The organism is Pseudoduganella sp. RAF19 (genome assembly GCF_052114165.1).
GTDB lineage: Bacteria > Pseudomonadota > Gammaproteobacteria > Burkholderiales > Burkholderiaceae_D > Rugamonas.
The window spans coordinates 279,277-468,277 of record NZ_JBFREF010000009.1 but is presented as its reverse complement, the minus strand read 5'-3'; the positions used below and the strand labels follow the sequence as shown (position 1 = coordinate 468,277).

General features: G+C 60.5%; 158 protein-coding genes, 2 tRNA genes and 3 pseudogenes (1 of these 163 cut by a window edge). 61 read left to right on the top strand and 102 right to left on the bottom strand.

Annotation, left to right across the window (positions count from 1 at the left end; translation table 11 throughout):
- A pseudogene (locus tag AB4Z19_RS24695) lies at positions 1 to 2,864 on the bottom strand (heme utilization protein); the annotation flags it as partial.
- A 720-nt stretch (positions 2,865 to 3,584) separates the two neighbouring features.
- On the opposite strand from AB4Z19_RS24695, the gene AB4Z19_RS24690 reads away from it, so the two are divergent.
- From AB4Z19_RS24690 to AB4Z19_RS24645, 10 genes are all read left to right on the top strand, one after another.
- The gene (locus AB4Z19_RS24690) at positions 3,585 to 4,985 is read left to right on the top strand and encodes a DHA2 family efflux MFS transporter permease subunit (RefSeq protein ID WP_442036325.1); all 1,401 of its coding nucleotides are present in this window, start codon (positions 3,585 to 3,587) and stop codon (positions 4,983 to 4,985) included.
- A 9-nt stretch (positions 4,986 to 4,994) separates the two neighbouring features.
- Complete coding sequence (locus AB4Z19_RS24685; RefSeq protein WP_442027911.1) at positions 4,995 to 5,720, top strand: substrate-binding periplasmic protein; 726 nt, start codon at positions 4,995 to 4,997, stop codon at positions 5,718 to 5,720.
- 45 nt (positions 5,721 to 5,765) lie between these two features.
- On the top strand, positions 5,766 to 6,230 hold the full coding sequence (locus AB4Z19_RS24680; protein ID WP_442027912.1) for a MarR family winged helix-turn-helix transcriptional regulator: 465 nt from the start codon (positions 5,766 to 5,768) through the stop codon (positions 6,228 to 6,230).
- A gap of 163 nt (positions 6,231 to 6,393) precedes the next feature.
- Positions 6,394 to 6,669: a BufA1 family periplasmic bufferin-type metallophore gene (locus AB4Z19_RS24675; RefSeq protein WP_442027913.1), complete on the top strand. Its 276-nt coding sequence runs from the start codon at positions 6,394 to 6,396 to the stop codon at positions 6,667 to 6,669.
- A gap of 9 nt (positions 6,670 to 6,678) precedes the next feature.
- Complete coding sequence (locus tag AB4Z19_RS24670; RefSeq protein ID WP_442027914.1) at positions 6,679 to 7,452, top strand: alpha/beta hydrolase; 774 nt, start codon at positions 6,679 to 6,681, stop codon at positions 7,450 to 7,452.
- Positions 7,453 to 7,477: 25 nt separating this feature from the next.
- A complete protein-coding gene (gene bufA2, locus AB4Z19_RS24665; RefSeq protein ID WP_442036323.1) occupies positions 7,478 to 7,747 on the top strand; it encodes a BufA2 family periplasmic bufferin-type metallophore in 270 nt (89 codons plus the stop codon).
- 84 nt (positions 7,748 to 7,831) lie between these two features.
- Positions 7,832 to 8,662 carry an MNIO family bufferin maturase gene (gene bufB / locus AB4Z19_RS24660; protein ID WP_442036321.1) on the top strand — a complete coding sequence of 277 codons (831 nt, stop codon included), beginning with the start codon at positions 7,832 to 7,834 and terminating at the stop codon, positions 8,660 to 8,662.
- Positions 8,659 to 9,405 (top strand): HvfC/BufC family peptide modification chaperone, encoded by a 747-nt coding sequence (locus AB4Z19_RS24655; RefSeq protein WP_442026014.1) that lies wholly within the window; start codon positions 8,659 to 8,661, stop codon positions 9,403 to 9,405. Before bufB ends, AB4Z19_RS24655 begins: the two co-directional genes overlap by 4 nt.
- A 9-nt stretch (positions 9,406 to 9,414) precedes the next feature.
- The gene (locus AB4Z19_RS24650) at positions 9,415 to 10,314 is read left to right on the top strand and encodes an alpha/beta fold hydrolase (RefSeq protein ID WP_442036319.1); all 900 of its coding nucleotides are present in this window, start codon (positions 9,415 to 9,417) and stop codon (positions 10,312 to 10,314) included.
- Between the two features lie 19 nt (positions 10,315 to 10,333).
- Positions 10,334 to 10,744, top strand: a complete 411-nt coding sequence (locus AB4Z19_RS24645; RefSeq protein ID WP_442026016.1) for a DoxX family protein — start codon at positions 10,334 to 10,336, stop codon at positions 10,742 to 10,744.
- Here the strand turns inward: AB4Z19_RS24645 and AB4Z19_RS24640 are convergent.
- Positions 10,741 to 12,822 carry a tetratricopeptide repeat protein gene (locus AB4Z19_RS24640; RefSeq protein ID WP_442036318.1) on the bottom strand — a complete coding sequence of 694 codons (2,082 nt, stop codon included), beginning with the start codon at positions 12,820 to 12,822 and terminating at the stop codon, positions 10,741 to 10,743. The genes AB4Z19_RS24645 and AB4Z19_RS24640 overlap by 4 nt on opposite strands.
- Before the next feature lie 210 nt (positions 12,823 to 13,032).
- Here AB4Z19_RS24640 and AB4Z19_RS24635 point away from each other — a divergent pair, with 210 nt between their 5' ends.
- From AB4Z19_RS24635 to AB4Z19_RS24610, 6 genes are read left to right on the top strand one after another with little or no spacing between them, the layout of a single operon-like run.
- Positions 13,033 to 13,536 (top strand): gluconokinase, encoded by a 504-nt coding sequence (locus AB4Z19_RS24635; RefSeq protein ID WP_442026018.1) that lies wholly within the window; start codon positions 13,033 to 13,035, stop codon positions 13,534 to 13,536.
- Positions 13,537 to 13,574: 38 nt separating this feature from the next.
- Complete coding sequence (locus AB4Z19_RS24630; RefSeq protein WP_442026019.1) at positions 13,575 to 16,529, top strand: TonB-dependent receptor plug domain-containing protein; 2,955 nt, start codon at positions 13,575 to 13,577, stop codon at positions 16,527 to 16,529.
- A 24-nt stretch (positions 16,530 to 16,553) separates the two neighbouring features.
- Complete coding sequence (locus AB4Z19_RS24625; protein WP_442036333.1) at positions 16,554 to 17,861, top strand: gluconate:H+ symporter; 1,308 nt, start codon at positions 16,554 to 16,556, stop codon at positions 17,859 to 17,861.
- 7 nt (positions 17,862 to 17,868) lie between these two features.
- Positions 17,869 to 20,868 carry a glycosyl hydrolase family 28-related protein gene (locus tag AB4Z19_RS24620; protein ID WP_442025683.1) on the top strand — a complete coding sequence of 1,000 codons (3,000 nt, stop codon included), beginning with the start codon at positions 17,869 to 17,871 and terminating at the stop codon, positions 20,866 to 20,868.
- Entirely contained in the window at positions 20,849 to 21,748 is a 900-nt protein-coding gene (locus tag AB4Z19_RS24615; RefSeq protein ID WP_442025682.1) for an alpha/beta hydrolase, read from the top strand. The genes AB4Z19_RS24620 and AB4Z19_RS24615 overlap by 20 nt, the downstream gene beginning before the upstream one ends.
- Positions 21,749 to 21,757: 9 nt before the next feature.
- On the top strand, positions 21,758 to 22,516 hold the full coding sequence (locus tag AB4Z19_RS24610; RefSeq protein ID WP_442025681.1) for a ThuA domain-containing protein: 759 nt from the start codon (positions 21,758 to 21,760) through the stop codon (positions 22,514 to 22,516).
- 31 nt (positions 22,517 to 22,547) lie between these two features.
- Here the strand turns inward: AB4Z19_RS24610 and AB4Z19_RS24605 are convergent, their stop codons facing one another.
- Both AB4Z19_RS24605 and AB4Z19_RS24600 read right to left on the bottom strand, forming a co-directional pair.
- Positions 22,548 to 25,205 (bottom strand): polysaccharide deacetylase family protein, encoded by a 2,658-nt coding sequence (locus AB4Z19_RS24605; protein ID WP_442025680.1) that lies wholly within the window; start codon positions 25,203 to 25,205, stop codon positions 22,548 to 22,550.
- 38 nt (positions 25,206 to 25,243) lie between these two features.
- Positions 25,244 to 26,686 carry an amidase gene (locus AB4Z19_RS24600; RefSeq protein WP_442036316.1) on the bottom strand — a complete coding sequence of 481 codons (1,443 nt, stop codon included), beginning with the start codon at positions 26,684 to 26,686 and terminating at the stop codon, positions 25,244 to 25,246.
- Between the two features lie 207 nt (positions 26,687 to 26,893).
- Here AB4Z19_RS24600 and AB4Z19_RS24595 point away from each other — a divergent pair, with 207 nt between their 5' ends.
- Both AB4Z19_RS24595 and AB4Z19_RS24590 read left to right on the top strand, forming a co-directional pair.
- Positions 26,894 to 27,472 (top strand): acyl-homoserine-lactone synthase, encoded by a 579-nt coding sequence (locus tag AB4Z19_RS24595; protein WP_442026242.1) that lies wholly within the window; start codon positions 26,894 to 26,896, stop codon positions 27,470 to 27,472.
- 31 nt (positions 27,473 to 27,503) lie between these two features.
- On the top strand, positions 27,504 to 27,854 hold the full coding sequence (locus AB4Z19_RS24590) for a hypothetical protein (RefSeq protein WP_442026243.1): 351 nt from the start codon (positions 27,504 to 27,506) through the stop codon (positions 27,852 to 27,854).
- Here the strand turns inward: AB4Z19_RS24590 and AB4Z19_RS24585 are convergent.
- The 4 genes and pseudogenes from AB4Z19_RS24585 to gcvA all read right to left on the bottom strand — a co-directional run bounded on the left by AB4Z19_RS24585 (position 27,816) and on the right by gcvA (position 30,371).
- On the bottom strand, positions 27,816 to 28,577 hold the full coding sequence (locus tag AB4Z19_RS24585) for a helix-turn-helix transcriptional regulator (RefSeq protein WP_442026244.1): 762 nt from the start codon (positions 28,575 to 28,577) through the stop codon (positions 27,816 to 27,818). The two genes, AB4Z19_RS24590 and AB4Z19_RS24585, sit on opposite strands and share 39 nt — an antisense overlap.
- Positions 28,578 to 28,707: 130 nt before the next feature.
- Positions 28,708 to 29,121 (bottom strand): NAD(+)--rifampin ADP-ribosyltransferase, encoded by a 414-nt coding sequence (gene arr, locus AB4Z19_RS24580; protein WP_442026249.1) that lies wholly within the window; start codon positions 29,119 to 29,121, stop codon positions 28,708 to 28,710.
- Positions 29,110 to 29,373, bottom strand: a pseudogene (locus AB4Z19_RS24575) (NAD(+)--rifampin ADP-ribosyltransferase); the annotation flags it as partial. The pseudogene AB4Z19_RS24575 and the gene arr, both read right to left, overlap by 12 nt.
- Positions 29,374 to 29,459: 86 nt before the next feature.
- Entirely contained in the window at positions 29,460 to 30,371 is a 912-nt protein-coding gene (gene gcvA, locus AB4Z19_RS24570; protein ID WP_442036314.1) for a transcriptional regulator GcvA, read from the bottom strand.
- A gap of 100 nt (positions 30,372 to 30,471) precedes the next feature.
- Between gcvA and gcvPA the strand changes: the two genes are divergently transcribed.
- The 5 genes from gcvPA to AB4Z19_RS24545 all read left to right on the top strand — a co-directional run bounded on the left by gcvPA (position 30,472) and on the right by AB4Z19_RS24545 (position 39,450).
- Positions 30,472 to 31,869, top strand: coding sequence for an aminomethyl-transferring glycine dehydrogenase subunit GcvPA (gene gcvPA / locus AB4Z19_RS24565; protein ID WP_442026246.1), 1,398 nt, complete (start codon positions 30,472 to 30,474; stop codon positions 31,867 to 31,869).
- Between the two features lie 5 nt (positions 31,870 to 31,874).
- Positions 31,875 to 33,452 carry an aminomethyl-transferring glycine dehydrogenase subunit GcvPB gene (gene gcvPB, locus AB4Z19_RS24560; protein WP_442036312.1) on the top strand — a complete coding sequence of 526 codons (1,578 nt, stop codon included), beginning with the start codon at positions 31,875 to 31,877 and terminating at the stop codon, positions 33,450 to 33,452.
- Positions 33,449 to 34,582 carry an ATP-NAD kinase family protein gene (locus tag AB4Z19_RS24555; protein WP_442036310.1) on the top strand — a complete coding sequence of 378 codons (1,134 nt, stop codon included), beginning with the start codon at positions 33,449 to 33,451 and terminating at the stop codon, positions 34,580 to 34,582. The genes gcvPB and AB4Z19_RS24555 overlap by 4 nt, the downstream gene beginning before the upstream one ends.
- A gap of 36 nt (positions 34,583 to 34,618) precedes the next feature.
- Positions 34,619 to 37,129: a TonB-dependent receptor gene (locus tag AB4Z19_RS24550; protein ID WP_442036308.1), complete on the top strand. Its 2,511-nt coding sequence runs from the start codon at positions 34,619 to 34,621 to the stop codon at positions 37,127 to 37,129.
- Between the two features lie 77 nt (positions 37,130 to 37,206).
- Positions 37,207 to 39,450, top strand: coding sequence for an MGH1-like glycoside hydrolase domain-containing protein (locus AB4Z19_RS24545; protein ID WP_442024977.1), 2,244 nt, complete (start codon positions 37,207 to 37,209; stop codon positions 39,448 to 39,450).
- On the opposite strand, the gene AB4Z19_RS24540 is transcribed toward AB4Z19_RS24545, so the two are convergent.
- From AB4Z19_RS24540 to AB4Z19_RS24510, 7 genes are all read right to left on the bottom strand, one after another.
- Positions 39,383 to 40,831 carry an amino acid permease gene (locus AB4Z19_RS24540; protein ID WP_442024975.1) on the bottom strand — a complete coding sequence of 483 codons (1,449 nt, stop codon included), beginning with the start codon at positions 40,829 to 40,831 and terminating at the stop codon, positions 39,383 to 39,385. The genes AB4Z19_RS24545 and AB4Z19_RS24540 overlap by 68 nt on opposite strands.
- Positions 40,832 to 40,838: 7 nt before the next feature.
- Positions 40,839 to 41,291 carry a beta-galactosidase subunit beta gene (locus AB4Z19_RS24535; protein WP_442036306.1) on the bottom strand — a complete coding sequence of 151 codons (453 nt, stop codon included), beginning with the start codon at positions 41,289 to 41,291 and terminating at the stop codon, positions 40,839 to 40,841.
- Entirely contained in the window at positions 41,291 to 44,272 is a 2,982-nt protein-coding gene (gene ebgA, locus AB4Z19_RS24530; protein WP_442024971.1) for a beta-galactosidase subunit alpha, read from the bottom strand. Before ebgA ends, AB4Z19_RS24535 begins: the two co-directional genes overlap by 1 nt.
- Before the next feature lie 3 nt (positions 44,273 to 44,275).
- Complete coding sequence (locus AB4Z19_RS24525; RefSeq protein WP_442036304.1) at positions 44,276 to 45,049, bottom strand: SDR family NAD(P)-dependent oxidoreductase; 774 nt, start codon at positions 45,047 to 45,049, stop codon at positions 44,276 to 44,278.
- Positions 45,050 to 45,165: 116 nt separating this feature from the next.
- The gene (locus AB4Z19_RS24520) at positions 45,166 to 47,004 is read right to left on the bottom strand and encodes a glycoside hydrolase family 35 protein (RefSeq protein ID WP_442029531.1); all 1,839 of its coding nucleotides are present in this window, start codon (positions 47,002 to 47,004) and stop codon (positions 45,166 to 45,168) included.
- Between the two features lie 81 nt (positions 47,005 to 47,085).
- Positions 47,086 to 49,011, bottom strand: a complete 1,926-nt coding sequence (locus tag AB4Z19_RS24515) for an SPFH domain-containing protein (protein WP_442036302.1) — start codon at positions 49,009 to 49,011, stop codon at positions 47,086 to 47,088.
- Positions 49,012 to 49,261: 250 nt separating this feature from the next.
- The gene (locus tag AB4Z19_RS24510; protein WP_442036300.1) at positions 49,262 to 49,504 is read right to left on the bottom strand and encodes a response regulator transcription factor; all 243 of its coding nucleotides are present in this window, start codon (positions 49,502 to 49,504) and stop codon (positions 49,262 to 49,264) included.
- 135 nt (positions 49,505 to 49,639) lie between these two features.
- On the opposite strand from AB4Z19_RS24510, the gene AB4Z19_RS24505 reads away from it, so the two are divergent.
- Positions 49,640 to 50,551, top strand: coding sequence for a LysR substrate-binding domain-containing protein (locus AB4Z19_RS24505; protein ID WP_442027332.1), 912 nt, complete (start codon positions 49,640 to 49,642; stop codon positions 50,549 to 50,551).
- 16 nt (positions 50,552 to 50,567) lie between these two features.
- Here AB4Z19_RS24505 and AB4Z19_RS24500 read toward each other — a convergent pair whose 3' ends face one another.
- Positions 50,568 to 51,299: a hydrolase gene (locus tag AB4Z19_RS24500; protein WP_442027331.1), complete on the bottom strand. Its 732-nt coding sequence runs from the start codon at positions 51,297 to 51,299 to the stop codon at positions 50,568 to 50,570.
- Between the two features lie 140 nt (positions 51,300 to 51,439).
- Complete coding sequence (locus AB4Z19_RS24495) at positions 51,440 to 52,615, bottom strand: MFS transporter (RefSeq protein WP_442027330.1); 1,176 nt, start codon at positions 52,613 to 52,615, stop codon at positions 51,440 to 51,442.
- Positions 52,616 to 52,762: 147 nt separating this feature from the next.
- Between AB4Z19_RS24495 and AB4Z19_RS24490 the strand changes: the two genes are divergently transcribed.
- Positions 52,763 to 53,371, top strand: a complete 609-nt coding sequence (locus AB4Z19_RS24490; RefSeq protein WP_442027329.1) for a TetR/AcrR family transcriptional regulator — start codon at positions 52,763 to 52,765, stop codon at positions 53,369 to 53,371.
- On the opposite strand, the gene AB4Z19_RS24485 is transcribed toward AB4Z19_RS24490, so the two are convergent.
- Positions 53,325 to 54,233, bottom strand: coding sequence for a LysR family transcriptional regulator (locus AB4Z19_RS24485; protein WP_442027327.1), 909 nt, complete (start codon positions 54,231 to 54,233; stop codon positions 53,325 to 53,327). The two genes, AB4Z19_RS24490 and AB4Z19_RS24485, sit on opposite strands and share 47 nt — an antisense overlap.
- 97 nt (positions 54,234 to 54,330) lie before the next feature.
- Here AB4Z19_RS24485 and AB4Z19_RS24480 point away from each other — a divergent pair, with 97 nt between their 5' ends.
- Complete coding sequence (locus AB4Z19_RS24480; protein ID WP_442027325.1) at positions 54,331 to 54,723, top strand: RidA family protein; 393 nt, start codon at positions 54,331 to 54,333, stop codon at positions 54,721 to 54,723.
- Positions 54,724 to 55,014: 291 nt separating this feature from the next.
- On the opposite strand, the pseudogene AB4Z19_RS24475 reads toward AB4Z19_RS24480, so the two are convergent.
- The 9 genes and pseudogenes from AB4Z19_RS24475 to AB4Z19_RS24435 all read right to left on the bottom strand — a co-directional run bounded on the left by AB4Z19_RS24475 (position 55,015) and on the right by AB4Z19_RS24435 (position 66,205).
- Positions 55,015 to 56,041, bottom strand: a pseudogene (locus tag AB4Z19_RS24475) (IS3 family transposase).
- 411 nt (positions 56,042 to 56,452) lie between these two features.
- Positions 56,453 to 57,028, bottom strand: a complete 576-nt coding sequence (gene abiEi, locus AB4Z19_RS24470) for a type IV toxin-antitoxin system AbiEi family antitoxin (RefSeq protein WP_442036298.1) — start codon at positions 57,026 to 57,028, stop codon at positions 56,453 to 56,455.
- A gap of 123 nt (positions 57,029 to 57,151) precedes the next feature.
- Positions 57,152 to 59,686 (bottom strand): S8 family peptidase, encoded by a 2,535-nt coding sequence (locus tag AB4Z19_RS24465; RefSeq protein ID WP_442036296.1) that lies wholly within the window; start codon positions 59,684 to 59,686, stop codon positions 57,152 to 57,154.
- A 52-nt stretch (positions 59,687 to 59,738) separates the two neighbouring features.
- Positions 59,739 to 60,746, bottom strand: a complete 1,008-nt coding sequence (locus AB4Z19_RS24460) for an AAA family ATPase (protein ID WP_442036294.1) — start codon at positions 60,744 to 60,746, stop codon at positions 59,739 to 59,741.
- A gap of 353 nt (positions 60,747 to 61,099) precedes the next feature.
- The gene (locus AB4Z19_RS24455; RefSeq protein WP_442036292.1) at positions 61,100 to 62,542 is read right to left on the bottom strand and encodes a hypothetical protein; all 1,443 of its coding nucleotides are present in this window, start codon (positions 62,540 to 62,542) and stop codon (positions 61,100 to 61,102) included.
- Positions 62,543 to 62,546: 4 nt separating this feature from the next.
- A complete protein-coding gene (locus AB4Z19_RS24450) occupies positions 62,547 to 63,698 on the bottom strand; it encodes a UvrD-helicase domain-containing protein (RefSeq protein ID WP_442036290.1) in 1,152 nt (383 codons plus the stop codon).
- A 12-nt stretch (positions 63,699 to 63,710) separates the two neighbouring features.
- Entirely contained in the window at positions 63,711 to 65,126 is a 1,416-nt protein-coding gene (locus AB4Z19_RS24445) for a protein kinase domain-containing protein (protein WP_442026451.1), read from the bottom strand.
- Between the two features lie 167 nt (positions 65,127 to 65,293).
- Entirely contained in the window at positions 65,294 to 65,737 is a 444-nt protein-coding gene (locus AB4Z19_RS24440) for a hypothetical protein (protein ID WP_442026452.1), read from the bottom strand.
- Between the two features lie 3 nt (positions 65,738 to 65,740).
- Entirely contained in the window at positions 65,741 to 66,205 is a 465-nt protein-coding gene (locus AB4Z19_RS24435; protein WP_442026453.1) for a hypothetical protein, read from the bottom strand.
- Between the two features lie 124 nt (positions 66,206 to 66,329).
- On the opposite strand from AB4Z19_RS24435, the gene AB4Z19_RS24430 reads away from it, so the two are divergent.
- On the top strand, positions 66,330 to 66,650 hold the full coding sequence (locus AB4Z19_RS24430; protein WP_442026454.1) for a helix-turn-helix domain-containing protein: 321 nt from the start codon (positions 66,330 to 66,332) through the stop codon (positions 66,648 to 66,650).
- 164 nt (positions 66,651 to 66,814) lie between these two features.
- Entirely contained in the window at positions 66,815 to 71,881 is a 5,067-nt protein-coding gene (locus AB4Z19_RS24425; protein WP_442036288.1) for a hypothetical protein, read from the top strand.
- Between the two features lie 65 nt (positions 71,882 to 71,946).
- Here the strand turns inward: AB4Z19_RS24425 and AB4Z19_RS24420 are convergent, their stop codons facing one another.
- From AB4Z19_RS24420 to ssb, 7 genes are all read right to left on the bottom strand, one after another.
- Positions 71,947 to 72,876, bottom strand: a complete 930-nt coding sequence (locus tag AB4Z19_RS24420) for a hypothetical protein (RefSeq protein ID WP_442028927.1) — start codon at positions 72,874 to 72,876, stop codon at positions 71,947 to 71,949.
- Between the two features lie 181 nt (positions 72,877 to 73,057).
- Positions 73,058 to 73,477, bottom strand: a complete 420-nt coding sequence (locus tag AB4Z19_RS24415; RefSeq protein ID WP_442036286.1) for a hypothetical protein — start codon at positions 73,475 to 73,477, stop codon at positions 73,058 to 73,060.
- On the bottom strand, positions 73,474 to 75,423 hold the full coding sequence (locus tag AB4Z19_RS24410) for an integrase (protein ID WP_442036284.1): 1,950 nt from the start codon (positions 75,421 to 75,423) through the stop codon (positions 73,474 to 73,476). Before AB4Z19_RS24410 ends, AB4Z19_RS24415 begins: the two co-directional genes overlap by 4 nt.
- Before the next feature lie 53 nt (positions 75,424 to 75,476).
- A complete protein-coding gene (locus tag AB4Z19_RS24405) occupies positions 75,477 to 77,000 on the bottom strand; it encodes a site-specific integrase (RefSeq protein WP_442027245.1) in 1,524 nt (507 codons plus the stop codon).
- The gene (locus AB4Z19_RS24400) at positions 76,997 to 78,349 is read right to left on the bottom strand and encodes a tyrosine-type recombinase/integrase (protein ID WP_442027244.1); all 1,353 of its coding nucleotides are present in this window, start codon (positions 78,347 to 78,349) and stop codon (positions 76,997 to 76,999) included. Before AB4Z19_RS24400 ends, AB4Z19_RS24405 begins: the two co-directional genes overlap by 4 nt.
- Before the next feature lie 188 nt (positions 78,350 to 78,537).
- Entirely contained in the window at positions 78,538 to 78,915 is a 378-nt protein-coding gene (locus AB4Z19_RS24395) for a helix-turn-helix domain-containing protein (RefSeq protein ID WP_442027242.1), read from the bottom strand.
- Between the two features lie 328 nt (positions 78,916 to 79,243).
- A complete protein-coding gene (gene ssb, locus AB4Z19_RS24390) occupies positions 79,244 to 79,744 on the bottom strand; it encodes a single-stranded DNA-binding protein (RefSeq protein ID WP_442036282.1) in 501 nt (166 codons plus the stop codon).
- Between the two features lie 159 nt (positions 79,745 to 79,903).
- Between ssb and uvrA the strand changes: the two genes are divergently transcribed.
- Positions 79,904 to 82,753, top strand: coding sequence for an excinuclease ABC subunit UvrA (gene uvrA, locus AB4Z19_RS24385; RefSeq protein WP_442036280.1), 2,850 nt, complete (start codon positions 79,904 to 79,906; stop codon positions 82,751 to 82,753).
- A 95-nt stretch (positions 82,754 to 82,848) separates the two neighbouring features.
- Positions 82,849 to 83,700: a substrate-binding periplasmic protein gene (locus tag AB4Z19_RS24380; RefSeq protein WP_442022253.1), complete on the top strand. Its 852-nt coding sequence runs from the start codon at positions 82,849 to 82,851 to the stop codon at positions 83,698 to 83,700.
- An 83-nt stretch (positions 83,701 to 83,783) separates the two neighbouring features.
- Here AB4Z19_RS24380 and AB4Z19_RS24375 read toward each other — a convergent pair whose 3' ends face one another.
- Positions 83,784 to 84,389 carry a 2-hydroxychromene-2-carboxylate isomerase gene (locus AB4Z19_RS24375; RefSeq protein ID WP_442022251.1) on the bottom strand — a complete coding sequence of 202 codons (606 nt, stop codon included), beginning with the start codon at positions 84,387 to 84,389 and terminating at the stop codon, positions 83,784 to 83,786.
- Positions 84,390 to 84,588: 199 nt separating this feature from the next.
- Complete coding sequence (locus AB4Z19_RS24370) at positions 84,589 to 85,203, bottom strand: TetR/AcrR family transcriptional regulator (protein ID WP_442022249.1); 615 nt, start codon at positions 85,201 to 85,203, stop codon at positions 84,589 to 84,591.
- Between the two features lie 117 nt (positions 85,204 to 85,320).
- Between AB4Z19_RS24370 and AB4Z19_RS24365 the strand changes: the two genes are divergently transcribed.
- Positions 85,321 to 85,737 carry an organic hydroperoxide resistance protein gene (locus tag AB4Z19_RS24365; RefSeq protein ID WP_442022257.1) on the top strand — a complete coding sequence of 139 codons (417 nt, stop codon included), beginning with the start codon at positions 85,321 to 85,323 and terminating at the stop codon, positions 85,735 to 85,737.
- Here AB4Z19_RS24365 and AB4Z19_RS24360 read toward each other — a convergent pair.
- Both AB4Z19_RS24360 and AB4Z19_RS24355 read right to left on the bottom strand, forming a co-directional pair.
- Positions 85,724 to 85,903 carry a hypothetical protein gene (locus AB4Z19_RS24360; RefSeq protein ID WP_442022247.1) on the bottom strand — a complete coding sequence of 60 codons (180 nt, stop codon included), beginning with the start codon at positions 85,901 to 85,903 and terminating at the stop codon, positions 85,724 to 85,726. The genes AB4Z19_RS24365 and AB4Z19_RS24360 overlap by 14 nt on opposite strands.
- 310 nt (positions 85,904 to 86,213) lie before the next feature.
- Positions 86,214 to 86,639, bottom strand: a complete 426-nt coding sequence (locus tag AB4Z19_RS24355) for a hypothetical protein (RefSeq protein ID WP_442036278.1) — start codon at positions 86,637 to 86,639, stop codon at positions 86,214 to 86,216.
- 472 nt (positions 86,640 to 87,111) lie between these two features.
- Here AB4Z19_RS24355 and AB4Z19_RS24350 point away from each other — a divergent pair, with 472 nt between their 5' ends.
- A complete protein-coding gene (locus AB4Z19_RS24350) occupies positions 87,112 to 87,534 on the top strand; it encodes a hypothetical protein (protein ID WP_442022243.1) in 423 nt (140 codons plus the stop codon).
- A gap of 256 nt (positions 87,535 to 87,790) precedes the next feature.
- On the opposite strand, the gene AB4Z19_RS24345 is transcribed toward AB4Z19_RS24350, so the two are convergent.
- A complete protein-coding gene (locus tag AB4Z19_RS24345; RefSeq protein ID WP_442036276.1) occupies positions 87,791 to 89,653 on the bottom strand; it encodes a phosphoenolpyruvate carboxykinase (GTP) in 1,863 nt (620 codons plus the stop codon).
- Positions 89,654 to 89,989: 336 nt separating this feature from the next.
- On the opposite strand from AB4Z19_RS24345, the gene AB4Z19_RS24340 reads away from it, so the two are divergent.
- Positions 89,990 to 90,943, top strand: a complete 954-nt coding sequence (locus AB4Z19_RS24340) for a D-2-hydroxyacid dehydrogenase family protein (RefSeq protein WP_442022239.1) — start codon at positions 89,990 to 89,992, stop codon at positions 90,941 to 90,943.
- Here AB4Z19_RS24340 and AB4Z19_RS24335 read toward each other — a convergent pair.
- The gene (locus tag AB4Z19_RS24335) at positions 90,940 to 91,692 is read right to left on the bottom strand and encodes an L-asparaginase (RefSeq protein ID WP_442022237.1); all 753 of its coding nucleotides are present in this window, start codon (positions 91,690 to 91,692) and stop codon (positions 90,940 to 90,942) included. The genes AB4Z19_RS24340 and AB4Z19_RS24335 overlap by 4 nt on opposite strands.
- A 103-nt stretch (positions 91,693 to 91,795) precedes the next feature.
- On the opposite strand from AB4Z19_RS24335, the gene AB4Z19_RS24330 reads away from it, so the two are divergent.
- Positions 91,796 to 92,281 (top strand): asparaginase domain-containing protein, encoded by a 486-nt coding sequence (locus AB4Z19_RS24330; RefSeq protein WP_442022235.1) that lies wholly within the window; start codon positions 91,796 to 91,798, stop codon positions 92,279 to 92,281.
- Here AB4Z19_RS24330 and dsbD read toward each other — a convergent pair.
- Together dsbD and AB4Z19_RS24320 are read right to left on the bottom strand one after the other, a co-directional pair.
- The gene (dsbD, locus tag AB4Z19_RS24325) at positions 92,278 to 93,819 is read right to left on the bottom strand and encodes a protein-disulfide reductase DsbD (protein ID WP_442022233.1); all 1,542 of its coding nucleotides are present in this window, start codon (positions 93,817 to 93,819) and stop codon (positions 92,278 to 92,280) included. The genes AB4Z19_RS24330 and dsbD overlap by 4 nt on opposite strands.
- Positions 93,819 to 94,835: a TlpA family protein disulfide reductase gene (locus AB4Z19_RS24320; protein ID WP_442022231.1), complete on the bottom strand. Its 1,017-nt coding sequence runs from the start codon at positions 94,833 to 94,835 to the stop codon at positions 93,819 to 93,821. Before AB4Z19_RS24320 ends, dsbD begins: the two co-directional genes overlap by 1 nt.
- Before the next feature lie 78 nt (positions 94,836 to 94,913).
- On the opposite strand from AB4Z19_RS24320, the gene pdxR reads away from it, so the two are divergent.
- The gene (gene pdxR / locus AB4Z19_RS24315) at positions 94,914 to 96,323 is read left to right on the top strand and encodes a MocR-like pyridoxine biosynthesis transcription factor PdxR (RefSeq protein ID WP_442022229.1); all 1,410 of its coding nucleotides are present in this window, start codon (positions 94,914 to 94,916) and stop codon (positions 96,321 to 96,323) included.
- 42 nt (positions 96,324 to 96,365) lie between these two features.
- Here the strand turns inward: pdxR and AB4Z19_RS24310 are convergent, their stop codons facing one another.
- The 3 genes from AB4Z19_RS24310 to dinB all read right to left on the bottom strand — a co-directional run bounded on the left by AB4Z19_RS24310 (position 96,366) and on the right by dinB (position 99,383).
- Positions 96,366 to 97,262 (bottom strand): recombination-associated protein RdgC, encoded by an 897-nt coding sequence (locus AB4Z19_RS24310; RefSeq protein ID WP_442022227.1) that lies wholly within the window; start codon positions 97,260 to 97,262, stop codon positions 96,366 to 96,368.
- Between the two features lie 51 nt (positions 97,263 to 97,313).
- Positions 97,314 to 98,138, bottom strand: coding sequence for a hypothetical protein (locus AB4Z19_RS24305; RefSeq protein ID WP_442022225.1), 825 nt, complete (start codon positions 98,136 to 98,138; stop codon positions 97,314 to 97,316).
- A gap of 90 nt (positions 98,139 to 98,228) precedes the next feature.
- The gene (gene dinB, locus AB4Z19_RS24300; RefSeq protein ID WP_442036274.1) at positions 98,229 to 99,383 is read right to left on the bottom strand and encodes a DNA polymerase IV; all 1,155 of its coding nucleotides are present in this window, start codon (positions 99,381 to 99,383) and stop codon (positions 98,229 to 98,231) included.
- A gap of 108 nt (positions 99,384 to 99,491) precedes the next feature.
- Between dinB and AB4Z19_RS24295 the strand changes: the two genes are divergently transcribed.
- A complete protein-coding gene (locus AB4Z19_RS24295; protein ID WP_442022221.1) occupies positions 99,492 to 101,216 on the top strand; it encodes a methyl-accepting chemotaxis protein in 1,725 nt (574 codons plus the stop codon).
- Here AB4Z19_RS24295 and AB4Z19_RS24290 read toward each other — a convergent pair.
- From AB4Z19_RS24290 to AB4Z19_RS24275, 4 genes are all read right to left on the bottom strand, one after another.
- Positions 101,213 to 102,043: a helix-turn-helix transcriptional regulator gene (locus AB4Z19_RS24290; protein WP_442022219.1), complete on the bottom strand. Its 831-nt coding sequence runs from the start codon at positions 102,041 to 102,043 to the stop codon at positions 101,213 to 101,215. The genes AB4Z19_RS24295 and AB4Z19_RS24290 overlap by 4 nt on opposite strands.
- Entirely contained in the window at positions 102,040 to 102,867 is an 828-nt protein-coding gene (locus AB4Z19_RS24285) for an alpha/beta fold hydrolase (RefSeq protein ID WP_442022217.1), read from the bottom strand. Before AB4Z19_RS24285 ends, AB4Z19_RS24290 begins: the two co-directional genes overlap by 4 nt.
- A 12-nt stretch (positions 102,868 to 102,879) precedes the next feature.
- Positions 102,880 to 103,242 (bottom strand): nuclear transport factor 2 family protein, encoded by a 363-nt coding sequence (locus tag AB4Z19_RS24280; RefSeq protein WP_442022215.1) that lies wholly within the window; start codon positions 103,240 to 103,242, stop codon positions 102,880 to 102,882.
- A 78-nt stretch (positions 103,243 to 103,320) separates the two neighbouring features.
- A complete protein-coding gene (locus AB4Z19_RS24275; protein ID WP_442022213.1) occupies positions 103,321 to 104,592 on the bottom strand; it encodes an MFS transporter in 1,272 nt (423 codons plus the stop codon).
- A gap of 63 nt (positions 104,593 to 104,655) precedes the next feature.
- Here AB4Z19_RS24275 and AB4Z19_RS24270 point away from each other — a divergent pair, with 63 nt between their 5' ends.
- From AB4Z19_RS24270 to AB4Z19_RS24250, 5 genes are all read left to right on the top strand, one after another.
- On the top strand, positions 104,656 to 106,779 hold the full coding sequence (locus tag AB4Z19_RS24270; RefSeq protein ID WP_442036272.1) for a S9 family peptidase: 2,124 nt from the start codon (positions 104,656 to 104,658) through the stop codon (positions 106,777 to 106,779).
- A 100-nt stretch (positions 106,780 to 106,879) separates the two neighbouring features.
- Positions 106,880 to 106,955, top strand: a tRNA-Val gene (locus tag AB4Z19_RS24265).
- 18 nt (positions 106,956 to 106,973) lie between these two features.
- Positions 106,974 to 107,050: transfer RNA gene (locus AB4Z19_RS24260), tRNA-Asp, on the top strand.
- Positions 107,051 to 107,111: 61 nt separating this feature from the next.
- A complete protein-coding gene (locus AB4Z19_RS24255) occupies positions 107,112 to 107,621 on the top strand; it encodes a cyclic nucleotide-binding domain-containing protein (RefSeq protein WP_442036270.1) in 510 nt (169 codons plus the stop codon).
- Positions 107,621 to 108,730, top strand: a complete 1,110-nt coding sequence (locus AB4Z19_RS24250; RefSeq protein ID WP_442029441.1) for an AI-2E family transporter — start codon at positions 107,621 to 107,623, stop codon at positions 108,728 to 108,730. Before AB4Z19_RS24255 ends, AB4Z19_RS24250 begins: the two co-directional genes overlap by 1 nt.
- A gap of 67 nt (positions 108,731 to 108,797) precedes the next feature.
- Here the strand turns inward: AB4Z19_RS24250 and ahpF are convergent, their stop codons facing one another.
- The 5 genes from ahpF to AB4Z19_RS24225 form a co-directional block, all read right to left on the bottom strand.
- Positions 108,798 to 110,375, bottom strand: a complete 1,578-nt coding sequence (ahpF, locus tag AB4Z19_RS24245; RefSeq protein WP_442036268.1) for an alkyl hydroperoxide reductase subunit F — start codon at positions 110,373 to 110,375, stop codon at positions 108,798 to 108,800.
- Between the two features lie 147 nt (positions 110,376 to 110,522).
- Complete coding sequence (ahpC, locus tag AB4Z19_RS24240; protein ID WP_442036266.1) at positions 110,523 to 111,086, bottom strand: alkyl hydroperoxide reductase subunit C; 564 nt, start codon at positions 111,084 to 111,086, stop codon at positions 110,523 to 110,525.
- A gap of 174 nt (positions 111,087 to 111,260) precedes the next feature.
- A complete protein-coding gene (locus tag AB4Z19_RS24235) occupies positions 111,261 to 114,059 on the bottom strand; it encodes an EAL domain-containing protein (RefSeq protein ID WP_442036265.1) in 2,799 nt (932 codons plus the stop codon).
- Between the two features lie 124 nt (positions 114,060 to 114,183).
- Complete coding sequence (locus AB4Z19_RS24230; RefSeq protein ID WP_442027564.1) at positions 114,184 to 115,590, bottom strand: RCC1 domain-containing protein; 1,407 nt, start codon at positions 115,588 to 115,590, stop codon at positions 114,184 to 114,186.
- Positions 115,591 to 115,783: 193 nt separating this feature from the next.
- On the bottom strand, positions 115,784 to 118,015 hold the full coding sequence (locus AB4Z19_RS24225; RefSeq protein ID WP_442027565.1) for a YgiQ family radical SAM protein: 2,232 nt from the start codon (positions 118,013 to 118,015) through the stop codon (positions 115,784 to 115,786).
- Between the two features lie 241 nt (positions 118,016 to 118,256).
- Here AB4Z19_RS24225 and AB4Z19_RS24220 point away from each other — a divergent pair, with 241 nt between their 5' ends.
- Positions 118,257 to 118,769 (top strand): DUF1269 domain-containing protein, encoded by a 513-nt coding sequence (locus tag AB4Z19_RS24220; protein ID WP_442036263.1) that lies wholly within the window; start codon positions 118,257 to 118,259, stop codon positions 118,767 to 118,769.
- 63 nt (positions 118,770 to 118,832) lie between these two features.
- Here AB4Z19_RS24220 and AB4Z19_RS24215 read toward each other — a convergent pair whose 3' ends face one another.
- The 5 genes from AB4Z19_RS24215 to AB4Z19_RS24195 all read right to left on the bottom strand — a co-directional run bounded on the left by AB4Z19_RS24215 (position 118,833) and on the right by AB4Z19_RS24195 (position 123,169).
- Positions 118,833 to 119,081 (bottom strand): DUF4404 family protein, encoded by a 249-nt coding sequence (locus tag AB4Z19_RS24215; protein WP_442036261.1) that lies wholly within the window; start codon positions 119,079 to 119,081, stop codon positions 118,833 to 118,835.
- A 58-nt stretch (positions 119,082 to 119,139) separates the two neighbouring features.
- The gene (locus tag AB4Z19_RS24210) at positions 119,140 to 119,679 is read right to left on the bottom strand and encodes a MerR family transcriptional regulator (RefSeq protein ID WP_442027201.1); all 540 of its coding nucleotides are present in this window, start codon (positions 119,677 to 119,679) and stop codon (positions 119,140 to 119,142) included.
- Positions 119,676 to 120,041: a hypothetical protein gene (locus AB4Z19_RS24205; protein WP_442027199.1), complete on the bottom strand. Its 366-nt coding sequence runs from the start codon at positions 120,039 to 120,041 to the stop codon at positions 119,676 to 119,678. Before AB4Z19_RS24205 ends, AB4Z19_RS24210 begins: the two co-directional genes overlap by 4 nt.
- A 91-nt stretch (positions 120,042 to 120,132) precedes the next feature.
- A complete protein-coding gene (locus tag AB4Z19_RS24200) occupies positions 120,133 to 122,259 on the bottom strand; it encodes a M3 family metallopeptidase (protein ID WP_442036259.1) in 2,127 nt (708 codons plus the stop codon).
- A gap of 103 nt (positions 122,260 to 122,362) precedes the next feature.
- Positions 122,363 to 123,169, bottom strand: a complete 807-nt coding sequence (locus AB4Z19_RS24195) for a helix-turn-helix domain-containing protein (protein WP_442027195.1) — start codon at positions 123,167 to 123,169, stop codon at positions 122,363 to 122,365.
- A 109-nt stretch (positions 123,170 to 123,278) separates the two neighbouring features.
- Between AB4Z19_RS24195 and AB4Z19_RS24190 the strand changes: the two genes are divergently transcribed.
- Positions 123,279 to 124,301 carry an alpha/beta fold hydrolase gene (locus AB4Z19_RS24190; RefSeq protein ID WP_442027193.1) on the top strand — a complete coding sequence of 341 codons (1,023 nt, stop codon included), beginning with the start codon at positions 123,279 to 123,281 and terminating at the stop codon, positions 124,299 to 124,301.
- Here AB4Z19_RS24190 and AB4Z19_RS24185 read toward each other — a convergent pair.
- From AB4Z19_RS24185 to AB4Z19_RS24170, 4 genes are all read right to left on the bottom strand, one after another.
- Positions 124,298 to 124,501 carry a SlyX family protein gene (locus AB4Z19_RS24185; RefSeq protein ID WP_442027192.1) on the bottom strand — a complete coding sequence of 68 codons (204 nt, stop codon included), beginning with the start codon at positions 124,499 to 124,501 and terminating at the stop codon, positions 124,298 to 124,300. The genes AB4Z19_RS24190 and AB4Z19_RS24185 overlap by 4 nt on opposite strands.
- A gap of 42 nt (positions 124,502 to 124,543) precedes the next feature.
- The gene (locus AB4Z19_RS24180; protein WP_442036257.1) at positions 124,544 to 124,900 is read right to left on the bottom strand and encodes a hypothetical protein; all 357 of its coding nucleotides are present in this window, start codon (positions 124,898 to 124,900) and stop codon (positions 124,544 to 124,546) included.
- Positions 124,901 to 124,967: 67 nt separating this feature from the next.
- Positions 124,968 to 125,420 (bottom strand): cache domain-containing protein, encoded by a 453-nt coding sequence (locus AB4Z19_RS24175; protein ID WP_442030081.1) that lies wholly within the window; start codon positions 125,418 to 125,420, stop codon positions 124,968 to 124,970.
- A gap of 44 nt (positions 125,421 to 125,464) precedes the next feature.
- Positions 125,465 to 127,534 (bottom strand): UvrD-helicase domain-containing protein, encoded by a 2,070-nt coding sequence (locus AB4Z19_RS24170; RefSeq protein ID WP_442036255.1) that lies wholly within the window; start codon positions 127,532 to 127,534, stop codon positions 125,465 to 125,467.
- A 117-nt stretch (positions 127,535 to 127,651) separates the two neighbouring features.
- On the opposite strand from AB4Z19_RS24170, the gene AB4Z19_RS24165 reads away from it, so the two are divergent.
- Positions 127,652 to 128,134: an SRPBCC family protein gene (locus AB4Z19_RS24165; RefSeq protein ID WP_442027966.1), complete on the top strand. Its 483-nt coding sequence runs from the start codon at positions 127,652 to 127,654 to the stop codon at positions 128,132 to 128,134.
- A gap of 12 nt (positions 128,135 to 128,146) precedes the next feature.
- Here AB4Z19_RS24165 and AB4Z19_RS24160 read toward each other — a convergent pair whose 3' ends face one another.
- On the bottom strand, positions 128,147 to 129,589 hold the full coding sequence (locus tag AB4Z19_RS24160; RefSeq protein ID WP_442036253.1) for a dihydrolipoyl dehydrogenase: 1,443 nt from the start codon (positions 129,587 to 129,589) through the stop codon (positions 128,147 to 128,149).
- Positions 129,590 to 129,705: 116 nt separating this feature from the next.
- On the opposite strand from AB4Z19_RS24160, the gene AB4Z19_RS24155 reads away from it, so the two are divergent.
- Positions 129,706 to 130,602 (top strand): ArgP/LysG family DNA-binding transcriptional regulator, encoded by an 897-nt coding sequence (locus AB4Z19_RS24155; RefSeq protein WP_442027962.1) that lies wholly within the window; start codon positions 129,706 to 129,708, stop codon positions 130,600 to 130,602.
- Here the strand turns inward: AB4Z19_RS24155 and AB4Z19_RS24150 are convergent.
- Together AB4Z19_RS24150 and hemE are read right to left on the bottom strand one after the other, a co-directional pair.
- Positions 130,599 to 132,608 (bottom strand): primosomal protein N', encoded by a 2,010-nt coding sequence (locus AB4Z19_RS24150; protein ID WP_442036252.1) that lies wholly within the window; start codon positions 132,606 to 132,608, stop codon positions 130,599 to 130,601. The genes AB4Z19_RS24155 and AB4Z19_RS24150 overlap by 4 nt on opposite strands.
- Before the next feature lie 731 nt (positions 132,609 to 133,339).
- The gene (hemE, locus tag AB4Z19_RS24145) at positions 133,340 to 134,416 is read right to left on the bottom strand and encodes a uroporphyrinogen decarboxylase (RefSeq protein WP_442036250.1); all 1,077 of its coding nucleotides are present in this window, start codon (positions 134,414 to 134,416) and stop codon (positions 133,340 to 133,342) included.
- Between the two features lie 77 nt (positions 134,417 to 134,493).
- On the opposite strand from hemE, the gene AB4Z19_RS24140 reads away from it, so the two are divergent.
- The 5 genes from AB4Z19_RS24140 (at position 134,494) to AB4Z19_RS24120 (ending at position 143,412) form a co-directional block, all read left to right on the top strand.
- Entirely contained in the window at positions 134,494 to 136,419 is a 1,926-nt protein-coding gene (locus AB4Z19_RS24140) for a dipeptidyl-peptidase 5 (protein ID WP_442026880.1), read from the top strand.
- Positions 136,419 to 140,585 carry a DEAD/DEAH box helicase gene (locus tag AB4Z19_RS24135; RefSeq protein WP_442036248.1) on the top strand — a complete coding sequence of 1,389 codons (4,167 nt, stop codon included), beginning with the start codon at positions 136,419 to 136,421 and terminating at the stop codon, positions 140,583 to 140,585. The genes AB4Z19_RS24140 and AB4Z19_RS24135 overlap by 1 nt, the downstream gene beginning before the upstream one ends.
- A gap of 68 nt (positions 140,586 to 140,653) precedes the next feature.
- Positions 140,654 to 140,995 (top strand): hypothetical protein, encoded by a 342-nt coding sequence (locus AB4Z19_RS24130; RefSeq protein WP_442024801.1) that lies wholly within the window; start codon positions 140,654 to 140,656, stop codon positions 140,993 to 140,995.
- A gap of 39 nt (positions 140,996 to 141,034) precedes the next feature.
- The gene (locus tag AB4Z19_RS24125) at positions 141,035 to 141,460 is read left to right on the top strand and encodes a hypothetical protein (protein ID WP_442024803.1); all 426 of its coding nucleotides are present in this window, start codon (positions 141,035 to 141,037) and stop codon (positions 141,458 to 141,460) included.
- Positions 141,461 to 141,498: 38 nt separating this feature from the next.
- Positions 141,499 to 143,412, top strand: a complete 1,914-nt coding sequence (locus AB4Z19_RS24120; RefSeq protein WP_442024805.1) for a DUF885 domain-containing protein — start codon at positions 141,499 to 141,501, stop codon at positions 143,410 to 143,412.
- A 34-nt stretch (positions 143,413 to 143,446) separates the two neighbouring features.
- Here the strand turns inward: AB4Z19_RS24120 and tatC are convergent, their stop codons facing one another.
- The 31 genes from tatC to AB4Z19_RS23965 form a co-directional block, all read right to left on the bottom strand.
- On the bottom strand, positions 143,447 to 144,205 hold the full coding sequence (gene tatC / locus AB4Z19_RS24115; RefSeq protein WP_442024807.1) for a twin-arginine translocase subunit TatC: 759 nt from the start codon (positions 144,203 to 144,205) through the stop codon (positions 143,447 to 143,449).
- The gene (gene tatB / locus AB4Z19_RS24110; RefSeq protein ID WP_442024809.1) at positions 144,206 to 144,700 is read right to left on the bottom strand and encodes a Sec-independent protein translocase protein TatB; all 495 of its coding nucleotides are present in this window, start codon (positions 144,698 to 144,700) and stop codon (positions 144,206 to 144,208) included. It abuts the gene before it with no gap.
- A 9-nt stretch (positions 144,701 to 144,709) separates the two neighbouring features.
- Positions 144,710 to 144,943: a Sec-independent protein translocase subunit TatA gene (gene tatA, locus AB4Z19_RS24105; RefSeq protein WP_442024811.1), complete on the bottom strand. Its 234-nt coding sequence runs from the start codon at positions 144,941 to 144,943 to the stop codon at positions 144,710 to 144,712.
- A gap of 77 nt (positions 144,944 to 145,020) precedes the next feature.
- Complete coding sequence (locus AB4Z19_RS24100; protein WP_442024813.1) at positions 145,021 to 145,395, bottom strand: histidine triad nucleotide-binding protein; 375 nt, start codon at positions 145,393 to 145,395, stop codon at positions 145,021 to 145,023.
- A gap of 12 nt (positions 145,396 to 145,407) precedes the next feature.
- Complete coding sequence (locus AB4Z19_RS24095; RefSeq protein ID WP_442024815.1) at positions 145,408 to 145,737, bottom strand: phosphoribosyl-ATP diphosphatase; 330 nt, start codon at positions 145,735 to 145,737, stop codon at positions 145,408 to 145,410.
- Positions 145,734 to 146,159 (bottom strand): phosphoribosyl-AMP cyclohydrolase, encoded by a 426-nt coding sequence (gene hisI / locus AB4Z19_RS24090; RefSeq protein ID WP_442024817.1) that lies wholly within the window; start codon positions 146,157 to 146,159, stop codon positions 145,734 to 145,736. Before hisI ends, AB4Z19_RS24095 begins: the two co-directional genes overlap by 4 nt.
- A 16-nt stretch (positions 146,160 to 146,175) precedes the next feature.
- On the bottom strand, positions 146,176 to 146,937 hold the full coding sequence (gene hisF / locus AB4Z19_RS24085) for an imidazole glycerol phosphate synthase subunit HisF (RefSeq protein ID WP_442024819.1): 762 nt from the start codon (positions 146,935 to 146,937) through the stop codon (positions 146,176 to 146,178).
- Positions 146,938 to 146,941: 4 nt separating this feature from the next.
- The gene (gene hisA, locus AB4Z19_RS24080; protein WP_442024821.1) at positions 146,942 to 147,721 is read right to left on the bottom strand and encodes a 1-(5-phosphoribosyl)-5-[(5-phosphoribosylamino)methylideneamino]imidazole-4-carboxamide isomerase; all 780 of its coding nucleotides are present in this window, start codon (positions 147,719 to 147,721) and stop codon (positions 146,942 to 146,944) included.
- Between the two features lie 18 nt (positions 147,722 to 147,739).
- Positions 147,740 to 148,378, bottom strand: coding sequence for an imidazole glycerol phosphate synthase subunit HisH (gene hisH / locus AB4Z19_RS24075; RefSeq protein ID WP_442024823.1), 639 nt, complete (start codon positions 148,376 to 148,378; stop codon positions 147,740 to 147,742).
- 23 nt (positions 148,379 to 148,401) lie between these two features.
- Positions 148,402 to 148,992 (bottom strand): imidazoleglycerol-phosphate dehydratase HisB, encoded by a 591-nt coding sequence (hisB, locus tag AB4Z19_RS24070; RefSeq protein ID WP_395404291.1) that lies wholly within the window; start codon positions 148,990 to 148,992, stop codon positions 148,402 to 148,404.
- A gap of 22 nt (positions 148,993 to 149,014) precedes the next feature.
- Positions 149,015 to 150,106 (bottom strand): histidinol-phosphate transaminase, encoded by a 1,092-nt coding sequence (gene hisC / locus AB4Z19_RS24065; RefSeq protein WP_442036246.1) that lies wholly within the window; start codon positions 150,104 to 150,106, stop codon positions 149,015 to 149,017.
- A 6-nt stretch (positions 150,107 to 150,112) separates the two neighbouring features.
- Positions 150,113 to 150,955: a DNA-methyltransferase gene (locus tag AB4Z19_RS24060; protein WP_442029804.1), complete on the bottom strand. Its 843-nt coding sequence runs from the start codon at positions 150,953 to 150,955 to the stop codon at positions 150,113 to 150,115.
- A complete protein-coding gene (gene hisD, locus AB4Z19_RS24055) occupies positions 150,952 to 152,256 on the bottom strand; it encodes a histidinol dehydrogenase (RefSeq protein ID WP_442036244.1) in 1,305 nt (434 codons plus the stop codon). Before hisD ends, AB4Z19_RS24060 begins: the two co-directional genes overlap by 4 nt.
- On the bottom strand, positions 152,253 to 152,930 hold the full coding sequence (gene hisG, locus AB4Z19_RS24050) for an ATP phosphoribosyltransferase (protein WP_442029095.1): 678 nt from the start codon (positions 152,928 to 152,930) through the stop codon (positions 152,253 to 152,255). Before hisG ends, hisD begins: the two co-directional genes overlap by 4 nt.
- A 7-nt stretch (positions 152,931 to 152,937) precedes the next feature.
- A complete protein-coding gene (gene murA / locus AB4Z19_RS24045) occupies positions 152,938 to 154,188 on the bottom strand; it encodes a UDP-N-acetylglucosamine 1-carboxyvinyltransferase (RefSeq protein ID WP_442036242.1) in 1,251 nt (416 codons plus the stop codon).
- A gap of 1 nt (position 154,189) precedes the next feature.
- The gene (locus tag AB4Z19_RS24040) at positions 154,190 to 154,426 is read right to left on the bottom strand and encodes a BolA family protein (protein WP_231767421.1); all 237 of its coding nucleotides are present in this window, start codon (positions 154,424 to 154,426) and stop codon (positions 154,190 to 154,192) included.
- Between the two features lie 17 nt (positions 154,427 to 154,443).
- Entirely contained in the window at positions 154,444 to 155,205 is a 762-nt protein-coding gene (locus AB4Z19_RS24035; protein ID WP_442036239.1) for an ABC transporter permease, read from the bottom strand.
- Positions 155,202 to 156,110: an ABC transporter ATP-binding protein gene (locus AB4Z19_RS24030; protein ID WP_442028734.1), complete on the bottom strand. Its 909-nt coding sequence runs from the start codon at positions 156,108 to 156,110 to the stop codon at positions 155,202 to 155,204. The genes AB4Z19_RS24035 and AB4Z19_RS24030 overlap by 4 nt, the downstream gene beginning before the upstream one ends.
- A 172-nt stretch (positions 156,111 to 156,282) precedes the next feature.
- Positions 156,283 to 156,615, bottom strand: coding sequence for an STAS domain-containing protein (locus AB4Z19_RS24025; protein WP_442028732.1), 333 nt, complete (start codon positions 156,613 to 156,615; stop codon positions 156,283 to 156,285).
- Positions 156,616 to 157,299, bottom strand: coding sequence for an MlaC/ttg2D family ABC transporter substrate-binding protein (locus tag AB4Z19_RS24020; protein WP_442036237.1), 684 nt, complete (start codon positions 157,297 to 157,299; stop codon positions 156,616 to 156,618).
- A 31-nt stretch (positions 157,300 to 157,330) separates the two neighbouring features.
- Complete coding sequence (locus tag AB4Z19_RS24015; RefSeq protein WP_442036235.1) at positions 157,331 to 158,161, bottom strand: MlaA family lipoprotein; 831 nt, start codon at positions 158,159 to 158,161, stop codon at positions 157,331 to 157,333.
- Positions 158,161 to 158,631, bottom strand: a complete 471-nt coding sequence (gene mlaD / locus AB4Z19_RS24010) for an outer membrane lipid asymmetry maintenance protein MlaD (RefSeq protein ID WP_442028915.1) — start codon at positions 158,629 to 158,631, stop codon at positions 158,161 to 158,163. The genes AB4Z19_RS24015 and mlaD overlap by 1 nt, the downstream gene beginning before the upstream one ends.
- 19 nt (positions 158,632 to 158,650) lie before the next feature.
- Positions 158,651 to 159,433, bottom strand: coding sequence for a lipid asymmetry maintenance ABC transporter permease subunit MlaE (mlaE, locus tag AB4Z19_RS24005; RefSeq protein ID WP_442028916.1), 783 nt, complete (start codon positions 159,431 to 159,433; stop codon positions 158,651 to 158,653).
- Complete coding sequence (locus AB4Z19_RS24000) at positions 159,430 to 160,233, bottom strand: ABC transporter ATP-binding protein (protein WP_442028917.1); 804 nt, start codon at positions 160,231 to 160,233, stop codon at positions 159,430 to 159,432. The genes mlaE and AB4Z19_RS24000 overlap by 4 nt, the downstream gene beginning before the upstream one ends.
- Positions 160,234 to 160,410: 177 nt before the next feature.
- The gene (locus tag AB4Z19_RS23995) at positions 160,411 to 160,638 is read right to left on the bottom strand and encodes a hypothetical protein (RefSeq protein ID WP_442028918.1); all 228 of its coding nucleotides are present in this window, start codon (positions 160,636 to 160,638) and stop codon (positions 160,411 to 160,413) included.
- A gap of 89 nt (positions 160,639 to 160,727) precedes the next feature.
- Entirely contained in the window at positions 160,728 to 162,191 is a 1,464-nt protein-coding gene (locus AB4Z19_RS23990; protein WP_442036233.1) for a glutamate synthase subunit beta, read from the bottom strand.
- 26 nt (positions 162,192 to 162,217) lie between these two features.
- A complete protein-coding gene (locus tag AB4Z19_RS23985; RefSeq protein WP_442026275.1) occupies positions 162,218 to 166,939 on the bottom strand; it encodes a glutamate synthase-related protein in 4,722 nt (1,573 codons plus the stop codon).
- Between the two features lie 190 nt (positions 166,940 to 167,129).
- Positions 167,130 to 167,828 (bottom strand): transposase, encoded by a 699-nt coding sequence (locus AB4Z19_RS23980; protein ID WP_442026276.1) that lies wholly within the window; start codon positions 167,826 to 167,828, stop codon positions 167,130 to 167,132.
- Between the two features lie 99 nt (positions 167,829 to 167,927).
- A complete protein-coding gene (locus AB4Z19_RS23975; protein ID WP_395404257.1) occupies positions 167,928 to 168,608 on the bottom strand; it encodes a response regulator transcription factor in 681 nt (226 codons plus the stop codon).
- Between the two features lie 87 nt (positions 168,609 to 168,695).
- Positions 168,696 to 169,727, bottom strand: coding sequence for a PAS domain-containing sensor histidine kinase (locus AB4Z19_RS23970; RefSeq protein WP_442036231.1), 1,032 nt, complete (start codon positions 169,725 to 169,727; stop codon positions 168,696 to 168,698).
- 1 nt (position 169,728) lies between these two features.
- Positions 169,729 to 172,836: a DEAD/DEAH box helicase gene (locus tag AB4Z19_RS23965; RefSeq protein ID WP_442036229.1), complete on the bottom strand. Its 3,108-nt coding sequence runs from the start codon at positions 172,834 to 172,836 to the stop codon at positions 169,729 to 169,731.
- Between the two features lie 158 nt (positions 172,837 to 172,994).
- On the opposite strand from AB4Z19_RS23965, the gene AB4Z19_RS23960 reads away from it, so the two are divergent.
- The 3 genes from AB4Z19_RS23960 to AB4Z19_RS23950 all read left to right on the top strand — a co-directional run bounded on the left by AB4Z19_RS23960 (position 172,995) and on the right by AB4Z19_RS23950 (position 176,420).
- Positions 172,995 to 175,343 carry a Tex family protein gene (locus AB4Z19_RS23960; protein WP_442036227.1) on the top strand — a complete coding sequence of 783 codons (2,349 nt, stop codon included), beginning with the start codon at positions 172,995 to 172,997 and terminating at the stop codon, positions 175,341 to 175,343.
- Positions 175,344 to 175,533: 190 nt separating this feature from the next.
- Positions 175,534 to 175,851, top strand: coding sequence for a Grx4 family monothiol glutaredoxin (grxD, locus tag AB4Z19_RS23955; RefSeq protein WP_442036225.1), 318 nt, complete (start codon positions 175,534 to 175,536; stop codon positions 175,849 to 175,851).
- On the top strand, positions 175,851 to 176,420 hold the full coding sequence (locus AB4Z19_RS23950) for a UbiX family flavin prenyltransferase (RefSeq protein ID WP_442036223.1): 570 nt from the start codon (positions 175,851 to 175,853) through the stop codon (positions 176,418 to 176,420). The genes grxD and AB4Z19_RS23950 overlap by 1 nt, the downstream gene beginning before the upstream one ends.
- A 242-nt stretch (positions 176,421 to 176,662) precedes the next feature.
- Here AB4Z19_RS23950 and AB4Z19_RS23945 read toward each other — a convergent pair whose 3' ends face one another.
- The gene (locus AB4Z19_RS23945) at positions 176,663 to 177,073 is read right to left on the bottom strand and encodes a hypothetical protein (protein ID WP_442036221.1); all 411 of its coding nucleotides are present in this window, start codon (positions 177,071 to 177,073) and stop codon (positions 176,663 to 176,665) included.
- Positions 177,074 to 177,366: 293 nt separating this feature from the next.
- Positions 177,367 to 178,398 carry an MBL fold metallo-hydrolase gene (locus AB4Z19_RS23940; protein ID WP_442036219.1) on the bottom strand — a complete coding sequence of 344 codons (1,032 nt, stop codon included), beginning with the start codon at positions 178,396 to 178,398 and terminating at the stop codon, positions 177,367 to 177,369.
- 48 nt (positions 178,399 to 178,446) lie between these two features.
- Here AB4Z19_RS23940 and AB4Z19_RS23935 point away from each other — a divergent pair, with 48 nt between their 5' ends.
- The 7 genes from AB4Z19_RS23935 to AB4Z19_RS23905 all read left to right on the top strand — a co-directional run bounded on the left by AB4Z19_RS23935 (position 178,447) and on the right by AB4Z19_RS23905 (position 185,911).
- Positions 178,447 to 178,851: a MerR family transcriptional regulator gene (locus AB4Z19_RS23935; RefSeq protein ID WP_442028265.1), complete on the top strand. Its 405-nt coding sequence runs from the start codon at positions 178,447 to 178,449 to the stop codon at positions 178,849 to 178,851.
- Positions 178,852 to 178,920: 69 nt separating this feature from the next.
- On the top strand, positions 178,921 to 180,105 hold the full coding sequence (locus AB4Z19_RS23930) for an isovaleryl-CoA dehydrogenase (protein WP_442036217.1): 1,185 nt from the start codon (positions 178,921 to 178,923) through the stop codon (positions 180,103 to 180,105).
- A 91-nt stretch (positions 180,106 to 180,196) separates the two neighbouring features.
- Positions 180,197 to 182,020 carry a bifunctional isocitrate dehydrogenase kinase/phosphatase gene (gene aceK / locus AB4Z19_RS23925; RefSeq protein WP_442028263.1) on the top strand — a complete coding sequence of 608 codons (1,824 nt, stop codon included), beginning with the start codon at positions 180,197 to 180,199 and terminating at the stop codon, positions 182,018 to 182,020.
- Positions 182,013 to 183,212 (top strand): acetyl-CoA C-acyltransferase, encoded by a 1,200-nt coding sequence (locus tag AB4Z19_RS23920; protein ID WP_442036215.1) that lies wholly within the window; start codon positions 182,013 to 182,015, stop codon positions 183,210 to 183,212. Before aceK ends, AB4Z19_RS23920 begins: the two co-directional genes overlap by 8 nt.
- A gap of 5 nt (positions 183,213 to 183,217) precedes the next feature.
- The gene (locus AB4Z19_RS23915) at positions 183,218 to 183,886 is read left to right on the top strand and encodes an SDR family oxidoreductase (protein WP_442029101.1); all 669 of its coding nucleotides are present in this window, start codon (positions 183,218 to 183,220) and stop codon (positions 183,884 to 183,886) included.
- Between the two features lie 57 nt (positions 183,887 to 183,943).
- Positions 183,944 to 185,071: an acyl-CoA dehydrogenase family protein gene (locus tag AB4Z19_RS23910; protein ID WP_442029102.1), complete on the top strand. Its 1,128-nt coding sequence runs from the start codon at positions 183,944 to 183,946 to the stop codon at positions 185,069 to 185,071.
- A 141-nt stretch (positions 185,072 to 185,212) separates the two neighbouring features.
- Complete coding sequence (locus AB4Z19_RS23905; RefSeq protein WP_442036213.1) at positions 185,213 to 185,911, top strand: response regulator; 699 nt, start codon at positions 185,213 to 185,215, stop codon at positions 185,909 to 185,911.
- Here AB4Z19_RS23905 and AB4Z19_RS23900 read toward each other — a convergent pair.
- Genes AB4Z19_RS23900 through AB4Z19_RS23890 form a run of 3 tightly spaced genes read right to left on the bottom strand, consistent with a single transcriptional unit; the run spans position 185,908 to position 188,375 of the window.
- Positions 185,908 to 186,606 (bottom strand): hypothetical protein, encoded by a 699-nt coding sequence (locus tag AB4Z19_RS23900; protein ID WP_442029653.1) that lies wholly within the window; start codon positions 186,604 to 186,606, stop codon positions 185,908 to 185,910. The two genes, AB4Z19_RS23905 and AB4Z19_RS23900, sit on opposite strands and share 4 nt — an antisense overlap.
- Positions 186,606 to 187,496: a MipA/OmpV family protein gene (locus tag AB4Z19_RS23895; protein ID WP_442029655.1), complete on the bottom strand. Its 891-nt coding sequence runs from the start codon at positions 187,494 to 187,496 to the stop codon at positions 186,606 to 186,608. Before AB4Z19_RS23895 ends, AB4Z19_RS23900 begins: the two co-directional genes overlap by 1 nt.
- A gap of 39 nt (positions 187,497 to 187,535) precedes the next feature.
- Positions 187,536 to 188,375, bottom strand: coding sequence for a protease complex subunit PrcB family protein (locus AB4Z19_RS23890; protein ID WP_442036211.1), 840 nt, complete (start codon positions 188,373 to 188,375; stop codon positions 187,536 to 187,538).
- Between the two features lie 132 nt (positions 188,376 to 188,507).
- Here AB4Z19_RS23890 and AB4Z19_RS23885 point away from each other — a divergent pair, with 132 nt between their 5' ends.
- On the top strand, positions 188,508 to 189,001 hold the start of the coding sequence (locus AB4Z19_RS23885) for an ATP-binding protein (RefSeq protein WP_442036209.1). The gene runs 880 nt beyond the window's last position; only the first 494 of its 1,374 coding nucleotides appear in the window; the start codon lies at positions 188,508 to 188,510; its stop codon lies off the right edge, out of view.

Genomic DNA, 189,001 nt, shown 5'->3' with positions numbered 1-189,001 from the left:
GCGATGTTGTTGGTGCTCAGCGCTGCAACCTGGGCGCTGGACAGCGCGCCAGCCTGGTTCGAGGTCAGGGCAACGATCTGGTCGGTGCTCAGGCCGGTCGCCATGGCAGCGGTGCCGAAGGCTGCTACCTGGTTGGTCGACAGCGCGCCAATCTGGTCAGTGGTCAGGCCTGGCAGCTGGTTCGACTTTAGGGAAGCGATTGCAGCGGTAGACAGGCCAACGATGTCCTGAGTTTCGATTGCGCCAACGGCATTCGACGACAGCGCGCCGATCTGCGCGGTGGACATCACAGCGAACTGGTTCGAGGTCAGTGCCACAACTGCGTCGGTCGACAGGCCGGAGATGCCGTTGGTGCTCAGGGCAGCGATCGAGCCGGTCGTCAGGTTCTTCACCTGGTCAGTGGTCAATGCCGACACCTGTGCGGAACCCAGAGCAGCGATGGTGCTGGTCTTGATGGCGTTCAGGTCTTGGGTTTGCAGAGCTGCGATGCCATCAGTGGTCAGCGCGCCAACTTGAGCGCTGCTCAGAACGTTGGCTTGTGCGGTGCTCAGAGCTACGACCTGGTCGGTGGTCAGTGCCTTCACCTGGTTGGTCGACAGGGCAGCAATCGACGAAGTCTTCAGGTTAGCGAAGTCCGCGGTTTCCAGGGCAGCAATGTTGTTGGTGCTCAGGGCGGCGACCTGGGCGCTGGACAGCGCGCCAGCCTGGTTCGAGGTCAGGGCAACGATCTGGTCGGTGCTCAGGCCGGTCGCCATGGCAGCGGTGCCGAAGGCGGCAACCTGGTTGGTCGACAGTGCGCCAATCTGGTCAGTGGTCAGGCCAACCAGCTGGTTCGACTTCAGTGCAGCAACTGCAGCGGTCGACAGGCCGGCGATGTCCTGGGTCTCGATAGCGGCGATGTCGTTCGACGACAGGGCGCCGATCTGGGCGGTGGACATCACAGCGAACTGGTTCGAAGTCAGGGCAACCACAGCGTCGGTCGACAGACCGGAGATGCCGTTGGTGCTCAGCGAAGCGATCGATGCGGTCGCCAGATTCTTCACCTGGTCGGTGGTCAGTGCAGCAACCTGTGCCGAACCCAGAGCAGCGATGGTGCTGGTCTTGATTGCGTTCAGGTCCTGGGTCTGCAGGGCAGCGATACCGTCGGTGGTCATTGCACCAACTTGAGAGCTGCTCAGCACGTTGGCTTGTGCGGTGCTCAGTGCAACCACCTGGTCGGTGGTCAGGGCCTTCATCTGACCGGTCGACAGAGCGGCGATGGATGCAGTCTTCAGGTTGGCGAAGTCAGCGGTTTCCAGAGCGGCGATGTTATTGGTGCTCAGAGCAGCAACCTGGGCGCTGGACAGTGCGCCAGCCTGGTTCGAGGTCAGGGCAACGATCTGGTCGGTGCTCAGGCCGGTCGCCATGGCGGCGGTGCCGAAGGCAGCAACCTGGTTGGTCGACAGTGCGCCGATCTGGTCGGTGGTCAGGCCAACCAGCTGGTTCGACTTCAGGGAAGCCACAGCGGCGGTAGTCAGGCCGGCGATGTCCTGGGTTTCGATCGCGCCGATGGCGTTCGAGGACAGGGCGCCAACTTGTGCGGTGTTCAGCACTGCGATTTGGTTCGAGGTCAGCGCCACGACAGAGTCGGTCGACAGGCCGGCAATACCGGCGGTGCTCAGCGAAGCGATCGATGCGGTAGCCAGGTTCTTCACCTGGTCGGTGGTCAGGGCAGCAACTTGTGCCGAGCCCAGAGCAGCAATGGTGCTGGTCTTGACGGCATTCAGGTCCTGGGTCTGCAGAGCGGCGATGCCATCAGTGGTCAGGGCAGCGAACTGGGAGCTGGACAGCACCGAAGCCTGCGAAGTGCTCAGTGCAACAACCTGGTCGGTGGTCAGTGCCTTCACCTGGTTGGTCGACAGAGCAGCAATTGCCGAAGTCTTCAGGTTAGCGAAGTCTGCGGTTTCCAGAGCAGCGATGTTGTTGGTGCTCAGAGCTGCAACCTGGGCGCTGGACAGCGCGCCAGCCTGGTTGGAAGTCAGCGCAACGATCTGGTCGGTGCTGAAGCCGGCAGACAGAGCAGCCGTGGTCAGCGCAGCAACCTGGTTGGTCGACAGGTTCGCAACCTGGGCAGTGCCGAGCGCTGCGATCTGGGCAGTCTTCAGGGCGACGACGGCGGCGGTGGACAGGCCTGCCAGGTCAGCAGTCTCAATCGCTGCGACCGAAGCGGTAGCCAGCGACGACACCTGCGCGGTATTCATTGCGGCGATCTGATTGGAGGACAGAGCAACAACCTGATCGGAGCTCAGTACGCTAGCCGAAGCGGTGGTCAGTGCGGCCACCTGCTGGGTGGTCAGGTTTGCGGTCTGGGCAGTGGTCAGTGCGGATACCTGGGCGGTTGCCAGGGCAGCGATAGCGGAGCTGCGCAGGGCGGCCAGGTCGGCGGTCTCTAGGGCGACGATGGCATCAGTAGTCAGGGCAACAACTTGCGCGGTGCTCAGCGCGTTGGCCTGGCTGGTGGTCAGGGCGACGATCTGATCGGTCGTCAGGGCCTTCACCTGGACGGTGGTCAGGCCGGCGAGCGAGGCAGTCTTGATGGCGGCGAAATCGCCGGTTTCCATCGCAGCCATGCTGGCGGTAGCGAAAGCACCAATTTGCGAGGAGGTCAAAGCGCCTACTTGATTCGAGGTCAGCGCAATCGTCTGGTCACTATTGAAGCCCAACGACAGCTGCTGCGTCGTGAACATAGGGATTTGCAGGGTCGTGAAGGCACCGACCTGATCGCTACTCAGCGCTGCAATGTCGTCAGTCCCGATGGTTGGGATCAGCGACGTCGACAAGGCCGCAATTGCGTCTGTGGTAAAGCCCGAAACGATGAGGCTCATTTGTATTTCTCCTAGAGGTACCGCTATGTGTTCTGTCCAGACAGCAAAACGAGCCAAGGGTCCGCTACCCATAGGCTCTTTCACCGTTTCGGCTTACGCCGATATCTAAATTTCTACCCTTGCCTAGCTCAGCAGGAAACCCTGCTTTTCATTCTTAACGTCAACAATTTTGTGAACTTTAGGTGGCTCAACATTGTTTACGCGTAAACTTGCTTGAACAAAATGCAAGTGACTTCAGATGACGCTGACGCCACGCTTGGGTACAAAGCGACCGTTTCAGTCGTTCCGTTAAGAAAATTTTTGCCCCAAATTTGTTGCGTCAAAACAACTAGTTCCTGAAAGCATCATTCAATCCGGCGCCCAGTATACCGAGTTTCATTGCTTCGCAGCATGAAAATTTAATGACATGTCGCCGGTCGGCAACTCGATTTTTTGACAAGTTTGTTTACTGCGTAACATCGCGCGTCAGAGTCATGGACGTGGCAAAATGGCGCTTCATCATCCAAACCGGTTCCGTTGCGGTGAACTTTTGATTTGTTAAATATTTCCTTGCGGAAATTACACGCAAAATTCGAATAGTTGCAGTGAAGAAGGAATCAAGGGAAGAGCATTGTCATGGACAGGTTGCGACGTTACTCCATGGCAAATTGACAAGTAGTTACTACCAGCGACGGGAGAAGGTATCGTGCTGATTGTTACATTCGCCGTGTCACTATATATATGACAGTCAACGAAGCCATCACCCGCCGTTTCCTCCCTTGGGTGGTTGCCACGGCCCTGTTTATGGAGCAGCTCGACTCCACCATTGTCAATACAGCAATCCCGAGCATGGCGCTCAGCCTGCATGTCACGCCGCTGAGCCTAAAAGCCGTGGTGACCAGCTACATCCTGAGCCTGGCGGTGGCGATTCCCGTCAGCGGCTGGATGGCGGACCGTTACGGCACCCGCCGCGTGTTCAAGACTGCGGTTGCCATCTTCACCTTCGCCTCCGTGCTGTGCGGCCTGGCGCTGAATTCGCCGATGCTGGTGGCGGCCCGCCTGCTGCAAGGCTTCGGGGCCGCCATGATGATGCCGGTCGGACGGCTGACCATCGTGCGCACCTATCCCAAGTCCGAACTGCTGACGGCCATGAACTTCGTCATCATCCCGGCGCTGATCGGTCCACTGCTGGGACCGACCGTGGGCGGCCTGATCGTGCACTGGATGTCGTGGCGCGAAATCTTCTTTATTAACGTGCCGGTCGGGTTGGCGGCCTGGTGGCTGGCCCACCGCTACATGCCTGACTATCGCGGCGAGTCGGCGCGGCCGCTGGACGTGCTGGGCCTGGTCCTGTTCGGCACCGGCATCGCCCTGCTGTCCTGGCTGCTGGAAGTGTTCGGCGAGCACCAGATCGGTCCGACCGAGTTCGGCGTGCTGTTCCTGCTCTCCTGCGCCCTGCTGGCGGCCTATGCCTACCACGCCCAGAACGAGCCGCATCCGCTGCTGAATCTGAAGCTGTTCCGGGTGCGCACCTTCCGCATCTCGGTGGTCGGCGGCATTTTCACGCGGCTGGGCGTGGGCGGTCTGCCCTTCCTGCTGCCCCTGCTGTACCAGCTTGGCCTGGGCTTTCCGGCCTGGAAATCCGGTCTGCTGATGATGCCGTCGGCGGCCGCGGCCATGGGCATGAAGGTGATCTCCGCCAAACTGCTGCGCCAGTTCGGCTACCGCCAGGTGCTGGTGGTGAACACGGTGCTGATCGGCGTGACCATCGCCATGTACGCCATGGTGAAGCCGGGCACGCCATGGTGGGCCATCGTTCCCATCAGCCTGTGCCAGGGCTTCTTCAACTCCCTGCAATTCTCCAGCATGAACAGCCTGGGCTATGCGGACGTGGAAGGCCAGGACTCCAGCATGGCCAGCACCATCGCCAGTTCCATGCAGCAGCTGTCGATGAGCTTTGGCTTGGCTTGCGGCTCGCTGATCACGGGCTGGTTCCTCGGCGGCCTGCCGCAATCGGACCAGGCGGCCCTGTCGTCCGCCCTGCACCATGCCTTTATCGCCTTGGCCGTACTGACTATTATTACTTCAGCCATTTTCTGGCGTTTGCGCGCAAACGACGGAGAGAGCATCAGCCGCGGCTAAAATACGCGCATGAAAAGACGACTGCTCCTCAGCCTGGTGTCCGCCCTTGCCGTTCTGCCAACGCTGGCTTTAGCCGCCCGGCCGCGCCGCCTGCACGTCGTCACCGCTGAGCTGCCGCCGCTGGTCATGGAAAAAGGCGGTGGCGCCCTACAGGAGATCATGGACGAGCTGTGCCGCCGCATGGATGTAATGCCATCCATGCAATTCTTTCCCTGGCGCCGAGCCATCTTTCTGGCCGCGACCATGCCGGAAACTGCGATCTTCCCCCTGACCCGCCAGCCCGACCGCGAAGACAAGTTCCGCTGGCTGGCGCCGCTGTATGAGGAACGCTACCTCTTCATGGCCCCGCGCGATGGCCATTTTGATCTGGATAATCCGGAAAACATGAAGGACCGCCGCATCGCCCTGCTGCGCGGCGCGGCCCAGGCCGCCATGCTGCATGAGATGGGCTTTAACAGGATTGTCGAATCGGCATCACTGGAAGAAGTGCACCGCTTCCTCACGGGCGGCATGGCCGATGCGGTGTTCGGCGAGGTTTCCATCATCAAGGCCTCGCTCAAGGAACGCGCCGGGGCGGTGGAATATCGCCTGAGTCAGCCCGTGCGCACTGCCACCGCCTGGCTGGCCGGCTCGCTCGATTTCAGCGATGCGGACGTGGAGCGCTTCCGCCAGACCATGTCCGCCATGCAGGCCGATGGCGCCACACGCCGCATTCTGGGCAAACACGAGCTGTGAAACATCGGCTTTGATTTAATCGGATTCGATATATATAATGAATCCATGAAAAAACCCGCCCATATCTCGCCTGACGACCCGGATGTCATGAAGCTGTCCGATTACCTGTGCTTTGCCGTATATTCGGCAAACTTGGCGTTCGGCAAGGCTTATAAACCCATCCTGGAAAAGCTGGGACTCACCTACACCCAGTACATCACCGTGATCGCCTTGTGGGAGCACGACAACCAGACCGTCAGCGGCCTGGGCGAAAAGCTCTTCCTCGAATCGAACACGCTCACGCCCATCCTGAAAAAGCTGGAGACCATGGGCTATGTGCGCCGCCAGCGCGACGCCGAAGACGAACGGCAGGTGCGCGTCACCCTGACCGAAGCGGGCTACCGCCTGCGCGAAGAAGCGCTTTCCATGAGCCAGGTCATCGAAACGGGCCTGCCGCCCGACGAATTCGCCAAGATCCAGTCCACCATCGCCACCCTGCGCGATACTCTCCTGAAATCCGTCCAGAAATAAAGCCGCCTTCAGGCGCGCCGCGGCGAAGCTGCCGCGGCTTTCGCTCGCCCATACAAATCGCATGCGTTTAAAGCGCATTCGATAATACTGATACAAACGGACACATGGGAGATACGAGCGCTTTGCAAACTGGCAGCACTTTTACACACGTTAGGAGAAATAAATGAAGACCTCCCAAGTTGCAGTCGCCGCCGCTCTGGCCTTCGCCGCCTTCGCTACCGGCGCCAACGCCGCCGACGCACCGAAGAAACCGATGGAAAAATGCTACGGCGTTTCCAAAGCCGGCCAGAACGACTGCGCCGCCGGTCCGGGCACTTCCTGCGCCTCCACCTCCACCAAGGATTACCAGGGCGACGCCTGGACCCTGGTCGACAAGGGCACCTGCACCACCATCAAGACGCCAAAAGGCTTCGGTTCCCTGACCCCGATCAAGCGCTAAGGACCCGTCATGCAGAAACTGAGCAAAATCGCCGCGGCTGCCGCCGTGCTGCTGGCCAGCGCCAGCGCCATGGCTGCCACCCCAGCCCTGCCGACCCCGTCAGGCGCCAAGAACATCATCATCGTTCACGACGCCTTCGTTGACGGCTCCGGCTGGCGCGTGGTGCACGACATCCTGTACTGGAAGGGCTACCACGTCAGCGTGGTGCAGCCGACCTTGCACTCGCTGCAGGAAGACGCCACCCTGGTGGACAAGCAGATCTTCGCCGCCGACGGTCCCGCCATCCTGGTCGGCCACGGCTACGGCGGCAACGTGATCACCGCGGCCGGCAAGGTCGGCAAGATCAAGGGCCTGGTCTACGTCGCGGGTTATGCACCGGACGTCGCGGAAAGCGCCAATCAGCTGGCCAACTCGATTCCACCTGAAGTGGACAACCTGAAGTCCACCTTCGATGGCTTCATCTACTACAACCCCGCCAATTTCGGCCGCGACTACGCGGGCGACCTGGCGGAGAACCGCACCAATTTCATGGCGGTGTCCCAGCAATTTGCGACCATCGCTGCCCTCGGCGGCCAGTCGCGCACCGTCGCATGGCGCGGCATTCCGAGCTACGGCATCGTGGCCACCGAAGACCGCACCATCAATCCCGACCTGCAGCGCTGGATGTACCAGCGTGCCGGAAGCAAGGTCACCGAAGTGAAAGCCAGCCACGCGATCTATATCTCGCAAGCTGAAGCCGTCGCCAAAGTGATCGAAGAGGCCGCAGTGGCCGCAACGAAGTAAGCCTTATATTTACAGGAGAAACACCATGATCAAATCCATCCAAGCTGCCAGCCTGGCCACCGCCGCTGCCCTGATCGCACTGGCATCCGTCGCATCCACCCCAGCCTATGCTGCCTCCGCACAGAAAGAACAGCCGGGCCGCTGCTACGGCGTGAACACCTGCAAGGGCACCAGCCTGTGCGCCACCGCCCACCACGATTGCAAAGGCCTGAACGACTGCAAAGGCCAGGGCGTTGTGGTCAAGACTCCGACCGAGTGCAAGGCACTGGGCGGCACCCTGACCGAACCGAAGTAAACCGACCGCAAAGGCTAGTGGCAGGCACGGTGTGCCTGCCACTTGGGTCAACGGTTCTGAATTTTCGAACGAATGAGGTCAGCGATGTCCAAATCTTTACCCAGCATGGCGGGCTACGGCCTGGGCCTGCGCAAGGAACACTACCGGGATTTCCTGGAAACCGACGTCCCAGTCGATTTTGTGGAAGTCATTTCCGAGAACTTCATGGTGGCCGGCGGCCAGCCGCGCCATATCCTGCGCCAGATCCGCGAACGCTATCCGGTGGCGCTGCATGGCGTATCGATGTCGATCGGCTCGGCCGATGGCTTGCGCATCGATTACCTGGCGCGTCTGAAGACGCTGGTGGAGGAGATCCAGCCCGTGATCGTGTCGGATCATCTGAGCTGGTCGCGCTTCCAGGGATTCAACTCGCACGACCTGCTGCCGCTGCCCTACACCGAGGAAGCGCTGGACATCGTCTGCAACAACATCGACGTGGCGCAGAACACCCTGGGCCGCGCCATGCTGTTCGAGAATCCATCCAGCTATCTGTCTTTCGAAAACGCGGACATGACGGAATGGGAATTCCTGGCCGAGATGAGCAAGCGCACCGGCTGCGGCTTGCTGCTGGACGTGAACAATGTGTTTGTCAGCGCCAGCAACCATGGCTTCGACGCCCAGGCTTTCCTGCGCGGCATGCCATCCGAGCGCGTGCGCCAGATGCACCTGGCCGGGCACACGCAAGGCAACGGCCTGCTGATCGACACGCACGACCAGCCGGTTCCCGATGGCGTGTGGGACTTGTATTCCGAGGCCGCCGCCCGCTTCCCCTACGCCGCGACCATGATCGAGCGCGACGACAACATCCCGCCGCTGAGCGAATTGCTGGCCGAGCTGGATATCGCCCGCCAGCACGGCATCAAGGAGGCCGCATGAAACTCGAAGAATTGCAGAACGGCTTCCGCTCCTGGCTGACGACCGCATCCGATGATGCCGCCGCCACGCTGGGCGGCGCCCACCAGCCCGGCCTCGCCGTCTACCAGAACAACTATCGCGCACAGCTGGTCAACTCGCTGGGCGCCACCTATCCGCAGGTACGCAGCTGGATGGGTGAAGACAATTTCATGCACGCTGCTGTGAAACACATCGACAATCATCCGCCCCACTCCTGGACCCTGGACGCTTACGCCGACGAATTCGGCGAAACCCTGCGCGACATTTTCCCGCGCAATCCCGACCTGCACGAACTGGCATGGATCGAACACGCGCTGAGCACAGCGTTTGTCGCCGGCGACGCACAGCCCGTACCTGCAGCCGATCTGGCCTCCGTGGACTGGGAAAGTGCACAGCTGCGTTTCACGCCCACGCTGCAGACAGCGCCAGCCACGACCAACGCATCCGACATCTGGTGGGCGATGCAGGAAGGCGAACAGCATCCCGAAGGCAGCATGCTGGAAGAGCCGAAAGGCCACGTGGCGTGGCGCCGCGGTTATGTGTCCTGCCTGCGCACCGTCAGCCAGATCGAGCTGGACGCCATCGCGCAGGTGCAGGCCAACGGCAGCTTTTCCGGTCTGTGCGACTTCCTGGTCGAGCAGCTGGGCGAAAGCGAAGGCGTCGCTACTGCGGGCGGCCTGCTGGCTGACTGGGTTGGCAGCGAACTGATTACCGGTATTGAATAAGGAATTCCCATGACCACCCTCACCCGCCGCGGCTTCCTGTTGGCCGCTTCCGCAGGACTGGCAACGCTCGCGCTGCCCAGCTTCGCGGCGCCAAAGTCCTTACCCCGCCTGATCATCAAGCAGGCCGGCTCGGAGACCATCAGTTTCGGTTACCACTCGGCTGGCCCTGAAGAGGGCAGGCCGGTGGTCCTTCTTCACGACTTCGCGTACGACATCCACAGCTATGCCGAAGTCTCGCAAATCCTCGCCGCGCAAGGCTTTCGCGTGATCGTGCCTTATCTGCGCGGCCACGGCACCACGCGCTTCATCGACCGCAGCTTGGCCCATTCCGGCGAACCGGCGGCACTCGGCAGCGATGTCATCGCCCTGCTCAATGTGCTGGATACGCCGGAAGCCGTCATCGGCGGTTTCGGTTGGGGTGCTCGCGCCGCCCGTGCTTATGCGGCGCTGAAGCCAAGCCGTTGCGTGGGTCTGGTCGCCGTCGACGGCTTCACCGCAGCGCCTGCATTGGCGCGCAGCGGCGCAGCACGCCGCAATGCAGCACACCAGCTCTGGCAGACCAACTCGCCCGCCTGGCATTTCGACGAAGCGCTATTCGCCCGCTCCGCGAAAGCGTTCGACAATCCCGACTTCGCAGCAGTCATCGACCATGCCTACCGCTACCAGCGCGGCGAAGCGGCCGGCCTGCCGCAATACGAAGCCGATGAACAGAAACTGGCGGCCAGTGCCGCCATCGCAAAACCGCTCATCACGCTGCAGGGCAGCGCCAGCGGCATTCCGCCAGTCGGTGAGGCCGGCGCGGACCACCGCCGCATCGAAGGCGCGGGCCACAACATCCCGCTGGAAGCACCACAAGCATTTGCCAACGCCATTACGGAACTGGTCCGCAACGGCAAGTGGCGCACCTGATCAAAGAAAAGGAAAAAACATGAACGCATTGTCACGCTTTTTGCCGCAATCACTGCAACTGCTGGTCGCACGTATCGGCATCGCCTCGATCTTCTTCCTGTCCGGCCGCACCAAGGTGCAGGGCTGGCTGACGCTGAAGCCTTCCACCTATGACCTGTTCCAGACTGAATACGCGTTGCCGCTGCTGCCGCCGGATTTGGCGGCACACCTGGCCACGTATGCGGAACACTTGTTCCCGATTCTGCTGGTGCTTGGCTTGCTGACCCGCTCCGCCGCTCTGGGCCTGCTGGGCATGACGGCGGTCATCGAGATCTTCGTGTATCCGGATGCATGGCCGACTCACCTGAGCTGGGCAGGACTGCTGCTGCCGCTGATCGCTTACGGCGGCGGTTCCTTCTCGCTGGACAATCTATTGCAGCGCCGCCGTTAAGAATCGCTGGCAGGCAGGCGGTGCATGATTTCTGCCGCCGCATTTTCCCGCTTGGTGGCGCGGTACAGCGCCGCCAGCGCATCTGCATTCTCGCGCGTAGCTGGATGGCTGGGCAGCACACGCAAGCGGATCTCAAAAGCCCGCAGCAGCAAAGGCTCCGCCTGCGCCATCTTGCCTTCGCGGTACAGCAGCATCCCCTGCTCATACAGCACCAGCGCGGTCTGGCTGTTGTCCTTGCCGAAGCGTTGTTCGATCAGCGGCTGCGCGCGGTCCAAAGCCTTGCGCGCATCGGCAAAGCGACCCTGTATGCGGTAAAGGCGCCCAAGATTGACAAGGCTGAAGCTCAATTCCGGATGCGTTAGCCCCAGCAATTGCTCGCGCATGCTGAGCGACAGCTTCAGCGCCTTTTCCGCTTCCTCGTATCGTCCCATGCGCGTGTACATCTCGCCGAAATTGCTCCAGCCCGTGGCAATCGCATGGTGCACCGGGCCGAGCGCTTTCTCCTTCAGGGCCAGCGAGCGGCGGTACATGGTTTCCGCTTCTGCAAATTGTCCCAGTTCGGCAAGGCAGGCCGCATAGTCGTTCTGCGTGTCCGCCAGCTGCGGCGAATCCGTACCCAGACCGGCTTCCATGGTGGCCAGGGCCTCAGCAAAGAGCGGACGAGCCGCTTCATTCTTGCCTTCGCGGTAGAGAAGCTGTGCCAGGATTGCCCTGGTACGCGCCACCAGCGGATCGCGTTTCCCCAACTGCTGCTCGCGGATATCCAGTGCTTCGCGCCGGTCGCTTTCGGACTGCGCGAACTGGTCGCGCACCGAGTACAGCGTCGCCAGGCTGGCCAGGCTTTCGGCGACCGCCAGATCGCGCGGGCCTCCTTTCGCCTTGCGCAGGCGCAGCGACAGCTTGTACGCTTCTTCCGCCTGATCGAATGCGCCGCGGTTGAGACGCGCATCGCCCACGCTGTCGAGCACTTTGCCCAGCTTGCCCGCCAGCTCCAGCGCATCTTCATCGCGCTGTTCGGCCGCCGGCGCCGCCCATTGGCCGGCCTTCATCAAATCATCCTCGCCGGGCTGCTTGCCCAGATAGGTCATGGCCAGCGACATCTGCGCATCGGCGTTGCCGCGCTGCGCCGCTTTTTCATACCAGTGGCGCGCTTCGCCGATATCAGCCGGCATACCGCGCCCCTCACGCAAGGCGTCGCCGTAATTCAGCATGGCCGCGATGCTGCCCAGATCGGCCGCCTTGCGCAGCCACCTGGCGCCCTCCGCCGGATCGGCATCGACGCCGCGGCCAAAGGAGTACATCAGCCCCACATTGCGCAAGCCATGCACATTATTCTGCTCTGCCGCCTTGCGATACCAGGCGAGTGCCTGCGACAGCTCCTGGGAGACACCCTTGCCGTGTTCGTAGAAAAATCCCAGCTCTACCTGGGCATCGCCGATACCCGCATCCGCCGCCATGCGCATCAGGCGCGCCGCTTCCTCCATATTTTCGGGGACGCCTACGCCATATTCATTGCACAGCGCCAGCCCATACGTACCCAGACGCTCACCGCGCTGCGCTGCGCGTTCAAACCATTCCACGGCAGCCCTGCCGTTGCGCGCCAGCCCGTCGCCGTTGTAATGACGCCAGGCCAGAGCCACCATGGCCTGTGGCGATCCGGCTGCGGCTGCAGCGCGCTGATAGCCGACGGATTTGTCCGGGTCTTTCGGCACGATGCTGCCGCTGGCATACGACTCGCCCAGCCAGAACAAGGCGTCCACGCTGCCATTGTGCGCCGCCAGCTCATACCAACGCATCGCTTCGGCAGGATCGGCCACGCCCATTTTCCCCAGTTCGTACATCAGGCCGAGACGGAATTGCGCATCCGGACTGCCGCTATTTGCCGCGTCGCGCCACAGGGCGAAGGCTTTCACGAAGTCGTTCTCGCGCCATGCTTTCCAGGCGGCGGCATCTTCAGCGGCGCCGGGATCGGGCGAACGGATAATTGGGCCGGCCGCCTGATGGCTGGATTCGGGCACGCTGGCGCCGGCCCCGGACAGGGCGGCAAGGAGAGCAACTGCTGATAGGGACTGGCGCATATGGCTCGATTTTGACCGAGCCGTATCCCAAACACAACAGCTAAGCAACTGATATCGCTACCAAATTGAGTGGCTTTTCCCTCTGAAGTCAGCTCCACGCGATCCAGAGTTTCCGTTGTGCACAAAAGAAAAAGCTTTACAAATTTTCACAAGGCTCTAGACTTTGTTCAAATGGTAGCGCTACCTAATGCACTGAAAAATGGAGAGCGTATGGAGAAAACAAAAGCCCCCCGCTGGGTCGTGATGGGCGTCAGCGGATGCGGCAAGAGCACGATCGGTACAGCGCTGGCGCAAGCCAATGGTGTGCCGTTCATTGAGGGGGATGCCTATCACCCGGCAGCCAATGTGGCCAAAATGTCGGCAGGCGTGCCGTTGACCGACGAAGACCGGGCCGACTGGCTGTATGCGCTGGCGCGCGAGATCCGCAAAGCGTATGACAGCGGCGCGGGCCTGGTCGTTTCATGTTCGGCCCTGAAGCGGCGCTACCGCGACCTGCTGCGCCAGGCCGATCCGGATCTGCGTTTCGCCCACCTGAAGGGCGACCGCGCCCTGATCGCACAACGGATGCAGGCCCGTGTGGGCCATTACATGCCGCCCTCTCTGCTGGACAGCCAGTTGCGCGATCTGGAGCCGCTGCAAGATGACGAATCAGGAATCACCCTTGATATCACCGAACCGCCTGAGGAGCTGATAAAGCGCATCAAGCAGGTTTAACAAGCATTGCAAGCCATACAAAAAACACGGAGACAACAATGCATACACCAGCACAGAGAACCTTGATTCACCTCGCCGTCGCCAGCGCCTGCTGCATGATGGCGATTCCCGGCTACGCACAGCAAGTGTCAACGGAAGCCCCAAAAGCGGATGAAGCCGCAACAACCGAGGCCGCACCGGTCACCCAGGTTGTTCAGGTTTCCGGCTCGCGCATTGCGGCGCGCGGCTTCACCCAGCCCACGCCGACCACCAGCCTTGGCGCGGCCGATCTGGAAAAAGCGGCCCAGCCCAACCTGTTCGACACGATTGCCGAACTGCCGGCACTGCAAGGCAGCACCGGCCGCACCACCAGCACCAACAGCACCAGCAGCGGCATCCAGGGCCTGAGCTCCCTGAGTCTGCGCGGTCTCGGTCCCATCCGCACCCTGACCCTGCTGGACGGCCAGCGCGTGGTCGGCGCCAACGTGACCGGTGTGACGGACGTCAGCCAGTTCCCGCAGCTGCTGATCAAGCGCGTGGACGTGGTGACGGGCGGTGCATCCGCTTCCTACGGCTCGGACGCGATCAGCGGTGTGGTCAACTTCGTCACAGACAAGAAGTTCGAAGGCTTCAAGGCCAATGTCGAAGGCGGCGTGACCACCTACGGCGACGACAAGAACGGCACGCTGCAGGCGGCATGGGGCAGAGGCTTCATGGACGACAAGCTGCACGTCAGCGTCAGCGGCGAATACATGAAGGAGAACGGCATCGATTCGCCCGGCTTCGGCGAAGTCGGCCCGAACGGCCGTACCTGGTACAAGAACCCGGCCTTCCAGATTCGTCCCCTGGCGCAAACCACTGACGGCAAGCCGCAGTACCAATTCATCGAGCACGCGCAGCAGTACCAGTATTCCAAGTACGGCCTGATTACCAGCGGCCCGCTGCAGGGCACTGCATTTGGCGCCGGCGGCGTGCCTTACCAGTTCCAATACGGTTCGGGCGGCGTACCGACCGGCACCGGCGGCGTCACCAACTGTATCAATCCCTTCTGCGTCGGCGGTGACCTGAGCGGCAGCGTGGGCGCCGGCACCAACCTGGCGATGGACCTGAAGCGCCGCGTGGCCTATACCCGCGTTTCCTACGACCTCGATCCGGACAACGAGATCTACTTCACCGCCAACTACGGTGCCGTGAACTCGCAGTTCTCGCCGAATCCAGGCGCAGCCAAGAACGCCAACCTGACCATCCAGTGCGATAACCCCTTCCTGCCGGCGTCCATCAGGGCAGCCTGCGCGGCCAACAACATCACCAGCTTCCAGTACGGCACGGCCAACGCGATCTTCCCGAACAATATCAATGTTCACCCGACGCGTACCCAGCACCGCTACGTGGTTGGTGCGGACGGCAAGTTCAAGCTGTTCGGCAAGGAATGGTCGTATGACGCCTATGGTGAACACGGCACCAACACCACCGATATCCAGGTTCACGACATCACGCTGAACGCGCGCTACAACGCCGCCATCGACGCAGTACGCGCCGCCGACGGCTCCATCGTCTGCCGCAGTGCGGCCGCGGTGGCATCCGGCTGCAAACCGCTGAACATCATCGGCAACAACCCGGCCGATCCTGCGGCAATGGCGTATATCGAACCGGCCAACGGCCCGTTCCAGCACACCACCCAAAGCCAGAACGTCGCCAGCTTCAATATCAACGGCGAACCATTCGAGTCCTGGGCTGGTCCGATCGCGCTGGCAACCGGCGCAGAATACCGCCGTGAAGCTTACCGCGTGGTTGGCGACCCTTACGGTGCGGGCGTCAGCGCGGATTCGCCGAATTCGGCCAACTTCCCTGCTGACCCGCTGCTGAATTCCACCGTCGGCAATAACTGGTACGCCGGTAACTACCACAACGGCTCCGGCGCCTACCACGTGAAGGAAGCGTATCTGGAGCTCAACGTGCCGATCCTGAAGTCGGCGGCGTGGGGCGAGGCCAACCTGAACCTGGCGGATCGCCACACCTACTACAGCACTTCCGGCCACGTCGAAAGCTGGAAGATCGGCGCCAACTGGAAGACCGGCATCGACGGCCTGCGCTTCCGCGCCGTCACGTCGAAGGACGTGCGCGCCCCCAACCTGAGCGAGCTGTATGCCGCGCCGGTGGTGGTGAACAACGTCGTGCAATACCAGGGCAACACGATCACCATTCAGCAGCGCACGGTCGGCAACACCAATCTGCGTCCGGAACTGGCCCGCAACACCGTGTTCGGCGTGGTCATGACCCAGCCTGGCTGGGCGCCAGGGTTCAGCGCTTCCATCGACTACTTTGACATCAAGGTGCGCGAAGTGATTTCCGCCCTGACGACGCAGCAGGAAGTCGATCTGTGCGTGGCGGGCAATAAGGAAATCTGCTCCGCCATGGTGCTCAATCAGCCTGGCAGCAATTATGTGACACTGCAAGCCTTCAACCTGGCTTCGCTACGCAACAAGGGCTTCGACATCGAAGCGTCCTACCAGAGCAAACTGGATCGCTTCGGCCTGCCGGGCCGCGTGATCCTGCGCGGCCTGGCGACCCGCACCCTGAGCTTCCTGACCGATTCCGGCGTGGTGGGCACCATTCCGACGCAAGGAGCAGGCGTCAATCTGGGCGGTACGCCGAAATGGAAACTGCTGGCGCAGCAGACCTGGGAAAACGATAAGCTCAGCCTGACCCTGAGCGAGCGCTGGTTCAGCGATGGCGTGTACAACAACGAGTACATCGAGTGCCAGACCAACTGCCCGGTATCGACCATCATCCACCCGACCATCTACGACAACAAGATGAAGGGCGCGACCTATGTCGACCTGGGCGGCAGCTACAAGTTCTCCAAGCAGCTGATGGCCTACTTCAAGATCGACAATATCGCGGACAAAGATCCTGAACCGGCACCGCAGGCCAACGCCAGCTTCGGCATCAACCCGACGCTGTACGATGTCCTGGGCCGCACCTACCGCTTCGGTCTGCGCTATAGCTACTAAGCGGAGGACATAGCCGTGTTGGCGATGTTGTCCGTGCTGGCGGCGGTCGTGCTGTTGACCGTCCTCATTGCCTGGGGACGGGTGCAGCCGCTGATCGCCTTCGTGGTGGCGGCGCTGGTGGCGGGCCTGCTGCTTGGCCTGCCGCTGCAAAAGATCCCCGGCGCGATCGAAAAGGGGATCGGCGATCTGCTCGGCTCTCTGATCGTGATCGTCTGCCTCGGCGCCGTCTTCGGCAAGCTGATTGCCGACAGCGGCGCCGCACAGCGCATCGCCACCTCGCTGATCGGAGGGCTCGGCCCCTCGCGCATGCCGGTGGCGCTGACGATCACCGGCTTCGTGGTCGGTATTCCGCTGTACTACAACGTGGGCTTCGTGCTGCTGGTCCCGTTGATTTTCTCCCTGGTCTATCAATCCGGGCGGCCCGCCGTGGCGCTGGCCGTGCCGCTGCTGGCCGGCCTCTCCATCGCGCACGGCTTCCTGCCGCCACATCCTTCGCCCACGGCGCTGGTGGCGCAATTCCATGCCGATATGGGCAGGACATTGCTATACGGCCTTGCCGTGGCGGTGCCTACGCTGATCATTGCCGGTCCGGTGTTCGCCATGTCGCTGCGCCGCATCCGCGCCGAACCGGCCCAGATGTTCCGCAACGAGCTGCGTGCCGAGGCTGAACTGCCCGGAACCGTCAACAGCTTTGCGACTGCGCTGCTGCCCGTGGTTCTGCTGGCTGGTGCGACGCTACTGGCGATGTCCAATGCCGCCGATGGTCCGCTGCTGGCTTTCCTGTCCAATCCTCTGGTCGTGATGCTGGTGTCCTATGGCGTGGCAGTGATCACGCTGGGTGCCGGCCGCGGCCAGGCACTACCTGAAGTCATGAAAGGGGCGCAGGAGGCGTTGCGCGATATCGCGCCCATCCTGCTGATCATTGCGGGCGCGGGCGCCCTGAAGCAGGTGCTGGTGGATTCGGGCGTCAGCACCCAGCTGGGCGAGCAGCTGGCGCGCCTGCCCGTGCCGCCGCTGGTGCTCGGCTGGACCGTCGCTACGCTGATCCGCATCTGCCTCGGCTCCGCGACGGTGGCAGGCGTGACGGCGGCGGGCATCGTCGGCCCGCTGGTACAAAGTTCCGGTGTCGATCCCAGCCTGATGATCCTCGCCATCGGCGCAGGAAGCCTGATGTGCAGCCATGTGAACGATTCCGGCTTCTGGATGTTCAAGGAATATTTCGGCTTGTCGCTCAAGGATACTTTCCGCTCCTGGACGCTGATGGAAACCCTGGTCGGCGTCTTCGGCCTGATTTTTGTGATGCTCTTGTCGCTGCTGGTCAGCAAAGGATAAAGCACTGATGAACAGACTCGCACTCGCGCTGCTGGCCGCAGCCGCGCATCTCCCCGCATTTGCCTCCACTTCCGCCTTCCTGACCAAGCCGGACGATCCCCGCGCCGCCACCGTGCAGGCCAAGGGCGATGGCAAGGCTGACGATACCGACGCCATTCAGCAGGCCATCAACAGCGTTGCGAACGGCGGCCAGGGTGGCGTCGTCTTCCTGCCCTCCGGCCACTACCGCATCACGCGCAGCATCCTGATTCCGCTGGCTGTCCGCGTGTATGGTGTCGGCCCGACGCGGCCCGTATTCGTGCTGGCGCCGAATACGCCCGGCTTCCAGAAAGGCGTCTCGACGATGGTGGTCTTCACCGGCGGCGACCAGTACACGGTCGGCAAAGTGCCGATGCCGGTGCCGAGTGCCGTACCGTTCAGCGAGAACGTGCGCGACGCGAACTCGTCGACCTTCTATTCCGCGCTGTCGAATGTGGACTTCGACATCGGCGCCGGCAATCCCGCTGCCGCAGCAGTGCGCCAGCGCACCGCCCAGCATTCGAATCTGAGCCACATCGATTTTCACATCGGCTCCGGCATCGCCGGCATCTACAACGTCGGCAATGTCGGCTACGATCTGCGCTTCTACGGTGGCCGTTACGGCATCCTGAGCGAAAAGACTTCCCCGGCCTGGCAGTACACACTGATGGACGCCACCTTCGACGGCCAGCGCGAGGCCGCCATCCGAGAGCACGAGGCGGGGCTTACCCTCGCCAATGTCGATATCCGCAATACGCCCGTCGGCGTGGAAATCGACCGTGGCTACGGCGACTGGCTGTGGGGGCGGGATGTGCGCTTCGAAAACGTGTCGAAATCCGCGCTCATCATCAGCAATGAGGACAATGTCTATACCCAGGTTGGCTTCGAGCGCGCCATCGCGCATAACGTGCCGACCTGGGCGCGTTTCCGCGACAGCGGCAAATCGCTGGCAGGCGCCAGCCGCGCTTATCAGGTCAGCGAATTCAATTACGGCATGAAGCTATTCGAACTGGGAACGCCAGGCAAGTTTGAAACCACGTTCAAGACAGCCGGAGCGCCCGATAAATCGGCGGCCGCGCGTGTCATGCGCGCACTGCCGCCGAGCACGCAGTGGGCCAATGCACGCAGCTTTGGCGCAGCAGGCGACGGCGCGACCGACGACACCGCCGCCCTGCAGAAAGCCATCGACAGCAGCCGCGTTGTCTATCTGCCGCAAGGCTTCTACGTCGTCAGCGACACTATCCGCATGAAGCCGGATACGGTGCTGATCGGCCTCCACCCCGGCCTGACCCAGCTCGCGCTGCCGAACGGGTCACCGAAATTCCAGGGCGTGGATGGGCCGAAAGCCTTGCTGGAAAGCGCGAAAGGCGGCGATGCCATTGTCTCCGGCATCGGCCTGGCCACAGGTGAAGTCAACCAGCGCGCGGTGGCCCTGCTGTGGCGCGCCGGCCAGCAATCTCTGGTGGATGATGTGCGTATTCAGGGCGGCCATGGCACACGCCTGTACGACGGTTCGCGCAGCGATCCGTACAAGAAGACCGCCAACTGGGATACGACCTGGTTCTGGGACCGCCAATATCCCAGCGTGTGGGTAACGGACGGCGGTGGCGGCACCTTCACCGGCATCTGGTCGCCAAGCGGCTATGCACAGGCAGGCTTCTACGTCTCCAACACGAAAACACCGGGCCGCGTGTATGAGCTCTCGGCTGAACACCATATCCGCGCCGAGATTGTGCTGGATGGCGTGGAGAACTGGGAATTCCATGCGCCGCAGACGGAAGAGGAAGTCCGCGACGGCATGGACTCCGTTTCGTTCGAAATCCGCAATTCGCGCAATCTGTTGATCGCGAACTACCATGGCTACCGCGTCACGCGTTCGATCAAGCCCGCACCTGCTGCTGTGAAGATCACGAATTCCAGCGACATCCGCTTCCGCAATGTGCACGTGAATGGCGAAAGCGGCTTTGCCACCTGCGACGACAACGGCTGCGCCACCTACCTGCGCGCCACCAAGTATCCCTACGAAAATGCGATTGTCGACGTCAGCAACAAGATCGAAGTGCGTGAACGCGAGTTCGCAGTGCTCGATTACACCGGCAAACAGAAAGCCGCCCCGGCGCCGCTGGGCAAGGCCGACAAGCTGGAAGAAGGCTTCTATTCCATCGCCGGCGCAGCGGTCGATGCGGCAGGCAAGCTGTATTTCGTGGACCGCCATTTCAAACGCATCTACAGCTGGTCGAAGAATGAAGGTCTGGCTGTCGTACGTGATGCGCCGCTTGATCCTGTGAATCTGGCGATCGACAGCAGCGGCAATGTGATGGTGCTGTCCTCCTACGGCCCGGAAGCGACGGTCTACAGCTTCAAGCCGGGCATGCCAGGCACCGACGTGACTGTGATCAAGCCTACATCCGTGGCGCAGCGTACGGCAGCGCGTGTGGCGATTCCAGTCAATTTCTGGAACAACGGCGAATTCAAGGACCAGCTTAATCCGGACACCTACCAGTTCACCACCCTGGCCGAAATGTTTGCGCGTGACGTCGCCGTGCCGAAAGCGCGCGAATACGTTTCGCCCGACGGCAGCCTGGTACTGCCCGCCTTCCGCGTGCTGCGCCAGGGACCTGCCGACCATCTCGGCTACCGCTGGTCCGACACGCTGGACACTCACGGCTTCGTGTCCGCACGTGCCGGTGAGCGCGTGGTCTTCACCAACGGTTCCGAAAACCGCACCTTCAGCGGCCTGCTTGGCCCAGGCGGCGCCGTGACGGACCTGAAGCCTGTCGCCAATCGCGGCGGCGAAAGCGCTGCTGTCGACGGCGCAGGCAATGTCTATGTCGCCAACGGCCAGGTCTTCGTCTATGACGCCGACGGCAAAGAGACTGGCCGTGTCGACGTACCGGAGCGTCCTCTGCAACTGATTTTTGGCGGCGCCGACAAGCGCACCTTATTCATTCTTACTCACCATGCCCTGTATGCGACTCACATCAATTAAACAGGCGGCAGCAGTAGTCCTGTTGCTGGCCAGCGCCGCCGCGATGGCGCAGCAATCTGCACCACCGTCATTCCAGCTCTGGCCCAACGGCGCACCGGGCTCCGAAAAGCGCCACGGCGAACCGGAAACGGTCAAGGACACTTACGTCAGCAATATCCATGATCCATCGCTGACCGTGCAGCGTGCCGATGCGCGCCACGCCAACGGCGCAGCGGTGATTGTGGTGCCGGGCGGAGGCCATCGCATGCTGGTCTGGATCAATGAGGGCATGCTGGCCGCGAAAAACCTGAACCGCATCGGCGTAACGGCCTTCGTGCTGAAATACCGCCTGGCACGCGACCAGGGTTCCAGCTACCGCATCGATGGCGACGCCGCTTCCGATCTGCGCCGCGCCGTGCGCTGGGTTCGCGCGCACGCAGCCGAATACGGCGTCGATCCACAGCGCGTGGGCATCATGGGCTTCTCCGCCGGCGGCGAGCTGGTTTCGCTTGTCGCCGACAATCCTGAAACCGCTCCGCCTCATCGCGACGCCATCGACCAGCAGAACGGCCGTCCGGACTTCCAGGTGCTGGTTTACCCTGGTCCGCTCGGTGTTCCAGCCAAATCGGTGAACGGCGCGCCGCCCGCCTTCCTCATCGCTGGTTCGCAGGACAAGTGCTGCATGCCGCCCGCGCTGGGTCTCTATCAGCAGCTGATAAATGCTGGCGTGTCGGCTGAACTCCACCTGTATGCCGATACCGACCATGCCTTCAACGTCGGCCAGCGCGGCGAACGCGTCTCATTGCAGCATTGGCCCGACCGCCTGTCCGACTGGCTGAGCGATGGCGGCTGGCTGGTCCCGCGCGGCAATCGACCGGTCGAAGGCGTGCCTGCACCGTAAGGAGAAAAGATGAAACGAGCACTGATCTTCGCAGCGGCCATGGCCTCGGCCTCCAGCAGCCATGCCGACAACCAGTTCAAACTGCTGGTGCTGGCCATTCCCAACAAGTACCACTATGAATACATTCCCATCGCGCGGGACAGTTTCGAAAAGCTGGGCAAGCTGCACTCCTTCGACTTCACCTGGACCAATAAACCGGAAGTCTTCGAGCAGGATCTGAAGCAGTACGCGGCCGTGGTCTTCCTCAACACGCCCGGCGAGGAACTGAATCCGGCGCAGCGCATCAGGTTCGAGGAATACATGCGCAACGGCGGCAATGCGGTCGTCGTGCACCGCGCCCTGATCACGCCGCCAAATGGGTGGGTGTGGTACGAGAAAATGGTGGGCCGCTCGTTCAAGACCCATCCCATGCTGCAAACCGGCGTCGTCACGGTCGAAGACAAGAAATTCCCCGCCACCTACGGCATTCCCGAGCGCTGGATCTGGAGCGACGAATGGTATGAAACCACCAATCCCTACCAGGTCACGATTCATCCGGTACTGAATGTCGATGAGTCAAGCTACGACCCGACCAAAATCTGGCCGGGCCAGGTAGCCACCGGCATGGGCAGGGATCATCCCGTCAGCTGGTACCACCAGTTCGAGAAAGGCCGCGTTTTTGTGACCGCGCTGGGCCACAACGGCGAAATGTACCGCGACCCGCAGTATCTGACCCACCTTCTGGGCGGCATCTACTGGGCTGCGACCGGCAAGGGCCAGAAGCCGTAACGGGAAAGGGCCGCGAATGCCGTGGCCCCGATCAGCCCAGTTTCTTCAGCTGCTCACGCGCATAGGCGGCGCTCGGATGATTCGGCGCCAGCTCCAGGAAACTGGTATAGGCCTTGCGGGCCTTTTCGGCATCGCCCTGGCGCTGGCGCGCGTCGCCCAGGTTCAGGTAAGCGATGGCGCGCGAGGCATCCATTTGCAGGGTGTTCTCGAACCAGCGCGCGGCTTCCGCGTACTTCTCCTGCTTGTAATACACGAAGCCCAGATTATTGGCGGCCAGGCCGAAGTCTGGACGGTATTTCAGCGCTTCTGTAAAGGCTTCCTCCGCCTGCGCATATTGCTTCTCCTTGTACAGCTGCAGGCCGCGGTCGTTGGCGCGCTGCGCCAGCTGGCGGGTTGGCGCGTCCACCGGCTTAGGCGCCGACAGCTTTTGCTCTCCGCCCTGCAGGGTCTTCACCACCACCACGTTGCCGTCTGCCTGGCTGGCACGGCCCGCATCGAGCTTGTTATTCAATGCGATCGCTTCTGGCGGCAGCTGCTTGCTGCCTTCGCTCAGGAATTCCGCTTCGGCCGGCAGCTGGAACACAAATTCGCCGCCTTCCGAGCCGGGCAGGCTGCCGAAGGCCGGAGTCTGCTGCGACACACTGGCCACGGCAGGCGCCACATAGGCCGCGAGCTCCGTTGCGGTAATCATGCCGTCGCCATTCAGGTCCGCCTTACCGTTCAAGGCCTGCAGCAGGGTCCAGGTGAAGACCGAGTGGCCGTTCGGACCACCGTCCGCCACCATCTGGTCGGCGCCGCCGGCGGTCAGCATCTGGCGGCCGATGCGGCGCGCGTTATCGCGCAGGAAAGCGGCCGTACCGCCGCCGCGCGTCAGTCCCAGGCCGCTGTAGCAGGCGTCCATCACGAACAGCAGGTGCTTGGCATTCAGGCTTTCCGCGATATTCTGCAGGTCGGTCATCGGAATCGCGTCGACGCTGATTTGCTGCGGATCGGAATCGAAAGGCACGATGTAGCCCAGGCTGCGGCCGGAGCTGAGCTGCCGCGTGGCGCCGTGCCCGGCAAAAAAGACGAACACACGGTCGTCCTTCTTCAGATTCGCCTCGGCCAGCTTGTCGTGGAACAGCGCCAGGATATTGTTGCGCGTAGCCTCGCCATCCGTCAGCGTGAACACGCGGGAATTGTCGAAGCCGAAGCGGCTGACCAGGGTATCGCGGATGGATTTTGCATCCTGCACCGCATACTGCAGCTTGGGCCATTTCTGGTAGTGGTTGATGCCGATGACGACCGCGTAGCTGTTGGCGTACCCGGTGCTGACGGCCACCTTGTCCGGCTCCGGTTTGCCTGCCTTGGTGACGGTGAAGTCGTTGCCATCCCAGGTGGCGAAGCTGTAGCCGTCGGCGATCAGCTTGTCCAGCACCAGCGGCAGCGTCTTTACCGTGCGCTCGTGGATGTCGTGGAACAGAATGATGCCGCGCTGTTCTTTCTCCAGTGAGGACAGCACGCGGCTGGCAATCGAGTTCGGCACCGGATCGGCCCAGTCCAGCGAATCGATATTCCACATCACCGAGCGCAGGCCCAGCTTGTGCAGCACCTCCAGTCCCTCCGCATTGTGCGCACCATAAGGGAAGCGGAACAGGGCCGAGCGGCGCGGATCGACCGCCTTCAGCAACTGATCCGCATTGGCGATTTCGCCGTACAGCTCATCGCCTTTTTCCTTCGACAGCAAAGCGTGGCTGTAGCTATGGTTGCCGACCACATAGCCGGCGTCCAGCAGGCGGCGGCTGGCGGCCGCGTACTTGCCCACGGTTTCCCTGCCCTTCTCGTCGATCTGGCCGAGGTTCTTGCCCACTTCGAAGAAGATGCCGGGCACGCCATACTGCTTGAGAATGGCCGCCACTTCGTCGGTGTAGGTCGCATGCGGACCGTCATCGAAGGTCAGCACCACGGTCTTCGGCGGCAGTGATTTACCGAAGATTTCCTTGTTCGCGTCTTCAGGCTTGACCGGATACGGAACGATAACGCCGTAATCCTTCATGATGCGCTCGCGGTCGAACAGCTTCTTCAGATGCGCCACATAATCATCCCAGCGCTCGCGCTTCGGCACGATGGCGCGCTGGTCGAAGCGGGCAAAGACGCCGCTCAATTCCTTGTCGTACTGGTGTTCGATATCCTCCAGCGCCGCCAGGTCTTCGCTGATGCGCTTGTGCAGCTTGATGCCGGGCAGGGTCTGATTGGCTGCGGCCAGCTTCTGCATTTCCACCAGCACCTCACGGAAGACCAGGCGGTCGGCGTCGAACAGGTCCGGCGCAGACTCCACATACGACAGCAAGATCTCATACGCGGCATCGCGCTGGGCCGCGGGCAATGCCTGCAGCCGCGCCAGCAGATCGCGCGCCTTGGCAAAGCGCTCGATATTTTCATGGAACAGCGACTGGCCCACCTGCTCCGCTGCCTTGCGGTCCGCATCCGACAGTGCTTTTTCGTCCGCCAGCAGCACAATGACCTTGCGGTAGCTCGCCAGGATGCTCTGAAGTTCCGCCATCAATGGTGCCTGGGCGTTGCCGGAATCCGCAACGGCTGCCGCAGCCGGGGCGCTCGTGGGGCTCGGCCGGGACTTCAGGATTACTGCCGCCGACGCCGCAGCGGCCACCACGACCGCGCCAATCACCAGAGGTTTGGAAAGCTTCATGTTTTAGCAGAAAATGGAGGACCAGCCATTCTATGCCATTACAGCGGCGGCGCCCTGAATCCTCCCAGTTCCCTTTCCAGCAGACCGGCAAAGCCGATTGTGCTGAGGTCCGCGTACGGCGCCCCCATCACTTGCAGCCCTACCGGCAGCCCCTGTTCATCCAGCCCGCAAGGACACTGCGTCGCAGGCAGCCCTGCCACGGATGCCATGCCGACCCACGCCAGATGATCGAAGTAAGAGCAGGTTTGGCCATCCACTCGGCGGCGCGCCGGATCGGCGTCATCGTGGGGGAAGGCCGTGGTGGTGGTCGAAGGGCAAACGACCAGATCCCAGTCCTGGAAGCAGCGCCGCCATTGCTGCGTGAGGCGGGCACGTTCCTCCTGCGCCTCAAACCAGGCACGCGCACCAGCCATGGCAGACTTCTTCCCGATTGCCATCAGGCGTTCACCGCCGCCGGCCGTGCTGTCGTAATGCAGCGCCTGCGCCTGTTCCGGCGACATCTTCGACAGGTTCTGAATCAGCAGCAGGCGCGCGAAGCATTCGGCACTGGCCGCGAGGTCCGGCAGCACTTCGCTATGCCGGGCCACCTTCCCGCCGCTGTTGGCCAGCGTGTCCGTCACGTTTTGAACCGCGGAGCGCACTGCGGCGCTGGTGTAGACCAGGGGATGCGTGTCGAGCAACAGCACGCGGCACTCCGCCAGGCTTTGCCAGCGCGGCGACGGCAATTGCACGCGCCAAGCGTCAGCTTCCGGCGTTCCAGGTCCGGCCAGCACCGACAGCGCCAGACGCAAATCGTCCGCTGTACGCGCCAGCGGTCCTATCACGCCCAGCTCTGAACCAGTCAGGCTGCCCGGCAGATGATGACCCTGCGAAGACACCAGCCCCGCACTGCTGCGGTGGCCGTACACGCCGCAGTAGGAAGCAGGTACGCGGATCGAGCCCGCCACATCGCTACCCATTTCCAGATAGCTGAAGCCCGCCGCCAGCGCCGCAGCACTGCCGCCGGAGGAGCCGCCGGTGGTACGGGAGAGATCCCAGGGATTGTTGGTGCGGCCGTACACCGGGTTATCGCACTGCGAGTCCGACAGTGCTGTGCACACATTGGTTTTTCCTACGATGATGGCGCCCGCATGGCGCAGCCGCTGCACAGCCGCGCTGTCGCCCGCAGCCGGATTGGCGCGTGCTGCCGGGAAACCCCAGGTGGTGTCCAGTCCGCGCACCAGGAAGGACTCCTTGACCGTGATCGGCACGCCCAGCAAAGGCCGCCGCTCGCCATGATCCAGACGCCAGTCGGCCAGCAGCGCTGCCTTACGCGCTTCGGCATAATCGCGCACCACCACCGCATTCAATGCACCATCCTGCGCCTCAATACGGCTGATGGCGGCTTCCAGCACTTCCTGCGCGCTGACATCGCGCCGCGCGAGCAGCTCCGCCAGCCGGTGCGCGCTAAGCCACGCCAGGCTGGCGGAAGGGTCAGCCATGGCGTTCACGATGGGCTGCCTCCCGCTGTGATCGGGTTCATAGCATGTCCTTTTCCACTCATTGAGTTCTGCCTATCACACGCCAAGTGGTAACGGCCTGTCTACTAGCTGTCCTGATAGTTATGCCAAAAAACCGATTTGCATAAAGTATTCACATCGGCTGACACAAGACAGCGATAACCGCCCCTGACCATAAAGGAGAACGCCATGACTTCGATTCAAATCGTTCAGCGCCGCGACATCAATCGTATCGATCTGCGTCATATGCACGAATTGCGCGCCAAAGTTTTCCGCGACCGCATGGGATGGGAAGTCCCGGTCCTGGCGGGAATGGAGATCGACGGGTACGACGCGCTGGAGCCGCACTATATGGTGATCCGCAACCAGGAGCAGCGCGTATGCGGTACCTGGCGCATCATGCCGACGGAAGGTCCGTATATGCTGAAAGACACCTTCCCGGAGTTACTGCACGGTGCGCCGGCTCCTGAAGCACATGACGTGTGGGAGCTGTCCCGCTTTGCGATCGAAACCGAAGGCGACGGCAGCTTTGGCTTCGCCGACCGCGCCAAGGAAGCCATGCGTGAAATCGTGCACTTCGCCGACAAGCACAAGATTTCGAAGTACGTCACCGTTACCACGACCTCCATCGAACGCCTGCTGCGCCATACCGGCATCGAGATCAAACGGATCGGCGCTCCGCTGCGCATTGGCGTGGAACGCGCCGTCGCCCTGGAAATCCTGCTGGGCGAGCAAACCCGCAAGGCGTTGATGATCACCCTGCACTAACAGCGAAGTATGGTGTTTAACCATGGATTCCATGAATAACCTGACAGATTTACGAAGACGCGAGAGCGCCATCCGGCCAGGGACAGCGCCCCCCGCCGGGGGCGGCGAGGAGCAGCATCGCCTGACGATGCGCGATATGGCCTTGATGCGCGATCTGCGTTACCTGATGCGCGAAAGCCAGACCCAGTTCTGGCACCGCTTCGGGGTTGGCCAGTCCAGCGGTAGCCGTTTTGAGCGCGGTATGCCGGTACCGCAGCCGATCCTGTTGCTGGTGCGGCTTTATGTGTTGCGAGTGATTAGCGACCAGGACCTGAAACTGGCGCGCGCGCCGGGCGATGAATCATCAGGACAGGCTGATCATGCCGAGACGGATAGCGCGTAGTACAACGTCGTTACGTTTGCTGACGCCAAACTTGTTGCGCATGTTCGCCACGTGGAAATTGGCTCCCGCCTCGGAGATCCCGAGGATACGGCCGATTTCCCAGGCGGTTTTACCTGCTGCCATCCATTGCAGGCATTCCAGTTCGCGAGCGGTGAGTATGGGTTTCTTGACGTCCGCCACATCGCCGCGGATGAATTTGCTCATCGACTCAAAGGCGATATCCCGCAACAAGGCCAGTCCGCCGAGGTGGTGCTGCAGATCCTTGACGAAGCCGAGATTTGGCGCCCGGTCGCTCACGCAGGTCAGCATGCCCACTTCACCGCGCGGGCCATGAATGGGCAAGGTCACACCGCCCCGCAGGCCGAAGGCGCTGGCCTCCTCGTACATGGCACGCTGTTCGGGAGTCTTGAAGCATTGCGGCATCCAGATGAATGGCGTACTCGATCTGAAGCAATACTCAACGGTCGGATCGACCGCACGCATATTGGTTTTCTCGTAGTGCTGGCGCCAGGCTTCGGGATAGTTACTACGCAGGTAGACTTTGCTTGCATCCTTGAGGGGATCGGGAATCACGGCAAACATGGCTTTGTCGAAGCCCAGATTCTGGATCACGCTGTACAGCTTGGAGACTAGCTCGCCCTCACTGGCCGCTGCACGCAGGGGATTGGCTGGAGCGAGTAGATCGGAGAGCAAGGCATCGTCAGCGTCAAAGATATTTTCCATCTGTTTGTCCCCACTGCACGAGCGTCCATACTAGCTAAAGACTTGCAGGAATACAAAGCATTATGCAGTTCGCATGTGCTTTTAACAACATGAATATTTGTATGGATTCTGACAATGCGATGAATCTTGCTCAGTCGTCGATGATCTCGGCGCCGGTCTGCTTAAGCTTTGCCAGGCCGTCTCTCATGGCCTGGATCGCCTCCGGCGAGTGGCCTTGCCAATGGGTGAGCTCCGCGACCACGCGCAGAGGCTCGCGCGAGCGGAAGGACTTGGTCGGGTTGCCGCGGAATTTTTTATCCGTCAGATTCGGGTCGTCTTCGATCGGCCCTGTCGGTTCAACGATGTAAATCCTACCGGGCCCTTCACCGAGAGCCAGTTCCGCGCCCCAGGTGGCGGCATCCAGCGTGCGGGCAAAGTAGATGTGGTTCGCGGTGCGACCCGGTTCACCGAAGTTGGCGTTATGGCCCGGCTTGAGCAGATCGCCCGGCTTCAGGTCCGCACGGGTGCCGTGATAGAACTTCCATTCGGTGACTTCGCCGATCACGCGCAGGGGCTGGCGCGAGCACAGCGACATCGACGGATGGCGCGTCGGTTCGCGTGCACCGAGCGCGACGACACTGCCTGTTTCGCCGGTAGGTTCCACCAGATAGACTTTCGGAGCGCCGTCGCCAGCGCCAATCTCAGCCTCCCACACCGCTTCATCGAGCTTGTCGGTCAGGTACACATACGATCCGCCGAGCGTCACCATCTCTCCCGGCTGGAGACTGACCCGCGTGCCATGGTAATGCTGCTTCATCTGCGCTCCTCCGGTTCACATCAGGGCGTCAATACTACAGGTTTGGCTTCATAAAATCATCGCCCCACGCCTCGTTCGCTGCCGCGCTAAGCCTCTTGCTCGCGCGCTTCATCGCGCAGGAAATCGGAGAACCAGGCAAGCGCTTCCTGCTCGCTGCGGCTTGGACGCCAGCACATGTAATAGGCGCCCTGCGCTGTCAGTGTCTGACTGAAAGGGCTGACCAGCGTACCGCGCTGCAGATCGTCGCGTATCAAAGCCATGCGCCCCAGTGCGATGCCGTGGCCATTCAGCGCCGCCTGCATCAAGGCATTGCTGTCGTCGATCAGCGGCCCGCGCAGGGCCAGCGACGGCGCCATGCCAGCCTGTTCGAACCAGCGCTCCCAATCGTCGCAGCTGTCTTCGTGCAGTAGCGTGTAGTGCGCCAGATCGGATGGCGCCTGCAACTGTGGGCCATTCTTCAGCAGCGCCGGCGAACACACGGGCAGCAGTTCGGTGCCGAACAGGCGCTCGCATTCCACGCCGGGCCACTTGCCATCGCCCCAGCGTATCGCCAGGTCGATGCTGTCCCGCCCCAGGTCAGTGTGCATCACCGTGTGTATCAGGCGCACTTCAAGATCGCTGTGTGCGGCAAGGAAGCGGTCCAGCCGCCCCACCAGCCAGCGTGAACTGAACGCCGGTGTCACCGCCACCGTCAAGCGCTTGCGCGCACGGCCCTCGCTATGCGACAGCTGCGCCAGCACGCGGTCGATCCGGCCAAAGGCATCGATCACGCTGCGCTGGAGGATCGCGCCTTCTCCCGTCAGGGTAATGGCGCGGGTCATGCGCTTGAACAGCTTGATCTGCAGCGCATCCTCCAGGGTTTTGATCTGGTGACTGACCGCCGCCTGGGATATGCACAACTCGTCGGCGGCACGGGTAAAGCTCATGTGCCGAGCGGTGACTTCGAAGGTTTTCAACTGCCTCAACAGACTGGAAGAATGGACCACAGCGCACTCCATGCATCAGATTATCTAATGTATCGCATGCATACTGATCATTTGTCAACGTTATTTCGCTAATCCAAGATTGGGCATCCGATCCCGATCAACAGGAAATGACATGGCATCTGGCAAACCCTTCATCCACCCCTATATTCCGAACTCCGTCCCCGAAGTGCGCGACGCCATGCTGCGTACCGTGGGTGCCGCAAGTACCGAAGAATTCTTTGCCGATATCCCCGCCGCACTGCGCATGCAGGCGCCGCTGGCCATCCCCGCACCGCATTTGTCCGAAGCGCGCCTGAAGCGCCACGTGGAGGGACTGCTGCGCAAGAACGCGCACTGCAACAACCACCTCAGCTTCCTGGGCGGCGGCTGCTACCAGCACCACGTACCGGCCGTGTGCGATGAAATCAATGGCCGTAGCGAGTTCGCCACCGCCTATGCCGGCGAACCCTATGACGACCATGGCCGCTTCCAGGCGCTGTTCGAATACTGCAGCATGATGGGCGCCGTGCTGGAAATGGACGTCGTCAACGTACCGGTCTACGACGGCATGCAGGCCGCTGCCACCGCAGTGCGCATGGCCGGCCGCCACACCGGCCGCCGCCGCGTGGTCGTTGCGGGCAACGTCAATCCGGACAAGCTGTCGATGATGCACAACTACGGCCGCGCCGACCTCGATTTCGCCAGCGCGCCCTTCGATCCCGACACCGGCCTGCTTGACATGGCCGCCGTAGCGCAGCTGCTCGACCAGGAAACGGCCGCGCTGTACGTGGACATCCCCTCCTTCCTCGGCACCATCGACGACGGCGCCGCCCTGGCTGCCGCCGCACATGCGGTGGGCGCGCTGCTCGTGGTCGGCGTCGATCCGGTGTCGCTGGGCGTGCTGGCGCCACCGGCCAGCTACGGCGCCGACATCGTCTGCGGCGACATCCAGCCGCTGGGCATGCACATGAACTACGGCGGCGGGCAGGGCGGCTTTATCGCCAGCCACGACGATCCCGCCATCGTGATGCAGTATCCATCGCGCCTGTTCGGCATCGTCCCCACCACCGTGCCGGGCGAATACGGCTTCGGCGACGTCGCCTACAGCCGCACCTCTTTCGACAAGCGCGAAAACGGCAATGAATTTGTCGGCACTGCTGCTGCGCTATGGGGCATTACCGCCGGCGTTTTCATGGCGTTGATGGGGCCTCAAGGCATGACCGAACTGGCCACAGGCATTGCTCAACGCGCTGCTTACGCCAAACAGCGGCTTGCGCGCCTGCCCGGCGTCCGCGTCACGCATGCCGGCAGCTGCCACTTCCGCGAGTTTGTCGTCAATTTCGACGGCACCGGCCTGCCGGTGGCCGCCATTAACGCGGCCTTGCAGCAGCTTGGCATATTCGGCGGTCACGACCTGAGCACCGCCTTCCCCGCGCTGGGCCAGTCCGCCTTGTACGCTTTTTCCGAAATCCATATGCAGGAAGACATCGACCTGCTGTGCGCAACGCTAGAGAAAGTCCTCAACCAATGAACGCCATGGATAACATCGCTACCCACCGCAAACAGCAGATGCGCCGATACCATCAGGCGCGCTGGGATGAACCGGTAATTTTTGAACTGAGCCAGCCGGGTGAACGCGGCATCCTGGTGCCGGAAGTGGAGCCGGAGATTGCGCAGGCCGCAGGCCAGCCCCTGGCCAGCCTGCCCCCAACCATGCTGCGCCAGCGCCCACCGGCATTGCCGGAGATGTCGCAGAACCGCGTGCTGCGCCACTACTTGCGGCTGTCGCAGGAAAACCTGGGCGCCGACCTGAATGTGGACGTCGGCCAGGGCACCTGCACCATGAAGTACAACCCCAAGATCAACGACCAGCTGGCGCGCCAGCCGGGCATGGCGGAGCTGCATCCACGCCAGCCGGACAGCAGCGTGCAGGGCATGCTGGAAGTGATCGACAAGGTGGAAAGCGTGATGCGCGAAGTATCCGGCATGGACGCGGTGTCTCTGCAGGCGCGCGGCGGTTCGCAAGCCATCTTCGCCAATATGTCTATTGTGCGCGCCTGGCACGAAAGCCAGGGAGAGGCGGCACAGCGCGATGAAGTCATCACCACCATTTTCTCGCATCCATCGGATGCGGCCTGCGCCAAACTGGTCGGCTACAAAGTCATCACGATCTATCCGGATGCGGATGGCTATCCTGACCTGGCTGCACTCAAGGCCGCCGTGTCGCCACGCACTGCCGCACTGGTGATCACCAATCCGGAGGACACCGGCATCTTCAATAGCCGCATCCGGGAATTCGTGGATGCGGTACACGCAGCAGGCGGCTTATGTGTCTATGACCAGGCCAATGCCAACGGCCTGCTGGGTATTGCCCGTGCGCGCGAAGCAGGCTTCGACCTGTGCCACTTCAATCTGCACAAGACCTTCGCTACGCCCCACGCTTGCGGCGGCCCCGCAGTCGGCGCTGTGTGCAGTACCGCGGCGCTGGCGCCCTTCCTGCCCAGTCCACTGGTGCGCAACAAGAGCGGCCGTTATCAGCTGGTGAGCGCCGGCGAGCAATCCATCGGCAAGATCAGCAGCTTCACGGGCGCCGCCTCCATCGTGCTGCGCGCGTATGCATGGATCATGAACCTGGGCGCCGAGGGCCTGCGTACCGTGTCCGAAATCGCGGTCCTGAACAACAACTACATGATGCACGAGCTGCTGAAGATCGACGGCATGTCGGCACCATACGCACCCGGCAAGCGCCGCATCGAGCAGGTGCGCTACAGCTGGTCCGGCCTGGCGCAGGCAACAGGTGTGAGTTCGGAAGACATCGGACTGCGCGCTGCGGACTTCGGCGTGCACTACTGGACCAGCCATCACCCATACCTGGTGCCGGAGCCGGCCACCATCGAGCCGACCGAATCCTACTCGCGCGCCGACCTGGACGAATTCATCGGCGTAATGCGTCACATCGCCGATGAAGCGCGCTGCAACCCGGAACTGGTCAAGGCGGCTCCCCACAACTGTCCGGTGCATCGGGTTCAAGGCGAAATGCTGGACGATCCGGAACGCTGGGCCATCACCTGGCGCGCTTATCAGCGCAAGCTGGGCGAGCGCGGGCTGGCATGAAGATCGGGCTGGTGGTCAATCCCTGGGCCGGCATCGGCGGTCCGGCCGGGCTGAAAGGCTCGGACGGTGCGGCCAGCGTGCAGGCCGCGCTGGCCGCCTGCAGTCTGCCGCACGTTCCCGCCCGCCTGGCCGCCATGTTCGACGCCTGCGGCGAGGCCGCACAGGTCGTCAGCTGGTACGCGGCCGATGGTGCGATGGGTTGTTCCGCGCTGGAAGCGGCCAGCCTGGATGTTTGTGCTGTAGTGCCGGTGAACTGGCCATCACAGGCGGAGGACACGCGCCGCGCGACGTGCACCCTGGCCGGCATGGGCATCGACCTGCTGCTGTTTGCCGGCGGCGACGGCACCGCACGCGACGTGCTACAGGGCCTGCGCGACGCCGGTGTGGCAGACAGCCTGCCGGTATTGGGCTTGCCAGCCGGCGTAAAGATGCAGTCGGCCGTATTTGCGAATCATCCGACGGCTGCCGGGCAGCTGTTGCGCCAGTTGCAGCAACACGGACCGGCTGTGTGCAGCGATGCCGAAGTCATGGACCTGGATGAGGACGAACTGCGCTGCGGCCTGATTGCGCCGCGCCTGCATGGCTATCTGCAACTGCCGCTGTCGCCCAAGCTGACGCAGGGTGGCAAAGCGCGCCATGTCAGCGGTAGCGGCGCGCAGCGAATGGCCATCGCGCGCAGCTTTGCAGAAGCGATGGAGGCGCGCTCGCTGTATCTGGTCGGGCCGGGTTCCACTACCCAGGCACTGCTGGACCTGCTGGGTGTTGACGGCACTTTGCTGGGTGTGGATGCCCTGCTGGGCGACGGCACGCTGCTGGCGCGCGACGCCTCGCGCCGCGAGCTGGAAGATCTGGCCGAACGCTGGCAAGTGCCGCTGCACCTGGTGCTGTCACCCATCGGTGGGCAGGGCCTGGTGCTGGGGCGCGGCAACCAGCAGATTTCACCGCGCCTGCTGCGCGCTGCCGGCCGGCGCGGCCTGCATGTGCTGGCGCCGCCGGACAAGCTGATATCGCTGTACGGCGGCGTACTGCGCATCGACAGCGGCGACGCAGAGCTCGACGCGGAATTCAATGGGTATTTGCCGGTCACGACCGGCTACCGGGAACAGACCATGTGGCCCGTTTCGGTGTAGTGGCAGTAATCATAACGATAAATTCAGGAGATGCAGATGAGGAGAAAAACCGGGTTGACCCTTTCGGTCGCCACCCTGGCCCATATGGCGGCCATGCACAGCGCGCAAGCGCAAACCGCGCCGGAAGCGGCAGCAGTGAGCGACAAGGGCGCGCCAATCCAGGAAGTGGTGGTTACCGGCACCACCGCCAAGAACCGCACCAAGCTGGAGTCTTCGGTCGCCATTACGACCGTGGATCAGGCCAAGCTCGAAAAGCTGGCGCCGCATAGTCTGGCCGATTCGCTGCAGCAGGTGCCCGGCCTATGGGTCGAGGCATCGGGCGGCGAGGTATCCAACAACGTGTCGCCGCGCGGCCTGAGTGGCGGGGCGGCTTTCCAGTTCATCAGCCTGCAGGAAGATGGTCTGCCTGTGATTTATGACGGCGAACTGGTGGACGTGCTGATGCGGGAAGACCTCACCATCAAGCGCTTCGAAGCGATCCGCGGCGGTACGTCGGCCATTCTGTCCACTAACGGACCGGCCGCCATCGTCAACTTCATCAGCCAAAAAGGCACACATAAGCCGCAGGGTGAAGTGAAGGTGACCGTCGGCGATTACGGCATGGTGCGCACCGAGGGTGTGTATTCAGCCCCGATCAACGACGACTGGTCCTACGCGGCGGGCGGCTACTACCGCCACGGCGACGGCGTGCGCCCCATCGGCATTACCGCCGACCATGGCGGCCAGTTCCGTCTGAATCTGACACGCCGCCTGGATGGCGGTGAGCTGAACCTGTCGGCCAAATACGTCAATGACCACAACACCTTCTACCTGCCTATTCCATTGACCAACCCCTCCCACCCTACCGGCGTGCCGGGTGTCGATCCGCATTATGGTTCGCTGGACGGCCCGGACCTGGCCCACATCACCAACCAGACGACCAACGGCACCATCGCCACCGATCTGCACACCGGCTTCCATGTGTTGGCCAAGGTGGTGGGCGCCGATCTGCAGCATGACCTGGGCGGCGACTGGTCGTTCCGGAACAATGCGCGCTACACACGCTATGACGTCGCGCCGCACTCGGTGTTCAATGGCCCGAACAGCTATCTGGTCCGCGCCAGCAACCGCCTCGATCCTGAGCAGTCCAGCGACGTCGCCGCGCTGCTGGCGCGCTTTGGCGGCACCGCCAAGCTGGCCTACGCGGGCACAGGCCAGGTGATCAATGATCCGTCCACCCTGAACGGCAATGGCTTCACCACCGACGCCGTGGCTGAAACCCGCTTCCGCTCCCTCGGCCACTTCGTCGACAAGCTATCCCTGACCAAGGAAAACGACAAGAACAGCTTTACCGCAGGCGTGCTGTTTGCCAAGCAAAAGCTGTACGACGATTCGGATTATGGCGCTCGCATCATTACCGAAGTGCGCGACCAGCCGAAGCGGCTGGACATCGTCGCCGTGGACGCTAACAACAAGATTCTCGGCTATCTGTCCGACAAAGGCGTGCTGCGCAACGGCTATTTCTACGAACGCCATAAGGGCGATATGAATTCGACCTCCCTGTTCGTCAACGACGAATGGAAGGTTACGCACAACCTGCGCCTTGACGCCGGCGTGCGCTACGAAATCGCCCACTACGACGTACAGGATGAAAATGTGCTGGCTGCAGGTGAGGATCTGCCGGGCGACAGTCTGACCGAAGGCGCCATTATCCCCGGCGCCTTCAATCCAGATGGCAGCGACAAGGACAACATCATCGCCAACAACTACATGCGCCGCGCAGGCACCGGCGTGTGGACGCGCAAGACGAAGACCATCAAGGAAGCGTCGTACACGGCGGGCTTCAACTACGCCTTCAACGACCACGTTGCCACGTATGGGCGCTATGCCAGCGGGACCAATATGCCGACGCTGTACAGCACCGACAGCTTTGTCGACGGTGCCAGCAGACTGAGTTTCATCGAGGCCGGTGTGCGCTATATTTCGCCATTCTGGACCACGTCGGCCACGCTGTTCCACACCAAGTTCGACAACCTGTCCTTTGGCGAAACCGACCAGGCCACGGGTGCTTTCCGCCAGGTCTTTGTCAAGACACTGTCGACCGGCGTTGAACTGGAAGGCATCATCAATCCGTTCAAGCGCTTCTCGCTGGAGTATGTGGCCACCATCCAGAACGCCACCATCGACGGCATCGATCCAAATGCCGAGGAAGCGAAGCAGAATGGCAATCAAGTGATGCGCACGCCAAACATCCAGGTGCGCTTGATCCCGACGGTGCACTTTGACTTCGGCGATATATTCCTGGTGTACAGCCATATCGGCAAGCGCTACGCCGACTTTGAGAACGCTCTGGAGCTGCCGGCCTATAACGTGCTCGACATGGGCGCCGAGATCAAAATCGACAAGCACTGGAAGCTGAATGCGAAGGTGAATAATCTGACCAACTCGATCGGCCTCACCGAAGGCAATCCACGCAGCGGCTTTAATCAGAGCTCGAACGGAAGCCTGTTCTACGCGCGGCCTATCCTGGGACGCAACGCCACGGTTTCGCTGTCCTACCGCTTCTGATTTTTCCACGCAGCCGGGCACTCGCAACGCCCGGCTTCGCCGTGTTACCCTCCCCTCAATTCGTTTCGTTCCCGCCTATGTCCATCCCTGTTCGCAAACTGCTGCTGGTTGCGGCATGCAGCGCCTCCTGGGCCGCGCAAGCGCAGCCTTCCATCAACCGCTACGGCACACCAGCCGCTGTGCGCGATTTCGATGCCGAGCAAAATCAGCGCTTCAACCCCATGTTCGATGCCGGCAGCTGGCACGGCTACCTGCTGCCTGATACGCCGACGCTGGCCGGCACATTTACTGGTCCGCTGGTGATCGCCGAGGAGTACAGCCTGTACATCGCCCCTGCGCTGGAACGGTTGGAGCTGAGCGACCGCAATACGGGCCGCACGTTCAAGCCTGAACAGGCGCGCTGGAACAGCGCCGCACGCCCCGGCGTATTGAGCCAGCGTCTGGTCTGGCCGGGATTGCAACTGGACGTGGATCTCCACTTCGTCAGCGCGAGCGGCGCGCTGGTACGCTATCGCTTGCGGAATACTTCCGGCAAATCGCTGTCGCTGCGTGCCCATTGGCAGGGCGAGCTGATGGCGCAATGGGATAGCACCGGCACGGTGGCCGAGCGCCAGCCTGCATGGAGGCCGCGGCTGATGCGGGAGCAGCATGGTATCAGCATCTTGTTCGGCAAGGTGCGTGACGCCAGCAATGTCATGACCAGTGGCAAATCGCGCTATCGCATCGAACGCAGCGTGCGCGCGCAGGACGACGTCAGCGATCAGCGCTACGACAGCCGCGCTGACCTCCCGTTGCTGGCAGCTGGTGGCCAGCAGACCATCTACGCCGTCCACAGCTATCAGCTCGACGATACCGCGGCAGCGCGCGCTGATGCCAGACGAGCCGCTGCCCTGCTGTCCAGCCCTGCCGGCGCGGAACAAGCCATCGTCGCCAGTGAAAGCCGCTGGGCCGTCTGGCAAAGCAAGCTGCCGGCATCCTCGCTGGCCGGCAAGGCACTGGAAACGCTGATCGGTAATTGGCGCGCGCCGCGCGGCGCAATTTTGCACGATGCGATGGTGCCTTCCACCACGGCGCGTTGGTTCAATGGCGCCTGGACCTGGGATACCTGGAAGCAGGCCTATGCGCTCGCGGCTATCGATCCTGCACTCGCTGCAAACACAGTGCGCGCCCTGTTCGACTACCAGATCCAGCCCAACGACCCGGTGCGGCCGCAAGATGCGGGAATGTTGCCGGACAATGTCTTCTACAACAAGGACGCCGAACGTGGCGGCGACGGCGACAACTGGAATGAACGCGACACCAAACCGCCGCTGGCCGCCTGGGTGGTGTGGGAGATCTACAAGCGGTCCCACGACCGTGCCTGGCTACAGGAGATGCGGCCCAAGCTGGAGGCATATCACTGCTGGTGGTATCGCAATCGCGATCACGACCACAATGGCCTGGCCGAATATGGCGCAACCGCGCACCCGCTTCACAACGACAGCGACGGCAAGCTGCGGCTCCATGTGCAGCAAGCCGCAGGCTACGAATCTGGCATGGACAACGCGGCGCGCTTCGGCTTCATTGAGCCGGCGGCCCTGCAGCGCTATGCCGACAAAGCCCATGGCGGCGACCTGGATACCGCGCGCCGCGACTGGCAAGTCAGCGTGGTCGAGAATCGCGACAACACGGGCAAGCTGCTGGGCTATTCGATCGATCAGGAATCGGTGGATCTGAATGCCTTCCTTTATCGCGAAAAACTGCTCCTGGCTGATATCGCACAGGAGCTGGACCACGAAGGCGCAGCACGCGCCTGGCGCCAGCAAGCGGCGCACTTGCGTGATCTGATCAACACCAGTTTCTTCGATCCCGCCAGCGGCTTCTATTACGACCGCCAGCTTGGCGGCAAGCTGCTGGCCATGCGCGGACGCGGTCCGGAAGGATGGACGGCCTTGTGGGCCGGTGCTGCCGGCCAACAACAGGCCGATGCCGTCATCGCCAACATGCTGGACCCGGCCGAATTCGCCACGCCAGTGCCGATGCCGACGGCCGCCGTCTCAAACCCATCCTATGATCCCGCTATCTATTGGCGGGGCAGAGTCTGGCTGGACCAGCTCTACTTCGGCGTGGCCGCTATGCGCCAGTACGGCTATGGTGCACAGGCCGACGCCGTGGCCTCGCGTTTTGTGGCTGGAGCTGAAGGTCTACTGGGCGATGCACCGATCCGGGAAAACTATAATCCCGTCAACGGCCATATGCAGGGCGCGACCAATTTCAGCTGGAGCGCCGCGCACCTGCTGATGCTGGCGCGAGAGGCTGCGGCGAAACCGCAGAAGAAGTGATGCCGCGCTCATACAGCCGGTACTTCCACAAGGCCCAACCCAGGAACAGGACCACGCCGCCCACGTTGTAGCCCAGCGTGAGCAGCAGGTTCTGGCCCGATGGGAAAATCGCGGCAATAAAGGCGATGCCAAAGACCGCCAGCAGTACGCCGCTGATCACCAGGCCGGTACGGCGTGATCCCATGCGGAAGTCACGCGGCAAATGATCAAGCCGCAGGCGCAAATGGAAATAGGACGTCAGAATGATCAGTGGCGGCAATAGCGCAGTGGCAGCCGTCATATTGATCACCACACTTAGCAACTGATTCACATTGGATGATCCCAGCGCTGGGATGACCAGCAGTGGCACAACGACGCAGAATTGAATCCACGCCGCACGCTCCGGCATGTCATGGCGATTCAGCGCAATGGCGCGCTCGCCGAAAATGCCTTTCGGGATTTCCGAAAACAGCGCCTTGACCGGCGCCGCTGTCCACACCATCAGTGTACCGAAAGAGCCCAGCAGCATGACGGCGCCAATCAAGCGGTTCAGCGGAAGCGGCGAAACATGATGATGCGCTCCCAAGGCGCCAAATACCTGGAAAATGCCGGAGCTGTAGCTCAATTGGGAAGCCGGGAGATAGAGGTTGAGCACCAGCGCCGACACCGAGTACAGCACCCCGATCAGCAACCCTGCAAACACGATCGTGCGTACAAAAGTGCGTGCGCCGCCACGTACATCGTTCAGGAACACGCCAACGGATTCGGCACCACCTGCCGCGAACAGAATCCATGCCATCGCGCCCATGAAGGACCAGCTGAATGCCGGTGTCATCGCTTCGGCCGTGACCGGTGTTGCTGGCGTCACGCCACCAAGCCAATCGGCCACGCTTAAGCCCACGAATCCGAACGCCATCGCCAGCACCAGCGTGCTGCCAATGGACGTCACCCGTCCTACCCATGCCGCGCCTTTGGTCGATACCCATGTGGCAAAGGCAAACAATAATATCGACAGCATCACGGTGACCAGCGGCGAGAGCTGGACTTCGTAGCCCAGCCAGGCGTAGGACGAATACACCAGGATGTTGGGCAGCACGGAGGTAAAATAAAACAGGTTGACGAACCAGTAGCAGTAGGCGCCGACAAAGGCCCACTTGTCGCCCATCGAAGACCGAATCCACTGGTAGATGCCGGATTTTGCGTCCTTATTCAAACTGACGAATTCGGCGATGATGAGCACATAGGGAATGAAGAAAGTTGCGGTCGCGAACAGGAAAGATGGCACCGCCACCATGCCGATGGCGATATTGCTGTTGACGACATTTCGGATATTGAAGATGGCTGCCACTGCCATCGAAAGCAGCATGAAACGGCCAATTTGCGTGTTGCCGGATATCGCCATGTTCAACTCACTTATTGTGGAAAGTCGCGCCTTCTATCGTCACCATCAGGATCATCTTGCGCAGATGGTCCGCGCCGAGCGGCCGGTAGGCGTGGTCGTTATCGAAGATCAGCAGCTGGCCGGGACCGGCGGTAAGGCTGCCGGTGGCCTCGCCATTGAAAGTTTCGCGGTCTGTCTCGTCGCTATAGGCTGACTGTCTGACCAAGGCGCGCTTGGGCGTATAGGCGACCGTCTCGCTACCCGACAGGTAATAATGGATCTCCACATAGCGCCGCTTGCCGGTGAAGCAGGGCGCGGCAGCAACCGGGCCATCCACCAGACGGTAGACCAGCGAATCACCAATCGAATGACACACGCCGGGCTTCAGCCTGGGCAGGTTGGCGATGGCCTGCAGGCAGCGCCGCCATTTCTTTTCCGAGTGGTAGCGCTGGCGAAATTCTTCCACGCTATTCAGGATCATCACAGACCATCCTCCCCATGCAGCGGCGACAAATACAGGCTGTAGTTGAAAGGCGCCATATATACCCGATAGGAATCGAGCACTTCGGAACCCCAGGAGTTGGAGCCAAGCCCGCTCATCTTGTGATCCAGATTAACGGTCCAGTAATCGTCTTCGCGCAGTGCATTGTCGTGCCGTGTGGCCGCAATCTGCCCGGCGCTGTAAGGCCAGACGCTGAAATGGACGCCTTGCGGCGCATCGACGCGCAGCCCCTTGCCGTGACTGCCGCGCAGCGTTGCCCAGGTCACGTCCATGCGGTTGCCATTGTCCTGCGGCTTGGGATAATGCTCGAACATGCCGGCCGCGTCGCTGCTGTAGCGATCGATGATGTTGCATGCCCTGCTGTCCGGGTAGTTCTCACCGGGGCCGCGGCCGAAGTATTCGACCTGGTCCAGTTGGCGGTGTAGTCCCAGTGACATGCCGATCTTCGGGATCATGTCCTTGAAACCTCCGTACGGTACGCCGGACAAGGTCAGTTGCAGGCGTCCCCCACCATCAACGCAATAGTGATAGCGGCAGCGCATGCCGTAACCCAGTACCGGCGGTGCGATCTGGCAGTCGACAATGACCTCCACCATCGCGCCGTTGCGCACAACTTCCATGCTGCGCAAATGCTCTTGCAGGATGTTCAGGTGCTGCGGCAGCCAGAGGGCCTCATTTTCCTGCTTGTGGTTGTCGATGCAGGGTTTGTAGAACGTCAGCTGCGGTGCGCTCGCGAGCAGGGGCGCACCATGCGCCACCCATTCCTTGAGTTTTCCCGTGAGCTTGCAGAACACCATATGAAAGGCGGAGCCTTCGACACGCCAGTCGAGACGGCGCTCGACCAGCACCGGAGCCGGAGCGCCGGCGGGCGCCTGCGGCGGCCGCACGGGAGGCGATGGCAATGCAAACTGATATATCGCCAGCTCGTGCTGTGCGGCGCTGTACGCAGTTGCCTCTTCGCGCAGCACGCGCACGTTCAGATATCGCTGACCACCAGCCTGTGGCGCAGCCGGGATATCGATTTCCAGACGCCCGCCAGGCGGAACTGACGGCAGCTTCACACACTGCATGTCAAGCTTCTCGCCATCGGCCTTGGTCTCAATGAGCAATGAAATGCCATCAAGGCTGCTGAACCAGTAGCGATTCTCCACTTCCAACCTGCCGGCGGCGGCGTCGACGGCGCGTACCTTTACTGGCGCGATGACCTGCTTGTATTCACGCAGGCCGGGACCGGGGCGCTGGTCGGGATAGATCAATCCATCACAGCAGAAATTCCCGCTATTCGGGTAGTCGCCATAATCACCGCCGAATGCATAAAACGCCCGCCCCGGTACCTCCGGCCGCAGGATGGCGTGATCGCACCACTCCCAAACGTAGTGGCCCTGCAAATGCGGATGGCGATCCATCACCGCCTGGTATTCGCTCAGGCCACCTGGCCCATTGCCCATGGCGTGGGCGTATTCGCACAGGATGCGCGGCTTGTCCATCGGGTACTCGCCGAAGGCGTTCATCATTTGCACGCGCGAGTACATGGTGCTGACCACGTCGCATACCTCGGCGTCGCGGTCCTCTTCGTAATGGATCAGGCGCGTTGGATCAATCTCGCGGCAGCGCGCCGCCATTGCATGAATATTGCAGCCATACCCGGACTCGTTCCCCAGCGACCAGATGATGATGGACGGATGATTCTTTTGCGCGTGCACGTGGCGTTCGATGCGGTCAACAAAGGCCGCCTCCCAGGCCGGATCGTCGGTAACCTGGCTCAGATTGCCGACGTTGACGAAGCCGTGGGTTTCCACATCCGTCTCGGCCATCACGAACAGCCCGTACTGGTCACATAGCTCGTAGAAGCGCGGATCGTTGGGATAATGCGCGGTACGAACGGAATTGATATTGTGCTGCTTCATCAGCACGATATCCTGCTCGACACGCGCCATGGCCACCGCGCGTCCTCGCAGATGGTCGTTGTCGTGGCGGTTCACGCCGTGCAGTTTCAGGTAGTGGCCATTCACTAGCATCAAGCCGTCGCGCACCTTTACTTCGCGGAAGCCGACACGCAGCGGCACAACTTCCAGCAACAAGCGCGCTTCGTCGTACAGGCTGATCTCCAGCCGGTAGAGATAGGGATCTTCGGCATTCCATTGGCGTGGCGCCGAGACGGCAGTTTCCCAGGCCAGAGTGTTGCCAGCGCCACGTTGTACGGCGTGATTGCCGTCGTACAGCGTCCACTCGACTTGCCAGCCGGCGGCGGCGGAAACCGCAATCGCGCACGACAGGCGCGCGTCGCTGCAGGCTTCGTCAAAGCGGGTTTGTACGCACACATCCTGCAGGTGGATGGCGCCCTTGCCGATCAGGTAGACGTCGCGGAAGATCCCGGCGGTCCACCACATATCCTGATCTTCAAGATAGCTCGAATCGGCCCATTGCAGCACGCGTACGCTGAGCAGGTTTTGGCCTTCGGCCAGCAGCGCAGTGATGTCGAATTCGGCAGCCAGCCTGCTGCCCTTGCTCATGCCTGCATAGCTGCCGTTGACGTATATTTCGAAATAGGTTTCCACGCCATCGAAGCGCAGGATCACGCGTTCGCCGCGCCATTCCGGACCAAGCGTCCAGCGGCACTGGTAAGCGCCGGTAGGATTGGACGATGGCACATATGGCGGGTCCACCGGGAAAGGCATGCCGTCGTCGGTGTACTGCAGCTGGCCGTGGCCTTGCATCTGCCACATACCGGGGACTGCGATTTCGCCCCAGTTTTCCATGTATTCGCTGTAGAACTGCGCCGGCACTTCGAGCGGATGTCCAAAGTAAGCAAAGCGCCACGATCCGCTCAGCGACAGGAAACGGCGGCTGCGCTCACGCTGAAACGTGCGCGCAGTTTCGGCATCCTCGTAGGCGAAAAAATAGGCGTGCGGAGGCAGCCGGTTTTCCTCCAGCAGCTGGGGGTTCTCCCACTTGTTCACGGTTTACGCCGATCCGGCCAGGCCGCCACCGTCCACCACCAGCGCGTCGCCGGTGACAAAGGAAGCACGATCAGAGGCGAGGAACAGCACGGCTTGCGCGATCTCGGGTGGCTTACCAACTCGCATCAGCGGCCGGCCTGCACCTGCCGCTACCAGTGCGGTTTCCTCAAGTCCCAGCTGGCGCGCTTCGTTGCGCAGCATGGGTGTATCCGTATCGCCGGGGCAGACACAGTTGACGCGGATGTTCTGCGGGCCGTGATCCACAGCCATGGCCTTGGTCATGATGACCACCGCACCCTTGGAAGCGCAATAGGACACGGCATCCTTGCCGCCCACCAGACCCCATCCCGATGCGGTGTTGATGATGCTGCCGCCTTGCTGCTGCATGACCGGTACAGCATATTTGCACATCAGGAAAATCGATTTGACGTTAACCGCCATAACCTGATCCCATTCCTGTTCGGTGGTGTCGATCACATTGGCGCGGCGGGTAATGCCCGCGTTGTTGAACAAAACATCGAGACGGCCGTAGCGCGACACGGCCGCGGCCACTGCCGCCTCACAATCCGCTGCCTGCGCGACGTCAGCGCGGATGAACGAAGCGTGGGCGCCCGCTGCCGTCAATGCCGCAACCGCCAGTTCGCCCGCTGCGCCATCGCGGTCCGCGATCAGCACTGTTGCGCCTTCACGCGCGAACAACTCCGCCGTGGCGCGTCCGATGCCTGACGCACCACCCGTGATCAATGCCACCTTGCCTGCCAATTCACCTTGCTGCATGTGCCGTCTCCAATTTATAGCTTGTGCACCATGCTGCGCCTTTTTCACCTCTGCTGGCAAATGAATACTCTGCATAGAATGCATAAGCCCAGCTAATGCATGGTGCGCTTTTTTACTCAGCCCGGAGTGGCAAACACCGGGTTCGGCAAGCCTTGCACGCTCGGCGCTTCCGGGGCACCGTCCATGTCGAGAATGATGATTTCGTTGTCGCCTTTGCGAAGCCATGGTCCGGGCAGGAACAGGCTTTGCTGCGGGCCGACGCGCCAGTACCGTCCCAAATGGTGACCGTTGACCCAGACATGGCCTTTACCGAGGGCGCGCATGTCCAGGAAGGTGCTGGCGGGGGCGGCGACGTTGAAATGGCCGCGCCAGAAAGTGGGGCCGCGTTTCGCCGGTATGCCGCGTGCAAAATGCAGGGCTGACAAATTGGTCATCGGCGTGGAGAACACTTCCCAGTCGAGCAGGGGCTTGCCGCTCAGCGATACGGCGCGTGTAAGACCTTTGCGCTCGTCGGGCAGCATTGGGCCGAAATTGACGCGCCCCATATTTTCGACCACCACATCCAGCGTGCTGCCGGCTTTGAGATTGATGTCGGTCACGTGCTCGTCGCGCCGGCGGTCCATGGTGGCGATGGTGGCGCCGTCATCCAGCACGTGTGCGTAGTCGCGCACCGCGCCCAGATCCAGCTTGCCCGATGCGCCGTCAGCGAAGCGCTTGCGGTAGACGATGAAGCCATAGCCCTGCCCGTATGCCTCCATATTGCGCGCCAGATGGGAGGCTATGGGATTGGGCAGGGAATCGACCAACGCGACGGATTCGTCCAGGGTGAAGCGCGGCACGGCGATCAAGGATGTGGCTTGTGCAGGCAGATCGGGCAGGCGCTCGCCAGGCGCCAGATGGCGTTCGATAGCGGCGCGGATAGCAAAGAATTTGGGCGTAGGGCGGCCCGCTTCGTCGATGGCGGCGTCGTAATCGTAGCTGGTGGTGTCGGGCTGGTAGGTGCTGCCCTGGCCGTTGGCGCCTGGCTGCCAGCCGAAGCTGGTGCCGCCATGCGCCATGTACAGATTGAAGGAGATGCCTTGTCCGAGCATCCAGTCCACTGCATCGGCGGCCTGTTTGGGATTGGTCTGGTGGTGACGCTCGCCCCAATGGTCGAACCAGCCGGCCCAGTATTCACCGGCCATGCGCGGCACATGCTGGCGGAACGTGGCCAGGTGAGCAAAGGCTTCCTTCACATCGTCCACGTTGCCGTCGAAATTGACGACAGCGGTCACGCCAGGCAGGGTGCCGTGGTCGAGCAGGGTGGGATCGGGGCCGTCCGATGTGAATAGCGGGAGGTTGAATCCCGCATCGCGCAGCTGCTTCTGGATAGTGGCCATGTAAGCGTGATCTTCGCCATACGAGCCATATTCGTTTTCCACCTGTGTCATCAGGATCGGTCCTCCGCGCGAGGACAACAGCGACGCCACTTCTTGCGCAACGCGCTTGAAGTAGCGGGCAGTCGCATCCAGGTAGCGCGGGTCCATGCTGCGGACACGCAGACCGGGCGTACGCAGCAACCATGCGGGGAAGCCGCCGAAGTCCAGCTCAGCGCAGACGTAAGGACCGGGACGCAGCACAACATTCAGTCCAACTTCCTGTGCCGTGCGCACGAAGGCGGCGAGATCAAGGTTGTCGCTGAAATCGAAACGGCCAGGCTCTGGCTCATGCAGATTCCAGAACACATAGGTGGTGATCGTATTCAAGCCCATGGCGCGGGCCTGCTGCAGGCGCTCGCGCCAGAACGCACGGGGGATGCGGGCGTAGTGCATGTCGCCGGCGCGGATCACATACGGCTTTCCATCCAGTTCGAAGTGGTCGCCAGCCACTGCGAAATGCGGCGTGGCCGCTTGTGTGCTCAGCGCCGCCATCATGATGCCCAGCGCCGCCAGCTGCTTCATCCCCGTGTATCGCAACGTCGTCTCCTCGATTTTTTTGCGCTAAAACGCAAGCAGCGGCGGGTGGTCACTTTCGTTTTTCGCCCGCCACTAAAGGAGTTATACCTTATCAGACGTTGTGGTCAGTTCGCCAGCCTTGATTGCACTCATCAGACCAAGCAGGGTGCTGAAGGCGTTGTTGTCGGCGCCACCCATTTGCACTTGTGGCACCAGCGGAACCTTCGCAGCTTCGAAGGCTTCGGCCAGGCGCAGCATCACGGTTTGCATCAACTGCTTGTCGGCGCCCTCGCCTTGCATCGCTTCGGACTTGGCGTGAATTGCTGCTGCTTCCGCTTCGCCGACGGAGCGGATCGCGGAAGCGCGGCCGGAACCTTCCACCTCCTGCTTGAAGCGTTCGGCCTGCGCCAGCGCTTCGATTTCCTGGCGGCGCTTCTCGGCCGCCTTCACGTTGGCAGCGCCCTGGTTTTCCTTGATCGAGATATCGACCAGCGATCCGGTCAGCTCTTTTTGTTTGGCGGCGCGCTGCTCGGCTTCGTTCAGTTCGCGCTCCTTGTCGGCGGCGATCTGCTTCTGCGCGAACGTTTCGACCTGCTCGCGTGCGATCTGGCGGTCACGCAGCTGGGCCATGATGTTCTCGATCTTGTTGTCGCCTTGCTGTGGCTTCGGTGTGCCGATCAGGACTTCCTGGAACTCCAGCGAATAGGCCTGAAAGCGCAGCTTCATGTCTTCCGACGCGTTATGCTGCAATTCGCTGCGCGACTGAATCAGTTCAATGAAGGTCTTGGTTTGCGAGACGTTTTTGAAGTACGACGACACCATCGGGTCCAGCGTCTGTTCCACCAGTTGCGCCACATTGCCGAAACGCTGCACCACCATCGGCGCCTTGCGGTAGTCAATGTGCACTACGACCGACAGCGGCAGTTGCGGTTCAAAAGCGTCCTTGGTGATGAGCGTAATCTCGCGCAGATTCTTATCGAAGCTGGAGCCGCTCTCGCCGGACTTCCACATCAGCACAAAGTTCGTGGTCGGCACCAGCTCGATCTTGCCGGCGTAAGTGTTGAATGCGTACTTGCCCGGCATGAGCGGGTCGCGCCACACGCCGCGGCAGCCGCTTTCCACCAGCTCGCCGTGCGTGTATTCGGTGCCGGATAAGTCGGTGCCCTTATGGCCAGTGTACGACACCACCACGCCCACAAAGCCGACCGGGATCACGGTCTTCCTGATGAATTCCACTGTCGCAAACAGGCGGTTGATGAAGTAGGTACCCTCTACCAGCACGCGTTCCTGGCGGCCGCGGCGGCCACCGGCGGCAAGGAATTTTTCAGGCTCCTGGAAGGCGTTGTGGGTGTCGCCTACATCCGGCGCCAGCAGCTCGTCCTTCAGCAGGCCGGGACCGTCCTGCACCGTCACTACGGCCAGTTGGTCGGAATCGTGCGAGCCGGTGGTTTCCTTGATCACGACCGGCGTGAAGCCGCTGCGCTCATCGAGCAGGCCGCGCATTTGCTCGTAGTAGATTTTTTCTTTCGCGTCGAGCGACATCGAATATGTCGCTTCCTCCGTCATCACGACGAACAAAGCGGGATTGATGATGTGCGTACCTTCGCGCAGGATCATGCGCTGCGGGCCTTTCTGGCCGCCGTTGCTGAGGAAAGCGCGCACGTTGCGGAAATCGCTGGTGCCCGAGTTGTCGGCCAGGGTCTGTCCGGCGGGCAGGTCGATGCCATCGCGCGCGAAGACGTAGCCGATGGTGCCCTGCGTGACGGACACCATGGGATGAATGTGGACGCGGAATTGGAAGGGCGCGAAGAAGTGGAAGCCACCGCGAATGAGTTCAGGCTGCAGGCCCGCTTCGCCGTTCAGGGCGAGCAGTCCGCTTTGCACGGAGCCGGAAGAGCTCCAGAGTTTTTCAACGACGCCGATGCGGTCGTTAGGGATGTACTTGATAACGCCAGATACCAACAACAGCAGCAACAGAGCCAGCAAAGCTGCCGCAACTACGATGATGCCAAATAGCGGGGTTGACATACAAACCTTTCGGTTGTGGATAAGACTGGAAATACGGATGCGTCGCGGCGACGCAGTGGGCGCGCGCGAACGTCAGCGGCGCGGCGGTGCCGTGACAGGCAAATTCGAGGGGAGTGGGCGGGCATGAACCGGCCGGGCCAGAGGGTGCGCGGAAGGCGCGAAAAGCGCAGGTGACACCAGATCAAACACGATTTTTGTTGTTGCTCTTCAGTGAGTGCTTGAAATCATTCTGGCACAAGTTTGTGAAAATTTAAAGGCCTGAATAAAGGTCGATGATGCCCCGCTTCAGCGCGATGGTGACCGCATGGGTGCGGTCGTTGGCAGTCAACTTCGACAGAATGCTCTTCATATGACTTTTCACTGTCTGTTCCGAAATGTCCATCTTGCGCGCGATGCGCTTGTTCGAATTGCCGTGAGCCGCATGCTGCAGGACTTCGGTTTCGCGGCCGGACAGCAGGCATTCCGGCAGGCCGCCAATCGTTCTGGTTTCCATATCTGAGCAATCTTAGCGGCCTCATATCGTTTGAGAAGTAAAGTGGATTGGACGCAGCGTTCGACAAATACAAACGATGACATGTCATATGTTTGCGTTACCATTCAAACCCCAAGCGAACCCCAGGACAAGGCAATGTTGGACTTGAAGGATGTGTTTTTCTTTGTGCAGGTCGTTGACCGAGGTGGATTCACCGCCGCGAGCGAGGCCCTCGGCCTGCACAAGTCCACGCTCAGTCATCGCATCAAGGAACTGGAATCGTCGCTGGGCGTGCGCCTGCTGAACCGTACCTCGCGGCAGTTCGGCGTGACCGAAGTGGGTGCGGAGTTTTACCAGCACGCGTTGACGTTGCTGGAAAGTTCGCACTGCGCGGAGGAAGCGATGCGCCAGCGGCTGGCGGAGCCGAGCGGTATTATCCGCATCACGTCACCGGTGGAGATCTCGCAGTATCTTTTGCGGGAAGCCTTGCCGCGTTTTCTGAGCCTGCACCCCAAAGTCACCATTCAGGAGAATGCCACCGACCGGCTGGTGGACATCGTCGGCGAGGGCTTCGACCTCGCGCTGCGCGGCCACGGCTCGCGCCTGCAGGATTCGGAACTGGTGCAGCGTCCCATCGCCGAAGCGCCCTGGTGCCTGTTCGCGGGGCCTGGGTACCTGGAACGGCATTCGGAGCCGGACGATCCGGAGTGCCTTGGCTTGCACAGCATTGTGTCGATTGTCCGCAAAGGACCGCCGCAATGGAAAATGCACGGGCCGAACGGACGCCAGCAGACCGTGGCGTTCACACCGCGCTTCCAGAGCAATAATCTGATTTCCCTGAAAGAGGCAGCCTGCTCCAATGTCGGCGTGGCCGCCCTGCCGGGTTATATCTGCCGCGACGAATTGGAGAAGGGGACCTTGCGCCACATCCTGCCGGGCTGGATCGCATCGGAGGCGCGTATCTCGGCACTGATCCCCTATCGCAAAGGCCGCCTGCCGGCAGTGCGTTCCTTCGTCGATTTTCTCGCGGCGGAACTGCCCAAAGTAACCGCCTTCGATCTGGGATGAAGGCGGTCATGCCTGATTACTTGCGCAGCGAGCGGCTGTAGTTGATGCCGACGCCCCACGAACCGCCATGCTCCGTCACGATCTTGGTGACGGCGTCATAGGTCGCCTGGTTGCTCCAGTCGTATTGCAGTTCGGAGATCACGCCGATCCAGGTCATTGGGCGTGCGCCCGCTTGCACCATACGCTGAATACCCAGCTGGTGTGCTTCGACGCTGGAGCCGCCGGAGGCATCGGCCACGAAGTAGACTTCATAGCCCGCTTCAATTGCGGAGAGCACCGGCAGGGCCAGGCACAGCTCCGTCCAGGTGCCGGCGAAGATCAGCTTCTTGCGGCCGGTCTTCTTCACGGCATCGACGATGCGCTTGTCGGCCCATGCGTTCAACGAAGTGCGGTCATACACTTCCTGGTCCGGGAACACCTTGCGGATTTCGGGGATCAGCGGGCCGGTGAATGTATTGGCAGCCACCGTGGTCAGGATGGTCGGAATACCGAAGGCCTTGGCGGTTTTGGCCAGCGCTTCGACGTTGTTGATGATCGTCTGGCGGTCGTGCGAGGCGATGCCGAAGATGGTTTGCGGCTGGTGGTCGATCAGGATGAGGACGGAGTTGTCCTTGGTGATGAGTTCACGGCTCTCCTTGGCATAGCCTGGCTGCGGGGCAGCTGCGAAGGTTGGTGAGGCCGGCAGCGCCGCAGCAACGAACGCAATAGCGACAGCTGCCGCGATCCGGCGAACTTCTTTAAGCTTCATGTGTTGATCCTTTTTTTGGAAACGGTCGGCCGTTACGACCCGGGAGAAGATCGGCGGATCTGATTATGTCCAACACATTCACGCTTGCAGAGCCATCCCGCTCGGACGCAGCGTTTGGATTTCACCAACGATTACAAGGCTTACTTTGACGGCACGGCGTTGGCCGCATCGAGGTCATCGCCCTCAATGCGGCGCGCCGCCAGCTCCGACGTCACGATGGTCAACGCGAACAGCACGACTGCGAAGTAGCCGAGATTGTGTCCGCCCAAAACATGCAGACCTGCGGCGCCCAGCACGCCTGCCGCCGTCACGCCAAGATAGGTTGCTGCGGTGTTGAGCCCAAGGACCACAGGTGCAATGGTTGGGGCGATGTTCACCAGGCGATATTGCTGCGGGCCGATGATGCCCCATCCCGCCACGCCCCACACACCGATAGCAATCACCGCCGACCACAGATGGCCGCTTGCCAATGGCAGCAGCGCCATGTCGACGACGAGCACGGAGAGCATGCCGATCAGCACCCAGCGTGGGCCGAATTTATCCAGCAGACGAGACAAGGCCACATTGGTCACCGTTCCGCCAGCGCCCCACAGTACCAGCAGCGCACCAAACAAAGCGGTGCTGGTCAGAATGCGATCGAAGACCACGGAGAAGTAGGTGTAGATCACGAAATTGCCGGCCATGGCCAGCAGCGTGGTGATCAGCACCAGGCCGACCCGCGCGTCACTCAACGGTGCAAGGCGCGCCGACAGGCTCACTTTCGGCGGCATCGGAATGTCTTTCAGCAGAATGGAGATGCCCGTCGCAGCGATCAGACCGACTGCCGAGACGAACACCATGGTCCAGCGCCAATCACCCAGGCCGCCGATGACGGTGCCCATGGGCGAGCCCAGTGCGGTCGCAGCAGTCAGTCCGGCGACGATGATGGTCAGCGCCTGGCCGCGCTGTTCAGGCTTCACAATCATGGCGCCGGTGCCGGTGGCAGTTGGCGCGTACATAGCGGCGCCCAGTCCAGCCAAGGCACGCGATAGCAGGGCGACAGTGAAGTTTGGCGCCACGGCAGTCACCAGGTTGGCGACGATGAAGGTGGCCAGACCGGACAGCATCAGTTTTTTCCGTGGCACCGAGGCGGCCAGCGCCGCGATGGTCGGCGACAGCAGGGCGTAGGCGATGGCGTACACCGTGGTCAGCTGTCCAGCCAGACCGGCATTGACGTTGAAGGCATGCGAGATTTCGGGTAACACACCGGCAACCACAAAGCTGTCCGTCCCCAGCGCAAACATTCCTAAAGCCAGTATCAATAGGCGCTTGTCCATGGTCATGAGTCCTTAATTTTAGATGACGACATTTCACTAACCTGGCTAATAATAGGACTCGCAATCTAAAAAGTCAAAGGATAGATGATGGCCTTGCACTAAAAAATAGAATGGCTATGATGTAGCCATGATCAGCAGGAGCAGCGCATGAAGAAATCGAAAGTGGAAACCGCAGAAACCCGGAAGCGAATCGTCGAGATCGCAGCCAGGGCATTCCGGAAACAGGGTATCGAGGCCACCGGAGTGGCGCAGATCATGGCGACGGCTGGGCTGAGCCATGGCGGGTTTTATCGCCACTTCAGCTCTAAAGATCAGCTGGTTACCGAGGCGATGTCCGCGTCCGATAAGAATCTGCTGAGGGATTCCAAGGCTGCCGCTGACCAAGGCGCCAAGGCAATGCTGAGCGTCTTCCATGACTACATGACGAAGGACTATCGCGACAATATGGAAGATGGCTGTCCGCTGGCGGCCATGGGCAGCGAACTGGTGCGCGCAGCCGGGGAAACGCGGCATGTGGCGACCAATAACTTCAAGAAGATTATCGAAACAGTCTCACCCTTCATGCTGGAGCACGATGGCGAAGAACGCAGCGACGTGGCGCTCAGCCTGATCACCAATATGGTCGGCGCGCTGACGGTTGCGCGCATGCTCGATGATCCGGAATTTTCCGACCGGATTCTGGAAATCACGCAGCGCCGTATTGCCCGTTCTATCGATATGCGTGCTGCCCCATCAGCGCCACCACCCAATCGATAAACACGCGCAGCTTTTTGCTGATGTGGCGGTTGGCGGGGAAAGCAAGGTAGAGCGGCATCGGATCGATGCGCCAGTCGGCAAACAGCCGCACCAGTTCGCCACTTGCCGCGTACTTTCGCGCCATGTAGTCGGGCAGCCATAGCACGCCCAAGCCCGCCAAACCGGCGGCGAGGTAAGCGTTGCCATCATCGATGGCCAGCGCGTGGCGGCTTTGCACTTTTATGCGTTCGCCATCGCGTGATAGTTCGTAGGGAAAACCCTTTCCGGCGGGCGACCAGTTGAAGCTGACGATGCGGTGCCTTTCATTTTCCAGTTCGGCTGGATGCACCGGCGTACCGGCTTGCGCCAGATAGGCCGGCGCTGCGTAGACGCCGAGTGGCAAGTCCGCCACTTTGCGCGCCATCAGTGACTGGTCGCTGAGCTCGCCACCGCGCAGGACGCAATCCACGTTTTCGCCAATCAGGTCCACCATGCGGTCGCTCACGCCAAGGTCGAGCTGCAGGTCGGGATAGCGGGCATAAAAGTCGGGCAAGGCGGGCACCAGGATCATGCTGGCAAGCGGGCTGGGCACGTCCACGCGCAGCAAGCCTTTGGGCAGCGATGATGCGCCCGGCAGGCCGGTTTCCACATCGTCCAGCTCTGCCAGCAAGGGCACGATGCGCTCGTAATAGGCGTTGCCGTCCGCAGTGACGTTGACCTGGCGCGTGGTGCGATTGAGCAGCTTCACGCGCAACCGCGCTTCCAGCTGCTGCACCAGCTGTGTTACCGTGGCTCGGCTCATGTGCAGGGTGTCGGCCGCCTTGGTAAAGCTGCCGGTTTCCACCACGCGCACGAAAGCCTTCATCGCATCGAATCGGTCCATTGTTTGGATTATACAAACAGTGCTGGTGGGGCTTACCTATTTATTGGTTGGAGCAGCATGGCTACAGTTTGGATATGCAAACTAATGGAGAGCTGCAATGACACAACGCGATGTTGTTTTTCCACCCGGCCGCCAGGCGCTGTATGAAAAGAACCGCTATTCCCCGGCGGTGCGCTCGAATGGATTCCTGTTCGTTTCCGGCCAGGTCGGCAGCCGCGAAGACGGCTCGCCCGAGCCGGATCTGGAAGCCCAGGTCCGGCTGGCTTTCCAGAACCTGAACGCGATCCTGGGCGCCGCCAACAGTTCGTTCGACGATGTGGTTGACGTGACGGTGTTCATGGTCGATCCGCAATCGACATTCGAACGGATCTGGAGCGTGGTGCAGGATTATTGGGGCGGCGCGCCTCACCCCACGGTGACGGCCGTCGGCGTGACCTGGCTGTATGGTTTCCAGTTCGAGATCAAGGTGATCGCCAAACCACAGGCGTAAAGCCAGTGGCTGCCACATCGTGGCAGCCACTTGGGTCTGGCCTTGGGTTCTGAATGAAAAAAGCCCCGTAACGCGAAGTTACGGGGCTTTTTGCTATTGAAAGTTCCGGATCAGACCTGTTGTGTGTACCTTGGCACGTAAACAACTACGTAAACAACTGGAGAAGCCTGCAACTACGGGCTTCTTAGAGATCCGCGTCTCCCCCGATTTGTGCCAACTGTAAACAGTTCGCACCAACCGTGTACTATAGATCGGCTATGCGAATCTTCATCGTGAATCGCCACGAGTCTGCTAGACACCCGCGAGCCGTTCAAAATGCCTTCGCTCAAACTCTGCTGGCGAAAGCCTGTCATTAAATCCGTGACGGCGTTTCGGATTGTAGAACATCTCGATGTAGTCGAAGATGTCCTGCCTGGCGTCGTCCCTGGTTGCATAGGTCTTGCGCTTGATGCGCTCGCGCTTTAGAAGCTGGAAGAAGCTTTCAGCGACCGCATTGTCGTGACAGTTTCCGCGCCGGCTCATGCTTGGCTCTAGTCGATGCTCTGTCAAGAAATCACGCCAGTCCTTGCTGGTGAACTGCGAGCCCTGATCGGAATGAACCATCACAGGATCGGTCGGCTTGCGTCGCCAAACAGCCATCAGCAGCGCATTCATCGCCAACTCCGTATCAATCCGTGAACTCATCGACCACCCGACAACCTGGCGTGAAAACAGATCGAGTACGACGGCCAGGTATAGCCAGCCTTCATGGGTTCGAATGTAGGTAATGTCCGTCACCCAGACCCGGTTTGGCTCAAGCACGTCAAATTGCCGTTGCAGATGATTCGGCGCCACCACCGACGGCATGCCGCCGCCTTTCCACTTGCGCTTGCCGTATCCGGTCTGCGAACGTAAGCCCACTGAGCGCATGATGCGGTGAACACGATTGATGCCACATAGCTCTCCGAGATCGCGCAGGTCGTCGGATACCTTGCGGTAGCCATAGACCGCGCCGCTTTCCAGCCATGACTGCTTAATGTGACCGAGCAGGCGCTTGTCTTCCTTGGCTCGCTTACTTTCAGGCTGAACGCACCACGCATAGAACCCGCTGGGATGAACACCCATCATCTTGCACAAGCGTCGCACCGGAAATTCGTCCTGTACTTCCTGAATGAAGGCGTACCTTACCCGGACGTCTTGGCAAAGTACACCGCGGCCTTTTTCAAGATGTCGCGCTCCTCGGTAACGGCTCAGCGACCTCGGCTGCTGGGTGCCCGCGATCAATAACCTGCTTGACCGCAGCGATCTTAAATTCCTCCGTGTAACGCTTCCCACTCATGATTTCTCCTTTGCCTAAATTATGGCTCAGGAGTGTCTACAATGGTCGTGGCGATTCAAGCGAAGTAATTCCGCTGCTTGGCCGCGAAACGCATGCCACGTGCACGGCCGCTGAATTATCAAGCCGCTTGCACGAATGGTTCCGAATGCTACCTGAGGCTACGACGGTGCTCTACGATTTCGAAACTGACCGACAACTTCTAGAGGCCTCATTTCTAGGTCCTCGGCCAGACAACCTGTGCGGTTACGAGCTCATCGATCACAAGATCTTCAGACACTCGGCGTACAAGCTAGGTGAGGTGCTGACATACTCATCGGCATGGCCGCCACATCATGCTTTAGCAGACGCCCAAGCTCTTCGCGAAGGATACTTGAGGTGGGAGGCAGCAACAACCGGCCGAGATTGGCGTAGTCAGAATCTCCCACGCCGTTCGTGATCGCATACCTCATTAAGCTCTTTCATCGCGCCCCGATCAAGCATGTTCGTATTACGTCCCACACGCAATAGGTCTGCAATGGCGGCTTCTTTGGTGGCGACGCGTAATGGGCGCCCCTTATGAGAAACCGTGCGCCGAATCAGTTCCGCAGTCTGACGTTTGGTATGAGTAAATTCAATTGTGCCGTAGGGCGTTTCGTGAAGGCCGCTCGCACCGGTAGTCATGAGCGTAAGACGACTGATTGGAACCTGGGAAATTAAACCGTATTCCGAAAGCATCGATTCCATAGTGAGGTAGGAGTAATGTCCACGTCGCAGGACTGCCGCGATATCCTCAATTACCCAACCTTTTTTTGACCGTGCCATTGGGTTAAGATAGACGCCTCTCGCCACCCGCTGCAAGACACCGTCGGCAACCAGGCGTTGCAACGACTTTTCTAACGCCTTTTCCTTTTCGTGCGGAAAAGCTTTTGCCAGATCTGTCTTAGTCAAAACATACACACCGACTTGGTCTAAGGCAATCAGCTTGTTAAGAGCAAAAATCCTATTCATCGCGGCAAACTAACTAAGCAGGGTTAAGTTAGTAATACCCCTAACAGAAGTTAGGGTCTGGGCTAACTTACGAGTGATTCCAACAGTCACAGGATACCAGCGCCCCAGGTTTCGAAACTCTCCTTAACCCAGCAATACTTCAATCTCTTTCGCCTCAACGAGGGTAGCAATCTCCGCATACAAGTCGACCTTATGTCCTGGCGCTGAGATCGAGATAGTGAGGGCGTAACGGGCCTTATCGGCGACACGCTTTTGTCCGGCATGCGACTTCCACCACCCTCCCACTGGAAAAACAGCGATAGCATCGTGTCCCGCTAACTCAATCGCGCGCCCCCGCCAAAGATCGCAATGCAGTGAACCCGCTTGGACAGCCTTAGGCCCAAGCAGCCAATGACTAGTTTCCCCATCAAGTTCACCGGCATCTTTTTCTTGGCTTGCTGTAATCCTGCTACGAAAGCGCAGATCAGACTCTCCTCGCTTTTTCATGTCGAAACGCAGACCAAACGAGCGATATGTATCGGGACGCGTTGCAGCCTTGCCAGTTAGGTTAGGTTCGATGAAGTAAGAAAGAGTGACCTTCATAGTCACGATCTCATTCTCAAGTCGTTCCAGTACCTTAGTGGGCCAAGGCAGATCGTAAAAGTGCATCTCATTAAAAACGCCTGTTCTTCCATCAGCACCAAACGCGAACGGCTGTATTTCCGCCTGTGCTATTAACGTGGCATCATTTTTGGCAGAAAGAATCGCACGTTCGACGTCCGGTACCCCATACCCGTACTCACGAAGAAGGCGCTGCTTGTCAGCTTTCGTACCAGTTTTCCAATGCGCTCCTTGGCCAATGAATCTTTTGCGTATCGGCTCTGGCCACTTAGCAGAGTCAACTGTAAGGGCCCGATGGGTTTCGGGCCAATGCTCCGGAAGCGCGGCCTGCAGGCGCCCAACGAAATTTCCGCCGATACCTGTCGCAGCACTGGTGGCCCAGAACGGCACGAGGGGCTCGGCGGAGAAATCAGAACCAGTAGAAAGTAGTGATACCGACGCATCCCAAGCGCAATAGCCTGTGGCATCAGAAGTCATATTTCCGGCTTCAAACAGAACCTCAGGCTTTATGGGCGTAAGGTCACTCGGCAGGGACTGCGATCCTCTGCTGTAAGGACTCCTATGATTGGCTGGAACAGCAGGTTTACGTGGTAAAGGTGCCCGTTCTTTTCGAGTGAAGCCGCCAACTGTGAGAGCATTCCAGCTTTGCGATGGATCCTCCAACGGTTGCGAAGGGAGGACTTGTGCTGCCATCCCCCCAGCGACATTCCCGGTTGAGACAAGAACCAAACGTTTCGGCCGCAGCATTGCAGGCCCACCTTCGGCTGCTTCGACAGCCATTGAGCCAGCCGCAATCTGATCGATAGCCCCACTCCAGGATGATGGGCGACTTGGCGGAAAGTCCGTGGCGGAAGTGGCCAAACAAAAGCTACGCAACAATCCAGGGCGTTCGGTTTCCACTAAGCTTACAGCGCCTTGCGTAACAATCCCATAGCTGGGGGGCCGAGTAGGGGGGAACCCATGTGGCGGCAAGAGCTTCATCGATTCAGCAGCATGCGTTAACGCTACTTGGCGCGCGTCGTTCATTAAAGGCTCGAGATCCCCATATAGGACAAGCCCAGTCAGTGGAGTTCCATGACCGCCGTCGGGATAATGATCATGTGTGCCCCATTCTTGATCGTATGCCCATGCACCTCGAAGTCCAGGAGCAATCAATGGATGTGCGGCATTGACACCTGTGTCAAGCGTGCAAACGACAGGTGCATTGTGCTCTGGTGGAGTAACCCGGCTAGCAAGATCTTCAACCCACTGATGCTGACCAAGTCCATTTTCCCCTCGCTCAAGGAACGGCTCAATTGTCCCAGTGGCGCGACGAATTTCCGTAATCGCGCCAGGAACTCGCGCAGCGAAGGACGCGACAGTTGCGGTAGCGGCATGCACGAATACGACCGTGGTATCAGGGAAGATAAGGCGATCATCGTGAACATCAACGCCTACCTCTCGCGCCGTAAGAATGACATGATCCGCTAAATCGCCAGTTTTTCGTATCCACAGCTCCCACCATACAACGACAGTAGACGCCAGGTCGATCTGGCCAGTAAATAACGACTTCACAGATATTGCACGAACTTGCTCAACGACCTCAAAGCGGTCCGTGTCTGGGCGACGTTGATTTCCGGGATCTCGTCCATAGGCCGCAATCCGCTTCTTTAAATAACCTCTTGCGGCATCGGGCACAAAAAGCAGGGCGCTTTCCGTTCGATCCTCATTTCGGGTAGTTCTAAGGATCACAACTTCTTGAGACGGAAACTCCAGCGTATTAGGTATCTTAACTGCTTTCGAGCGGGAATTTTCTGCTGGGGAGACAGTAGTGACTTCAACGACAGCGCCGAGCTTTAATCCTTCAACGGCAAGGCGTGGATCCGCGCCGGTCGCGGGAACCTGCCCCCAAGCGGAGTCAAACTGTGAAAGTAATTGCGCTGCGTGTGCGGCGTAGTCGCCGCGTAACGGCTTGCGTTGCTGATCCCGAGAAGGGTACTCGTATGCCGAAGTCTCACGAAAAATATCGATTGAAATATGTGGCTGATTTCGTTTATTGAAGTTTTCTTGTTCCGCCATACGCTCCTACTCGTTCAAGTACTCCACACATTCCGACCGGAAAACCAGTTCCTCAAATAGACAGCCGGCGGAACTTCCCTTTCAAGGTTTGACGATTTTCTAAGGCCTCTTTCAGCGCGGTAGGCGAAACTTTGGATGCTCCTTCAAGAATAACATCCTTAACAACGGCGTCGGCAGCCCGAACCAGCTCACCTTGGCTAAGTCCTTCAAATGCTGTTTCAAGCGTGCCCCAGCCTTTACCTGTGAACTTGAATTTCCCAAGTCGACGCTCAATAATCGCTCGCGCAGATACGGCGTCCGGTAACGTGTATTCGATTACCTCATCGAATCGACGAGCCAACGCTTGATCCAATATCTCTACATGATTCGTCGCCGCCAAAACCAAACTATCAGTTGAGTTCGGCTCTTCCATAAAGGCCAAGACGGAGTTCAGCACACGTCGGATTTCTCCAACGTCGTTGGGATCTCCCCGTCGCGCTCCGATAGCGTCAAATTCATCAAGAAGGTACACGCCTCGTGTCTGGGCGATTTGGTCAAAAAGCAAACGAAGTTTGCCCGCAGTCTCACCGAAGAATCGGCTAAAAAGCGCTTCAAGACGCACCGTAAACAAAGGCAGGCGAAGCTCTGCCGCAAGCGCAGAAGCGGTCATTGTTTTCCCGGTTCCTGGTGGCCCAACCAGCAACATATGCGTTGCGGGAGTTTGACCGTGATCATGTAGCGTCAGTCGCTCTTGCTGTTGATGAACAATGCGTGCAAGGCGTTTAGCAACGTCCCTCTCCAAAACCATTCCAGACAAGCTAACTCTTGGATAGGAGCTATCTACTAAGCCTTGCAGCTCGCCCCTAGGGCGAGCCAGCGGGATCGGGGTCTGGCCCCCAGCCGGCTTTCCAGAACCACGCTGATCTCGGGCCTTCTGCACCAGACGCTTAAGTTTATCGGCGTCCTCTGCTCTTCCTTGGCGAGCTTCTTGGGCAGCAATCTGCAACGCAATAGACAGAAGCTGTTCCTCGTCCCCGTCGATATGAGAACTTAGGAGTGCAAGAACTTGTTTAGCCGACATGTTCGCCTCCCTTCCTCGAATAGCCCAGCATGTTGTTAACTTGGATAGGCACTGTTGGATACCAACAGTGCACGGAGTGTCTCTTTCGGCTCGCCACTGCAAGACCAACAATCTCCCACATAGATGTGAGAGTTTCCACTTTAACCGATCATAATACCAGATTGCACTCAACTCCACTCTATTTGCTCGCGCTGGCCAGCGCAGTTGCTTGCAGGAGCGTTGAAGATGTCAGAAGTCAAACCTCACGTGCTGGTTGCTTTAGCGGGACAACCCGTCATCATGAGTCTCCTCACGGCAAACGAGTTCCTGTGCCATCCATACCGGTATCTCGAATTAAATTCCTGCTGTACCGTCTACCTGCCAAAACCAGTCCCGCCCCGAGCTTTTTTGCGCGGCGGCTTTGACGAAAGGACTGGATCGCCTTCGAACAACGACGGCTGTTTCTCTGGCTCTAGTGGCCTCGAAGGAAGAACCAAGTCCTGTGCTTTCGCTGCAAGCGCAACCATCTGGCCGACGACGAATTCCAATTCCTTCTCGCGCAAGCTCTTCGTTTCTCGGCGTTGGGCTTTCTCAGGATCACTTGCTCTGCTTACGGAAGATGCCAGCCGCATTTGGCATGATGCCCCTGGAATGACCTCTACAGATACCACGTTAGGCAGATTTTTCGATAGCCCTTCAAGATATTCACCTCTACTATAGACATCTGCAAGCCAAGCGTATTCATGCCAACACAAGTCTGCGAGAGATGGCTCTTCCCAATTGAATTGGACTCGCAAGTGTTTTTCAATTCCTTTAACCGCCCTCAGCCAATGCTCGTCCCAGCAATTCGGGCCGGTCAAAGCTGCAAGAACACCAAACCACAGTACAGCTGACGGAAGAACCTTAGCAATACGACGCAGCAGGAAGATATGCGAGGTTCCGCGCCCAACCAAATATGCCGCAGAGGCGACTATTGCATTTACGCGAGGGTCAGTGATTTCTTCCTCAGCTCTGGCGCCCACCTGCCTCAGCAGTTTGTTAAACGCAAGTACGCGCTCTTCAATCGAGTCACTCTGGAGTTCTACAAAGCTGGAAAGGTCAATATCGGCGCTCCCCTTAGTAATACTTTGGTGCGCCAGCAAAATTTCGATTGCGCCAGAAATCAGTGCTTCAAGCGGAGCGTGTTGGTCATCACGACTATACTCATGCGTATGCAAAGTGTCCCAAATCTTAGCGAGCAAGGAGACCGACACTGGACGCTGAACAAAGCTCCGGTCTAACTCAATCTTTCGCAACCTACTGAGGCAAGTTTCAAACGCACGGCTATGCTTCGGATAGATAAGCGATGCCTTTGCAATAGCTGTGCTGTAACACGCGTTTGCTCTCGAAAATGGTATACCGGACAAATCTGAATCGCTGTCGCCCTGGGCTAATAGCTCACCCAAAATAAGCGAAGCCCATCTGTCTTCATACATGTATCGGGGTACTCGTTCCTCTGCGAGCGAAGCCAAGAACTCCCAGTCAGAGTCAGAAATGACGCGAGCAAATTGACTCAACGGGAATACGTTTGGTGAGTAAGTTGCCATCCAAGAGAACACGTCGGATGTAGAGTGCTCGTTGGTTACAATTAACAACGGCAATACACGATCTTGGTAGTGAGGGCGTTCGCAGTAACCGACTACGACATCGCCGTCCCTCGGCCTAGGTGCACCGAAAGTAAGCGCGGGGCCATTTAACCGCGTGTCCACGATGCCTTGCAGCGCAGCTGGAACCGCATCCCGCTCGAAGGCGTACCAAATCAAATCGTTTTTCTTCATGGTCTCAATCAAAAAGGTCTTCGGGCTCGAAATGGGTGTCTTCCGCAAACGCGTTTTCCAAACGACGACTCGTTTCGCCGGTTCGATAAGCACTCAGCGTTGTTTTAGCCCGTGTTACCGCAGTGTAGGCGAGACGGGTCCTGTTCAGCGGATGCTTGGCCAGCTCTTCCGTGCCATACAGATGAACGGCGCGAAACTCAGTCCCTTTGGCCGAGTGGATTGTAAGAACGTGAATCCGGTGGTCACCAGTGAATCCACTATTCTCATCAAGACCGTGGAAGCAAATTTTATCCGCAAGCTCAGTCGAGCTAAACCTTTCCTTTAACTCAGCCATGGTCTCGTTTTTTCCGCAGAATATCCCAATGGTGTCTTCGTTATACGCATCAACTTGCACACGGAGGATGTCCAACATCGTCGCGAACTGATGGTCGCGAGAATCGCACGGGTACATCTTCGCTCGCGATTCCCCATACTTCGCTCGATCGTAGTTTGATGAATCCTCTAACGAGACCAGCCCTTCATCAACTGGCGACAGCTTGTCAGCCACTTGTGCAATTCGATGGCCAATGCGGAAGTGCTCCTCAAGCACATGACTGTCCAGTCCCAAAACTTCGGCAATGCCGAGACCATCTTGCTGGTAGATCCCCTGCTTAGTATCCCCGCAAATGCAGATTCGGTCACTGAGACAAAGCAGCTGCTCCAACTCGGCTATGGAAAGGTCTTGCGCCTCATCAACGAATATCGCGCTGTATTGCTTCTGAGAGTCTACTTTTTTGTTCGCCTCTTTCAGAAGTTCAACGGCGCGTGCCCTTGTTTCGTCATCGAACGAAGCTCCTTTTTCGACCAGCCGCTTACCAAGGTGATGCAATATGTGCTCTGACGCCCACGCGTGGTACGTCTGCACTTGCTGTGGCGTGATTAATTTTCGCGCGCCGATACCGCTACGGATGAAGTTCCTGAGAGCCTTGGTGAACGTCAGTATGAGAACATTTTTCTGACCCTTGCCGGCCAAATACTCGGCGCGTAGCAACAGCAAATTCGTCTTGCCTGAACCTGGCGGCCCTTCAAGCAAATGCCTGCCATCAATTGGTAAACGTATGAAGGCCTTCTGCCTCGGGCCCAACTCGTCAAACTTCCGCCACCAGTTGCTATTCATCCGTATGCCCCATTAAATATCCAACAGATTCTTTGATTCAAGAGTATCTATGTCATCCATAGCGTCAACGATGTCGAGCGCAGCACCAACTGCCCTGGCAATAACCCCTGTGATGTTGTTCACGGTCGTGTCGTCTGTGCCATCGATTGTCGCTTGGCATAGAGATTTCATGGGCGGCATTTGAATGGCTGCACTTTGACGCTCATGGCAAAGTACGGCTGCAATTTCAATACGAGCATCCCGCGCGAAGACGCCACCCTGCCAATCAAGATTTAATTGGCACTGTATAACCGCACCGTTCCCTGGCTCAAAGATATATGTGTAACTCAACCTGTCGGCACTCACCTTCGTCCGATTGGGTAACGTCGTACCGCAGACAGCTATGAGCTCGTTACGAATGTTGTCGTGCAGGGTTTTGGCGAAGTCATTGCGCTCAAACTCTAACCTGGCGTCCGCTGCGGCCTTGGATTGCGGTCCGGCAGTCATTCCACTTCTGGCAAGGCGACCTCGCAGCGCGTTCATCGGGTCGTCGGTATCCTCCTGCATGAAATCTTCCCAGCCAACGATTTGCAACCGCAAATCCAAGTCCTTTGTCAGGCAGCGCGCCGCTAATGCCTTCAAAGCGCGCAGCCGGCTAGCATTTCCTTCGGCGAAAGACGGCATTTTGGTAAGCACGGCTTTGCTAACTAGCCATCGGTTGCCAGCTTTCATTTCATAATCGAAGAGTTGCTTCTTCATGATCAAGTCGTGCAACACGGCCCCAATCTGATAAAAATTGAGCCCTTTCCAAAGTTTTGGAGCCGGCTCATCAAGCCTAAACAGATACTCCGGTGAACTGTATTGTGCAGTCGCCAAAAAAGGCCGCAGATTACCGTGGTCCGTTACTGCCGCGTCGACATCGTCAGCTGACTCGATATTCCGAGCTACTCCCAAATCAAGAAGCTTGAGACTCTTAAAATCTGCAGAGATTTTTATGTTTTCGGGCTTAATGTCTCGGTGAACAATGCCTTGATCCTCCAGAAATTTGGCCGCTACCACCAATTGCCTAATAAGATTGCTGACCTCTACGTCTGGCACTTCCTCTAAGACCTTGTTTAAATCGGGCCAGGTAACAAACTCCATTTCCATGACAGCAGTTCCCTCGGCTTCCTCCACGCGAAAAGTCCGAACCAGCGAATGGCATTCATGTCCGATCAGACGCCGCTGCACATCCAAGCGTCGACGCTCAGCTTCACCGACCTTTCCCTCAAAGAAACGCGGATCGAATACCTTGAAAGCTCGTCCTCCTTCAGGCCCGTCAACTTTGAAAATGGCAGCTGAACCGCCTGATGTCAGGTATTCCACAGCCGTGTATCCGCCTTTAGCGGTCAAATACCTTTCTAGCCTTTGAGTTATGTCTTTGATAACTGAGATATCTAGTGCAGGCATATATTTCCTCCTGAACCAAGAGTAACAGCAMTACATTCATGATTGCAATTTTTCCAAGCAAAAACATGAATTAGGTTACTGGTAACGAATGAGGGAAGGAAAGAGAGCCGCGCGATAACAACGGAAAACCTAAAAGGAGCATCACAGTTCGACGCTCCCATCCCGTTTCATTCAGTATCGAGGATGGTGGACTGATAAATCTGACTAAGTCCTGTTACATCTGACGCCAGCATCTTGTAGCCAGGATAGATGACGCTCATGTGAGGAAGCTCGATCACGTACCGAGTACATCCATTTTTGTCACGTCCTGTAGAAAGCTTTCGGACCTCCCAGATTCCGTAGGCGCCCTCATTCAGCGATCGTTGCCCTTGAAAATAGAGCCTGCATTGACCTTGGTGATCAGCTGTCGTCGCTGCAACCTGCTCGACAGAAGTCAGGACGAAGCGACGCCAACACTCGACTCCGACCGATGCGCCAATAAGGATGTCCAGATGCCAAAGCGGCACATTCAAATCCACTTCAACACAAGAAAACATCCTACCTGATGCGCCAGGCAACGCTTTCATTAGTGGGTTTGAGATTTCCCACGCCTCTTCGACGATAAAGTACAAAGGTCAGCCTCGTGAAATGGAGGCAGTCACCTCTGGCGGGATATTCAGCACGAGCAATCTTGCGGCACATACCCAAAGCAACAGGCCAAACCCAAATGCCGGCATCAAGACAATCCCATACCAAAAGAAGTGCAATGCCGCCCCCTTGGAGCTGCGGACCCAGGCCCTCACATTTTGTATGCCATCAATGAATTCCTCTGCAGATTTCAAACGAACGACAAAGGTGCGTTCAGCGCTACCAAACGGCTTCGGGTAGGCCAAAACCAATACGGCGAAATCGCCTACGACGCCGGGCTTCAACGCGTCATAGATGGCACCAGGGACGACCACGCCCACCATTCGAGTCGTCTGCCCATCGCTTTTCCTGATGGACAGTGAATCGAGCAGAAAACAATCCTCCTCTCCTCCGCGCATCTGGACCTGGCCGACATGCCGAACCTCCCCAACTACTATCTTCCACTGACTCATTCGCATACCTTTTTAGCAAAGTAAACTCACAACGATTACTTTTGCCAATTATAGACGTAGTGTGAAGTTCAAATAAACCTACAAAGTTGATTTACTCGCTAAATTCTACTTTGAGGGTTGTCTGATGTATGATCCAAAGCGCCTCGTCGGCGAGCGAGTTCAGTTGCTGAGAAAGCGAAAAGGGCTATCTCAGGAGGAACTGGCCAGCCAGGTCGGAATCGACACGAAATCCTTAAGCCGCCTTGAACGAGGCGCGCATTTTCCTTCCCTCGAGACCCTGGACAAAATACGCGGCGAGTTGCACGTAGAACTGAAGGACTTTTTCGATTTCGATCGACATCCGAGCGCGGAGGAAATGCGCGACTTCATTATCCGATCAGCGCGCGATGCAGACTATGACGCCTTGGCGAAGATGGCTGAGGCGGTAAAAGCGGCGCTTTCGTAGTCGGTCAGCTCTCGCTTTGGCAGGGCGTTTTAGTAAACTGTTCGCGCTGGTGAAATCTACTTGCTCAATCATCCTAAGAAATATGAGGTTAGAAAGTTGCTCTCAAGAGAAATCCCTAATGGTCGTTGGCACAAGACGACGAACGGCGGCAAAGGCCTTTCCGAATGAGCAAGGAACAAAAGGCCCAGCGAGACCCTCTTGAGGGTACCCAAGTCATGAGCACCGTTGCCACTGGTGGCGGTGGGGGCATGTTCCAAGCGCGGGTCGGTGCACTGTACCTTGCAAACATGCTGACAGGGTTGCCGACTACCTTCGGCCTTCACGGGACTCGAGTCGAAACACTTCGCTTCGAAGCTCGCTACACCGGAGCTCACACAGACGATATTTACTGTCAACTGCGCGATAACGAGGGCAGCCGCCTTCAACTCATTCAGTGCAAACGAGGACTTGACTCTACGCCTGGTAACACGGAGTTCGTCGATGGGTTGCAAGGCGCTTGGAGAGACTTCCTGGGCGCGCAGGGAAGTCCTTTTGACCGGGCCAGCGATGTGTTGGTTCTAGCAACGATAGCCCCAGCAACGGCCGCCAATCGAGCGGCCAAGCGTTTATGTGAGCTATCGCGATCCTCGCTAAACTTGTCAGACTTTGTTCATAAAGTCGAGTCCAAGCTCTTTGACGCGCAACATAGGCGTACGTGGAATGCCTTTAAGGAGGTCTCCAGGAACACACTAGCCGACAAGTATACCGACGAACTCGTATTCGATCTCTTGCGGCGGCTTCGCGTCGACATACATGACTTCGGTACCGAAGGCTCACAAGAATTGAGTCTCACCCAAGCCCTGTTAGCTTCAGGCCAACCAGGGGACTCCGGCGAACAAGTTTGGAACGGCCTGTTCTCATACGTCTTCGAGCAAGGCATCACTGTGGGAACCGTCACTCGTGAGACCTGGAGAACGACCGCACAGGCTGGCATCCAAGAAGCCGTCGATCGTCTTACCGGAAAAACGGGCCTTGGCCACATCGCTGGGAGATTCAGCGACCGAGCAAGTCTTCAGCTCTCGCTCATCTCAACGAAACTTCCTAACGGCATGCACATTCCCCGCAGCCAATGCGTTACCGAAGTGCTAGCCGGATTCGATCAAAGGCAACTTGTCATTGTCACAGGTGGCCCTGGAGTGGGGAAATCAGCGGTAATGGCGGAACTCGCACCATTGCTACGCGAATCCTCCCCGCTCTTCTTCTTTCGGGCGGACGAGCTCGACGAGCCAAGCTTAGCTGGCGTCCAGTCACTCAATGGCATGCAAGACGCTGTTTCCAACATGGCGAGCCTCTTGGGCAGCGGTAGGCCGACAGTCGTCATCGATTCGCTGGAGAAGGCTCTCGAAGGAAGGAATCCGGGTGCTCTTGAGGAACTGCTGATGCTGGTCCGTCGGAACAAGGCCGCGAGACTCTGCATTACGACGCGCTCCTATGCACTAAACGCTCTCTATTCACTCTTCCTTTCAGAGTTCTCGTATCAGGTCGTCGACGTTCCTTTGCTGACAGACGCAGAGATCTCTGCCGCCGTAGCTGAGACTACTCTTGAAGATGTTGTTACTAAGGATAGCGGCGTACGAGAAGTTCTCCGAGCCCCCTATTACCTTCGCCTCGCGCTAAACTACACAGCAGCAGGGACACCTCTTCCTCAAGCCGCTGGCAACGACTTGCGATTGCTCCTATGGGGGGAACGAATCGCGCCAAGCAAAGGCCTGCCAGCAGGACTAGCCGCACGCCGCCGAGCAGCATTCGATGATGTCTGCTATGCGCGTACGGAACGCTTTGCTCAATTTATCGAAGCACCAAAAGATGCTGAGGCCGTGGCCTCTCTCGTTCAAGATGCTGTGCTAGTAAAGGATTTGACCGACCGGGTAGCTCCCGCTCATGACGTCTTGGAAGACTGGTCACTTTTCTTCAGAGCTGAACGCGAGGTGCGCGGCGCCGAGCGCGACTGGGGTGCGCTCTTCAACAAGCTCGGTTCACATGCCGGAATGCGCAGGGCAATTCGCACATGGACCGCGCAGCGTTCGGCCGAGGGCGATGAGGATGCCTATGCGCTGCTCCAAGCCGTCCTTAGACAAGACTCGACCATTCCACAGCTATGGCAAGACGAAGTAGCTATAGGCCTCTTGCGTTCCGAGCGGGTCAATGAACTTGTAGCTAAGCTCAGTAATAGTGTCTCCCTCGACAGCGCCAGTCTCCTGCAGCGCTTGAGCCATTTGCTACGCGTTGCGTGCAAAGGGCCGACGTCTATCGACTACTCTAGTTTGGCCGATGATTCAGAAAACAAAGAAATTGCGGCGCGGCTGGGAATGGCCGCCCCTGTTGGCAAAGCCTGGGACGTGGTTATCGAGTTGGTTGCTAGAGCATTCCCGAGCATGCCACCAGAATGCAACTCGTGGGTCGTCCAGCTCGCGGAAGACGCCACGTCGCACGATGAGAACTGGTACAAACCAAGCCAAAGAGTGCTCAATGTATTCAACATGGCTGAACAGTTCTGCTTGCGCGATCAGGAAAACTGGTATCGGGAGAACTCAATCGGGAAACGTTTCTATGCCCTTTTGTGCCGCTGCGCAGGTGCGGATTCCAATCGGTTCACCACATTTGTGGAGTCGCTTTTGCAGCGTCTTCTGGCTGAAACCGATGCACGCGATTTCTATGCGGAAGAACGGCTCGCTTTCTTCGTCAATGTCAAGAACTGCCGCGAGGCGAGTTTCTTCACTCCAGACTTAGCATGGAAAGTATTCTGGGCCCTTTACACGGAACCCGAGCCGGGTACTAACCAAGACTACAGCATCACGGGTTGGGAGACCGAACTGGGGCTGAGCCATCGTGCAGCTCATGAATTCTTCCCACCGTCGGTGCTACAGGGCCCGTTTCGCTCGTTGTTACTCTATGATTGGCCGAAGAGCGTACGCTTCGTGATTGACCTGTGCAACCACGCAGCCACCGCTTTTGCCAAAACGAGTGCAAATGAAATAACAATCATCCCGCAGGAGCAAAGCCCTAACAGTCGACCACACATTCACGACTTTCGTCTATGGGCTGCCTACCGTGGGCATTCAGTCACTAGCTACGTCCTGAATGCGGCGTTAATGGCGCTAGAAGAACGGCTACTTGCCGAAGCCACGCGTCAGCCAAAAGTAGTCTCACAAGTGCTTGAGATAATCCTGGATCTAGGAGAATCGAGCTTCACTACAGGAATGGTGGCCGGAGTCTTGACTGCGCACCCTGAGCTCGTAACCGAGAAGCTGCTTTCCATTTTCATGTGCCCACAATTCTTCTCTGACGATATTGCACGCAGCGTGCAAGAAGCGGGTTCGTTGGCAATCCACGGCGGCCACGATGGGTTGGACTCCGCCAGACAGCAGGAGCGGATGGCCAGCAATCGACTGCCGCATCGGAATAAGTATTTGGAAATTCTGTTTCTTGGGTTGCAGTTCAATCGCCCAGACCTACGCGAATCTCTTTACAGAATTCTGGACAACCACCTCGACGCACTAAAAACCACAAGCAATGTCTCAGAGGGGTGGCTGATAGGCCTCAAGCGAATGGATGCCCGCGGCTTGAAGCTCGGAGAGCCCGTCGGTGATAGCACTTGGGCTCCGCTCGAGATCGCCGACCTCGATCCAGAGCTTCAATATGCCAGCGACAAGGCACAAGTTAGCATGCAGCGTTTGAACCTTATAGGCTCTGTACGTACCTGGGCTGCAGCGGTGACAGGGCGGTTCGCGACGGCAGCGCCTGGAACTTCAGAGCGATTCTCGTCACCTTCTGAACCCTACGAGGAATTCGTTGGTCTTTGCAATGAGGTCGAAGGCCAAGAAGCCGATATGCTCGCAGGGCTGGAGGACGAGCTTGCCTGTGCCCTAATTCGTAAGTGGCCCAACGATACCTCGCACGCCCTCCGGTGGGCCCGAACCATTTTGCTCGAAGGCGCTGCAATTCGCAAAGACAAGGATACATGGCCGCGCCAAGATCCTTCGATGGGTGTACAGCGTGCAAAGGCAGTTGTCGCTATTGCTGCCTACGATCCAACTCTTCCCAGAATGGTTGAGGCCTTGGTAAACATTGTGACCGAGCCCATGTGGAAGTTGCGTCGGGCTGCGGCCAAGGCGATCTCCGATGAACTGAGGTCTAAGCAACCTGTATTGGCAGAGATACTCACCACTGGCCTCGCACACTATGCTCAAGCATTGGACGTCACAACTGCGCGCCCAAGAGGGCGGACTCAAGACTTCGTCCTCGAGGCCAGGATGGCCACTGTCAAGGCACTCACCATAGCGTTGGAGAAGATGACGCCAGGTTTACGTTCGTCGCCGCGGAGCTTAGCCGCGATTAAGGAGTGGACGATAGTTCTCGACGCCGCACGCAGCGAAAAGCCCAGCACCTGGCGAGTTCAATCTCTCATAACGCTCACAAAACTCGCAGCGGACCAGGAGAACGGTCCCAACGTGCGGCAACACGATCCTGAGCATGTGGATTTCGACGCACGACGAGAGTTGAGTGGCTTGCTTGCATCTGAACTCTTGATGCAGATAGATGACAGCTCACCGCTGTTCGAGGCTTTCGACTACTGTCTCAAGATCGCGCCGGAGCTGAGTGAAACCATTCTGGATACTATGCTTTTCGAGTGCGTGAACTCGGATTTCACAAACGCGACGGCTTTTTGGCGAGTGTGGGATCGCGCAAAAGCTGCAGTCTTTGATGAAGAATCGCTGAGAAGCGGCAGCCGAAGGTCGTACAGCCGATTTGATAAGGTGCTTACGACACTTCTGCTGTGTTCGATGCCTTGGCCGAAGACCTGGCACAACCTAAAGCTCTTTAAATCCCGCCCGCATTTTGTCGCAGATTGCATCATCGCTGTTGGCGACAGCCGAATAGGCCTAGAACGCCTCCTTCAACTGATGGCGGGCGTTGGTAGGATGTCCGCAGTGCCGGCGGCGCTTCCCCAGTTGCGGGACGCCCTCGACAAATCGCCCGTCGACTTATTCGACGACGGGAACAGTCTTTGGCACGCCGAGACCATCTGCCATGTAGCCGTGCATGAACATCGAGAGGCCCTAATTCGAGACGTCAACCTGCGTAGGGCAACACTCGATATCCTTGATCGACTTGTCGATGCTGGGTCGTCGCTCGGATTCCAGCTTCGCGACTACTTGGCAACTTCGCCTACAGGAGCCACCAAGCACTAGCCGAATCCTTCGATTCGTTCATCGGCACGCTTCGCAGAACACAGCCCCCGTTGGGGGCTTCGTTCTCAAAACAACAGCGACCACTTATACGGATCAAAGCGGTACATTAGGTGCTCTTTTGGCACGTCAGTGGGTACATAAAGTCTGCGCTCAGGAACAAATTTGAAGTCTGGCGAGTAAGCGACAATGTTTACTTCGTCGCCAAATAGCACCCGCCACATATAATCTCCGAAGCTTAGCGTGGCACGTAGATCAATTGCCACTTGCTTGGCATAGTAAGTTCGCACTACCTCACCGACTTGATCTAAATTTTGAACATCAAGTCCGCGATAACGAACATCCCAAGTGTGACGCGCCTCCCGATCACTACCTGCGGCAACACTAATGTTAATCCCCTGATGGGCACCAAAGAGCAACGGTTCGTAAGATTCTACTGATACTGGCATCGCATACGACTGGCCGCCATCGGTTAGCCTAAAGCTCTCTCCAGCAGAGAGAAAATTGACGCGATGAACGACGAAGTCATATTTATCGCTTCCATTCATCTCGCTTTTTAAGTCACTGATCAGACGAGTTCCCGAGAATTGACTGACTAAGTCAGTCATTGATGCGCGGCCGGCGGGTTTCTCATATCTGGTTGCGAACGTGACGTCAGATGCCTTTACGGGAGAACTATTCTTCATCACCAGTCCAACAGGAATGAGGTAACGCGCATTCCTATCTGTCACCGGATAGAACACGTAGGTTGGCATGCCTCGGTTAAGAGGCACATTGTCGATAGTGAGCTCCAGCTGACCACCGAGTTTACCTTCCCGATAGTCCTTGATAAATCCGTAACAAAATGTGATGACGGCTGCCGCAACGCCGCATGCAGATGCTACTACTGCCAACAACCTTCGACCTTGTATCCATCTCCTAGGTACATGCATCTGCACTATGGATTTGGGGTCTGTTGTGATCGGCTTCGAACGAGACTTCCTTTTCTTCTTTGTCATTTAATTCGAATAAACGTGAAAAAAGTAGTCTATCAGATCGATGGACGCCAATTTCCCGCACCGCTGCTCGACACCTTCGATTCAAATTGCGTACCTATCTGAGCCCCCCTGGAAGTGCAATTACATCTGAGGACAACCAGCGCGCCAGGCCGTTGACCCTCTAAGTAAAGTTTCAAGTTCCCTATCTTGTCTGTCCTCGATCAACTTTGAGTAACGGCCGACTAAGCGCTTCCTCGTTCACCCCATGTGAATACGCGTTATAAGCCCAAGTCGCGAACTTCTCAAGTAAGCGACGGTTCTCCTCAATCAGTCGGCGGTTCTCAGTCTCAAGACGGGCAATTCGCTCCGAAGCAATTTGAAGGCTGGTGTTTCGCGTTGTCGGCGCGACTCTGGATGATGCAGCCTCTTCCTTGCGTAACCTGAACGCCTCACGAATTCGTTCGTGATTATGTAAGGCCTGACGGGTGTAGCAGGAGAAGTGCCGAAGCTCGATCGCATGAATCAACTTGGCCCATGTCAGGTCTCCTGACCAACCATCAATGATCTCGACGATTTGTTTGATGATTTCATCATCAAGATTCCTGGACCGCCTTTTCGTCATTCGCTCGCTCCGCGGCGTTTCCCGAGTAAGTGGAGCGTTGCATCATTGTGGAGTAATGTCTTCGGCGCGCCGAGATGAACCACTGCCCCATCTGGTACAGTTGGATCGATCAGCACGGCATGCAGCTGTGCGAGCCGATCGGCCGCCTCCTTGTGGTGGTCGTACCAACGATTGCTTCCCACGTAGCCTGCCTTTACCGCATCTTCTGCCTTACGAAGCAAATCGACAGTGTTTTCCAGCGCTTTCTGTACACGGTCTGTCTTTGACTCATCTCCTTTGACGCAAACGAGGTCGTCACATCTAATGCAGTCCCGATGCAACTGGCAGGGCGACATAGTGTAGTCGTGGATGCAGAACCCAATTTCAGTCACGTGCGCCGTAGGCATGCGTAGTCTTGAGAACTCTTCTCTACTAACTGGCAGATTTTCTGGCAGTGCCGCTAATGGGCCAAACATATCGCTCTCGTTCCCAACGGCCCTGCGAGCTCTCTCCAAAAGCTGCGTGGTGGTCATGTGGTCATACACTCGATTTTGGCGAACATCCTTTCGTCCTGACCATTTCGCAATATCCAGCTGACCCATCCCTCCCATTTGCGCAAGCGTATTTAGATAGTGTCTAAATTGATTAGACGACACCCGGATAGGCGTACCGTCCTTCTCGGAGAATCCAAGCCTGGAGAATATGGATGAGCCGCCGCAGTTGACCTTCCCTCCGAGGGCGGAATTAACTTGGTTAGTGGTGATCGAACCAATGAGGCTAGGGTTTGTACCGCGCCGCGGGTGAAGCTCATTTCGCCGCACAACAAATAATGCCTCGCTGTAGCGAAGTCCAAGCTCCATATCTAGGTAGGGAAAACCTTCTGGCAAATGTCTAAGCAACGACTTCTCGACATCATCAAAGCGAACACGCCAGTTTCGCCCGCGCCAGAGCGGAACGATGTCGAATGTCTTACACGTCATTTCGACGCAATCTTCTGATGCCAAATTGAACAACTGCACCATCTCCGACTTGGTCAAGAACGTATCGCTGCGGAAGTGTTCAAGTTCCGCTGGCAAATAAACTCTTGTTGGATTCAATTCGTACCAGCGTGCCACCTCTCGAGCCGCCGTGGTGGCATTCCGTATTTTTGCCACGGCCTCCTTCACCACAGGAACCATCGAAGGGACAATCCACTTAACCATAGGCTCGGCTCCCTTCGCCGGGAACCAGCGCAGCCCATAGGCAATTTCCCCATTTAGTCCTTTTTCATATACCTCGCAGTTTGCGTCGAGTGTCAGTACTTCGCTTACTCGATCTGGTGCAGAAACAAGAAGGGCTGCAACCGAGCCAAAAATTATCTCCGCAGGCGCGAGAGCAGCCCTGAAGACCATCGGCAAAGCGTCAAGGGCGGCTTGAGATGGCAACTTCAAACGACGACGACGCTCAAACTCGGCGCCTACCTTGTTCTGGTCATGTGTGCGAACTAAGAAAGTCCTCCACCGACAAGCCACTTTCATCATATGATTCTTGAACATAAAATCAGCAATGACTTCGAGATGACGAGAGATTCTATAAGCAGTGCTCTTCGCATAACGAGCCGCGATCATCTGTGTAGCTCTATTAAGGATGAAGCCAGTCGTCAGCATGGCGTCTGCCACTCCAGCAATTTCAACCAATGCAGCTTCAAGCGCTCGCAAGGCTACCAGTCGCTGAGCCAAAATTTTCGTAGGACGCAGGCCCTGCATGTAGCGTATATAGGCCTTCGCAAAATCCTTGAATGGCTCGGCCATCGAGGTTGGCTCGAGTTGGTTCGCCGACGACCATGAACAAAACAATAGTCGCAGTCGATTGTTTCCCTTCGCCCTAAGGTGAACATATTCGGAGACATCCCAAGCATCGCTCTCAAAATCAAGAGCAGTGCTAAAGACAGCCAGGTGGTGACGGGCCACATTGATGAAGGCTTGCATGTTCTCAACGTTGGTACTTTCAGCCCGAGCGCAGAATATGACTGTATGACTCATTATCCAATCTCCCTTTGAGACCGGCATTTCTGAATGACTTCAGAAACAGCCAAGATCGTACGATCGCAAATCGAAGCGATGCGCAGATCCGCCGACGAAACTAGCCGCTCTCGTTCACTGAGCAGGTAATCGAGAATCGCGTCATGCGGACCATCAATCCATGGGCGAAAGCTTTTGCACGTGTAACAGGCTATCGGCGCAAAGGCTTTGCAAAATCCAAGTTCGCCGCATTTTCCGATGCCTTCGCCTTGCTGGCTAAATTGTGGAGACCAAATCTCCGGCAGATGGCTATCCTCTGGTAACGGTTCTTCACGCCGGCGTAGCACGCCGGCAAACGCTTGCGCCAATGGGGCCAACTGGAATGCCAGCGCACGATCAATGCGCTCTACCATTGTTGGATCCGCTTGAACGTACGCGCTTACGTTCTTCGTATCGCTATGGTCGAGCATTTCAGCGATCACATATGCTTTTAATCCCTCAATGGCAGCACGTGTGCCGACCGTCCTTCTAAGGCGATACGTGGTAATGTTCATTTCGCTTTCCGTGCGAGTCGAAATGATGGCTAAGGTATTAACAGCGCTCTTTAGGCGCCTGGTGAACGCTTCGCTAGTCAGGTGATATTCAAACCCTTTTGGTTGATCCCCAAACATTTGGCTTGGAAACAGTGGTGCTTCGTCAGGCGACACCAGTAAGTTGGAAAACTGTTGCCTGACTTGGGCTGCGTGTTTGGCAAGCAGTGCGCCCAGTTCCTCGTTCAGAACTCGAACTTTGAACTGGTCCCTGTGGAGTTGGCCGCGTTGCTTCGAACGAGGAACATTCAGCGTAAAAATCATCTTTCCAGCTTTAGCCTCGCTCTCAACCAGATCCATAACCTTCAACGAAGCGTACTGGGAAGGCCTCTGCCCCAGTGCCACTACAAGCAGCACGAGCACGTAGTCTCCCAATGAGATTAGCGACATGGAATAATTCGAGTGCAACCTTGCCAGTAACGTCTCGTACTCAAGGTCGTTTAACGGACCCGAATAGGGGTTTCTAGTAAGGACTGCTACCCCTTTAGCATTTCCTGGAATGCGCAACTCCGCGAGAAAGTCAATTACCCCTTCGGCTATTCCTGGGATATCGAGCGAATGCCATTTCCTGAGAATCACCGCTACCGATCCTAAATGCCACATGTCATTGCGACTGAGAGACGACCGGTAAGTCAAGAGTGCCTCAACACTTATATGGTCCGCCGGCGCGCGTCCCAGGTCCGCCAACGCTTTAACGAAATGCCGAAAATGTGCCAGGTATGTCTCTGCCGTAGCGGACGCGACATTTTGCAAATACCAAGCGAAGACGCGCTTTACATGGGTTCGAAGCTCAACGGAAATCAGAAGCGTATCAAACCTCATTGAAACATTTTTCACCTCATCTCTAAATCGCCATGTATCAGCGAATGGATCAAACACAATGCCGCTTCGCGTGCGCGCTTGTAGCGACGAAGAAACCAAGGTGGGACGATGAGCGACAGAATGTGGAATCATTGGGTTCGCCCCTTGAACAAACTGTTTTGCATCGCGACAGATGCTTCAGCTGCTTTACGACGAACATGTCGGCGCGTATAGGTGGATGCCGTTCCTGAGGTCTCCGACCAGCCCATCAAGTAAGAGCGCAGCTTCCTCTCTGCTTCTTCTGGAGTCGCGTTTTCATCCAATTGCTCTGATAGGCGATCATTCCAGGTATGGCGTAGTAGATGTGCGAATAGCTTTTGCGGTAGCAACGGATGCTCTTTAAGAGCATAAAAGATCTTTGCGAATCCATTTATCGACAACGGTCGACCGGTATCAGTGGCGACAAAGAGGAAATCGTGCTTCCTTGCCCCTTCAACGCCATTTCGAAACGATATGACATATTCCCTAGTGCGCTGAGCGAGTGCCGATGACATTGGCAGCTCTCGTGCCTGAGTCTTGGCGTTTGGCTGATATAGCCGCGGATCATCTTGGTCGTCAGCACGCCTGTGAATCGTCGCGGTTTCGTTCCTGAAGTTGAGATCAGAAACGCGAACACCTAGCAGCTCTCCGCGACGGACTCCTAGATAGACGAGCAACCAGATAATTAGCTCGTTGCGAACTCGCGTGTGTTTATCTGTCCAAGGATTGTCTCGCGCAGCTGGATCGACGATACGGAGCAGTTCATCCACTTCGCTTCGATCAAGCCCCTCGCGCTCGGATCGCAATCTGCTGTGGCTGACAGGCATGCGGCTATTCAACGCTTTAGTGAAGGCCTGCACCGTGGCAGCCATTGACGCGCTGTAGTGAGAACCTGTCCCGAAGCCGGAGACGGCGAGCCATTCAACATAGTCGCGGATCGAGCGTAGCCTAGTCGCACAGAATGCCGACCTCACCGAGGTCGGCGATGACCTTTGAGAGCGCGCTCTTGGGAGGAGACGAACATTTGAAGAAGCGATCGGTTTGGTGAAAGCGCGGACTTGATCAACAGGCAAGCGGCATATCTGCACCAACGCATCGATCTCTCTTAACGTAAGTAGCTGTCCAGCCCTAAGGCGCTCCTGCAAATCGATCTCATAGATATCTAAGAATAGGGAGAAAAGCAGTATCGATCTCAACGTGGCGTCTATCGTATTCACTGCTCGGCCTCGAGCACGGAGTTCCGAAAAAACATACACGGTCGCGGTCAAGACCGGGCATCCTACGGCATCGACAAGCAACGGAATCCGCTCTCCATTCCTCGTCACCGTGTACTTGATGCGATATTTCTCTGGCCTGCTCGAAGGTCCGGCTGGACCAGGATCGTTGTTGGACATGCCAGTAACTGGGAAGCTCTTGGACTTTGGACGCAAAATATCTCCCTTTACGCCCAAAAATGGGCGCACGAAGACTCCTGAAGTGGAAAAACTTCAGATAAGCAAAGTAGTGGGGGCTTGACCGGACGTAGGCGTTTGACGATACTGGCAGTGCGAGCTGGGCAGCGTCAGTTGTCCACGTACGGGGCAAGCTGTCAAAGGTTTGTCCCGTTTTGTTTTTACATGGTCAGTTCTCCCTTCCGCATTTCCCTACCCCCTTAGAGATCCAGTATTTCGAGCATCGCTCGGACCTGTCCTGGTCGCAGATGACCAAGTTTGCCGGCCACGGCGTGCATCAGAACGTATTCAGCAGGGGCTGCAGCAATAGGAATTTCGAACTTTCGCCGAGACTGCTCGGCTGCTAGTTGAAGTTCAACAGTGTCGCGCTCATTGAGTTTTAGGGCATCTTTAAGGCGAGTAACGACGCCGGGAGGCGGAGCTCCCTTTCGTCCTGACTCGAGACCGCTCAAATACGACTGGTCAATACCCACCATCCCCGCCAGCTGTTTTTGCGCCAGATTTCTCTCGCCTCTGGCGTTCTGAAGGAATAAGCCGAACGGTGTCACCTGGTTAGCCTCGATATCTGGGTTTTCCAACCAATTTTATCCCGACTATTTCGCCTACAAAAGTGAAATTTTCATATAAATCAATGACTTAATGACTTTCATTAGTCTATCTTTCGCATTGGTTTTGCTGAACGACCGCTAGAAAAGGGTTTGCTAGTAGAACAGACGGGATATGAATTTCCGAGAATTAGTGCTGCCGAGTCAGATCAGCCGCTTTGCAAGTGAGCTGTTTACACTTTCCCTTAGGTGTACATAAGTGAGCGAATGCTGTTGACGCAAAAAACTCACCAAACGTAAAAAAGCCCCGTAACTTCAGAGAGTTACGGGGCCTTGTTTACAACTCGTTCTGGGGTGTACCTTAGAACGGAATATCGTCATCCATGTCCGAGAAATTCGGGGCTGGACGGGCAGCCGGGCGTGGTGCCGGCGCTGGTGCAGCTTGTGGACGTGGGGCTGGACGGGCTGGAGGCGCGTCGTAACCGCCGCCGCCCATATCGTCCATGCCGGCGTCGCCGCCCATGCCTTGACGGCCACCCAGCATTTGCATCTGCTCGGCGATGATGTCGGTTGCGTATTTCTCTACGCCGTCTTTATCGGTGTACTTGCGGGTCTGCAGACGGCCTTCGACGTAGACGGAAGAGCCTTTCTTCAGGTATTGGCCAACGATTTCCGCCAGGCGACCGAAGAAGGAGATGCGGTGCCACTCGGTCAGTTCTTTCTGCTCGCCGGTGTTGCGGTCCTTGCTGCGGTAGGAGGTCGCAACAGCAATGTTGGCGATTGCATCACCGCTAGGCATGTAGCGAATCTCCGGGTCACGGCCCAGGTTGCCGACGATGATGACTTTGTTAACAGATGCCATGTATTACTCCTGCATTGAAATTGGGCTAAACGGGGATTATATACAGGCGCGGTCCCCCGCCTACCTTTTTTTGACGGACCCAAGCAGCATTCCTCTATCACTGGTATTATATACAGTATTTGCCTCATCCAACTGATCCAGCTCAAAAGGCTTCGCTAAATGGAAGAAATCCGCATCCGCGGCGCGCGCACGCATAACCTCAAGAACATCAACCTCGATCTGCCTCGCAACAAGCTGATCGTGATCACAGGTCTTTCCGGTTCCGGCAAGTCTTCGTTGGCGTTCGACACGCTGTACGCAGAAGGCCAGCGCCGCTATGTGGAATCGCTGTCGGCCTATGCCCGCCAGTTCCTGCAGCTGATGGAAAAGCCGGACGTGGATCTGATCGAAGGTCTGTCCCCAGCCATCTCCATCGAGCAGAAGGCGACTTCGCACAACCCGCGTTCGACCGTGGGCACCGTGACCGAGATCCACGACTACCTGCGTCTGTTGTACGCACGCGTCGGTACGCCTTATTGCATCAACCATCCGGACCACGCGCTGTCGGCGCAGTCGGTGTCGCAGATGGTGGATGCCGTGCTGGCCATGCCGGAAGGCACCAAGCTGATGATCATGGCGCCGGTGGTGGCCAACCGCAAAGGCGAGCACGTGGACCTGTTCGAGCAGATGCAGGCCCAGGGCTTCGTGCGCTTCCGCGTGCAGAGCGGCACGCATGACGCAAAGATCTACGAAGTCGACGATCTGCCGAAGCTAAAGAAGACCGAGAAGCATACCATCGACGTGGTGATCGACCGCGTGAAGGTGAATCCGGAGATCAAACAGCGCCTGGCGGAAAGCTTCGAGACTGCGCTGCGCCTGGCCGACGGCCGCGCCATGGTCTACGAAATGGACACCGGCGCCGAGCATGTGTACTCGAACAAGTTCGCCTGCACCACCTGCGGCTATTCGCTGCAGGAGCTGGAGCCGCGCCTGTTCTCCTTCAATAACCCGATGGGCGCCTGCCCCGAGTGCGATGGCCTGGGCCATATCGAGTTCTTCGATCCGAAGCGCATTGTGGCCTTCCCTAATCTGTCGCTGGCATCCGGCGCAGTGAAGGGCTGGGATCGCCGCAACCAGTTCTACTACTCGATGCTGACCGCGCTGGCCGCCTTCTATGATTTCGATCTGGATACGCCGTTCGAGAAGCTGCCTGCGAAAGCGCAGGAAGTGGTGCTGCACGGTTCCGGCAAGACTGCCATCCCGTTCGCCTACATCAATGAGCGCGGCCGCACGGTGGTGAAAGAGCATAGCTTCGAAGGCGTAGTGAACAACCTGTCGCGCCGCTACCGCGAGACGGATTCGATGGCGGTGAAGGAAGAGCTGGCGAAGTTCATCAACGAGAAGAAATGTCCGAGCTGCGAAGGCGCGCGTCTGCGCGTGGAAGCGCGTCACGTGAAGATCGGCACCGGCAAGCAGGAACGCTCGATTTACCAGATCGCAGAGAAGCCGCTGCGCGATTCGCTGAGCTACTTCGAACAGCTGAAACTGAAGGGCGCGAAAAAGGATATCGCCGACCGCGTGATCAAGGAGATCGTGTCGCGCCTGTCTTTCCTGAACAATGTGGGTCTGGATTACCTGTCGCTGGACCGCAGCGCGGACACCCTGTCCGGCGGCGAGGCGCAGCGTATTCGTCTCGCTTCGCAGATCGGTTCCGGCCTGACCGGCGTGATGTACGTGCTGGACGAACCATCCATCGGCCTGCACCAGCGCGACAACGATCGCCTGATCGACACGCTGAAGCACCTGCGCGACATCGGCAATTCCGTACTGGTGGTGGAGCATGATGAAGATGCCATCCGCACCGCCGACTACATCGTGGACATGGGCCAAGGCGCCGGCGTGCATGGCGGCGACGTAATCGCCTCCGGCTCGCTGAAAGACATCCTGAAGAACAAGCAGTCGCTGACTGCGCAATACCTGAACGGCACGCTGAAAATTGAAGTGCCGAAGAAGCGCCACCAGGCAGACCCGCAGCGCCAGCTGACCATCAAGGGCGCGACCGGCAATAACCTGAAGAAGGTGAACCTGTCGCTGCCGGTTGGCTTGCTGACCTGCGTGACCGGCGTTTCCGGTTCCGGCAAATCGACGCTGGTGAACGACACGCTGTACCCGGCCCTGTCGCGCCACCTGTATGGTTCGCAGACCGAACCGGCGCCGCATGAGTCCATCAGCGGCCTGGAACACTTCGACAAGGTGATCTCGGTCGACCAGGCGCCGATCGGCCGCACGCCGCGTTCGAACCCGGCGACTTACACCGGCGTGTTCACGCCGATCCGCGATCTGTTCGCGACGGTGCCAACCTCGAAAGAGCGTGGCTACTCAGCCGGCCGCTTCTCCTTCAACGTGAAGGGCGGCCGTTGCGAAGCGTGCCAGGGCGATGGCGTGATCAAGGTCGAGATGCACTTCCTGCCGGACGTGTACGTGCCTTGCGATGTCTGCCACGGTAAGCGCTACAACCGCGAAACGCTGGAAGTGCACTACAAAGGCAAGAGCATCACCGAAGTGCTGGAGATGACGGTCGAAGATGCGCACGAGTTCTTCAAGGCCGTACCGGTCATCGCGCGCAAGCTGCAAACCCTGCTGGATGTGGGCCTCGGCTACATCAAGCTGGGACAGTCGGCCACCACGCTGTCCGGTGGCGAAGCGCAGCGCGTGAAGCTGTCGCTGGAATTGTCCAAGCGCGATACGGGCCGCACGCTGTACATCCTGGACGAGCCGACCACCGGTCTGCACTTCCACGATATCGACCTGCTGCTGAAAGTGATCCACCGTCTGCGCGACCAGGGCAATACGCTGGTGATCATCGAGCACAATCTGGACGTGATCAAAACCGCGGACTGGATCGTGGATTTGGGTCCGGAAGGTGGTGCGGGCGGCGGCCAGATCATCGCAAGCGGTTCGCCGGAAGAAGTATCGAAGAACGCGGCTTCTGTCACCGGCAAGTACCTTGGTCCGTTGTTGAAAAAATGACGCACTGATGCTGTCCGCGACGTGTGCGCGGCTCAGCCAGTATTACAATGAAAGGCGCGCTTTTAAGTGCGCCTTTCTCTTTTTCAGGGGTCGCCATGCGTCGCCTGTTACTACTGGTTCTCGTGTTCGCGTTGCGCACCGCACACGCCGACACGATTTACTACTCTTCCCCGCCCGCCCTGGAGGATGGCCGCTCGGATTTTGGCCTGACCTTGCTGCAACTGGCACTGGCCAGGGCCGGCAGCACGCATCGCGCGGAATTGTCGCCGGTCTTTCGCCAGCAGAATCGCGCGATCGCGGAGCTGGTTGGTAATACCGGCACGATCCAGGTGCTGGGCACCATGACTTCCATTGAGCGCGAAGAGCAGCTGCTGCCAGTGCGCATACCGATTTCAAAAGGGCTGATCGGATGGCGCATCCTGCTGGTGAATGACCACCAGCGCGACGCGCTGCGCGATGTGCGCGATCTCGCCGGTTTGCGCCATGTGCACATGGCGGTGGGCGAGCATTGGCCGGACCTGGACATCATGCGCAGCAATGGCCTGGCGCCGGACCCGGTGGCCAGTTATGGCAGGTTGTTCAGCATGCTGAAGGCGCACCGGATTGATGCGGTGCCGCGCTCGGTCATGGAGATTTGGTCCGAGCTGAAGGAGTTCCCGGAATTGGCTGCGGAGCCTTATCTGCTGCTGCGCTATCCGGCGGCCGATTACTTTTTCGTCAGCCGCGCCAATCCGGAGCTGGCAGAAGAAATCCGGCGCGGCCTGGAGATTGCGCAAGCGGATGGCTCGTTCGACCGCCTGCTGCTGGCTTATTACGGCAAGCTGCTGACGGGCGCGAATCTGGCGCAGCGGCGCGTGATCGAGTTATCCAATCCTACCCTGCCACCACTCACGCCCATCGCACGCAAGGAGCTGTGGCTGACGCTTGATGATTTGCGCAAGCGTTGATACGGCGGATCGATGATCCGCCCTACCCACCGGTTTCAGGGCTGCGCCCCGGCGTAGAGCGGGTCATTGACCCGCCATGCACATCATGCGGCCTGGCGCGCGGAGACGAGCCATTGTTCGAGCTGGTCGAAACGGTCGTAACCCCAGAACGGTTCGCCCTCCGCCAGCACATACGGCACGCCAAACACGCCGCGCTGCAGCGCCAGCGCATTCGCCTGCTTGAACTGTTCCTTGATGGACGATTCGCCAAGGCCCGCGGCGAAGGCCACGCGGTCAACGCCCAGCCCCGCGGCAATGCCTTGCAAAACCGCGGCATCGGCGATATCGACGCCATCGCCGTAATAAGCCTGGAAGCAGGTGCGCGCGAAAGCCTGGGCGATCGCCTCGCCGTAAGCCGCGCGCAGCCACAGCATCGCGCGGCCGGGCGCCAGCAGCTGCTGCGGGAAGGCCTTCGACAAGCGCAGCGGAATGCCTTCCGCCAGCGCGGTGCGGTGCATATCGCGCAGCACATACTCCCACTTCATCGGCACCATGGGCGACGGCAGCACGCCGGTGCTGTGAGTCAGTACGGTCAGCATCACGGGATGCCAGCGCACCATGCAGCCATGATTGAGGGCCAGCCTTTCAATGCGGCGCGCCGCAAAGTAGGAATAGCCGGAAGCGAAATCAAAATAGAAATCGAGCACCATGGCGCGGCCTCAGAAGTTGAAGTCGTCGTTGCTGCTGGGCAGATTGCGCAGCAGGTCGATCAGGTTCGTGCGGTAGATGTAGTAGATGCCGACCGGCACCAGGAGCAGCAGGAATCGCATTTCAGCCTCCCATTTCGCACAGTCGTGCGAAACATGTTTGAAAAAAGTGCCGCCAGACTTCGGCGGCAACCCCAAGAGATCAGACCTCGTTGAAACTTTTGTACGTCGAAATCAGGCGATTGAAGGCGCGCTGCATATGGCGCGGCGCATTTGCATCACGCAGGAAGCGCACATCGTGTACCAAGCCCACGATCAGGCTATAAATTTCGTATACCAGCTGCTCCGGATCGGTGTCTGGCCGCAATTGACCCACTTCCATCGCCTGCAGGATGGTCTTCCGCATCGAGGCGCGCCAGCGTATCGCCCCTTCGGCCAACCGGTCGCGCACTACCCCCTGCTGGTCGTCGAACTCAAACGCGCCCGCTGTATAAAGGCAGGCATTGCGCAGCGCCTCGTCGCTGGCGCGCTTAATCCAGTTTGCCACCTGGGCTTGCAGACGCGGCAAGCCACGCGGCAGCTGCAAGGTTGGCATGAAGACTTCCTCTGCAAAGCGGCGGTCGTATTCGTCCAGCACCGCGATCTGCAAGGCTTCCAGCGAACCGACACGGGAGAACACACCGCTCTTGCTGATACCGGTGCGCTTGGCGATCTCGCCCAGCGACAGCTTGCCGATACCCTCGACAGCCGCCATCTCGCAACCGGCGTCGATGATAGTGGCGTAAGTCGCCTCGCTTTTTGCTGTCAGTGCATCCATGGAGCGAACTTTAGCACACGTGTGCGAAATCTAAACAGATTTTTTGTACATGGCGACACATGGCGTACACACGGGCTACCTACACTGGCATCACTTTCAACCGACCCACTGGAGTCCATCATGCAAATCGAAAAAGTTCTGTACACCGGCAAAACCCGTACCTCTGGCGGCCGTGAAGGCACCGCGCGCAGTGACGATGGCCGTCTGGACATTCTGCTGTCGCCACCAGGCAGCAATGGTCCTGGTACCAATCCGGAACAACTGCTGGCTGCCGGCTGGTCCGCCTGCTTCATCGGCGCGATGCGCAAAGCCGGCGCTGCGCTGAAAGTGGTGCTGCCTGCCGATCTGTATGTCGACGCTGAAATCGACCTGGGCATGACCGGCGAAGCCTATTTCCTGGGCGCCCGCCTGAACATCAGCCTGCCGGGCCTGGCGCCGGAAGTGGCCCAGCAGATCGTCGAGATGGCACATAACACCTGCCCGTACTCGAAAGCACTGAAGGCTGGCATCAACATCGAACTCAAGCTGATTTAAGTTCGACGTCCTCCGGCCTGCGGCAGCGTTCACAGTCGCAGGCCTTCCGCTCGCGCGCGCGGCGCGCTGCCGCCAGGTCGATCACATTCGACGGCGGACGCGGGCGGCCGGTGCCGGCTGCCCACATTTTCAGGAATCGTTGGTACTGTTTTTCATTCAAAGGCATAAGGAATCTCCAAGATGCCAGGGCCTGGAAAACAAAAACCCCAGCAAGTTTCCTCACCGGGGCTCTGTCGGATGAACGGCCGGCTCGGAGGTGACATTCCCCCGAGCACACGCACGGGGGGCTATCGAATTCGCTTCTGATAAGCCGTACGTGGCATGGCCGTCCTTTCTCTAAATTCGGGTTGAACAAAATTCAATGAGCGTCGATTCTGCTCCTCGACGCAACTAAATGTCAAGTAGTTGAATAAAAAATCTTTTTATCTTCCGCGCCTGCTTTTGAACGAGGCGAAATCGCTTTTGCAGGCGGCGGATTATTCCTTCGCGTAGAGCACGTCGATGCGCTTGATGATCTTGCTGCTCAAGTCGATCGGGAATTGGTAGCCCTGTTCCGGCCCATCGCCGTTCACCAGGGCTGCGTCGAGATAAGCGTTCAGCTTCGCGTGGTTGCCCATCCAGCCACCGAAGTAGGCGTTGGTGTGCAGCAGCAGCAGGAAAGCTTGCTCGAATTTCTCTCCGTCCGGCGTACCTTTGGCGTCGAGCGCCGCAAGGGACTGGTAGTTCGCATCGAACGCTTTGCACGATTTCGTAAGATCGTTTAGCTGCGCGACGTCGTTCGTCAAATCGGAGCTCAGGCCGAGCAGAAAGGCCCTGACCACGTGCTGCTCGTGCCGATGTTCACTCATGCTGTGGAACCAGATGCTGATGCTGACAGCGAAAACGATGATCGCAATCGCCAATAAGACCTCGCGCAGCCTGTGCAGCAGCGGATGTTTCTTCGACTGCGCTAGTTGAATTGACCTGCTGACCTTCTTCCCGTGCCCCGCAACTTCGAGTTCTGCCTTTATTCTTCCGTATCGCCTTTCAGTTTCCGGGCAAATGTAATTGGGCCACCTACGATCGACCACAATGAGCAGTACCCAAGCACCCGAAGGGATCATGATACTGGCGCAAGTGCTTTGAAAAATGCACCCTTTGTCACCGCTCGCAGGAGCGATGCATGGGGGTCTTCAAACAGCCCCGGTCTAATTCGGTCTAAACGGGTCAGAAGGAATCTAATCGAGTCTAAAAATTGAGAGGCCAAGTCTAAAAAGGTCGCTGAAATGCAATCGAAAGTCTAAGTCAGTCTATTTTTAAGGAGCGAAAGTCTAAAACGAACTAGGTGCTGTTCCCTTTGTCCAATCTTTAGACTCTTTTCGAAAGGACTGGATCATGGACTACGTCGCGACGCGCCCCGTACATCTACCGGCAAGCAATCTGTTGGAACTGGAATTTCATTTGATGGAGACGCAACCGGGCACCAAACTTGAAGAATTCATCGCTGAATTGCTCAAACGCTGGCTCAAGGTTGACTTAGAGAGAACCGCCCTGCATAAGAATGGAGCGCCCGTGCGTGGCTTCCAATGGAAGAATATCTTTCTGCCAGACGGAACCAATCTTCGAACAAGCTACCGTCAGACTGTGGAATTTGCGCAGGTGGTTGGAGAGCACATCTTGTCCGAAGACGGCAGGTCTCTGACACCATCTCTTCTCGCCAACAGGCATACCGCGGGACGTAATGCGTGGCGCTTTATTTGGCTCCGCTTTCCTGGCGAAGAACACTGGATTCGCGCAATTGATTGTAGAGCGCGCTAAAACAGTCTATACGTTGGAATGCAGAACGAATTTATAGTCCGCTTTAGACTTTCGCATCCGGAAAAGCGACCAAATTAGACTTTCGGCCGATATTTTTAGACCTTTTGAGATTCTTAGCCCCGAGTTCTAGACTCGTTTAGATTGATTTCGCCGAATCTAGAGCGAATTAGACTGGTTGGCACAGCAGACATACCGCACCCCAGGGCGAAAAAAAAAGCGCGCCTCAATGGGCGCGCTTTGGCTGGGCTGACTGGGCTTAGCCGTTCAGGCGCTGCTCCAGTTTTGCCATGTTGTCCTTCAGTTCTTGCGGCAGGTGGTAGGCCAGTTTGTCGAACAATTCTGCGTGCAGTTTCAGTTCGGCGCGCCAGGCGTCCTTGTCGATGGAGGTGATGGTTTCGAACTCTTCCGGAGTGAACGGCAGGCCGTCCCACTGGATGTCGCCGTAGCGCGGGGTGGTGCCGAAGACGTTTTCGACGCCGCCGCCGTTGCCTTCAACGCGTTCCAGCATCCACTTCAGTACGCGCATATTGTCGCCGAAGCCTGGCCAGACGAAGTGACCGTTCTCGTCGGTGCGGAACCAGTTGACGCAGAAGATCGACGGCAGCTTGGCGCCTTTCGATTCCAGACGCTTGCCAATGTCCAGCCAGTGCTGGAAGTAGTCGGCCATGTTGTAGCCGATGAATGGCAGCATGGCGAACGGATCGCGGCGCACCACGCCCTGCTGGCCGGCGGCCGCAGCGGTGGTTTCGGAGCCCATGGTTGCAGCCATGTAGACGCCTTCGGTCCAGTTGCGCGCTTCGGTCACCAGTGGCACGGTGGTCGAGCGGCGGCCGCCGAAGATGAAGGCGGATATCGGCACGCCAGCCGGATCGTTCCATGCAGGATCAATCACCGGATTCTGGGTGGCAGCCACGGTGAAGCGTGCGTTCGGGTGCGATGCCTTGGTGCCGGACGCCGGGGTCCAGTCCTTGCCCTGCCAGTCGATCAGGTGCGCAGGCGCTTCCTTGGTCAGACCTTCCCACCATACATCGCCATCGTCGGTCAGCGCAACGTTGGTGAAGATGGTGTTCTCGTTCAGGCAGGACATGCAGTTCGAGTTGGTCTTGGTGTTGGTGCCAGGCGCCACGCCGAAGTAGCCGGCTTCCGGATTGATCGCGTACAGGCGGCCATCCTTGCCCGGCTTGATCCAGGCGATGTCGTCGCCGATGGTGGTGACTTTCCAGCCGTTGAAGGTCGCTGGTGGGATCAGCATCGCGAAGTTGGTCTTGCCGCAGGCGGACGGGAAGGCCGCTGCGACGTAGTGCTTCTTGCCTTCCGGCGATTCCACGCCCAGGATCAGCATGTGTTCTGCCAGCCAGCCGTCGCCGCCGTTCTGTGCATCCTGACGGCCCATGTTGGAAGCGATACGCAGCGCGAAGCACTTCTTGCCCAGCAGTGCGTTGCCGCCGTAGCCGGAACCATAGGACCAGATTTCGCGGGTCTCTGGGAAGTGAACGATGTACTTGGTCGGGTTGCATGGCCATGGCACATCCTTCTGGCCGGCAGCCAGTGGGGCGCCAACGGTGTGGATCGCCGGCACGAAGTCGCCATCGGTACCCAGCACGTCGTACACAGCCTTGCCCATGCGGGTCATGATGCGCATGTTGACGGCAACGTACGGGGAGTCGGACAGTTCCACGCCGATGTGGGCGATCGGCGAACCCAGCGGGCCCATCGAGAACGGCACCACATACATCGTGCGGCCAGCCATGCAGCCATCGAACAGGCCGTTCAGGGTGGTGCGCATTTCAGTCGGGTCGATCCAGTTGTTGGTCGGGCCGGCTTCTTCGGCCGTTTTGGAGCAGATGAAGGTGCGGTCTTCGACGCGAGCAACGTCGGTTGGATCGGAGCAAGCCAGGTAGGAGTTCGGACGCTTTTCCTGGTTCAGTTTTTTCATGGTGCCGGCGGCAACCATTTCGGCGCACAGGCGGTCATACTCTTCCTGCGAACCATCGCACCAGTAGATGCGAGCGGGTTTGGTCAGGGCAGCAACCTCGGCCACCCAATTGATCAGCTTTTGCTGTTTAATATAAGCTGGTGCGTTCACTGCTGCAACGCCTCCCATAACGGGCTGATTCATAGTACCTCCAATGCCAATAAAGAATTCTGGTCTTGTCCCGGCACGGCAGGATCGTCGTCAGCGAAAAGCTTTGCGCTCGGAAAGGCATACAACATTGTGATGCTTCGGCGATATACGGCGGTTCTGTCGATGCGCCCGATTTCTCAAGGGCGGGTGAGTCCGGCATGCTGCGTGGAAGCCCCGTTGAGCTTCCTGAATTGGGCCGATTGTACACCTCTGACCTCGCGTTTCCGACAGAAATGTAGGAGAAATGCCTGAGCAATGTAGTAGGCTATTCGAGATATTCGCAAACCCGTTATTTCCCTACCAATTTCATCACAAAATCTGCTAACTGCCATGAAAATCGCCATTCTCGATGATTACCAAGATGCCGTAAGGGAACTCGATTGCTTCCGTTTGTTGGATGGATTGGACGTTAAAGTCTTCAACAATACGGTCAAGGGCCAAGGCCAGCTGGTGGCCCGCCTGACGCCTTTCGATGCTTTGATTCTGATCCGCGAACGCACCACATTCAATCGTGCGCTGCTGTCCAAGCTGCCAAATCTCAAAGTCATTTCACAAACCGGAAAAGTGAGTGGCCACATTGATATGGAAGCCTGCAAAGAGCTCGGCATTACGGTGCTGGAAGGCGTCGGTTCGCCCACCGCTCCCGCTGAGCTGACCTGGGCGCTGATCATGGCGGCGCAGCGCAAGATCGTGCCCTATGCGTCGCGCCTGAAGGAAGGCCAATGGCAGACTGTATCGCTGAGCCAGCCCTACAACACGCTGGGCACCGTGCTGAAAGGCCGCACCATGGGCATCTGGAGCTACGGAAAAATCGGCAAGCTGATCGCGGGCTATGCGAAAGCGTTTGGCATGGATGTGATGGTGTGGGGCGGCGAGGCCAGCCGCGCAGCAGCGGTGAAGGATGGCTTCCGCGCGGTGCCGTCGCGTGAGGTTTTCTTTGAGGAGTCGGACGTAGTGAGTCTTCACATCCGTCTGGCAGATACCACGCGTGGCATTGTTACCGCGGAAGATCTGGCGCGCATGAAGCCAGACGCGCTGTTCGTGAATACGAGCCGTGCCGAGCTGGTGGTGGAAGGCGCGCTGGAAGATGCGCTGCGGCAGGGACGTCCAGGTTTTGCGGCGGTCGATGTGTTTGAAACAGAACCGCTGCCGGAAAATTCACCGCTGCTGCGCATGCCGAATGTGCTGGCGACGCCCCACCTCGGCTATGTGGAAAAGGACAGCTATGAGCTGTACTTCACCCACGCTTTCCAGAATCTGGTGGACTACATCCGGGCGAATTAAGTTTCGGGAACGCCGGTCAGGTTGGGGTGGCGTGCGGGCATGGCGTGCACCTTGCTCCACAAGCCCTGCCAACCCGGCGGCCATTGAATGGTCGGGCCTTCATACGGCGGCAGCGATGCGCGCACGGGGATTACTGGCACGGCCGGCATGTCGGTCAGCGGCGCGCCTGCGGGACGTTCCATGTTCAGGCTGTACATATAGCCCGGCAGCAGCGCGTCGCACACCTCGGCGAACCATGCGGTGTGGTCTTCATCTTTGCCCAACGCCTGCGCCAATCCCTGTGGATCGAATTTCGCTAGCGCGTGGATCAGTTCTTCGGTCGACGCGCCCGGCTGATCGCCCCAGCCCATCACCGGATTGACGTTGTAATCGGCGCCCGAACCGTACCAGCCTTCGCGCCAGGAACGCTGCATCCAGTCGCGCGGACCGGTGAACAGATGCCAGCGCCAATGCAGGCCGGACGGCTTGGGCCAGGAATACAAATAAAGTTTTTGATAGCCTGCTTTGTGCAGCTCGCGCACCACGGCCATCAGGCGCGCGTGCGGCATGCGATCCGGTGGGGCGCGGCGGAACAGGATCGCTTCGCCGTCCGCGAATTGCACTTCGTCGGTAGAAAGATTCAAGTCGAGCGTACGCGACTCGCTGCCGAAGCGAGCGGAAATCCATCCCGTTAGCAGGTTGACAGCCGTGATGACGCCATAGCCGCGGTAGCGGTGGAAAATCACGGTTCCGGGTGCGAGCGCTTTCATGGTCGGGTGCCAGGCAAAGAAGGCAGTGTACTCAACGATTGGGCGGAATGAAAGGTAAATTCGGCTAGAATTCAGCCCGTTCACCTCACCATTCTATTTCATCATGACTCTGCGCATCATCGCCACTGGCGGCACCTTTGACAAGCACTACAACGAACTGAATGGCAAGCTCGAATTTGCCGACAGCCACCTGCCCGCCGCCATCGCCCGCGCCCGCATCACCACGCCTTGCGCACTGGAAGTCGTGTCCCTGCTCGACTCGCTGGATATGGTCGATGCCGACCGCGAGCGGGTGCTCGCCGCGTGCAAAAACGCCACCGAAAAAGCCATCGTCATCATCCATGGCACCGACACGATGAAGGAAACCGCGGCCGTTCTCGGCCCGGCTGTCACGGACAAAACCATCGTCTTCACCGGCGCCATGATTCCCTACGAAATCGACAACTCCGACGCCTTCTTCAACATGGGCTTCGCCTGCGGCGTCGCGCAAACTCTGCCGCCTGGCGTGTATGTCGCCATGAACGGCCAGATCTTCGCCTGGGACAATGTGCAGAAGAACAAGGCCGCCGGCGTGTTCCAGCCGCTCTAATCGATTGCAGCCAGGGAGCGGCTGAAGGTCGCTGCGTCCTGGTAGCCGATGACGCGCTTGGCTTCTTTGCCTTGCGCGAACAGGATGATCGCTGGTGGGCCGAAGAGGCCGAAGCGCTTCAGCAAGGCTTTGTCTTGCGGCGTGTTGGCGGTGACGTCAGCTTGCAGCAGGACGGCGCGCGACATCTTGTCGTGCACGGCGCGGTCGGGGAAGGTCAGCTTTTCCATTTCCTTGCAGGACACGCACCAGTCGGCGTAGAAGTCGAGCATGACCGGCTTGCTTCCCGCCGACGCCAGCGCAGCATCCAATTCAGCCACCGTTTTGATGCGCTGGAATCGGGTGTCGTGCTTTTCGGAAGCCAGCAACGGCGATGCAAACCAAGCGGCCATGGCGAGCAGCAGCACCCCGAAGACGCTTTTCACACGCGTCATCCATGCACCGGCTTTCGGCAGCAGGCTGCCCGCCGATACGCCCACCAGCAGCAGCGGCACGCTCATGCCTGCCGCCATTGAAAACAGTGCAGCACCGCCGATGATGACGTTGCGCGTCTGGCTGATGTAAACCAGCGCTCCGGCCAGCGGTGCGGCGACGCAGGGGCCGACAATCAGCGCGGAGATGGCGCCCATCACGAATACGCCCGCCAGCCTGCCGCCGCTTTGCCGGCTGGACGCGCTGGTCAACCGGCTTTGCAGTACGGATGGCACCTGCAGTTCATAGACACCGAACATGGACAGCGACAGCGCAACCATCAGCAGCGCAAACACCCCCAGTACCCACGGCTTCTGAAGGCTCGCGGCAAGGCCTTCGCCTGCCAGTCCCGCGGCTACGCCCAGCGCCGTGTACACCAAGGCCATGCCGAGCGAGTAGGCGCCGGACAGCGCCAGCCCGCGCTTGCGATCTATCTTCCCCGATTGGCCCATGATGATAGACGACAGGATTGGCACCATCGGCAGCACGCAGGGTGTGAACGCCAGGCCAAGACCGAGCAGCAGAAATAGCGGGACGATCGCGATCAGCCTGCCGCCAGCGAGCGCCGCGCCAATGCCGGTCACATCATCGCCTGCGGCTGGCGTCGCGGGCGAGACAGAAGCGGCGGCAGGCGTGGTGGCGGGGGCGGCGCCGGCGGGATCGAGCTGCAGCGTGGTTTCCATCGGCGAGTAGCACAAGCCTGCGTCGGCGCATCCCTGGCTGTTCGCAGTCAGCGTAAACGGGCCGGACGCGGTGACCGGCACGGTGATCGCCACGGCGTGCCGATAAGTCTCCACTTGCTTGCCGAACGTCTGGTCGAATTTCACCTTACCGGCAGGGAGAACGGCTGCACCAAGCTGGGCGCCGCGTGCCGAAAAGGCGAAGCGTTCACGGTACATGTAGTAGCCTTCGGCGATGTCGAAGCGCACCTCGGCATGCGCGCTATCGACCATGCGCGCCGAGACGCGAAACGCTGCCTCCGGCTCAAGGAAATCATCAGCAGCCAGCGCCGTGCGGCCGAAGCACAGAAGCGCCAGCAGCAGGACCAAAAACAGCGGTAGGCGGCGCATCACTGCATCCTCAGGGTTTGCACGGCCGACGGCAGATCCTTGTCATCCGGACCCAGCACGCGCGCCACGCGGCCTTTAGCATCGATCAACACCACGCTCGGGATATCGCGCACGCCAAAGGCTTTGAAGATCTCGCCGGATTTATCCAGCGTCAGCGGCATGCCGGGCTTCTTGCTCTTGCCATAACCCGCGACTTCCTTCTCGCTGGCCCAGATCGGTGCGGCTACACCCAGCCACTCCACACCGGGCGCTTTCGCCAGTTTCGTGGATTGTTCGCGGACCCGTGCGCAGGCCTGCGCCACGGCAGGCCTGCTGTCACGCAGATAGGATTCGCACCAGGGCGAGAAGAACACCAGCGCACGCGGCTTGCCAGGCTTGAGCGCGTAGGCCTTGCCGTCGATGGTTGTTGCGGACAAGGCGCTTACTGCATCGCCCAGCTTCAGCGACGCCTGGCTTGCTACGGCAGGCGCCAGCGGCAACGCAGAAGGCGCGCTGTCGTCATTCGCCACTTTGGCCAGCGCATCTTCCAGCGCCTTGTCGTGCAGGTGGCCAATGTGCACGATGCGGCCATCGCGTCCGATCACCACATGCTGCGGCGTCACGCGCAAATTCAGCTGGCCGGCGAGGCTGCCGTCATCGATCACGATCGGCATGTGGATGCCGAACTTCTCGCGGTAGGCGCGCACGTCCGGCTCCTTGTCGCTGAAGCCCGCGTTCACAGCCACCACGGCGATCTTTCCCTTGTACTGTTGATAGGCTTTTTCGAAGGCCGGCATCTGCTCGCGACAAGGCACGCACCAGGTAGCCCAGAATTTGAGATAGACCGGCTGCTTGCCGTAATACCTGGCCAGTTCGATGCGTTCGCCATCGATGGTGGTCAGCGTGGCAGCGGGGCCGGGCTGGCCGATCAGGCGCTGTCCAGCTGAACGGGCGCGGTCATTGCCGCTGCCGGAAACGTCGGCGGCGAAGGCTGGCAGTGCCGCGGCCAGCAGCAGAGAAACGATGAGTGCTTTCATGGTCATCCTCAGGAATTTGATGATTTCATGGTACTTTTGTGGCGGTTCAATAAAAAGACGCAAGATCGATCCAAATCTATGTACCATCTTCCCATCGCCATCGACCGCAAGGCCGCCGTTTCGTTGACGGAGCAGATCAGCACTGGCGTACGTAACGCCATTCGCGATGGACGCCTCGCCCCCGGCGCGCGCCTGCCGTCATGGCAGGATCTGGCCACACAGCTGGGCGTTGCACGCGGCACGGTGCGGCTGGCGTATGAAGTGCTGCGCGACGAGCAGCTGATTTCCACGGCTGGCGCGGCGGGCAGCCATGTGGCGGCGCAACCCGTTCTGCCAATGCAGGCGCAGCGCGGGGCCGATATGCGCGGCGTCCACGCCGGCGCTGATTCCGGCGTAATCCCGCGGCGCGGCGCTGCCGCTCGGCCTGGCATCTTCCAGGTCGCGGTGCCGGCGCAGGATGCCTTCCCCTACAAGACCTGGTCGCGCATCATGGCGCGTTCCGCACGCCGCGCGGCGGCGTCGCCGCTCACCTATCCTGACCGCTGCGGCGAGGCCGAGCTGCGCGCGGAGATCGCGGCTTACCTGTGCATCGCGCGCGGCATGGATTGCGCACCGGAGCAGGTGTTCATCACCAATGGCCACGCAGGCGCGTTGTCGTTTGCATTGCAAGTGCTGTCGCTGCATGGCGAACGCGCCTGGATTGAGAACCCTTGCTATCCGGTTTCACGCGACGGACTGGCACTGGCCGGTATGCAGGCAGTGCCCGTGCCGGTTGATCAGGACGGCGTGCAGGTCGACGTGGGGATGGAACTGGCCGGCGATGCATCACTGGCAATCGTGTCGCCGGGCCAGCAGGCACCGCTGGGCGTCACGCTGGCCCTGCCGCGGCGTTTGGCGCTGCTGGACTGGGCGGCGCAAGCGGGCGCCTGGATTATCGAGGACGATTACATGGGCGAGCTGCAGCTGCAGGCCCGCGCTGCACCGGCCCTGGCGGCGCTCGACCGCGCGGGAAGGGTGCTGCACATCGGGACCTTCAGCAAGACGCTCAGCCCCGCTCTGCGCGTGGGCTTTCTGGTCGTCCCGCAGTCGCTGGTGGGTCGCTTCGTGGAAACTGCGGCCACCTTGTATCCGGCGCCATCGCCCACGGTGCAGCTGGCGGTGGCGGAGTTCCTGCGCAGTGGACTGTATCTGCGCCATTTGCGGCATATGAAGCGTTTATACGGCGAGCGCAGGATGGCAATAGCGCGGGCGCTGGACCAACTGGGCGCGCGCAATGTGCCGGCCGGATTGTCGGTGCTGCTGGAAGTGTCCAGGGATGGCGACGCGCTGGTGGCCGCGCGTGCGGCGGGCTTCACGCCATCGGCGCTGTCGGGATGGTTCGCGGCGCCCGATCAGGCGCCGCAGGGCTTGCTGCTGGGGGCGACGAATGTGCCGGCGGAGCGAGCTTACGAATACTGTTCGCGGCTGCTCCGGACGGCGGATCGATGATCCGCCCTACGAACTGCTATCGCGGCGCAGTGCCGCGATCCATTACGCGGTCGCTTCGCCGCCGAGGGCTTCCACCACGTCCTTCATCAGCTTGGACAGTTCGCCTGTCATCAGCATGAAGTCGCCGTCGAAACGCTCTTCGTCGTTGCGGGTGGAGGTTTCGTTTTCCTTGATGACGTCCAGCGGCTTCACGCCCTTGATGGCCAGGGCTTCGGTCAGCACGAAGCTGATCTTGCTGTCCCAGGTCATGGCCAGGCGGGTGCACTGCTTGCCGGCGGCGATGTGGCGGCGGACTTCTTCCGGCTCCAGGGTGTGGCGCACATAGCGCACGGCGGCCTTGCTTTCGCCGGTGGCGCGCAATTCGGTGTCCATGTCGACGGTGAAGCCGGCCGGCGCTTCGTCTTCCTGCAGCCAGGCAGTCATCACTGCGACCGGGGAGCGCTGCACGCGCAGCGATTCCAGCGGCATGCGGTCGACGGCCTTCAGCAGGTGCTTGATCACGTCATCGGCCTTGGCCGGGCTGGCAGCATCGACCACCAGCCAGCCGTTGACCGGGTCGATCCAGGTCCACACATTGCTGCGGATGGTGAATGCGCGCGGCAGCAGCTCGTCGTGCACGCGCTCTTTGAGTTCCTTCATGGCTTTCTTGCCAGGAGCGAAACCTTGTTGTTCTTCCAACTCAGCGGCACGGGCCTTGGCCACCTGGTTCACCACAGTGGACGGCAGCAGCTTTTTCTCGGTGCCGAGCACGATCAGCATTTGCTTGTTGACCACGTGGACCAGGCCGCCGTTCGGACGCGGCTTGTCCCAGCCCTGGCGCATCAGCTCATTGCTGTTGGCGGGCGTGAAGGAATGCGGCTGCAGAGCTTCTTCGAGTTGTTCGGGAGTAAACGCCCACGGCGCGGGCAGACGGTAGATCTGGAGATTCTTGAACCACATAACTGGTGCTTGCCTTACTGAGCATTTAAAAGGAACGACATTTTACATGGCTCATTTCGGACAGGTCACGATTAATGTTTGTCCGGGTGATCTTCCGGGCGGCGGGTTGGGGCCGGACTTCAGCACGCAGTAGCTGGTAAAGAGCGTACGCACCCTGGTGATCACGTCGCCATTTGGCAACACGCGCTCCGTCATGCCGAATCCGCGGTCGACACCGGCGGCGGCGATCTTTGTAGCGAGCTCGGGCTCTTTCGTCACCGCCGGGAAGTGACGCTCCCTGCGCAAGTCACGGTCGATGGCCGCGACGGCGCGGCGGGATTTGGCGAGCAGGGTGTCCGGGCCGCCGTGCGGCTTGGCGAAAGGGTCGTCGACCGGAAGCGTGAGGGGCAGCGATGCCGCGGAGGGCGGCGCTGCGGAAGGGTCGGCAGCGGCAGCGGCGGCGGCAGGCGGCGCGGGTGCGGGTGCAGGTGCGGGTGCGGGTGCGGGTGCGGATAGCGGCTGCGACTCGACCGCGGCGGCCGGCGGGGCAAACGGCGTCGAAGGTCGCGCGGTTGATGGCGGCGGCTCTATAGGGACGGTCGGCCGAACAGGGGGCGCGGATACATGCGCGGATGAGGGCGGCGGCGCGATCGGGGCGGCTGCATGTGTCGGCGTGGACAGCAGCGTCCGCCGGTCCGGGAGCGGCGGGTGCGCTGCGAGCCGGGGGTGGATGGGCGCTGGCGGCGCCGGCAGCAGGAATACCAGCTCGCCTTCGCGCTGGACGCGCTCTGCGGCCGGGCGCGGCAATGGGCGTTGCAGGGCCATTAAAGCGGCGAGATGCAGCAGCGCGAGCGCGGGCAGCAGGGCGCGGCGCTGGAGGGACAGCGTTCGATCCATCGGCAAATTCCAGTTCGCAGCCGGCGGCACAATTCCCCGGCTCGCGCCGGCATTATGCGGTCGCTTGCAGGCTGAAATACTCTCGGATTCTCACAGACTGGCGAAAAGATCGCCCTGCCTGGGCGGTGGCGCGGCGCCCAGCTCATCCAACGGCGACAGCGCCGACACGCGCACGCCGAGCAGACGCAGTTTCAGGTCCAGCGGCACACGGCGCAGACACTCGCCCGCCGCACGGCGGATGGCGGCGGCATCGGCGGTCGGCAGCGGCAAGGTCACGTCGCGCGTGACTGTGCGGAAGTCGCTGTAGCGCAGCTTGATGCCGATGGTGCGGCCCGCATAACGCTTGCGCGCCAGGTCCTCAGCCAGCTTTGTGCACAAGCGGGTGAAGATTTCGGACAGCTCGCCGCGGTCCTGCCGCGCGTGCAGATCGCGCTCGAACGTCGTTTCGCGGCTGATGCCCTTGGGCTCGGAGCGCGTCGCCACTTCGCGTTCGTCGTGGCCGTGGGAGATGCGCTGCAACCATTCCGCGTAATTCAGGCCGAAATGTTCCTGCAGCAGGCGGGCATCAGCCGCCGCCACCTGACCCACGGTTTCAATGCCCAACGCGGACAGCTTGGCGGCCGCCTTGGGGCCGATGCCGTTCACCTTGCGCGCCGGCAGCGGCCAGATGCGGGCCGGCACATCGTCGTGGGAAATGATGGTCAGCCCGTTCGGCTTTTCCAGGTCGGAGCAGATCTTGGCCAGCAGCTTGTTGGGCGCGATGCCGATCGAGCAGGTCAGGCCGGTGGCTTCCTTCACCGCAGCCTTCAGGCGCTGGCCCAGCTCGCGCGTGTCCTCGCGCAGATCGCTGAGGTCAATGTAGATCTCGTCGATGCCGCGGTCCTCGATCTGCGGCGCGATGGACGCCACCGCCGCCTTGAACAGGCGTGAATATTTGCGATAGGACTCGAAGTCGGTCGGCAGCAGGATGGCATCCGGCGCCAGGGCAGCGGCTTTCATCGTGCCCATCGCCGAAAACACGCCGAGGGCGCGCGCTTCATAGGTGGATGTGGTCACTACGCCACGTCCTACATAGTCGCGCAATCGGGAAAACTGCTTCGTGCCATCATCTAACTGCCGAGGCTGATGGCGCGAACCGCCGCCAATCACGACCGGCTGGCCGCGTAATTCCGGATAGCGCAACAGCTCCACCGACGCGTAAAACGCATCCATGTCGAGGTGGGCGATACGGCGCGGCCTGCTCATGCGGGAGGATGAATGGCTGTTGAAATACTGTAATTATATCCAGTATTCAACAGAGAGCCAGCCTCTCGTGAAAAAGCATACGATGAGTGCTCCCCCCGGAGGATAGCGATGACACTTTCAAACCTGAAAATTGGCGCCCGGCTGGCCCTTGGTTTTGCAGTGACGATCCTGATCATGCTGCTGATGTCCTTCACCGGCATCGGGCGCATCCAGCAGATTTCAGATTTGACCGGCAAGCTGGTCAGCGACCGCTACCAGAAGGTGGTGTTGACCAATGAGATGCGCAGCCATTCCAACCGCTCCGCGCAATCGCTGCGCAACGCAATGCTGGAACCGGATGCCGGCAAGTCGGCCGCATTCCTCGCCAGCATGGCCGAGTCGGACCGCAGCGGCGCCGAAGCCGCCAATAAGCTGGAGCAGATCATCCGCAGCGCCGAGGCCAAGCGCCTGTTTGCGGAAGAGACTCAGGCCTTCCTCGACTACAAGGCCAAGCGCGACGAAGTGCTGAAACGCTTCCAGGGCGGCGACCGCGACGGCGCCATCCAGTACATGTTCAGCGATATGGTCCCGGCGCAGAACGCGTATTTTGGCAAGCTCGATGCGATTCTCGCCTTCCAGGGCAAACTGATGAATGAAGACGGCGCCAAGGCGGAAGACACGGCGCAGGAGGCCACCTGGCTGATGGTCGGCCAGCTGGTGGTGGCGACACTGCTGTCGATTCTCGCCGGCTGGCTGATTACGCGCTCCGTCACTACGCCCATCAACCAGGCGGTGGATCTGGCGGAAACGGTGGCCCAGGGCGATCTCACCAGCCGCATCGAGGTCGAGCGCAAGGATGAAACGGGACGGCTGCTGAACGCGCTGAAGGAAATGGTGGCGGCGCTGACCCGCACGGTCGGCTCGGTGCGCAACAGCACCGATACCATCACCACCGGCACGGCGGAAATCGCCGCGGGCAACCTGGACCTGTCGCGCCGCACCGAGCAGCAGGCCGCGGCGCTGGAAGAAACTGCGTCCTCCATGGAAGAGCTGACCTCCACCGTGCGCCAGAACGCCGACCATGCGCGGCAGGCGAATCAGCTGGTGGTGTCCGCCGCCGATCACGCCAGCCAGGGCGGACAAGTGGTGAGCGAAGTGGTGCAAACCATGGGCGCCATCAAGGATAGCTCGGCGCGCATTGTGGACATCATCGGCGTCATTGACGGTATCGCTTTCCAGACCAACATCCTGGCCCTCAACGCCGCCGTGGAAGCGGCGCGCGCGGGCGAGCAGGGGCGCGGCTTTGCGGTGGTGGCGGGCGAGGTACGCACGCTGGCGCACCGATCGGCGCAGGCAGCGCGCGAGATCAAGGCGCTGATCGACGATTCGGTGGCGAAAGTGGATGCGGGCGGCAAGCTGGTGGACCAGGCTGGCGCGGCTATGCAGCGTATCGTCGACTCGGTGCAGCAGGTGGCAGGCATCATGAGCGAAATCGCCAACGCGGGCAATGAACAGACGGCCGGCATCGAGCAAATCAACACTGCCGTGGCCGAGATGGACTCGGTCACCCAGCAGAATGCCGCGCTGGTTGAGGAAGCCGCCGCCGCGGCACGCAGCATGCAGGAGCAGGCCGTGCAGCTGCAGCAGGCGGTTGCGGTCTTCAAGATCGACGTCAGCCAGGCCCTGCCACGTTCGCCGGTTCCGCCGCCCCCGGCAGCCGTGCCAGTACGCGCGGCACTGCCATCGTCCGCGGCAGCGCAGAAACAGCTGGCACACAAAGCCCGGCCGACGCCTACGCGGCGCCCCACCGCCAGCGCCGCCACGACGGATGCGAATGAATGGGAGGAATTCTAAGAATGCTGACGATTGCCCGGCGCCGCCCGAGCTTTGAACCACTGCGCCGTGGCTTCATCCGCCGGGAAGAAAGCTTCCAGCCGTAGCTCGTGCACCGTCACATCATGCGGCGTGCCGAGAGTGGTGATGGTGGTGAACAGATTCAGCTCCGTGCCATCCTTGCGCACCGTGAAGGGCAGGAAGGGCAGCGCGCGGCGCTCCAGGTTCGGCGCAGCGGCGGCAGCGCGCACGCCGGGCATGGCCAGCAAGTCTTCCAGCAGGCGCGTGGCTTCGCTGCCGGGACCATCGCCCATCGCTTCGCGCTGAATCCATTGCAGCAGATCGGTGGCAACGTCTTCCCAGTTTGCTAAATAGGGACGTACCCCATTTGGGTCCAGCGTCAGCTTTACCACGTTCACGCTGGGTAGAGGCGTGTTGTCCGGCAGGCCGAGAATCCAGGACATCATGGCCGCAGCAGGGCCGTTGTGCATTTGCAGATTCCACAGGCGGTCCACCACCAGCGCGGGATACGGCGCCTGCTGCTGCAGCATGAAGTCCAGCGCCTGGCGCACCGCCGCCATCTCGGGATCGGACAGGCTGCGCTCCTGGTAAGCCGGTGCGAAGCCCGCCGCCAGCAGCATCACATTGCGCTGGCGCAGCGGGATATCGAGCGTCATGCCCAGCTTGAGAATCAGCTCGCGGCTTGGCTGCGATCGTCCGCTTTCGAGGAAGCTGATATGGCGCTGCGAAACGCCGCTTTCAGTGGAGAGGCGCAGCTGGCTGTAACCGCGCTTGGTACGCCAATACTTCATGGCCTGTGCGTAGTCGCTGAAATACTGTTCGGTCATTTTCTCCCCAGGATGAATTCAATCAAGTCGCCGTTCACGCGCTGCATATGGGTGAGGAACATACCATGTGCCGCGCCCTCGTACACGCGCAGGCGTGCGTTGGGCAGCAGGTCCATGCTGGGCTTCGCCGTCAGTTCGAACGGCGCGCTCACATCCTGTGTGCCGGCGATCAGCAGCGTGGGGATGCCGATACGGCGCATTTCGTCGCGCATGTCCGCATGCTGTACCACGCGGTTGCATTCATACAGGGCTTGCGCGGAAGTTTGCAGCGCCAGGCCGCGCAGCCAGTCCTTCAGGCCTTGTGTGACGCCGGGGACGAAGGGATCGATGTTCTCGTCTATCCACAACGGGAAATCTTTCGACAGCTGCTCGCGGCGGAAGTGTTCGAACATGTCGCCGGCAGCGCGGAAGTCCGGCGTCATGGTGCCCAGCAGAGCGGCGGCTTCGATGCGCCCGTCGCCGTGGCGGGTGAGGTAGCGCACCACCTCATTGCAGCCCATCGAGTGCGCCACCAGCGTGGCTTCGTGCAGGTCCAGCGCTTCCAGCACGGCGGCCAGATCATCGGCCAGCGTGTCGAGCTGATAGCCGCGGCCCGGATCGCTGGAACGGCCATGGCCGCGGCGGTCGAAGGCAATCACGCGCAGGCCCTGTTCCAGCAGCGCCAGCATCTGGTAGTTCCACTGGTCCGATGGCAGCGACCAGCCGCCCACGAAGACGACCGGCTTGCCATCGCCCCAGTCGCGGTAGAACAGGTTCACGCCATCGGCGGTGCGAATGAAGTTGGGCTCCACGATATGGGCGCCTGAAGCTTTGTAGGCGGTCATGGCGGACTCCCCTTACTGCGCGAAGTAGTCGATGAAGCCGGTCACGCTACTCAGGCGGCCGTCCGCATGCACCGTGGCGACGTCGGTGCCTTTGGCAATCGGCTCGGCGCCGGGCGTGGCCAGGTTCCACGAGAAGCGGATCACGTCGTTGTGTTCATCCGGCGTGCCATGCAGGGCGAAACGGTGGCCGGGGAAGTGTTCCTGGGCGTCGGCGATCATGGCGTCCAGGCCTTCGTGGCCGGCGCTTTTCATCAGCGGATCTTTGTACTCGGCTTCCAGCGTGAAGAGTTCCGCCACTCTGGCGCGGCGCGCGGCGGCGTCGCGTTCATTCCAGACGGCCAGGTATTGCTGGGCGATTGCGCGGGCTTTGCTCATTTCCGATCTCCTTGAGAAGTGATGAAGTGACTTCATTCTCGGGAAATCAGCACGGCACGGCGATTACGTGCCAGGTAATCAAAGCACCTCGTTCCTCCGGTTCACGCACAGCAGCACCAGCACGCCGCCCGCAAGCAGGCTGGCAGCCAGCACCATCATGCCCTGCGTCGTGCTGTGCGTGGCGTCCTTGATGGCGCCCACCATGTAGGGACTGAGGAAGCCTGCCAGGTTACCGACCGAATTGACGATGGCAATGCCCGCCGCCGCTGCGGTGCCGCCCAGCATGGAGGTGGGCAGGCTCCAGAACACCGGGAAGGTGCTCAGGATGCCCGCCGTGGCCAGGCTCAGTGCCATCATCGAGGTCAACGGATCGCTGGTGTGACTGGTGATGGCCAGGCCCGCAGCGCCAGCGAAAGCGGCAATCGCGGCATGCCAGCGGCGCTCGCCGGTACGGTCGGAATGGCGGGCGGACGCGATCATCACCACCGCCGCGATGCCGTAAGGGATGGCGGTCAGCAGGCCGACGCTCAGCACATCTTGCACGCCGCTGTTGCGGATCAATTGCGGCAGCCAGAAGCTCACGCCGTAAAGGCCCATCACGAAGAGGAAGTAAATCAGGGCCAGCATCCACACGCGGCTGCTGCCGAAGACGTGGCGCAGCGTCCATTGCGTACGCGGTGATTCGTTATCGGCGGCCAGCTCCTGCTTCAGCATGGCCTTCTGTTCATCGTCCAGCCACATGGCATCGTCGATGCTGTCATCCAGATACCACAAGGCCCAGACGCCGACCACGATGGACGGTAAGCCCTCCAGCAGGAACAGCCACTGCCAGCCTTTCAGGCCTGACACGCCCGCCAGCCCGCTCATGATCGCACCTGACATCGGCCCGCCCAGCACACCCGCCACCGCAATCGCGCTCATGAAGATGGCGACGATCCGCGCGCGGCGCCGCGCCGGATACCAGTAGGTCAGGTACAGAATTACGCCGGGGAAGAAGCCGGCTTCCGCCGCACCGAGCAGGAAGCGCAGTACATAGAAGCTATGCGTGCTGGTGGTGAACATCATCGCCGCCGACACCACGCCCCAGCTGGCCATGATGCGTGCGATCCAGCGCCGCGCGCCGACCCGCGTCATCAGCAGATTGGCCGGTACCTCGAACAGGAAGTAGCCGATGAAGAAGATGCCGGCGCCGAGGCCGTACACCGTCTCCGACAGCCCGAGGTCAGCCTGCATCTGCAGCTTGGCAAAGCCGACGTTGACGCGGTCCAGGTAGGCCACCACGTAGCAAAGGAATAGGAAGGGCACGAGGCGGCGGCCCACGCGTCCGTAGAGCGTTTCGATTGGGTTCATTGGCATTTGCTTTTTATTCCCATGACTCTAGAATCATTGCACAAAATATCACAGGAGTTCAAAGTGACCCGACAATTGATCGCAGTCCTTGCTCTACTCTCGCTCAGCGCGGCCGCTGCCGAGCCGCCCACGCCGCCCGTCGCCACCAAGGGCCAGTACCTGACCATGCGCCATGGCGAGGAAGTCACCGACGAGTACCGCTGGCTGCAGGACAAGCAGGACCCCGCCGTGCTGGCCCAGCTGAACGCCGAAAACGCTTACACCGCGGCCATGACGGCCGATATCAAGCCATTGGCGGACAAGCTGTTCACGGAGTTCAAAGCGCGCACCCAGCCCACCGACCTCTCGGTGCCGACGCGGCGCGGTCATTACTACTATTACACGCGCATCGAAGCAGGCAAGCAATATCCGCTGAATGTACGGCGCCGTGCGGCGCCGGACCTGTCCTACGACGACAAGGCGCCGGAAGAACTGCTGCTGGATCAGAACGCGCTGGCGGAAGGCCACGCCTTCTTCATGCTGGAAGCGACCGCCGTCAGTCCGGACGAAACGCTGCTGGCGTATATGACCGACACCACGGGCTTTCGCCAGTACGATCTGCACATCAAGGACCTGAAGACCGGCCAACTGCTCGGCGCCAGCATGCCGCGCGCGCGTTCCATGGCCTGGGCTGCCGATAACAGAAATTTGTTCGTGGTGCAGGAGGACGCCACCACCAAGCGCGCAGACCGCCTGTTCCGGCTGAACGTGGATGGCAAGTCCCAGCAGCTGTTCAACGAAACGGTGGAGCAGTTCAGCCTCGAAGTGCGTCCCAGCCGCGACCACAAGGTGATCTTCCTCGACCACCAGGCCACAGACACCACCGAAGTGCGCATGCTGCCAGCCACCGAAGCGACCGGCACCTTCCGCACCGTGCTGGGACGCGAAAAGGGCCACCGTTATTACGTCGAGCACCGCAACGGCCTGCTCTACATCCTGACCAACAAGGATGCGAAGAACTTCCGCGTGGTGACAGCAACCCTGGCCAACCCGAAGAAGTGGACTACGCTGGTGGCGCATAACAACGACGTGCTGGTGGAGATGATCGAGCCTTATGCGAACTTCCTCGTGGTGAGCGAAAAGTCGAAGGCGCTGAACCTCACGCGTATCTACGACTTCAGCACGAAGAAATGGCAGACGGTGAAATTCGACGATCCGGTGTACTGGTCCAGCGGCGAGCGCAGGCCGGGCTTCGACGGCACGCCGGAATACACTTCTACCGGCTATATGCTCTCCTACGAATCGCCGATCACACCGCCGCGCGTGCTGGAAGTGAATATGAAGACGGGCGAACTCAAAGTGCTGAAGCAAAAGGAAATCGCGGGCGGATTCGATTTCAGCCAGTATGAAACCAGGCGCCTGTGGGCTACCGCGCGCGACGGCGTGAAGGTGCCGATATGGGTGGCCTACAAGAAGGGCGTGAAACTGGATGGCACAGCGCCGCTGCTGCTGTATGGCTACGGCGCTTACGGTGCACCATCCGAAGCGCGCTTCAACCTGCCGCGGCTAAGCCTGCTGGAACGCGGCGTGATTTACGCCACGGCCCAAATCCGTGGCGGCAACGAGATGGGCGAGTCCTGGCATGACGATGGCATGCTGATGAAGAAGAAAAACACCTTCACCGATTTTATCGATTGCGCCGAATACCTGATCCGGGAAAAGTGGACCAGCACGCCGCGCCTCGCCATCGAGGGGCGCAGTGCGGGCGGACTGTTAATGGGCGCGGTGGTGAATATGCGGCCGGATCTGTTCCATGCGGTGCATACAGGCGTGCCCTTCGTCGACATGATGAATACCATGATGGACCCGACCTTGCCCCTGACCACGGGCGAATATCTGGAATGGGGCGATCCGAACCAGAAGCCGGCTTACGACTATATGCGCAGCTATAGTCCTTATGACAACATCACCTATGCCAATTTCCCGGCCATGCTGGTGACCACGGCGCTGAACGACAGCCAGGTGATGTACTGGGAACCGGCCAAGTACGTGGCCAAGCTGCGTGCCTTCAAACTGGACAGCAATCCGCTATTGCTGAAGGTGAATATGGGCGCCGGCCACGGCGGCGCTTCGGGCCGCTACAACGCGCTGGAAGAGCGTGCTTTTGAAACGGCGTGGATCTTGTCGGAACTTGGCGTTTCGCAATAACCACAAATTATTTTCGAAAAACGCTTGCACGATCCCGAAAAGCCACAGTAGAATACGGCCTCTTCCGAACGTTGTGACAAACGTTCGACAGTGAAGGCAGGGGCGTTTAGCTCAGTTGGTAGAGCGGATCCCTTACAAGGATTAGGTCGGGAGTTCGACCCTCTCAACGCCCACCAGTCACACTGAGAAGAAATGGAGTGGTAGTTCAGTTGGTTAGAATACCGGCCTGTCACGCCGGGGGTCGCGGGTTCGAGCCCCGTCCACTCCGCCAACATTCAGAGAGAAGCCCGGCTAGTCCGGGCTTTTTTCATTTCTGCATCCGCAATGCCATAATGGAACTCTTGCCTAAGGGAGTTGCCGTGATCTTTGGTTTCCTCAAATCGAACGACCTGTCGCCGCTGGAAAAGCAGCTGCATCGTTCGCCCCTGTTTGCGTCCCTCACACCGCGTGAATTGAAGACCGTGTACGGCCTGGTGCATGAGCGCCGCTATCTGGCCGATGAAATCGTGTTCGATGAAGGAGAGGAAGGGCAGGCGCTGTATCTGGTGCTGGCGGGGCGGGTACGCATCAACAAGGCGCGCGAAAACGGCTACGAGCCGGTCGCCGAGCTGGAACCGGGCGCCTACTTCGGCGATATGGCCTTGCTGGACAATACGCCGCGCAGCGCCCAGGCACGCGCCATCGGCGATTGCGAGCTGGCCGTGTTCTTCCGCGCCGACTTTATTGCGCTGATGGAGACGGATGCCGTGGTCGGCTACAAGATCGCCCTGGCCCTGGCCCGCCACCTGGGACGCCGCCTGCGCAACTTCATGGGCGACCGTCCGCAGATCGAGTTGATGTGATGGACGAGCATCGCTCCGGTCCTGTGGTGTGGTGCGCCATCATCGGCGCTACCTGCCTGCTGCTCGTGCTGATGGAACGCATGCTGTGGCTGGCCATTCCTTTCGTGGAAGGCATCGTTCTCTACTACGTGCTGCTGCCGCCCACCCAGCGTCTGCTGCGCATGGGCCTGCGCAAGAACGCGGCCGTGCCGATTGTGTATGCCGGCGCCACGCTGATATTGCTGCTGGTTGTGCTGGCCACTGCGAGCTGGGCGTCCGCGCCCTCTGCCAACGGACAGGAAGTGGTGGCGCGCTATGTCACCGGCGGCCTGAGTTTCCTGAGCCGCAGCTTGCAGGCCCTGGAACGCGAGTTCCGCCTGCTGCGGCAGATCCATCTGAGCGAGACGGTCAACAGCGGCTTTGCGGCATGGACGGACGACTTCCTCAAGCACCGTCTGGCCGGCGTGCTGGTGGCCGCTGCGGGCTGGATTCCTTCACTGCTGCTGGCGCCTTTCCTGACCTTCTTCTTCCTGCGCGATGGGCGCCGCTTCAAGCGCTTCCTGGTGCGTGCGGTGCCGAACGCCTTCTTCGAGCGCACGCTGTTCCTGCTGCACGAGGTGGACCAGACGGCACGCCGCTATTTCGTCGGCATGATGAAGCTGACGGTGATCGATACGGCGGCGCTGGCTTTGGGTTTGTGGGCCATTGGGCTGCATTCGCCGCTGGTGCTGGGCTTTATCGCCGCCCTGTTGGCCTGGGTGCCCTATGTGGGCTCAATCGCAGGCTGCGTGATGGTGGTGATGGTGGCGTCCACCGATGCGCCGGACAATGCGCTGATCGCTTACAGCGCGATTGGGGTGTTCATTGCGGTGCGGCTGCTGGATGATTTCGTGTTTATGCCGATGACCATTGGCCGCAGCCTGCATATCCATCCGCTGATTGCGGTGCTGATGATCTTTATCGGCGGCTCGGTGGCCGGAGTGGCTGGTCTGGCGATGGTGCTGCCCCTGCTGGGGATTGTGACGGTTGTCGGACAGACGCTGGGAGAGCTGGTGACCAACAGCCGCCTGCGCGCAAGACACCGCTATACCCGGGCCTTGCGCATGAAGCAGGCTAGCGCGGATCTTTAAACCCGCGGCTGAAAAACCTGGTGGCTGCCACATCGTGGCAGCCACCTGCTTTGCGCCGCGGGTTTTATTAAGCGGCGGCAGCCAGTTCAGTTTCGTCGTCGCCGGAGCGAATCAGGTGATCGAAGGCGCCCAGTGCGGCCTTGGCGCCTTCGCCCACGGCGATCACGATCTGCTTGTACGGCACCGTGGTCACGTCGCCTGCTGCGAACACGCCGGACGCGGACGTCTGGCCCTTCGCATCGACTTCGATCTCGCCGTGCTTCGACAGATCGATGGTGCCCTTCAGCCACTCGGTGTTAGGCACCAGGCCAATCTGCACGAACACGCCTTCCAGCTCCACGCGATGCGATTCACCGGAGTTACGGTCGGTGTAGCTCAGGCCATTCACCTTCTTGCCGTCGCCGTGCACTTCAGTGGTCTGGGCCGACTTGATCACTTTCACATTGCGCAGGGTCGCCAGCTTGCGCTGCAGGACAGCGTCCGCACGCAGTTCGGCACCGTACTCGATCAGGGTCACGTGATCCACAATACCTGCCAGGTCGATGGCGGCTTCAACGCCGGAGTTGCCGCCGCCGATCACCGCCACACGCTTGCCCTTGAACAGCGGGCCATCGCAGTGTGGGCAGTACGCCACGCCGTGGTTACGGTATTCCTTCTCGCCCGGCACGTTGATTTCGCGCCAGCGCGCGCCGGTCGAAATGATCACGGTCTTCGCCTTCAGCACGGCGCCGCTTTCGGTGTGGACTTCCTTGATACGGCCCGGCACCAGCTTGGCGGCGCGCTGGGTGTTCATCACATCCACTTCATACTGCTTCACGTGTTCTTCCAGGGCCATGGCGAATTTCTGGCCTTCGGTTTCTTTCACCGAGATGAAGTTCTCGATCGACAGGGTGTCCAGCACCTGGCCGCCGAAGCGGTCGGAGATCACGCCGGTGCGGATGCCTTTGCGTGCGGTGTAGATCGCGGACGCCGCACCTGCAGGGCCGCCGCCGACGATCAGCACGTCGAACACGTCTTTCTTGCTCAATTCAGCCGCGGCACGGGCGGAGGCGCCGGTATCCAGCTTGGCGAGGATTTCCTCGACATTGGTGCGGCCCTGGCCGAAATGCTGGCCGTTCAGGTACATCATCGGCACCGCCAGCACCTGGCGGTCCTCCACTTCCTTCTGGAATACGCCGCCGTCGATGGCGACGACCTTGATGCGCGGGTTAATCACCGACATCGCGTTCAGCGCCTGCACCACTTCCGGGCAGTTGTGGCAGCTGAGCGAGATGAAGGTCTCGAACACATAATCGCCGTCGAGATTGCGGATCTGCTCGATCACTTTCTCGTCCAGCTTGATCGGGTGGCCGCCCACTTGCAGCAGGGCCAGCACCAGCGAGGTGAATTCATGGCCCATCGGGATGCCGGCAAAACTCACGGCAATATCGGTCCCCTTGCGGGTGATGGTGAAGGACGGGCGGCGGGTGCCGGCGTCATGGCCTTCGACCACGGTAATCTTGTCGCTGGAGGTGCGGATGTCTTCCAGCAGCGCCTGCATTTCCTGCGCTTTGGCGGAGCCGTCAGTGTAGGCAACGATCTCAATCGGATGCACTACGCGCTCCAGGTAAGCTTTTAATTGAGTTTTGAGATCTGCGTCCAGCATGGCGTGGTTCCTTTCAATTTTTGGGGCGAGTATTAGATTGCGGTTGGTACCGCTTCAACGCCCCAAGGCGGGCACCAGGCCCGCCGCTGTCAAACCGCTGGATCGGGTGCCTGCCACGACGTGGCAGGCACCTGCCTTGACGGTTGCTTAGATCTTGCCAACCAGGTCCAGGGATGGCTTCAGGGTTTCAGCGCCTTCGGTCCACTTGGCTGGGCACACTTCGCCTGGGTGGGAAGCCACGTACTGAGCTGCCTTCACTTTGCGCAGCAGTTCGGATGCGTCGCGGCCGATACCGTTGTCGTGCACTTCCATGACCTTGATGTAGCCTTCTGGATTGATCACGAAGGTACCGCGCAGTGCCAGGCCTTCTTCTTCGATCATCACTTCGAAGTTACGGGACAGCAGGCCGGTTGGGTCGCCGATCAGTGGGTATTGCACTTTCTTGATGGCGTCGGAGGTGTCGTGCCATGCTTTGTGCGCGAAGTGGGTGTCGGTGGAGATACCGTACACGTCAACGCCCATTTTCTGGAATTCGGCGTGGTTATCAGCCAGGTCTTCCAGTTCGGTTGGGCAGACGAAAGTGAAGTCTGCTGGGTAGAACACGAATACCGACCACTTGCCCTTCAGGGATTCTTCGGTCAGGTCAACGAACTTGCCGTTGTGGTAAGCGGTTGCCTTGAATGGTTTTACTTGGGTGTTAATCAGAGACATTGTGGTTTCCTCGTGAGGTTTGTGAATCAATGAGTTGCCATCTTACGGCTTCCCGTCCGATTTGAAAAATTGATTGTTCAAATTGTCTCAATTGAATTTAGCTATCAAGACAGGACGGAGAGACCGATATTATCCGCCTTTCATGACAGTTCGGTTGCCGATTCGGCAGGTTTGCTATGCAGCAATAGACTGCGAGGGCGTATGCAGGAGTTTGTCGAACTCGGCAGCCGGGAGCGGACGGGCGAACAGATAGCCCTGGCCGTAGTCGCAGCCGGCGGCCGCGAGCAGGTCGCGCTGTTCCGGGGTTTCGACGCCTTCGGCGATCACGCGCAGGTCGAGCTTGTGGGCCATGACGATGATGGCGTCCGATAACGCCATATCGGAGGAATCGGGGGCGAGGTTGCGGGTGAAGCTGCGGTCGATCTTGAGGTAGTCGATGTCGAACTTCTTCAGGTAGGACAAGGAAGAGTAGCCGGTACCAAAATCGTCCAGCGCGACCTGGATGCCGGCATCGCGCAGTTGCAGCAGCTTGTCGGTGACCTGGGTGTTCGCGTCGAGCAGCAGGCCTTCGGTGATTTCGACCACGATGGCTTGTCCCGGCACGCCCAGCGATTGCAGGTGCTTCAGCCAGGATTCGTAGCCGCCCCGCTCACGCTGGAATTCCAGCGGCGACTGGTTCAGGCTGACCTGGAACTCGGGATGCACTTCCTTGCGCCAGCGCTGCACCCAGCGCGCGGTTTCATGGAACACCCATTCGCCGATATCGACAATCAGTCCGCTCGCTTCGGCCAGCGGAATGAATTCCAGCGGGCTGACCATGCCACGCTGCGGATGCTCCCAGCGCAGCAGCGCTTCCGCCTTGTGGATCTTGCCGCTCGCCAGATGCACGATGGGCTGGAAGTACAGCTTGAGCTGTTCGCCTTTCAGCGCGCCGCGCAAGTCATTGGTCAGGCGCATGCGGTTCAGCGCCGCCACCTGCAATGCAGGCGTGAAGTAGCTGAAGCGGTTGCGTCCCGCGCCTTTGGCCGCATACATGGCCTGGTCGGCGTGCTTCAGCAAGTCTTCGATGCTGGCTGCGTCGTCGGGATACAGGGTGATGCCGACCGAAGCCGACACGAAGGCCTGTTCCTGCCCCAGCTGGAAAGGCTGGCGCAGGCTGTTGATGATGTTCTGCGCGATGGCTTCCACGCGGTCCACTTCATTCAGGTCGGGCAGGATCACCGTGAACTCGTCGCCGCCGAGGCGGGCCACGGTGTCCGATTCGCGCACGCAGGCCCCGATGCGGCGCGCGGCATCGACCAGCAGCACATCGCCCTGATGATGGCCCAGGGTGTCATTGACTTCCTTGAAGTGGTCCAGGTCGATGAACAGGATCGCGATGCGCGTGCCGTCACGGCGGCTCTTCAGCACATCGTGCTGCAACCGGTCCAGGAACATGCGGCGGTTCGGCAGCTGGGTCAGCGTGTCGAAATTGGCCTGCTGCCAGACCAGGGCCTCGGTTTCCTTTTTCTCGGTGATGTCTTCGATCATGCACAGATGGTGCGGCGTGGCTTCCGAATCGACCGCCTTCAGCGAGGCATCGACCCACACCACGCTGCCATCGGGACGCAGCAGGCGCAATGCCATTTTGAAGCCCGAGATTTCCCGCGCCGCCAGCTGCACCAGTTTTTCCTGCTCCGGTCCCACATCGTCGGGATGGCAGATATCCATCCAGCGGCTGGCCTTGATTTCCGCCGCGTCGCGGCCCGCGATTTCCGCGTAGCGCGGGTTCACGTCGCGGAACTTGCCGGAGATGGAATCGATCAGCGCAATCCCCATCGGCGCCGCTTCGAACATGGTGCGGAAGCGCTGCTCGCCTTTGCGGATGGCTTCCTCGGCGCGGCTGCGCTCGCGCGTGAGCAGGCTGAAATGGATCACGGCGCCAACCACCAGCAGCGAGGCCGCCACGCCCAGCACACGGTACAGCCAGGTCAGGTCTGCGCCCGGCTCCGTGTTGTACAGGAAGCCGTTAAAGCTGACGCCCTTCGGCAGCATGCCGAGTTCCGTGTAGATATCCGCGATGTGCTGCCAGCGGTCTGGATTCATGTAGCCGATTTCCACCAGCACCGGCTGCACCAGCGGCACCATTTGGCGCGCTTCATACAGCAGGTGCATACGGTCGTGGCGGCGCGAATATTTATTCAGAATCAGGTCGACGATTTCTTCCTGATGGTTCATCGCATATTGCCAGCCGCGCATGCTGGCCGCGCGGAAGGCTTTCACGCGGTCGGGATGGGCCGCGATTTCGGCTTCGCTGGTGAACAGATTGTCGCCATAGAAGTCGATGCCCGCCGCGCGCGGCAGATAGATATCGTAGGGGAAGCCGACGCGGTCCAGATAGTCCGGTTCATTGGTGACGAAGATGGACATCGCATCCACCTTGCCCTTCACCAGATCGTCCGGATTGAAGCTGTGCTCTACGCGAATCAGGCTGTTGGTGGCGATGCCTTCCTTCTTCAGATAAGCCATGACTTCGTCGGCCTGGGTCAGCTCGTCGGTCAGCGAGCCGATCATCACGCGCTTGCCGACTATGGCGTGGATATCCGGTGCGGGTCCGGTCTGGCGCATGGCCAGCGCATAAGGCGAGTGCTGGAATACCACCGCCAGCACCACCAGCGGTTTGCCAGACAGGCGCGCCAGCAACAGGCTGCTGCTGCCTACGCCATACTGGGCGCTTCCGGCCAGCACGGCGCGCTCAGGCTCATTGCCGTCGGTGCCTTCGCGGAATTGCACATCCAGCCCGGCTTCCTTGTAATAGCCTTTTTCCAGCGCGGCGTAATAACCGGCGAACTGGAACTGGTGGGTGTGCTTCAGCTGGAGGATGATTTTTTCCTGCGCCAGCGCTGCTGCGGGAAGCAGCAATACGCCTACCGCACACCAGACAGCCAGTCTGGCGGAAAGTCGGAGCAGGCGTTGGGTCAGGATGTCGCGCACTGAACGGTCCGGAGTGGCTGGTTGGCAATGGATGACAACCCGATTGTAGCCGCTCCGGCCCTTGCGTCACGCGCTGTGTGGCTTTCGCGCAGCAGTAGGGGGACGGGCGTCCCCCCGATTAGGATTATTGCAGGGCGGTAGGAACCAGCACGGCCGCTGCGGTGCTGCCGCTGCTGCCATTGCCTTGCTGGCCCTCGGCTGCGCGGCCCCAGCCCCACAGGGTACCGTCGGTCTGCACGCCGAAAGAGTGCACGATGCCGGCGCTCACACCTTTCCAGATGGTGGAGGTGCCCACCTGCGTCGGCGCGCCGCTATCGAAGGTATTACCGGCGCCCAGTTGGCCATCGCTATTGGAGCCCCAGGACCAGAGCGTGCCGTCCGCTTTAACAGCCAGCGAGTGCTGGCCGCCGGCGGCGACGCTGGCCCAGTTCATGTCCGTACCGATCTGCACCGGTGCGGTAGCGTTGCTGGCGCTATTGTTGCCCAATTGGCCGGAACCATTGCTGCCCCACGAGAACATGGCGCCGTCCGCGCGGATGGCCAGGGTGTGCGAGCCACCGGCCGCCGCAGTCACCCAGGTCGACGTGCCGACCTTGGTTGGCGCGGTCAGGTCCACCAGGCCGCCATTGCCGAGCTGGCCGCTGGCGTTGCCGCCCCAGGCATACAGGGAACCGTCGGCGCGCACGCCGATGCTGTGGGTAGCGCCTGCGGAAACCATTTTCCAGTTGGTGAAGGTACCGATCTTGGTCGGCACCAGCTTGTCGACCGTGGTGCCGTCGCCGAGCTGGCCGTTGAAGTTGCGGCCCCAGGCCCACAGCAGGCCACTCTTGTCGATGGCCAGGGTATGCGCCTTGCCGGCGGCCACAAAGACCCAGTTCTTGCTGGTGCCGATCAGGGTCGGTACCGGCTTGGAGTCGGTGGTGCCCGTGCCCAGCTGACCGTTCTGGTTAAAGCCCCAGGCCCACAGGGAACCGTCGGCGCGCAGCGCCACGGTGTGGAATTCGCCGCTGGCGACCTGCTTCCAGGTGTTCACGCCACCGCTGACTGCCACCGGCTTGTTCTGGTCGGTGGTGCTGCCGTCACCCAGCTGGCCCCAGCCGTTGCTGCCCCAGCCCCAGATGGTGCCGTCGCGCTTCAGCGCCAGCGTCTGATTGCCGCCGGCGGCAACCGAATCCCATGGGTTGGTAATGGTGATGGCCGTGCTGCCGGAAATGCTGCCGGAAGTGGCGGTAATGGTTTCACTGCCGACGACTTTCGTGGTCACCAGGCCGGTGGTGGCCACGGTCGCATTGCTGCCTTTGACGGACCAGGTGAGGTTGTCCTTCAGAACAGCGGTCTTGCCGTCGGAATAGGTGCCGGTCGCCGTCAGCTGCAGGGTAGTGCCGACAGGAATAGTTTGGTTGGCCGGCGTCAGCGCGATCGACTGCAGGGTTGGCGTAGTGGTGGATGGCGTAGAGCTGCTGTCGCTGCCGCCACCGCCTCCGCAGGCCGCCAGCAACGCCAGCACCGGGATCAGCAGGAGGGACTTCATGGTCATTTTCATAATCATCCAGATAGATAAGTCGCGGATACCGGTCAGTGTACCCACAGTTCAGCCCGCGCCAAGGCACAAGCACGCGGGGATTATCCATGTAAATTATGAAATTGGGAAACCTTTGGGGAAACCCAGGGCGTGAACCTGGTGGCAGCCACATCGTGGCTGCCACCTGTTTTTGGCCTCGGGTTTAAGGTTTGCGGCCGCCGCGGGCCGGCTTGGCGGCGGGCGCCGCCTTTTTGATCTTGATCGTGTCCAGAATCGCAGGACGCGACTTGGTCTCGATCGTGGCGCGCGCGGTCAGCGAACCGGTCAGTGCATTGGCCTTGCCGCGGCCGCCGCCGGCTGCCGGCAGACCCTTGCCGCCACGCTTCTCGGCGCCCGGCGCCAGCATCGGCATGGCGCGCTTGCCGGCGGATGCCTTGAAGTTCTCTTCCCCGTCCTGGTAAGGCGGAATCAGATGGCGCTCGCCGGTACCGATCAGGTCACCACGGCCCATTTTGCGCAAGGTGTCGCGCAGGATCGGCCAGTTCTTCGGATCGTAGTAGCGCAGGAAAGCCTTGTGCGCGCGGCGCTGATGCAGCGTGCGCGGCGTGAACACTTCTTCCGAATCGTCGGTGACCTTGTGCAGCGGATTCTTGCGCGAGTAGTACATGGCGCTGGCCATGGCCATTGGCGTCGGCATGAAGGTCTGCACTTGGTCCAGGCGGAAGTTGTTCTTCTTCAGCCACAGCGCCAGATTCAGCATGTCCTCGTCCGTCGCGCCCGGGTGGGCCGCGATGAAGTAAGGGATCAGGTACTGCTTCTTGCCCGCTTCCAGCGAATACTTCTCGAACATGGCCTTGAACTCGTCATAGGCGCCAATGCCCGGCTTCATCATTTTGCTCAGCACATTGGTTTCAGTGTGCTCAGGCGCGATCTTCAGCAGGCCGCCCACGTGGTGGGTCACCAGTTCCTTCACGTACTCAGGCGAACGCACCGCCAGGTCGTAGCGCAGGCCCGACTGGATCAGGATCTTCTTCACGCCCGGGATCGCGCGCGCCTTGCGGTACAGCTTGATCAGCGGGTTGTGGTTGGTGCCCAGGTTCACGCAGATCGACGGATAGACGCAGGACAGGCGGCGGCAAGTCTCTTCGATGTTCTTGTCCTTGCAGGACAGGCGGTACATATTCGCGGTCGGGCCGCCCAGGTCGGAAATGATGCCCGTGAAGCCCTTGGTCTTGTCGCGGATGTGTTCGATCTCGCGCAGGATGGACGGCTCGGAGCGGCTCTGGATGATGCGGCCTTCGTGCTCGGTGATCGAGCAGAAGGTGCAGCCGCCGAAGCAGCCGCGCATGATGTTGACCGAGAAGCGGATCATTTCCCAGGCCGGGATATTCGCATTGCCATAGCTCGGGTGCGGAGCGCGCGCGTATTCGAGGTCGTAGACGTTATCCATCTCGTCCATCTGCAGCGGCAGCGGCGGCGGGTTCATCCACACATCGCGCTCGCCGTGGCCCTGCACCAGGGCGCGCGCATTGCCGGGATTCGATTCCAGGTGGAACACGCGCGAAGCGTGAGCGTACATCACCGGATCATCCTTGACCGTGTCATAGGACGGCAGGCGCACCACGGTCTTGTTGTGCTTTTCCTTGGCCGCGGCCAGGCGCTCTTCGCGCGTCATGATGACGATCGGTTTGACCGTTGGCTCAGGCGCTGCGTTTTCGGTGGCGCACTCTTTGGTGTCTTCCTTCGCCATGGCGTAGGGATTCGGGTGGGCGTCGATACGGCCCGGCACGTCCACGCGGGTGGAATTGTGCACCGACCATTCGGCGTCCGGCAGCCAGCCTTGCGGCACCATGAAGGCCGTGCCGCGCAGGTTCTTGATGTCCTTGATGCTTTCGCCATCAGCGATGCGGCGCGTCAGGTCGACCAGCGCGCGTTCGGCGTTACCGAAGATCAGCAGGTCGGCCTTGGATTCGATCAGCACCGAGCGGCGCACCTTGTCCGACCAGTAGTCGTAGTGGGCGATACGGCGCAGCGAGGCTTCGATCGAGCCGACCACCACCGGCACACCAGGGAAAGCTTCACGCGCTTTCTGGGCATAGACGGTCACGGCGCGGTCAGGGCGCTTGTTCGGTTCGCCGCCCGGGGTGTAGGCGTCGTCGGAGCGGATCTTGCGGTCAGCCGTGTAGCGGTTGACCATGGAGTCCATATTGCCGGCGGTGATGCCCCAGTACAGGCGCGGCTTGCCCAGCTTGCGGAAGGATTCCACATCGTTCCAGTCCGGCTGGGAAATGATGCCAACCTTATAACCCTGAGCTTCCAGCAGGCGGCCGACCAGGGCCATGCCGAAACTCGGATGGTCGATATAGGCGTCGCCGGTGACGAGAATGACGTCGCACTGATCCCAGCCCAGTTCGTCCATTTCGGCACGGGACATGGGCAGGAAAGGCGCAGACGCAGCGCGGGCAGACCGCTTGGGAACGGCCGCAAAAAGGTTAGCTGGGGAATTCATCCGGGCATTTTACAGGAAAATGCCCCATTTCGCGCGCGGCGGTCTGAAAAAGGCCTTATTTTTCAGTTACTTGTGCGCAAACATAAAGGAAACCATGGCAAATATTTATTGAATATCGTGCCTTTTTTGCTATAACTGTAATACAACCTGTGACAGGAGGACCATTATGCGACGCAGACTGTATTACATGCTTCCCGACGTCAAGGCCGCGCGAACTGAGCTCGATGAACTCTTGCTTGCGCGTATAGAAGAACGCCACATCCGCTTCCTCGCCAAGGAGGGCACGCTACCCGACGATTGTCCGGGGTGCTCTTTCCTCGTTAAGACCGATTTGATCCATGGCGCCCAACTCGGCGTGATCATCGGTGGCGTTGTAGGCCTGCTGGCAGGTATCTTCCTTGTGATGTTCCCTCCCGAAGGACTGACCATGCGCACCGCGGCGATTCTGCTGGTGGCCATGGGCGGCGCCGTGTTCGGAGGCTGGGCAAGCGGCATGAATGCAGCAGCGATTCCCAACAAGAAGCTGGAACAGTACGCCGACCGCATCGAGCAAGGCCAGGTGCTGATGATGGTGGACGTGCCTGTACGGCGCATGAAGGAAATCGAGGAGATGATCGCCAAGCGGCATCCCGACTTCAAGTTTGGCGGTGAAGAACCGCCCATGCTGGCGTTCCCATAACGCCGGCCTCCCGGGGGGCGGCATTTGTAGTCGCCGCCATTCCCCGGGTTCCTGCCTCCCTGCTTAAATTCCCATATTGCCCAGAATGCGCGTCAGCTCGCGCAGCGTCGGTTCGAGCGTCGGATGCTTGGCCGCGAATTGCGCCGAGATTTCCTGGCTGCGCTCGGCCAGGCCGTAAGTGGTGGTGAGTTCTTCGCCGGTTTCACGCTGTTCGAGCAGGTGCTTGATGTCGTGATCCAGTTGCAGCAGCAGGTCTTGCAGCTCTTCGTCCACCGGGCCGTGGCTCTCCAGCGCGGTGTGCAGGTTTCTCAACGACGCCTTCAGATTGCTGTCCATAATGCGGGTCCCCGTTGTAGTCGCGATAGTGTTTTTATACACCCATTTCGCGCGACCAGCCACGAATGCGCGCAATTTCGACTGGCTCCAGTCCGAGCGAGCGCAGAAAATCTTCGTGCGCTTGCGGAGACTGGTGCTCGAATAGCGCGTGCCAGCGGGCCATCGCATCGTCATCAAGTCCGGCGGCACGCAGCATGGCCGTCCAGCGCTCTTTCGTCATCGCCAGCCCGCCGCCTGCCGCCGTGCCTCGCTCGGGGTTCGCGCGCAGCAGCTGCAGCAGCACCTCCTGCTGCTCGCGCAGCCGGGCGATCTCGCGGTGGATGTCGTGCAGGCGACGCTCGATAAGCGAGGCCTGGTCGCCGCCTTGCAGGAATGCGGCGATGGCCTTCAATCCCAGTCCGGTTGCGCGATAGGCACGGATTTGCTCCATGCGCGCGATGGCCTGCGCGTCGTACACGCGGTAGCCCGCCTCGGTGCGCGCGGCCGCGATCAGGCCGAGCCGCTCGTAATTCAGCAGTGCTGTACGCGACACGCCTGCGCGCCTGGCCAGCTGGCCAATGGTGAGCGGCTTCATGGCAGCGGCTCGCGGTCTGGCGGCACGAAGCGCGTGCGCGATGCTGCTGAAGCCAGCAGCTGTGGCGAGTAATGCAGCGCCAGCATTTCACGTGCATCGGTCAGCACGGCATCGCGGCCATGCGCGCGCAGCAGGTGCATCAGGGCTTCGGTGATGGTGCGATGGAATTTTTCCGCCGCGCCGAGGGAGGCGGCGTAGGTGCTGATGCCGGCACAGGTGCGCGTGACGGCATCGTCGAACGGCAAACGTTCGAGATAGAGCCACGCCAGCCGGACATGGCCAGCGTGGTTGAAGTGCTCCTTCGGGAGCGTGCAGCGCTCGAAGCTGCTGAGGAATTCCTGATCTTCCATGGATGACAGCATAAGGCTGTCTACCGTAGACAGGTCAAGCCATTAGAACCAAGGGCGTGAAGCTAGTGGCTGCCACGATGTGGCAGCCACTTGGGTCACCGGTTTAGGGGGCGGTCAGGCCGCGGCGTTCCAGCAGCGGCTCGATCTTGGCGTCGCGGCCGCGGAATTCGCGGTACATCTGCATCGCATCCATCGTGCCGCCTTTGGACAGCAGCATTTGGCGGAAGCGGTCGCCGTTCTTGCGCAGCATGCCGCCGTTTTCCTTGAACCACTCGACGGTGTCCGCGTCCAGCTTCTCCGACCACAGGTAGCCATAGTAGCCGGCCGAATAACCGCCCGCGAACACGTGCGAGAAGTAAGTGGTGCGGTAGCGCGGTGGCACCGGTGCGAAGTCCACGCCGGCATCCTTCAGCGCCGCGGTTTCGAAGGCCACCACGTCGGTCGGGATCTTGTCGGCCGACAGCTGGTGCCAGCGCTGATCCAGGATCGACGCCTCCAGGTACTCGGTGGTGCGGAAGCCTTCGTTGAACTTGGCGGACGCCATCACCTTGTCCAGCAGCTCCTTCGGCATCGCCTCGCCGGTCTTGTAGTTCTTGGCGTAGTTGTTCAGCACCTCAGGCCAGGCCGCCCACATCTCGTTGACCTGCGATGGGAACTCCACGAAGTCGCGCGGCACGCGGGTGCCGGCAAAGCGTGGATACTTCACGTTCGAGAACATGCCATGCAGGGCGTGGCCGAATTCGTGGAACAGGGTGCGGGTTTCGTCCCAGGTCAGCAGGGTCGGTTCGCCGTCGGAAGGCTTCGGAATGTTCAAGTGATTCGCCACCACAGGGTGGGTGCCCAGCAGCGAGGACTGCGACACATAGGCATTCATCCATGCGCCACCGCGCTTGTTGGAGCGCGCGTAGTAGTCGCCGATGAAGATGGCCAGCTGCTTGCCGTTGGCGTCGAACACGTCGAACACGCGCACGTCCGGGTTGTAGACCGGCAGATCGTGGCGCTCCTTGAAGGTGATGCCGTACACCTTGTTCGCAGCGAAGAACACGCCGTTGGTCAGCACGTTATTCAGTTCGAAGTAAGGCTTCAGCTGGTTCTGGTCGAAAGCATAGCGCTGCTGGCGTACCTTGTCGGTGTAGAAGGCCCAGTCCTGCGCGGCGTTGGCGAAGCCGCCTTTGTCGGCATCGATCGCGGTCTGAATGTCCGCCGATTCCTTGCGTGCATTGTTCACAGCCGGCTTGGCGAATTCGGCCAGCAGCTTGTTCACGGCCGTGGTGTCGTGCGCGGTCTGGTCTTCCAGGTTGTAGGCGGCGTGGCTGGAATAGCCCAGCAACGCCGCGCGGTCAGCGCGCAGCTTGACGATCTTCAGCACCACGTCGCGGTTGTCGTATTCGCCGCCATGGCTGCCGCGCGCCAGCGATGCGGCCAGCAGGCGTTCACGCGTGGCGCGGTTGGTCAGCACTTCCAGCGGCGCCTGACCGGTGGTGTTGGCGACCGGGATCACGAACTTGCCTTCAAAGCCGCGCTTCTTCGCTTCCGCAGCGGCAGCGTCGATGGCCTTGTCGGACATGCCCGCCAGTTCCTCGCGGGTGTCCACCACCAGTGCGGATGCATTGGCTTCCTTCAGCACGTTCTGGCTGAATTTGGTGGACAGTGCGGCCAGCTCGGAGTTGTAGGCCTTCAGTTTTTCCTTGTCGGCGGCGGACAGCTTGGCGCCGGCACGCACGAAATCGGTGTGGTAGCGTTCCAGCAGATGCTTGGACTCAGCATCCAGGTGCAGCTTGTCGCGCTTGTCGTACAGTGCCTTGACGCGGGCATAGAGCTTCTCGTTCAGACGGATCGCATCGCTGTGCGCGGACAGCTTCGGCGCCAGTTCGCGGTTCAACGCTTCCATCTGGTCGTTGGTGTTGGCGCCGGACAGGTTGCCGAACACGCTCGATACGCGGTCCAGCAGGCGGCCGGAGCGTTCCATTGCCACGATGGTGTTGTCGAAGGTCGGCGCTTTCGGATTGTTGGCGATGGCGTCGATTTCCAGCATCTGCTGACGCATGCCTTCTACATAAGCCGGGCCGTAGTCTTCGTTCTTGATCTTGTCGAAGGCAGGGTAATGCAGCGGCAGGGTGCTCTCTTTGGCGAACGGGTTCGATGCGGGTAGCAGCGAGGCCGGTTCGGCATGGGCGGCGCCGGCGATAGCCAGGCTGGCAGCGATGATCAGCATGTGTGGACGGTACATTCTCTCTCCTGAATATGACTTCGCGTGGCGCGAAGCGTCAAATGATATCAGCCGGATTTTGCAAAGTCATCGGTGGCGCATGCTGCACCGCGCCATTGTGATATCAGCTTCGCAACTGGGCGGGCGTAAGGCCCAGCACGCGGCGCAGCGTTCGCGCCATATGGCTTGGGTGGGAGAAGCCGGCTTCCAGCGCGATATCGGTCATGCTCATGCGGCCCTCTAGGATGCGCAGGCGTGCGCGTTCGACGCGCCGTGCGAGCACGAACTGATGCACCGGCATGCCCGCCGCTTCCCGGAACAGGGCTTTGAAGTGGGACATGCTGAAGCCAGCAACCACCGCCAGTTCGGCCAGCGTGAGGTCCTGATCGAGGTTGGCTTCGATGTATTCGATCACCTGCTTCAGACGCCATGCGGGCAGCGCACGCGCCGGTTCCTGCGAAGCGGGTTGTCCTTGCAACGCCAGCAAGCGCGCACCGAGCGCGGTGGCGAGGCTGTCCGCAAACAAACGTCCGCTGGGATGGCCGTCGCGCTCTTCGGCTTGCATCATCCAGCCAATGCGCTCGATTTGCGGGTCGCGGATGTGGATGGCGGGGTCGAGATGGTCCTGCATCAGTTCCGGCGAGAGGCGCAGCAGCAAGGAGGTGGCGGGCGCGGTGAGCGTCCAGCGCGTGCTGGAGCCGCCGGGGACCACGCAGAACTGGCCATGCAGACGCACACCGGTCCGCTCGAAGCGTCCGGCGCGCCAGGTCACGGGCACGGGGCTGCCGAGATGCAGGCAGAGCACATGGCGGCCGTCCACTGGCGAGTCGAAGCGTCCCTCCGGCACGGGCGACGTCAGCACGTCGAGCAGCGGCATGCCGCTCGATAGCTGGGCCTTGGCAGGAGCGGGATAGCAATCGGGTCTGATCATGGTGAGTGCTATTTAATCATCTTTTTGTGCTCACCGCTGGCCGTTTGTGCTCGCGGCGATTTCGGGCGCTGGCTAGCATGGTCTCCACGATTCAATCATGGAGATGACGATGGAAAGAAGAGAATTTTTGCGCGCCGGCGGCGCTCTGGCGCTGGTTTTCACCGGTGCAGCATGCGCAGTGGACCGCAACGCCGCAGGCGCTTCGGCTCCCCCCGCCGCGGGCGCAGCGCGCAGCGCGGGCACGTCGGTCACGGCGGCTGCCGCAGCGGCGGCAGTCGAAGCATCCGCATTCGCAGCAGCGCGCCGCTTTGCCGACCTGCGCTTCGGCCGCATTGCTTACGTCGAACACGGCAAAGGCGAAGCAGCGCTGTTCCTGCACGGCGCACCGCTGAACGGCTACCAATGGCGCGGCGCGATGGCACGCCTCGCCGCGCACCGCCGCTGCATCGCCCCGGATTTCATGGGCCTTGGCTACTCGCAGGTTCCCGGGCAGCAGCCGCTGGCAGCTGGCGATCAGGTGGAGATGCTGGCGGCGTTGATGGACAAGCTGGGAATAATGCGCGCCGACGTGGTGGCCAGCGACAGCGGCGGCGCTGTCGCGCAGCTGTTCATGGTGCGCTATCCCGAGCGCGTGCGCACAGTGATGCTGACCAATTGCGATGTCGAGACCAACAGCCCGCCCGCCGCCATCAAGCCTGTGCTGGACATGGCCCGCGACGGCACGCTGGCCGACATGACGGCTGTCTGGCTGACCGACCGCGAGAAAGCCCGTGCCACCTTCGGCGCCGCCGTCTTCCACAATCCCGCATCGCTGGCCGATGCCACGATCGACTACTACGTGACGCCGCTGGTCAGCACGCCATTGCGCCGCACGCAGTACCACGCTTTCCATCTCGCGCTGACGCCAAATCCGTTGGCCGGGATTGAAGCTTCACTGAAGCGCAGCCAGATCCCGGTGCGCATGGTCTGGGGCGGCAGCGACAACATCTTCACCATGGCCGACGCCCGCTATCTCGATGGCCTGTTCCCCCGCTCGCAAGGCATCCGCGAGGTGCCGGACGGGAAGCTGTTCTTCCAGGAAGAGTACCCGGACATTGTTGCGGAAGAAGCACTGCGTCTGTGGCGTACTTAGTAGTGCGGTGGACGCTCGTTGAGGGGGGACTGGTTGCTCTGGATGTTCGTGCGCACGTGCTCGGCCAGGGCGGCCAGCATTGCTTCCAGCTTGTCGATCTGCTTCTGCTGCTCGTAGACGCGCTGGTTCAACGACTCCACCAGGTCTTCCTGATGCGCCAGCTTGATTTCGATGTCGACAAAACGTTCTTCGCTGCTCACGGCTTGCTCCTGCACGGTAAAGCTGGCATTTTACCGGACTCGTCAGCGCATCCAGTGCAGCAGCGCGGCGACGATCCCTAATTCCAGCGATCCGACGCTGAGAACGATGCCAAGCGTCCAGCGAATAATCTCAAGCTTCATGGCGGCGATCTTTTCATCTTGCGCACCGAACCGAGCGTTCACATACTCGCGGAACTCGGCAAGCGACTTGTCGACGTGCGCAATAATTCGCTGCTCGCTGCATTTCGCCTGGCAGTGTTGCGTGTCGACGCACTTCTCGATCATAGCGACCTCGTCCGCGACTTGGCCAAGCGCGTCGGCGTGCACGTCGGCTTGGGCCGGCGGGGTGCCGGCTTTGATGAGGCGTTTGGCGTACTGGTGGGCGTCAAAGCTGGTCATGGGCGCTTCCGGGGAGATGACCATTATCTCCCCGTGTCAGCGCGCGCACGATTGAGCTGCCGCAAACTTACTTGAGGTAGACCCCGCCACACACGATCAGGTCTTCTTCAGGCTGGCAGTACATGGTCTTGGGCTCGATCGAACCGCTGACAGGATTGGTGAATTTGTAGTCCTGCCAGAACGGCGCTTTCTTTTTCGCGAGCTCGACGCGTTCGCGGACAAAGTATTTGCCGTCGATGTCTTTCAGTTCCATGAGGTTCTTGCCGATCATCTTGCCGTTGGCGCCGTGTGCGCGGACCACGCCGTCCAGGCCATAAACCACGATATACAAATCGCGGTCATTGAACTGGCCATGCTTGTTACTGATTTCGGCAAAGGCCTTATCGTGCCCGTTCGCTTTCAGGTAAGCCGTGGCCTTCTTGACCATGGCTTCGGCTTCCGGTTTGGTGGCGTGCTCCGCAGCGAAAGCTGGCAGGGCGGCGAACAGTGTGGCGACGAGCATTGCGCGGCGTGCAAACATGAAAGCCTCCGGAAACGAGTCAACGGGAGCTCATCCTAGCATGCTCAAGCCGGCTTGGGTTCCTTTGGTGCGGACAGCAGCGCCTTCATGCGCGCCAGACGCTCGCGCGGCGAAATGATTTCATCTTCCTTCGGTGGCGCATCGCCCACATCGAGCTGCATCTCCGCGATGAAGCGCGAGATATCGCACTGCACATGCTCACCGCCGCGCTTGCGCTTCTTGCACCAGGTGAGCTGCAAGGTGCGCTGCGCCCGCGTGATGCCAACGTACATCAAGCGCCGCTCTTCCTCGACGCGCTGCGCCAGCTGCTCGATTGGCGCATCCGGATCGCCCTTGTGCGGCAGGATGCCTTCTTCCACGCCGACCAGGAACACGTGCGGATACTCCAGCCCCTTCGACGCATGCAGGGTCGACATGCGGATCGCATCCGGCTCCTCGTCCTTCCCTTCCAGCATGGACATGAGCGCCACCATCTGGGTCAGTTCCAGCACGTTCTTCTCTTCGCCGTCGCGGTCCTTGCCGCCCCGGCCGCGGTCCTTCAGCCAGTTGACGAAATCGAGCACGTTGTCCCACTTACCCTGCGCGGCGCGCTCCTCGAAGGTGTCGTACAGATAGTGCTCGTAGTGCATGCCTTCCATCAGGTCATCCAGCACCTGCGCCGCGTTGTCGCCGCTGCCCGACGGACCTGGGCGCGTGGCGCGCGATTCCAGCTCCAGCATGAAGTTGCAGAAGTCGCGCAGAGGACCGAGCTGGCGGTCGGTCAGTACCGATTCCACGCCGCCCTTGAACACTGCCTCGAACAGCGAGCATTGCCACTTGCCCGAGAAGGAGCCCAGTGCTTCCAGCGTGGTCTGGCCGATGCCGCGGCGCGGCGTGGTGGCCGCGCGGATGAAGGCAGGATCGTCATCCGGATTCGCCAGCAGGCGCAGGTAAGCGATGATGTCCTTGATCTCCGCCTTGTCGAAGAAGCTCTGGCCGCCGGAGATCGTATAGGGAATGCGCTGGTTGCGCAGCGCCTGTTCGATCACGCGCGCCTGGTGGTTGCCGCGATACAGAATCGCATAATCCGACCATTTGTTCTTGCGTTCGAAGTGGTCGGCAGAAATCATGATCGCCACCTGGTCGGCTTCCTGCTCCTCGTTCGGCATGCCGTGCACCTTGATCGGCTCACCCAGGCCCAGCTCGGACCACAGCGACTTTTCGAACAGCTTCGGGTTGTTCTGAATGACCGCATTGGCCGCCTGCAGGATGCGCGTGGTGGAGCGATAGTTCTGTTCCAGCTTGATCAGCTTCAGGTCGGGGAAGTCCACCTGCAGCAGGCTCAGATTCTCCATGGTCGCGCCGCGCCAGCCGTAGATTGCCTGGTCGTCGTCGCCCACCGCGGTGAACATGGGCTTCTTGCCGATGCCGGTCACCATCAGCTTCACCAGTTCGTACTGGCAGGTGTTGGTGTCCTGGTATTCGTCGATCATCAGGTAGCGCAGGCGGCGCTGCCATTTGTCGCGCACGTCCTGGTGATTGCGGAACAGCTCCACGGGCAGGCGGATCAGATCATCGAAGTCCACTGCCTGATAGGCGGCCAGCGTGGCGATATAGCTGCCGTAAATGCGGGCGGACTGCGCCTCGTCTTCGGTCTGGGCCTGTTTCAGCGCATCTTCCGGCGTCACCAGGCCATTCTTCCACAGCGAGATATCGTTCTGGATGCCGCGGATCAGCTGCTTGTCCGTGGTGATGGCCAGGTCCTGTACCAGCGAGTAGCAATCGTCGCTGTCCATGATGGAGAAGCGGTCTTTCAGGCCCAGGTGGTTGCATTCCTGGCGCAGGATCTTCACGCCCAGCGAGTGAAAGGTGCACACTGTCAGCTGCTTGGCCTGTTTTGGCTGTTTGAGCAATTTGCCGACGCGTTCCTGCATTTCCAGCGCCGCCTTATTGGTAAAGGTCAGTGCCGCAATCGTGCGCGGATCGTAGCCGCGGTCCTCGATCATGTGGGTGATCTTCTGGGTGATCACGCGTGTTTTGCCCGAACCCGCGCCCGCCAGCACAAGGGCAGGACCGTCGAGATAGAGCACGGCTTCGCTTTGTGGGCCGTTCAGGCCGAACTGAGGTTTGGACATTTGCTACAGGAAAGGATCGGGAAACAAGCCGGCCATTGTAACGCCTCAAGTGTTGATATTTCGGCGCACGGGAGAATATAGTGACACCAGACCGAAAAAAACATCAGGCAAAGTATTATGAAATTTGAACATTTGATAGAAGTGAACGACCCGCTCAACCCGCTGATGGACACCATCACCCATGAGCAGCTATGGCGCGGCCTGGTGCTGCGTGCGGAGTCGCCCAAGCTCTTCGTTCCCCACCTGGACGAGGTGCAAATTGACCAGCGCGAGGAAAGCGGTTTCCGCCGCCGCCTGCGCTATGGCGACCTGGTGATCGAGGATACGGTGGAGCTGCACCGCCCTTACATCGTGCGCTACAACGTCGAGGCGCAGAAGGACATCAGCAAGTCCAGCCTGACCATGACCATCGAGATGCCGGAGCCGGAGCGCCTCTACGTGCGCTTCGAGTACGACGACGGCCACGACGCGGCCACCGATGCGGCCAATGCCATGTACGACGATTTCCGCCGCTCCGCCTATCAGGAGTCGGACATCGACACGATCCGCGTGCTGCGTGAGCTGGCCGAACAGGGCCGCCTCGACCACTCGCTGAATTAATTGTTTAGCTAATCAGCACCCCGGCGTGCAGTCCGGGCAGGACTGCTTCGGCGGGGGCGCTTTCTCCAGCTGCTGCGCGAGGTCGCGCAGCGCTGTCCGCAAGCCTTCTTCCACCACCGGATGGTAGAACGGCATCTCCAGCATCTTTTCCACCGTCATCTCCGTCTGATGCGCCCATGACAGCAGGTGGCCGATGTGTTCCATGCGCGGTCCGATGGACTCGGCGCCGAGGAATCGTCCGCTGCCGTATTCGCCATACACGCGCAGCATGCCTTTGTTCTGGCGCATAACGCGGCTGCGGCCCTGGTCTTCGAAAGACACCATGCCCACTGCGAAGCTGCCCTTGTGGGTTCGGCACAGTTCCTCATAGCTGGCGCCCACCGTCGCGATATTCGGTTCAGTGAAGGCGATGATGAGGGGCGTGCGGCGCAGACCCGGCTTCACTTCCGGCCAGGTGGCGGCGTTGGCGCCGGCGATCTTGCCCTGGTCGGCCGCCTCCGGCAGCAGGGGCAGTTCGTTATTGGCGTCGCCAGCGATGAAGATATGGCTGTCGCCGCACTGCATGGTCTTGCTGTCGTACTGCGGGATGCCGTGTTCGTCCAGCGCGATACCGGTCAGTTCAAGGCTCAGCTGATCGACGTTCGGTTTGCGGCCGGTAGCCACCAGCAGGTAGTCGAAGACTTCGCTGACTTCACGCTCGCTGGTGTCGCGGCTCGTCACACGCACGCCATCGCCCACGCGCTCGACGGCGGATACCTGGGTGTGGAAGCGCACGTCCATTTCCTCGCGCAGCGCGGCGGCGGCGATTTCCTTCACGGCCGGATCGCTGAGCTGGGCCACGCTGCTGCCGCGCGCCAGAATCACGACATGGACACCCAGGCGGTGCAGGGCCTGTCCCAATTCGAGGCCGATCACGCCGGTGCCCACCACGGCCACGGAACGCGGCAGATCGGTCCAGTCGAACACCGCATCGCTGGTGATCACACGATCGCCTGCGGCGGCCCACGCCGGGGGAATCTGCGGCGTGGAACCCGTGGCGATGACGATGCCTTTGGCTTCGACGATGGTGTGCTGGTCGACTTGCAGGCGGTTGGGACCGAGGAAGCGCGCATAGCCGCGCAACTTGTGCTCCTCCGGCATGCGCTCCATACCGCTCAGCACAAAGCCCACAAAGCGGTCGCGCTCACTGCGAACGCGCGCCATCACTTCCTTGCCGTCGATGCGGGTGGGGCCGGGATGAACGCCAAAACCCGGCGCTTCCTTGACGGAGTGCGCCGCTTCCGCCGCGGCGATCAGCAGTTTGCTCGGCATGCAGCCGACGCGGGCGCAAGTGGTGCCGTACGGTCCGCCCTCGATCAGGATTGGATGTTTGCCGGCCATGTGCACCGAGCGGTAGGCGGTCAGGCCCGCCGATCCGGCGCCGATGATCGCCACGTCGCAGCGAATGGTTTCCATTGTCTTTTCTCCCCAGCTTTTCTTGCCATCCTACACTTTTGTGCGGTAAGACGCTGACAGAACGCCAGGGATGCATTAGTATCACTTATCTTTTCGTCTTCGCATAAGCTTATCTTATGGAAAATCTGGACTACCGCGCGCTGGCGGTGCTGGATGCCGTGGCCAGCCAGGGCAGTTTCGAAAAGGCGGCCACCGCGCTCGGCATCAGCCAGCCGGCCGTATCCCAGCGTATCAAGGCGCTGGAGGATGCGGCCGGACGGCTATTGATCGTCCGCGGTTCGCCCGCCTTGCCGACCGGCCTGGGGCAGCGCCTGATCTCGCACTACCGCAACGTCAAGCTGATGGAGGCGGCGCTGGACATCGACCTGGGCAACCAGGTCAGCATGCCGGAAATCGCCGTGGCGGTGGATGCCGCCAGCCTGGCGACCTGGTTCCCTCTGGCTTTGCGTCCCCTGCTGTCGCCGCCGCGCTGCCAGCTGGACGTGGAATGCGCCGAACGCGACGTCGCCCTGCATCTGGTGCGCGAAGGCAGCGTGTTCGGCTGTGTTGCCGCGGCTGCGGATTCTCCCGGTCTGGCGGCCAGCGGCGCCAGTACCACGCCGCTCGGTGGAATGCGCTATGTGTGCGTGGCCTCGCCAGTCTTCGCCCGGCACTGGTTTGGCGAAGGCATGTCGGTGGAGGCGGTAGCCCTGGCGCCCGCCGTTACGCACGACCGCGAACTGACGGCGCGCTTCCTCGGCAATGAACTGAATGTGCAGCGGCCCTTCCCGCACCACACGCTGCCGCTGTCGCCGGCGCTGAACGATCTGCTGTTCGGCGGCATGGCGTATGGCCTGCTGCCTTATCTGCAGGCGGCGCAGGGCTTGTCGCAGGGCGCACTGGTGGATCTGATGCCCGGCCGCTATATCGACGTGCAGCTGAACTGGCACGCCTGGGAACTGGATACGCCGTTCACCAAGTCGCTGTCCGAGCAGGTGGTGGCGACGGCGCGCAAGTATCTGGTGCAGGCTTAAATATCGACCGGGTCCACTTCCAGCGTCCACTTGGCGCGGGTCTTCATTTCGCGCAGCGCATGCATCCACTCTTTCAGGAAAGCCTGTAAGGCCGGGCGCGATGGCGATTCGACCAGCAGCTGGGCGCGGTCCACATTGTGCACGCGGGTCATGCTCATCGGGATCGGATCGTTGATGGTGATGCCGTCATGCTGCACCAGGTCGCGCGCAGTCTTCAGGAATTCAATCGCCACCGCCAACTCGGACGCTTCCGCGCGCAGCATGGCCTGGTACAGATAGGGCGGCAATCCCGCCTGTTCACGTTCAGCCAGCAGCGAGGTCGCAAAGCGGTCGTAGTCGTGACTGACCACCGCGGCATACAGCGGATGCTGGCGGTACGCGGTCTGAATCATCACCTCGCTGGTGTTGCCGCCGGCGCGGCCGGCGCGCCCCGCCACCTGCATCAGCTGCGCGAACAGGCGCTCGCTGGCGCGGTAGTCCTGCGAGAACAAAGCCGTGTCGGGATTCAGAATGCCCACCAGCGTGAGCTTCTTGAAGTCGTGTCCCTTGGCGACCATCTGCGTGCCGATCAGGATATCCACATCGCCGCGGTGCACGCTGTCGAAAGCTTCCTGCGCACTGCCTTTGCGGCGCGTGCTGTCGGCGTCGATGCGCAGAATGCGCGCTTCGGGGAACAGTGCCTGCAAACCTTCCTCCACGCGCTGCGTGCCGCGCCCCAGCGGCTGCAGGTCGACATTGCCGCAGGTCGGGCAATGACGCGGGATACGCATCTCCAGGCTGCAATGGTGGCAGCGCAGGCGGAACTCCGGCTTGTGCAGCACCATGAAGGAGGTGCAGCGCTTGCACTCACTCACCCAGCCGCAGGATTCGCAACAGATCACCGGCGAGTAGCCGCGCCGGTTCAGGAACAGCAATGATTGCTCGCCCTTGGCCATGCGCTGGCGGATGGCGTCAATCAGGTTGGCGCTGATGCCGTCGCGGCCGCGGTCGCGCGCCGTGTCGATCAGCTTCACGGTCGGCAGCACGGCCTGCTGCACGGCGCGCTCGCGCAATTCCAGCTTGCGATAGCGGCCTGCCAGCGCGTGGTGCCAGGTTTCCAGCGACGGCGTGGCCGAGCCCAGCACCACGGGAATCTTCAGCTGGTGCGCGCGCCACACGGCCAGGTCGCGCGCCGAGTAGCGCAAGCCTTCCTGCTGTTTATATGAAGGATCGTGTTCCTCGTCGATGACGATCAGCTTCAACTGCGGCAGCGAGGCGAGGATCGACAGCCGTGTGCCGAGAATAATGCGCGCCTTGCCTTCGTGCGCCGCCAGCCAATGCAGCATGCGCTCGCCTTCCGACAGGCTGCTGTGCAAGGTGGACAGCATCACGCCAGGAAAGCGTGCGCGGATATTGCCTTCCAGTTGAGGCGTGAGATTGATTTCCGGGACCAGGATCAGAATCTGCCCCTGCGGCTCGCGCGCCAGCACTTGTGCACAGGCTTGCAGATAGACTTCGGTCTTGCCGCTGCCCGTGACGCCGTAGAGCAGGAAGGGCGCAAAACCCTGCGCGCCACCGATCGCATCGGCGGCTTCCTGTTGAGCGGCATTCAGGACGGGCGCGGCGGCAGGCGTGCCATCGTGGGCGTCATCGAGCTTGGCCAGCTTCTTGATTGCGCGGTCCAAAGCCACCGTAGTCAGCACGCGCAGGTTCTTGGGCAGGCCCGGCAGGGCTACTTCGCCCAGCGGACGCTGGTAATACTCGGCAGCAAAACCCGCCAGCGCCAGCCATTGCGCCGACAGCGGCGCCAGCTGGGTGCGCACGGCCAGGGCGTCTTTCAGCTTCTCGGCGGGGACATCCGTCTCCTGTAGTACAGCGACAATAAGACCGACAACTTCACGGCGCCCAAATGGGACCATTGCCAATTGTCCTACAAACGGTACCTCCGATTGTTCGCAAATCCAGCGGTAATCGAACACTGCATTGAGCGGTGTATCGAGGGCGATTCTAAGAATACAGTGCGCCATCCGGGCCTTTGCTGATCGATTCTTTAACTATCCACAGATTCTGGGGATAACTTTGTGGAAAATGGAGTCTTGATTCCATGCAAGCGGTAACCATCAACTTGATATCCACTCAAACAGGCCCAAAAGCTGAAGATTTTTCCCTTTAAAAACAGTCACTTGGAAATGCCCTCCTAGGAGAGCAAAAAACCGCATATTTTTCCTCGTGCTGTGCATAAGTCCAGTATTTAGGGACCAGTTTTTCGGTGAAATCAAGCTTTTTCTGCGCCGCGAACGGTGGAAAACCCCTGCTCCGGCCGCCGGACATTGTACCTATGGGGAAACATTAACATTTGCGTTTCCGCAACAAACCATAACCACAGAAACTTACAAAAATATCATGCACCGCAACATGGTGCTCAGACAATTCCTACAAATTCCTACTAAGTGCCGGTTTACTAAGTATTTTTCGCTTTTTTCCACAGAATCTGGGGATAACTTTGTGGAGAATGACTCAACAATACAACTTCTCCCTATGGATAAGCCTTACACGCGCCTAAACGTTGACAAAAACGGCATCAAAATAGCCTTTAAAAATCAATCACTTAGATATATGCTCACAGCATGCTTGCAAGTGCTGCCTCATATTTCCGCAGCAGAAATTTTTGTGCATAAGTCAGTCCACACTAACCGGCGTCAACCATGAAAAAAGGCGCGCTCCCGAGGAAACGCGCCTCTTTTGAAGCCAAACTACATCAAGCCGCGCGCATTGCCCGGCTATGGCTATGGACCGTTTCCACCAGCACCGAGACGGATTCCGGCGGCGTGAACTGAGAAATGCCGTGGCCCAGGTTGAAGACGTGGCCGGTATTATGCTTGCCAAACGACTCCAGGGTGCGCACGGCTTCCGCGCGGATCTGGTCCGGGTTGGCGAACAGGACGGCCGGGTCGATATTGCCCTGCAAAGCCATCTTATGGCCCACCAGGGCGCGGATCTTGCCCAGATTGGCGGTCCAGTCCAGACCCATGGCATCGGCGCCGATAGCGGCGATTTCTTCGGCCCAGTGGCCACCGCCCTTGGTGAACACGATGGCGGGAATCTTCACGCCATCCACTTCACGTTTCAGCAGGGACACCACTTTTTGCATATAGCTCAGGCTGAACTGCTGGTAGGCGCCATCGGCCAGCGCACCGCCCCAGGAATCGAAAATCATCACCGCCTGGGCGCCGGCGTCGATCTGGGCGTTCAGATATTCGGCGACCGCGCGCGCGTTGGTGTCCAGGATGTGGTGCATCAGGTCCGGACGGCTGTACATCATCTTTTTGATGGTGTGGAACTCACGGGAGCCTTCGCCTTCGACCATATAGCAGGCCAGGGTCCACGGGCTGCCGGAGAAGCCGATCAGGGGCACGCGGCCATTCAGCTCGGTACGGATCTGGGTGACGGCCTTGAATACATAGTCCAGCGAGCCCGGCTCAGGCACACGCAGGGCTTTCACTTCTTCTTCCGTCTTCAGCGGACGCTCGAATTTCGGACCTTCGCCTTCCACGAAATGCAGGCCCAGACCCATGGCGTCCGGCACCGTCAGGATGTCGGAGAACAGAATGGCCGCATCCAGCGGGTAGCGGTCGATTGGCTGCATCGTCACTTCGGTCGCCAGGTCGGGATTGGTGGCCAGGCCCATGAAGGAACCGGCTTTCTGGCGCGTCGCCCGGTATTCAGGCAGATATCGCCCCGCCTGGCGCATCAGCCAGACCGGCGTGTAGTCGGTCGGTTGGCGCAGCAGCGCACGCAGGAAGGTGTCGTTCTGGAGCGGGGCAAATTGTGGCATGAAAGACAATCAAAAGCGGGAAGAAAAAAGCTATTATCGCATCCTTGCCCCGATTCTTGCCTTGACCCAGTCCAGCCATGACCAATCCGATTACCGCGCCGTTTGGCGCCTGGCCATCTCCGATCAGCGCCGACCTGGTTGCCGCTGGTGCAACACCGCTGTCTTCGATCGTCCTGAGTGGAAATGACATTTACTGGCTGGCCGGCCGCGCCGCGGAAGCGGGCCGCAATACGCTGATGCGCCGCCGCGGCAACGCGGTCGACGAGCAGACGCCGATGCCCTTCAATGTCCGCAGCCGCGTGCACGAATACGGCGGCGGCGCCTACACAGTCGCCGGCGAGTCGGTGTTCTTCTCGCATTTCGCGGATAACCGCCTGTACCGCAAGGATGGCGCGAACGCGCCGCAGCCGGTCACTGCCCTGGGACGCCAACGCTATGCCGATTTCGTGGTGGATGCCAAGCGCCAGCGCCTGGTCGCCGTGCGCGAACAGCATCCGGAAGACGAAGGCTCGCATGCGCAGCCGGTGAACACGATTTGCGCGGTGGGTTTCGACGGCGGCGAGAACGTGCTCGCCCTGGGCGATGATTTCTATTCTTCGCCGCGCCTGTCGCCGGACGGCCGCCAGTTGGCCTGGCTTAGCTGGGATCATCCGCGCATGCCGTGGCAGGGTACGGAACTGTGGCTGGCGGATGTGCATGCCGACGGTTCGCTGGGTGCGCCGCGCCGCGTGGCGGGCGGCGTGGATGAATCGATCTGCCAGCCGGAATGGTCGCCTGCGGGCGTGCTGCATTTTGTATCGGATCGCAGCGGCTGGTGGAATCTCTACCGTCTGGGCCCTTCCGGCGCCGAAGCACTGTATCCGATGGAAGCCGAATTCGGCTCGCCGCATTGGACCTTCGGCAATGCGATGTACGGCTTCACGCCCGCTGGTGAAATTGTCTGCACCTATATCGAAAAAGGCGTCAGCAAGCTGGCGCGCCTGCGCGATGGCGTGCTGACGCCGATCGCCGTGCCGTATCAGGAAATCCGGGAACTGAAAGTGGGCGACGGTTTCGCCGTGCTGCTGGCGGGAAGCCCGACCATCGCCGCCGAAATCGCGCGCATCGATCTGGCCAGCGGCGAGCTGCAAGTGCTGGAGCGCTCGATTGCCTCCCTGCCGGACGTGGGCTACCTGGCTATCCCCGACAGCATCAGCTACCCGAGCGCAAATGGCCGCACGGCGCATGCCTTCTTCTACCCGCCGCGTAATAAGGATGTGCAGGCGCCTGCGGGCAGCAAGCCGCCGGTGATCGTGATCAGCCACGGCGGCCCGACCGGCATGGCGGCCAGCACGCTGAAGCTGGCCACGCAATACTGGACCAGCCGCGGCTTCGGCGTGCTGGACGTGAATTACGGCGGCAGCACCGGTTTTGGCCGCGCATACCGTGACGCGCTGAAAGGCCAGTGGGGCATCGTCGATGTGGAGGATTGCATCGCCGGTGCGCGCCATCTCGTCGCCAGCGGCCTGACGGATGGCGAACGCCTGATCGTGCGCGGCGGCAGCGCAGGCGGCCTGACGACGCTGTGCGCGCTGACCTTCCACGATGTGTTCAAGGCGGGCGCCAGCTACTACGGCGTGTCCGACCTCAAGGGCCTGGATCAGGATTCGCACAAATTCGAATCGCACTACAACGAATACCTGATCGCGCCGCAGCCCGCCGCCGAAGCGCTGTATGCCCAGCGTTCGCCGATCAATCACACGCAGCGCCTGTCGCGCCCCATGATCTTCTTCCAGGGCCTGGATGACAAAGTCGTGCCGCCGCAGCAGTCCGAGATGATGGTGGATGCGCTGAAGCAGCGCGGGGTGCCGGTGGCGTATGTGCCGCTGGAAGGCGAAGGCCACGGTTTCCGCAAGGCGGAGAACATCGTGCGCACGCTGGAATCCGAACTGTATTTCTATCAGCGCATCTTCGGCCTGCCGGTGGCTGATGCCGCGCCGCCCGTGGTGATCGATAATTTCTGATGAGTGATGCGCTGCTGGCGGAGTTCGACGCGCTCGAACTCCCCGAGAAGATGATTCTCGCCTTGCTGGCCTTGATGGGCGATCCCGTCGGCCGCACGGCGATTCTCGATCAGCTGAATAAGGCTGGCGTCAACGATGTGAACGGCCAGCCATTCACGGTGACATCGCTGGATGATCCCCTGATCAAGCTGGAACGCCTGGCCTTCGCCAGCGTGGTGACGGCGCGCGGCTATGTCTGCAATACGAAGCTGCGCTGGCCTGCCATCCGCGCCGCCATCGGCGCGCATCTGCTGGACGATCTGTGCATCGCGCACGAGTCGCTCAACCCGATGCGCCAGAGCTGGAACGGCAATTACGAGCCGCGCAGCTACCGCCACGGCGTGGCGCGCCTGCGCATGGCGCTGCTGCGTGGACGTCCGCCGCAGGAAGTGATGCCGCTGCTGCAGGCCTGCATGGTGTGCTACGAGGCGGCGCAACTGCATCCGATTGTCGACATCTTCACGCGTCCGTTCGAGACAGGCATGCTGCTGCTGGTGCATCCGCTGCTGCAGGACGATGTGCTGATGCTGCTGCTCCAGCACACCCAGCGCGAACCGGCCCTGGCGCCGCTGGTGCGCGGTTATGCGGAGCGTCATTTCCAGCGCCGTATCGCGGGCGACCATATCGTCAGCCCGGCGCTGCGCCTGGCACTGGCCGAGCATGCGATTCTGTGCGGGCAGCTTGCCGATGCGGCGCGCTACCTGGAAGGCGTGGAAGGCGCGCTGGCGCAGTTCTTCTCCAGCGTGGTCACGCTGCTGCGCGGTGACGCAAACGCTGCAGGCGCGGCACTGGCCGGCTTTGAAGCAGCACTGAAGGCGATCCGCCGCGAATCCGGCAAACGCAAGCATCTGTTCCAGGGCATGGGCGGCCATCTCTACGTGGTGGCCTTGCTGCGCGCGGGCGAAGCCAAACACCTGAAGGCGGCAGAAAGTTATCTGGAGCTGGCCGTGCACGCCCAGCACAATCCGGACAGCGCGGTCTACCAGCAACTAAGCATGCTGCGCCAGATACGCGCCGGCACCATGCAGGCCGACATCGTACTGTCGCGCGGCTGGGAAACACCAATGCAGGCGCAAATGTTCCAGTCGCTGCTCTATTACTGGCTCGCGCTACCGCAGCTGAAGCAGCGCCGGGCCGAATTGCAGGATCTGGTGCAGAACGCGGAGTCGGCAGGCTTCATGCTCATCGCCGCACAGGCGCAAAGCCTGCTGGGCCACCTCGGCGATGAAGGTGCGATGGCCGCTGCCGCCGCGCTGCGGGAGAAGCTTGGGTTGCCGGATCTGGCGACCTGGTTCGAACGGCAGGAAGCCTGGCAACGCCAGCTGACTGCCCTGATCAATCTGCAGCAGGGCGTGCCGGACGCCGGCGGCGAAACGCGGCTGGTATGGGTCATCAGCCTGGGCGCACGCCACGGCATTTCGGAAGTCGAGCCGCGCGAGCAGAAACGCGATGTACGCGGCCAATGGGGCAAGGGCCGTCCCATGGCACTGAAGCGGCTGCGCGAAGAAGCTGCACAACTGGACTTTCTGACGCCGCAGGATGTACGCATCAGCAGCACGATTTCCCCGGCGCGGCAGGCCTACGCGTCGAGCCTGCGCTACGACATCGACACTGAACAAGCTGCACTGGCCCTGGTCGGCCACCCGCACATCTACTGGATGGATGCGCCGGACGTGCGCGTCGAATTGCAGGGCGGCGAACCGGAGCTGCTGATCCGCCAGCAGAACGGCAAGCTGCATCTCACCCTGCAGCCAGCGATTACCGACCCAAACGCCAGCGTCATCATCATGAAGGAAGCGCCGAACCGCCTGCGCGTGGTCAGTATCAGCGACGAGCACCGCCGCATTGCCGCCATCGTCGGCGACGGCCTGAGCGTGCCGCTGCATGCGGAAGAGCAGGTGCTGCAGGCGATTGGCGCGGTATCGTCCATCGTGACGGTGCAGTCGGATATCGGCGCGGGCGCCGTCAACGCCGACCAGGTCGATGCCGACAGCCGCCTGCACGTGCATCTGCTGCCTTACCAGCAGGGCCTGAAGATGCAGGTCCAGGTGCGTCCGCTGCCCGATGCAGGGCCGTACTACGCACCCGGTTCCGGCGCGGAAAGTGTGATTGCCGATGTTGGTGGCCGCTCGATCCAGGCGCGCCGCAATCTGGCCGGCGAACGCGATGCAGAGCGCCAGCTGATCCTGAAATGCGATGCGCTGGAACAGGGCGAGCAGGATCACGGCGAATGGCTGCTGGGCCAGCCCGCGCTCGCGCTGCAATTACTGGCCGAACTGCAGGAACAGGACAATGTGGTGATCGCCTGGCCGGAGGGGGAAACCTTCCGCGTCACGAAGCCGGTCTACACCAAGCAGCTCAAGCTGAACATCAAGAGCAAGAAGGATTGGTTTGCCGCCAGCGGCCAGTTGCAGATCGATGAAGAGCGCGTGATGGACCTGCGTTCGCTGCTGGAGCTAATCCGCGCCAACAAGAGCCGTTTCATCGAACTGGGCGATCAGCAATTCCTGGCGTTGTCGGAAGAACTGCACCGCCGCCTGCAAGAGCTGGCGTCTTACGGCGAAGACGATGACGCGGGCATGAGGGTGCACCGCCTGGCGGCCTTTGTACTGGAAGAGCTGGCGTCCGACGTCGGCATTCTGGAAGCGGATCGCATGTGGAAAGAGCATCTGGCCCGCATCGAGTCCACCGCCGCCTATACGCCGCAGCTGCCGAGCACCTTGCAGGCCGAGCTGCGCGACTACCAGCGCGAAGGCTTCGAATGGCTGGCGCGGCTGGCGCATTGGGGCGTCGGCGCCTGTCTGGCCGACGATATGGGCCTGGGCAAGACGCTGCAGGCGCTGGCTCTGATCCTGCTGCGCGCACCGCAAGGGCCAACGCTGGTCGTTGCGCCAACCTCCGTCTGCCTGAACTGGGTGGCGGAAGCGGCGCGCTTTGCGCCCACGCTGAACGTGAAGCTGTACGGCACCGGCGACCGCGAAGCGATGCTCGAAAACGCCGGGCCGTTTGATCTCATCGTCACGAGCTACGGGCTACTGCAGCTGGAATCCGAACGCTTCACCAAACGGCACTGGCATACCATCGTACTGGACGAAGCCCAGGCCATCAAGAATGCCGCCACCAAGCGCTCGCAGGCCGTGATGGCACTGCAGAGCGACTTCCGCATGGTGGCCACCGGCACACCGCTGGAAAATCATCTGGGCGAGTTGTGGAACCTGTTCCGCTTCATCAATCCGGGCCTGCTGGGCAGCCACGAACAGTTCAACCTGCGCTTTGCGGGACCGATCGAGCGCCAGCAGGACCATCGCGCCGAAGTGGGCGCTCGCAATCGCCTGCGCCGCCTGATCGGACCTTTCGTCCTGCGCCGCACCAAAGCGCAGGTGCTGACCGAGCTGCCGGCGCGTACCGAAATCACGCTGGAAGTGGATTTGTCGGCGGAAGAAACCGCGCTGTACGAATCGCTGCGCCGCGAAGCACTGGAAAAGCTGGCGGCGATCGACGTCCCGGTGGACAAGAAATCCATCGCCATTCTGGCCGAGATCATGAAGCTGCGCCGCGCCTGCTGCAATCCGAACCTGGTGGCGCCCAGTCTGAAACTCCAGAGCAGCAAACTGGCCGCGTTCTCCCATCTGGTGGACGGGCTGCTGGAAAATCGCCACAAAGTGCTGGTGTTCAGCCAGTTCGTCGATCATCTGACGCTGATCCGCGAGCAGCTGGAGCGCAAAGGCATCCGCTATCAATACCTCGACGGCTCCACGCCGATGGCCCAGCGCAAGCAGGCGGTGGACGCCTTCCAGGCCGGCGAAGGCGATCTGTTCCTGATCAGCCTGAAGGCCGGCGGCGTCGGCATCAACCTGACCGCCGCCGACTATGTCATCCACATGGACCCGTGGTGGAACCCGGCGGTGGAAGACCAGGCCTCCGACCGCGCGCACCGCATGGGTCAACTACGCCCGGTAACCATCTATCGCCTGGTGGCACGCCACACCATCGAAGAAGGCATTGTCGATCTGCATGCGCACAAGCGCGAACTGGCGGATAGCCTGCTCGACGGCAGCGATACGGCCGCGCGCATGACGGCCGAGGACATGCTCGCCATGCTGAACGAAGGCCTGCGCCGCCCATAAATACAGCGTGCGGCACGTTTTGCGCAGCCGGACTATGATGAAGATGTAAGCTCTCAAGGAGCAATATCATGGTTGATACACTTCTGCGCGTCTTCGACAATCTTTCGGTCGCCGAACAGGCGCGTGAGGCCCTGCTGGCCGCTGGCGTCGATTCGCGCGCCGTGCGCCTGTCCTCGCGTGAGGATGACGGCGGCCCCGTGCAGGGCAACTTCATCGTGGATTTGTCGAACAAGCCGACGCCGTCGTGGCGCAACCGCCAGTCCGACCAGTCCGAGCTGCGCAGGCCACAGCAGCGCAGCAGCTGCCTCCTGAGCGTACGCCTGGAAGACAAGCGCCAGGGCATGCTCGTCGCCACCATCCTCGACCGCTACGCTTCGGTGGACCGCGGTAACCGGATGGGCCTCTACTGATCGCTCGCCACGGCCGGGATTCCATGCGATTATCCCGGCATGAATACTCAACAAGCGCTTGAATTCGTGCGCGAACAAGGTGTGGTACTGGTGTCCGCACAAGGACCCGCGCCACGTCTGACCGAAGCCATCGCCGGTGAACCCATCAAGGGCAGCTGGTGGGGCCACGCCAAAGGCAAGCAGATTTTCGCCGTGCTGGACGCGTTGAACGACCACGCCGACATCCTGGTTTGCCGCCTGCTGCAAAACAAACTCACCATGGTGCACCGCCGTCTGTGGCCAGCGCTGGCTGCTGTCGCGCACGAGCTGCCGGCGGCGGCGATTGTGCGCGTAACGCAGGAACACACGGCATCCGGCAAGCACGTGAACCACGAGACGCCATTCCCCGACTGGCTGCCGCCGGAGGCGGCGGAACAGGGCGCACGGATGAGTCCTGCCGAGGCCCGAATCCAGCTCGGCTTGTGATAATCTCGCAGGCTGCACTTTCAGAAAGCTGAAACAATATGATCAAGACCAAGATCGCCCTGGCGGCGATGATGCTGTCCCTGGCATTCGCGCCAGCCGAGGCAGCAAAGAAGCCGTCCAGCAAGGCCAAAACCACGGCCAGCGCAAGTAAAAAGTCGTCGTCCTCGAAATCGTCGGGTAAATCGTCGAAGAGCAAGGGCAAGTCCAAAGGCAAGGGCAAGGCCGCCGCAGCCGGCGCCGCCGCCACGACCGCCGTTGCGGCCAAGCCGCTGACGCCGGAACGCCGCCAGGACAAGAACTTCGACGCCCAGGCCAATCTCTTCCTCAACGCCCTGTGGCGCATCGATCCGGAGTCGGCCATCGGCGCGGGCAAGTACGACACGGCAGCCATGCTGACCATTCCCGACCAGCCAACGCGCGACAAGCAGCTGGCGTTTATCGACGAATGGCTGGGCAAATTCGGCGCAGTGGATGCGAAGCAGCTGTCGCCCAAGCAGCGCACCGACCTGGGCCTGCTGATCAACAAACTGAATAGCGACCGCTGGTACCTGACCACCTTCCGCGAGTTCGAGTGGAATCCGGCCAGCTACAACATCGCCAGCCCGATCGACTTCATTCTGAACACGGAATACGCGGCCAAGCCGCAGCGTCTGCGCACGCTGCTGAAGCGCATCGGGGGCGTGCCGGCTTACTACGACGCGGCACGCAACAGCATCAATAATCCGACCCGCGAACACACGCGCCTGGCCATCGACCAGGCGCCGGGCGTGCTGTCGGTGCTGGCGGACCTGGACAAGGAAGCACAGGCGTCCATCCTCACCGCCAATGAGAAGGAACTGTTCAAGCAGCGTATCGCAGCCGCCAAGACTGCGGTGGAAGGCTATGCAGCCTGGCTGGGCGAGCTGGATAAGCAGCTGGAGACGGCAGGCAATGCGCGCTCCTTCCGCATCGGCAAGGAACTGTATGAGGCCAAGTTTGGCTTCGACATCCAGTCCGGCAGCACGGCGGAACAGACTTACCAGAAGGCGCTGGCTACGCGCGAGCAGCTGCTGTCGAATATGGACCGCATCTCGGACGAACTGTGGCCGAAGTACCTGGCCGATACGCCGAAACCTGCCGACCGCAGCGTGAAGATCGGCATGATGATCGATAAGCTGTCGTCCAATCACGTGACGCCGGCCGAGTTCTTCCCCGAAATCCGCCGCGAGATTCCGGTGCTGCAGGACTGGGTGGTTTCGCATGACCTGCTGACGCTCGATTCGAAGAAGCCATTGATCGTGCGCGAAACGCCGGCCTACCAGCGCGGCGTGGCTGGGGCCAGCATCGAGGCGCCTGGTCCATACCGTCCGCAGGACCGCACCTACTACAACGTGACGCCGCTGGACGACGCCACGCCGGAGCAGGCGGAAAGCACGCTGCGCGAGTACAACAACTGGATTCTGCAAGTCCTCAATATGCATGAGGCGATTCCGGGCCACTATGCACAGCTGGTGTATGCGAACCGTTCGCCCTCCATTGTGAAGTCGATCTTCGGTAATGGGGCGATGGTGGAAGGCTGGGCGGTCTACGCCGAGCGCATGATGCTGGAGTCAGGCTATGGCAACAACGAGCCCGAGATGTGGCTGATGTACTCGAAATGGAACCTGCGCAGCGTGACCAACACCATCCTGGACTACAGCGTGCACGTGCTGGGCATGACGCAGGAGCAGGCCATCGACCTGCTGACCAAGCAAGCCTTCCAGACGCCTGCTGAAGCGGCCGAGAAATGGCGCCGCGTGCAGCTGACCTCCGTTCAGCTGACCAGCTATTTCAGCGGCTATTCCGAAATCATGGATCTGCGCGAACAGCGCCGCGCCGCGCTGGGCAGCAAGTTCTCGCTCAAGCAATTCCACGAGCAGTTCCTCAGCTACGGCAGCGCCCCTGTGCGCGTGATCAAAGAGCTGATGCAGTAAAAGAAAAAAGCGCCCCGCGGGGCGCTTTTTTTTTTCAGGTGTTTTCTTCGGACGGCGCCTGGGTGGCTTTGACGAAGACCGGGGATAGCAACACGCCGATTTCGAACAGCAGCCACATCGGGATGGCCAGGGAGAACTGGCTGACGATGTCGGGCGGGGTGACGATGGCGGCAATCACGAAGGCGCCGACGATGACATAGCCGCGCCACTCCTTCAGTTTGGCCACCGACACCAGGCCCATGCGCACCAGGACCACCACCACCACCGGCACTTCGAAGGCGCAGCCGAAGGCCAGGCACATGGACATCACGAAGTCGAGGTAGTTCTCGATATCCGGCGTGACCGCAATCGAGGTGGGCGAGAATTCGGAGATGAAGTGGAAGACGCGGCCGAATACCAGGAAGTAGCAGAAGGCCACGCCCACAATGAACAGCAGCGAAGACGCTATCACCAGCGGCGCCACCAGGCGCTTTTCATGCGCGTACAGGCCGGGCGCCACGAAAGCCCACATCTGGTACAGCACCCAGGGCAGCGCACCGATAAAGCCCAGCAGCAGGGTGACCTTCATCGGCACCAGGAATGGCGAGATCACGCCCGTTGCGATCATCTTCGAGCCGGTCGGCAGGGAGTTGATCATCGGCGCGGCGATGAGATCGTAGATATGGGAGGGGCCGGGCCAGATCATCAGCGCCGCGGTCACGATCAGGATGCCGATGCTGGCCTTGACCAGGCGGTCGCGCAGTTCGATCAGGTGGCTGATGAAGGTTTCTTCGACCGGTTCTTGTTGGCTCATTTAGTAGAACGATGCTGGTGGTTTGCCGCTGCGCGGACGGAAACGCGCCACGCGCGCCGCGCCGGACACCACATGCATGCGTCCACCATTGCGCTGCTTGTACCACAGCGGTACGGCGGAGGTGCGCACCAGGCGCTTGCGGCGGAATTCCTTGGCCTTGCGCGACAAATCGTCGGTAGTAGCCGTGCTGACGGCCGGTTCGTGCTGATGGTCGACGCGCAGGGCGTCCTCGACCTCGGCCATATTGGCAGCGATGGAGTTTTCCACATCAGCCTTGAAGGTGCTGGCCGCTTCGGAGGCCTGCTTTTGCAGGTTCTTCAGCTCTTCCAGCTCGATTTCGCGGCTGACTTCGGATTTCACTTCCTGCAGATAACGCTGCGCGCGGCCATACAGCGTGCCGGCCATGCGCGCTACCTTGGGCAGCTTTTCAGGACCGATCACGACCAGGGCCACTGCCCCGATAATGGCGAGTTTGGAAAGACCGAGATCGATCATCAGAATGCTTTACTGCTTGGTCTTTTCCTTGGCTTCCACTTCGATGGTGCCCTTGTCGGTCACCTGCGCAGGAGGCGGAGCTGGCTGGGCTGGCTTGTCATCCTCGTCGCCCTTCACGCCATCCTTGAAGCCTTTGACGGCTTTGCCCAGGTCCGAGCCGATATTGCCCAGCTTCTTGGTGCCGAATACCAGCATGACCACCACCAGGACGATCAGCCAGTGCCAAATGCTCATAGAACCCATTTTGTTGCCCCTAAAAAAGCGTTAATTCACACAGTATACGCGAAGCGCGCCTGTCATGTGCCTGTAATGATTTTTTATCAAGTTCGCATGCCGCGCCACGGACGAGGTCCACCATACAGGTGCATGTGCAGATGGTACACCTCCTGTCCGCCGTCAGGCCCGCTGTTGATCAGGAACTTGAAGCCGCGCGTAGGCTGGCCCTGCTCATCATAGGTCACCGAAATATTGTGCTCGGCAGCCAGCTTCGGCACCAGGGACATCATCTTGCCCAGCAGTGGCGCGTGTTCCGGCGTGCAGTCGGACATGGTCGAGATGTGTGTTTTCGGGATAATCAGCAGGTGTACAGGGGCCGCCGGATTGATGTCCTTGAACACCATCAGGTCGTCGTCTTCATGCACCACGGATGCAGGAATCTGTTTCGCTGCGATTTTGCAGAACAGGCAGTTTTCCAACGTAGTCTCCTCTTATTCCTTGCGGGCGGCTTTTTCGTCCAGGCCGGACAAGCCTTCGCGCCGCGCCAGCTCATCGAGCACCTGCTGCGGCGTGAGGCCGAACTGGGCCAGCAGAACCATCGAATGGAACCACAGATCGGCCGTTTCGTACAGCACTTTGGAGGCATCGCCGCTGACGCGGGCATCCTTGGCCGCCATCACGGTCTCGGTAGCTTCCTCGCCGATCTTCTTCAGGATGGCGTCGTCGCCCTTGCTGAACAGCTTGGCGACATAAGAGCTCGACGGATCGCCGCCCTTGCGCGATTCGATGGTGGCCGCCACGCGGTCCAGTACAGTCGTCATTTCTTCGCTTCCGTGTAGATTTCGTCCGGATCTTTCAGCACCGGCTCGACGGCTTTCCAGTCGCCGTCTTCGAATTTGTTGAAGAAGCAGCTGTGGCGGCCCGTGTGGCAGGCGATGTCGCCTTCCTGGGCAATCTTCAGCAGCACCACGTCCTCATCGCAATCGAGGCGAATCTCTTTCACCTTCTGCACGTGGCCGGACTCTTCGCCCTTGTGCCACAGCTTCTTGCGCGAGCGGCTCCAGTACACCGCCTCGCCCAGCTCCACGGTCTTGTAGAGCGCATCGCGATTCATCCATGCGAACATCAGCACATCGTTGCTGCCGTCTTCCTGGGCGATCACCGGCACCAGGCCGTGTTCGTCCCATTTCACGCGATTCAGCCATTTGGCTTTCGCGATCTGCGCTGCGGTTCCGTTTGCCATTCTCGTTTCCCCGATTTCAATCCAGGCGCATGGGAATGCCTTGCGCCGCCATAAAGCGCTTGGCTTCCTGCACCGTGTGCTGGCCATAGTGGAAAATGCTGGCGGCCAGCACGGCGTCAGCATGGCCCAGCTTGACGCCGTCGGCCAGATCCTGCAAACCGCCCACGCCACCGGATGCGATAACCGGTACATTGACGGCGTCGCTGACGGCACGGGTCAGCGCCAGGTCGAAACCTGACTTGGTGCCGTCGCGATCCATGCTGGTCAGCAGGAGTTCACCTGCGCCCAGCGCTTCCATTTTCTTCGCCCACTCGATCGCATCAAGACCGGTGGCATTGCGGCCGCCGTGGGTGAACACTTCCCATTTACCCGGCGATACCTGCTTGGCGTCGATCGCCACCACGATGCACTGGCTGCCGTGCTTCTGCGAGGCTTCGTACACCAGCTGCGGATTGCTCACCGCCGAGGTGTTCAGGCTGATCTTGTCCGCGCCCGCGTTCAGCAGGCGGCGCACATCTTCCACCTGGCGCACGCCGCCGCCCACGGTCAGCGGGATGAAGACTTGTGAAGCCACGGCTTCGATGATGTCCAGGATCAGGCCACGGTTGTCGCTGGAGGCGGTGATGTCGAGGAAGGTCAGTTCGTCGGCGCCCTGCTCGTCGTAGCGGCGCGCGATTTCCACCGGGTCGCCGGCGTCGCGCAGCTCGGTGAAGTTGACGCCTTTGACGACGCGGCCATTGGTCACGTCCAGGCAGGGGATGATGCGTTTTGCCAGCATGGGTTTACTCTTCTTCGAGATCGCCCGACAGTTCATCGGCGCGTTCCTGCGCCGTGGTCAGGTTCAGCGTGCCTTCGTAAATCGAACGGCCGCAGATCACGCCTTCGATGCCTTCGTCCTGCACCGCGCACAGGTCTTCCACGTCCTTGATGGTGTGCACGCCGCCCGATGCGATGATCGGAATGCGCACCGCCTGCGCCAGGCGCACGGTGGCTTCGATGTTCACACCACCCATCATGCCGTCGCGGCCGATGTCGGTGTAGACGATGGATTCCACGCCATACTGTTCGAACTTCTGCGCCAGGTCGATCACTTCGTGGCCGGACATCTTGCTCCAGCCGTCGGTCGCCACCTTGCCGTCCTTGGCGTCCAGGCCGACGATGATGTGGCCAGGGAAGGCGCCGCAGGCGTCGTGCAGGAAGCCGGGGCTCTTCACGGCCGCGGTGCCGATGATGATGTAGCTGATGCCATCGTCCAGGTAACGTTCGATGGTGTCGAGATCGCGGATGCCGCCGCCCAGCTGGACGGGGATTTCATCGATCTCGTTTTCTTCCGCATAGTCGCGGACTGCTTGCAGGATGGATTTGACCGCACCTTCGTTCTTCGGCTTGCCGGCAAAGGCGCCGTTCAGATCGACCAGATGCAAGCGGCGCGCGCCTTGTTTCAGCCAATGACGCGCCATCTCGGCGGGATCTTCGGAGAACACAGTAGCAAGTTCCATATCGCCTTGTTTCAGGCGAACGCAGTGACCGTCCTTGAGGTCGATAGCAGGAATGAGCAGCATGATTTTGGTCTTTTTGGGTTAAGGGTTCCAGTGAACGAAATTCTTGTAGAGCTGCAGGCCGGTGGCCGCACTCTTCTCCGGGTGGAACTGGGTCGCGAAGATATTGTCGCGGGCAACGGCGCAGCAGAAGGCGTCGCCGTACTGCGTTTCGCCCACGCTGTGCGCCGCGTTTTCCGGCTGCGCGTAATAGCTGTGGACGAAGTAGAACCAGGCGTTGTCCGGGATGTCTTTCCACATCGCGTGCGGCACCTTCTGCTGCACGCGGTTCCAGCCCATCTGCGGCACTTTGAAGCGCGAGCCGTCGTCCTGCGTGCGGCCTTCCAGCTGGAAGCGCACGACTTTGCCCGGCAGCAGGCCGAGGCCCGGCGTATTGCCTTCCTCGCTGACGTCGAGCAGCATCTGCTCGCCCACGCACACGCCCATCATGGGTTTGGATGCGGCGGCGCGCAGCAACGCATCGCGCACGCCGGATTCATTCAGGCTGCGCATGCAGTCGCGCATGGCGCCCTGGCCGGGCAGCACGATGCGGTCGGCGCTGTCGATATCGCCCGGCTGGCCGGAAATGCGGATATCGTCTTCCGGCGCGACCGCGCGCAGGGCTTGCGCCACCGAGCGCAGATTGCCCATGCCGTAATCAACTACTACGATCTTTTTCATTTTGGTGAGCCGTGTAGTGGAGGTTACAGGCTTCCTTTGGTGGATGGGATGGTGCCGGCCGCGCGCGGGTCGAGCTCCACAGCCATGCGCAGGGCGCGGCCGAAGGCTTTGAACACGGTTTCGCACTGATGGTGGGCATTGGTGCCGCGCAGGTTGTCGATGTGCAGGGTCACCAGGGCGTGGTTGACGAAGCCACGGAAGAATTCCAGGGTCAGGTCCACGTCGAAGCCGCCGATCATGGCGCGGGTAAACGGAATGTGGTACTCGATGCCAGGACGGCCGGAGAAGTCGATCACCACGCGCGACAGCGCTTCATCCAGCGGCACATAGGCATGGCCGTAGCGGCGGATGCCCTTTTTGTCGCCGATGGCCTTGGCCACTGCCATGCCCAGCGTGATGCCCACGTCTTCCACCGTGTGGTGGTTGTCGATGTGGACGTCGCCGGTGGCTTCGATGTCGAGATCGAACAGGCCATGGCGCGCGATCTGGTCCAGCATGTGGTCGAGGAAAGGAACGCCGGTGTTCAGCTTTTGAACGCCAGTGCCGTCGAGGTTGATGGCCACGCGGACCTGGGTCTCGCTGGTGTTGCGCGTGATTTCTGCGGTGCGGTTCATGAAAAGACTCTTACGGTTTGTGTCAGGCTGCCAGAGCGGCCTTCAGGCCGTCAAGCATGATTGCGTTTTCTTCCGGCGTACTGACCGTAATGCGCAGGCAGCTTGCCAGCACATTGTGCATTCTACCCACATTTTTAATCAATACCTTGCGGGAGAGCAGTTTCGCGTGGGCATCATCGGAATTCGGAACACGAATCAGAATGAAGTTCGCCGCAGACGGGAAAACCTTTACTCCCGGCAATTCTGCCAGAGCTTGCGCCAGCTTGCTGCGTTCTGCACGCAGCAGCGCCGCCTGCTCGTTCAGCACCTCCAGCTTATCGAGGCAGAATTCCGCCGCGGCCTGGCTCAGGACATTGACGTTATAAGGTGGACGGATCTTGTCGAACTGTTCCAGCACGGCAGGCGCGCAGGACATATAGCCCAGGCGAATGCCGGCTAGGCCCAGCTTGGACAAGGTACGCATGACGATCAGATTATCGAACTCCGGCAGGCGGGCCATAAAGCTCTTCTGTGCGAAGGGCTCGTAGGCTTCGTCCACCACGCACAGGCCCGTATCGCCGAGGGCGCGGATGATCTGCACCATCTCGTCCTCGTTGAACAGGTTGCCGGTCGGGTTGTTCGGGTAGGCCAGGAAGACCAGGGATGGCTTGTGCTCAGCGATCGCCGCCAGCATGGCCGGCAGGTCGAGTGTGAGGTCGTCTTTCAGCGGCACGCCAACGAAGTCCATGCCCGCAATCATGGCGGAGCGCTGGAACATCACGAAAGAAGGCACCGGCGCCAGCATGACCGCGCGGCGGTCCTGATGCGCGCAGGCTTGCGCCATGATGGCGATCAGCTCATCGGAACCATTGCCCAGCATGACATCGTAGCCGGCCGGTACGCCCAGCCTGGCGCAGATGCGCTGCTTGAGCGTGGCGTAGCTGGCCACTGGGTAGCGGTTGAGGGCAACGTCAGCCAGGCGCTGTGCCAGTTCATGATGCAGATGCTTCGGCAGCTCGTACGGGTTCTCCATCGCATCCAGCTTCACAAAGCCGCTGGCATCGGGCACGTGGTAGATGTGGTCTTTGCGCACATCATCACGGATGGTGTTGGCGATCAGGCTGTCGAGGGACATCTTGCATTACTCCTGTAAGGCTAATTTCTTTCGTTTGGGCGGCGGCGGCGCTTCAAGTTCAGCAAGCCGTTGTTGAATGATGCGGCAATAGTCGGGGTTCAGTTCGAAGCCGACGAAATTGCGTTCGCAGCGTTTCGCTGCTACAGCGGTAGTGCCGCTGCCCATGAACAGGTCAAGCACCACACCGTTTTGCGGACAGGATGCCTTGATCATGCGTTCGATAATTTCGAGTGGTTTTTGCGTGGGGTGGTCGACGCGCTCCGAGTGCTCCCGGTGCAGGCGCGACACGCTCCACATGTCTTTCGGGTTGTAGCCCACTTCCAGCCATTTCGCACCGATGAAGATCGAGCGCGAACGGGCTTTCTTCGTTTCGGCGTCGTAAGGGATGCGCACGGCGTCGAGGTCGAAGAAGTAATCCTTGCGGCGCACGAAGAAACCGATGGTGTCGTGCACCGATGAGAAACTGCGAGTACTGCCGCCCATGGAGGGCACGCGGCGGTCCCAGATAATCTCGTTCATCATCGTCATGCGCTTTTTCAGCATGACGAAAATCTCCGGCGAATAACGCCAGGTGAGGAAGATGTACAGGCTGCCGTTTGGCTTCAGCTTGGGCAGGGCTGCGTCAATCCAGCGCTCGGTCCAGGCCAGGTATTCGTCTACCGTTTGCTGGTCCGAGGCGTTGCCGTAATCCTTGCCCAGGTTGTAGGGCGGATCGGTCAGGATCAGGTCGATGCTGCCATCCGGAATACGCGCCAGACCTTCCAGCGCGTCTTCGCAGAAGACCTGGTTGAGCCACCCCGCACCCCGGGCCAGACCCTCGGGGTCTGACCCTGCCGTCAGGGTCTTCATTGGTTTTTCAGGCGCAGTTCTGCGCTACGTGCGTGCGCCTGCAAGCCTTCACCATATGCCAGTTCGGCCGCGACCTTGCCCAGCGTTTGCGCGCCGGCTTCGCTGACCTGGATCACGGACGAGCGCTTCTGGAAATCATAGACGCCCAGCGGCGACGAGAAGCGCGCGGTGCGCGACGTCGGCAGCACGTGGTTCGGGCCGCAGCAATAGTCGCCCAGCGATTCGGACGAGAAGCGGCCGAGGAACATGGCGCCCGCGTGGCGGATCTTGTCCGCCCACTGCTGCGGGTTCTCGGACGAGATTTCCAGGTGCTCGGCAGCGATGAAGTTGGCGATGGCACAGGCTTCGTCCATGTCGCGCACTTTCACCAGCGCGCCGCGGTCCTTCAGCGAAGTTTCGATGACGGCCTTGCGCGGCATGGTCGGCAGCAGCCTGGCGATGCTGGCTTCGACCTTGGCGATGTAGTCCGCATCAGGGCACAGCAGGATGGCTTGCGCCAGCTCGTCGTGCTCGGCCTGCGAGAACAGGTCCATCGCGACCCAGTCAGGATCGGTGCTGCCGTCGCACAGCACCAGGATTTCGGACGGACCGGCGATCATGTCGATGCCCACGGTGCCGAACACACGGCGCTTGGCGGAAGCGACAAAGGCATTGCCCGGACCGACGATCTTGTCCACGGCCTTGATCGTCTCGGTGCCGTAGGCCAGTGCCGCCACGGCCTGTGCGCCGCCGATGCCGATCACGCGCGTTACGCCCGCGATGGCAGCAGCCGCCAGCACCATCTGGTTCTTCACGCCATCCGGCGTCGGCACCACCATGATGATTTCCTGCACGCCCGCCACTTTTGCCGGCACGGCGTTCATCAGCACCGACGATGGGTAGGCAGCCTTGCCACCGGGGACGTAAATGCCCACGCGGTCCAGCGGCGTAATGCGCTGGCCGAGGATGGTGCCATCGGCTTCGGTGTAGGTGAAGCCTTGCAGTTCCTGCTTCTGGCGCTCGTGGAAGGCGCGCACGCGCTCCGCGGCGACCTGCAGTGCCGCGCGCTGCTTCTCCGGCAGCGAGGCCAGTGCCGCATCGAGTTCCGGCTGGGCGATATCGAAATCGGCCATGGACGCCGCGTTCATGCGGTCGAATTTATTGGTGTATTCGAGCACCGCTTCATCGCCGCGCGCACGCACGTCGGCGATGATCTTGCTGACCGCGCCTTCGATGGCGTCATCGGTTTCGGCTTCGAAGGCCAGCAGCGCATCCAGCGCTTCCTGGAAATCGTCTTGGGTGGAGTCGAGTTTGCGAATCATGGCCGGGTCGCGGAGGCGCGCTCAAAAGCTTCGATAATCGGTTGCAGGCGGGCGCGCTTCAGCTTCAGCGCGGCCTGGTTCACCACCAGGCGTGAAGAGATGTCCATGATCTCTTCCACTTCCACCAGGTTGTTGGCGCGCAGCGTGGAACCGGTGCTCACCAGGTCGACGATGGCGTCGGACAGGCCAACCAGCGGCGCCAGCTCCATCGAGCCGTACAGCTTGATCAGGTCGACGTGAACGCCTTTCTTGGCGAAGTGCTCGCGCGCCATTTGGGTGAACTTGGTGGCCACGCGCAGGCGCGCCCCCTGGCGCACTGCCGTCTCGTAATCGAAGCCCGCCTTTACCGCCACCGACATGCGGCACTGGGCGATGTTCAGGTCCACCGGCTGGTACAGGCCTTCGCCGCCGTGCTCATACAGCACGTCCTTGCCCGCCACGCCGAAATCGGCTGCGCCATGCTGCACATAGGTTGGCACGTCGGTGGCACGCACGATCAGGACGCGGATGTCCGGATCGTTCGTAGGCAGGATCAGTTTGCGGGATTTTTCCGGATTCTCGGACACGGTGATGCCTGCTGCCGCCAGCAGCGGCAAGGTGTCTTCGAAAATGCGGCCTTTCGACAGCGCCAGGATCAACCCGTTCGGGTTGGCCTGGCTGGTGGACGTGTTCATGATGTCTTTACTTGATTCGGGTGATATTGGCGCCAACGGCGGACAGTTTCACTTCCATGCGGTCATAGCCCCGGTCCAGGTGGTAGATGCGGTCGACCAGGGTTTCGCCCTTGGCTGCCAGGCCTGCGATCACCAGCGAAGCGGATGCGCGCAAGTCGGTTGCCATCACGGGAGCGCCGATCAGCTGGTCCACGCCTTCGATATAAGCCGTGTTGCCGTCGATGGAGATCCTGGAACCGAGTCGGTTCATCTCCTGCACGTGCATGAAGCGGTTTTCAAAAATGGTTTCGGTGACCTTGCTGCTGCCCTTGGCGATCAGGTTGACTGCCATGAACTGGGCCTGCATATCGGTCGGGAAACCAGGGTATTCGGTAGTACGGAAGGATACCGGATTCGGACGCTGGTCCATCTGGGCGCGAATCCACTTGTCGCCCACGGTCAGCTTGACGCCCATCTCGCGCAGCTTATCCAGCGCCACGTCGAAGATGTCGGTGCGGGTATTGCGGATGGTGATGTCGCCACCGGTGGCCGCCACGGCGCACAGGAAGGTCGCCGCCTCGATGCGGTCCGAAATCACTTCATGCTTCGCGCCGTTCAGCGCAGGCACGCCCTGGATCACCAGGCGGTCGGTGCCGATGCCTTCGATCTTCGCGCCCATGGCGACCAGCATGTTCGCCAGATCGGTCACTTCCGGTTCGCGGGCGGCGTTTTCCAGCACGGTTTCGCCTTCGGCCAGCGTAGCGGCCATCAGCAGGTTCTCGGTGCCGGTCACGGTGATCATGTCGGTGACGATGCGCGCGCCCTTCAGCTTCTTGCACTTGGCGTAGATGTAGCCGCCGTCGATGCTGATGTCGGCGCCCAGGGCCTGCAGACCCTTGATGTGCTGATCCACCGGACGCGAGCCGATGGCGCAGCCGCCCGGCAGGGAAACCTTGGCTTCGCCGAAGCGCGCCAGCAGGGGACCCAGCACCAGGATGGAGGCGCGCATGGTTTTCACCAGCTCATACGGCGCTTCGTATTTGTCGATCTTGGAACCGTTCAGCACGACCTTGTCGCCGTTCTGTTCGACGGACAGGCCGGTCTGGCGCAGCAGCTTGAGCATGGTGGCCACATCGTGCAGGTTCGGCACGTTGGACAGTTCCAGGTCGCCCGCCGTCAGCAGGCCCGCGCACAGGATGGGCAGGGCGGCGTTCTTGGCGCCGGAAATCTGGATGTCGCCAACCAGGCGCTTGCCGCCGGTGATGAGGAGTTTGTCCATATTAGCCTTGGAATTCTTCCGGAGTCAGGGTTTTCATCGACAGTGCGTGGATCTCTTCGCGCATGCGGTCGCCCAGCGCGGCATACACCAGCTGGTGGCGCTGGATCGGGCGCTTGCCGGCGAAGGCAGGCGACACGATCACGGCCTGGAAGTGCTGGCCGTCGCCCTCCACTTCGAGGTGGGTGCATTCAAGGCCGGCGGCGATGTAGCCGTGGATTGCTTCAGGAGTAGTGGTCACGATGATTCCTCAGTAAATCAGTGGCGCAGGCGGTAGCCGCTGCGCAGAAGTCGGATGGCCAGCAGCGCCAGCACCACCAGGAAGGCGGCAACGATGCAGAAGCTGATCCATGGATTGATGTCGGACTGGCCGAAGAAGCCGTAGCGGAAGCCGTCGATCATGTAGAAGAACGGATTCAGGTGCGACGCGCCCTGCCAGAATGCCGGCAGCGAATGAATCGAGTAGAACACGCCAGCCAGGAAGGTCAGCGGCACGATCAGGAAGTTCTGGAACGCCGCCAGCTGGTCGAACTTCTCGGCCCAGATGCCGGCGATCAGGCCCATGGTACCGAGGATGGCCGCGCCCAGCAGGGCAAAGGCGATGATCCACAGCGGCGCGGTAAAGCTCAGGTGCGCGAACCAGGCGGTAATCACGAACACGCCCAGGCCCACCGTGATGCCGCGCACCATGGAGGCCAGCACATAGGCGGAGAAAATCTCCCAGTGCGACAGGGGCGTCAGCAGCACGAACACCAGATTGCCCGTGATCTTGGACTGGATCAGCGAGGACGAGGAATTCGCGAAGGAATTCTGCAGCACGCTCATCATCACCAGACCCGGAATCAGGAAGGCGGTGTAGCTCACGCCAGGATACACTTCGACCCGGCCGGACAGCACGTGGCCGAAGATCAGCAGATACAGCATGGCCGTCAGGATCGGCGCGGCGATGGTTTGCGTGGCGACCTTGTAGAAGCGCAGGGTCTCTTTATAAACGAGAGTGCGGAAGCCGGTGGTGATCATGCGATTTCCGCTCCATCCATAATTTGCAGGAAGACGTCTTCCAGGTCGGCCTGCTGCAGCTGCATCTCGTCGATCGATGCGCCGGCTTCGCGCAGGCGCGCCAGGATTTTTTCCACTTCCGAGTATTCGTTGATGCGCAGGCTGTACTTATTGCCTTCCGGCGGATGGCTGATCAGGTGCGTCAGATCCTGCGGCAAGCCGCCGTTTTGCACGTGCACCACCAGTTGCGAACCGGAGATGCGGCGGATCAGGTTCGACATCGAATCCAGCGCCACCACCTGGCCGGCGCGCAGCATGGCCACGCGCTTGCACATGGCTTGCGCCTCTTCCAGATAGTGCGTGGTCAGCACCACGGTGTGGCCTTCGCGGTTCAGGCGCGAAATGAATTTCCACAGGGTCTGGCGCAGTTCCACGTCGACACCGGCGGTCGGCTCGTCCAGCACGATGACGGGCGGCTTGTGCACCAGCGCCTGCGCCACCAGCACGCGGCGCTTCATGCCACCGGACAGGGCGCGCATATTGGTATCGGCCTTTTTGGTCAGATCGAGGTTTTCCATGACCTCGTCGATCCACTTGTCGTTATTGCCAAGACCGAAATAGCCGGACTGCAGGCGCAGCGTTTCGCGCACCGTGAAGAACGGGTCGAACACCAGTTCCTGCGGCACCACGCCCAGCTTCTTGCGCGCTTCGCGAAAGTCCGTCACCACATCGTGGCCGTGGATTTTCACACCGCCCGCATCGGCCCGGATCAGGCCCGCGATGATGGATATCAGGGTGGTTTTGCCGGCGCCGTTCGGGCCAAGCAGGCCGAAGAACTCGCCCTCCTCGATCGTCAGCGACACGCCGCCCAGTGCCTGGAGCGACTTGTAGCGCTTCTCGACATTGCTGATTTGAATTGCTGTCATGCTTGCTTATTAAGTTTTTGGGGTACAACGGTGACCGTTGCTAAGACGGCTTTGCGGGCCGGGGAAGCGGACCCCGTGGCTCGACTGGCGACGGGAACGGTCAATTATATTGGAATTTTGGTTCGGCGATGCCGGGACCGGGTACAGCGGGCAGGGGGGTGGGGGGCAGAGGTCAATGATGATGCGGGCCGGCCGCAGGCGAAACCGCCGGGCCGCAGTCGCTGGGAGGGGCGACCAGGTTGCACACACCATACAGCTGCGTCAGGCTGCGCAGCGAGGGAGGAAGGTTCTTCAATTCGAGATGTGTACCAGCCTGGAGCGCAGCGCGCTGCCAGGCCAGCATCACGGATACCGCTGCCGAATCCACCGTTGTCACATTGCTCAGGTCGAACACGGTCTCGCCGGCGCGCAGCGCGGCCAGGCCTTGCTCCAGCGCCTGCGTGGCATTCGCCACGGTCAGCGACTGCAGGGACAACTTGTTCTGTGCAACAGCGGAGTCGGACATTTACTTACCTGCGGTCTTCAGCGGCTTGTTGGCCAGGGTCTTGTTCTTGGCTTGCAGAGTTTTGATCAGGCCGTCAACGCCGCCTTTCGAGATCTCGGACGCGAAAGTGCCTTTGTAGGCTTCCACCAGCCAGGCGCCCAGCACGTTGATGTCATAGATCTTCCAGCCGGTTGGGGTCTTTTCCACGCGGTAGTTCAGCACCACCGGCTCGCCGCGGGTCATGTTGACCTGGGAACGCACTTCCACTTCGGTGTCCGACGGGTCGGCGCGCAGCGGCTTGAAGTCGATGGTTTCATTCTTCACCTGGGACAGGGCGCCCGAGTAGGTGAAGATCAGCAGGGTGCGGAACTCGGCCGACAGCTGGTTTTTCTGTTCCGGCGTCGCATCGCGCCAGTAGCGGCCGGCGGCCAGCGAGGTCATGCGCTGGAAATCGACATAAGGCAGGATCTTGGTCTCGACCAGGTCCATGATGCGCTTCTGGTTGCCGGCCTGGATTTCCTTGTCGTTCTTGGCGGTATCCAGCACTTCGCCGCTGATGCGCTTGATCAGGGCATCCGGCGCCTCGTTGGCGACCGGCGCGGCGGTGGCCGAGGTCTGGGCAGCAACGGTCGTGGCAGGCGCAGCGTAAGCGCCGGCAGCGGTGGCTGCGATGGCGAGGACGATGATTTGCTTGATCAATTTCATATGATTTACCTATGTAAGTTGTACCGCAGGATCACAGGCTGGCATTTTTCTCAGCAGCCGGTGCCGGCATTATAGCCTGCACTGGTGCCTCAGCCGCGTCCTGCTGCTCCGCAGCCGGCGGTTTGGCCGGCGGCGCTGCGTCATTCTGCTCCGGTTGCTGTTCCGGCTTTTTGCCGCCGCGCGGGCCGTCTTCACCATCGAAGACCTGGCTCTGGCGGCGCTGCATCCAGCCGTCGCGGATGAATTCATAACGGTCCAGGGCGGCATCTTCCAGGAGGGTCGATGCATCCAGCAGGGACGCGCGCTGATCCACGACACGAACAACGGTGCCGATGTTCCTTACGTTGACAGGTTCTTTGTATTGCCACGGGTCGGCCTTGAAATCGACCGGCAGCGCCGCAGCGTCACGCACGGTGGATGGCCCCAGCAGCGGCAGCACCAGGTAAGGGCCGGACGGCATGCCATACCAGCCCAGGGTCTGGCCCAGGTCTTCCTTGTGTTTCTGCAGGCCGGCTTCGGAGGCGATGTCCAGCACGCCCAGCAGGCCGAAGGTGGAGTTGATGCCAACGCGCATCACGTCCGACATGCCGTCGCCGATCTTGCCTTGCAGCAGGTTATTGGCGGCAGTCCACACGTCCTGCAGGTTGCCGAAGAAATTGCCTACACCGGTCTGCACGAAGCTTGGCGTCACTTTCTTGTAGGCGGTGGCGGCCGGCTTCAGGGCATAGGTGTCGACCGTGTCATTGAAACTGAACATGGCACGGTTGAAACCTTCATACGGGTCGCGCGGATTGGGACCGGCGCAGCCCGCCAACGTGGCGGAGGCAGCTAGGGTCAGGGCGACAGTGCGGAACTTGCTCATTATTTCGAATCCTTTCCTTCGGCAGCCTTGCTGTAGATGAACTGATTGATCAGGTCTTCCAGCACGGTTGCGGACTGGGTGCGGGCAATCTTGTCGCCGGCTACCAGGTTTTTCTCGTCGCCGCCGGCTTCGATGCCGACGTATTGCTCACCGAGCAGGCCGGCGGTCAGGATCTTGGCCGAGCTGTCTTTCGGGAACTTGAAATCCTCATCCATATTCATGGTGACCACGGCTTTGTATTGCTTGTCGTCAAAGCCAATGCTGGCCACGCGCCCCACCACCACGCCGGATGCCTTCACCGCCGCTTGCGGACGCAGGCTGCCGATGTTGTCGAACTTGGCCGAGATCTGGTAAGTCTTGTTGAAGGAGATCGAGCCCATATTGCCGGCCTTCAGGGCCAGGAACATCAGCGCGGCGGCGCCGATCACGATGAAGAGACCGACCCAGATATCGAGAGATTTACGTTGCATAGTTATTCCTATCTTCTTATTACTTGCTGAACATCAGGGCAGTCAGCATGAAGTCGAGCCACCAGATCATCAGCGAGGAGATGACCACGGTGCGGGTAGTTGCGCCGGACACGTCTTCCGGCGTCGGGTTGGCTTCATAGCCCTGGTACAGCGCAATGAACGTGATGGCAATGCCGAACACCACGCTTTTCACGAATCCGTTGAAGATGTCTTTCCATACATCCACGCCGCCCTGCATCTGCGACCAGAAAGCACCCTCGTCCACACCGATCAGCTGCACGCCGACCAGCCAGCCGCCCAGGATGCCCACGGCGCTGAAGATCGAGGCCAGCAGGGGCACGGAAATGGCGCCGGCCCAGAAGCGGGGCGCCAGCACGCGCTGGATCGGGTTGACGGCCATCATTTCCATGGCGGACAACTGCTCGCCCGCCTTCATCAGGCCGATTTCCGCAGTCAGCGAGGTACCGGCACGGCCGGCGAACAGCAGGGCGGTAATCACCGGACCCAGTTCGCGCGTCAGGCCAAGGGCCACCAGCAGGCCCAGCGACTCGGAGGCGCCATATTTATTCAGCGTGTAATAACCCTGCAGGCCCAGCACCATGCCGACGAACAGGCCGGACAGCGTGATGATCAGCAGCGAATAGTTACCAATGATGTGGAGCTGCTCCACCAGCAGGCGCGGACGGCGCAGGATGCCGGGCGACAGGCCGATCATGGTAAAGAAGGTGCGCGCGGCAAAGCCGACGCTCTCCACGTAGTCGCGGGCGCCGCCGCCGACCGAAGTCAGGAAACTGCGCATCATCGGCGTGCTCCCAGGCCCAGGTCATCGGCCAGCGATTTGCCCGGATAGTGGAAGGGCACGGGTCCGTCCGTTTCGGCATGGACGAACTGTTTTACATATGGATCGGTCGAAACCATCATTTCTTGTGGGGTGCCGTGGGCGACGATCTTGCCCTGCGACAGGAAGTACACATAGTCCGCGATCATGAAGGACTCTTTCACGTCGTGCGACACCAGGATGGTGGTCGAGCCGAGCGCGTCGTTCAGGTTGCGGATCAGGTTGGCGGTCACGCCCATGGAGATCGGGTCGAGGCCGGCGAAGGGCTCGTCGTACATGATCAGTTCCGGGTCCAGGGCGATCGAACGCGCCAGAGCCACGCGGCGCGCCATGCCGCCGGAAATCTCGGCGGGCTTGAGCGGCGCGGCATTGCGCAGGCCAACCGCGTGCAGCTTCATCAGGACCAGGTCGCGGATCAGTTCTTCGCTCAGGTCGGTATGCTCGCGCAGGGGGAAGGCGACGTTCTCGTAAACAGTGAGGTCAGTGAACAGCGCGCCGTGCTGGAACAGCATGCCCATCTTGCGGCGCAGCAAATACAATTCCTTGGTTTTCAGCTGGTGAACGATCTGGCCGTCCACATTCACGCCGCCTTTTTGCGGACGCAGCTGGCCGCCGATCAGGCGCAGCACCGTGGTCTTGCCGCTGCCGGAGCCGCCCATGACCGCCACCACCTTCCCGCGCGGGAAGTCCATACGGAGGCCGGACAGGATCGCACGCTTCCCATAAGAGAAGTGCAAATCGCGGATTTCGACAAGGTTAGACACTGATCACACTCTTTTATTATTAACACCATATTGTAGTTCAGAAACGGTTACCTCTGCTGAGGACCGCTTTTTCACTGGCAATATGGCAACTTTAAAGAGGTGAATGATACAACACTAATAACCCGCAAGTCAGCAATTTACATTTGGAAACGGCTGTTGGGCTGCTGCATGGCAGCATCAGCCTAAGGCGCGGTACATCAGGCCGAGAATGGCGAGATCGCCGCTAATCAGGAGGCCAACCAGGATACGGAAGTCGGTAGTGCGGATTTTGACAATCTGATCGACGAGATTGCGGTGCTCCTCCCGGTTTTCCCGCCCCTGCTCAAGAAGAATCTCGACATTCGCTTCCAACCGGGCGAGCCGTTCGGCGCGCCGATCTTCGGACTGCTGCGGGCTACCCATCATGGCCTCCATCGCGATGTCGTGGAGGCCAGTCTACGCCGGAGAGAAGAAAGGTCAAGCGCACGGAGCCGTGCGCTTGACCCTGCGCAAGATCAGCGCGGCAGGACGGAGGAGCCCATCAGGTACTCGTCCACCGCCTTCGCGCATTGACGGCCTTCGCGGATCGCCCACACGACCAGGGACTGGCCGCGGCGCATGTCGCCGGCCGCGAAGATGCCTGGCTTGCTGGTGTGGTAGCAACGCTCACCGTCGGTGGTGGCGCGCGCGTTGCCGCGGGCGTCCTTGTCGACGCCGAAAGCATCCAGCACTTGCGCCACCGGAGAAACGAAGCCCATGGCCAGCAGCACCAGGTCCGCCTTGATCTCGAACTCGGAGTTCGGCACCTCGGTCATCTTGCCGTCTTTCCATTCGACGCGGCAGGCGATCAGCTTTTCAACCTTGCCGCCCTTGCCTTCGAAGCGCTTGGTGGCCACCGCCCAGTCGCGCTCGCAGCCTTCCTCGTGGGAGGAAGAGGTGCGCAGCTTGGTTGGCCAGTACGGCCAGACCATCGGCTTGTTTTCCTGCTCCGGCGGCATTGGCATCAGTTCGAACTGGGTCACGCTGGCCGCGCCGTGGCGGTTGGAGGTGCCCACGCAGTCGGAACCGGTATCGCCTCCGCCGATCACCACCACGTGCTTGCCGTTGGCCTTGATCTGGTCTTTCACCTTGTCGCCGGCGTTGATCTTGTTCTGCTGCGGCAGGAAGTCCATCGCGAAATGAATGCCCTTCAGCTCGCGGCCCGGCACCGGCAGGTCGCGCGGCGCTTCGGCGCCGCCCGCCAWGACGATGGCGTCGAATTCACCTTCCAGGTCTTCCGGGAAGATGGTTTCCTTGGCCCAGTTGTTAACAGTCGCCGGGAAATCCTTGCCGATCAGGGTGGAAGTGCGGAACTTCACGCCTTCTGCCTGCATCTGCTCGATACGGCGGTCAATATGGAACTTCTCCATCTTGAAGTCCGGAATGCCGTAGCGCAGCAGGCCGCCCAGACGGTCCGACTTCTCGAACACGGTCACGTCGTGGCCAACGCGCGCCAGCTGCTGGGCAGCGGCCAGGCCGGCAGGGCCGGAACCGACCACGGCCACCTTCTTGCCGGTCCTGGTTTCCGAAGGCTCCGGCACGACCCAGCCGCGCTCCCAGCCTTCGTCAATGATCTTGTGTTCGATGGACTTGATGCCCACCGGATCATTATTGATGCCCAGGGTGCAGGCAGCCTCGCACGGCGCCGGGCAGATGCGGCCGGTCCATTCCGGGAAGTTATTGGTCGAATGCAGAACGTTCAGCGCTTCGCGGTAGTGGCCGCGGTACACCAGGTCGTTCCAGTCCGGGATGATGTTGTTGACCGGGCAGCCCGAATTGCAGAACGGGATACCGCAATCCATGCAGCGTGCGCCCTGGATCTTGGCCTGGTCGTTCGTCAGCGTCAGCACGAACTCTTTGTAATTTTTCAGACGCGCCTCGGGAGCGTGATAGCTCTCGTCCTGGCGCTGGAATTCCATGAAACCGGTGATCTTTCCCACTTTAATATCCTTTCGTACGCGGCGAATTAAGCAGCAATCGCTTGAGTTTCCGCTTCAATCGCGGCGTTATCGGCCATTTCCACCAGGGCGCGCTTGTACTCGCTCGGGAACACTTTGACGAACTTGCCACGGCTCTCGGCCCAGTTGTCCAGCAACAGGCGGGCGCGGGTGCTGCCCGTGTGCTTGAAGTGGCGCTCGATCAGGCGCTTCAGGATGGTTTCGTCCGCCTCGGCTTCGCCGTTGCGGTGCTGGCTGTGCCAGGTCGACTTGTCGACCGCCTGCTCGGAGGCCGGCAGCACCGCTTCCAGGCTGACCATGGACATATTGCATTTGCGGTTGAAATCGCCGTCCGGGTCATACACGTAGGCGATACCACCCGACATGCCCGCCGCGAAGTTGCGGCCGGTGGCGCCCAGCACGACCACGGTACCGCCGGTCATGTATTCGCAGCCGTGATCGCCCAGGCCTTCCACCACTGCGGTGGCGCCGGAGTTACGCACAGCGAAGCGCTCGCCTGCCACGCCGTTGAAGAAAGCTTCACCGGAAATCGCGCCATACATCACGGTGTTGCCGATGATGATGTTGTTGACTGCCCAGCCGCGGAACTCGGTGTTCGGACGCACAATGATGCGGCCGCCCGACAGGCCCTTGCCCACGTAGTCGTTGCCCTCGCCCACCAGGTCCAGGGTGATGCCCTGTGCCAGGAAGGCGCCTGCCGACTGGCCGGCCGTGCCTTGCAGCTGGATGTGGATGGTGTCGTCCGGCAGGCCGGCGTGGCCGTAGCGCTTCGCCACTTCACCGGACAGCATGGTGCCCACGGTGCGGTTGACGTTGCGTACCGGCGAGATGAAGGACACGCGTTCGCCCTTTTCCAGCGCCGCTTTGGCTTGCGCGATCAGCTTGTGGTCCAGTGCCTTGTCCAGGCCGTGGTCCTGTTCCTCGTTGTGGTAGATGGCCAGGCCAGCGTCCACTTTCGGCAGATAGAAGATATTGCTGAAGTCCAGACCTTGGGCCTTCCAGTGGCCGATGGCTTTCGACTTGTCCAGCAGGTCGGCGCGGCCAATCAGCTCGTCGAAGGTACGGATACCCAGCTGAGCCATGATCTGGCGCGCTTCTTCCGCAACGAAGAAGAAGTAGTTCACCACGTGCTCAGGCTTGCCCTGGAACTTGGCGCGCAGCACCGGGTCCTGGGTCGCGACGCCCACCGGGCAGGTGTTCAGGTGGCACTTGCGCATCATGATGCAGCCTTCGACCACCAGCGGCGCGGTGGCGAAACCGACTTCGTCAGCACCCAGCAGGGCGGCAATCACCACGTCGCGGCCGGTACGCATCTGGCCGTCGGCCTGCACACGGACGCGGCCACGCAGACCGTTCAGCACCAGGGTCTGCTGGGTTTCAGCCAGGCCCAGCTCCCACGGTGTACCAGCGTGCTTGATCGAGGACAGCGGCGAAGCGCCCGTGCCGCCGTCATGGCCGGCCACCACGATGTGGTCGGCTTTCGCTTTCGACACACCCGCAGCCACGGTACCGATACCCACTTCCGACACCAGCTTGACCGAGATCGAAGCGCGCGGATTCACGTTCTTCAGATCGTGGATCAGCTGCGCCAGGTCTTCGATCGAGTAAATATCGTGGTGCGGCGGCGGCGAGATCAGACCCACGCCCGGTACCGAGAAGCGCAGCTGCGCAATGTACTCGGACACCTTGTGGCCCGGCAGCTGGCCGCCTTCACCCGGCTTGGCGCCCTGCGCCATCTTGATCTGGATCTGGTCCGCAGAGTTCAGGTATTCCGCCGTCACGCCAAAGCGGCCGGAAGCGACCTGCTTGATGCGCGAACGCAGCGAATCTCCTTCCTGCAGCGGAATGTCGACCATGACTTGTTCCTTGCCCAGCACGGTGGACATGGAAGAGCCGACCTTGATCGGGATGCCCTTCAGTTCGTTCGAGTAGCGCACCGGATCTTCGCCGCCTTCGCCCGTGTTCGACTTGCCGCCGATACGGTTCATGGCGATCGCCAGCGTGGCGTGGGCTTCGGTCGAGATCGAACCCAGCGACATGGCGCCGGTAGCGAAACGCTTGACGATTTCCTTGGCCGGTTCCACTTCATCCAGCGGAATCGCCTTGGTGGGATCGATCTTGAACTCGAACAGGCCGCGCAGGGTCAGGTGGCGCTTGGTCTGGTCGTTGATCAGCTGTGCGTACTCTTTATAGGTCGAGTAGTTGTTGGAACGGGTCGAATGCTGCAGCTTGGCGATCGCGTCCGGTGTCCACAGGTGGTCTTCGCCGCGCACGCGGTAGGCGTATTCGCCGCCCGCATCCAGCTGGTCGGCCAGCACCGGATCGAGGCCGAAGGCCTGGTTGTGCAGGCGCAGGCCTTCCTCAGCCACTTCGAACAGGCCAATGCCTTCCACATTGGAAGCGGTGCCGCGGAAGTATTTATCGACCAGCGACTTGTTCAGGCCCACGGCTTCGAAGATTTGCGCGCCGCAGTAGGACATATAGGTCGAGATGCCCATCTTGGACATCACCTTCAGCAGACCTTTGCCGATGGCCTTGGTGTAGTTGTAGATCGCCTGTTCCGGCGACAGATCGCCCGGCATGCCGTGCGCCAGTTCGGCCAGGGTTTCCATGGCCAGATATGGGTGGACAGCTTCCGCGCCGTAGCCAGCCAGCAGGGCGAAGTGGTGGGTTTCGCGGGCCGAGCCGGTTTCCACCACCAGGCCGGTGGAGGCACGCAGGCCTTTGCTCACCAGGTGCTGGTGGATGGTGGAAGTTGCCAGCAGGGCCGGAATCGCCACGCGGTCGGCGCCGATCGAGCGGTCGGAGACTATCAGGATGTTGTGGCCGGATTTCACCGCGTCCACAGCTTCCGCGCACAGCGAAGCCAGCGACGCTTCCACGCCTTCCTTGCCCCAGGCGTGCGGATAGCAGATGCTCAGCTCGTAAGACTTGAACTTGCCGCCGGTCACCTGGCTGACATTGCGCAGGCGCGCCATATCGTCGAAGCCCAGCACCGGCTGCGCCACTTCCAGACGCATCGGCGGATTGACGTTGTTGGTATCCAGCAGGTTCGGCTTGGGACCGATGAAGGACACCAGCGACATCACCATCGCTTCGCGGATCGGGTCGATCGGCGGGTTGGTCACCTGGGCGAACAGCTGCTTGAAGTAGTGGTACAGCGGCTTCAGCTTGTTGGACATGACGGCGAGCGGCGAGTCATTGCCCATCGAACCTACGGCTTCTTCGCCGTTGGCGGCCATCGGCGCCAGCAGGAAGCGCAGGTCTTCCTGGGTGTAGCCGAAAGCTTGCTGGCGGTCCAGCAGGGATGCGACCTGCTTCTCGCCGTTGGCCGGGCCGTACTTGGCCACATTGTGCGGCAGCTGGGATTCGCTCAGCTTCAGCTCGCCCAGCTTGATGCGCACGGCATTGATCCATGCCTTGTACGGCTTGGCGTTGGCGTAGGTGTCTTTCAGTTCCTTGTCGTCGATGATGCGGCCGGCTTCCAGATCGATCAGGAACATTTTGCCCGGCTGCAGACGCCACTTCTGGATGATCTTGGATTCCGGAATCGGCAGCACGCCGGATTCGGACGCCATCACCACCAGGTCGTCATCGGTCACGATGTAGCGCGCAGGGCGCAGGCCGTTACGGTCCAGGGTACCGCCGATGTAGCGGCCGTCGGTGAAGGCCATGGCGGCCGGGCCGTCCCATGGTTCCATCATCGATGCGTAGTATTCGTAGAAGGCCTTGCGGTTGTCATCCATCAGCGTGTGGTTTTCCCACGCTTCCGGAATCATCATCATCATGGCCTGGGCCAGCGGGTAGCCTGCCATCAGCAGCAGTTCCAGCGCGTTGTCGAAGCAGGCGGTGTCGGACTGGCCTTCGTAAATCAGCGGGAACAGCTTCTGCAGGTCGTCGCCCAGCACGGCGGACTTCATCACGCCTTCGCGGGCGCGCATCCAGTTGAAGTTGCCCTTCACGGTGTTGATCTCGCCGTTGTGTGCGATCAGGCGGTATGGGTGGGCCAGCGGCCATTCAGGGAAGGTATTGGTCGAGAAACGCTGGTGCACCAGCGCCAGCGCCGAGATGCAGCGCGGGTCCTGCAGGTCGCGGTAGTACACGCCCACCTGGTCGGCCAGCAGCAGGCCCTTGTACACCACGGTACGGGCGGACATGGATGGCACGAAGAATTCTTTGCCGTGCAGCAGCTTCAGCGCCTGGATCGCGTGGCCGGACGATTTGCGGATCACGTACAGCTTACGTTCCAGTGCATCGGTCACCATGATGTCCGCACCGCGGCCAATGAAGATCTGGCGGATGACCGGCTCTTTTTCGCGGACGCGCGGCGACATCGGCATTTCGCAGTCGACCGGCACATTACGCCAGCCCAGCACGACCTGGCCTTCGATGCGGACGGCACGCTCGATTTCCTGTTCGCAAGCGATGCGGGAGGCGTTTTCCTTCGGCAGGAAGACCATGCCTACGCCATATTCGCCCGGCGGAGGCAGTTCGACGCCCTGCTTGGCCATTTCATCGCGGTAGAACTGGTCCGGAATCTGAATCAGGATGCCGGCGCCGTCGCCCATCAGCTTGTCGGCGCCGACTGCGCCCCTGTGGTCGAGGTTCTTCAGGATCAGCAGACCCTGTTCAATGATCGAGTGGCTCTTGTTGCCCTTGATGTGGGCCACGAAACCAACGCCACAAGCATCGTGTTCGTTGGCTGGGTCGTACAAACCTTGCGCTTCCATGCAGTTCTCCGCTGATTTTTTAATCACGAAAAACCAGAGTAGTGCAATGCACAAAAAAACTCAACAGAAACAATTAGGGTCGGAGTCGAATTAATTCTGCTTCAGTCGCTCAAAAAATTAATTAGGGACATAGTCACTGAAAACCCACGGCGAAGACCTGCTGGCAGGCACATCGTGCCTGCCACCCGCTTTACGCCTCAGGTTTTGATTTGAATGGACGGCCCCGTTTGGCCGGGAGCACCTGGCGTTTCATGCGGTGCTGCAGCTCAGCCTTGTACTTGTCCGAGCCCAGCGGCCAGCCCCTGAGCACGGCCGCCTCGATAGCTTTCGTCTCGTTGCTGCCCAGTCCCCGATTGGCCAGCTCGATATAGGCCGCCTCACGCTGGAATGGCGTGTTGCCCAGCGCCCAGTACAGCGGATGGTCGGTCACCGCCCCGTCCGGCTTCAGGCCTGCGTGGTGCGGATAACTGGACCAGGGGTAATGTTCCGGCCCGCCAGCCAGCCCAAGGCGCACGGCGGCGAATTCGATGTAGCGACTGCAGGACAACAAATAATTCTCGGCGTCCACGACAGAAGTCTTGTAGCGCCCTTGCCACAGGGTGCCGGCGCGGGAGTATTTCTGATTAAAGAAGGGGACGTAATAGCGGCCGATCCACTGCATCATGGCGCCCAAACCTTCCTCGTCGGATGGGGTGACGAGCAGGTGCAGCTCGTTCGGCAACAGCGTGTAGGCATGGACGGCCACCTTGTACTGGCGCGCGGCAGTGCGCATCCAGCCCAGGAAGGCTTCGAAATCGTCGGCATCGCAGAACACGGCCTGGCCATTCAGGCCGCGCTGGATGAGGTAGTGAGGCTGATTGGGGACGATGAGGCGGGGAAGGCGGGCCATAAACAAAAACAGGGCAAAATGGAAAGTTCCATTTTACCCTGTCCCCATTTAATTTCAGCCACGCGAATTGGCGATCGGCTTTGTCCCTATTTTCCCTTATCAGGAAAGATTGAAGCTGGCGGACAGGCTATAGCCCTCGCCGTAGGCGCTGCGCAGTGGCAGATCCTGGCCCAGGCCGCTGCGCGCCTTCTTGCGCAGGCGGTAGACCAGCATGTCCACGCGGCGTCCCGCATCCGGATCATCGCCGCCAATGCCCGCCACGATCACCTGGCGCGGCACCGGACGGGTATTAATGGTCAGCAAGTGCAGGAAATTGCACTCTTTCTCGGTCAGGGTGATGGCCTGGCCCTGCAGCTCCAGCTGGCGGGCGGCAACCTTCAGCGTCCACTTGCTGGGCACAGGAATCGCTTCCTGCGGGCCAACGCGACGGTTCAGCGCCTCGATATGGGCGGCCAGCTCGGGGAACTTGATCGGCTTGGTCAGATAATGGTCGGCGCCCAGGCGCAGGCCGAGAATGCGGCTGTCGAAGGCGACGCGGCCGGTCAATACCAGCAAGCCAATCTGCGGGTAGAGCTGGCGCATGCGCGGGATGACGTCAAAGCCATCCTCATCCGGCAAGCCGAGGTCGAGAATAACAACGCCGATGGTGCCCTGAGCCAGAGCGGACCACATTTCCTGGGCGTTGTTGGTGGATTGGACCCCGTGACCGAGCTCGGTCAGGAATTCCGCCATTTCCTCGGCGTATTCCAGGTTGTCTTCCACAATCAGTATTTGCGTCATTGATGCGCCATTGTTCAGTTAACAGCTCGCCGGATTCTGGGGCTTGCGTTAAAGAATTATCACGGGTGATTAACCACAGCGCAAGACTTATGCAGCGATCGGCAGCCAAATCCGAAATTTCTTGCCGCTTTCAGGCAAATTTTCCACTGACAGCGTGCCGCCGTGAACCTCCACCACCGCTTTTGCCATATACAAACCGAGTCCGGAGCCCGGTTGGCTGGCTGCTGCGCGGCCGCGGAATCCCTTTTCGAAAAGCCTGTTGAGCTCGTCTTCCGGGATGGGCGCGCCGTAGTCCGTTACCTGAAACTCTACGCCCCCTTCTGCCGCCTTGCTAGCCTTTAATTCTATAGCAATATTGTCTTTAGTGTATTTAATGGCGTTATCGAGGAGGATATCAAGACAAAGCCGCATTCCTTGGGGGTCGCAACGTAGCCATTGAGGCATGTTTAACGCTTGCACCGTGATAGCCTGACGCCGCGAGCGGGCCGCTTCCGCCGCCGTTTCCAGCAGCGCTTCGGGCGAAATCTCATCCGCCTGCCGCTTGCGGCCAATGCTGGCCAGGCGTTCCGGGGACAGATATTCGTTGATCAGCTCCAGCAGACGGTCCACGGCAGTCTGGATCTTGCGATAGCGTTTCTTGGTGGCCTCATCCGCATTGCCCGACGTCATTTCCAGGCGCTGGATCGCCCCGTCGATGGTCGACAGCGGCGTGCGGAACTCATGCGACACCATGGACGCAAACTTCTTCTGTTGTTTTTCGCGCTCGGCACGTTCGCGCACATCGCGCACCGTGCCCACCAAGCGGATCGCGCCGCTGCCCACATCCGGCACCAGGGTCGATTCGATCTCGACCGGAATCATGACACCGTCGCGGCCTTCAAACTCGGCCTCGCGCGTGCGGTGGCGCTGGGTGCTGTCGCCCGAAGTGAAGGCTTCCAACCGCGCCGGCAGCTCGGACAGCAGCTGGGAGGCAACTTGCTGCGCGCGCTCCGGGTTGAAGCCGAAAACACGCTCGGCGGCAGGGCTGACGTACATCAGCTTGCCACTGTCGCAATCCAGCATCCAGTGTACATCGCTGCTATTGTCGAGAATCTGGCGGTAGTGTTCGGCGCTTAGCATATCAATCCTGCAGTGGGGCAAAGATCTGTTGCAAGTCTTCCTGGGTCAGTGCCATCTTCTGCGATTCGCCTTCGGCCAGCACGGATTGGGCCAGATCGGACTTCTTCTGTTGCAGGATCTGGATTTTCTCTTCCAGCGTGCCCTTGGCAATCAGCTTGTAGACGAACACCGGCTTGTCCTGACCAATTCGCCAGGCGCGGTCGGTGGCCTGGTTCTCGGCCGCCGGGTTCCACCATGGATCGTAGTGGATCACGGTATCGGCCGCGGTCAGGTTCAGGCCGACGCCGCCCGCCTTCAGCGAGATCAGGAAGATCGGCACGGCGCCCTGCTGGAAGGCGGCCACCTGGGCGCCGCGGTCGCGCGTTTCGCCGGTCAGGATGGCGTACGGGATATCGCGCGCTTCCAGCTCTTCCTCGATCAGCTCCAGCATGGAGGTGAACTGGGAGAACACCAGGATCTTGCGTTTTTCTTCCAGCAGGTCTTCCACCATCTGCATCAGGTCGATCAGCTTGGCCGAGCCGGTGGACATGGCCTTCTTGGTCGATTTCACCAGACGCGGATCGCAGCAGACCTGGCGCAGCTTGAGCAGCGCTTCCAGAATCACGATCTGGCTGCGCGCCACGCCCTTTCGGTCGATCTCCTCCCGCACCTTCTGATCCATCGCCAGGCGCACGGTTTCGTACAGATCGCGCTGGGCGCCCGACAGTTCCACCTTGCGCACCATTTCCGTCTTCGGCGGCAGCTCTTTCGCCACGCTGTCCTTGGTACGGCGCAGCAGGAAAGGCTTGATGCGGCGATTCAGCAGCGTGCGGCGCTGCGGATCGTCCTGACGTTCGATCGGATGGCGGAACTGGCTGTTGAAGTTCTTCTCATCGCCCAGCAGGCCGGGCAGCAGGAAGTGGAACTGCGACCACAGCTCGCCCAGGTGGTTTTCCAGCGGCGTGCCGGACAGACACAGGCGATGCTTGGCCTTCAGCAGGCCGGCGCTCTGGGCCGCCTTGGAGCGGGTGTTCTTGATGTAGTGCGACTCGTCCAGGATCACCAAATGGAAGTCGTGCTCGCGCAGTTTTTCCTCGTCGCGCGGCAGCAGGGCGTAGGTGGTCAGCACCAGATCCGATTTCGGAATTTCATCGAACAGCTCAGCGCGGTCCTTACCTTGCAGCAGCAGCACCTTCAGGCCGGGTGCGAAGCGGGCGGCTTCGTCCTGCCAGTTGTTCATCAGGCTGGTCGGCGCGATGACGAGAGCGGGATGGTTCAGGCGGCCTGCCTCTTTTTCGACCAGGATGTGGGCCAGTGTCTGCACGGTCTTGCCCAGGCCCATATCGTCGGCCAGGATGCCGGCGAAGCCGTATTCGCGCAGGAACTGCATCCAGGACAGACCATCGGTCTGGTAATCGCGCAGCGTGGCCTGCAAGCCAGCAGGAGTGGGCACTCGCTTCACCGACGAGAACTGATTCAGCCGGCGCCCCATTTCGCGCAGCTCTTCGCCGCCGGTCCAGTGGAAATCGACATTGCGCGCCAGCTCATCCAGGCGCGCCGCGTCCAGCGAGGACATGCGTACCGAGTGGCGGATTTTCTCGCTGAAGTAGAGTTCGCCAATGGTGGCCAGGATCGGACGCACACGGTTCCATGGCAGGGCGACGCGGGTGCCATCCGGCAGGGCAGCCAGCATACGGTCTTCCTCGCCGTGCACCGCCAGCGCCTTCTGGTTGAAGTCGTTGGGGAAGGCGCGGATCATCTGCACCAGCACCGGCAGCAGCGGCACGCGCTCGCCATTGACGGTAATGCCCAGTTCCAGTTCGAACCAGGCGTTGCCGCCTTCCTTCTCTTCCTCGATTTCGGCGTACCAGTCGTCCACCGTGGTGACGTCGTAGCGGTACTTGGGCGATTTCTCAATTTGCCAGCCGGCGGCGACCAGTTCTTCGATGCCGGACTCGGCAAAGCGAATCCAGTCGGCCTGGCTGGCCAGCAGCAGGCCGCCGCGCACGCTGGACAGGGGCAGTGCGGTCGGCTTGCGGAAGCCCAGATTGGTCAGGGTTTCCAGCGCGGCCGCTTCGGCTTCCTCATTGCGCTGGATGATTTCGGTCACTTCGCCACGCTGGCGTACCACGCGCTGCGACGGGTCGAAGGACACGCGCTCGCCATCGTAGTCATAGGACAGCACGGCGTAATCGTTCCAGCGCTGCAGGCTGCCTTCGGCCAGCTGGGCCGAATCCAGCGCCAGGATCGGACGCGGCTTGACGTCGGTGCGCAGGCGCTGCGGCAGCGGCTGCGGCAGCGGCATCAGCTGCTGCAAGCCGTGGGCCAGCAGCAATTGCGACACGCGCATTTTGTCGTTTGGCATCAACAGTGGCGCCTGCGCAACAAGCGCCTGCAAATCGGCCAGCGGAATCGTGGTGCCGCCCTGGTTCAGGTTCAGCACGCCGCAGGACAAGTTGTCGATATACCACGGCGGATCGGTCGGCAGCATGTAATCGATCTGGTCGGCCGAATGCGGCGACGCTTCGGGCGAGGTATCCACCTTCCAGCCCAGGCGCAGGCCCTTGCCTTCTTCGCGCCAGGCCAGGCTGGCGACGCGGCTGTCGCCGGCTTTCATCGGATACACCAGGCCGTTTCCTACGTCCGACCAGGAATTTGCCCACAACAGTTTGTCTTGTTCAGACAACATTTGCAGCAGGGCGGCGCCAATTTTGCCGCGCGGTTCGGTAGCGCTCCCGGTCTGGGAATTAGGTCCGCTGCGCATAGCAACAAAGAAGCGAATCAGGTCGTCATCGCCGGGCACCAGGAAGCTGGGCGGGGTGGACAGCAGGGAAAACACCTCGCTCACCGGGCTGGCCGCGGCCACGTCGCCGTTCGGCTTCAGACGCGCCTTGTACAGGCAAAGCGCTACATGGCGGCCGCCGCTGGTCGGCGCCAGCACGTAAATCAGACGGTAATTGGTCTGTTTCGGGTCCGCCTCAATGGGCGCCAGCTTGGGTTTCGGGTGCGCGGCGGAATCTACCCGCTGTAGCCATGTGGCAACAGCATAGGGTAGCTGTCCCGGCGGAGGAGGCGGGACAGGGGTTGGAGCTGCAGGAGCTTCGCGGGCTTCGTCGCGGGTTAAATCCATTGGGCGCATTGATGTTTTTAACGGTTCAAAAACGGCAACATACAATATTATCCGTCATCGACCATCCTGTGTTTGTGAAACTTCTAACGCTGTGCGGGCATTGACCAGTCTCCCCAAGGATGGCGTATGATTCCATGGTTAACTGTTTGGAATCCCTCATGCTGCCTCCCATCGAACAAAGACTCGCCCTTGAACTGGCTGCCAAGCCGATTCAGGTAGCCGCTGCCATCGCCCTGCTGGACGAAGGCGCCACCGTCCCTTTCATCGCCCGTTACCGTAAGGAAGCGACCGGCGGACTGGACGACATCCAGTTGCGTTTGCTGGAAGAGCGTCTGCGCTATCTGCGCGAACTGGAAGACCGCCGGACTGCCATCGTGGCTTCGATCACCGAACAGGGCAAGATGACGGATGAGCTGCTAGATGCCGTCATGCACGCAGAAGACAAGACCCGTCTGGAAGATTTGTACCTGCCGTACAAGCCCAAACGCCGCACCAAAGCCCAGATCGCGATCGAAGCGGGCCTGGCGCCGCTGGCCGAATCCCTGCTGGCCGACCCGTCCACCAATCCGGACGAGGAAGCCGCCAAATACCTGCGCGAAGCTTTCGAAACCGCCGACGGCAAGAACCCGGGCGTGGCCGATGCCAAAGCCGCGCTCGACGGCGCCCGCCAGATCCTGATGGAACGTTTCTCCGAAGACGCCACCCTGCTGCAATCCTTGCGCGAATATGTACAAGATCATGGCGTAGTGGAGTCGAAAGTAGTTGAAGGAAAACAAGAAGAAGGCGAAAAGTTCGCCGATTACTTCGATTATTCCGAGCCGCTGTCGGCCATTCCTTCGCACCGCGCCCTGGCGCTGATGCGCGGCCGGCGCGAAGGCATGCTGGATGTGATCCTGCGCCTGGACACCGAAGAGGAAAAACCAAAGTGGGACGCACCCCATAATCCTTGCGAAAGCCGCATCGCCGCCCGCTTCGGCATCAAGCACGCCAACCGTCCGGCCGACAAATGGCTGGCCGACACCGTGCGCTGGACCTGGCGCGTGAAGTCCTTCATGCACCTGGAAACCGAACTGATGGGCGCGCTGCGCGAAAAATCCGAGCTGGAGGCAATCAATGTCTTTGCCACCAACCTGAAAGCCCTGCTGCTGGCGGCGCCGGCCGGCCAGCGCGCCACCATGGGCCTGGACCCGGGCCTGCGCACCGGCGTGAAGGTGGCGGTGGTCGATTCCACCGGCAAGGTTGTGGATACTGCCACCATTTATCCACACCAGCCGCGCAATGACTGGCACGGTGCACTGCACACCTTGTCGCAGCTGGCGGCCAAGCACAATGTGTCCCTGATTTCGATCGGCAACGGCACCGCTTCCCGCGAAACGGACAAGCTGGCGGCTGACCTGATCAAGCAGAATGCAGAACTGAAGCTGACCAAGATCGTGGTGTCCGAGGCGGGCGCTTCGGTGTACTCGGCGTCCGAATACGCTTCGAAAGAGTTGCCGGAGCTGGACGTGTCCTTGCGCGGTGCGGTGTCGATTGCCCGCCGCCTGCAGGACCCGCTGGCCGAGCTGGTGAAGATCGATCCGAAATCCATCGGCGTGGGCCAGTACCAGCACGACGTTTCGCAAACCCAGCTGGCGCGCACCCTGGACGCCGTGGTCGAGGATTGCGTGAACGCCGTGGGCGTGGACGTGAATACGGCTTCGGCGCCGCTGCTGGCGCGCGTGTCCGGCCTGTCGTCGAGCGTGGCGCAGAGCATCGTGTCCTACCGCGACCTGAAGGGCGCTTTCGCCTCGCGTGCCGCGCTGGAGAGCGTGCCGCGCCTGGGCGACAAGACCTTTGAGCAAGCGGCGGGCTTCCTGCGCATCAATGGCAGCGAGAATCCGCTGGATGCGTCGGCCGTGCACCCGGAATCGTATCCGGTGGTCGAGAAGATCCTGGCCGATATCAAGAAGGACATCAAGGGCGTGATCGGCGACGGCAAGCTGCTGAAATCGCTGTCCCCGGCCAAGTACGCCGACGAGCAGTTCGGTGTGCCAACCGTGACCGACATCATCAAGGAACTGGAAAAGCCGGGCCGCGATCCGCGTCCGGAATTCACCACCGCCACCTTCAAGGAAGGCGTGGAGGAAATTTCCGACCTGCGTCCGGACATGATCCTGGAAGGCGTGGTGACCAATGTGGCCGCGTTTGGCGCCTTCGTGGACATCGGCGTGCATCAGGACGGCCTGGTGCACATCTCCGCACTGTCGAATACGTTTGTTAAAGACCCGCACACGGTGGTGAAAGCCGGCCAGGTGGTCAAGGTCAAGGTGCTGGAAGTGGACGTGAAGCGCAAGCGCATTGCACTGACCATGCGCCTCACGGACAGCGCACCGGCGGCCGGTTCGCGTCCCGAGCAGCGCAGTGACCGCAACGACCGCCGCGCCATGGGCCAGCAGCAGAAGCAGCAGTCGCGCGAGCCGGCCGTGCAGGGCTCGATGGCAGCCGCCTTCGCCAAGCTGCGCGGCTAAGCAAACTCGGCGGATCGATGATCCGCCCTACGCCTCGGCGCTGACCAAAACCAGGGACGTAAAACAGGTGGCTGCCACGATGTGGCAGCCACCAGGGTTGCGCCGCGGGTTTTAAAGAAGGCCGCCGACCCCGCCACCGGAATCCTTGTAAAATGGCGGCATCTGAACATTTTTTCCCTAGAGGCAGTATATGAGCGACGTGCAAAACTGGATCAAAGACACCGTGACGAACACCCCTGTGGTGCTGTTCATGAAGGGCACCGCCCAGTTCCCGCAGTGCGGTTTCTCCGGCCGTGCTATCCAGATTCTGAAAGCCTGCGGCGTTGAAAACATCGCCACCGTGAACGTGCTGGACGACGCGGAAGTGCGCCAGGGCATCAAGGAATATTCGAACTGGCCAACCATCCCTCAGCTGTACGTGAAGGGCGAGTTCATCGGTGGTTCGGACATCATGTCCGAAATGTATGAGTCCGGCGAACTGAAAGCCCTGCTGGACGGCAGCAAGTAATGACCCGCCTGGTCGTCGCCATCACAGGTGCCACGGGCGCCGTGTATGGCGTACGGCTGCTGCAGCATCTGCGCCAGATCGATGGCGTAGAAACCCACCTGATTGTCTCCGATGCCGCGGTGCTCACACTGCACCAGGAAACGGGCATGGCGCGCCGCGAAGTCGAGGCGCTGGCCCATGTCGTCCACAAACAGGACAATATCGGCGCCAGCATCGCCAGTGGCTCTTTCCAGACCGATGGCATGGTGGTCGCGCCCTGCTCGATGAAAACCCTGGCTTCCGTGGCCCATGGGCTGTCGGACAACCTCATCGCGCGCGCTGCCGATGTCACATTGAAAGAGCGCCGCCGCCTGGTGCTGATGGTGCGCGAAACGCCCTTCAATCTGGCCCACTTGCGCAATATGACGGCCGTGACCGAGATGGGCGGCGTCATTTTCCCGCCCCTGCCAAGCTTCTACCACCAGCCAAAGTCCATCGACGAGATGGTGGACCACACCGTCGCCCGCGTGATCGACCTGTTTGGCATCCGCCACGATCTGGCGCCACGCTGGAACGGGCTGAAACCCTGAAGCCATGCGCCTTTCCCGGCGCCGGGAATGAGCTCGCAGATAAAGTGGTATTGTCGCTCGCCGCGGCTGCGGACGTGCGCAAGGGCGCACCGGAAGGGTTTTCCGGGCCCTGAGGAGGGTGCACAGCGGCACTGCACGGGCTTGAAAAACTGCTCTGACCACTGATCCGGATAAGTGGAACCCGGATCGCGTTTCGATGGCTTTCGCCAACGCTCCAATCGTGCCGGAGCGGTCGGCAAATGTTACTTTTGGTAGTTTACGCGGACAAGCATCCGAATAAATTCGCGCGCAATCTGACGGTGATGCTCATCCAGGCGTTGCAAATCGGCGATCAGCTTGACGTCTGCCGACTCGAAGCGGTTGCCGTTCGCACCGTTCGTTTCACCGTTATGGTGAGCTGCTTCGGGGCCGCCAAAACGCAGCCATTCGGCAGGAACGCCGAGCCACTGCGCAATCATGCGCAGCTTCTCCTGGGTGGGAATCGCCTCTCCTACCAGCCATTTCCGGGCGGCGTGGACGGTAATCGGCCTCCCCTCGAAACGGATGTTAAACTCCCTTGCCAACCTGGTAGGGCTATCAGGGGAGTAGTGGGCGTTTTTCAAAGCCTGCTGAAGTCGCTGGCTAAAACTTTCGCGTTCATTAGAAGAATTCATAGTTGCACTATTTCATGTCATGACATGAATGTCAGTCTCTACAGTGATCTGACCAATTGTGACAAACCCGAATTATTATAATTAACAATTGACTCAGCGCGTGACTCTGTTCAGGCTCCCGTGCGTCCGAATCAAATTTTGCGAAAGCTTCTTTTAATAGCACAATAAACTTGCAATATAGCAACCAATTATGCTGTCATCGCGGAAATATTCGATTCCTTTTTTATAAAATTAGTCTAACACCAAATGTGTCCGGCAGTTGCTCTGGTATTAGGGGAACAGTCGGTTCCCGGTTACGAACTACTGAAACGTATGATGCCGTCCGTCCCTTGTTCGCGGCGCACGATTCCATCCCGCCATAGCTTGTGAAGATGGGCCAGCGCCTCGCCCAGGGCAAAGCTCAGCTGGTGGGCATCCAGTTCGCGGCGGAACATCAGGGGCACGATCTCGGCGGCCGAGCGCGGCTGTACGCAGGCCGCCTCCACTTCCGCCAGGCGTTCCGTGTGGTGGGCACGCAACTGGGCAATTCGCGTGTGCAGGCCGCGGAAGGGTTTGCCGTGCGAAGGCAGCACCAGCACATCTTCCGGCAGCGGCGCGAAGCGGCTCAGAGAATCCAGATACAGCTGCAAAGGGTTGGCCTCCGGCTCGACCGCAAATACCGACATATTGGTGGAAATGCGTGGTAAGACCATATCGCCGGAAATCAGCAGATTGCGCGTTTTGCACCATAGGGAAGCGTGTTCCGGCGAGTGGCCGAAGCCGGCAATGACCTGCCACTCATGGTTACCTGCCACCACCGAATGTCCATCCTGCAGGCGCACATAAGATACGGGAATCCCCGGTACCAGCGAAGCATAGTAGTTCTTGCGCGAGCGCATCTTTTCCAGCATGGCGGAGTCAACCAGGCCGTGGCGTTCGAAGTGGGGGATGGCCGCCGTGCCATCCACGCCCGGCAGACCGGCCGCCATCATGCGTGCAAAGGCATATTCCCCGGCGGTCATCCACAGCGGCGCCTGCCAGCGCTCGCAGAGCCAGGCCGACAAGCCGATGTGGTCGGGATGGCAATGCGTCGAGATCACGCGCTTCAAGGTGACGCCGCCGGCAAACACCTGCTCCCAGGCCGCACGGGTGGCGTCGGTAGCCACCCCGCAATCCACCACGGTCCAGCTGTCACCGTCACGCAGCAGCCACAGGTTGATGTGATCCAGGGCAAACGGCAAGGGCATGCGCAGCCAGCCAACGCCGGGCGCCACCTCCTGTACGGTCCCGGCGGCAGGCAAAGTGTCGCCAAAAGGATAGTGAAGCTGGGATTCGAGCGGGTTCATGACGTACAATGAGATTGACGTTACGTAAACGGAAATCCATTGTACGCCATGCCGACCTACACCATTACCGAGCTCGCCCGCGAATTTGACATCACCCCGCGCGCCATTCGTTTCTACGAAGACCAGGGCATTCTGAGTCCCGCGCGCGAAGGCGCCGGCGGCCGCAACCGTGTCTATGCGCCGCGCGACCGTACCCGTCTGAAGCTGACACTGCGCGGCAAGCGCATCGGCCTGTCGCTGTCTGAAATCAAGAGCCTGGTCGATATGTACGAGTCGCCCAAGGATACCGAAGCGCAAATGCTGCGTTTCCTCGGCGTGCTGGCCCAGCACCGCGAAAATCTGGAGCAGCAGCGCGAAGACATCGAAATGTCCCTGTCCGAAATCGCTACCCACGAAGAAGAATGCAAACGCCTGCTGGCAGCTCTTGCCGAGAAGCAAGGCGCAGCTACTTGACGTTTACGTTAACGTCACTTGAGCGTATGATTGGCGCTCCACCACTTCATCCAAAAAATAGAGGAAGACATGATCCACTTGCCAGGCCTGACTTTTGATCACGGCGAGGACATCGCCGCGCTGCGCGAGGCCGTGCAGCAGTTCGCCGCCGCCGAAATCGCCCCACGCGCCGCGGAAATCGACCGTACCGACCAGTTCCCGATGGACCTGTGGAAGAAGATGGGCGAGCTGGGCCTGCTGGGCATCACCGTCAGTGAAGAATACGGCGGCGCGAACATGGGCTACCTGGCCCACATCATCGCGATGGAAGAGATTTCGCGCGCCTCCGCATCGGTGGGCCTGTCCTACGGCGCCCACTCGAACCTGTGCGTGAACCAGATCAAGCGCAACGGCACCGAAGAACAGAAGAAGAAATATCTGCCGAAGCTGATCTCGGGCGAGCACGTGGGTGCGCTGGCCATGTCCGAGCCGAACGCCGGTTCCGACGTGGTGTCGATGAAGCTGCGCGCCGACTTCAAGGGCGACCGCTGGGTGCTGAACGGCACCAAGATGTGGATCACCAACGGCCCGGACGCCGACACCCTGGTGGTGTACGCCAAGAACGATATCGAAGCAGGTCCGCGCGGCATGACCGCCTTCCTGATCGAGAAGGGCTTCAAGGGCTTCTCCATCGCCCAGAAGCTGGACAAGCTGGGCATGCGCGGCTCCCACACCGGCGAGCTGGTGTTCGAAGACTGCGAAGTGCCGGCCGAGAACGTGCTGGGTGGCCTGGGCAAGGGCGTGAATGTGCTGATGTCCGGTCTGGACTTCGAGCGCACCGTGCTGTCCGGCGGCCCGCTGGGCATCATGCAGGCCTGCATGGACAGCGTGATCCCCTACATCCACGACCGCAAGCAGTTCGGTCAGCCAATCGGCGAGTTCCAGCTCATGCAGGGCAAGATCGCCGATATGTACTCCACCATGATGGCGTGCAAGGCCTATGTCTACGCCGTAGGCCAGGCCTGCGACCGCGCGACTTCGCCGGAGCAGGTGCGCGCGCTGCGCAAGGATGCGGCCGGCGCCATTCTGTATAGTGCAGAGAAGGCAACCTGGATGGCCGGCGAGGCGATCCAGACCCTGGGCGGCAATGGTTACATCAACGAGTACCCGGTCGGCCGCCTGTGGCGCGACGCCAAGCTGTATGAAATCGGCGCCGGCACCAGCGAAATCCGCCGCATGCTGATCGGCCGCGAGCTGTTCGCCGAAACGATGTAATGGCGGCACACGGCGGGTCAATGACCCGCCCTACGATGCGTTGCGTAGGGCGGATCATTGATCCGCCGTGCATGCCACACACGAGGCCAAAATGATTCACGCCGCGTTCCCGAAACTGCTGTCGTCGCAAATCGCATTCGACATCGCGCACACCATCCGCGATGGCTTCGACAAGCACTACCGCCTGTTCCGCAAGGCCAGCCGCGACGCCAAGCGCTATTTCGAGCAGGGCGACTGGGCGGTGGCGCAGCAGGCGGCGCGCGAACGCATCGGCTTCTACGACAAGCGCGTGCAGGAATGCGTGCAAATGCTGGAGGACGAATACGATCCTACCGAGCTGACCGACGAAGTGTGGCGCGAACTCAAGCTGCACTACATCGGCATGCTGTCCGGCCACAAGCAGCCGGAATGCGCGGAGACTTTCTTCAACTCCGTGTGCTGCAATATCCTGCACCGCTCGTACTTCCACAACGAATTCATTTTCGTGCGGCCGATGGTCTCCACCGAATACATCGAGACCGACGAAGCCGCGCCGACCTACCGCGTGTACTACCCGACGCGCGACGGCATGACGTTCACGCTGAAACGCATCGTCACCAACTTCCAGCTCAACGCGGCGTTCGCGAATCTGAACCGCGACATCCAGCTGGTGGAGCAGCACATCGCGGAACTGTTCGGCGGCCAGATGGAGCCGAACGCGCAGATCCAGGTGCTGTCGTCCCTGTTTTTCCGCAACAAGGGCGCCTACATGGTGGGCAAAGTCGTCAACGGCAACCGCGAGGCGCCTTTCGTGGTGCCGATTCTGCACAACCGCCACAAGCAGCTGGTGCTGGACACGGTACTGACCGACAAAGACCAGATCATGCTGCTGTTCTCCTTCACGCGCGCCTACTTCCTGGTCGACATGGAAGTGCCGTCGGCTTATGTGCAGTTCCTGCGCAGCCTGATGCCGCGCAAACCGCGCAGCGAGATCTACACCATCCTGGGCCTGCAGAAACAGGGCAAGACGCTGTTCTACCGCGACTACCTGCAGCACCTGAAGCACTCCTCCGACCTGTTCGAGACTGCGCCAGGCATCAAGGGGCTGGTGATGCTGGTGTTCGCGCTGCCGTCCTTCCCTTATGTGTTCAAGGTGATCAAGGACTTCTATCCGGCGCCGAAGGAAACCACGCGCGCGCAGATCAAGGAAAAATACCTGCTGGTGAAGAACCACGACCGTGTGGGCCGCATGGCCGATACGCTGGAATATTCGAACGTGGCCTTCCCGCGCCACCGCTTCGCGGAATCGCTGGTGGCGGAGCTGAAGCACCATGCGCCCTCGCTGATCGAAGAAGACGGCGACCAGCTGGTGATCAAACACTTGTACATCGAACGCCGCATGGTGCCGCTGAATATCTGGCTCACCAACGCCGAGCAGGCAGGCGAAGAAGAAGCTATCGAACACGGCATCATTGAATACGGCAACGCCATCAAGGATCTGGTTGCGGCCAATATATTCCCCGGCGATATGCTGTACAAGAACTTTGGCGTCACGCGCCAGAAACGCGTGGTCTTCTACGACTACGACGAAATCGAATACATCACCGACTGCCAATTCAGAGTGATCCCCGAACCCCGCAACGAGGAAGATGAAATGTCCTCCGAGCCGTGGTACCCCATTGGAAAGCACGACGTGTTCCCCGAGCAGTTTGGCAAGTTCCTGCTCGGGAACGCGAAAATCCGAAAATACTTTATGAAGCACCACGCCGATCTGCTTACTCAATCCTGGTGGCAGGAGAAGAAAGAGCGCATCGCCAGTGGCGTCATTGAGGACGTTTTCCCTTACCCGCAAAGCGTCCGTTTCCGCAATCTGTTGAAAGCATCCACTTCGGCGCCCAGTGCGCCTCCACTACTGGAGATAATTGAAAATGAATGATCCAATCGTAATCGTCGGTGCAGCACGTACTCCGATGGGCGCCTTCCAGGGCGACTTCGCCGGCCTGAGCGCAAATGACCTCGGCGCAGTGGCCATCAAGGCTGCCGTCGAACGCGCCGGCATCAAGCCGGAAGCCGTGGAACACGTCTACTTCGGTAACTGCCTGATGGCTGGCCAGGGCCAGGCGCCTGCACGCCAGGCTGCGATCAAGGCCGGCCTGCCGGTCGGCACCGGCGCTGTAACCCTGTCCAAGATGTGCGGTTCCGCCATGCAGGCAGCCATCTTCGCTTACGACACCATCGCCGCGGGCAGCGCTGACGTTGTCGTGGCAGGCGGCATGGAGTCCATGACCAACGCGCCTTACCTGATCCCGAAAGCACGCGGCGGCTACCGCATCGGCCACGGCATGATGTTCGACCACATGATGTACGACGGCCTGGAAGATGCTTACACCCGCGACGCCAAGACCGGCGCCGGCCGCTCCATGGGTACCTTCGCCGAGCAGTGCTCGACCGCCTACAAGTTCACCCGCGAACAGCAGGACAACTTCGCCATCGAATCCGTGAAGCGCGCCCAGGCGGCGCAGCAGAACGGCGGCTTTGCATGGGAAATCACCCCGGTAACCGTGACCACCCGCACCGGCGACGTGGTGATCGACAAGGATGAAGGCCCGCTGAAAGCCAAGGTCGAAAAGATCCCGGCACTGAAGCCTGCTTTCGCCAAGGACGGCACCATCACCGCTGCATCCTCGTCCTCCATCAACGACGGCGCTGCTGCACTGGTGCTGATGCGCGAATCCACCGCCAAGAAGCTGGGCGCCAACGTGATCGCCAAGATCACCGGCCACGCCACCAACTCCCTGGTGCCGGAACAGTTCACTACCGCTCCGATCGGCGCGATCCAGAAGCTGTTCGCCAAGACCGGCTGGAAAGCCAGCGACGTTGACCTGTACGAGATCAACGAAGCCTTCGCTGCGGTGCCAATGGCTGCAATGCACGACCTGGACATCCCGCACAGCAAAGTGAATGTGCACGGCGGCGCTTGCGCCCTGGGCCACCCGATCGGCGCCACCGGCGCGCGCATCATCATCACCCTGATCGGCGCTCTGAAAGCCAAGGGCGGCAAGAAGGGCGTGGCGGCATTGTGCATCGGCGGCGGCGAAGCTACCGCGATGGGCATTGAACTGGTGTAACGGCGATGGGAACGGCACTCATAGTTGGCGCCTCGCGCGGCATCGGCCTGGAACTGGTGCGCCAGTACCTGGCCGATGGCTGGCGCGTGATCGCCACCGCACGCAAAAAGGAAGACTGTGACACGCTGGCGGAGATGGGTGCCGAACCCCACAAGCTGGATGTAACGAACGTGGAAGCCGTGGCGGGACTGGGCTGGAAACTCGATGGCGAACATCTCGATGTCGCCATCCTGAACGCCGGCGTATTCGGTCCGAAAACCGATGGCTTCCCGATGCAAACCGATTTCGACGCGGTCATGCACACCAATGTGCTGGCTGCCATGCGCCTGCTGCCGATCATCGCACCGCTGGTGTGTCTGGCGCGCGGCAAGCTGGCCGTGATGTCCTCGCGTATGGGATCGCTGAGCGAGCGTACGCGCCCCAACGGCTCGCTGTACCGCGCCAGCAAGGCTGCGCTGAACTCGGTGCTGATCGATACCGCGCTGAGCTTCGGCAGCAAAGGCGCTACCTGCGTCGCGCTGCATCCGGGCTGGGTGCGCACCGACATGGGCGGCTCAGGCGCCGACCTGGCGGTGGAAGAAAGCGCGCGCGGCATCCGCAAAACCCTGGCGGCCCTGCCGCCTTCCGATCAAGCCGTCTACCGAGACTACGACGGCACCCCCATCGGCTGGTAACCCCACTTGGGGTCAGGCGCTAAATGGGACATGAGTCCGCTTAGAACAAGGATAAACATGATTCTGAATGATGAACACCAGATGATCCGTGACGCCCTGCGCACGTTTTCGCAGGAGCGCCTGGCGCCCAACGCGGCCCGTTGGGACAAGGAACACCATTTCCCGAAAGAGGAACTGAAAGAACTGGCGGCACTGGGTGCGTTCGGCGTCGCCGTGCCGGAAGAACAGGGCGGCGCTGGCCTCGACTACGTGTCGCTGGCCCTGGTGCTGGAAGAAATCGCAGCGGGCGATGGCGGCACCTCCACCATCATCTCCGTGAACAACTGCCCGGTGTGCAGCATCGGCATGATGTACGCGAACGCCGCGCAGAAAGAACAATGGCTGCGTCCACTGGCGCAAGGCGACATGCTGGGCGCGTTCGCGCTGACCGAGCCGCACACCGGCAGCGACGCCGCCGCGCTGCGCACCACGGCCACGCTGGATGGCAATGAATACGTCATCAACGGCACCAAACAATTCATCACCTCCGGCAAGCATGCCGACGTGGCGATCGTGTTTGCCGTGACCGACAAGGCAGCCGGCAAGAAAGGCATCAGCGCCTTCTGGGTACCGACGTCGGCACCGGGCTACATCGTGGCCGGCATCGAACACAAGATGGGCCAGCACTCTTCGGACACGGCGCAGATCCTGTTCGAAAATTGCCGCGTACCGGCCGAGAACATGATTGGCGAACCGGGCCAGGGCTACAAGATTGCCTTGTCCGGCCTGGAAGGCGGCCGTATCGGCATCGCCTCGCAATCGGTAGGCATGGCCCGTTCGGCATTCGAAGCGGCGCTGAAGTACGCGCGCGAACGTGAATCGTTCGGCAAGCCGATCTTCGAACACCAGTCGGTGCAGTTCAAGCTGTCCGAAATGGCGATGCAGCTCGAAGCCGCACGCCAGCTGATCTGGCACGCCGCCTCGCTGAAGGACGCCGGCCAGCCCTGCCTGAAAGAAGCCGCGATGGCCAAGCTGTTCGCCTCCGAGATGGCCGAGCGCGTCTGTTCCGACGCGATCCAGATCCACGGCGGCTACGGCTACACGTCCGACTTCCCGGTCGAGCGCATCTACCGCGACGTGCGCGTGTGCCAGATCTACGAAGGCACCAGCGACATCCAGAAACTGCTGATCGCCCGCGCACTGTAAAAAGTCGGGGTCAGGAAAAATCAAAGTTTGCTTGCGCTAGTGCAAATGGCAGACCTGACCCCAACTGTCATCAAAATGTATTCTTTTGTCGAATTCGCTCGGCACCTGCGCCACGAGCAGTAAGAACTTATAGAATGTCCGGTGCAGAAGGAGACATTCATGGTTCAAGTAATGCTGGTGGAAGACGATCCGCGCCTGGCCGAGCTGGTCACGGAGTATCTGGCGGGGTATGAGTTCAAGGTGGACGTAGTCAGCCGTGGCGATGAGGCGCTGGCGCGTTTCAAGGCGCAGCCGGCGGATATCGTCGTGCTGGACTTGATGCTGCCCGGCCTGGATGGCATGGAAGTGGCCCGCCAGCTGCGCGAGGTCAGCGATGTGCCGATCCTGGTGATGACCGCCCGTGAAGATTCTTATGATGAAGTCTCTCTGCTGGAGCAAGGCGCCGACGATTTCATCAACAAGCCCGTGCAGCCGCGCGTGCTGCTGGCCCGCCTGCGTGCCCTGCTGCGCCGGGTACAGACCAAGTCCGATCCTGAGCTGCTGAGCTTTGGCGCCCTGACCATCGCCATCAGCGACCGCAGCGTTACCTGGCGCGGCGAACCCTGCCTGCTCAGCAATACGGAATATAAGCTGCTGCTGACCCTGGCCGAATCGGCCGGCACCGTGCTGTCGCGCGATGCCCTGCTGCGCAAGATGCGCGGCATCGAGTTCGACGGCATGGACCGCAGCATCGATAACAGCATCTCCAAGCTGCGCCGCAAGTTCGACGACAGCGATTCAGAGAAGATCAAGACGGTGTGGGGCGAGGGTTATCTGTTCTCGCCATCGGCCTGGAATTAATCGAACAGCGGCGACAGCGCCAGGGGCGGAAAGTGGCTGACCACTTGGCCATGATCCGGCCATTCACCAAAGCGATAGGTCACGGTGCGGAAGCCAGCACTAGCCTCGCCTTCAAACGCAGGACCATCCACTGACGGCAGCAAGCTATCGCGTGCGCCGTCGCGTATCTGCACCTGGGCTTCGGCCTTCTTCGTGAACACGAAGCGCACACCGACGCACTTCTTCGATCCATACGACGCATTCACGAACCGCTGGTACTGCAGCGCCTGATCGCAGGCTGCGCGCAGTTCGCTCGCCTCGTAGGCGCCATCGGCACGCACGAACAGCGACAGGCGCGGCTGGAAGCTGAACAGATTGGCCTTGCGGTTCAGCGCCAGCACGGCGTTTTCATCATAGGCCGCTTTCAGCAGCGGGAAGCTGGTGCGTCCTGTCGGGTCGAGCGGCAGGTTGAGCTGGATGGTCTTGCCATTCAGCGACAGGGTGACGCCATCCAGCGAAGTCGCGGCGTCGCGCGGGCTGAGCTGGTAGTGCATCTGGAGCAGGTTCTTCGGTTTGCCATATTTGGCGAATACCACCATGGCCTTGTAGGCATCGCGGTAGCTGACCCACTCCCCGTCCTGCGCCAGCGCGGCGCAGCCGTGCCCCGCCAGCCCGAGGGCCAGCAGCACGGTAGGAATAAGGGTCTTGGTTTTCATCAGAATCGGTAGGCCAGGGCCGTTGATACAGTTACATTCGTTGAACGCTCGACCAGCGGGCTGTTCCTGGCGTCGCCCACCAGGTGGGTGACCTGGGCGCCGGACGTGATCAGCCAGGACGGGCTCAGCGCCCAGTTCCAGCGCACGCCGGCGCGCACGTCCTGCACGCCGCCGCCGGGTGTGTAGACGCCCAGGAAATTGCGTTCGTTTTCCTGTTCGGTCACGCCAAAGTAAGCCTTGTTATAGGCGCCGTTCACGACCGACACGCCGGCGGACAGCACGAAGGTGTGATGCGGCAGCGCGTCCTGCAGCATGTACTGCATGGCAGCGTGCCAGCGCAGGCCATTGCGGTCGTTGCCGGCGCCGTACAGCACATTGTTGGTCAAACGCAGCTGGGGCGTGAAATAGTAGTTGAAGAAGCCGCCGTACAGCACGCGGCGCCTGATCACATCCATGCCGTACAGATGGTTGCTGGCCGCTGCAATCCGGGCAGTGTTCGGCACGAAGCCGCCACCGCTGGGCGGCAGCACCGCATTGATCTTGGCGTCGCCGCCGGAACCGTCTCCCACGCCGCCGACGCCGCCGTCGGTGCCTTCTTCGTCACGGCGCGATTGCAGGGACAGCAGCGGGCCGTATTCGATCGACGGCAGATCGGACAGATGCATGCCCGCCGTCAGCCCGGAAATGAAGATCCCGTTACTCCACTGCACCTGCAGCACGGGCAGCGCCAGCGTTTTGTTTTGGCGAGCGCCGTCATACCGCGGAATGTACTGGGCGCCAAGGCCGATATACATATCGCGGCTTCCGTCCGGCATCGGGTTAGTGGCCGGGGTCTGGGCTGCTACGGTACCGCAAGCGCCAGCCAGTGTGAGAACGAGAAGCTTGTGCATAGGAGCGGGGGTCGATTAAGAATGCCCGCCATTTTATCGTTACTGGGTCGTGAAACTCACATCGCCTTCGAGGCGTTCCGTAATCACCATGTCCATCGGTGACGTGACAAGGGCCGTACAAGCGATCATCGGGCCACCGGAATAGGTCTCGGTGTAGTGCGCGGTAATCTTGCCGCCGCTGACTTCCACCTTGCCGATCTCCACGCTGTAGCAGCCGCTGGGACGGTTGCCGAGGAAGACGCCCAGCACCATCTGCCTGGTGAAGTCGATCTTGGGCAGAGGCGGCACCGGCGTCCTGTTCTGGTTATGCGCACTCCACAGCTTTTCGAAGCTCTCCTGGTCGCGGATCACCACATTCAGCGCCGAGGTCACGCCGGACAGCTGCTCGCGTACCAGCGGCAGGGTGGCGACAATGCCGTCTTTCGGCAGGAAGTCGATGGCTTCCAGCTTGTGCGCCGTGCCCAGGCTCAGGTCGCGCTTGTCCAGGTTCTGGATCAGGGTATCGAACAAGGCCCGCGCGGAGGGATCGTTGCATTTGGTGACCGGACCGGCGATGCTGTCGACGCTGGTGCACAGCACTTCGGCGGAGCTGCTGCCAAACAAAGTTTCGGCGTGGCCGTTGTCCGGGCAATTACCGGCGCGGTCCCAGAACACCTGCTTGTCGTCGATCACGAACAGGCGGTTACGGATATCGCTGCAGCTGGCGCCGCGCGCCAGCTTGACGAATTCTTCGCGATTCAGGGCGGTGGGCGACGGTTCGCCAACGGCGATACCGGCGACGCTGGATTGCATTGCGCCAGGTACGACTTCGCCACCGCCGCCGCAAGCGGCCAGCAGCAGCGCAAAGGCTACGGGCAGGCAGTATTCGAGTTGTCGCATTGATAATCCTCCTGATATACCAGTGCATGCTAATCTTTCATCGCCCGTTAATCCGCCCCGATCTTTAGGCTTTTTGTCGGAAATTTGTAGGATGGAAGTCGGCTGGGTTGGTTTCAAATACAATAACGCCCCATGAACCGCCTGTTCTTTCGCTTCTTTGTGCTGGTGCTGCTGTCCATCAGCGTGGCGGCGTTCATTGTCTATTTCACTATCAACCGGCTGTTCGGCGACCCGCTGGACAGCATCGCCCGCCGCCAGGCCTCGGCCCAGATCTTCCTGCTGGAACAATATGTCGACCAGGCGCCTGCCGACCAATGGCTGGACCGCCTGAACARGGTGCGCGAGGTATCGGAGGTGCGCTACGAACTGGTGCCGCTGGCCAGCGTGCGCGGCCAGTTGTCCGGCCACGAGGCCGCCGCCTTCGAGCGCGGTGAACTGGTGCTGGATGTGCCGCACAAGGCTTTCTACCGCCGCGTGGACCTGAAGGGCGAGCGCTATATCGGCAGCGAGGAGGAAGCGGTATCGGCCCAGAATCTGCCCATCGACATCGGCTTCGCCCTGCAGCTGGAAATGGTGCGCTATGTGATTGTGGCCCTGGTCTTGCTGATACCAATCGGCTTCTGGTC

What these genes read in the sequence shown, in the direction of transcription:
- AB4Z19_RS24690 (WP_442036325.1), top strand. Translation starts at nt 3,585, where the DNA reads ATGACAGTCAACGAAGCCATCACCCGCCGTTTCCTCCCTTGGGTGGTT.
- AB4Z19_RS24685 (WP_442027911.1), top strand. Translation starts at nt 4,995, where the DNA reads ATGAAAAGACGACTGCTCCTCAGCCTGGTGTCCGCCCTTGCCGTTCTG.
- AB4Z19_RS24680 (WP_442027912.1), top strand. Translation starts at nt 5,766, where the DNA reads ATGAAAAAACCCGCCCATATCTCGCCTGACGACCCGGATGTCATGAAG.
- AB4Z19_RS24675 (WP_442027913.1), top strand. Translation starts at nt 6,394, where the DNA reads ATGAAGACCTCCCAAGTTGCAGTCGCCGCCGCTCTGGCCTTCGCCGCC.
- AB4Z19_RS24670 (WP_442027914.1), top strand. Translation starts at nt 6,679, where the DNA reads ATGCAGAAACTGAGCAAAATCGCCGCGGCTGCCGCCGTGCTGCTGGCC.
- bufA2 (WP_442036323.1), top strand. Translation starts at nt 7,478, where the DNA reads ATGATCAAATCCATCCAAGCTGCCAGCCTGGCCACCGCCGCTGCCCTG.
- bufB (WP_442036321.1), top strand. Translation starts at nt 7,832, where the DNA reads ATGTCCAAATCTTTACCCAGCATGGCGGGCTACGGCCTGGGCCTGCGC.
- AB4Z19_RS24655 (WP_442026014.1), top strand. Translation starts at nt 8,659, where the DNA reads ATGAAACTCGAAGAATTGCAGAACGGCTTCCGCTCCTGGCTGACGACC.
- AB4Z19_RS24650 (WP_442036319.1), top strand. Translation starts at nt 9,415, where the DNA reads ATGACCACCCTCACCCGCCGCGGCTTCCTGTTGGCCGCTTCCGCAGGA.
- AB4Z19_RS24645 (WP_442026016.1), top strand. Translation starts at nt 10,334, where the DNA reads ATGAACGCATTGTCACGCTTTTTGCCGCAATCACTGCAACTGCTGGTC.
- AB4Z19_RS24640 (WP_442036318.1), bottom strand. Translation starts at nt 12,822, where the DNA reads ATGCGCCAGTCCCTATCAGCAGTTGCTCTCCTTGCCGCCCTGTCCGGG.
- AB4Z19_RS24635 (WP_442026018.1), top strand. Translation starts at nt 13,033, where the DNA reads ATGGAGAAAACAAAAGCCCCCCGCTGGGTCGTGATGGGCGTCAGCGGA.
- AB4Z19_RS24630 (WP_442026019.1), top strand. Translation starts at nt 13,575, where the DNA reads ATGCATACACCAGCACAGAGAACCTTGATTCACCTCGCCGTCGCCAGC.
- AB4Z19_RS24625 (WP_442036333.1), top strand. Translation starts at nt 16,554, where the DNA reads ATGTTGTCCGTGCTGGCGGCGGTCGTGCTGTTGACCGTCCTCATTGCC.
- AB4Z19_RS24620 (WP_442025683.1), top strand. Translation starts at nt 17,869, where the DNA reads ATGAACAGACTCGCACTCGCGCTGCTGGCCGCAGCCGCGCATCTCCCC.
- AB4Z19_RS24615 (WP_442025682.1), top strand. Translation starts at nt 20,849, where the DNA reads ATGCGACTCACATCAATTAAACAGGCGGCAGCAGTAGTCCTGTTGCTG.
- AB4Z19_RS24610 (WP_442025681.1), top strand. Translation starts at nt 21,758, where the DNA reads ATGAAACGAGCACTGATCTTCGCAGCGGCCATGGCCTCGGCCTCCAGC.
- AB4Z19_RS24605 (WP_442025680.1), bottom strand. Translation starts at nt 25,205, where the DNA reads ATGAAGCTTTCCAAACCTCTGGTGATTGGCGCGGTCGTGGTGGCCGCT.
- AB4Z19_RS24600 (WP_442036316.1), bottom strand. Translation starts at nt 26,686, where the DNA reads ATGGCTGACCCTTCCGCCAGCCTGGCGTGGCTTAGCGCGCACCGGCTG.
- AB4Z19_RS24595 (WP_442026242.1), top strand. Translation starts at nt 26,894, where the DNA reads ATGACTTCGATTCAAATCGTTCAGCGCCGCGACATCAATCGTATCGAT.
- AB4Z19_RS24590 (WP_442026243.1), top strand. Translation starts at nt 27,504, where the DNA reads ATGAATAACCTGACAGATTTACGAAGACGCGAGAGCGCCATCCGGCCA.
- AB4Z19_RS24585 (WP_442026244.1), bottom strand. Translation starts at nt 28,577, where the DNA reads ATGGAAAATATCTTTGACGCTGACGATGCCTTGCTCTCCGATCTACTC.
- gcvA (WP_442036314.1), bottom strand. Translation starts at nt 30,371, where the DNA reads ATGGAGTGCGCTGTGGTCCATTCTTCCAGTCTGTTGAGGCAGTTGAAA.
- gcvPA (WP_442026246.1), top strand. Translation starts at nt 30,472, where the DNA reads ATGGCATCTGGCAAACCCTTCATCCACCCCTATATTCCGAACTCCGTC.
- gcvPB (WP_442036312.1), top strand. Translation starts at nt 31,875, where the DNA reads ATGGATAACATCGCTACCCACCGCAAACAGCAGATGCGCCGATACCAT.
- AB4Z19_RS24555 (WP_442036310.1), top strand. Translation starts at nt 33,449, where the DNA reads ATGAAGATCGGGCTGGTGGTCAATCCCTGGGCCGGCATCGGCGGTCCG.
- AB4Z19_RS24550 (WP_442036308.1), top strand. Translation starts at nt 34,619, where the DNA reads ATGAGGAGAAAAACCGGGTTGACCCTTTCGGTCGCCACCCTGGCCCAT.
- AB4Z19_RS24545 (WP_442024977.1), top strand. Translation starts at nt 37,207, where the DNA reads ATGTCCATCCCTGTTCGCAAACTGCTGCTGGTTGCGGCATGCAGCGCC.
- AB4Z19_RS24540 (WP_442024975.1), bottom strand. Translation starts at nt 40,831, where the DNA reads ATGGCGATATCCGGCAACACGCAAATTGGCCGTTTCATGCTGCTTTCG.
- AB4Z19_RS24535 (WP_442036306.1), bottom strand. Translation starts at nt 41,291, where the DNA reads ATGATCCTGAATAGCGTGGAAGAATTTCGCCAGCGCTACCACTCGGAA.
- AB4Z19_RS24525 (WP_442036304.1), bottom strand. Translation starts at nt 45,049, where the DNA reads ATGCAGCAAGGTGAATTGGCAGGCAAGGTGGCATTGATCACGGGTGGT.
- AB4Z19_RS24515 (WP_442036302.1), bottom strand. Translation starts at nt 49,011, where the DNA reads ATGTCAACCCCGCTATTTGGCATCATCGTAGTTGCGGCAGCTTTGCTG.
- AB4Z19_RS24510 (WP_442036300.1), bottom strand. Translation starts at nt 49,504, where the DNA reads ATGGAAACCAGAACGATTGGCGGCCTGCCGGAATGCCTGCTGTCCGGC.
- AB4Z19_RS24505 (WP_442027332.1), top strand. Translation starts at nt 49,640, where the DNA reads ATGTTGGACTTGAAGGATGTGTTTTTCTTTGTGCAGGTCGTTGACCGA.
- AB4Z19_RS24500 (WP_442027331.1), bottom strand. Translation starts at nt 51,299, where the DNA reads ATGAAGCTTAAAGAAGTTCGCCGGATCGCGGCAGCTGTCGCTATTGCG.
- AB4Z19_RS24495 (WP_442027330.1), bottom strand. Translation starts at nt 52,615, where the DNA reads ATGGACAAGCGCCTATTGATACTGGCTTTAGGAATGTTTGCGCTGGGG.
- AB4Z19_RS24490 (WP_442027329.1), top strand. Translation starts at nt 52,763, where the DNA reads ATGAAGAAATCGAAAGTGGAAACCGCAGAAACCCGGAAGCGAATCGTC.
- AB4Z19_RS24485 (WP_442027327.1), bottom strand. Translation starts at nt 54,233, where the DNA reads ATGGACCGATTCGATGCGATGAAGGCTTTCGTGCGCGTGGTGGAAACC.
- AB4Z19_RS24480 (WP_442027325.1), top strand. Translation starts at nt 54,331, where the DNA reads ATGACACAACGCGATGTTGTTTTTCCACCCGGCCGCCAGGCGCTGTAT.
- abiEi (WP_442036298.1), bottom strand. Translation starts at nt 57,028, where the DNA reads ATGAATAGGATTTTTGCTCTTAACAAGCTGATTGCCTTAGACCAAGTC.
- AB4Z19_RS24465 (WP_442036296.1), bottom strand. Translation starts at nt 59,686, where the DNA reads ATGGCGGAACAAGAAAACTTCAATAAACGAAATCAGCCACATATTTCA.
- AB4Z19_RS24460 (WP_442036294.1), bottom strand. Translation starts at nt 60,746, where the DNA reads ATGTCGGCTAAACAAGTTCTTGCACTCCTAAGTTCTCATATCGACGGG.
- AB4Z19_RS24455 (WP_442036292.1), bottom strand. Translation starts at nt 62,542, where the DNA reads ATGAAGAAAAACGATTTGATTTGGTACGCCTTCGAGCGGGATGCGGTT.
- AB4Z19_RS24450 (WP_442036290.1), bottom strand. Translation starts at nt 63,698, where the DNA reads ATGAATAGCAACTGGTGGCGGAAGTTTGACGAGTTGGGCCCGAGGCAG.
- AB4Z19_RS24445 (WP_442026451.1), bottom strand. Translation starts at nt 65,126, where the DNA reads ATGCCTGCACTAGATATCTCAGTTATCAAAGACATAACTCAAAGGCTA.
- AB4Z19_RS24435 (WP_442026453.1), bottom strand. Translation starts at nt 66,205, where the DNA reads ATGAGTCAGTGGAAGATAGTAGTTGGGGAGGTTCGGCATGTCGGCCAG.
- AB4Z19_RS24430 (WP_442026454.1), top strand. Translation starts at nt 66,330, where the DNA reads ATGTATGATCCAAAGCGCCTCGTCGGCGAGCGAGTTCAGTTGCTGAGA.
- AB4Z19_RS24425 (WP_442036288.1), top strand. Translation starts at nt 66,815, where the DNA reads ATGAGCAAGGAACAAAAGGCCCAGCGAGACCCTCTTGAGGGTACCCAA.
- AB4Z19_RS24420 (WP_442028927.1), bottom strand. Translation starts at nt 72,876, where the DNA reads ATGACAAAGAAGAAAAGGAAGTCTCGTTCGAAGCCGATCACAACAGAC.
- AB4Z19_RS24415 (WP_442036286.1), bottom strand. Translation starts at nt 73,477, where the DNA reads ATGACGAAAAGGCGGTCCAGGAATCTTGATGATGAAATCATCAAACAA.
- AB4Z19_RS24410 (WP_442036284.1), bottom strand. Translation starts at nt 75,423, where the DNA reads ATGCAAGCCTTCATCAATGTGGCCCGTCACCACCTGGCTGTCTTTAGC.
- AB4Z19_RS24405 (WP_442027245.1), bottom strand. Translation starts at nt 77,000, where the DNA reads ATGATTCCACATTCTGTCGCTCATCGTCCCACCTTGGTTTCTTCGTCG.
- ssb (WP_442036282.1), bottom strand. Translation starts at nt 79,744, where the DNA reads ATGGCATCTGTTAACAAAGTCATCATCGTCGGCAACCTGGGCCGTGAC.
- uvrA (WP_442036280.1), top strand. Translation starts at nt 79,904, where the DNA reads ATGGAAGAAATCCGCATCCGCGGCGCGCGCACGCATAACCTCAAGAAC.
- AB4Z19_RS24380 (WP_442022253.1), top strand. Translation starts at nt 82,849, where the DNA reads ATGCGTCGCCTGTTACTACTGGTTCTCGTGTTCGCGTTGCGCACCGCA.
- AB4Z19_RS24375 (WP_442022251.1), bottom strand. Translation starts at nt 84,389, where the DNA reads ATGGTGCTCGATTTCTATTTTGATTTCGCTTCCGGCTATTCCTACTTT.
- AB4Z19_RS24370 (WP_442022249.1), bottom strand. Translation starts at nt 85,203, where the DNA reads ATGGATGCACTGACAGCAAAAAGCGAGGCGACTTACGCCACTATCATC.
- AB4Z19_RS24360 (WP_442022247.1), bottom strand. Translation starts at nt 85,903, where the DNA reads ATGCCTTTGAATGAAAAACAGTACCAACGATTCCTGAAAATGTGGGCA.
- AB4Z19_RS24350 (WP_442022243.1), top strand. Translation starts at nt 87,112, where the DNA reads ATGGACTACGTCGCGACGCGCCCCGTACATCTACCGGCAAGCAATCTG.
- AB4Z19_RS24345 (WP_442036276.1), bottom strand. Translation starts at nt 89,653, where the DNA reads ATGAATCAGCCCGTTATGGGAGGCGTTGCAGCAGTGAACGCACCAGCT.
- AB4Z19_RS24340 (WP_442022239.1), top strand. Translation starts at nt 89,990, where the DNA reads ATGAAAATCGCCATTCTCGATGATTACCAAGATGCCGTAAGGGAACTC.
- AB4Z19_RS24335 (WP_442022237.1), bottom strand. Translation starts at nt 91,692, where the DNA reads ATGAAAGCGCTCGCACCCGGAACCGTGATTTTCCACCGCTACCGCGGC.
- AB4Z19_RS24330 (WP_442022235.1), top strand. Translation starts at nt 91,796, where the DNA reads ATGACTCTGCGCATCATCGCCACTGGCGGCACCTTTGACAAGCACTAC.
- dsbD (WP_442022233.1), bottom strand. Translation starts at nt 93,819, where the DNA reads ATGCGCCGCCTACCGCTGTTTTTGGTCCTGCTGCTGGCGCTTCTGTGC.
- AB4Z19_RS24320 (WP_442022231.1), bottom strand. Translation starts at nt 94,835, where the DNA reads ATGAAAGCACTCATCGTTTCTCTGCTGCTGGCCGCGGCACTGCCAGCC.
- pdxR (WP_442022229.1), top strand. Translation starts at nt 94,914, where the DNA reads ATGTACCATCTTCCCATCGCCATCGACCGCAAGGCCGCCGTTTCGTTG.
- AB4Z19_RS24310 (WP_442022227.1), bottom strand. Translation starts at nt 97,262, where the DNA reads ATGTGGTTCAAGAATCTCCAGATCTACCGTCTGCCCGCGCCGTGGGCG.
- AB4Z19_RS24305 (WP_442022225.1), bottom strand. Translation starts at nt 98,138, where the DNA reads ATGGATCGAACGCTGTCCCTCCAGCGCCGCGCCCTGCTGCCCGCGCTC.
- dinB (WP_442036274.1), bottom strand. Translation starts at nt 99,383, where the DNA reads ATGAGCAGGCCGCGCCGTATCGCCCACCTCGACATGGATGCGTTTTAC.
- AB4Z19_RS24295 (WP_442022221.1), top strand. Translation starts at nt 99,492, where the DNA reads ATGACACTTTCAAACCTGAAAATTGGCGCCCGGCTGGCCCTTGGTTTT.
- AB4Z19_RS24290 (WP_442022219.1), bottom strand. Translation starts at nt 102,043, where the DNA reads ATGACCGAACAGTATTTCAGCGACTACGCACAGGCCATGAAGTATTGG.
- AB4Z19_RS24285 (WP_442022217.1), bottom strand. Translation starts at nt 102,867, where the DNA reads ATGACCGCCTACAAAGCTTCAGGCGCCCATATCGTGGAGCCCAACTTC.
- AB4Z19_RS24280 (WP_442022215.1), bottom strand. Translation starts at nt 103,242, where the DNA reads ATGAGCAAAGCCCGCGCAATCGCCCAGCAATACCTGGCCGTCTGGAAT.
- AB4Z19_RS24275 (WP_442022213.1), bottom strand. Translation starts at nt 104,592, where the DNA reads ATGAACCCAATCGAAACGCTCTACGGACGCGTGGGCCGCCGCCTCGTG.
- AB4Z19_RS24255 (WP_442036270.1), top strand. Translation starts at nt 107,112, where the DNA reads ATGGAACTCTTGCCTAAGGGAGTTGCCGTGATCTTTGGTTTCCTCAAA.
- AB4Z19_RS24250 (WP_442029441.1), top strand. Translation starts at nt 107,621, where the DNA reads ATGGACGAGCATCGCTCCGGTCCTGTGGTGTGGTGCGCCATCATCGGC.
- ahpF (WP_442036268.1), bottom strand. Translation starts at nt 110,375, where the DNA reads ATGCTGGACGCAGATCTCAAAACTCAATTAAAAGCTTACCTGGAGCGC.
- ahpC (WP_442036266.1), bottom strand. Translation starts at nt 111,086, where the DNA reads ATGTCTCTGATTAACACCCAAGTAAAACCATTCAAGGCAACCGCTTAC.
- AB4Z19_RS24230 (WP_442027564.1), bottom strand. Translation starts at nt 115,590, where the DNA reads ATGAAGTCCCTCCTGCTGATCCCGGTGCTGGCGTTGCTGGCGGCCTGC.
- AB4Z19_RS24225 (WP_442027565.1), bottom strand. Translation starts at nt 118,015, where the DNA reads ATGTCCCGTGCCGAAATGGACGAACTGGGCTGGGATCAGTGCGACGTC.
- AB4Z19_RS24220 (WP_442036263.1), top strand. Translation starts at nt 118,257, where the DNA reads ATGCGACGCAGACTGTATTACATGCTTCCCGACGTCAAGGCCGCGCGA.
- AB4Z19_RS24210 (WP_442027201.1), bottom strand. Translation starts at nt 119,679, where the DNA reads ATGAAGCCGCTCACCATTGGCCAGCTGGCCAGGCGCGCAGGCGTGTCG.
- AB4Z19_RS24205 (WP_442027199.1), bottom strand. Translation starts at nt 120,041, where the DNA reads ATGCTGTCATCCATGGAAGATCAGGAATTCCTCAGCAGCTTCGAGCGC.
- AB4Z19_RS24200 (WP_442036259.1), bottom strand. Translation starts at nt 122,259, where the DNA reads ATGTACCGTCCACACATGCTGATCATCGCTGCCAGCCTGGCTATCGCC.
- AB4Z19_RS24195 (WP_442027195.1), bottom strand. Translation starts at nt 123,169, where the DNA reads ATGATCAGACCCGATTGCTATCCCGCTCCTGCCAAGGCCCAGCTATCG.
- AB4Z19_RS24190 (WP_442027193.1), top strand. Translation starts at nt 123,279, where the DNA reads ATGGAAAGAAGAGAATTTTTGCGCGCCGGCGGCGCTCTGGCGCTGGTT.
- AB4Z19_RS24180 (WP_442036257.1), bottom strand. Translation starts at nt 124,900, where the DNA reads ATGACCAGCTTTGACGCCCACCAGTACGCCAAACGCCTCATCAAAGCC.
- AB4Z19_RS24175 (WP_442030081.1), bottom strand. Translation starts at nt 125,420, where the DNA reads ATGTTTGCACGCCGCGCAATGCTCGTCGCCACACTGTTCGCCGCCCTG.
- AB4Z19_RS24170 (WP_442036255.1), bottom strand. Translation starts at nt 127,534, where the DNA reads ATGTCCAAACCTCAGTTCGGCCTGAACGGCCCACAAAGCGAAGCCGTG.
- AB4Z19_RS24165 (WP_442027966.1), top strand. Translation starts at nt 127,652, where the DNA reads ATGAAATTTGAACATTTGATAGAAGTGAACGACCCGCTCAACCCGCTG.
- AB4Z19_RS24160 (WP_442036253.1), bottom strand. Translation starts at nt 129,589, where the DNA reads ATGGAAACCATTCGCTGCGACGTGGCGATCATCGGCGCCGGATCGGCG.
- AB4Z19_RS24155 (WP_442027962.1), top strand. Translation starts at nt 129,706, where the DNA reads ATGGAAAATCTGGACTACCGCGCGCTGGCGGTGCTGGATGCCGTGGCC.
- AB4Z19_RS24150 (WP_442036252.1), bottom strand. Translation starts at nt 132,608, where the DNA reads ATGGCGCACTGTATTCTTAGAATCGCCCTCGATACACCGCTCAATGCA.
- hemE (WP_442036250.1), bottom strand. Translation starts at nt 134,416, where the DNA reads ATGCCACAATTTGCCCCGCTCCAGAACGACACCTTCCTGCGTGCGCTG.
- AB4Z19_RS24140 (WP_442026880.1), top strand. Translation starts at nt 134,494, where the DNA reads ATGACCAATCCGATTACCGCGCCGTTTGGCGCCTGGCCATCTCCGATC.
- AB4Z19_RS24135 (WP_442036248.1), top strand. Translation starts at nt 136,419, where the DNA reads ATGAGTGATGCGCTGCTGGCGGAGTTCGACGCGCTCGAACTCCCCGAG.
- AB4Z19_RS24130 (WP_442024801.1), top strand. Translation starts at nt 140,654, where the DNA reads ATGGTTGATACACTTCTGCGCGTCTTCGACAATCTTTCGGTCGCCGAA.
- AB4Z19_RS24125 (WP_442024803.1), top strand. Translation starts at nt 141,035, where the DNA reads ATGAATACTCAACAAGCGCTTGAATTCGTGCGCGAACAAGGTGTGGTA.
- AB4Z19_RS24120 (WP_442024805.1), top strand. Translation starts at nt 141,499, where the DNA reads ATGATCAAGACCAAGATCGCCCTGGCGGCGATGATGCTGTCCCTGGCA.
- tatC (WP_442024807.1), bottom strand. Translation starts at nt 144,205, where the DNA reads ATGAGCCAACAAGAACCGGTCGAAGAAACCTTCATCAGCCACCTGATC.
- tatB (WP_442024809.1), bottom strand. Translation starts at nt 144,700, where the DNA reads ATGATCGATCTCGGTCTTTCCAAACTCGCCATTATCGGGGCAGTGGCC.
- tatA (WP_442024811.1), bottom strand. Translation starts at nt 144,943, where the DNA reads ATGGGTTCTATGAGCATTTGGCACTGGCTGATCGTCCTGGTGGTGGTC.
- AB4Z19_RS24095 (WP_442024815.1), bottom strand. Translation starts at nt 145,737, where the DNA reads ATGACGACTGTACTGGACCGCGTGGCGGCCACCATCGAATCGCGCAAG.
- hisI (WP_442024817.1), bottom strand. Translation starts at nt 146,159, where the DNA reads ATGGCAAACGGAACCGCAGCGCAGATCGCGAAAGCCAAATGGCTGAAT.
- hisF (WP_442024819.1), bottom strand. Translation starts at nt 146,937, where the DNA reads ATGCTGGCAAAACGCATCATCCCCTGCCTGGACGTGACCAATGGCCGC.
- hisA (WP_442024821.1), bottom strand. Translation starts at nt 147,721, where the DNA reads ATGCTGCTCATTCCTGCTATCGACCTCAAGGACGGTCACTGCGTTCGC.
- hisH (WP_442024823.1), bottom strand. Translation starts at nt 148,378, where the DNA reads ATGAAAAAGATCGTAGTAGTTGATTACGGCATGGGCAATCTGCGCTCG.
- hisB (WP_395404291.1), bottom strand. Translation starts at nt 148,992, where the DNA reads ATGAACCGCACCGCAGAAATCACGCGCAACACCAGCGAGACCCAGGTC.
- hisC (WP_442036246.1), bottom strand. Translation starts at nt 150,106, where the DNA reads ATGTCCCTCGACAGCCTGATCGCCAACACCATCCGTGATGATGTGCGC.
- AB4Z19_RS24060 (WP_442029804.1), bottom strand. Translation starts at nt 150,955, where the DNA reads ATGAAGACCCTGACGGCAGGGTCAGACCCCGAGGGTCTGGCCCGGGGT.
- hisD (WP_442036244.1), bottom strand. Translation starts at nt 152,256, where the DNA reads ATGATTCGCAAACTCGACTCCACCCAAGACGATTTCCAGGAAGCGCTG.
- hisG (WP_442029095.1), bottom strand. Translation starts at nt 152,930, where the DNA reads ATGAACACGTCCACCAGCCAGGCCAACCCGAACGGGTTGATCCTGGCG.
- murA (WP_442036242.1), bottom strand. Translation starts at nt 154,188, where the DNA reads ATGGACAAACTCCTCATCACCGGCGGCAAGCGCCTGGTTGGCGACATC.
- AB4Z19_RS24035 (WP_442036239.1), bottom strand. Translation starts at nt 155,205, where the DNA reads ATGATCACCACCGGCTTCCGCACTCTCGTTTATAAAGAGACCCTGCGC.
- AB4Z19_RS24030 (WP_442028734.1), bottom strand. Translation starts at nt 156,110, where the DNA reads ATGACAGCAATTCAAATCAGCAATGTCGAGAAGCGCTACAAGTCGCTC.
- AB4Z19_RS24025 (WP_442028732.1), bottom strand. Translation starts at nt 156,615, where the DNA reads ATGTCCGACTCCGCTGTTGCACAGAACAAGTTGTCCCTGCAGTCGCTG.
- AB4Z19_RS24020 (WP_442036237.1), bottom strand. Translation starts at nt 157,299, where the DNA reads ATGAAATTGATCAAGCAAATCATCGTCCTCGCCATCGCAGCCACCGCT.
- AB4Z19_RS24015 (WP_442036235.1), bottom strand. Translation starts at nt 158,161, where the DNA reads ATGAGCAAGTTCCGCACTGTCGCCCTGACCCTAGCTGCCTCCGCCACG.
- mlaD (WP_442028915.1), bottom strand. Translation starts at nt 158,631, where the DNA reads ATGCAACGTAAATCTCTCGATATCTGGGTCGGTCTCTTCATCGTGATC.
- mlaE (WP_442028916.1), bottom strand. Translation starts at nt 159,433, where the DNA reads ATGATGCGCAGTTTCCTGACTTCGGTCGGCGGCGGCGCCCGCGACTAC.
- AB4Z19_RS23995 (WP_442028918.1), bottom strand. Translation starts at nt 160,638, where the DNA reads ATGATGGGTAGCCCGCAGCAGTCCGAAGATCGGCGCGCCGAACGGCTC.
- AB4Z19_RS23985 (WP_442026275.1), bottom strand. Translation starts at nt 166,939, where the DNA reads ATGGAAGCGCAAGGTTTGTACGACCCAGCCAACGAACACGATGCTTGT.
- AB4Z19_RS23980 (WP_442026276.1), bottom strand. Translation starts at nt 167,828, where the DNA reads ATGGCCCGCCTTCCCCGCCTCATCGTCCCCAATCAGCCTCACTACCTC.
- AB4Z19_RS23975 (WP_395404257.1), bottom strand. Translation starts at nt 168,608, where the DNA reads ATGACGCAAATACTGATTGTGGAAGACAACCTGGAATACGCCGAGGAA.
- AB4Z19_RS23970 (WP_442036231.1), bottom strand. Translation starts at nt 169,727, where the DNA reads ATGCTAAGCGCCGAACACTACCGCCAGATTCTCGACAATAGCAGCGAT.
- AB4Z19_RS23965 (WP_442036229.1), bottom strand. Translation starts at nt 172,836, where the DNA reads ATGGATTTAACCCGCGACGAAGCCCGCGAAGCTCCTGCAGCTCCAACC.
- AB4Z19_RS23960 (WP_442036227.1), top strand. Translation starts at nt 172,995, where the DNA reads ATGCTGCCTCCCATCGAACAAAGACTCGCCCTTGAACTGGCTGCCAAG.
- grxD (WP_442036225.1), top strand. Translation starts at nt 175,534, where the DNA reads ATGAGCGACGTGCAAAACTGGATCAAAGACACCGTGACGAACACCCCT.
- AB4Z19_RS23950 (WP_442036223.1), top strand. Translation starts at nt 175,851, where the DNA reads ATGACCCGCCTGGTCGTCGCCATCACAGGTGCCACGGGCGCCGTGTAT.
- AB4Z19_RS23945 (WP_442036221.1), bottom strand. Translation starts at nt 177,073, where the DNA reads ATGAATTCTTCTAATGAACGCGAAAGTTTTAGCCAGCGACTTCAGCAG.
- AB4Z19_RS23940 (WP_442036219.1), bottom strand. Translation starts at nt 178,398, where the DNA reads ATGAACCCGCTCGAATCCCAGCTTCACTATCCTTTTGGCGACACTTTG.
- AB4Z19_RS23935 (WP_442028265.1), top strand. Translation starts at nt 178,447, where the DNA reads ATGCCGACCTACACCATTACCGAGCTCGCCCGCGAATTTGACATCACC.
- AB4Z19_RS23930 (WP_442036217.1), top strand. Translation starts at nt 178,921, where the DNA reads ATGATCCACTTGCCAGGCCTGACTTTTGATCACGGCGAGGACATCGCC.
- aceK (WP_442028263.1), top strand. Translation starts at nt 180,197, where the DNA reads ATGATTCACGCCGCGTTCCCGAAACTGCTGTCGTCGCAAATCGCATTC.
- AB4Z19_RS23920 (WP_442036215.1), top strand. Translation starts at nt 182,013, where the DNA reads ATGAATGATCCAATCGTAATCGTCGGTGCAGCACGTACTCCGATGGGC.
- AB4Z19_RS23915 (WP_442029101.1), top strand. Translation starts at nt 183,218, where the DNA reads ATGGGAACGGCACTCATAGTTGGCGCCTCGCGCGGCATCGGCCTGGAA.
- AB4Z19_RS23910 (WP_442029102.1), top strand. Translation starts at nt 183,944, where the DNA reads ATGATTCTGAATGATGAACACCAGATGATCCGTGACGCCCTGCGCACG.
- AB4Z19_RS23900 (WP_442029653.1), bottom strand. Translation starts at nt 186,606, where the DNA reads ATGAAAACCAAGACCCTTATTCCTACCGTGCTGCTGGCCCTCGGGCTG.
- AB4Z19_RS23895 (WP_442029655.1), bottom strand. Translation starts at nt 187,496, where the DNA reads ATGCACAAGCTTCTCGTTCTCACACTGGCTGGCGCTTGCGGTACCGTA.
- AB4Z19_RS23890 (WP_442036211.1), bottom strand. Translation starts at nt 188,375, where the DNA reads ATGCGACAACTCGAATACTGCCTGCCCGTAGCCTTTGCGCTGCTGCTG.